Here is a 230,686-nt window from a genome sequence, read left to right as displayed (position 1 = left end):
GGCGTAAATCCCGGAATCCGTGCCTGGAGGACCAGCTCATGATTATGGCCAGCGATATTAAGGGGGTCATATTGGATGCAGCCTACGTGACGAACATAGTCATAAATACTAAGTTTTCCAGAAGGGATAGCTCCAGCAGTTAACTTTTGATGAGATAGCAGAAAAAGCCTGGCTTGTTTCTTAGTCAAATTATAAGTAAGCATCGTTTGCTCCTCCAAGGTTATGTATTAATTTCCATAATACAGAACATCTGTTCTAAGATCAAGCAGGAAAAAAACCTGAATCACAATGAAGTGACTCAGGGTTGTAAATTACATTTTCTCAAGAGAGGGTTGCAAGTTTCCGAGTGCTGGACGGTTGCTTGCGCCAGCGTTATCGTCAGAGCTGTTAGCAGCAGCACCTACTTGCAGCTGGTACATACGGAAGTATCTTCCGCCAAGCGCCATCAGTTCATCATGGCTGCCGCGTTCTACGATCTCTCCGTGATGCAGGACTAGAATCTGATCTGCACTGCGAATCGTGGATAAGCGGTGAGCGATGATGAAAGTGGTGCGTCCTTTTTTGAGAACTTCCAGCGCATCCTGAATGACGCTTTCCGTTTCTGTATCGATGTTGGAGGTAGCTTCATCTAGAATGAGAATAGCTGGGTCAAAGGAGAGAGCTCTCGCAAAAGAAATCAATTGCCGCTGACCCGCAGATAAAGTACTTCCTTTTTCGATGACAGGTTCATCAAATCCTTGTGGAAGATGAGCGAGTAACTTATCCGCACCAACCTCACGCAAAGCACGTTCTACCCGTTCACGGGAAATTCGTTCATCCCCTAGGCTGACGTTCGAAGCAATGGTGCCCGTGAAGAGGTACGGATCCTGCAGCACGATGCCCATGTGATTCCGCAGCCACTGCTTCGGAATATCCGTAACCTTTTGACCGTCAATCGTAATATCGCCTTTTTGTGGATCATAGAACCGGAACAGCAGATTGATGATTGAGCTTTTGCCGGAACCCGTATGACCTACAAGAGCGACAGTTTCACCCGGGCGTGCTTCAAAGGAGATATCGCGCAGGACGTAGTCTTTTTTATAAGCAAAAGATACATTCTTAAATTCCACTTTCCCTTTGTAGCGTGGCATGGAGCCGTCCGTAACATTCTCTCCAGGTTCATCCATAAGCGTAAACACACGTCCTGCAGATACCATAGAAGTATCCAGGTTCGCCAACTGGTTCACCATGCCTGTGATAGGCTGGAACAAACGTCCGAGCACATCGACAAAGGCATACAGAACGCCTAAGGATACAAAGGTTGAACCAGTAATACTGCCATGTCCGAAATACCAAAGCACCATCACAAAAGAGAGACTGCGAAGTGAGTTCACCAGATTGTGGGACGTGAAAGCATTCAGATTTAACATTTTATTCTGATATTTCAAGTAATCATCGTTCAGGTTCTCAAATTCTGCACTAAGCTGCTTCTGACGGCGGAATATCCGGACGATTGACATCCCCTGAATCGATTCATTAATAATGGCGTTAATTTCACTTAGACGTGAGCGAATGATCGTATTGTATTTGGTCGCAATTTTGCGATAGAGCACGATCCATAACACAAGAATAGGTACAATGAACAAACTGATCAGACCCAGACGGACATCAAGTAAGAACAGAGCGATATATACGCCAGTTATATTGATAATACCGGTGCTGAAATTGGAGAGGACGGCAATGAATAGATCCTTAATCGCCTCGGTATCATTTGTAACCCGCGACACTACCTTACCAGCAGGCAAATTGTCAAAAAAACGAACGGGTAGTCGCTGGATATGCGCGTATACATCTGTCCGCAGCTTCCGGATTACCTGATTCGCCGAAGATTGCAGCCAATAGGTTTTTCCGAATTCAGCAAAGATGGAGATTACAAGAAAAATAGCATACATTCCGACCAACTGATAGATTCCAGGAAGCTCGGGTTTGTAAAAAGCGAACAGCTCATCGGCCGACAGCTTAACCGCGGGATAGATAACTTCGTTATCACCACGGGTGATATGCATCTCTCCATCGATGAACTTTCGTTCACCGTCAGGCTGTGTTACAGCTTCGTTAATAAAATAGAAACTTCTCCCTGCTTGAAGAACACGAATTTCTTGGCCTTTAGTTTCACCAGGCTCAAAGCGATCGCCGCGTTTGTATAAATTATTGTTATATTCAGCCGCCTTATCGGGAGACGTAGTGCTGAAATAGGGCTTCTCGATGGCTAGCATGTGATTGTCGATCATGCTTTTGGCTATAAATGGACCTGCCAGCTCTGCCGCTACCCCGATTGAAAGCAGCAGAAGGGCTGCGATAAAGGTTTTCTTTGCGGTCAATGCATATTCCAGCAGGCGTTTGCCTGTACTTTGTGTCAACCGTGACACCTCCTAAAATGTTTTGCGTAGTCGTAGCTCGTTTATTTATGGTTGTAGTTTAATCATTCGATAAGTTATTTTCGACTTGCTGCCGATCATATTGTTCACGGTACCAGCCATTCAAATCCAATAGTTCCTGATGTGTACCTCGCTCAACGATTTGTCCGTTATCCAGTACAACAATCATATCGGCATGTTGGACGGCGGAGAGACGGTGAGTAGAGATTAATGTGGTTTTTCCGGCACGTTCATTCCGGATGTTGTCGATAATCTGAGCTTCCGTACGAGCGTCAACGGCTGATAAGGCATCGTCCAGAATAAGAATATCTGGATTAGCGATAAAAGCTCTGGACAGAGAGACACGTTGCTTTTGTCCACCGGAGAGGGAAACACCACGTTCACCCACCAGAGTATCCAGACCATCGGACAATGTGCCCAGGTCGTTCTGGAAAGCGGCAGCTGTAATGGCTTGCATAATCGTATCGTCATCGGCGTTGTCTAGACCAAACTGAATGTTTTGCCGAACGGATTTGGAGAAAAGGATTTGCTCTTGTGGAACATAACCCATCCAGCTATGCAGCTGATCCAGGGAAATCTGTTGAATAGGCACGCCAGAGATAAGGATTTCTCCATTACCTGTCGGATATTCGCGGAGCAATTGTTTGAGCAGTGTAGATTTCCCGCTTCCTGTACGCCCGACTACACCTAATGTCTGCCCTTGGTTCAGGGTTAGGTTGACATGGGTTAGATTGTCTATCGTCGAAGAAGGATAACGGAAAGTCACATCGTTAAGCTCGATTCGAGTAGGGTGGGGAACTTGAACGGGATGGGCAGCATTTTGAACATCGGGTTTGGAGTTTAACGTCTCGTCGATACGTTCGAGGGAAGCTCCACCACGCTGCATAATGTTGATCAATTCTCCAATAGCGAACATCGGCCATACAATCATACCGAGATACATATTAAAGGAGACTAGATCACCCAGTGTGATCTGATTGCGGAATACAAGGTAAATCCCATAAGTAAGACCAATAATGTAGCTGAGTCCGACACAGAAGCGGATGGTTGGTTCGAAGAAAGCATCGACACGAGCTACGGCCATATTTTTGTTGTAAACATCTTCAGTAATATCCGAGAAACGTTTTTCATCAAGACGCTCTTGGACATAAGCACGGATTACGCGCACACCAGAGACAGATTCGAGCACTTGGTCATTCATATCTCCGAATGCATCCTGCGCTAAGCTGTACCGATCATGAATAGCTTTACCATAAAAAATCATAGCTATTGCAATTAGGGGTAATGGTAATACTGCTGCAAGGGTCAATTTCCAACTCACGAGAAAGCCCATCGCAAACAGCACAACCGTGAGGTAGATTGTAGAATCCACCAGTGTAAGCATCCCGAATCCTACGGTAGCTGAGACGGCTCTGATATCATTGGTTGCCCGGGCCATGAGGTCACCAGTTCTATTTTTTTCGAAGAACGAAGGTGTCATAGTCATAAGATGATTCATAAATCGGGAGCGCAGCAGGCGCTCAACAAGGTTGGAACCTCCGAAAAGTTTGTGCATCCATATGTAGGTAATCCAATAAATAACTAGCAGCAAAATGAATATCATGCCGATATATTTGGCAAGCGAAGCTGTAGTAATCGAACCGCGTACTATGTCGTCAATGGCATTGCCTAGCAGACGTGGAGGGAGTAATTCAAGAACGCCCACACCTATGAGTAATATGAGTCCAATCAGGTAACGCCTTTTTTCTCGGCGAAAAAACCAGCCGAGATCGCGAAGAACAGAGAACAAGTAAATCCCTTCCTTTCAGGTTGTAATGATTGCTTGTGATGCTGATAAAAGCGCAAGTGATTATCTCTTCAGCAAACAAAAAAGGCATATCATCCGAAAACGGACGATATGCCTGTAATTTACAGCTATCATGCGCACGGTGCGTTACAGCACCAAGCATGTGAGAGACCTTCAAGAACTAAAGTTATACGGTCCATAAGACTCGCAAAAACTTCAGGATGGCTTAATCACTTGGGCTGCTTCGGTATTCGGTTGAGTAAAAATTCCAACAATAGTAAAATAATATGGCTGTAACTTCGTAAACACCGCGCTCACCCCTTTCATTAATTTGGTAATAACTAGAAGACGTTTAGTTATGTTCAGAGTTTATCATCCGGTTCGCGAATTTGTCAAACTTAATTTTAAATGGATTGGGAAATCATTAATTGCATAAAGTTGTTTGAATATCGACTTATTTTCGTTATGATTAGAATATACAAAGGAGCTGAGAGAAATGAACATGGAAATTAGTCAAGCAGCGGCAGCTTGGTTTAAGAGAGAATTGGACCTTAAGAATGGAGACTATATTCGTTTATTTCCCCGTTATAGCTCGGGAGGTGGACTTCACCCCGGTTTTTCGCTGGGCATTGCTACAGAAGCACCTGGGCGTCCAGCTATTCAGGTCAAACAGGATGATATTGTGTTCTATATGGAGGAGCAGGACTTATGGTATATGGAAGGTTATGACCTATCTATCGTATACTCTGAGTCAGAGGATGACATTGAATATAAGTACGAACCAAAGCCGGTATCCGGCGAAGTGCAGGTATAGTTGTCTTAATGATTGTTTATTTTAATCAGGAAAAGCCCTTGCCAAAAGGCAGGGGCTTTTCAAATGCTGTCTTTAAAATGAGGGTATTCCAGTTGGAAATACATAGGTGTTATCAGTGCAAATTGCGAGAGGTTTCTTCCTCCAGAGCGAAGTCGAAGTCGTCAATATCGTACACCTGAACTGGAACTCCACCCTCGATGATCCGTTGAATCAATTCAAATTGATCCGTTAGGATAGGTACTTTCTCACGTTGTGAGGACAGCAGAAGCTCTGTTTCGATGGGATCGAACATCTCACCGTAGGCAGCGGTATCCATACTGTTAATGATGGTGATTTTGGATTGCCCGCCAAGGAGAATACCTGAGCTTTTCGCCCAAGGCACAGCTAAACAGCGGTTGATCTTCTTCGCGTTGAGCGGTTCTTCAAAATAAGCAATGAGCTCACTAATCTTCAACTTAACATGCTTGTCGTCGTCCGGACGGTTCATCAACGGATCATCGCTGTCTCGCAGTTCGTATAGTTCCATCACGGTAGTATAAGGCACTATATATTCTACAGGGCTGCTCGATACGAGAAGCTGGCCGTAAATCGCCATCATGACGGCTTCCGTCACAAATTGTCTAGACATCGTTATCCTCCTGAAGTTCGGTACTGCAATTGTACTTATGATCTAAAATTATAAAAACACTGTAGAGAGCAAAAGTCAACTGTACTTAGCAACTCACTAAAGAGAAGGGACAGAATATTCCTGTGAAGCAATGGAAATCATATTTTACTTTTGTACGACCTTATATGAAATTGATTGTGTTTACGCTGTTTATCGGCATGATCAAATTCAGTATTCCGCTAACACTGCCAATGATTCTGAAATACGTGGTCGATGACCTCCTAATGAACCCGAGCATGGGGATTGAGGAACGGGTATCACATTTGATGCTTATTCTGGGTGGTGCCTTAATTTTATTTGTTATCGTAAGAGGGCCCGTAGAGTATTATCGCCAATACTTTGCTCAGCTTATCACAAGTAAAGTGTTGTTCGATATGCGAAATAAGCTTTACAGTCATTTACAGCGGCTGTCACTGCGGTATTATCAGAATACCAAGGTGGGAGAAGCCATCTCCAGATTTATTAACGATGTTGAGCAGACCAAAAATTTGGTCGAAGTCGGCATGATGAATGTATGGCTCGACACGTTTACACTAGTTTTTGCTTTGGGATTTATGTTTTATTTAAATCCGGTGCTGGCGCTCGTGTCTATCTCGGTATTACCTTTTTACGCAATTGCAGTTAACAAATTGTATAAGCGGCTAAAGCTGTTAACGAAAGATCGTTCCCAAGCTCTGGCTGGCATTCAAGGTTATCTCCATGAACGGATTCAAGGGATATCAATCATCCGCAGCTTTACGATGGAAAAAGTGGATCAGAAGCAGTTTGAGGACATCAACGGTAACTTTCTTAAAAAAGCGATGGCGCAAACCCGCTGGAATGCTATGACCTTCGCAATTATTAATACATTAACGGATATAGCACCTCTTTTGGTCATTGGATATGGTGGTTATCAGGTCATTCATGGCAATTTGACAGTAGGTACCTTTGTAGCTTTCTTTGGCTATCTGGACCGGATGTATTCCCCGCTGCGGAGATTGATTAATTCCTCGACGGTGCTTACGCAAGCCTCTGCTTCTCTTGAACGGGTGCTTGAGCTGCTGAATGAGCCTTATGATATTGTAGACAAGCCGGGAGCAAAAGTGCTAAAGGATTCACGTGGTGAGATTGCTTTTGAGAATGTATGGTTTAAATATAACGAAGAGAATGATTGGGTCTTAAAAGATATTAATCTGAGTATTCAGCCCGGACAGACCATTGCGTTCGTCGGAATGAGCGGTGGAGGAAAGTCCTCCCTTATAAGCTTGATCCCGAGATTCTATGACATCAGTAAAGGCAGCCTTCAAATGGATGGTTATGATATACAGGAATTAACACAGGAAAGCTTGCGTAGGTCTGTCGGCATGGTCCTGCAAGATAATTTCTTATTCAGCGGATCTGTGCGTGAGAATATTTTGTTCGGTAATCCTAATGCCACGGAAGAAGAGGTCATTTCAGCAGCAAAAGCTGCCAATGCGCATGATTTTATTGAGCAGCTGCCACTGGGTTATGAGACAGAAGTGGGAGAACGTGGTGTTAAGCTATCCGGAGGACAGAAGCAGCGGGTTGCTATCGCAAGGGTATTTCTCAAGGATCCGAAGGTTCTTATATTAGACGAAGCTACTTCGGCGCTGGATCTGGAATCGGAGCATTTAATTCAACAAGCGCTGCAGTCTCTTTCTTCGGAACGTACTACACTAATTGTAGCGCATAGACTGTCAACGATTACACATGCGGATCAGATTGTCGTACTTGAGAATGGTGAAATTACTGAACGGGGTACGCATGAACAGCTGATGGCGATAGAGGGTAGTTATGCGCGATTATTTAACGTACAGCATTTAGACGCTTAATATTTTTTTGGGAAAATACTTGAACACCTTAGTGGTCCTCTCGAAAGAGAAGGCCACTTTTTTTGAATTCCAATCAGGGTGGCGGCACACAGTAACTTATACTATGGCAAAAATTCTAAACGGAATCTGAGTCTTTTCGGAGATCATGTGCGTCTAAAGCTTATAAACATCATGAAAGGAAGTGAGGAACGTGAATAAAACCACGCTTGAGGAAAAGGCGATAGCAGGTGATGAAGACAGCTTTACTGCGCTTATTGACGGCATGCAGGAGCGTTTATACCGAATGGCCTACTCCTATGTGCGGAATCAAGAGGATGCGCTGGAGATTGTGCAGGAGACCGTCTTCAAAGCCTATATCTCCATTCATAAATTGAAGCAACCGCAATATTTTAAAACTTGGCTCACCAAGATCGCTGTCAACTGTGCGCTGGACTTTATCCGTAAATCTAAAAAAATCGTGTATATAGATCAAGAGCTGGGAGGCAGCTATGCTCCGAAATCTAGGGAAGAAGTTATGGACTTGCATGAAGCCCTCAGCGGACTTGATGAAAAATCAAGAATGGTGATTGTGATGAGATATTTGGAGGACTTGCCCATAAAGGAAATTGCAGAGGTTCTCGATATGCCCCTGAGCAGCGTCAAAACCGTTATTTATAGAGGTTTGGAAAAATTAAAAATAAGTATGGAGGAGAGTGAGTACTTTGGATAAGCAACTAGAACGTCTACAGCAAGCCTATAATGAGATTGAAATTCCTAAAGAACTATCATTCGCTTCTCGTAAAGGAATTGAAAGAGGAAAAATCTATAAACAGAAAAATAGTTCTTCAAAACGGGCCTTGAAATGGACAGGATCAGTAGCTGCGGCTGTATTGATTTCTTTTACGGTGGGTGTAAATACGGTTCCTGCTTTTGCGAGTAGTATGGATCAAATACCGGTTCTAGGTAAGCTGGTCAGTGTTCTGCAGTTTACGGAAGGAAGTGCAGGCGGTGGAACCATTCAGGATGGAGTAGATGTGAACTTTATTTCGGTGAAACAATTGAAGAATAGCGATCAATTGATTTTGAATTTTGCAAATCCGGATGAAACACAACAGTTAGCAAGCTCATATAACGTAAAGTTTACGGAAAATCCGGCAACAATGACGATTACAGTAAGTGGGGCCAGAAAATTCTCAGCAGTTAAAGATCTGGAAACATTAAAACAAAGCCGATATGTTCAGGATGCTTATCCACTAATTACACTAGATGATTCGGCCATTCGGTTCAATGTCACGCTTACGGACTCGGTTGCTTATGAGGTAAAGGAATATAAAGAGCCAGCACAGGTAGTGATTACGTTAAAAGAGAAAGGAGACGAAGCAAAAGAGGGCTCTGTATATTCGTTAAGAACGGTCTCACAGCCTTCTGGTGAGGCGCTGGGTATGGCTGAAGAAATGTTATATGGGTTAGAGGATGTGCGGATGTTAAAGGATGAGAAAGGCTTATATCTCGTGGAAGCAGGATATTTTAATACAGAAGAAGAGGCTTTGAAGCAGTTGCAGAAAATTAAGACAGAGTATGGCGTTGAAGATTTATTAGTCGTTGAAAAAAGAGCGGTGCAGCAAATTCCGCAGTCCATTTCTCAGGTGGAGGAATAATGAAGAAGAAGGTTCAATAAAAGGCACAATGCAAAAAGACCGCCAAAAGCGGTCTTTTTTGTGCTGTTCTATTACATTTTGCCGATCATAAGTGATAAAATGCCGGCTGCGATCAGCGGACCGACCGGAACGCCTTTAAATAACGCAACCCCGATCACCGTGCCAATCAGCAGACCTGCAACAACTGTGGGTTGGTTGGTCATGAGCGTAGCACCGCGGCCTCCAAGAAAAGCGACGAGAATGCCAATAGCGATAGCAAGCAAGGACTTCCAGTGCAAGAAGGATTGACCGACTGTCTGCAGCGATATTTTGCCGCTGGCTAATGGGGTCATGACCCCGATGGTCAGGATGATAATCCCGATGGTTAAACCGTATTTTTCTAGCCAAGGAAAAGTTTGCTGTAAGCCAAGTACTCTTAGCAGTAATAGGACGACCATTGCTATTGTTACAGGGGAATTGCTGCTGATAATTCCGAGCGCTGCAAGTCCAAGCAAAAGCAAAGAGGTCATGTCCATCTTAATGTTTCAACTCCTTAGGATTAGAACTTTCTTTGGACACAATGTGATCTGCAATAAGTTTACCATGCCCTCTTCCGGTCTCAATAAACACTTCGTTAGCATTGCGGCCGGAGGCGATTACTCCAGCAACATACAACCCTGGAACATTACTTTCCATGGTAGAGGTGTTAAAAGCAGGCTTATCCATGTCGTCATCCATGATCACACCCGCTGAAGTGAGGAGGGTACGGCTCGGACGGAAGCCAGTCAAGGCAAGAACGAAATCATTATCCAATGCTTTCTTGTCCCCCTTATGATCCGTAACAATTACTGAGCTTGCAGTAATTTCAGTGACACGCGAGCCTAAGTGCAGAGTGATTTTCCCTTTTTGCACCATGCCTTCAAAGATTGGCCGAACCCAAGGTTTAATATTCTCTGAGATGCTTTCACCACGATATACCATATCTACCGTAGCTCCTACACGCATAAGCTCCAGTGCTGCATCTACTGCGGAATTACTGCCGCCAATTACAGTTACCTTCATTCCCGTGTAAGGATGGGCTTCACCGAAATAATGAGTAACTTTAGGTAGTTCTTCACCTGGAATGCCAATCATATTCGGCTGATCAAAATAACCTGTTGCTATAACTACATTTGCAGTGATACGTTTCTGATGCTCACCACGCATATTTGACGTATGTACGGCAAAGGTTCCATCTTCAAGCGGCTCAATGGATAAAGCTTCTTCATAAGCGGCGATCTCTAGACCATATTGCTCGGCGGCTCGGCGATAATAGACAAGCGCTTCATGACGGTAAGGCTTGTCGTTCGTCGAAGTGAAAGGAACATCCCCGATTTCTAATAACTGAGCCGTACTGAAAAATTGCATATTTGTTGGATACAAATAAATGGAGTGCACAATAAAGCTTTTTTCAATGATAAGGCTGGACAGGCCTTGGCGTTGGCATTCGATAGCTGCCGAGAGGCCGCAAGGACCTGCACCGATAATAATGACATCTTTCATAAAGCGGGTTACCTCCTGATTGTTACTATCTTTTCTTTAAATCCTACCCTAAATTCATGAATTTTTCCATAAGAGCAGATTGAGTATAATAACCATTGCAAGAACAACGTTGATTATTATATAATTAGATATATATCTAATGTATCAATTTATTGTGAAATTCTAGGAGCGTGAACCCAGTGCAGTTGGAGAAAATCGTGAGTTATCATAAAGCTTTAGCTGATCCAACGCGTCTTCGCTTATTGTTGCTTTTGTCCCAAGGAGAAATGCACGGGCAAGCGCTGGCTGAAAAGTTGAATTTATCGCAGCCTACAGTCACTCATCATGCGGCTAAATTACGTGAAGCGGCTCTAATAAAGGAAAGACGCGACAAAAATACAGTTTACTTTAAACTGAATCCGGAGTTTATCAATAATGGGGCTGAAGCTTCACTGCAATTTATTTTTTCGAAAGGAGCTGAGAATATGGAAGAGCAATTGCCTGAGAATAGTCTTCAGGATACTGTAATCCGTAATTTTTTCTCTAAAGATGGACGGCTGCGGCAAATTCCCGCACAATACAAGAAGAAATTGATAGCGCTTCAATACATGGTTGAGAAGCTGGAGCCAGGTGTTGTTTATACGGAAAAGGAAATCAATGAGTTTATTAAGCAGTTTCATGAAGATTTTGCCACTATTCGTCGTGAATTCATCATGCATCAGTTTATGTATCGTGAGAAGGACAAGTATGAACTAAATCCTCGAGAAGTATGGACTCGGTGGGAATATGTCAAATAATGATCTTTTAAATATTAACATTCTGTGTCGATTTGAAATGTACTGATTAATTATTCGAATTTCGAATAAAATGGAATTGTAAGCGTTATCTGAGACATATTTAGAAAGGAGACTTTCGTTATGTTATTTAAACGCACAAAAAAGCAACCCAAATCAGATCATGTAACCGTCACATTACCTCAAGTGAAACAGGCGATTCGAAAGTTCGAAGAAGATATGCCTGGACCTATTAATAGAACAGCATTAATCTTAGAGGACAAAAGAATCGATATGAGTCGTCTGAAACGTTATTTAGGTGGAATACCCGAACGGAATTTCTATATGTCTCGAGAGACCTATGAAATTTTCGAGGAAGAAGACAAGTTAGTGCCGTATTATCTGGATTTAGTTCAGGCTGCTGTAGACAGTTATATTAGTGATACAGGCAAGCTACCGCTGCTTGAAGACACCTGGTTGCCAGAGGTTCATTATCGGTTGTTATCTACAGAAAGTTATCTAAAAGAAACACCTCCTTTTCCGCTGTATATTACGGATGAAGAAATGATGCTGACCCATCGGGCAGAGCATTTCGAGTAAAGGAATGACGCAGATATGAATCTTCACAAAGACTGTTCAGTAAAAGGGAAGCCACAAATCCTTTTTGTTGAATAGTCTTTTCTTTGTCTCTTAAGGCATAGTACAATTACATTCTGTAGGTTAGGTTTGAAAATTAACAGCATGTAAGGGGAATTGCTTGATGAAGGAAGTACAAGCTATTTTATTTGATCTGGACAATACTTTAATGGATCGCGACTATACATTTCGCAGCTTTAGCACTCAGTTCGTGCAGGATTTTCTTGGGCATCTTGAACCTGCGGAAGCGCAGGCCGTGATCGAGGATATGATCCACAGAGATGCTGATGGCTACCGTGATAAAGACGGATTTTTCTTAGAACTTAGTGAGATCCTGCCTTGGGAAAAGCCTGTGACGGCTGAACATATCCGAGCGTATTATGATGCGAGCTACATCAATCATGGTGCAGCCATGGAGCATGCTTTGGAGGTTCTGGAGTATTGCGTGGAGCGTGGATATACTTTGGGGCTGGTCACCAACGGTAAAAAAGAAATCCAGAACACCAAAATTGATATTCTCGGCCTGCGAGAGTACTTCAAGGCTATAGTTATATCTGGAGAAGTTGGCATTGCGAAGCCTGATCCTGCGATTTATCAATTAGCTTTAGACAGGCTGGGTGCCTCTGCGGATCAAACCTTGTTTATAGGGGATCATCCGGTAAATGATATCTGGGGGGCAGGTAAGGCTGGCCTTGAAGGGATATGGCTGCAAAGGAAACATCCTTGGGACGATCAGCTGGACATCCAACCTTGGAAAATGATCCGTGAGCTGAAAGAATTAAAGGCTATTTTGTAATCTGGAAAATTTGGGGTTGACATTTTACTGCTGCACCAATTATGATAACAGCATCTTAAATTTCGGAAGGAGACGATGTTTTATGACAGTTTTAAATGTAATGAACTCAACTGTTGTGGATACGTGTCTTCCGGGAACAGCTGCTGCCGAATAATTGATTCGGGCAGTTTAGCAGGTAAGCTCAATTACGCTTATTAGAGCCACCGGGAACCGTATAGGGTCCGGTGGCTTTTTTGCGTGTGTAGAAAGATTGGATTTGGTGTAATAAATCCACATGTCTACATACCGCCGCCGGAGTCTTTATTTCCGGCGGCTTTTTGTGTTCTCGGAAAACGCCAAGGGGCAAGAAAAAACATAAACATATCTTTTAGGAGGAAATGAATGAATAGCATAAAGCAATATGGTTGGAATGAAAACTGGAGTACAAAATGGAATGAAAAGTGGAGTCATGCAGAGGATAAACAATTTATTCCCGGGAGAATCGTTGGTGACTTTGGCAGTAAGTACAAGGTGTTAACTGATGTAGGAGAGACGTGGGGAGAGCTTGCCGGGAAGCTGAGACACACATTTGTAGCCTCGGGTGATTTTCCTGCCATTGGAGACTGGGTAGCATTGGCGATGCAAGATGGCGGCGAGCATGGAATCATACATGGCGTATTGCCTCGGCAGAGTGTGATCTCACGCAAGGTCGCAGGAAATACACAAGATGAGCAAATTGTTGCCTCCAATGTAGACACGTTATTTCTGGTTAGCGCGTTGAATGATGACTTTAATGTTCGCCGGATGGAGAGATATCTGATCATGGCTTGGAATAGTGGGGCAAATCCAGTTATTCTACTCACTAAAGCGGATCTTTGTCCGGATGCAGACAGTAAAATCGCTGAAATGGGGAGCGCGGCTCCCGGAGTATCAGTACATGCTGTAAGTGCAATACAAGATGAAGGACGCGAGAAGCTGCTGCCTTACATTGGTGAGGGTCAAACAGTAGCTCTTACGGGCTCTTCCGGTTGTGGGAAGTCGACAATGGTCAACTGGCTATGCGGGAAGAACCTTCAGATTACGCAGGATGTTAGAGAAGGGGATAGCCGCGGACGTCATACTACTACCCACCGTGAACTGTTTGTTTTGCCGGATGGGGGGATTATCGTAGATACACCGGGGATGCGGGAGCTGCAGCTCTGGGAAGATGAAGGTGGTCTTGATCTAGCGTTTAGTGATATCAGCGGTCTAGCTTCTAAGTGCCGGTTTAGCAACTGTAGACATGAACGCGAAGAGGGCTGTGCTGTACTGGAAGCAGTCCAAACAGGTGAACTGGAAGAGAAGAGACTATTCAACTACCGAAAAACACAACGAGAAGTATTGTACCAAAATAATAAAGAAGCCAAGCTTAAGAGAAAAAGCGCGGCTTCCACTAAAGTGAGTTCATCCAGAACCAGAGGATACGGATGGCGTAAAGAGCTGGATGAATATTAAAAAGAATTGATATAACGGCATAGACATTGAAAAAGGGCGCCCCTTAGCTTTTGACAGCTAAGGGGCGCCCTTCATTATTGAATTGAATCTAAACGGTTATGGTTTAGAAGGATGCAGCAGTTTCCTTAGCCAGTTGCAATCCGTTTTCAATGATTTCAGCGGATTGTGCTGGAAGTTGGTTGTGGCCTTCGATGATTACTTGTGTAATATCTTTAATTCCCCACAGGTTAAGGTTACCAACGATGAAGTTTACTGCCATTTCAGCACTTGCAGCAGGACCTTCAGAGTAGATACCGCCTCTTGCATTCAGAACGATTGCTTTTTTACCTGTCAAAAGACCAACTGGACCTTCAGCAGTGTAAGAGAATGTTTTACCAGCTTGGCAAAGGTAATCTACATAAGTGTGCAATACAGCAGGTACAGTCATGTTCCACAGTGGGAAACCGAATACTACCTTATCTGCAGCGATGAACTGATTAAGATATTTATTAACGATAGCGGCACCAGCTGCTTCCTCAGGTGTTGCTTCGTATCCTTGAGCGGCTTTATACATACCAGTGATCAGGGTATTGTCGTAGTATGGAAGTTGCTCTGCGAACAGATCAAGCTCAGTGATTTCATCTTCTGGGTGGTTGAGTTTGTAGCTCTCCAAGAATTCATTGTACAGCTTAACACTTACGGATTGTTCTGCTGGACGGTTGTTTGCTTTAATAAATAGAACTTTAGACATTATGATTTCTCCCTTGCATGTGTGTATTTAATATTAACTATATTTAATATAGCATGTAATCTTTTGTTTGTAAATTATTTTTTTGTTCTTGAAATTTGTTTGCGCTTAAGGAGTTTGAAAAAATGAAAACAAGGTTAATAGGTGATACAAGAGAACAGGAAATAATTTCCTGTCTCTATAAGTTCCAGAATGATCTAAAAGGAGCGATTGACATGTCCATCGATCGGTTTATCATTAAAAAATTGGACAGCTGTCACGAAGAGCATACGCGTCAGAATTTAGTGAAGCTATTTAGACTTCGAATCCAGAAAGCTGAAAAAGCAGAGCAGAAGAATTACAAGATCAGCTGATAATTGCTGAGCTCTTCTTAATAGTAGATTTTTCGCTGAACGAGACAGAGTCCTTGGGTTAAAAAAGTCCGTAAATATAGCAGAGCAGTGATCCTCCCGTTAAGGGGGGATCACTGCTCTGCGTTTTTTAGTCCTGGCAGATTGCTTCAGCATAAAGGGTCAGCAAATGAAAGCCAACCTACGACAAACGTCACTTTTGGCAGGTGATATAGTAGGGTCAGGCCACCCGCTACATCTAATCTGCTAACCAATGCAAAGTCATTTGTTGAGTAACATACCAAGTCAACTGCTAAGTTACACACTGAGTCAGTCACACGCCAAGTTAACGGCTAAGTTACTAACTGAGTCACATAACTAGTAACGTGTAGGTTACTAACTGAGTCACACATTAAGTCAACCGCTAAACGACTTACTAAGTCACACAACAAATCTCCCGCTGAGTTACCCACTGAGTCACACACCAAGTTAACGGCTAAGTCACCTCACTGACTAACACAACTAATCACCCGCCGAGTAACTCACTGAGCTACACACCAAGTAACACCAAGTCACCCGCTGATTAACTCACTGAGCTACACACCAAGTTAACGGCTAAGTCAGACAACAAATCACTCGCTAAGTGACCTTCCAAGTATCCTCAGCGGCCAACGGACTCAGATGACGCTATATGCGGATTTTTAGTCATTAGAGCAGAGTTTCGGACTCCAGCGCAGCTATTCAGCTTTTTGAGGTCGATAATTAGTGCTTTTCGCGCCAATAGTGACTCTGGGGTCCGATAGGATTCCAAATGAGCCCAAAAGTTGCGATTAAGGTCATCTGAGTCCGATAGCAGTGGCTAAGGAAATGGTCGGCAAGCAGCAAACCTAATGTGCTATAAAGCAGCCCCAAGAAGAACCCAAACAAAACCAAGCTCGTGTACTTTAATAGTAGAAACTATGTGTGCGTAAATGGTATCTAATACAAATGAAGGCTCAGATTTAGATCAAGATGCTAGGGAAAGCTCCAAAATGGTCCAGAGTCCTAGTGGCTATTGTAGTGTTAAGTGACAACTCCCTGAGATGTCAGGTTAACCCAATATTTATACATCTGCACCACCGAGTAATAAACATCCATCGCGGCCAACGGACTCAGATGACGCTATATGCGAATTTATGAGCATTAGAGCAGAGTATCGGACTCCAGCGCAGCTATTCAGCTTTTTGAGGTCGATAATTAGTGCTTTTCGCGCCAATAGCGACTCTGGGGTCCGATAGGATTCCAAATGAGCCCAAAAGTTACGATTTAGGTCATCTGAGTCCGAAAGCATCCAACTATGAGTCCGAAAGCAGTGGCTATGAGTTCCAAAAGCAGCGACTAAAGCTACGACAGTAGCAACTATGTACGCGACAGTAGCAACTATGTACACGATAGTAACAACTATGTACGCGACAGTAGCAACTATGTACACGACAATAGCAACTAAAGCAAACTGAGCTTCGAATTTAGATTACCGCGGACTCAGATGACGCTATTTGCGAATTTATGAGCATTAGAGCAGAGTTTCGGACTCCAATGCAGCTATTCAGCTTTTTGAGGTCGATAATTAATGTTTTTCGCGCCAATAGTGACCCTGGGGTCCGTTAGAATTCCAAATGAGCCCAAAAGTTACGATTAAGGTCATCTGAGTCCGATAGCAGCCGGCTATGGGGATGGCCGGCAAGCAGAACCAAGCAGAACCAAGCAGAACCAGCGAACCAAGGTCCCTGACTTTGAGAGTTGAAGCTATGTATGTCTATATATGCGCAAATAGTATCTCAATCAAACGGAGTGTCATTTTGGATCAAGTTTAGCTTCAAAAAGACAACGAGTCCAAGCAGCACCACTTGGATACTTAGGACGTTCCTTATTAGAAAGCTGAGGACAGCAATGTTGTGACAAAAAAACTACCCCTCCATTAATAGAGGGATAGCGCCAATGAATCATTTTCACTGTAACTGTGCAATATAGCTTCAGAGCCTTTAATTTCGATACTAATCAGAGAATTGAGGCATTTCTGGAGGGCACTTTTGCCCTTTTGAATTTTGAGCTCCAGCGTACTGTTAAGTAATCTAAGTACTTTTTGAGTGGGCTGTTTATTTTCTGTTGTGAAATACACAGGTACAAGTTTGTTCTGAAATGTGATGAGCATTCTCATTTTGAAATCACCTCGCTACAAGTATTTCATGTTAATGATCATACCCCTTGTTTCTTAATTTTACCTTAAAATTAGCTTATGATAACATAAAGATTGCTAGTTTAATATACATTTATATGTAATACAGGAAGGATACAATAATGTGAATGAAAAAGAACGAACGGATTTAACGGATTTAACGGAATTTTTATTTCCAGATCGGGTAACCGACCAAGTAGTATTAAATGAATTGTTAAATACTGCGTCTACAGCAGAAAGGATAGGTAGATTCAAATATAGAGAGAAGGAGAAAACTAAAGATCTGTGTTTACAAATACATAAGGATAAAATACTAGCCTACTGCAATAATACACCGGACTCTCCCCCGTGTGTGCTGAAGAACAGAGATGAAACAGAGAGCTTTTGTCTCGAGTTGTTCGAATGTGAGAGAGCGATGGAGCCCTTTGCTCACGGGATTCCGGCGTTACTAATGTCAAAAAAAAGGTTCGAGGAGCTGAAAAAAGGCTCTGATTCCTCTACGGTTCACAGACTCTCAGAGTGTTTAGCTGCAGAGACAGGAGATGATGTCCATTCCAACCATCTTGCACGAGTGATGAAATGCTTCGACGCAGAGGGAGAATTGCGACTCTGTATTTCTAGTGAAAATGGCTGGAAGTTTCAGTATGCTAGCTTCATAAGTGATCATTCAAGTGGCTGGTTGCTGCGAATGAGCAGCGATCCTTCCCAAGACTGGATTGTAGCTCTTCCTATATCGAAAGCACAATTATGTGGTTCTGTGGCAGAGTGGGTGTTTCATTCCTCCGCTTTTCCTAGTCCACAATAACCGTTGAATAGGGAGGAAGAGTAAGCTGATCTGAATTTAAGGTCACTTTGTCAGCAGTTGTCTTTTGGATCTTGGTGTAAGAGATACCCTCAACATTTGGATGAAGCGTAATGATTTGTTCATCTCCAGTTAGGTTATGAACAACGAGGAGTTGATCCTCTGTTGTTATACGTTCGTAGGCCATTACCCCTGCATTGCCAGAAGTGTAGTCTCGAATTCCGCCATCACGGAGCGCTGGGACTTCGTTTCTTAACGCAATGAGTTCGCGGTATCTTTTAAGCAGTGAGCTGCTGTCGTTAGACTGGCTTTCGACATTAATGCTAACATCATCAGCGTTATTGCTGCCGACCTCCCAAGTAGTCTGCCCCTCACCCTGATCCGCTGTCATCCATCTCATGGGCTCACGAATTCTTTCATCTGGTTTTACACCAAGCATTCCTATTTCTTCACCATAATAAATAAAAGGATTTCCAGGTAAGGTTAACAGCAGGGCTGCTGCCATTTTTGCATGATCCAGATTGCCGTCTAATTGACTCATGACTCTGTTTTGATCATGATTTGTCAAAAAAATTGCATCGGTAAAATGGCTATCAGATATTTTGGAGTACAAATTATACGTACGTTCCAGCGTAAAGGCAGTCCCGCTGTCTTTTTCAGTTTTCACGGAATTAATAAGGGTCTCGGCTAACCCAAAGTTAAAGCTAGAGTCGAAAGCTTGATCCAAATAAGCCCCTACGGTGACTGCAGAATTCTCCCATACTTCGCCGACAATATAAGCTTGAGGATTCACTTCATTCATCGCTTTGCGGAAATCCTGCCACCAAGATACATTTTTATTGGTTGTGGCTTGGCTTTTGTCGCTTAGAAGGTCTTCGTATATATGTTTAGCAGCGTCTAAACGGAATCCATCAACCCCTTGTTCCAGCCAAAACTTGCCGATATCTTTCATTTCATTACGAACTTCCGTTTGATCAAAATTTAGATCAGGCATGCCTTCCCAAAAGCCACCTAGATAATGACTACCCAGTAAAGAGTGCCATGCACTGCCACTACCAGCGGCACTAGCTCCATTGGCAGGGCGTCCTTGATCTTCAGCCCATATGTACCAGTCGCGATATTTGCTGTCTTTATTTTTAGCGGAATCTACGAACCAAGGATGTTCTTTGGAGGTATGATTCACGACCAAATCCATAATTACTTTAATCCCACGTTTATGCGCCTCCGTAACGAGCTCTTGTAAATCCTCCATCGTCCCATAATCTGGATTGATTGCACGATAATCTGTCACATCGTAACCATGATAGCTTGGTGAAGGGTTAATAGGCATAAGCCAAATCCCACCGATCCCCAGATCGTCTGTGGTGTCAGGATTTCCGTCATTTAAGTAATCTAATTTCTTGGTAATCCCTTTGAGGTCACCGATGCCATCCCCGTCAGAGTCATAGAATGAACGAACAAAAATCTCATAATAAACCGTTGAGGGCTGTTCGTCAGTGGTAATCGTTTTTGCAGCGGGAGGTGTTGTAGTATTCTGAGCAGTATTTGCTTTTGGCGATGGAGAAGGGGAGGCAGAGGAAGGAATATTGTTATTATTTCCTGAACAACCGGATAGCAGAACGGCAGTTAAGCTAAGAGTCAAAAGTCCGTTTATTGTGTGTTTTTTGGCGATAGATGTTGCTAGTTTATCCATATAAAATAACCCCTTCTGCTGCAATTTTCCTATAAAGGAAATGGTAAGCGCTTTAATTCTTATAGTACTGTAATCAAATCCTCAGGTAAAACGTTTGCACAGATATAAAAACAGCAAATCCAGTGATATTTATCCATAAAATCAATAAAAACCGCTGATATCATGGATATTCTTTTAATTCCCCACGATATTCGGGATTTTAACCTTTCAGTAGGCATGTGCATATGCTTTAAGCAAGGGCGAAGGACCCGGTAAGAAAGGAGAATGAAGAATGAAGATTCGGAAAAAGCTGTCATTGTCGCTCATGATCATTACTTTATGCTTTTCAGTACTTGCCGGTTGCGGCGGAAAGTCAGAGACGGTAAAGGTGAAGATTGGGGAGGTTACCCGCTCTGTCTTTTATGCACCCGAGTATGTTGCCTTGACTCAAGGTTTCTTCAAAGATGAAGGGCTGGATGTAGAACTGCAGACGATTCCCGGTGGAGATAAAACCATGACTGCATTGCTTTCAGGAGCTATTGATGTGGCGTTGGTTGGTTCAGAAACCTCCATTTACGTGTATCAGCAGGGCTCGGATGATCCGGTCATTAATTTTGCACAGCTGACTCAAAGGGATGGAACATTCCTGTTCGCCCGGAAGGCTGATGGAGATTTTAATTGGGATAAAGTGAAGGGCTCTACCTTCCTTGGTCAAAGAAAAGGCGGAATGCCACAAATGGCAGGCGCGTTTACTTTATCTAAAAAGGGAATTGATCCTGCGAAGGATATTACCTTGATCCAAAATATCGATTTTGCTAATATTGCCGGTGCATTTGCTTCAGGTACTGGGGATTATGTGCAGCTGTTTGAGCCGCAGGCCTCTATCTTCGAACGAGAAGACCGGGGAGCTGTAGTGGCATCGTTTGGGGTGGAGAGCGGTTATTTACCTTATACGGTATTCATGTCAAAAAACAGCTACATTAGCAAAAATGGAGATACCGTGCAAAAGTTCACTAATGCCATCCAGCGTGCCCAGCTTTGGGTGAAGGAACATAGTCCTGAAGAAATTACGGATGCCATAATAACTTATTTTGATAAAACGGATCGTGACATTGTGATTTCTGCTGTAAAACGTTACAAGGAGCAGGATACCTACGCCATTAATCCGGTTGTTGATAATGAGGAATGGAATAATCTACTAGATGTTATGGACAACGCAGGTGAACTTAAAGAACGTGTTCCAGCAGAAAAAATCGTGAACAATACTTTTGCTGAAAAAGCTGAAAAGACCATAAAGAGCAGTGGCTCTAAATAAGAGAGATAAGATCCTAAATGGATTTTGTTAACTATAAGGAGGGGATGACCTTGCTTCCAGTAGTGCAATTAAAGGGAGTAACGCATGCCTATCTCGGCGATCGGGAAGCTTCACTGGCCGTTGAGGATCTAAATCTTAATGTCGAGCAAGGAGAGTTCGTCAGCTTAGTAGGCCCAAGTGGCTGTGGCAAGACGACTCTCCTATCGATTATTGCCGGACTGCTGCAGCCCTCTGAGGGAGAAGTATTCGTAAATGGCCAACCCATTCTAGGCCCTTCACCTGAGGTTGGATATATGCTGCAGCAGGATTATCTTTTTCCTTGGCGGAGTATTCTTGACAATGCCGTGCTTGGACTGGAGCTTACCGGAAGCTTAAACGAAGAAAGTCATAAACGGACTTTGGAGCTGCTGCGCGAGATGGGATTAGAAGGGAAAGAACAGGCCTATCCTTCTCAGCTATCCGGAGGGATGCGGCAACGGGTGGCTCTTGTACGAACATTAGCTACCAATCCAGGACTGCTGCTGTTAGACGAGCCGTTCTCGGCACTTGATTATCAGATCAAACTTCAGCTGGAAGATTTAGTCTCAGAGACCTTACGCAGCCGGGGAACCACGGCTATTTTGGTCACGCATGATCTGTCAGAAGCGATTGCGGTCAGCAGTAGGGTTATTTTATTGCAGCGAAATCCAGGGAAGATTCGTAAAGTTTTTCCTGTTCCGGAGCTAATCCGCTCAGCCCCACCGCTGTATGCGCGTGATCAGCCAGGGTTTGCGGAGCTTTTTCATGAAGTATGGACAGAGATGGAGATCGCAGGGAGGGAAAGCTAATGAAACGAACAGAGCAAGCGGGAGTCTTAGCTTCCCGTGAACTGTGGCTGCAGCAAATGCATGTAGATTTCAAAAAAACTAAACAGCGCCGGCGTAATCAGGTTATTGCTGTAAGAAGCAGTCTGTTGCTGCTGTTCTTTGTGTTGTGGGAAGCGGGAGCAAGAATGGGCTGGATTGATGAGTTATTGTTCAGCTACCCGACAAAAATCTTCAAGCAGATTTGGCAGGATATGATCAGTGGAAGCTTGTGGCCTCATTTGGGGATGACGGTAGGAGAGACTGCGGTAGGCTTTGTTCTGGGAACCTTGTTAGGAACGCTGCTGGCAGTGATTATTTGGTGGTCTCCGTTTTTATCAGCGGTGCTTGATCCGTTTATGGTTGTCTTTAACAGTATGCCGAAGGTGGCCTTGGGGCCGATTTTTATCGTAATGTTCGGGGCGGGTTTCACCGCTATCGTTGTGACAACCTTATCGATTACGGTGATTATTACTACACTTGTTGTTTACAATAGCTTTTGCAGTGTGGATCCTAATCTGGTGAAGGTGGTCCGCTCTTTTGGAGCTTCTAAAGTTCAGGTGTTTTTTAAAGTGATTCTTCCGGCATCTTTTCCAACGGTGGTCTCTACCCTAAAGGTGAATGTGGGAATGTCATGGGTCGGGGTTATCGTAGGAGAGTTTCTAGTAGCAAAATCCGGTCTTGGGTACCTGATCATATATGGATTCCAGGTGTTTAATTTCACGCTTGTGATGTCCAGTCTGCTGATTATTGCAGCCGTAGCAACGGCAATGTATCAACTGGTAGTGTATCTGGAGAAGCGCTTGTTATACCGTCGGTAAGTCTAATGTAACGTTGTGTCCATTCACAAAATCTTGTAACATGTCTATATCTTTACCTATTAACGGTTAGTGCTTTTAAGGAGAGATAGGGTTATGGGATTTCGTGTGATTAAAACAGCTGCTGCGACGTTAATGTCCGTTCTTCTCGCGTCTGCAGTAGGCATACCCAATGCACAAAGTGCAGGGCTTTTAGCCATTCTGGGTGTGGAGGTTACCTTGAAAAGGAGTTTCCGGACGATAACGGCGCGTTTTTTGGCCTCGCTCGTGGGACTCTTTTTTGGGTGTATTTTATTTTGGATATTAGGGTTTCATTACTGGGTACTTGGACTGTACGTTCTTGTTGGCTTTCCGATGATTGTGAAGTCTGGCTACAAGGAAGGGATTGTCACTAGCTCTGTTATTGTGTTTCGTGTGTTTGGACAAGCTGAGTTATCGCTACATGTGTTGTTGCAGCAAGTAGAGCTACTGGCCATAGGTCTCGGTTCAGCGGGGGTGGTCAACTTAATTTACATGCCACAGACTGGGGGAGTTATTTATGGAATCCGCAAGGAAGTGGATCGATACTTTTCAGTTATTTTTACTCAAATGGCCCGTACTTTGCGTGAGCCTGCGTATATGTGGGATGGCAAAGAATTAATTGATGCGGATAATGCAGTGCAGCGGGGACTGACAGCAGCTACTCGCGAGATGGAGAATCATGTAATTCATCCTGATGAAGCTTGGAATGTCTATTTCTATATGCGTAAGGAGCAGCTGGAATCGATACAAAGCATGATGCAGCTGATTTCTCAAGTATATCGCCATTTACCGCATGGAGAGATGGTAGCTGAATTGTTCGACCAGCTTAGCGGAGATGTTTTGGCTGAAGAATATACAGGCCGCACGGAACATTTGCTGGAAGAGCTTGAACATGAGTTTGAAAGCATGGATTTGCCAGAGACACGTGAGGAATTTGAAGTGCGATCAGCGATTCTGCAGCTTTGCAGAGAATTGGCACTTTATTTAAAAATTGCGAAACGCCATAAAATACCGGTCAGTTATAAGCCTGAGAAACGTTTGCTCACCCGGAAAAAAGCTTAAAATTAGGCTTTAATAAAGTGAAGTATTAACATTCGCCCCTGAAATCACGATAAAATATGTATGAACTAAAAGTTGATCTTCGAAAGGGATTAACAATTATAGGGTGAGTTCAAATTCAAGCAGGGAATTCATATACGAATTTTCCGCATTGGCAGGTGAGGCGTATGGACAAAGATATGGAATCATTTATCGGAAAACAACTTGTAGCTAACCTCTTTAATGACAAAGGAGTATTTGTTTTACCCGCATTGACTTTATTGAGTGCTGAACATATTAGATTAATTCGTCAACATAAGATCACTCTGGAATCTCATGACGTCGTCCAGCTGGATAGCGCGGAATTTTTCCAGCTTGCAATTGATGATTGTACAGCTGCGATTGAGAATATTTTTGAACAGATTCGTCATAACAAAAATAAAAGAATTCCTATGCTGGAAGTTAGAAATGAAGTGATTCCGTTTATCCAGCAGGTAAGCGAAAAGAATGACTTCTACGGAGTATTGGCTGCTTTGCAGACCAAAGATGATTATACATACAGACATAATGTAGCTGTGGGCATAATATCTACCTTGCTAGGCAAATGGCTGAAGCTAAAGTCTGAGGATTTGAGCATGTTGACCATTGCAGCGACTCTTCACGATATCGGCAAAATGAGAATCCCGGATGACATATTAACCAAGCCCGGTCCATTATCCGACGAAGAGTTTCAGCTGATGAAAAAGCATACGACCTTTGGGTATGAGATGATCAGGGATACGGTAGGCACAAACCATACCCAAGCGCTAGTAGCCTTACAGCATCATGAAAGAATGGACGGCAGTGGTTATCCATTTGGTGTGCTTGGAAACCGGATTACTGATTTCAGTAAAATCGTTGCTGTGGCTGATGTGTTTCACGCGATGACCTCCGACCGTTTTTATCGCAAAGCGGCTCCTTTATACGAAGTATTACTGCAAATGGAGGAGAGTGTGTTCGGTAAGCTCGACCCTTATATTTGCAGAGTGTTTATTAATAAGTTAATGCAGTCAATGCTAGGGAACGAAGTGGAATTGACAGATGGGCGAAAAGGAAAAATTGTTATGATTCTTGCTACAGACCCTTTGCGGCCACTGGTGAATATTGATGAGGATTTTATTGACTTAAGCAAACATAGATCGCTTGGAATTGTGCGGGTAATCCCGCAATAGCTGGTGTTTTAAGGTTTTTTGAGGGGTTAGGAATGGCTCTGGAACAGGTTGGACCATTTTTGGAATCTACTCATATATGTACAAATTTTGAAATAAAATGAACTATGAGTCTCCTGAAAAAGCCTTCTTGAGGGCTTACTCAAATTTATTTATAGTCTAACAATCAACAAATGCCTAGAACCTGCATACACTTGATAGTGAATGATTGTATGGAGGAGGTTCAAAGATGTCATTAAGCCATAAACGTCAAACAAGGGAGATCATTACGAAGGCAATTTGCGGCAAAGGTCGTAAGTTCTCTACAGCAACCCATACCGTGACTCCGCCACATCATCCGACTAGTATTTTGGGGGCTTGGATTATCAACCACCAATACGAAGCGGTTGCCGCCGGGAACGGAATCGAAGTAATTGGTACTTATGATGTAAACATCTGGTACTCGTACGACAAGAACAAGCAGACCGAGGTAGCAAAGGAAACAGTCTCTTATGTGGAGCTCATTCCGCTTTCCTACCTGGACACGAGACACCGCACTTCAACAGTTGAGGTCTCTGCGGAGGCAACGCAGGAACCCAACTGTGTAGAGGCGGGCGTATCGCCAGGCGGAGGCAGTGTGACACTTCGCGTAGAGCGCGAATTCGAAGTGGAGTTGGTGGCTGAGACCAAAGTCCGTGTGTATGTCACTGAGCAAAGTGATGATCCAGAAGACAAGGATTATGATTTTGAAGGTGATAGCTTCGATTACGATGATCTGGACCCTGACAATCTGGATGATGAGCTGTAAGGAAGGATACGCCGCCGTTAACTGAGTATCAATGGGTTATGGTCCATTATATGTAGGGAGTGCGGCGGCGTAGAGGGCGAATGCCCTCCTTTTTTTTATTTATTTTTAGGATGAAAAAAGGTTCACGCTCGGATGGAGGCGCTAAAGAGTATGAATGAAGGTCTTAAGGTGTATTCAGAATTGTCTGTGGCAGAGAGAGAGTCCAGATTGCTTAGAAGTGGGGTTGAAGCAACGCTGACGCCATCTGGAAAACATTTTGTCGATACATATGCTTCGGATGCTACTGAGAAGGGTCACAGGCAGTGTTATAAGATATTGGTTTATCATTTGACTGTCCTCCACATCTCTTTGCTTGGAGCAGGTCTTGGAATGCGTGCGGCCACCGATAATTACAGCGAAGCAGTGAGCTTTGCTAATGCCGAGAGCAATACCACGGGAGGCCGAGTGCGGGGAGAGCTTCGCGGAGTGATGAAATTGCTCCAGCGGATTGCTGTCCGCACGCTGTACAGCTTGGGGCTGGATAGCGGTGAGGTCCTGCTGAGGGCAATGGGGAACCGGAGGTATGTGGTGGAGGGAGTCACTCCACTAGTAAAGACCTCCGGGCAACGATTGCCCGAGCCTTATCGGTCCGCAGCGCTAGCGCTGGAACGAAAGCTGGCTCTGGAGCAGCCGGGCCGCAGCGGCCTGCTGATGGGCATGGACCCGGAGTTTATCATCCTCCGGGAATCCACCGGCCGCGTCGTGCCTGCGTCGCGGTACCTGCCCACGGACGGCGTCGCTGGCTGCGACGCCGGACCTCCGGGAACGCGCGGCGCGTTCCCGGTCGCCGAGCTGCGCCCTCAGCCGCGCGGGGAACCGCGCGCACTGCTGGCGCAGCTGATGTCCGCCGCGGCGCTGGCGGACCGGCTCATCGCCGACCGCTCGCTGCGCTGGCGGGCGGGAGGCATGCCGCTGACGGGCTGGGCCCTCGGCGGCCATCTGCACTTCAGCGGCGTGACGCTGACGGCGCCGCTGCTGCGCGCGCTCGATAACTATCTCGCGCTGCCCATGCTTCTGCTCGAAGACGTCCGCGCAGGGGCGCGTCGTCCCCGATACGGTGTGCTCGGCGATTTCCGGACTCAGCCGCATGGCGGCTTCGAGTACCGGACCTTACCGAGCTTCCTGGTATCCCCGGTCATCGCTAAAGGCGCGGTCTATCTGGCTCACCTAATCGTGAGCCATTATGAGGACCTGACGCAACGCCCGCTCGACCGGGAAGACCTGCATATCGCCTACTACAGCGGCGATAAATCTCCGCTGCGCGCCGCAATCCCCCCATTGCTGGCGCAGCTGCGTTCCCTAGGCGGCTACGAGATTGCCGCCCCCTATATCGAGCCTTTATTCGACTATATTGCCGCTGAACGGACGTGGGATGAATCACGGGATATACGTGAGTTATGGTGCAGCAAAGTAAAAGTGTGATTTTACTATTTGGTCTACATGTTAACAATGGTCCATGAACCGATATCTTGAAAACCAAGTCGTTTATAAATAACTCCGGCATGTGGGTTGTCATAAAAGAGGCACAATGACTTTCCTTCATAGAGCAGGTCTGCACATAGCTGTGCCATTACGCGCGAAGCAAGGCCTTGCTCTCTGAATGCTTGATGTGTGGCAACCCCTACAATCATCGCTGACATGGAATTTTCCGCTGAAGTTGAAGCGGTGACAATGACCTTATCTTCCCGTTCCATATAATAGGTGCGGCCGGTGTTGCTTTCCAGCGTTTTACGCAGGCTGGTTCTTGAACCATTCCGGCTGCTTTCAAATTCTTCAATGGTATCCGTGAGTGCGCAAATCGCTTCTACATCCTGAACCGTAGCTTTTTTAATAGGCTCAGCTGAAGAGAAGGACTCACTTATTTTATTGTTCATTTCTTTTAATTCAGCAAAATACAGCTGTTTTACTTGTTTGAAATTAATTTCCCCGTCAAAAGCCTTCACCACCTCTGAGGCTCCGGAGATCATATGTATGTCATTATCCTTTCGGATAATCTCAGCGAACCCCTCGACATCAAAAGGGCCATCTGCATAAGGAAGGTAACTTCTATAGAAGCGCAGTAGAACGGCTTTTATCCGCCCGTCGGCTGGATCAATCTCTCCCCATAAATCCATGAAATCCTGCTCAAACCCAAAATTCTCCACATCGCCAATGATAAATAAATTAAGCGCCGGCTCTTTCCGCAGCAATGCCATCAGTAGCTCTTGATCATCCTTCGTTAGCTTTCGTATCATATTGTATTCTCCTTTGATTTTTATATGGGCTGACGCTCTGTGTTAAGATTTTACAATATTTAAAAGCAGAAGAATATACCTCATGTAAGTGTTTGTCTGATAAGTATTCTAGTCTTTCGTTGTACTAATGTGAGGTTTCAGGGTAACTTTGTCCATCAATTTTCTGTTATAATGGGGGACAGCATTAAATAGGCATGGAGGTTGACCATGGCACAATATACGCCGATGATAGAGCAATATTTAAAGGTAAAGGAAGGGGCTAAGGATGCCTTCCTATTTTTTAGACTGGGCGATTTCTATGAAATGTTCTTTGAAGATGCCATTTTGGCTTCCAAGGAGCTTGAGATTACGTTGACAGGCCGCGAAGGCGGGGGCGAGGAGAAAATCCCTATGTGTGGAGTGCCTTACCACGCCGCCGAGGGATATATTCAACGCCTGATAGAAAAAGGATATAAAGTCGCCATTTGTGAGCAGTTAGAGGATGCTTCAGTCACTAAAGGCATGGTGAAGCGGGATATTGTACGCGTCGTGACACCAGGAACCGTGATGGATGGAAAAATCATTGCTGACAAGAGCAATAACTACCTCGTTTGCGTCACCGAAAGTGACGGAATGATGGCATTAGCTGCCTGCGATTTAACAACTGGTGAGCTGTATGTTACTTCGGTATTATCTGGAGCCGAATGGCTGCGTGATGAGATTGGCATTTATGAACCGGCTGAGATCATCGGAGACGCTGCACTTTTGGAGATCCTGCGAAGCGAAACGCCGCTGTTAGCCAAACCTGTAGTTTACACCCCTTGGGAGAAACGCGAGGAGGAGCTGGCACGTCGTCAGTTCGGTGAAGCGGCATGGGTACGTCTAGAGAAGGAACGTGGACAATGTCTGGCGCTTCTGATCTCTTATCTGAATGAGACCCAGCGGCGTTCGTTAGGGCAGCTTAGTCAGATTTCTCCTTATGAACCAGGCAATTATATGATTCTAGATCCATTTACACGCCGGAATCTTGAACTAACCGAGACGGTTCGCGAACGCTCCAAAAAAGGATCCCTGCTCTGGCTGCTAGATCGAACGGAAACGTCGATGGGCGCCCGTCTGTTGCGCCGCAGAATTGATAAGCCGCTATTGCAGCGAGCTCCGATCGAACGGCGCCTAGAGGCTGTCGATTATTTGTACAATCAGTTTATCGTTCGCGAGGACCTGCGTTTAGCGCTTAAAGAAATTTATGATTTGGAGCGTTTGGTGGGTCGTATTGCTTTTGGCAGCGCCAATGGCCGTGATATGAATGCTCTGAAATTATCGCTGGCACAAATTCCTGCATTGAAGGATTTATGTATGACCTCCGGTTCAGCTACTTTACGAGAGATCGGTGCAAGTATGGATGAATGCGCTGAGCTGCGAGAGGATATTGACCGCGCAATCGTCGAGGATGCCCCGGTGTCTGTGCGCGACGGTGGCATTATCCGTTCCGGTTATCATGAACGTTTGGACGAGCTTAGGGAAGCTAGCAGTAACGGTAAACGTTGGATCGCTGAACTGGAAGCTAAGGAAAGACAGGCCACTGGCATTAAGTCACTGAAGATCGGCTATAACAAAATCTTCGGGTATTTCATAGAGATCACCAAATCCAATCTGGCTGCACTGCCGGAAGGAAGATATGAACGTAAGCAGACGCTTGCCAACGCAGAGCGTTTTGTCACTCCTGAGCTTAAGGAGAAGGAAGCACTCATCCTTGAAGCTCAGGATAAAATGACGGATTTGGAATACAGCCTGTTTACCGAGCTGCGTGATCGCATCAGCGGGCAAATTCCCCGCCTGCAAAATCTTGCGGAAAAGGTTGCCGAAATTGATGTATATCAATGCTTGGCGGCAGTTAGTGCCGAACATCGTTTTGTGAAGCCAGTCCTTTCGGATGGTTATGATCTTCGGCTTGAAGGGGGCCGTCATCCCGTTGTGGAGGCGGTGCTTAAAGATTCTGCTTTTATTGCAAATGGAAGCACGCTGAGTAAGGAAGAAGGTAATATCCTTCTAATTACAGGTCCTAATATGGCGGGAAAAAGTACTTACATGCGTCAGGTGGCGCTGATCTGCATCATGGCTCAGATTGGATGTTTTGTACCAGCAAACAGTGCTGAAGTTCCGCTTATAGACCGGATCTTTACTCGTATTGGAGCAGCTGATGATTTGATCGGTGGACAAAGTACATTTATGGTGGAAATGGCTGATATCCAGGTTATGACAGAGAAAGCAACAGCTCGTAGCTTGATTATTATTGATGAGCTGGGAAGAGGTACCTCGACCAGTGAAGGTATGGCCATCGCTCAGGCGGTTATTGAATATGTACATGATGTTATTTCTTGCAAAGCTCTAGTTTCGACGCATTTTCATGAATTGGCTCATTTGGAAGGGAGTCTTAAAGGACTGCGGAATTACTCTATGGCTGTTCAGGAGAGCGGTGATAAAGTAAACTTCCTGCGCAAGCTAGTTCCTGGAGCGGCTGACAGCAGCTATGGGATCTATTGTGCACGTCTTGCAGGTCTTCCTGAAGGGATTATTGACCGAGCTTATGGTCTCTTGCAGAGCATTGAGCAGGCAGCCCATCCTGGTGGTTCTGAACTTCATTACGGGGGAAGCCTCGAAAGACAGGCGGCTGTAAGAGAAGTTGCTAGCGCATCCTCGATAGCGCAAGCCGTAAGTGTCATCACTGAGGCACCTGTAGAAAATGAGGTTGTTCAGTTGTCTATCTTTGGTGAGGAAGAACCACGCAAGAATCGCAAAGGTAGTGCACATCAAGTTGCGGTAACTGAAATCCAAGAGAATCCTGCGCTAAAAGAGTTCATTTCTTCTGTGCGTGACGCTGATCTTATGAATATGACGCCGCTGCAGGCGATGAGTCTGTTGAACGAGCTGAAGATGAAGGTTAAGGATCTGCAATAAAGATTTTATAATAATTGATTGCCTAAATAAGAGGTGAATGAAATGGCCAAAATTCATATATTGGACGAGCATATTGCCAACCAGATAGCTGCGGGTGAAGTAGTAGAGCGGCCAGCTTCTGTTGTAAAGGAGCTTGTCGAGAATGCAATTGACGCTGGCAGTACAAGAATTGAGGTATCGGTAGAAGAGGGGGGCTTGCAGAGCATCCGCGTTAAAGATAATGGCTCCGGGATTGATCCTGAAGATTGCGAGACCGCCTTTTACCGGCATGCTACAAGTAAAATTCTGAATGGCCGCGATCTATTTCAAATCACAAGCTTAGGCTTCCGCGGAGAGGCACTTCCCAGTATTGCCGCGGTCTCCAAGGTATCGCTTCTAACTGCAACTGCCGATGACGGCAAAGGGCGCCTAGTAGACATTGAGGGTGGCAATCTCATACGAAATGAGGACGCTCCTTCCGGCCGGGGAAGTGATCTTGCCGTTCGTGAATTGTTTTTTAATACGCCGGCAAGGCTGAAATATATGAAGAGTATTCAGACGGAGCTGGGCCATATCTCAGATGCCATGTACCGCATGGCGCTGGCTCATCCGGGGATCTCTTTTACCTTGCATCATAATGGCAATCAACTGCTGCATACGCTCGGAAATGGTGATCTGCTGCAGGTCATCGCAGCTGTTTACGGAACCAATGCCGCCAAAGTAATGCTGCCGATTACGGCAGAAGACTTGGATTACCGGATTTCCGGATATATTAGTCGTCCAGAATGGACACGTTCCAATCGAAATGCAATCACTACTATTGTCGGTGGACGTTATATTCGCAGTAATGGACTGAACGCAGCAATCATGCGTGCTTATCACACCTTGCTTCCGATTAACCGTTATCCGTTATTAGTTCTTGAACTGGATATGCACCCCTCTTTGGTAGATGTCAATGTACATCCAGCAAAACTCGAGGTTAGATTCAGTAAGGAGAATGAGCTTTACACCTTTGTTGAGCAGGAGATCCGCAAAATACTGCTGGGGCAAAGTCTGATTCCACGTCCAAGCAAGGAAACAATCGGACCCAAGGGCAGCAGCTCCTTTATCCAGGAGCAATTTGCTTTTTCCAAAGGAGCTGTTCCGCCGTCATCTTCGAATGGTGATGAGAAGGATACAGCCCCTACGGGATCAGCCAGCTTCTTAAGTGGACTACAGTCATCGAACCCTGACCGTAATTCCCGTGATTTTAGCAAGGATGGTCAGGCGGATCATCAGGTAGCTCGCGAGGTAGCTCCAGCTTACGGATCAGGCTATCCGTCTTCATCTTCGCAGGGGCGCCAAACTAATGCGAATACTAGTTATTCCAATAGCTATCGCCCGCAAGAAACGTCAATGGCGCAGAAGCAGCTCCCTTCGGTTGAGAAGCTATGGGCTCCACCACAACAAGAAGAGCCTGGACTTCCGGCCTTTCCTGAGCTTAATTATATAGGCCAGCATCATGGGACCTATATTATTGCCCAGAATGATGGAGGACTCTATTTAATCGATCAGCATGCGGCACATGAACGTATTAATTACGAATACTTCTATGAGAAATTTGGTCGGCCGGAGGATGCCTCACAGGAGCTGCTACTGCCGATTACACTGGAGTTCACGCCTTCTGAAAGTCGTCAGCTTAGTGAACGTCTACATTGGTTTCAGCAGGCCGGGGTATACCTTGAGCACTTTGGCGGACAGACCTTTCTTGTTCGTTCTTTGCCCTATTGGTTTCCTGAAGGGGATGAGAAGGCGGTCGTTGAAGAAATGGCGGAGTGGGTCTTAAGCGAGCGTATGATTGATCTTGCGAAGCTACGAGAAAAGTCATCGATTCTGTGTTCATGTAAAGCCTCGATTAAGGCCAACCATAAACTAACAGAACAGGAAGTGGAGGCTCTGTTGTCCCGACTGGCAGAGTGCAAACAACCGTATACTTGCCCACATGGACGGCCGATTGTGATCTCTTTTTCATCCTATGATTTAGAGAAATTGTTCAAGCGGGTTATGTAATTATACATTTTTTGAAATTTGTTAAGAGCAAGACTGGAGGCACCATGATTATAACTACGGGGTATAGCCCGATAATGGAAATAGTAGAACGCGCGCAAAGCCTTGCGGAGAGAACGGGTTGTAGTTATGCTCCACGTGAGAAGCTCTCCATTACAAGGATGGTTGAACATTACGGAGATGAGGATATTCTGATTCTATCTCAGGACGCTGTTCGACTACACCGCTTAGGAATGGAGCCTATGGAGTTTCATCCGAGCATGGGCTTCGTTCGCGCTAAACGAATTCTAAAGGGTGAGATCGAGCCGATGCTTGTTGCCGCTCGAATGCTTCCCGGAGATAGCGTATTGGATTGTACAGCTGGATTAGGAGCTGACTCCTTACTGTTTGCTGTACATGGTGGTGAGTCCTCAGAGGTTACCGCTTTGGAGAGCTCATTACCGCTGTACGCACTGCTCAGTGAAGGGATGACTCATTACATCTCTGGGCAAGTAAAGGTCAATGAGGCTTTACGCAGAGTTAATGTCGTGCATAGTGAACATTTGGATTATTTACGGTCTCAACCAGATCGAAGTGTGGATATTGTTTACTTTGATCCTATGTTTCGCGTGCCTCTGACGGGTTCTGCCTCGATTTCCCCGCTGCGGCAATTCGCTAACCGTGCAGCCTTATCGACAGAGAGTGTAGCCGAAGCGGTTAGGGTCGCCCGTAAGACTGTTCTTTTAAAAGAAAAGGCTTTGAGTGGCGAATTTGAACGCCTAGGGTTTACTGAGCTGCTCCGAAGCAACTCCAAAACATCGTACGGGGTGATACACATTGACAACTAAAGAAAGGCATAAGGTTCTAGTGCTGTTAGGACCAACTGCCGTAGGCAAAACCCGGTTAAGTCTGGAGCTGGCAGCGGCTTATAACGCTGAGATTATTTCCGGCGATTCGATGCAGGTTTATCGTGGTATGGATATTGGTACAGCTAAGATTACACCCGCCGAAATGAACGGCATTCCCCATCACCTGATCGATATTCATGATCCGCAGGATGCGTATTCTGCCGCTGAATTTCAAGAGCAGGGCACTAGACTCATCGAGGAGATAAGCGCTAGAGGGAAGCTTCCCTTTATCGTAGGGGGGACTGGACTGTATATTGAGTCTTTATGTTACGGCTTTCAGTTCTCGGAAGCAGTGGCTGATGAAGCTTTCCGTAAAGAGCAGGATCAATTTGCGGAAGAACATGGAGCGCTTGCACTGCATGCCAGACTCGAGGCGGTTGATCCAGTCAGCGCAGCCAAACTTCATCCTAACGACCGTCGCAGAATTATCCGTGCACTGGAAATTCAACACCAGACAAACACTACACTTTCCGCTTCTCATGCTGCTCAAAAGAAGGAATCTCCCTATGACTTATGTCTCATAGGTTTGACAATGGACCGGAAAATACTATATAAACGTATTGAGGACCGAATTGATAGCATGCTGGCGGATGGTCTCGTTGCTGAGGTGAAGGGACTGCTGGATAACGGTTACAGCAGAAGCCTTGTGTCCATGCAGGGATTGGGTTACAAGGAAATTGCCGCTTACCTGGCGGGAGAGCTGACGCTGGAAGAAGCTGTGATACTGCTTAAACGCGATACTCGCCGATTCGCCAAAAGACAGTTGTCATGGTTTCGCCACATGAAGGAAATCGAGTGGATCGATGTCGAAGGTGAACAAAACTTTTCTGAGAATTTCTCAAAAATACGTGGTATAATAGCAGGAAAGTTTCTCTCAGGTCTTGAATATACTTCTGAACAATCTAATTGAACCATTGGGGGTACGTCATATGAACAAGTCCATTAACATCCAAGATACATTCTTGAACCAACTACGCAAAGAAAATATCCCTGCTACGGTATATCTGACCAACGGTTTTCAAATCCGGGGAATAATTAAAGCATTCGACAATTTTACAATCGTCATTGACAGTGATGGACGCCAGCAAATGGTGTATAAACACGCAATTTCCACGTTCACACCACAACGTAGTGTATCACTGATGCAAGACAGCAGTAGTGAAGAATAACATTTATCAAAAATGAATTGAAACCTTTCTTGTTTATAAATCGTTTGAATAGAGTGTGAGAGAGCAACCTGTGAAGGTTGTTCTTTTCATTCATGGCAGACCATTTATGTTTATTTCCGAAAGGGAGTCAGGAGGCATTATGTCTAGAGACGATACATCCAGGACGAATCACAATAGAGATAGAGGATCGTCCAGTTCCAAATCAAAACCAAAATCAAAACCAAAAAAGAAAAAGAAATTTTTGACGAAGAAGCGTGTGCTGTGGAGCTTGTTCTTCGCTACGGCATTGGCCATTTTCTGTGCATTAGGTGGATATCTGTTCATTATGCTAAATGGTCAAAAGCTTCTGCTTGAGAACCAAGATAAGCTAACAGTGAATGAAACGACTAAGGTATATGACCGCAATGCTAATTTAATCGGCGAATTATCACTGGAGAAAAGTGATCCAGTAGAGTATGAAGAAATTCCACCGTTATTGGTTAACGCTTTTGTAGCCACAGAGGACAAACGTTTCTTCGAACATTCTGGTGTGGATTTATGGTCGATTGGCCGGGCAGCAGTAAAGGATATAGCCGCACGAAGTATGGTAGAGGGCGGTAGTACCATTACTCAACAGCTCGCCAAAAACATCTTCCTGACACGGGACAAGACGTTTTTCCGTAAAGCAACTGAGGTGTCGATTGCCGTAGCCCTGGAGAATCAGAAATCTAAAGAAGAGATTATTACCATGTATCTGAACCGGATTAACTTCGGGGGTACAATTTACGGAATTAAAGCAGCATCAGTAAGATATTTTGGTAAAAGTGATTTGAGTCAGCTTAAGGTTTGGGAAATCGCGACATTGGCGGCTATGCCAAAAGGCCCGTCTCGTTACAACCCGCTGCGTAACCCTGATCTTTCGAAGGAACGCCGGGCAGTAGTGCTTCAGCTTATGTATGAGCAAGGGTACATTACGGAGCAGGAAAGAGACGAAGCAAAAGCCGTAGATTATAACTATAAGCCGCCAGAAAAGAAACAGCGTTATCAAGCATTTATTGATTTTGCAGTAGATGAGGCGGAAGAAAAATTTGGATTGTCAGAAGATGATCTGAATATCGGCGGATACAAAATTTACACTACCATGGATAAGCATGCTCAAGAAACGGTTGAAGATGCTTTTGCAGATAGTGATAATTTTGAAAAGAGTGTAGATGAAGAGCTGGTACAAGGCTCAATGACGATTGTGAATCAGGAGAATGGCAGCATTGTCGCACTCCTTGGCGGACGGAATTATGAGAAAAAAGGCTACAGTCGTGTAACTGGCAGCCGTCGTTCTCCAGGTTCTGCTTTCAAACCAATTGTCTCTTATGCTCCAGCGCTGGAAACTGGGAAATTCACCATGAATTCAACGCTAAGCAACGAGAAGCAATGTTTCGCGAACTATTGTCCAACCAACCTGCACGGATATTCTAAGAGCATCAACATGAGTGATGCCATTCAGAAATCAGAGAATATTCCGGCTGTTTGGCTGCTCAATGAAATTGGTGTGAATACCGGATTTAAATTTGCCAAGAAACTAGGCATTGGATTGGAAGATGAGGATAAGAACCTCTCGCTGGCTCTTGGAGGCATGAGCAAAGGGACCAATACGCTGGAAATGGCGCAAGCCTACAGCGCTTTTGCAAATGGCGGCGAATTAAGAGAGGCTTATTCCATTAAATCCATCTCTGACAGCAGTGGTGAGACGGTCTACAAAGCGAATACAACGCCTGAGCGAGTGATGAGTAAGGAAACAGCTTATCAAATGACTGAGATGATGCAGAAGGTCGTGGAGAGCGGTACGGGTAGAAAAGCTAGGATTGACCGTCCTGTTGCCGGTAAGACCGGTACGACGCAAAGTGGATATTCTGGAATCAGCTCGAACCGTGATGTATGGTTTGTAGGCTATACGCCAGAATGGACTGCAGCAGTCTGGATGGGTTACGACAAGCCAAGTAAAAAGCATCTGCTTAAGAACAGCAGTCCGCTTGCCGCTGCTTTCTGGGGTAAGGTCATGGAGGAAGCGCTGAAGGATGTTCCTAAGAAATCCTTCCCGCACCTCGATAACGAGATTGCCCCTGAGCCTACTGAAACACCAGAAACAGCTCAGACTGTTACTGGACTATCAGCAGCATATGATCCTTCTACGATGACTGTAAATCTCAATTGGGAGGCAGTTCCTGTTGCCGGCGTTGAGTATCGTATTTATCGTAGAGAGACATCGGAAGCTGAATTTGGCTCACTGTTAAATACAGTGACTACCAGCGCAGGCGATTTTAGTGCACTGCCTGGTTTGGTTTACGAGTATTATGTAACTTCTTATGACCCTGCGCTAAAAGTGGAGAGCGAGCCCTCCAATGTGGTTAGTGTATCCGTGCAGGATGAAATGCCGACCCCTGAACCCACCATAGATCCTAATCTTCCGACCCCGACCCCCGAGGACGGTGGCAACAACGGAGAGAATGGAAATGGTGGCAATAACGGAGGCGGCAATGAGGGTGGCGGAAATGACGGTGGTACTACAATCCCTGAAATCACCCCGCCACCGCCAACACCAATGCCGACCCCAACTCCAGAACCCACTATCGGTGGAGAGAGTTCCGGCGATGAGAGTGGGAATGTATCCACAAACCCTGATCCAGAGACAGGTTTTGTGAACGGGGATTCTTCCACTCAATAAAACGAATTTGAATTTCAAACAATAGCTTTATCCATGGCAGTCCAGCTTTGCTTTATTTATAGAGCGAAGCTGGACTGCCGTTTTTATTAGGTTTAGAAGAAAAATTTCTTGTATTTTGCGGGATATTTTGAGTGTATCCTCTAAATGTGTTAAGCTGAATAGACCATACTGGAGAGGGTAATTTCTATGAAACGTAAATTCGGAGACCGGGCCAACTGGCGCCGGATTACGCGTCGCCATTTTGCCTGCCGCTATGTGGAGAGCCGGGAATTCAGCGGATATATTACGCTTTATACCATCTACGGGCTGAAAGAACCACTGTGGAAGAGCTATGGACGACATACATATCGTATTGCAGATAAAGGTTATTCCTGGCTGCAATATTTTCCGAAAGATAGTCACTATATTGTGACGGCTATGTTCGACGAAAAACAAAATATTGTTCAATGGTACATAGACACCTGTAAAGTGCAAGGCGTTACTGACCAAGGTGTGCCTTGGTTTGACGATTTGTATCTGGACGTGGTAGTACTTTGGAACGGCGAGGTGTTTTTGCTCGATGAGGATGAACTGGAGGAAGCACTGGAGAGGCAAGACATCTCAGAAAGCGATTATAAGCTAGCCTGGGAGACTGCCCATACTATTTTACGTGGCATCGATGCTCATGCTTTCCCTTATTTCTCACTCTCTTTGAAACATCGTGCCGAATTATTTCATCATGGAGAATTCAGGAGGAAATAAAGATGGAATGGTACGTTTATGGAAGAGACTCTTCCCCGATTCGGATTGTTCGCAAAAAACGCCGAATTTGGTCTAAACGAACGTTGCTTATTGCTTTAATGGTTATTGTTGTAGTTGGTTTGTTGTGGTGTGCGTACGCATTGAGGAATATCAATAAAGCTGCAACGACAGATCCTATGCTCAAAGCCGATACAGGGATCATTCTTGGCATGTCGATGTGGGGAGATGAACCTAGCCCGGGATTGAAGGAACGATTGGATTACGGGCTTAAGCTTTACCAAGAGGGGATGTTCCCGCATTTCATAGTTTCTGGAGGTTTGGATAAACCTGATCTTAAATATACCGAAGGTCAAGGCATGCGCAATTATTTAGTAGCTCATGGAGTTCCGGATAGCGCCATTTCTGTTGAAAATAAAGCTACCAGCACTTACGAGAATCTTCTGTATAGCAAAGCAATTATGACAAGTGAGGGATTGTCCTCAGCAATTATTATTACGCATACATATCATGGATGGCGTTCACACGAAATCGCGGACGAGCTCGGTTATGTGAATTCTGAACTGGGGCTTACTGAATCCACTGTTCTGTCGATGACAAGGCATAAGTCGCGTGAAATTCTAGCCTATACGAAATGGAAAATCCAGCAGTTGTTCCTGTAATTGTTCCCAAATATCAGAATCTTCTAATAATGCTTCCTATTCCGGAAGAGACTTGATTAGAAAAGCCAGCCCCCAAATGGACTAAACTCTAAAGGGGGGCTATTTGTTATTTGTATATCAAAAATAATGGGGTTGTGAAATGATAAAAAAATAAATGTCTGCTTATGACTTTTATGCATTTCGGTCATTTTATCCTCGTGTACCATCGTAGAAGATGCGAGAGATAGCAGGGAATCCAATGTCGAAACCCCATTCTTTAAAACAAGTGCATGATGTCATTCAGTTATTGCATATAATGCTCTAACGAGGTGATTACAATGGGTGAAGAAAATTTAAGAAAGATAACCATTAATGATTCCAGAATGAATATAACTTTCAAAAATCAAGACCCAACAAATATTACGAATGAAACATTGGAGAGCGCGCTGGCTCAAAATAATCATTTAGAATCTACAAAAGAAATCCTGCAAGAGCTTCATGAGCTTATCGGTCTTGAAAAGGTGAAGGATCTTATATATGAAATTCATGCGCTTATCCAAGTGGAAAAAATGAGACAAGAACTGGGGTTAAATGTAGTTAATCAGGTTTATCATATGTTGTTTAAAGGCAACCCCGGGACTGGAAAGACAACTGTAGCAAGAATCGTTGCCAAGCTGTTAAAGAATATGGGCATATTAAGTAAAGGTCAATTAATCGAAGTAGAGAGAGCGGATTTAGTGGGGGAATACATAGGGCATACAGCTCAAAAGACCAGAGACCTTGTTAAGAAGGCTATGGGTGGCGTATTATTCATTGACGAGGCTTATAGCTTGGCTAGAGGCGGAGATAAGGATTTTGGAAAAGAGGCAATCGACTGTCTTGTAAAGGTTATGGAGGACAGGAATGATGATCTCATCATTATCTTAGCGGGTTATCCAAATGAAATGGAGATGTTCATGGAGGCTAATACCGGGCTTCCCTCACGATTTCCAATTCAACTCGATTTTCAGGACTACACAACAGATGAACTGATATTGATTGCACATAAAATGGCTGCTGAAAGAGACTATATAATTACTCCAGAAACAAACGGGAAACTAAAAGAGTTAATCCTTAATGAGAAAATTATTGAAGAAAACTTTAGTAATGCCCGTTATGTACGCAATATCCTCGAACAGGCAATCCGCCATCAAGCGGTTAGATTAATAAGCAGGCATGTCAAAATATCTAAACAATCTTTGATGGAGATCTTACCGAGAGACCTTGTTCTTCCGGTCGATGATTATTCAAAAGGGGAGAGTATAATTTCTTAAATAAATTGACACCGGCTAAGTTTATACGTGCTTAGTCGGTTTATCTTTTTATAAAAGATTGAAGATTATCATAATGAAAATGCGGACAGAATGGTGAGCCGTTCCATTATCAGCCTATATTACCAATGAAACTTATGATAAAATGTTTTGAAGCGCTGTGAATGAACAGGTTCATCTGTATAACATCAGCAAGAAGTGAAAAACTGATTAAATGGTACACAAAGATTCTATTACCGTCATAAGGAGCATGAATAAATGGCAATAACTACGCATGATACAGAAACGGATATTCAAGATCGGGCGATATTGGTCACTCTCGTCACAGATAAAATTAAACGTACCGGTATTGACCCAGAGCTTTCTCTGCAGGAATTAGTACAATTAGCAGAAACAGCAGGTGTTGAAGTCCTGGATGTGTTGCGTCAGAATAAGGAAACACCGGATTCAAAATGGTTTATCGGGAAAGGTAAGGTAGAAGAGCTCCGCATGGCCGCTGATGGTCTTGGAGCTAATACGGCTATTTTTGATCAGGAATTATCTGGAGCGCAGGTACGGAACCTTGAAGAGTCTCTGGATCTGAAGATTATTGATCGGACGCAGCTCATTTTGGATATTTTTGCTGGGCGGGCCAAAACGCGAGAGGGTATTATTCAAGTAGAGCTGGCACAGCTGTCCTATCTTTTGCCGCGGTTATCCGGTCAAGGCAAAAACTTATCCAGATTAGGCGGGGGTATAGGAACCAGAGGACCAGGTGAAAGTAAGCTTGAGACCGATCGCCGTCATATTCGCGGTCGGATTACGGAGTTGAAACGCCAGTTGGATGAGGTAGTTAAAACCCGTGAATTGCACCGTGAACGCCGCCGTAAAGCAGGGGCAGTGCAGGTTGCTCTAGTCGGCTACACGAATGCTGGTAAATCGACGCTGCTTAAGCAGCTTACGGATGCGGATGTTTATATTGAGAATCAATTGTTTGCTACGCTTGACCCTACTTCACGTGTGCTTCAACTAACGGGTGGCAAAGAGGTAGTGCTTACGGATACTGTAGGCTTCATTCAGAATCTTCCGCATGATCTTGTAGCATCTTTCCGCGCAACGCTGGAGGAAGTCAATGAGGCCAATCTGGTGTTGCATGTAGTGGATGCCTCATCTCCAATGCGTGAGGAGCAGATGGAGATTGTGCAAACTATTTTGCAAGATTTAGGGGCAGCCAGCAAACCGCAAATAGTGCTTTTTAATAAAATCGATCTATGTGAGCCTGAGCAACTGGAAATGCTGCCAACAGGTACAGGTTTTTTGAAGATCAGTGCGTTTAACCCTGAGGATTTAACCCGGATTATTGAAATTATCTCTGATGAATTGGCTGGAGATACGCTGAATTTTCGCATTCCTGGAGACCGAGGCGATATTTCTTCCCTGCTTTACAGAGTAGGTGAGGTTCTGGAAACCACCTATGATGAGAACGATGTTATCTATAACGTCCGTCTTAATAAAGAGGATTATGATAAATGGGGTTACATGCTTGCTGATTTTGTGGACCAGCCGTAATCTTCTTTGTTCCCCTAAAGTGGAAATGCTTGTTGTATAGGTATAAAATAATAGCTAATGACAAAAAGCGTCAGGCAACTGTCGCTTTCTGTCATTATGATGGCAAGTAAATGTAAGGAGCGAATAAGAACTAATGGCAGTTTTTGCAGAAGATATTTTAGGAGCGGCAGAGTCCGCAGAAGTTGAAATCGAAGGTGCAGTCAAAGCCCTCGATCGAATTGTCGATAAGAATCAATGGAAGGTTATTGAAGCGTTTCAACGTCATCAGGTCAGTGATTATCATTTTGCGGGTTCAACGGGGTATGCTTACAACGACCGTGGACGCGAAGTGCTGGATCTTGTCTATGCTGACGTTTTTGGTGCGGAATCAGCTTTGGTGCGCCCGCATTTTGCTTCAGGAACACATACCATTTCAACAGCCCTCTTTGGTGTGCTGCGACCAGGAGACGAGCTTTTATACATCACAGGTCGTCCGTACGATACCTTACACAAGGTGATTGGCCAAGCAGGAGATGGGACAGGCTCACTCGCAGACTTCGGAATTACATATCGGGAAGTTGCCCTTACATCAGAGGGTAAGATTGATTGGGAAGAGGTAACTCTCTCTATCAATGAGAAAACTAAAGTAATTGGAATCCAAAGATCGCGTGGTTATGATTGGCGTGCTTCCTTCACAGTAGCCGAAATAGGTGACATGACAGCGAGAGTGAAGTCATTGAAACCGGATGTTATTGTGTTCGTTGATAATTGCTATGGTGAGTTTACTGAAGAGCTTGAGCCTCCGCAGGTTGGAGTGGATCTAGTAGCGGGTTCATTAATTAAAAATCCTGGTGGTGGAATTGCTGAGACGGGTGGATACATCTGTGGGCGCAGAGATCTAGTAGAGCTTACAGCGTACCGTCTTACAGCTCCTGGTATCGGTGGCGAGGTAGGCGCAATGTTAGGAACTACCCGCGGGTTATACCAAGGTCTGTTCATGGCTCCGCATACAGTTGGACAAGCCCTTAAAGGCAGTATTTTTGCGGCAGCTGTATTTCAGCGCTGCGGGTTTGAGACGAAACCAGCGTGGAATGAACCTCGTACAGATTTGATTCAGGCGGTTTCCTTTGATGGACCGGATCACTTGATTGCCTTCGTGCAGGGAATTCAACGTGCTGCGGCGGTAGACAGCCATGTAGTTCCAGAACCATGGGATATGCCGGGATATGAACATCCTGTCATCATGGCGGCAGGTACGTTTATACAAGGTGGTAGCTTAGAGTTATCGGCAGATGCGCCTATCCGTGCGCCTTATATTGGCTATATGCAAGGGGGATTAACCTACTCCCATGTCAAATATGGCGTTTTGATGGCACTCCAAAGTATGCGTGATCGAAAATTACTGTCAGAAAATCTTACACACCATTGACACGCTGTATTAGGAAATGTACAATGAGATCAGAAAAAGATCATTGGAAGGTTGGATGAGTCATGGGTGATGAAATCCGCAGAAATATGGCATTATTTCCTATTGGAATTGTAATGAAGTTAACTGATTTATCTGCAAGACAAATTCGTTATTATGAACAGCATAGTCTAATCGTACCTGCACGTACCTCTGGGAATCAACGTTTGTTCTCTTTTAATGATGTTGAGCGCCTATTAGAAATTAAGGCCTTGATTGAAAAGGGTGTTAACATTGCTGGCATCAAGCAAGTAATGAACCCAGTCTCGAAGGAATCCGAAGAAGCTACTGTGATTACCCCTGACACAGAGGTTAGACGTAGAGAGCTATCAGATTCGCAGCTTCACCGTTTGCTGAAGCAAGAACTAGTTTCCGGTAAAAGACCGGGACAGGTATCGCTTATTCAAGGTGAGTTATCCCGGTTTTTTAATAAATAATAATATACAGAGTTTTGAAAGGGAGAGGATCACGTGAGCTTTTCTAAAGAGGATATTTTACGCATTGCCAAGGAAGAGAATGTTCGTTTCATTCGTCTGCAATTTACAGATCTGTTAGGTACTATCAAGAATGTAGAGATTCCGGTTAGCCAATTGGAAAAAGCACTCGACAACAAAATGATGTTTGATGGTTCCTCCATCGAAGGTTATGTACGGATTGAAGAATCCGATATGTATCTCTTCCCAGACCTTGATACTTGGGTAATCTTCCCTTGGGTGACTGATAGCCGTGTTGCACGTCTGATTTGTGACGTGTATATGCCGGATGGTACTCCATTTGCTGGAGACCCACGTGGTATCCTGAAGCGTTGTCTGAAGGAAGCCGAAGAAATGGGCTTTACAGCGATGAATGTTGGACCTGAACCTGAATTCTTCTTGTTCAAAACAGACGAAAGAGGTAACCCAACTACAGAATTGAATGACCAAGGTGGTTATTTCGACTTAGCTCCTACAGACTTAGGGGAAAACTGCCGTCGTGAAATCGTATTGACCCTTGAAGAAATGGGCTTTGAAATCGAAGCTTCCCACCATGAAGTGGCTTCCGGCCAGCATGAAATTGATTTCAAATATGCTGACGCGATCACTTCTGCTGACCAAATTCAAACCTTTAAGCTCGTCGTGAAGACGGTTGCCCGTCAACATGGCTTGCATGCAACTTTTATGCCTAAACCATTGTTTGGTATTAACGGATCTGGTATGCACGCTCACCAATCCTTGTTTAATGGCAAAGAAAACATGTTCTACGATGAAAGTGACAAGCTAGGTCTGAGCAAAACTGCACGTTATTATATGGCTGGTATTTTGAAGCACGCTCGTGCTTTTGCAGCGATTACTAACCCGACAGTGAACTCTTACAAACGCCTTGTTCCTGGTTATGAAGCACCTTGTTACGTAGCTTGGTCTGCAAGTAACCGTAGCCCGATGATTCGTATCCCGGCTTCGAGAGGGCTTAGCACACGTGTTGAAGTTCGTAACCCGGACCCGGCAGCTAACCCATACCTCGCACTTGCTGTTATGTTGAAAGCAGGGCTAGACGGAATTAAGCGTAAGCTTGATCTTCCAGCTCCAATTGACCGTAACATCTATGTGATGTCTGAGGAAGAGCGTATTGAAGAAGGCATCCCAAGCTTGCCATCCGATTTGAAAGAAGCGCTAAGCGAAATGATTCGCAGCCATGTAATTACCGAAGCTCTCGGCGAACATGCCCTGGCTCACTTCTACGAGCTGAAAGAAATCGAATGGGATATCTACCGGACACAAGTTCATGAGTGGGAAAGAAACCAATACATGACACTTTACTAGTTACATCAACCCTTGGCGCTCTAAGCGTTGAGGGTTTTTTTTCTGTAGGGGTAAGGATAGGAGATATTGTAGAGGTTTATGAACGCCCCCGTAATGCCCCCGAAAAATGTAGTGATCATTCGAGGATACTTCTCATATGAGCTTCAAATTTCTCCATACTGCTTTCATTTATTTTCTTGGAAATATGTGTGTATATGTCCGCTGTGATTCTCATACTACCGTGACCTAAACGTTCTTGTACTTACTTCATATCGTTACCAGCCTCAAGTAAAAGAACAGCATGAGTGTGACGAAAAGAATGAATCGGCATCGCCGGGAGACCAATACGTTTCAAAATTCGCGAAAAAGAATTGAATAAAGAAGACTTTGGCATGAAGTTTCCATCATCTCTACAAAGAACTAAGTTTAACTTATGTTTATAGGAACCCTTCCAAGCTAATTTATTTTGGTTCTGATATTTAATGTGTGCTTTAGACCGCTAATGATAGATTGACTAATTTTTATCGTTCGTTGCGAATTAAACGTTTTTGTATCTCCGAATAGAGTTGCTTCATCCTCAGCTGAAAAATCTAACGTCTTACAAATGTGGCAGCCGGTTTAGAATTTGAACCTAATGGTATTCTCCGTCTTCCAGTCCCCATTTTGCGCAATTTGTGCGGCAATAATGACCCCCATTTGCATCTGTGCGTCCTGGATGTGCCTCAGCAAGTACAGGCATCAATAATAAGACAAGTGACATGAAGATTGGAACAATAATTCTTTTCATAAAAAATAAATACCCCAATGTTTGATTCTTGGAGTAGTCTATCAGAATACATTTTCACTTATCCCTTATTAAGCTAACGGGGCAGGATAGTTGAATGATTTCGCGAATAACTTAAGTCATGACGAATTTACGAAGTTCGCAAAAAGGCGTTAGCCGAAAGAAGTTCTTAGTTTAGGAGGAGTCTATATGATATTAGAAAAAGTTATAAATAGAATTGAAATACAAAGTGAATATAAGGATTTTGTTGATAAGTATATAGATAATATACTTACCGAATTCAAAGGTAAGATTCATAGCATTTATATGTGTGGCTCGATTCCAAAAGGAACTGCTAAACCTTTTAAGTCAGATGCAGACTTTACTATTGTATGTGTAAATCCCAAAGATATTGATTACGAAAGATTGTCAAATATTAAAGACAGGCTTTTGGAAGAATATCCAATAGTAACTAAGATTGATACGATAATTTGCTCGATTGACGATGTATTAAGTAAACCAAATGAGTGGGGTTTTTGGGTAAAGATAATTTGTGTTTGCATATATGGTCATGACGTTGGTGAAAAAGTACCACCGATAATTATTTCTCCAGAGTTCATTTTAGACTTAAATACAGAGACCAAGGAGGAAGTAGATCGTATACATAGTTTACTTTCTAATGCTAGTGATAACACAATGAAAACTAGATATATTAAAGGTTACTCTAAGAGATTAATTCGTGCATTATACTCTTTGGTTTTAGAAGATACAGGTGTATGGCAAGATGACATTATTAAGATGAAGAATGCCCTATTAAACTATTGTGAGATTGACTCCGCTTTAGTTGATTATCTGTATGCTTGTTACTTGGATAGTAATGTACTTGTTGAAGAGTTTCTGGGAATTGCAGATGAAGTATATAGCTATTTTGAGAACGCCTTAAATACAATGGCTGCTTCCAGAACTTCCTTCGGCTAACACCATATTGACGCTCCGGGTCACTCTGAGAAGCGAGTGACCACATCCAGCCCCCTAAGCCCGTCGGGACGTCACTGCGTTAGGTGTTCGGCAAGCCTCACAACTATAAGCAGCGACTCTAATTAAAACATAAGACTATTGAGCTAACGGGAACTTTAGTTGAATAATACACATTAATGAGCAGGCGCTACGGTAGCCTGCTGTTTTCATTGAAGTAACGGGCAGATTTGCACAATAGTCACCGCAGTTTAATGCGACTTCAAAATAAAAAGGAGAAAAGACCCATGAATACTACACTTGGCAGATTAACAGGTCGAATCGCAATAGTAACAGGTGCAAGTCGCAGCACAGGAATCGGTGCTGCAGTGTGCAAAGAGTTGGCCTATCTAGGCGCTGATGTATTTTTTACACACTGGGTTAGTTACGATCAACAGATGCCCTGGGGTAGCAATAACGAGGAGCAAAAGCAACTTTGTGAGGAAATACGTTCCATGGGCGTTCGTTGCGAACACCTAATGATGGATCTTTCTGCACCTGAAAGCTTTGTGGATTTATTAAATAACGTTGAGCAGAAGCTAGGAGAACCTTCCATTCTTGTTAACAATGCTTGTTATTCGGTTAACGATGACTTAACCACGATTACCCCAGAGTCTTTGGATGCACACTACGCAATTAATGTTAGGGCGGTAACTATGCTTAGTGTGGAATTCGCTAGACGGTTTACGCAATCGGCAGGTGGTCGAGTTATTAATATGACATCGGGCCAATCACTAGGCCCCATGGCTGGTGAAATCTCGTATGCCACAACGAAAGGGGCAATAGATGCTTTCACACGAACTTTTGCAGCAGAGGTGGGTCCGAAAGGCATCACCGTAAATGCGATAAATCCTGGACCCACAGACACCGGCTGGATGACTCCTGACCTACGACAGCAGTTATCTAAGCAATTTGTAACAGGTAGAGTAGGATTGCCTAAGGATGCAGCTCGTCTGGTTGCATTCTTAGCCACCGATGATGGGGAGTGGATTACCGGCCAAGTTTTACATTCCACGGGTGGATTCAACTAACGGAGAACGATAGCTCAATGAGACACCTAGCTAATACGATGTGAAAATCGCCTCGTCAGTGATAATGCTGACGAGGCATTATAATTTGATGGGTCTTATATCAAATTCAGCCAGTCCTGGTGGCAGTGATTCGAAGTCGACTTCTTCGAGGGCTTCTGGTTAAATAATTATTAGTAACGGTTCATATATGTCAATCAACGCACCTATACGTTCGCTGATACCAATAAAAGTACCAATAGCTACAATACTTCCGCACCTTCCACCAAATCCGCTATCGTGATTGTCACAGATATGCACGGACTGTCCCGGCTTTAAATCTTCCCATCTCATAATTTAGGGGGTGCTCCTTGTTCTTCAAAAGTTCTCTGGGACATTCCAAAGTAAGCAGCCCTGTCATTTGAGTAATGGTTCTGTCGTTGTATCGGTAGCATCAGTGGCGTCTCCGGGAAACTATTTTCGTTTGCCGCGCGGGCGACGTTTTATGGTTCCTTTTTTCTTGTCCTTTAGTAGTAGATAAGCTGTGTAACATTGTATTGCTGCTGTTAGGAGTTGTACCATGTAGAAGAGTCATCACAGGGATAACCTGAACTGCTCTTTTATTGCTCAAAAAATTTTGTTTTATCTGTAATCAACTCTACGAGTAAGCGTCATAATAAAACCTTGCTGACCATGATGGTAGCAGGGTTTTTGTTCATACATTAAATTTCTTCCCTCACGGAGGCAATGGATCCTATGATTCATCCACCAATGATTCCGGAGCGAAGCCAATTAGCGATGGTTATCCGATATCTACAGTTAATTTTAACGGCGATGATTCTCCCAATACGATCTTCAAGCCACTTTTAAGATAGCGATATTCTGTATTCTATTCCCTAGATTGAAATCTTCAATTGCATTTGTAGTACCTCTTCTGATTGAAAATTGGGCTATATTTCCTGCACACATAAACGCCCACAAAATGCTTACAAATAATAGAAGGAAGACAATGAAATCCGTAATCGTTTTCTCAGAGAACCCTTTATTTTAACGGAATTAGGTACTATTCAGACCATTATAAAAAGGGAAAACTGTAAACCGGACTCGGTTCACGAGTGGGAAAGTAACCAATATATGACGCTTTACTAGAACCTTTAAACCCTTGACACCTTTGGTGTTGAGTTTTTTTTTGTTTGGGCAAAATAGTGGTTTTGTAACCATCGATGATATGTCTACGAAAAATGCCCGCGAAATGCCCACAAATAGCTGAGGTTAAGGTTATTCGAGGATGTTTTACAGGTGAATATCAAAATTGGCATATTGTTGATTAACAATTTTAACGTGTAAGAAGTTGTTCATTTATCATAAATAATGGGATATCATGGGAGATAGATGAATTAAATGCAGAGACGGAGGAGTGAATTTGGATATAGTTTGGTCAAACTTAATATTAACTTTGATAATTTTCGGGATATTAGTGGTTTTGATTTTTAAAGGTATTAGTTTATTAGTAAGAAGTTATAAATCAAAAAAATAACTCTATAGACGATTATACATAGTCATGGTCAGTCATTGGTTATATTCCCGCATCGTGACTATAAAAGAATTTATCAAAGAGTATTGACACAAGACCTGAGTTACAGATCATTAAGAATGGCGATTTACAGACCCCCCCCCCCGCGGTTGGCTGTGAGTCGCTATTTTATTATTTTTGTATATTCTAAAAGTGTTAAAGTAAAAGTGATTGTAAATTTTTTTTCACTTTAATTGTTTTATCGCCTACCTTGCTCTTGCTCAGTCCAATTAACCTTATGAAACCGAGAAGAACTAAGATCTCATGGGTCACTTTATGGAATCTGGTGGCATTAATTAAGATAGTTGGTGCCCGAATCGTCCGGGAACAATTTGAATTTCGAGCACAACTCCATAGCTGTAAATAAGAACGAGTCGATTGTTTGAAATTTTTCAATCCGTAGCAATAAAATTGAGAAAAGGTTTGAAGAATAAGAGGACACGTCACTCATGTGGGTAATAACTAATATAGTAATAAGGAGGTGCGTAATGAAAAAAATATTATTAACTACAGTTACTAGTATTCTTCTGTCTTCCTCAATTCTCGGTGCATGTAGTAACAATAAAACAACAGACGAGGCAAAACCTACAGCGTCAAGTGCAGCGACAATGCCAGTTGTTGAAGCTACAAGCACTCCTGAACCTTCTGCTACTCCTTCTATGGAGGCGCAGGAGTCCGCCAGTCCGGAGGCCACTGATCCTCTAGCATCCGATCGACCAAAGACCAAAGCATTTGGTGAACAGGAGGGAGGGGTCTCAGGGCAAGAAGGTACACTTGGGAAAGGTGATGGATATTCCCTGTATGTTTTTCAGGGTTTCACACTAGACTCACAGTCTGGTCGTTTATCATTAACTGAGGATCCAACCTATTATGCCGAAATTAAACACTTACCTGCCGATTACGATCTTACAGCTTTGAAGCAGCAGGGACAAACCGAGCTTTCTGCAATTGGCAAAGCAAACGACCATAGCGGGGAACTAATTGAACATCCTCTAGGTTTTGCTGAACTATATCTGCAGGCTGCCGGTGATAAAGGGATAGAAGATTATATGGTCTGGAAGAATCAGGCGGGGGAAGCTTTTCTTTTTCGGATACACAATCCTAAAGGTGATTCGTCGAATAAGTTTGCACCTTGGGTGATGGTTTCACTGGCAACACTTGAACTTGAAAGGAATTAAGTGTGATCAGAGCCGTAGGAGTTGTGCGGAGTAGAAGGGGTGTGCCATAACCATAATCAAAAAAATGGTTGTTGGCACACTTCTTCTTCTTTTTGGTACCTTACTTCATTCGAACGCCAATTTTCGTTTGCTGAGGTTGCAAATTTCGCGTATGAGCCTGCTATAGGATCCAGCAGACCTTATACGAAACTTTACCACACATTTGGGATACTAAAGGACTCCTTAGTCGCTATTAGCATTAAAAACACTCAATATGAGCCTCATCCTTAGGAATAACGTCACTGGAGTCCGAAACCATGCTTCAAAGGCTCAAAATTAGCAAATAGCGTCATCTGGGTCCGAAAGTCATGGCACGTAGTAGAGGGATTTAATGTTAAAATATCTTATATATAGATAACTAATTCTTTCCTGGGAAGGAGTAAGTTCATGCAAATTTTTATTTACATAGGATTGGGCTTCTTTATAATTTCAGGTATATGTGTTGGAGCCTTCACGACAGGTACACAACAAAGAGGTAACTTTTATTCGGAATCTAAGCAAGACCGTAAAGCTAAAAACAAAGTAGCGAATTGGTCCGCTTTAGGTGGTCTTATTTCATTAGCTGTAGCTGGGATTCTTTATTTGTTGTAAATGAACGCACAACATAAGGAGGAGTGTTGCAGATGGTGAAGATTTTTAATGAAAATACGGTATCTTTTACACAAAAACAGTCCCCGATCCCAGAGTTTGCTTGGCATACGAGTGAAAGATTAGCTGAAATGGTGGGCTCCAAGCATTTAGTTTTTGATATCAGATCTTTAGATCCTGATAAATATTCTTTTCCTTATCATTTTCATAGAAATGCTGAAGAGATATTTGTGATTTTAGCGGGAAAAGCGATGTTAAGAACGCCCGAGGGTTTTACGGAGGTTACTGAAGGGGATGTAATATTTTTTGAAATGGGACCGGAAGGGGCGCACCAGCTTTATAATCATTCCGATGCACCATGCAGGTATCTGGATCTCCGAACGAATCAGGGAATAGATGTTTGCGAATATCCAGACTCAGGAAAAATCAACATTTTGCCCTATCAAGAAATCTATCAAGCAGATGAACAGGCGGATTACTGTAAGGGAGAAGAGCATGTAAGGGAAAAATGGAATGGGGGAGCGTAATTGATTAAAGATCGTTGGTTTACAGTAACGGAAATTGATCCAACCACCTATGCAATCAGTGAATATGGACATTGGGAAAAGGTGCATTCTTTTTTACTCTTGGGGCAAAAACAAGCCGCGTTAATTGATACGGGATTAGGTATTGATAATATAAAAAGAATAACGGATCAGTTAACGGATTTACCTATCGCTGTCATAACTACGCATGTGCATGCAGATCATATTGGCAGTCATGGGCAATTCGAGACAATCTATGTTCATAAAGCGGATGAGGATTGGCTGATTAACGGAATAAAAGGCTTGTCCCTTGCCCAGATTCGAAAAGATATGAGCCGGGACATCACCCTTCCTGTTCCTGAAACCTTTGATCCTAACACCTACATACCTTTTCAAGGGAAACCAACAGCTCTTTTACAAGAAGGGGATGTGCTCGACATAGGTGGGCGCAAAATAGAAATTTACCATACACCAGGTCATTCGCCAGGTCATATCAGCCTTTTTGATCATGCCAACGGATATCTGTTTACAGGTGATTTATTGTATGACGTTACGCCAATCTATGCCTTTTACCCTTCGACTAGTCCGGTTGATTTAGTGGCATCCTTAGAAAAGATTACGGAAATTCCAGGAGTTACCCAAGTATTCGGTTCTCATAATACACTGGGTTTAGATCCATCTATTTTACAAGAGGTCAAAAAAGCGGTTCGTGAGTTACGTGAGCAAAAGGTAGTAGCACATGGTACGGGCATTCACCAGTTTGATGGGTTTAGTGTGCAATTTTAGATTTTTCTATGTCGAAAACAAATGAGGGTATGGCGATATGGTGTCTACATCAAAGGCTTTTGCGAAAAATAATTCACACATCTTATTGCGCAAAAAACAACTTAATTATTCAGATACGATTGACCTGAACAGTGCATGTAATTGTTGTACTTGGGAGTAAGCTTCCTTGTACTGGTTGTCGGATTGTTGAATAGGCAATAAACCCGGCAAGAAGGAGATACAATACACAGGCGTTTCTTTGCTGTTCATATATATTTTAAGCGTAAGCTCTTCAATCACATTAGCTTCTTCATCAGCTTCCTTAAGGAAGTTAATATCTGCACTTGTTGCAGTAGTTTTGCTGTTTTGATGTCTTTTGGATACTTTTGAAAGGGTAAGTGCGTTAACCACAATCTCGGATCCCATTACATTATCAAATGAGTATAGCTTTGCTACTGCTTTTTTGTTACTCTTCGGATTTTTGGTGCCAATTGCTAATTTTTTATTAGGCTCGTTAAGTGCGATCAAGTGAGATTGATTGGGGGGAATGAATGTTTTGGTGAAGCTGATGTTAAAAGATGAGGTCGCATTAACTAGCTTAGAAATTTCAGATGAAGCAGATAGCGTTTTCAATTTTATAATGGCGGCACTTAGAATTAAAACAACTCCTAAAATAGCAAATAAGTACATCAGGATAATCAGCATATAATCACACCTCCTAGTTATCTCATTAGACTCAAATTGTTGCTTATTGAAAGATATGCCTGAATGATCCCCACTAGTATCTTTTAAAAGGGGAATTCGTGGAATTATAGGATCGGCTTCACGATTAACCCAAAAAAAGCACCCAGAGAAACCTTCCGATTCTGCAAATGATGCAAAATTGGGGGTTGCTGCAAGGGTGCTTTTTAAGGTGATTATGTAAACCTATAGAAAATTGAAGGCAGTGATATGATCAGTATAAACAATCAGCTGTTTGTATTCGATCGGAGTTCCATAACTTGCATAAGGTCTTACAGTAACGTCATTGAGGACAACAAAGTTATAGCTGAAATTTTTATCAGGGTGTTCTGCTCCCAAATAAGATATGTATTCGTCCACAATTACATCATCCATCAACGATTTTAAATCAAATACATCCTCTTTGTTGGAGATGGTTGGAGAGACGATTCCCTGAATGCTGCCAAAAGAGGTGAGCAAATTCACTTTTTTTCCACTAGCTTGTTCATCATTTAAAAGTAAACCGGACAGCTTACCCAGTGCATCGACTTTAAAATCGACGAGGGTTCTAATTTTTGAATTATTCAAACTAAACACATCCTTTTCAATTTGCAATCCTGTTAACAATATTCGACATATAATCATCAAACTCCTAGTATGCTAATGAAAAAATACTTACTTATGTAATGACCCCCATTTTTTAATGTGATTTGGGGGTTGCCGAGCCTCCATTCGAATTTAATTTCTTATCGTTACTCGTGTGCCTATAGGGACAATAGCAGCGAGTGCTAACACATCCTCGTTGTACATCCGGATGCAGCCGTGGGACACCTCTTTCCCAATGGAGGAAGGGTCATTGTTTCCATGAATTCCGTAGTGTGGTTTAGACAGTCCCATCCAAAAAACACCGAAGGGACCCCCTGGGTCGGGTTGTTTGTTAATAATAGTGAATTCTCCCACCGGGGATTGGGTTAACATCTTACCGATGCCGACAGGGAAACCTCTAATCACAATATCATTGTCCAGAAGATATAACATTCGTTGGGTCAGATCTACAATAATTCGGTAGTTGGGCATTATACGCAACACTCCTTTCTAATTAGGATATGAGCAGAACGCCTAAAGGGTTATTCATAGAAAATGGCCATTTTAGCCAATGAGAACAAATGTTCGTTTGTGGTTGGAAAAGCAAAAAAAACGTAGAAAAAAGGCTGGTCCGCATATGCGGACCAGCCTTTTATGTTAGAAGTGCATACTTAGTGGATATCTCGAAACAATCCGATGACTCTTCCGAGAATAGTTACGCGATTAAGGCGAAGCGGCTCATAAGCTGGATTCTCCGGCTGAAGCCGTATATGATCACGTTCCTTGTAAAAGGTCTTAACGGTTGCTTCATCTTCTTCGGTCATGGCTACAACGATATCTCCGTTGTCCGCTGTTTGTTGTTGGCGAACAATCACATAGTCACCATTCATAATGCCTGCGTCAACCATACTATCACCCATGACAGACAGCATAAATACTTTGTTGTCACCTACATAGTGAGTAGGAAGTGGGAAGTAGTCTTCGATATTCTCTGTAGCAGTGATAGGTACCCCGGCGGTAACTTTACCTACGACAGGAATCCGTGAGATGGTCTGCGCGAATTGGTGAACATTCTCTGAATCCTCTTGGCCTAGTAATTCTATTGCACGTGGCTTCGTTGGATCTCGACGAATAAGTCCCTTCTTCTCAAGCCGGTCCAAATGACCGTGAACTGTGGAGCTGGAAGCAAGGCCAACAGCTTCTCCAATTTCCCGGACGGAAGGTGGATAACCCTTGCTGCGGACTTCGCTTCGTATAAATTCCAGGATCGCCAGCTGGCGACTTGAAATCTTTGACATTGGAATCAACCCCATATAGTAATGTTTGGGAAAATTATAACATAGAACTACCGTTCGCACAAACATAAGTTCTAACTATTATAAATATTAATCTGCTAGAGTTAAAAAATGGTAGACAAATGATAATAAAATGAACCGCTTGAGTCTCTCGAAAAAAAGAGAACAATTGTTCTGAAATAGTATTGAACAAAACACATGTTCGTGTTATTATAAATTCGAAAGTAAGAACAAGTGTTTGGAGGATGATGATTATGCTAAAATACAGTACATACCGCAGCATCTACGACAAGGCCCCTGTGGTTGAATCTATAGGACATAATGACGTTGCCCGTAATTCCGCTAAGGTGAAAGAGATAACGGAACGTTTGCTTGGAGGGATGATTTCGTTGTTCCGTCAAGATTTCTTTATTAAGTTAATATTGATTTTCGTGCTAGTATTATCTGGCCTAACAGTAGTGGGAAATGTGTTTGCAGGATCGACGACTATAATGAAGGAAGAGAAGCGGATTGTGGTTGAACGTGGAGATACACTATGGAGTATTGCTCTTAAGAATAAACCAGCTGATATGAAGACAGTTGTTTATATAGAAGGAATTAAACGTTCAAGTGGGATTAAGAGTAGTCAAATTAACGCTGGAGACATACTTACTTTACCTATTTATTAATTTTCTGAGAACATAATAGAATGACCAGTAGAGCTTGCAGGGAGTAGACCTTGACAAGCTCTTTTTCTCATGGCAGAGTTAGAATTAATTTATAGGGGGAGGGAAAGTATTGAATATTGATGAGTTGGTCGCGCGAATTAACGAATTGGCACGCAAACAGAAGAGCGTAGGCCTTAATCAAGAGGAAGTGGCGGAACGCGCCAAGCTTCGTGAAATTTACCTGGGGAATATCCGCAATAACTTCCGAGCACAATTAAATACTATTGAAGTAGTAGATAACGATGAGCATGAACAAGGTAACAAGGGGCTTAAACATTAGCTCGCTGTTCCTTTTCATAGATATTTCAGGATGACTAGGGGGAACGCACATGGCCCGTTCTTGGGAAAGAATGGTTCAACGCAACACACAGCAAATCAACAAGCAAAGAAAGAAACAAGGCAAGGATACGATTTATGCCTCTAAATCTCCTACCCAGAATGCCGAAGTCTTTAAAGGTCGCAACATTGCATTTCCGGTAGTGTTAGTGATACTTGGCACTATGTTTTGGGTAGTTGGTTCTATTGATCAGGCCAAAGGCAATGGCATGCTGGCTAATTGGCTGGGAGTAGTACTGTACTATTTGCTGGCAGCGCTATTGTTCTTCCGTCGTCCGTACTTGAAGGTGGAAAAAGCAAGACTGTCCACTATTAAATTCAATCGCGAACGCGGACTTCCAGCTGCAGATATTGAGAAAATCGCCCTTTCGCGTGGAGCTGTAGTCATTAAGCACAAAGGGAAACGTACGAAATGGATTTTCACAAAACTTATGAATCGCTATGATACTAATGCGATGAGTACACGATTAGAAGCATTTGCTAAAGCTCACAACATTGAAGTAGTTCACGAATAGAACTAGACCAGTTAAAGGGAGAGGGAGACCTGTAATGCCAATTTCTGCTGTACTATTTGACCTTGATGATACATTGCTGTGGGATGATCGGAGCGTCGAAGAAGCATTTCGTTTTGCTTGTGAAGCCGCCGGGGATACGATAGATCCACAAGAACTAGAAGTTGCAGTTCGTAAGGAAGCAAGTAGCTTGTATGAATCTTATGAGACGTTCCCATTTACAAAGATGATCGGAATTAATCCATTTGAAGCACTCTGGGCTAACTTTACGGCAGGTGAACAGCCAGAATTCCGTCAATTGGAGCAGCTTGCACCGGTATATCGTAAAGAGTCTTGGCGTCGCGGACTTGCAGCGTTAGGGGTGGAAGACGAAGCACTAGCTGAGACCTTGGCAACTAAATTCGCAGCAGAGCGCAGAAAACGTCCATACATCTATGAAGAAACAATGCATGTACTGGAACAGTTACGGGGTCAAGTGAAGCTTTTGCTACTTACGAACGGCTGTCCTGCACTGCAACAAGAGAAACTAGATGGTGTGCCCGAGTTAATTCCTTTCTTTGATCATATTGTGATTTCCGGAAGCTTTGGTAAAGGCAAACCGGATAAGGAAATTTTCCTGCATGCTTTAGAGCTTCTTGATGTAACGCCTGAGCAAGCAGTTATGGTCGGCGATAAGCTTACAACGGATATCCGTGGGGGGCTGGCAGCAGGGTTGACCACGGTCTGGATTAATAGAAAAGGTAGAGCACCTAGTCTTGATATTCATCCAGATCATGAAATCAATCACCTTGAGGAACTTCTTCCACTAGTTCAATCCTTGTAAGATATACAGAGCTATTAGCTCCAACATAAAGACTTTATAAAAGCAGCGAGTTTCTGAGATCCTAAGAAACTCGCTGCTTTTCTGTACATACATACTAACATAAGGATTTCATTAGATTTTTAAGTAAATGATTTAAGTCACAAGACTAATGCGGAATTGATGCAAAATACTGAAAAACGAATAATAATGTGTATAATAGATGGAGATGTATAACATGAATTGGTAGATTTTTATTATTCGATAATGATTGGGAGGGCTCCGAATGATGAGATCGAAGAAATTAGTCGCTGTATTATTAGGTGCAACACTTCTAGTACTAGGTGGATGTTCTTCAAATGGAACCAAGCATTCAGAAATACATAACATGAATATGAACATGTCTATGGAACCTATCAAAGTCGAACTACAATGGAGTCCTGAAGAAGTTGTTGTAAATCAAAAGGTAACCTTTGAAGCTGTGGTGACCCAAGATAACGAGGCAGTAGATGATGCAAAAGAGGTTCTGTTCGAAATTGTGAATAAAAATGATGAGGGACAGAAAATAGAGCTTAAGGGAAAGCTAATTGGTAAAGGAGTCTATCAAGCAGAAGGGACCCTTGAAAAGGAAGGACAATATAATGTCACTTCACATGTGACAGCCCGGACACAGCACTCTATGCCTAGCAAAGAGCTGTCTGTGAAACCATGATTCAAAGGTTCGCAACGCTTACTGAGCAATAACAGATAAAGCAGAGTGGAAAGGAAGGCTTTTCGAAATTCCTTTATTCTGCTAAACTTACTCTAATGTTTTACTGGGGGGACTATTAGTTGGCTAAATATACACTTGAGGAAAGCTTACAACAAAGGATTTTGATCCTTGATGGCGCAATGGGCACGATGATCCAACAGGTGCCTCTTACTGGAGAAGATTTTGGAGGCGATGAGCTGGACGGCTGTAATGAAATGCTGGTATTAACACGTCCAGAAGTCATTCAGACGATTCATGAGCAGTACCTCGAAGCAGGGGCTGATCTCATTGAGACTAACACATTTGGTGCAACCTCTGTTGTGCTAGCTGAATATGATATTCCTCAGCGGGCACGTGAGATCAATCTAGCGGCAGCAGAGTTGGCTCGCAGAGCAGTAGACAAATATGACACACCTGACCGTCCGCGATACGTCGTGGGGGCTATGGGTCCAACAACAAAAACGCTCTCAGTAACTGGAGGCGTTACTTTCCAAGAGTTAGTTGATAGCTATGAGGAACAAGCAGTGGCATTGATCGACGGTAAAGTAGATGTTTTGCTGCTGGAGACCTCTCAAGATACACTTAACGTTAAAGCTGGAAGTATTGGTATTCGTAATGCTTTTGAAAAGACTGGTATCACATTGCCGGTTATGATTTCCGGAACAATTGAACCAATGGGTACTACATTGGCGGGTCAGAATATTGAAGCATTTTATATCTCATTAGAACATCTGAAGCCTATCTCTATGGGCCTCAACTGTGCGACTGGTCCTGAGTTCATGCGGGATCACATTCGTTCGCTTTCGGAGATCTCCTCCGCAGCCGTGAGCTGTTATCCAAACGCAGGATTGCCGGATGAGAACGGACATTATCATGAATCTCCAGATTCTTTAGCTCGCAAGATTGCAGCCTTTGCCGAAAAAGGCTGGCTGAACATTGCGGGGGGGTGCTGTGGAACGACACCAGAGCATATCCGTGCGATGAAGGAAGCACTTTCTGAATATCCTCCACGCCCGCTGACAGGTAATCATCCACCTGCACTTTCAGGCATTGAGCCTATCTATATTGAGAACGACAACCGCCCATACATGGTTGGTGAACGTACGAATGTACTTGGCTCTCGTAAATTTAAACGTCTTATCGTCGAAGGTAAATATGAGGAAGCCTCAGAAATTGCCCGTGCTCAGGTGAAGAGTGGGGCACAGGTTATTGACGTGTGTGTACAAGACCCTGACCGTGATGAGATTGAAGATATTAAGCTTTTCTTAGAACTGGTTGTGAAAAAGGTTAAAGTACCCCTGATGATCGATACTACCGATCCTAAGGTTATCGATTTGGCTTTGCAGTACTGTCAAGGTAAGGCGATAATTAACTCCATTAACCTTGAAGATGGTGAAGAAAAATTCGAGCTGGTGACGCCGATCATTCATAAATATGGTGCAGCTATTGTTGTGGGTACCATCGATGAGACGGGACAAGCCATTAAGGCGACAGATAAACTGGAAGTGGCTAAACGCTCCTATGACTTGCTAGTGAATAAGTACGGTTTAGCAGGAGAAGATCTTATTTTTGACACGTTGGTGTTCCCTGTAGGAACCGGAGATGAACAATATATCGGTTCAGCAAAAGAAACGATTGACGGCATTCGTTTGATCAAGGAAGCACTTCCAGGTGTTCATACGATCTTGGGCATTAGCAACGTCTCCTTTGGATTGCCGGAAGCGGGACGTGAAGTGTTGAACTCCGTATTCCTTTATGAATGTACAAAAGCTGGGTTGGATTATGCGATCGTAAATACAGAGAAAGTGGAGCGGTATGCTTCCATTCCTGCCGAAGAACGTCATCTTGCTGAGGAACTGATTTATAATACGAATGATGAGACGCTTTCTGCTTTTGTAGCTGCTTTCCGTGGTAAAAAAGTAGAGAAAAAAGAGAAGATTTCCAACCTGTCACTTGAAGAACGTTTAGCTTCCTATGTGGTTGAAGGTACGAAGGAAGGACTCATTCCTGACCTTAATGAAGCATTGACTAAATCTGGTCCGCTGGAGATCATCAATGGACCGCTGATGGCAGGGATGTCGGAAGTCGGCCGGTTATTTAATAATAATGAATTGATCGTTGCTGAGGTGCTGCAAAGCGCTGAAGTGATGAAGGCTTCTGTCAATCATCTAGAGCAGTTTATGCAGAAGGATGAGACAGCGGTTAAAGGAAAAATTATGCTGGCAACCGTAAAAGGGGACGTGCATGATATTGGTAAGAATCTAGTGGAGATCATCCTCTCCAATAATGGTTATCAGATCATTAATTTGGGTATAAAAGTACCACCAGAGACCATTATCGAAGCCTTCCGTCGAGAAAAAGCTGATGCGATAGGATTGTCCGGGCTGCTTGTGAAATCTGCTCAGCAGATGGTCCTCACCGCTCAGGATTTACGTACAGCAGGGATCGATGTTCCGATTATGGTTGGCGGCGCAGCTTTGACCCGTAAATTTACGAAGACCCGTATTCGTCCAGAATATGACGGTCTAGTATTGTATGCTAAGGACGCTATGGACGGGCTGGATATTGCCAATCGGCTTATGAACCCTGAAGAACGGGAGAAGATTGCCGAGGAAATTCGTGTGGAGGCAGAAGCAGCGGTTGCGGTGGCGCCTAAGCAAGAACTGCCGAAACTAACCAGAGCAGTGCGTTCCAAAATATCTCCAGATGCACCTGTATTTGTTCCACCGGATTTAGAACGCCACGTACTGCGTAACTATCCATTGGGGCATATTATCCCCTATGTGAATATGCAAATGCTGCTGGGTCATCATTTGGGGTTACGGGGTTCTGTAGAAGCCCAATTAGCTGCTGGAGATCAGCGGACTGTTGAACTGAAAGGTACCGTAGACGATATTCTCCATCAAGCAATGCTAGAGGGTACCATTACTCCACATGCTATGTATCAATTCTTCCCTGCACAATCGCAAGGGAATGATATTATAGTGTATAATCCACAGAATACGTCCGAGATCCTGCATACCTTTACTTTCCCGAGACAAGGGGTAGAGCCTCATCTGTGCTTGGCGGACTTCTTGAAACCTGTTGACAGTGGTATTATGGACTATGTTGGATTCCTAGTTGTAACAGCAGGTCACGGTGTACGTGAATTGTCTACTCAGCTGAAAGAAAGCGGAGATTATCTGCGTTCACACGCCTTGCAGTCGGTTGCACTTGAAGTGGCAGAAGGACTGGCGGAACGCGTCCATCATATGATGCGCGATACTTGGGGTTTCCCGGATCCGGCGGATATGACGATGAAGCAAAGACATGGGGCAAGATACCAAGGAATCCGTGTTTCATTTGGTTATCCTGCATGCCCGGATTTAGAAGATCAAGGTCCACTGTTTAAGTTGTTATCTCCGGAGGATATCGGTGTTAACCTTACAGAAGGCTTTATGATGGAGCCCGAAGCTTCCGTTTCGGCTATGGTATTTGCCCATCCAGAAGCGCAGTATTTTAATGTAGAGAAGCTGTAATTCTTTCATTTATATACCTGGTCTGTAGGGGATTGTATCCCTTTCAGCGGAACCTCCCGTAACTGGGGGGTTTTTTGCTGGAAGAAGGTCGTTTAGAATTGAAAAGAGATGGTTGAGCCAATAAGCAGAAGGGAGGAAAAAGAATGGATTTATATTTTTTAGGTACTAATGCAGGTGTGCCAACGCTACAACGCAATGTAACGTCCGTTACATTAAGACTGCTGGAAGAACGTCGCAGTATTTGGATGTTCGATTGTGGGGAAGGTACACAACATCAGGTTCTTCGTTCACCGATTCGGCTAGGAAAGCTGGAAAAGCTATTCATTACCCACTTGCATGGTGATCACCTATTTGGTCTTCCAGGTCTATTATCAAGTCGTGGTTATCAGGGAGGGACAGCGCCGTTAACGGTGTACGGACCCCCTGGATTAAAAGCTTACTTAGAGATCTCCTTAGCTGTGAGCCAATCCCGAATTCCTTATAAGATTGAGATTGTAGAGCATACAGGAGGAATTATATTCGAGGATGATAGCTTTAAAGTTGAGGCTGCATTACTTGAGCACCGGATTGACAGCTATGGCTACCGGGTAACGGAAAAGGATAGTCCCGGAAGCCTCAATACGGAATTGCTTAAGAGTTATGGTTTAAAACCGGGACCGATTTATGGGAAATTAAAAAAAGGTGAAGATGTTGTTACGGATGAAGGTGTGCGAATCTGTGCTGCTGATGTTGTCAGGGAACCCAAACGAGGACGTATTGTTACTATCCTTGGAGATACAAGACCTTGTTCGGGAGCCTTAGAACTCTCTCTTAATGCAGACCTTATCGTTCATGAAGCAACCTTCGCCCATGATCTGGCTGACATGGCGTATCAATATCATCATAGTACAGCCCGTCAGGCTGCAGAGTTAGCAAAAGAAGCCAAAGCAGGACAGCTGTTGCTGACTCATTTTAGTTCTCGTTACAGCTCGCATGAAGAGTTAATTCCTTTGCTTGAGGAAGCTGAACTCCTATTCCCAGAGACATTATTAGCTGAAGAATTTAATGCATATCCGGTACCTCGCAGACTAAATGGGCAATAGGGGGAATGATTATTTTCCGGGAAAGCGCAGGAAATGACAGTGCTATGCTAAAAAATGCTGGATGGGACGGTTGTTCGATTTCATTCGACGAAGTGTGTTAGATTTAAAGTAATCACGGAGTAAAAGACGAACGAATGGCTGGACATATTGCCGAAAATCAGTAGGTGATATCTTCCACCTAAAGGGATTGAGTTTTTCTGTAAATCCAAGCAGGGCAAAGGCTACAAGTTTGTTAATACTATTATTTATTTATTATATTAATTAAATTTATTGTGGAAACTGAGGGGTTAGTGATGGAACAAATTGAAGGATTATTGATTGATCTAGATGGTACATTGTACCATGGGCATAAAATGATTCCCGGTGCTGATCTGCTGATAAAAGCTCTTCGTGAAGCGGATATCCCTTTTTTATTTGTTACTAATAACTCATCGCGTACGGCAGCTAACGTTGCTGCCCACTTAAGTGGAATGGGAATTGAGGCGAAAGCTGAGGAGGTATGTACCTCTTCTATGGCAGCCGCACGTTACATAGCTGAGGAATCACCTGGGGCTACAGTGGCGATACTTGGAGAAGAGGGACTGCGTATGGCTTGCATTGAGGCAGGGCTCCAAATCGTCACAGAATCCCCTGATTATGTGGTGCAAGGTATCGATCGTTCTTTTAATTATGCTTCGTTAGCTCAAGCTTCGCGTTGGATTTTGAGCGGGGCAAAGTTTGTGCTCACCAATCCAGATTTAATGTTACCATCAGATGATGGGGTTATGCCGGGTGCGGGTACGATTGGTGCAGCAATTGAGGCTGCAAGTGGAGTGAAGCCAGTAGTGATCGGTAAACCTGAATCCCACCTGATCAAATATGCGACAGATCTTCTGAACATTCAACCTGAACATGCTGCTGTTGTTGGGGATAATATGCGTACGGATATCGCTGCCGGTGTTAATGCGGGCTGTCGTACAATCCTTGTTCTTACCGGTTTAACCACTACAGAGAACCTGGAGCACTATAAAAGCATCACAGGGATCACTCCCGATGAAATATGTGCCGATTTAGCTGAACTTAAAATGTTTCTCGGTGTATAATAGCTAGGGTCTTATTACTTCACCAACTTAGAGGGGACGATGAGTATGCCAGAATTGCCGGAAATGGAGAATTATAGACAGCTGCTTAGCCAGCGTATTATAAATGTTCCGATAACTAATGTAATTGTGAACAGAGAAAAAACAATTAACATGGAAACAGAAGCTTTCATTAATGCCTTGATCGGTGCGCGTGTTGTTTTTGTAGAGCGGCGCGCCAAGTACATTTTGTTTCATCTCCATGATGGACGAAGATTACTATTACATTTAATGCTGGGTGGATTGCTTTTTTATGGTTCAGAAGAAGAGCGGCCGGATCGTAATACGCAAGTAGAAATCGCATTTGGTGATCAGATCCTTTATTTTATGGGCCTGCGGTTAGGGTTCTTACATTTAGTATCCGTGAAGGAAAGCGAAGCAACGATGGGTAAGCTTGGACCTGAGCTGCTGGATCGACGGATGACGCCGGAACGTTTTGCAGGAATATTAAAAGGGCGGCGTGGTGCGTTAAAAAGTCTGTTAGTGAATCAGCATGTAATGGCGGGTATTGGAAATTGTTATGCGGATGAGATTGCTTTTGACGCAGGGCTTCTGCCTTCAGTTTTAGTACAAAATTTATCACCTGAAGCCATTTCCCGCCTGTATCAAAGCATTCAAAAAGTATTGACTGATGCGACAGAGATTGGCGGATACATGGAAATGCCATTTATGACCGGTGATACGATTACGGGTTCTTATAATGATCAATGTAAAGTCTATGACCGTGAGGGCGAGCCTTGCCTACGCGATGGGGGAACGATTATCAAAACAGAGCTGTCTGGACGCAAAGTATTTTATTGCCCAGACTGTCAGCATGAAGCTTAAACCCAAAATAGGGGCTCATGTCAGCATTCGTGGTGGATATGGGAGAGCTGCCCGATTTGCTTGGGAGAGCGGTGCAACAAGTTTTCAATATTTTCCGAAAAATCCGCGCAGTCTGAAGTTAAAGACGGTTGATATTCGAGATACAAGGGATTGTGCACTCTTTTGCCAAGAAAAAGGGATCACCTCTATCGCCCACACCCCTTATGCAATCAATATGGCTGCGAATAGGGATGACGCTACCCCGCGAAAGGTGTATGTAGACTCCCTACTTAATGATCTGGAAATTGCTGAAGCCTGCGGTTCCTTAGGCATTGTTGTTCATTTTGGACATTTTGCTGGAATGGAGCCGTTACAAGGCTATCAAAATATTATACAATGTATGAATGAGACGCTGGAGTCATGGGAAGGTAACGCCAAGCTGCTAATCGAGAATCAAGCGGGCAACCATGGTACCGAAGGGATTACACTTGAAGAATTGGTGAAGGTTCGTGAGCTTAGCCAGTTTCCCGAGAAGATTGGATTTTGTCTGGATACCTGTCATGCTTTTGCAGCGGGAATTTGGAATCCTGAGCATACGGAAGACTTGCTTGAACGAGGAAACCAGCTTGGATTTTGGCCGCATCTTGTAGCTGTTCATCTAAATGATTCTAAGTTTCCCTTTGATTCGAGACGGGACCGGCATGCTGGAATAGGAAAAGGTTATATCGGCGAAGAGGGTCTTAAGCGCTTAATAACTTCTGATCCATTACGTAAAAAATCTGTTGTTTTGGAAACTGAAAAGGGTTCAGATGGCAGTCATCGGAATGAAATAGCTACTGTTCGCAGTTGGTTTGAAGCGGGGGCTAGAAAGTGACTCATATCTATATGGACGATCTCCGTAAAGGTCCGCTTGGATTTGCTTTAGCCAGGACAACAGAAGAATGTCTTCTGATGTTGCGTGAGTGTGAGGTTGGTATTTTATCGTTAGATTATGATATGGGACCGGATGATTATTCTGGTGGGGAAGTGGCTAGACGGATTGTTCTGGAAGGACTGTACCCCCGTGAAATCTATCTACACACCTCCAGTGTTTTAGGGAGAAAAGAAATGTATGAAATCTTATACGCGGCTAAACCTGAGGGGATGATCTTGTTTAATGGTCCCCTAAGTTCTGATAAGCTTTATGATATCGCTGGGGAGACGGGTCTGAAATGAAGGAAATGAATGAAGCGGATTTACTGGAGATACTCACGAGACCTGGAGAACCGCTGGTAGTATTTTTGCATACTCCGCTGTGTGGTACCTGTAAGGCTACAGAACGCATGTTGGAAGTAGCGGCACATCTATTGCCTGCTGAACTCCAAATGGTTGCCGGAAATGTGAACATGTTGCCTAATCTGGTCCAACAATACCGTATTACCAGTGTCCCTGCTCTACTTGTGGCTTCTGCTGACCGGATAGAGAATCCGCATATTTATTATTCAATGGTTTCAGTTGAGCGGATTCTGGAATACATAAGGAGTGTTATATTATGATCATTTCATTACAACATTTATCTCTGCGCAGAGAAGAAAGCCTAATCTTGGACGATGTATCGTTAGAAGTGAAGGAAGGCGAAAACTGGGTCATTTTGGGACGAAATGGTTCTGGCAAAACAACCATTTTGGAGATTATGACAGGTTATTTATTTCCTAGCAAAGGAACTGTTGAGGTATTGGGGAATAAATATGGTCAATGTGATTTACGCGAGGTTCGTAAAGAAATTGGTTATATTGGTCCTTCCTTAATGGAGAAGATGTCTTTAAATGATCCGGTGTGGGAGGTTGTCGCTACAGGAGCTTACGCTTATTTGCGTTTCTACGAGAGCATTCCACACGATGTGAAGGAGAAGGCAATCCGTTTGCTAGAGGATATGAATCTGGGCAATATGGCACTTCATCCTTTTGGAACCTTGTCACAGGGAGAGCGAAAAAAAGCAATGCTGGCAAGATGTCTTATGGCTGACCCCAAACTTCTGATTATGGACGAGCCTTGTGCAGGTCTTGATCTGTACGAAAGAGAAAAAATGCTGGCTGAAGTAGACAAGCTGAGACAACGTAATGTCTCCGTTGTATATGTAACTCATCATGTGGAGGAAATCGTCCCGCTTTTTACACATGTTGCTTTAATTCGCGACGGTAAGCTAGCTGGTTCCGGACCGAAAGAAGAAGTATTAACCAAAGAAATGATCTTGGCCACCTATGATATTCCTGTTGATGTAGAATGGGATAGCGGTCGTCCCTGGATTAAAATTAGACCTGGAGGCAAAACGATTTGAACGAATTAAGACATGATAACGAAGAGCAGACCACTGCTCCGGAAGAAATAGTGTACTCCCGATATATTTGTACAGCTAATCACGGCTTTGCGCCATATGCTCAGGAGGAGCTTCGGCGCTTATTCGGAGCAGTAAAGAGTACGCTGCTGTTGCCGGGAGAAATCTTTCTAGCCACCTTGCAGTCTGAACCCGAGGAAGTATCACGATTGCTCACACAGAATCTGCCCATTTTCCTTCGTCATATACAGCCTGTGCAGTTTCAGGATGAAGGAACCATGGATGCGTTACAGCGTTTGGCTGTGTATTTAAGCCGCCGCAGTGAGCTAGAGGGGGAGAAAGTATCCCTAAATGTTCGTAAAGGGGATCCTTCCTTCTGGCAGGAAAGTCCGGGCGAACTTCGTGAATGGCTGCAGGAGCAATTGCAGAGCTTGGGTGCAGAATTTACAGTACAAGATCCGGCATGGGTCATTTCTGTCTACGCAGACGGGAATGCCTTATATGCAGGAGTGTCCAGACCAGAAGAGAATCTATCCGGCTGGAATGGCGGTGCAATCCGTTTCCGCAAGGAAGACGGACAAATCTCACGTGCTAAGTTCAAGCTGATGGAAGCGGAGAAGGAGTTCGGTATTCCTTTTTACAGCTTCCGTAATGCGCTTGATATCGGTGCCTCTCCAGGGGGCTGGACTTCTTTCTTGCTGGAGCGTGGAATGAAGGTAACAGCGGTTGACCCTGCTTTGATGCATGAATCGCTGCGTAATTACCCGGGTCTGAAAATCCTGCGCAAAAATGCCGGAGAAGTGAAATTCCGCGATAATGAATTTGATCTGCTTGTATGTGATATGAGCTGGAGCCCTAAACTGATGGCGAAGCTTGTAACAGGGCTGTTGCACAGCCTGTCCCCAGGCGGAACAGCGATTGTGACCGTAAAGCTGATGCATAAGAAACCACTAGCGATGATCAAAGAGATCATCGCAATGTTTGAGAGCGAACGTATGCAGATTCAACGGGCCAAGCAGCTGTTTCATAATCGTGACGAAATAACACTTTATATGATTAAATACTAAGTTAGATCCTAATTTAAAAATCTTAAGGGAAAGCATCCCGTTATTAACGTTATCGTAATCTGCGGTAACAACGTTAATGGCGGAAGCTTTCTCTTTTTTTATGTGAAAAAGGGGGAAGTTCAGGTGAATTTTGCATCGAAGCTTGGGGTAGGGCAGATAATGGACGCCAGATACAGAATTATTGATCAGATTGGAACAGGTGGAATGAGTATTGTCTATCTTGCGGAGGATCTGCGTTTAAAGGGGAAACGCTGGGCTGTAAAAGAAAGTGTAAGCTCAGAAGAACTACCTTCAGACATTGAGGCGGAAGCGGAGATGCTAATGGGTCTGGATCACCCGCGGCTTCCCCGTATTGTTGATTACTATCTTTCGGATAAAGAAGGGTATTCTTATTTAGTTATGGATTATATTGAAGGGATAACTTTAAGTCAGCTGATGAAGGATAATCCCGGACCTTTACCTTGTGAGTTCATCCTACAAATAGCTAAACAGCTTTTAGAAGTTCTGCAATATTTGCATGGTCATCATCCGCCCATTGTTTATCGTGATTTAAAGCCCTCCAATCTTATGTTAACTAAGCAAAAAGAATTGATGTTAATCGACTTCGGAATCGCTCGAAATTATAGAAAAGGAATCGTTGAAGATACGGTGAAGCTTGGTACAGTTGGGTTTGCGGCTCCTGAGCAGTATGGGAATGGGCAGAGTCAGCCGGTTTCTGATTTATATGGTCTTGGTGCATTGCTTTTATATATGGCTACCGGAGGCTTATGCAGCCACTGGGAGTCAGGAATGGAAAATAAGTTGCGTGACCATGTTCCCGCAGCTTTTATTCCTATAATTAGACGTTTATTACGGCCACATCCGGAGGAAAGATATCAGGAGGCAACAGCTGTTATTCAAGCACTGGTTCATGTGGAGAATGATATGGATGAAGGTAATCCTTTAGCAGTGTCTGTGCCCCTAGCGGTTGATAAACGGAAGGCTAAAGTGATCGCCTTACTTGGAGTAGGGCCGGGACTTGGAACAACACATACTTCATTTGCAATTAGCAGTTATCTGGCACAGATCGGTTCAACAGCTTGGGTTGATCTATCACCGGATTCATCGGTTTATGAGCGCATGCACAATATGGTTGATGTGCAGAGCGCTTCAGTTCCTGATGAGAGCTCTGAGTCTGTATTTTCCTGGAGGAAGGTTCATTACTGGAAGCGACCTCACCATGGGGATGTAGCAGAGCTTATGAGAGGAGCTTATCAATTTGTGGTATTAGATCTGGGCACGGGTGATTTTGATGGAGCGCTGGAAGAAATCAAGCATAGTGATATTCCCATTCTGATTGCTTCTGGCGCCGATTGGCGATTGGAGGAATCTTTATTATGGATTAAACGGAGTGGGCTGCAGCCTGAACGGGAATGGAGAGTGGGTTTACCACTTGCTGAACACCAATCTGTTGAACTGTTGCGAAATTCTTTAGGTATAGATAGGGTTTATAATTTACCATGTCAGCAAGATCCATTTTTACAAAAAGGGAAGTTGGCAGATGTAATTGCTGAGCTGTTAGGGGACATTAAGGGCGAGCGAAACGTTGGAAAACGCCGTGGTTTTTTCTTAAGATAGGCTATTGGGACTAACATTTAATTCAGTGTTCCGCTAAAGTATGATAAAATATATATTTATACGTGATTTGATTTACGCATTATTTAAGTATAGACAGGAGCTTGCGGAGAATTTATGAGTTTACTTACTGTAGAAGACGTTTCCCACAATTTTGGGGATCGGACATTGTTCAAGAACGTGTCTTTCCGGTTGTTACCAGGAGAACATGTTGGAATTGTTGGAGCAAATGGCGTTGGTAAATCGACGCTAATGAACATTTTGACAGGAAAGCTTTTGAAGGATAATGGTAAAGTAGAGTGGACCCCTCGGGTGCGTTACGGTTATTTGGACCAACATACGATTCTTACACCGGGCAAAACGATTCGCGATGTTCTAAAGGACGCTTTTTTGCCATTGCTTGAGTTGGAGCAGGAAATGCTGAAGATCACAGAGCAGATGGGTGATGCTTCGCCTGAGGAACTAGAAGTACTACTAGAGCAGATGGGAGACATTCAGGAACAACTGGATATCGGAGATTTCTATCTGATTGATGTAAAAGTAGAGGAAATGGCCAATGGTTTAGGCCTGTCCGTGATTGGGCTAGATCGTGATGTTGCTTCTCTCAGTGGTGGTCAAAGAACCAAAGTGCTGCTGGCGAAGCTGCTACTGGAGAAACCCAATGTACTATTGCTTGATGAGCCTACCAACTATTTGGATGTTGAACATATCGATTGGCTGACCAACTATTTGAAACAGTACCCTTATGCGTTTATATTGATTTCCCATGACACTGAGTTCATGAATAAAGTTGTTAATGTCGTTTATCACTTAGAGTTCGGTAAATTGACCCGTTACACGGCGAACTATGAGAAATTCCTTGATATGGCGGAGATGAACAAAAACCAACATATCGATGCCTATGAGAAGCAACAAGATTTTATCAAAAAACAAGAGGACTTCATCCAGCGGAATAAAGCGCGTGCTTCAACTTCAGGCCGGGCAAAAAGCCGTGAGAAGCAGCTTGATCGTATGGACCGAATTGATCGTCCTGAAGAAGCTGCTAAGCCGACCTTTAAGTTTAAAGAGAGCCGGGCAAGCGGGAAAACTGTCTTCGAGGGAATTGATTTCGAGATTGGTTATGATCGTCCGCTGCTGCCACAGCTAAATATGGTCATTGAACGTGGAGAGAAGATTGCTATTGTTGGCTGCAATGGTGTGGGTAAATCGACACTGCTGAAGACAATTCTGGGAGTGATCCCAGCATACAGCGGCAAAACCTATCTTGGGGATTATCTGAACCCTGCATATTTCCAACAAGAAGTGAAAGCAGCTAGTCTTACACCCATTGAGGATGTCTGGAATGAATTCTCCAGTTTAACTCAGAACGAAGTTCGTGGGCATCTGGCACGCTGTGGCCTAAAAAATGAACATATTACACGTCCGCTTAGTATGCTGAGTGGTGGGGAGCAAGCGAAAGTGCGACTTTGTAAGCTTTTGATGCGCGAAAGCAACTGGGTACTGTTCGATGAACCTACCAATCACCTTGACGTTATTGCTAAAGCAGAGTTGAAGCGCGCTTTGCAAGAATATAAAGGCACAGTCCTGCTTGTATCTCATGAACCTGATTTTTATGAAGATTGGGTTACGAAAATTTGGGATGTTGAGCAGTGGTCAGCTGTACAGGTATAGAATAATCATAAATCCGGAGAATAGCAGAGATCCTGCTGTTCTCCGCTTTTTGGATATGGGGAGGAGATAATGCATGTTTCATAACGCTGGGCGAGAAGATCGATACTCACGGCAGATACGTTTCACGCCATTTGGTACTGAAGGACAGCAGGGTCTCGCAAAATCAAAAGTGCTTGTAGTTGGTGCGGGTGCGTTAGGTACAGGGATTGCAGAGACATTAGTCCGCTGTGGGGTTGGGCATGTTCTTATCGTTGACCGCGATTATGTAGAGTGGAGTAACCTGCAGCGCCAACAGCTGTATACCGAGATGGATGCGCAGGAGAGAGCTCCAAAAGCCATTGCAGCCCAGAACAGACTGCAGCAGATTAATTCTGAGGTTGTCATAGAAGCGCATGTTATGGATGTGCGGAAGGAAGAGCTGGAAGGACTCATCTCAGGGGTGGACCTGATTATGGATGGGACTGATAATTTCGATACACGTCTCATCATTAATGATATTGCCCAAAAGAATAATATCCCTTGGATTTATGGAGCTTGTGTAGGAAGCTATGGAATTACATATACGATTTTGCCTGGAGAAACGCCATGTCTTCATTGTCTTTTAGGTACAGTTCCACTAGGGGGAGATACCTGTGATACAGCGGGTATTCTTCCCCAGGCCGTACAATTGGTCACTGCAAATGCTACAGCTGAGGCGTTAAAGCTTCTCGGTAACCATAAGGATCAATTACGAAATAAACTGCTGACTTTCGATGTATGGCGTAATGAACATCAAGAAATTGGCGTGAAAAGTGCTAAAAAGGAGAATTGTCCTTCTTGTGGGACTCATCCGATCTACCCTTATCTAACAGCCTTAAATACGGAACGAAGTGATGTGCTTTGTGGCAGGGATACCGTACAGATCCGCCCTGCCCGGCCGCAGAAACTTAACTTGCAGGAAACAGCCAGTCGTCTGTCTCGTTTAGGAGACGGTGAGGTAGAGAGCAATCCTTATCTAATTTCCTTTAAGGAAGGTCCTTACCGGATGGTGATCTTCGCAGATGGCCGGGCATTGATCCATGGAACGAAGGATATTGCCGCTGCCCGTAGCTTTTATCATCGATATTTTGGATAAAAAGCATAATAAACAGATCTTCAGGCCATTTCATAGGAATGGTCTCTTTGTTTTCCGGGGATTCTATATCTATTAATGGGATGCTGATGCATGTCTGATGGATACGGGGGATCTTCGTGAGTGAGCAAATGATATGGTACATGTCTGCGGGAAACGGAAGAGGAGAGGAAGAACTAGACGCTATTGCGAAAGTGTTTAATGATATCGGTCTGCAAATAACAAAAAGCGAAGATCCCGAAGATCTTCGCTTATCCATTTCTGAAGTAGAACCGGTATTGCTGCTTGCTGATTTAGGCGAGGTGGGAACATGGGAAGGATGGAAAATCATTTCCGCAGTAAGAGATGAGGGAATGATTCTTCCGGTCATGGTGATTTCCGAAGAATTATCTGGTAACGGAGCAGTTGCGGCCTTTTTAGCCGGAGGGAATGATTTCATGACAAAACCACTACATACCGGTGAATTTAAATGTAGAATTCTAAATTTATTAACCCTCACGGGTCGGCGTCGAAATTTAAAACATCTGTTAAAGGTAGATGGTTTAATGCTCGATCCCAGCCGCAGGCTGGTCACCCGTGAAGGGATCGAGCTTAAGATGACGCATAAAGAATTCGATCTTCTATATTATCTCGCTGCGAATCGAGGGATTATATGTTCCCGCGAGGAAATACTCAAACAAGTATGGGGATATCAATTCCATGCAGATACCAATGTTGTAGATGTATACATCAGGCATATCCGCTTAAAAATTGATAAAGGGTACCGGAACAAGTTGATTCATACTGTTCGCGGAACAGGATATGTAATGAGGGTGCCCGAAGGCAGCACCACATCCTGAGACTAATTCTCTTTTATAGAAAAGACTCTACTATAGAGCTGTTGTTTACAGTACGCGGCGAGCCTTTAGATAAGTCTTTTTCCATGTACCAGAATTAAGATCAGAAACCGTAACACCTGGTTTACCGTAAGTGTGCAGAATTTTACCGTTTCCAGCGTAAACAGCTACGTGAGTTACATTTTTACCAGTTGCTCTGCTGCCGCTGGAGAAGAATACAAGATCGCCGACACGAAGGTTAGCTTTGGATACAGCAGTTCCTACTTTTGATTGAGCCGCAGCTGTGCGGGGTAATGATACATTATATTTATTAAAGATATGTTTCATAAAGGAAGAGCAGTCAAAAACCTTAGTAGTAGAAGTAGAGGCTCCGAATTTGTATGGAGTTCCCATAAAGTTTTTTCCGAAATTGACAACGCTTTGTCCTTTGGACACCGTAGCGGCTTCAACTTTAGTTGCACCTACACCAGTTACCATCATTGTTCCTAAGCCCATTGTAGTAACCATTCCTATAACAATCGCTTTTTTTATCCATTGTTGTTTATTCATGTTGTAAGTACCTCCAAAGTTAGTATATCAATCTGTCTTGCTTGGCTTGTCTTGCTTGCCTGATTCGTAGTATAGCAGGTTATCTATGTCATAAAATTTGGTAGAGCAGCAATAAAGTGAGGCTGGGCCTGGGTTGTAAACGTTTTATTAAAAATTCATTAAAAGTTACAAAAAATTAATAACTTGATATTTTGAGCAATAAAATAAGCCGTAAACCCCTTGATATATAAAGGATTTAACGGCTTTTTAATTTTGAAACAAAAGTTACAAGGATGTTTCTATATCACTATGTATTTAGTCTTTGCTCTGAATAATCAGCAATAATCCACTACGTATTCTAACTGTTCCCGTGGAGGAAATCAGTTTGTTGCTTACACCTAGAGATTGCCCTAGCTTTAAAGTAGCATCATTCAAAGGATATTGAAATCCTTCTAATGTAATCCCTGTTACTTCAGGAGTTAATGGAAGCAAAGATACATAGGTGTAGCCCAAATCTTCAATGACTGTTTGGGATCCGGTAAGTGTCACATAGTTATTAGAATCCATCACGTAGCAATTGATTTGCCGTTGTAGAGCCCTTGTCATCATTTGAATGCTGGCTAAAGAGTGGTCAATTCGAGTGCCTGTAACTCCTAATAGTAAAATAGAATCAGGTTGTTGATTCATTGCAATATCGAGTGCCATCTCACTGTCGGTTAAATCCTTGTTCACGGCGTCACAAGTGATTGTTTTTTTACTTTTGGATTGAATATCCTGAAAAGCCTCAGGCGATACAGAATCAAAATCACCTACCGCAATATCTGGTATATATCCATGTGAGATGAGGAATAATGCACCCCGGTCCGCACCGATAATAAAATCTTCTTCATCTAATAGAGCGAAATAATCCGGAGATAGTTCTCCACCGGCAAAAATAACGACTCGTTTGGATGGCATAACATCCATTCCTCCTCTAAAACTCTAGTTGGTTATCCTGTCCCAGTATAATGCAGATCGAAAAGTTGCACAATTGACCATGACAACGCTAAAATGATAGTGTGCGATTTTTTATGTGCATAAATTCATATTTACTAATGTTTTAACAATTGGGAGGTGAATGAAATCGTAAACGTGCTATTTGTCTGTCTGGGTAATATTTGTCGCTCACCAATGGCGGAGGCCGTTCTGCGCCATAAGATTGATGAACGAGAGCTTTCACATAAGATTCTGGTTGACTCTGCGGGAACTGGAGATTGGCATATAGGTAAGGAACCGCATGAAGGGACTAGACGTATACTTGATCAAAACAAGATTAGTTATGCAAATATGGCAGCGCGTTTGGTCAGTAGCGAGGATTTTCAGAAGTTTGATTATATCGTCTGCATGGACAAGTCTAATGGAGAGAATGTTCGAAAGGTTCCTGGTGGGGAAGAGGCTAAGCTTTTGTTCTTCATGGATTTATTGCCTGAGGAAGAATTGAGAGAAGTACCAGACCCTTATTTTACAGGTAATTTTGAACAGGTATATGATTTGATCAATGCAGGCTGTGACGTGTTGCTAGAAATGGTGATAAGAGAAAAGCTGTAACCCGGTTGGGTTCCAGCCTCTCTGATTAGTATTAAAGTAAATTAAGGAAATTTGCTGGATTAAACTGTAAGCGTAAACACGGCAGAAATCTACATACGTTCTTTCGATGTTCATTTTTTGCTTCTATCAATAAGGCATTATGTGTTTAAAAAATAGAGTAGAGATTCAGGGAGTTCCTTTTGCCAAAAGCCCCAGAGATGACGACCGTCTTTCTCGCGGTAGGATACGGTAGCTCCACGTGCTTCAAGCAAAGCTTTAGTTTCTCTGTTCATCTGAACAAAATCATAGGTCCCAGTATCAGTCTGGTAATCTGTTTCCTGCAGTCCAACGACCATATTAATATTAAGCCAGGAGAGATCTTCCTCTTTAGCCAGCATGGCTTGTGATTCGGGATAGAATGCACCGGATAGGCTGATGATACGTGTGAAGATAGCTGGATAAGCAAGTGCCAGATGGAGGGAGACGCTGCCTCCAAGAGAATCGCCGGCTAAGATTCGTTCGTCGGGTGTACGGCGTACGGGATAATTTTTTTCAATGAAGGGAATAATCTCTTCGGAAAAGCAAGATAGGTACTGTTTGAATCGGCTGCCGAACGGAGCGTATTCTTGAGTCCGAACAGCGACGTTAACTTCTACACCAACGATAATGAAGGGCTCGACATCTTCTTCTATAATAAGTTGTCCAGCAAGTGTAGCAATGCGTCCAAAGTTGAAAAATTCTTCTCCGTCTTGGCAGTACACCACGGGGTAACTCAGAACTTCATTGTAGCCTGGGGGCAGATAGATACGTAATTTACGTTCCTCCTGCAGATGTTCACTCCAAAGCGTTTCTTTTACAATTGTGCGTTTCAGAAAAACAGAATCGCTCATCGTTGTCACGTCACCTTTCTTGTCGAATTTTGCAATACACACAGGGTTACGCTAAAATTATTAAATGTGTAACTGTGTTATTAATCATTTACTTGTTGGAAAAGTGTTAAACTGTTATATAAAATTTTCTCACCTGTTATACATACAAAATTTGAAGGAATATAAATTTTATAAGTATTTCTTTGACGAAAGTAACTAAACAGGTGTATAATAATATTATAACAGAGGCAGCTGATATTCAAATTTTTTTATTGAGGTGAAGATAATGAGTAAAGTTCCTTATGAAGTGTATACAGAGGACGTCGAGGCTCTATCGGTACTTTCCCCGGATGGAGAAATTATCAATAAGGATAAGATGCCAGATTTAACCGACGATCAACTGAAAGAAATTATGTATCGTATGGTATTTACCCGTACTTGGGATGATCGTGCAGTAAACCTTGGCCGTCAAGGTCGCCTTGGTTTCTACGCACCGGTATCCGGTCAAGAAGCTACCATGATTGGTAGTGAGTTCGCTTTGGAGAAAGAAGACTTCTTATGCCCAGGCTACCGTGATATTCCGCAGCTAGTATGGCACGGACTTCCATTGTACCAAGCTTTCTTATATTCCCGCGGTCACCAACATGGTGGAGCTATTCCTGATGGGGTTAATGTATTGATGCCACAAATTATCATTGGTGCGCAAATCCTGCACGCTACTGGTATTGCTATGGGCTTCAAATTGAAAAAACAAAAGAATGTTGCAATTACTTACACTGGTGATGGCGGTTCTTCAGAAGGTGACTTCTACGAAGGCTTGAACTTTGCTGGTCGTTTTAAACTGCCTGTAATCTTCTTTGTTCAAAACAACGGTTATGCGATTACGACTCCGTTCGCTAAACAAACGGCTTCCAAATCGATCGCTCACAAAGCGGTTGCAGCTGGTATTCCAGGGATTAAGGTTGACGGTATGGACATCTTTGCAGTAATCAGTGCTGTACGTGATGCTGCAGAACGTGCACGCAACGGCGAAGGTGCTACATTGATCGAGGCTGTAACTTACCGTTTCCGTCCACACTCTCTTTCTGACGATGCAAGTAAATATCGTTCGAAAGAAGAAGAAGGACAATGGAGTGAAAAGGATCCAATCGCCCGTCTTGCCAAGTATTTGGAGAAGAAAGGTCTTTGGACTGAAGAAGATACACTGCGCGTGAAGGATGAAGCGAAAGCTACTGTTAACGAGCAGATCAAAAAAGCTGAACAAACCGAAAAAATGACAATACCTGGCTTGATCGACAGTATGTTCGAAGTAACACCTAAACATCTGGAAGAGCAAAAAGCCGATTTTGAATAAGGGGGATATCAGGCAATGGCACAAATGAATATGAAAGAAGCGATTCGCGACGCGATGCGCGTTGAACTGAATCGTGACCCTAACGTTCTTATCTTCGGAGAGGATGTTGGTAATGTAGGTGGCGTTTTCCGTGTAACTGAAGGTCTGCAAAAGGAATTTGGCGAAGATCGTATTTTTGATACACCACTAGCTGAGTCCGCTATCGGCGGTCTGGCATTTGGTCTTGGTGTACAAGGCTTCCGTCCGATTGCTGAAATTCAATTCGTAGGTTTTATCTTTGAAGCACTGGATCAAATCGTTGTTCAAGCAGCGCGTTTGCGCTGGCGTTCTGGCGGTAAATATAACGCTCCAGTAGTATTCCGTACTCCTTTTGGTGGCGGAGTTAAGGCTGCTGAGCTTCACACTGACTCACTCGAAGGTTTGATCGCACAAAGCCCAGGGATTAAAGTTGTAATTCCTTCAAACCCATATGATGCTAAGGGACTTCTAATCGCGTCTATCCGCGACAATGACCCTGTCTTCTTCATGGAGCACTTGAACCTTTATCATGCATTCCGTGCTGAAGTGCCAGAAGGTGAATATACAGTTGAACTTGGTAAAGCGAACGTAGTACGTGAAGGTTCTGACGTTTCGATCATTACTTACGGGCTGATGGTACATACAGCTACCAAAGCAGCCGAGCAACTCGAAAAAGAAGGCGTTAATGTTGAAATTATCGACCTTCGTACTGTAAGTCCAATCGACATCGATACTATTGTAGCGTCTGTGAAGAAGACTAACCGTGCTATCGTGGTGCAAGAAGCACAAAAGAGTGCGGGTGTAGCTGCTGAAGTTATCGCACAAATCAATGAAAAAGCACTACTGCACTTGGAAGCACCTGTGCTTCGTATCGCAGGTCCTGATACTGTGTATCCATTCGCACAAATAGAAGATACATGGCTTCCAAACCCTGCACGTATTATTGCAGGCGTGAAGAAAGTTTTGGAATTCTAAATATTTTTACGAGAAACAGTTGTCATCCATATGGATGACAACGTTGTTTCATCTTATAAAGTTTAAATCATAAGGTTAGTCCCAATTTCACGAGGAGGTTTTCAAAGTGGCAAAGTTTGAATACCGATTTCCTGAACTAGGTGAAGGTCTGCATGAAGGTGAAATCATCAAAATGCATATCAAAGCCGGTGACAAGGTAACGGATGATGATATCGTAATGGAAGTTCAAAATGACAAGGCGGTAGTTGAGGTGCCTTGCCCAGTAAACGGTACTGTATTGGAAGTTCTGACTAAAGACGGTCAAGTATGCCGTGTCGGTGAAGTAGTGGCTATTATCGAAGCAGAAGGTGACGTGCCTGATCAAGAGGGTGCTGCTACTGAAGCTCCTGCTGCTCAAGCGCCAGCTGCACCAGCTGCTCCAGCATCTAACAAAGCATCGAATTTTGAATATCGCTTCCCTGAGCTGGGTGAAGGTCTGCATGAAGGTGAAATCATCAAAATGCATATCAAAGCCGGTGACAAGGTAACGGATGATGACATCATCATGGAAGTTCAAAATGACAAGGCGGTAGTTGAGGTTCCATGTCCAGTGAATGGTACTGTATTGGAAGTTCTGACTAAAGATGGCCAAGTTTGCCGCGTAGGCGAAGTTGTAGCTATTATCGCTGCTGAAGGCGACGTTCCTGAACAAGAAGGTCATGCATCTGCTGAAGCCGATGCAGCAAAAGGAAGTGCAAACACTACTTCTTCCCCTGCAGCAACAAGCCCTGCTGATGCTAAAGAAGGCGGATCTGCAAGTGTAACACCAGCTCCTGACCGCGATGTTTTGGCTACACCAAGCGTTCGCAAATTTGCTCGTGAGCAAAAAGTGGATATTTCCAAAGTGAACGGAACTGGTAAAGGTGGTAAAATCACTCGTGAAGACGTAGAAGCCTTCTTGAAAGGTGGTTCTACACCAGCAGCTCCTGCAGCAGCAGCGTCGTCTGAAGCTCCTAAGGCTGCTAAGACCGAAGCTAAAGCAGCACCTGCAGCAGCTAGCGGTAACGTTAGTCTTGAAGAAGAACGTGTACCATTCAAGGGTATTCGTAAGGCGATCTCCAACGCAATGGTTAAATCGGCTTACACTGCTCCACACGTAACCATCATGGATGAAGTAGATGTTACTGAACTGGTAGCATTCCGTACACGTATGAAACCTATTGCTGAGAAAAAAGGCGTTAAGGTTACTTACCTTCCATTCATCGTTAAGGCACTTGTTGCAGCTTCCCGTCAATTCCCAGCACTCAATGCTATGATTGATGAAGAAGCAGGCGAAATTGTCTACAAGAAATACTACAATATCGGTATCGCTACTGATACACCAAACGGTTTGATCGTTCCAGTTATCAAAGACGCTGACCGTAAGAGCATTTGGATGATTGCTAGCAGCATCACTGACTTGGCCGTTCGTGGCCGTGACGGTAAATTGTCTGCTAACGAAATGAAGGGCAGCACGATCTCCATCAGTAACATCGGTTCTGCTGGCGGTATGTTCTTTACTCCAATCATCAACTTCCCTGAAGTGGCTATCCTCGGAACTGGCCGTATCAGTGAAAAAGCAGTTGTGAAAAATGGTGAAATCGTAGTTGCTCCAGTAATGGCGTTGTCACTCAGCTTTGACCACCGTATTATCGATGGTGCGACTGCTCAAAACTTTATGAACTACATTAAATCGCTGCTCAATAATCCTGAGCTGCTGGTTATGGAGGTATAATTATGGTAGTAGGAGACGCTTCACTAGATATTGATACATTGGTCATTGGTGCAGGTCCTGGTGGGTATGTGGCGGCAATTCGTGCCGCCCAGCTCGGCCAAAAAGTCCTCATCGTGGATAAATCGGAACTCGGCGGTGTATGTTTGAACCGTGGATGTATTCCTTCTAAAGCCTTGATCGCTGCTGCGCATCAATTTGAATCCGCACAGCATGGTGAAGTTTTCGGCGTTACAGCTGAGAATGTTAAAGTGGATTTTGCCAAAACTCAAGAATTCAAGAACAGCGTAGTTAAAAAAATGACTAGCGGTGTGACTAGCTTGATGAAGGGCAACAAAATTGAAGTATTTAACGGCGAGTGCATGTTTATCAGCGACACAGAAGCACGTGTGTTCAATGATCATGAATCTCCACGTTACCGCTTCAAACACTGCATCATTGCTACAGGTTCCCGTCCAATTGAACTTAAACCTTTCCCATTCGGCGGACGTATTCTGTCTTCGACTGAAGCTCTGGAACTTCCAGAAATTCCGAAGAGCATGATCGTAATCGGTGGTGGATACATCGGTGCCGAGCTTGGTCAAATGTACTCTAAATTTGGCACTAAAGTAACAATCATCGAAGGTTTGGATACTGTACTTCCAGGCTTCGATAAAGATATGACTCGTCTTGTTGCGAAAAACATGGCTAAAACTGGCATCGAAATCGTAACTAACGCTAAAGCTGAAAGTGCTGTTCAGAACGACAAAGAAGTAACCGTGAAATACTCTGTTGGTGGCGAGTCCAAAGAAGTTACAGCAGATTACTTGCTTGTAACTGTAGGTCGTCGTCCTAACACTGACGGTGAACTTGGTCTGGATCTGATCGGTCTTGAGCTCGACGAGCGCGGATTGATCAAAGTTGATCACCAAGGACGCACAAGCATTCCTACCATCTTCGCTATCGGCGACGTTGTTCCAGGTCTTGCTTTGGCTCACAAGGCTTCTTACGAAGGTAAAATCGCTGCTGAAGCAATTGCAGGACTTACATCTGTTGTTGACTACAAAGTCATCCCAGCTGTTGTATTTACAGATCCTGAGTGTTCAAGCGTTGGTTTGACTGAAAAAGAAGCAAAAGACAAAGGCTACAAAGTGAAAAGCGGCAAATTCCCATTCGCAGGAAATGGTCGCGCAGTATCTTTGAACAGCCCAGAAGGCTTCATCAAAATTGTTGCTAACTCCGAGAACAATTTGGTACTGGGAGCTCAAATCGTTGGTATCGAAGCTTCTAACTTGATCGCTGAACTTGGTTTGGCAATCGAAATGGGCGCAACGCTTGAAGATATCGCTTTGACTATTCATGCGCATCCAACCCTTGGCGAAATCGTCATGGAAGCTGCTGAATTGGTTGAAGGTCACCCAATTCATGTAATGAAATAATTTTTCTCCAAAAATTGCTCTAGCAGGCAACAGAAAGGCGGACGCAAATGCGTTCCGCCTTTTTTTGTGTTTTCCACTTTTTTGAAAAGAGATATACTGGGAGGAAGAGCAATTACTTAATCTGTATTTTATAAATATAGGGAGGTTCAATGATGAGAGCTGATAAATTAAAGCCTGGAGATGAGCTGCGTATTATCTCTCCTTCCAGAAGTTTGTCATTAATCGATGCTCAGCAAAGGAAAATCGCTAAAGAGCAGCTTGAACGGTTAGGTTTTCGGATATCCATTTCAACAAATTCTTTTGAGACGGATGATTTTGTTTCCTCTTCTATTGATTCGAGAATTGAGGATTTGCACGAAGCTTTTTTAGACCCCAAAGTGAAAGGAATATTAACGACCATTGGGGGCTTCAATAGTAACCAGCTCCTGCGTTATATAGATTATTCAATCATTGCAGAGAATCCAAAGCGTTTATGTGGTTATTCGGATATTACTGCACTAAGTAATGCGATTTATGCTCAGACAGGATTAGTTACATACTCCGGACCGCATTTTTCCACATTTGCGATGCTCCACGATAATGAATATACCATCGAATATTTCCGCAAGCTGATGATGGACAATAAAGAAATTCTAGTGCAGCCTTCCAGGCATTGGAGTGATGATGAGTGGTATCTGGATCAGGAAAACCGGATATTTATTAAAAATGAAGGTCCGTTCATTATCAATGATGGGGAAGCGAAAGGAACGATTATTGGTGGCAATTTATGCACTTTAAATCTTTTGCAGGGAACAGAGTATATGCCAAGTTTAAAAAATTCTATCTTGTTCATTGAGGATGATTATGAGTCAGCACCTGCAACCTTTGATCGAGATCTGCAATCCCTAATTCATCAGCCTGAGTTTGAAGAGGCCAAAGGGTTGGTGATCGGCAGATTCCAAAAAGAATCACGTATGTCCATGAAGCTGCTGACTACAATTATCCGCTCAAAAGAAGAATTATCCGATATTCCTGTGATTGCAGACGTGGACTTTGGACATACATCGCCGATGATTACCTTTCCTGTGGGTGGACAAGCAAGCCTTCGGGCTTATGGGGCAAGAGTGGAGCTTAGGATAGCGGAGTAGAGATACAATTGCTGAATCAATCCTTTATAATTGAATAGGTAACCCGATTATTAAATATATTTAAAAATTATCTTACCTTCTACAAAAATCGGATTTTTCAGATATAATATATGAGGTGAAATATTACGGAGGTGCAATACTTTGACGAATGAGTTAGAACAAACCTATTTGAATTTTTTACAATATATTTTGGATCATGGTGTGAAAAAAGAAGATCGTACAGGAACTGGTACAATTAGTGTATTTGGTTATCAAATGCGATTTGATTTATCAAAAGGCTTCCCGCTGTTTACAACAAAACGTACACCGTTTCGCTTAATTGCAAGTGAGTTATTGTGGTTTATTAAAGGCGATACCAACATTCGTTATTTATTGAAAAATAATAATCATATTTGGGATGAATGGGCTTTTAAAAGATGGGTTGAATCGGACGAATATGCTGGCCCGGATATGACAGACTTCGGGAATCGTTGTTTAGTTGATGAAGATTTTAATCAATTATATCAAGCAGAGATGAAAGCATTCTGTGATCGTGTCTTAGAAGATGATGAGTTTGCTGCCAAATATGGCGAGCTAGGAAACGTTTACGGTAAGCAATGGCGGAATTGGACATCTTCTACTGGCGAATCAATTGACCAATTACAAGACGTTATTCATCAGATCAAAACAAATCCTGATTCTCGGCGTTTAATTGTCAGCGCATGGAACCCGGAAGATGTTATAAATGCTGGGACGAAAGGAAGCAAAGCAGCGTTACCGCCCTGCCACGTTATGTTCCAGTTCTACGTTGCAAATGGTAAACTAAGCTGTCACTTGCTGCAACGCAGTGCGGACTCTTTTCTCGGGGCAAACTTCAATATTCCATCTTACTCCTTACTTACACATTTAATCGCATACGAATGTGGGCTAGAAGTAGGCGAGTTTGTATACAGCATTAGTGATGCGCATATCTATTCAAACCATGTTGAGCAAGTGAAAGAGCAATTATCAAGAGAATTAAGAGCATTGCCTACACTGGTTATTAATTCACAGAAGAAATCAATTTTTGATATTGAACTGGAAGATCTGGTCATTGAGGGGTACAATCCGCATCCTTCGATAAAAGCGCCGATCGCAGTATAACGTAATTGTAAATGAAGATTCGCAAATATAATTTTTGGCAATATAGTTTTTTACTTTAGTATGGAGGAAGGAGAGAACTTCATGAGTATTAGCTTAATATGGGCAATGGGTGCCAATCATGTCATAGGAAAAGATAACGATATGCCTTGGCATTTGCCGCTGGATTTTGCTTATTTCAAAGCAGAAACATTGGGCAAAAGAATGCTAATGGGCCGCAAAACATGGGATTCGCTCGGAGGCAAGCCCTTGAAGGGCAGAACGAGCCTAATTCTAACTAGGGATACTGATTATTCAGCTGAAGGTGCAGAGGTTCTACACACGCTTGAAGAGGCTCTCAGCGAGGGTAGAAAAGAAGATGAGCTGATGGTAATCGGTGGTGCGGAAATTTACCGGTTGATGTTGCCGTATGCTGACAAGTTGATGTTGACGCAGATCGAACAGGATTTTGAAGGAGATACCCGGTTTCCTGAGATTGACTGGAGGATGTGGAAAGAGGTCTCCAATATCAAGGGAATTCGTGATGAGAAGAATCCGTATGATTACCGTTTCCTTGTTTATGAACGTACGGAATAGCAATAAAACGTTTTCTCTGACATAACATGTGAAATAGTACAAATAATCAGTAGATTTATCCATTACTGTGCAAAAGTGATGAATGTTACTATAATTAAAATTAGAAATGATTATGTATAGGTATAGAATAGAATGTGCAGGTACTTCATTGCGTTGCTGACAACCATACGAAGCCGCAATATGCTACAATGTACTATACTTCAACACGAAGAGAACGGATGGGGGAAACGTAAACATGTCTACACCTACAGGTTTTATGGAGTATAAACGGCAGCTCCCAGGTGATCGGGATCCTGAGCAGCGGGTAAAGGACTGGGAAGAATTCCACCATCATTTATCCGAGGACGAGCTTCGGACACAGGGCGCACGTTGTATGGATTGCGGAACCCCCTATTGCCATACAGGTATTGATATGGCTGGCGGGACCTCAGGTTGTCCAGTACACAATTTAATTCCGGAATGGAATAACTTGGTGTATCGTGGACTCTGGAAAGAAGCACTGGAACGTCTGCATAAGACAAACAACTTTCCTGAATTCACAGGCAGTATTTGTCCCGCTCCCTGTGAAGGCTCTTGCACAGTGGGCCTGATCGGACAGCCGGTAACCATCAAAACAATTGAACTTGCGATCGTTGATAAGGGTTTTGAAGAGGGCTGGGTTGTACCTAATCCTCCGGAGAAACGGACTGGCAAAAAAATTGCAATCGTAGGCTCTGGACCTGCTGGACTTGCCGCAGCAGCACAGCTTAACAAGGCTGGACATTCTGTAACTGTATTTGAGCGCAGTGACCGCATTGGCGGACTGCTGACATATGGAATACCTACTATGAAGCTTGATAAAAAAGTTGTACAACGTCGTGTAGATTTGCTGGCTGCTGAAGGGATTAACTTCGTAGTGAACACTGAGATTGGTAAAGACATTCCGGCTCAGCAGCTTGTTGATGAGTATGATGCGGTCGTTCTGTGTGGTGGAGCTACTAAAGCACGCCGTTTCAACATTGAAGGCAGTGAGCTTAAGGGCGTTATGTATGCCATGGATTATTTAAATGGCACGATCAAGAGTTACTTGAATTCCAATCTGGAGGATGGTAACTATGTATCCGCTGAAGGTAAAGATGTAATCGTCTTGGGTGGCGGGGATACAGGATCTGACTGTGTTGCCACAGCGCTTCGTCATGGCTGCGGCAGTATCACTCAATTTGGTACACATGAAAAAGCGCCTCTGCAACGGGATCCGATTGCTAATCCTTGGCCACAATTTCCGAATGTGTACAGCTTGGATTATGCGCAAGAAGAAGCGAAAGCTATTTTTGGCGATGATCCGCGTGAATTCTCTATCATGACCACTAAATTTGTTGGGGATGAAGAGGGGAACTTGAAGGAGCTTCATACGGTGCAGATCCGCCGGATCGTGGATGAGACAGGTCGTAAAATCTACCAGCCCGTTCCTGGAACGGAAGCTGTATATCCTGCTCAACTCGCTCTCATCGCTATTGGTTTCGATGGACCGGAGCAAGATATTGTTGAGGAGCTTAACCTGGAGACTGATCGTCGTACCAATGTGAAAGCACGTTACGGCAAATTCAATACGAACGTGGATAAAGTGTTTGCTGCGGGCGATATGCGTCGTGGTCAAAGCTTGGTGGTCTGGGCCATCAACGAAGGTCGCGAAGCTGCACGTGAAGTGGATAAATACCTGATGGGCTCAAGCGTTCTTGTCTAGGCATTAATTCAAGAAGCCGTTTCAAAAGCAGTTTACCTGCTGGAGAAGCGGCTTCTTTTTGGAGCCGACGCTTGACGGAAATATTATTTTCATATAGATTTAATACAATATTTAAATGACAAAAGCATTGACCAAGGACTTACGATCCTAGTAGCGTTAGAACAGAGAGGGAACTCACCGGCTGAAAGGTTCCTCAAATACGTGTGGATGGTATCCTGCCTGGGTAGCTGCAGCGTATAACCGCTGCCGGAATCGGCCGTTATTCGATCGAGGATCGCCAAATCAAGTGTAGACTATGTACGGGCTGGCGGTTAAATAAGGGTGGTATCACGACACATTCGTCCCTGACGAATGTGTCTTTTTGCGTTTAGAGCGTTCATTTTTTAGGGAGGGTACAAATATGCGTCAAAGTAATCTTTTATTAACAACTCTGCGTGAGGCACCTTCAGAGGCGGAGACAAGCAGTCATCAGCTGCTGCTGCGTGCGGGATATATCCGCCAATTAGCAGCGGGTGTGTACACTTATTTACCGCTTGGCAGACGTGTTTTACGGAAAATAGAAGCGATTGTGCGGAATGAGATGGATGTCTCTGGGGCTCAGGAGGTATTGATGCCATCTATGCAGCCTGCGGAGCTCTGGAAAGAATCAGGCCGGTATGAGGTATACGGTAAGGAGCTGATGACGCTGCGGGATCGTCATGAGCGGGAATTCATTCTAGGTCCTACACATGAGGAAGTAGTAACCACACTCGTCCGGAATGAGATCAGCTCCTATCGAAAGCTTCCTATTACCGTATATCAGATTCAGACCAAGTTCCGAGATGAACGCCGACCACGTTTTGGACTGCTGAGAGGCAGAGAGTTTTTGATGAAGGATGCTTACTCTTTTGACACAAACCTGGAAGGTCTAGATAAATCATATATCCAAATGTTCGAGGCTTATCACCGGATATTTGAGCGATGTGGATTGAAATTCCGTGCTGTCCATGCGGATTCCGGTGCGATTGGAGGCGAGGGCGGCAGTCATGAATTTATGGCGCTGGCTGATATTGGGGAGGATACGATTGCTGCATGCACCGTTTGTGATTATGCGGCCAATCTGGAACAGGCAGAGTCCGTGCGGCCTGTAAAAAATGAAGTTGTCATACAAGTACCGGAGATAGAGAAATTCCTCACTCCTGATTTGCGCACAATTGAGCAACTAGAGCAGGAGCTAGATATCCGGCCAGACCAGATTATCAAAACATTAATCTATGAAGGTGACGGACAGATTTTTGCTGTACTGGTCCGGGGTGATCATGAAGTCAATGAAATAAAGGTAAGTAAATATTTAGGAACGAATGAGATTAAGCTTGCTGACTACGAGTCTGTGAAATCCTTAGCGGGCGTTGAAAGTGGATTTGTAGGACCTGTAGGCTTAACGCTTACTGTCCTAGCAGATGCGGCAGTAGCTGATATGACTCAAGGGATTACAGGGGCGGGAGAAAAAGATTATCACTTCCGTAACGTCGTACCCGGCAGAGATTTTTCGCTTGAGCATGTGGGGGATTTTCGGAATGTAGCAGAAAATGAAGTTTGTCCGCATTGTTTGGAGGGTATTCTGCATTTTCATCAAGGGATTGAAGTGGGTCATGTCTTCAAATTAGGTACTAAATACAGTGAAAAGCTAGGCGCTTCTTACTTAGATTCTTCAGGCAAAAGTCAACCTATGATTATGGGCTGTTACGGAATTGGTATCTCACGGCTTTTATCCGCTATTGCTGAACAGCATCATGATGAGGATGGATTAATGTGGCCAGCAGCATTGGCACCTTATCAGGTTCATATCTTGATAATGTCCGTCAAGGATAGTGAGCAGCAGACGGTTGCAGAAGGTCTCTATGATCAACTAACCAAGCTTGGCATAGAGACGCTGATTGATGATAGGGATGAACGCGCTGGCGTGAAATTTAAAGATTCAAGCTTGATCGGGATACCTCTATCAATAGTTGTGGGCAAGGAAGCATCACAGGGAAGAGTAGAGTATCTGAAACGAAACACAGCGGGGAAAGAAGTCTTAGAAATTATGGAAGCTGTGTCTCGGATCAAACAATTCTATTCACAGCTGATATAAATGATCTTTTTTCATTTAATGGGAATGCCAATGATCAGGGCAGGAGAGTGTTGCTGGTAATTTTGTGAGAGTATTGCCTTTTGCCGCATTGATCTGTGCCTGAGTGAGAAAGAGAGCTTCTGCTAAATTAGCACCTCTAAGGTCAGTATCGCGAAAGTCTGCCCCAATAAGGTCTGCACCTCTGAGATCAGCGTCCCTAAGGTCTGCGGCTATTAAATAGGCTCCTCTCAAATTGGCGCCTCTAAGATCGGCTCCTTTGAGCTTAGCTCCCATAAGGTCGGCACCTCGACTGAAATTCTTCGCTGATTTCTTTAGTTTACGGCGAGCCTCAGTTCGTACAAGCTCACTGACCTGCAACAGTAACATATTGATTTTTGCTCGATGAGCGGCAACATCCACTTTTACAAGTGCTTCAGGATTAAGTAAAGTGAGCTGTTCCGTTTCATCGAGAGCTGTTTGCAGCTCCGTATGGATTGTACGGGTTATTTCTAAGTTTAAAGATTCATGTAAATACCAGAGCAGCTCGTGCAAATGCCACATGATCGGAAATACCTCGAACATTTGCTTCGCAGTTTTCGGCTTTTTCCTCCAGTCTTCTCCAGCATAAGTGACTTGAGAAATCTTTTGCCCAGCTCCAAAACAGTCATAGACCGTACAACCACGATAGCCTAATTCTCTTAGCTCTGTATGTACACCACAGCGAAAGTCCGACTGTAGATTGTGACAGGGCTGTCCAGCGTCTTTGTCTCTAGCGAAATCTATGGAAGCAGCAAAAGGCAATGCGGCACAACACAAGCCAAAGCACTGCTCACAATCCGCCTTCAGGGCGGTGAGGCTTCGATCTGAAAAAGGTTCTGTAAATCTGTGATTCTCATACAAGGTTTGTTTCCCTCCGATACATGAATACGCTTATACCAACTTATTTTAAATCAAACGAAAGACTATGAAAAGTCCGGTCGATTAAAAAAAACCGAGGTTAATGTTATAATAGAGTACTGGACCTGTTTTGGACTTAAGAACGAGAAGGTAAGGAGCGAATGTTTTTGAAGACACTTATTATTGCGGAGAAACCGGACATGGGGCGGAATATCGCCGCCGCAATAGAACCAAAGGCTAAAAATTACCGTTCCTATCTTGAAGGGGAGCAGTACATTATTACATGGGCAATAGGGCATCTAATCGGATTGGCTGAGCCGGATGCATATGATGTGAAATACAAAAAATGGAATATTAATGATCTTCCCATTATTCCGGACCCATTCAAGCTGGTTCCTAATGCGCGGACCATTGATCAGCTGAAGGTAATCGGAGAGCTGGCTAAACGAAGCGATCTGCTGGTAAATTCTTGTGACGCCGGGCGAGAAGGCCAGCATATATTTTCGCTCATTCAGCGGCATTTGAAGCTTGAACATCCTGTGAAACGGCTGTGGATTTCCGATTTGACACCAGAGACAATCCGCAAAGGCTTTCAAGAGCTAAAGGATGGGGCGGAGTACGAGAATCTAACTAAAGCGGCAAAAGCGCGCAGTGAAGCCGATTGGCTAATCGGTATGAACGGATCACGTGCATTTACTACGAAACATAATGTTCTGCTGTCTGTGGGGAGAGTTCAGACCCCAGTACTTGCACTTATTTATGATCGCCAGAAGACGATTGAGGCGTTCTCATCCCTTAAGTTTTTTGAGGTGGAGGGCCATTTTACACAAAATGAAATGACTTATAAAGGTATGTGGCAGGGTGACCGCCTCACTGATGGTGAGAAGGCGGAGGCGCTGGCTGACAAGGTCAAAGGAAAACCGGGACGAATTGACTCTTATGAGGTTAAGGAAACGAAAGAGTATCCGAATAAACTGTATGATTTAACGCTGCTGCAGCGGGAGGCGAATGGGAAGTACGCTTTTTCCGCTAAAAAAACACTCGATATCGCACAAGCCTTATATGAAAAGCATAAGGTGATATCCTATCCGCGGACGAATTCTAACTATGTTACAGAACAAAATATTCCGGAGATGCATAAGACTTTATCTGCGCTCCAAGGGACGGCTTATGATGAATGGGTGAAGGGCGCGAATCGTAATCTCGTTCATAAAGGAAACAAATTTATCTGCAATCCCTCCAAGGTAGAGGATCACCATGCGATTTTGCCTACATATCGGAAAGCAACAGGGCTTAGTGCGGATGAGGGAAAGCTGTATGATTTGATTGTGCGGCGCTTTTTGTCACAGTTCTATCCGGCTGCGGAATATAAAGTGCATACGGTTATGACTGATGTAGAGGACGAAAAGTTCAAAACTACTGTTAAGGAATTATTAAGCCTCGGCTGGAAGGTAATTTACGCGGACCAGAAAAAAGATAAAGCGAAGTCGTCCAAGGGAAAAAACAAGGATGATGAGGAAGACGAAGAGATTGAAGTGAATGAACCGTTCGCAATCGCTCCGGCAGATGAGGTGATCTGTAGTGACGCTATCGTTAAAGAGAAAGATACACAGCCGCCAAAACACTATACGGAAGGCACGCTGCTTAGAGCGATGGAAAGTGCCGGAAAGCAGATTGAGGACGAAGAGCTTCGGGATGCTATGAAGGATTCAGGGCTGGGTACTCCCGCCACCCGTGCTGCAACCATTGAACGGCTTAAGAATGTCGGATACATTGAAATGCAAGGTAAAAAAATCGCCATCACGCAAAAAGGACGAACGGCTATTGAACTGATACGTGGAGCGGGCATCGAGCTGTTGACTTCACCTGAAATGACCGGTCAGTGGGAACGTCGCTTGAACGAGATATCCAGAGGTACGGCGTCGGACGGACAATTTATGGAGAATGTAAAAAGATTTGCCTGCATGATCGTGGACAAGGTTCGTGTGCAGTCTCGGGCGTCCAAAACTTCTTTTGAAGGGGAAACTCCTTCTGTGAATACAGGGGCTAAAGGTCGGAGTGGTGGAGGTACATCTCGTAAAACCAGCGATAAACCTGCCGCGCCAAGAAAACGTAAACCAGCTAACGAAGAAGAATCAGCAAATTCAGGTCCGAAAATTATCGGAAACTGCCCGCGTCCTGGCTGTGGCGGGATGATTTTTATGGGTAAAAAAGGCTACGGCTGCTCTCATTACAAAGAAGGCTGCAAGTTCGTGATCTGGAAAGAGAACCACGGGCGTACCCTTACAGATACACAAGTAAAGGCATTAATTGAAAAGGGTCGTACGGGTAAGCTGAAGCTTGCGAGCGAAGACGGCACCCCGCTGGAAGGCAAACTTGTGCTTAATAATATGGATACGGGTCAATTAACAGTGGAGTCATAGTCTAACTGGAAGTTTATATGGATCACGGGTGATTACATCACATTTGCATGTACGAAGCCGCTAGCGGACACAGATGACCCAAAACGCGGGAATACGTCCTTTTTGGACTGCTATCGGACCGCATAGTCGTTATTGGCATGAAAAGGGCTATATATGCACCGCTTGCGGGAGAATAGCAGCACTGGAGTCCGCAAACTTGCTCCAAGGGCAATAAATTCGCCAATAGCTTCAGCTGGGTCCGTAGTCAAGACTATTAGTCGGACTCGCCGTATATGGGATATGGTTTCGGTGACAGCTGTGCTTGACCATATCTTTTCCACATAAAATTCATTAGTTAAAGAGTGTAGGACATACCTATCTTAAACGGGATGTAGTAACTTGTGCAGACAAGATATTATGATTACGTAGGGGGCTGATCTTCACTCTTTTTCTATCTTGCGGGATAAATCCAGAGGTTACATTTTGATAGGGCAGTATAGTCACTACTAGAATGGAAGGAAGGATGACAACATGGGAATGCGTGGATATTACTTTGCTATGGATGACAACCTAGTGCAGCAAATTGTTACAGGCGACATTGCATTGAATAGCTTGAAAATAGATGATTATCCCGGACTGGACATTGATAGATCCTGGGAGGCGATTCACTACTTGCTTTGTGGAGTTATTTCCGATGGAGATGCCCCTCTTAGTTATGTTGTTCCGCTGACATCAGACAAAGGCATCGATTTTGGCTCATTCGGGGCGTTTTCCTTACGTGCCAAGCAAGTTGCAGAAGCGCATCAGGTTATTTCCGAGCTGGATGAAGCGCAGCTCCGCTTGCGGTATGATTTCCCGGCCATGGTTAAGGAAGAAGTATATCCTCTTGAACCTGATATTGTTTCAGACGAGGATAAGGATGCGTTCTTTGCCTACCTGCTACAGCATTTTAACGAAATCCGGCGCTTCTACAGCCAAACTGTAGCCGAGGGCAAAGGTCTCATCTTTTATATTTTCTGATTCTAACCAAAAGACGACACACGTCCCCTGATTCCATTGAGCGCGATAAAAAATAGAACCTTTGTCAATGAAGATTATGATGATTTGTGAAATAAATGACCAATTACGGGAAACGGTAGGTACAATTAATCCAATGAGACGAAGAGGGGGAAACGAAAATGAAGACGATCAAGTGTATGATGGACCACCTGTACTGGGCGGACGCACAAATCTTAGAAGCGCTCGAGGAGAGTGAGATGAAGAACAAGGACCTTCTGAAGCTGGTTCGGCATGTCGCGGTTGCGGAACGAGTCTGGCTGTCCCGATTGCAGGGCAAGGGTAGTGCGCAATATTCGTTGTGGGAGGAAGCAGAGGACCTGACGGCGATCCGAACGGAGTTCGAAGAAAACGCCGAGAAATATCGTGTGTATATCGAAGGGCTCGAGGAATCTGATTTGGACGTGATGGTCGATTATGCGAACCAGAACGGAGTCCCGTTTCAAACGTCCGTCCGGGACATCTTGTCGCAGGTCATTTTACATGGGCAATATCACCGGGGACAGATCAACCGGGCACTTCGGATGGAATTGGCAGAACCTGTCCAAGTCGATTACATCACGTTCGCCAGACTCTAACAGGGCCTAATCATCACCATTACCTGGAATGAGATGGGCATTGAACTCCTCCGAAATGATTTAGTTTACTCATGCAGGCTCATGAATTCGTAGGATTTTACCTTTAGCTAAATGTGAGATAAGAAGGAAATTGAAGAGGCGGTGGCTTGGAACAACTGTAAGGGCATGTGATTTTCACTCCCATGTCTCAACGGGTCCGAGCCCTTTTGTTTAATGCCTCCCGATACTCCATGCTTCTTGTCCATCCTGCGAATGCATGACACGCTTAAGCTGCTTGCGGAAATAACTTTGACAGAACGATAGGGTTATACACCGACCACTAAATGCAAAGAGGAAATCTGAGATTCAATATGTATTCCTTAACGATCCAAACGAAATGGTGGTACCGTTTCATGATGAGATTCCGAAATAGCAGGACCAAAACGTTTGAATTGTCATCTCTTTTCCGCAAGTAGAATCAAGCAATGCAAATTCCATTACCCTACAATGACTATAGAGTGGTTGAAACGAGGTGAACAGACCAATTGTACGAGTGGCACAAGCAAATCCAAATAATCGTTAATGAAATTGACGAGTGTATTAAGAATCGTAACAGTGAAGCAATAACGCTACGATTTCTTTCTCACAAGTTAGGTTATTCCGAATTTCATACTACGAGAAAATTTAAGGAAATATCGGGAATGCAATTTAGGGATTATCTACGGCATAGAAAATTAGCCTTTGCACTAAAAGAGGTTCGGGATAGTGAAAAGAGCATTTTGGATATTGCTTTTGATTATGGTTTTTCATCACATGAAGCTTTTACCAGGGCTTTCAAGGGAACATATGGTGTAACTCCAAGTGAATACCGGAAAAAGCCTATGCCTGTCGCCCTTCGTACAAAAATAAACTCTTTCGACCGCTACTTTTTCGGATTTGGAGAGATTGGTATGATGAAATCTACAGATGATCTTAACATTTATTTTGTAACCATTCCCACTCACAAATTTTTGCACATTAAAAACTATGAGAGTAATGGGTATTGGGATTTTTGGCAAAAGCAAAGTCTTATTACGGGACAGGACTGCGAAACAATTTGCGGCTTACTCGATAGTATCAAGGGCAAATTGGATGACGATGGCGGGAGTGAATCTAACGGTGGCAGCGGTCAGATTATGGCTTACATTAATGACCCGGATGGCAGACTCTGCGATTGGGGTATTCCACGTACAGAGTGTTTTGGTGTACGTCTTCCTTTTGATTATAAAGGTGAAGTACCTCCACAAATGCTTATGATTGATGTTCTCGAAGCCGAGTATATTGTTTTTGAACATGGACCATTCAATTATGAGCAGGAAAATCGTAGTGTAGAGGAAAAGATGGAAAGGGCAATGGCAACTTTTAATTTTGCAGACAATGGTTACTGCTTTGATACTTCCCCTGGGAGAATCATTTACGTTTATCACGATCCGGAGCGGTTTTTGAAGTATATCAGGCCAGTAGTGAAGTTGACCTCCAAGCTAATCGAAACAGATTAAGCAGGTAAGTAAAAGGTTGGTGCTATGTGCTGATGAAGAAAATAAGCAGACTGGAGTGTAGTCTCCGCATTCATATCGTCGTATGATTAGTTAGATTATCTGCTTTAGAAGCAATATAAGTTTAAAGGTCTTTATTGTTGTTTGAATTATTGACAGATAGATCTGGAAACGCCGTTCAGAGAACTGCCGGTTGGTGCGAGGCAGCGGATATCCGAATCCAAAAATCACCTCAGAGCAGTCCCCCGAATTATAGTAGATGGGACCGGGATTCTACCGTTACAAAGAAGCATCGTTGTTGGACGATGGCAAAGAGGGCGTTTATTATAAACGTCAATCAGGGTGGTAACGCGGAGCAACTCCGTCCCTAATGGGATGGTTTTTTTTGCGTCTTCATAAATTAATTATTAAATTGGCAGGCGAAAAATCAACAAACCGTAAGAAGAACGATTAGTTCGAAAAATCCGGAAAAACGTTGACCAGATGAAAGGGGGATATTGCAATGCAATTCAAGTTGTATACGGATGTGTATGAGTTTTACAATGATACCTATGGTATGCTGATGCGTCATGAAGCACAAAATTTGATTCCTCTTGGCAATATCATAATTGGACATGAAGGAAAAGACAAAACAGACTGGCGTGACCCTGTAAATTGGCTTATGGTAACTATTTCGGATGCTAAGGGCCTACAACTTACCGCCATAATGACACCGCCACACAATATTACGCTTTATGCAACAGACAACATAATTAACCCAGAAGCTATAAACTGTCTGGTAGATGGGCTGAAAGACCGTGAAATTCCAGGTGTGATGACCGAAAAAACCTTGGCAGAGTATTTTGCCAAAGAATATACTTTGCGCAAGGGAACAACCTTTAAAACAATCATGACCCAACGTATATATGAACTTACGGCAGTAAACCCAGACATTCAAAAGGTTGGTATCGTTCGATTACTAGATAAAAAGGATATTCACTTTTTCCCTTACTGGGCTGAAGCATTTTATGCAGCGGGGAGTTATGGTAAAACAGAAATGTCCATCCCGCAAGATGCAGACCCTTACCTCTACCGAATAGCATCGAAAAAACTATATATTTTAGAGGACAACGGGATACCCGTTTCTATGGCAGGATATACAAGGGAGATGCAGACGGCTATTGGCGTGGCATTTGTATATACCCCTCCATATGAGCGCGGAAAGGGTTACGCAACTTCAATTGTGGCGCAAATAAGCCAACTTGCATTGGATAAAGGGTTTACTAGATGCGTCTTATATACCGACTTAGCAAATCCCACATCTAATAGCATTTATCAAAAGATAGGCTATATGCCAATCTGTGATTCGCTTCAGTTAAAATTTGAATAGTAGAATGATGCGGACAGAACTTCTACTACTTTTGAAAATAAGAGCAGAATATTCACTACGGATTGAAGATCTTGAAGGTCGATTGATCAAGCTTTGGGAGAAATATAGAGTTACAACCAAATGCAACTGTTTAACTCCGGGGTTGACGAGGTATAAAAAAATGAGTTGACACAAAAGTAGTTAGGGACCATACTACATATATGGACAACAATAATAAAAAAATAAACGACATTGAGGCTATTCCCTCGCTTGTACAATCCAAGCGTCAGATTGATCGCTATAACCTAGACATAGACGCACAGGCTATACTCGTCGCGTCTAGGCTAATGGCAGCGGGAGCCATGCTTGGACACGCCTCGGAGATTCATTTCTCTAGATTCGGTTTATCAACAGGGCGTTATCGTTTATTGGCAGATCTTGAAGATAACGAAGGAGAAGAGTTGCCTTCGCAATTAGCGGAGCATCTAGGCGTTACACGTGCTACAGTGACTGGTCTTATCGACATTCTTGAACGAGATGGGCTAGTATCTCGGCGATTAAGCTCAGACGATGGCCGTCAGAAATCAGTCGTTTTAACGGAAGAAGGAGCGAAGAAGCTTCGTGAAATGGCTCCTGAGCATTTCGCTCGGCTGGAAGCAATGGTGGGGTTGCTCAACATCGAAGAACGGAGCGTATTTCTCGACTTGCTAGGTCGAGTTACACAAGGCATTTCAGCACTTACGGGCGAATTAGGCTCGAAACCAAAGGGGAACATCAGTAATGAGTAGAATTGGGCTAGTGAAGCTAGCCTATTTTTACTCTTATATAGTTAGGCGCCTAATTATAATTCGCTGAAATCAATCGTTGAACTATTTCAAAGAAGAAGGGAGCAAGTAAATGAACCAGATGAAATACCCGAATCAGACAGATGATGTTTACAGCATCAAGGCTGTTGGTTCCAAGAAAAAGACTTTTGTACTATGGCGTGAAGTTGTAATGGCCTATGCTGCTCCTGCCATTATGGCAGGTATCGGGGGATTGGTTACTGTAGATAGTGGGCTTCAAATAGCGGCATTGACCACAATTGGCGGTGCATCCGCCTTGATGGCCTTGATGATTGGACTTTTGTTGCATAGTCGAGTGGGCCATTTGCGATGGGTCATCGGTGCACCTCACTTGGTTGTGGTAGGGGTATTCGCAATGGCCGGGTCCTCATTTGGGCTATACGCTGCATGGGTGACATCTGTTGTAGTAGAAATTATGATTCCGAGTAATCACTTGGCCTGGGTAAATCGTGTCTGGATCGATTTCCCGTTGTCTGGATTCATAGCAAGCACGATAGTGACATGGCGGTGGCGACTTGCCGTCACAACTGATTTTTCATCTAAAAGGAGAAGATAAAAAATGATAGTTATTATGGGAGCAACAGGTACGATAGGTAGTGCGCTTTTGGAACGTTTGGTTGATCTTGGCATACCTGTCAGGGCGCTGAGCAGAGAGCCAGAGAAGTTGCGTGATCAAATCGGAGAAAAAGGCCGATCAATTATCGAGGTCGCTTTTGTGGATGCTTCTGACCCCACATCGGTGCGCCGCGCGTTTACAGATGCTAGCCAGCTCTTCCTTGCCATGTCCAACAGTCCAAGACAAATCGAATTGGAAACCTCAATCATTCAGATTGCTACCGAATCTGGAATCAAACATATCGTAAAAATATCCAGTCCAGCCTTTGAGCATAGCGCTCCAGTGGCAGTGGCGGGCTGGCATCAAGAAATTGAGAACACGTTGAGGGTATCGGGTATCACCCATACCGTATTGCGCCCTTATGCGTTCATGCAAAATTTAATGCGCTTTGCACCAACGATCACAACCCAAAATGTTTTCTTCGGCTCTATGGGCGTTTCACCGTGTAACTTTATTGACTGTCGCGATATTGCAGACGTTGCCGCAGAAGTTCTGACCAACGACAAGGTATCAGGCCATATATATACGCTTACTGGTTCGGAGATTTTCAGTTATCCCCAGATCGCGAGTCGACTATCTGCCCTGCTTAATCGGCCGATAAGTTACATCAACATGGACCCTCAAGTACTACTCCGTAATCTTATTGAGCATGGGAATCTGCCTCCTTGGCTCGCGAACCACGTTGTGGAAATTCAAACCATGTCTAGGATGGTGCCAGAAAGTCCAAATGACACTGTGAAGCGTTTACTCGGCAGAGATCCACGCACACTAGACGCCTTTCTACATGAGTGTGTAGATAATTTCCGGTAGAGGCGGAGTCCACCTATTCTGATATTTGTATCGATAACAGTATTTTATTCCGATTCCCATATCTAAATGGTTCAGAGTGTATCCCAAAGGTCATAAAATGACTGCCGGGATGCACTCTTTTTATTATGTCCTAAGGAACTCAACTCATAGAACTAGTTCTTCTATAGCATTTATATCAGCATTACAAGAAATAAGCTAAAATTCGTCAATAAGTTAGTGTTATTTACGAAATAACACTAAAAAAGCTAATAAAAAATTAACGAAAAATTCATATTATAAGATTAAGTTATATTAATAATAACTAGTTATGCTAACTAACGTAACATTTTTTCTTGACAATCTTTGTGGAAAATTTTAGAATGTAAGCGATTACTCTTAGTTTCCTAAATGATATTCAAAAGAAGACATTCGTAAGTTCACAAACAAACATCGGAGTTTAAATTTAGGGGGGCAAAGTATGAAAAGGTGAAGGATAACATCATAGATAACAAGATAATAAAATGTTAGTTTTTTTGTTTTATGACTATGTATGAGGGGGTTCACTTGAGGATGAAAAAAAAGAACGCGTTCTTAGCTCTACTTCTGTCATTTTCTTTGTTATCTGTGACTGCTTGCAGTAATTCCTCTAATAGTGCCAATGAGAACGGTAAAAGTGCTGCAGGTAATAGCAATACTTCGGTAAAAGCAACCAGTGATGTGGGTCAAACGGCAGTTAAGAATGAGGGCGCTTCTGATCTTGAAATTAAAGCGGGAAGTTCGGTAACCGTTTTCAATCCAAAGATCCCGACGCTCGATCCTACACAATGGCAAGGACAAATTCTGGTAGGGCAAGGAACTTTGCTCGAAGGGCTTTATGGCTACAATCAGGATAATGAAATCGTTCCGAAAATTGCGACAGGTTATACCGTTTCCGATGACAAAAAAACTTGGACATTTACCCTCCGTAAAGATGCCAAATGGTCAAACGGCGATCCAGTAACCGCCCATGATTTTTATTTTTCTTATATGTATCAATTGGATCCAGCTAACACAACCGCACAACTTTGGCTAAGCGTACTTAATTTTGTGAAGAACGGATATGCATACCATGCCGGATCTGTAAGTAAAGAAGAAGTTGGTCTAAAAGTAGTTGATGATTACACGCTGGAAATTACGACCACGCTGCCTCACGCTATTCTGGGGGATATGGTTCTTTCCGGGTCGATGCCTATGAATCCTAAAGCGGTCGAAGCGAACCCTGGTAAGTGGTTTGAACCGGGGAATTTTGTGAGCAATGGCCCTTACATGGTTAAATCTTTTACACCTAACGGTGAACTCGTCATGGTGAGCAATCCGAATTATGTAGGTGCAGCCGGCCAGCTTAATCACGGCAATGTAGAGACCATCCATGTTCTTCCGGCGACAACCGTGCCGGTGGAGGATTATATGTCCGGCCATGCAGATGTCGTTCTAATCCAAAGCGCGTCTGATTTACAATACGTGAAGAAAACGGAGGAGCTAAAGTCCCAGCTGTATACTGCAGCGACTTATGCGATCAAATATTTGCTCTGGAGCAACCCGACAACGGAATCTCCATATGACAAAAAAGAGGTGCGCCAGGCTATCGCCAAAGCGATCCAGCGTAAACCGATCGTAGAATCGGTGCTGAACGGCATGGGCGGGGCGACCAATATCTTTGCTTCACCAGGTTGGCCAACGGAAAAACTGGAGCAAGGACTTCCGGAAGATCTCGAGGCAGCCAAACAATTATTGAAGGATGCTGGTTATGAAGGCGGTAAAGGTCTGCCAACCCTATCGTTGTATGTTGGGGTCAAGCAAGTAGATGCTCAGGGTGAACAAATCGCTTTGGCGTTAGGTCAATTACTGCAACAAAATCTTGGCATCAAAACAGAGCTAGTTCAGCTCAATGAGGCGCAGTTTAACGCTTATCAGTACAGCGGACCTCAGGGCGATGCAAAACCAGGCTTTATTCTGGCGTCGGGCGCAACCAACTGGAGTGAACCAGGAAGTTTGGACATGGGTGCAACGCAGCAACTATATTCCATAGGAACACTGGATGCCCCGCTAGAAGCTACGAAACAATTCGTGGATTGGACCAAGGAAACTTATTATAAACCGGCTATTGAAAAATATGGGGATCCGGATAATAAGAACGCCGGTGTAGAATGGAGCGAATGGGCAGCATTAGAAAAAGCTGCTAATGAGGATATCGCCTTTTTGGATAAATGGACAGCAGAGCAGCCTGCAGATTGGCAGCCTTATTTGAAACAACCGGGGCTTCCAACGGCCGCTGAACAATGGCAACAGATTGTAGACCTTTGGAAAAATGCTAAAAATAACGATGAAAAACATGCCGCCTTTGTAACCGCTTGGACCTTCGTAGCACCAAACGCGCCAGGTGGCAAGTTGAATCAAAATGCACTTGATGTACAGGTATATTACAACAGTTATCAATCTGATACCTTAAGAGATTTGAGAATGTGGCAAGCGCAATTCGTAAATGCGCTGACCGTCGAAGACGCTGCTCCTATCGCGGCTAAGGTAGTTAATAACCTGCTCGAAGAAGCTTATGCTGTTCCGTTGTATTATCAACAGCAATACTTCTTGGTAAAACCCGGCATTACAGGAGTGCAATCAAATCCTTGGGCATGGGGCAACTTCTATGGGCTACATCTTTTATCTGTAGAATAATCCTAAATGGGTTGAATAATTACCAATCGCGGGCGCCAATTATGGTGCCCGTGAATCGGTAAAGGAGGTTCGAATTTGACCATATTGAAATTTATTTCAAAGCGCATTTTACAAATTATTATCACTTTAATCTTGGTCATTTCAGTTAGCTATACCATGATGTATTATTCACCTGGCGGTTTCATGAATACGAATACCATGGCTACGGCACTGGCTCCGCTGCAAGGGCAAAACCCTGTTCTCTATCAACAAGTCATGGACCAGTTTCAAAGCCGGTATGGTTTGAATTTACCGCTGTGGCAACAAATCATGAAGTATATATGGCATCAATTAACCTTCGATTTCGGTAATTCGATGCAGAACCCGTCTTTGCAAATTGCGACTCAACTGAAGCAGGCTTTGCCGATCAGTACACTTCTGGCCTTTGGATCTGTTGTTCTTTCGGTAATTATCGGGGTTCCGCTTGGCATTATTGCAGCACTCAAACGTAACACTTGGATCGATTATGTTGTTAGCACCATCTCATTGACGGGTCAGGCCATTCCGGCATTTGTTCTCGCGGTAATTATGGTCTTGTTATTTGGTGTTGTGTTTCAAGGGATTCTACCTGTAACGGGATGGGGTCACTGGAGGCAAGCAATTTTGCCGATTATTTGTCTATCTGCGGCGAATGTCGGTGTTGTTGCCAGATATATGCGGGGCAGTCTGATCGAAACCATGAGGTCGGATTTTATGCGAACCGCAAAAGCTAAGGGTGTCAAATATTGGCCGATGATTTTTAAGCATGGTGTCAAAAACTCGCTGACTGCGATGATAACCGTCATCGGACCACAATTTGCTTTTACCGTGATGGGCACGATCTGGGTGGAGCAAATTTTCGCCATTCCAGCGCTTGGTCAGGTGATGCAGACGGCATTTACCAGTTTCGACTATCCGCTCGCCATCACATCTGTATTTCTGCTGGGATCCATGATTATGATTATGAATTTACTCGTTGACATTATTTATGCCTTTATTGATCCGCGTGTCAGATTATAAGCGGCACAGACTATACGAACCTAGGAGGGGGAGCAATTGGCTGGCACAGTTGCAGCAACTCAATCGGATGTAGCTTTGAAGAGAAAAAAGAATCTTCAGAGATCCCAGTTTTATCAAGGTTGGAAGCGATTTAAAAGACATCGTCTTGCCGTTATTGGTTTGGTCTGGGTTATCCTTTTTTTGATCGCGGGGATTATTGGACCTTGGGTGGCCCCATATGACTATCGCACGGGGGATTTTTTGGCCATCAATCAAGGGCCGACCTGGCAGCATATTTTTGGTACGGATAATGTAGGGCATGACATGTTCAGCCAGATTTTGTTCAGTGTTCGAAGCGCACTGATTATTGCTTTTGGCGCGACTTTGGTCAGCTTCATTATCGGGATCATATTGGGCTTGTGGGCCGGATTGCGCGGCGGAATCGCCGATATGATTATTATGCGTGCTGTGGATTTTATGATGACCTTGCCGGGGTTTTTGTTCGCCTTGATATTAGTCATTATGCTGGGACGTGGGTATTTATCTTTGATTCTAGCAATTGGAATTCCGGGTTGGGCGGGGTATGCACGCTTGATCCGAAGTCTGGTCCTAAGTATGCGGGACGGGGAGATGGTGGAAGCGGCAAGAGCGTTAGGCGCATCTCAGGCGCATATTGCCAGACGGTATATGTTGCCGAATGTTATCGGCAGTATGGGTGTCTCTCTCGCCTTCGGGATTCCCGGTGATCTCATCCAGATTGCAGGCTTAAGTATTTTTGGAATGGGGCTTCGGCCGCCAATCCCTTCATTTGGGAGTATGATTGCTCAAGCCAGTGAGAATATTCTCGGCTTTCCATGGCTGCTGTATTTTCCGGCAGGTATCTTTGCAATAACCTTGCTTTCGTTTCTGTTTGTAGCAGACGGTCTCCAGGAAGCATTCAGTCCGAAAGGAGGCAATTAATATGGGTGAACCGCTACTTTCTATTGATGACCTTCATGTGAAGTTCTCCCGCAGTGAAGATGAAGTTTATGCCGTAAACGGCGTCAGTTTTTCGATCAATGAAAATGAATCCTTGGGGATTGTTGGTGAAAGTGGCTCCGGTAAGTCAGTTACATTGATGTCATCAATTGGGCTCATCCGTGAAAATGGAAAAATAACATCGGGGACAGCTCAGTTTAATGGTAAGGACTTACTTAAAATGCGTCCCAAACAATTAGAAGATATTCGTGGACGTGACATCGGCGTTGTTTTTCAAGATCCGATGACCAGCTTGAACCCGATCATGCGTATTGGGGATCAAATAATGGAAGCCATGCTGACACATCAATATGCAAACCGGAAGGAAGCTTTTGACCGCACCATTCAGCTCTTGCATGAAATGGGGATTCCGGATCCTAAATCACGATTTAAAAGTTATCCTCACGAATTTTCCGGGGGGATGCGCCAACGTATCATGATTGCTATTGCTTTGGCATGTGAACCGCAATTATTGATTGCCGATGAGCCAACAACCGCGCTTGATGTCACTGTGCAGATGCAGATTCTTGCACTATTGCAGGATTTGCGCAGAAAACATGGGATGAGCGTAGTGATGGTAACGCATGATTTTGGCCTTGCGACCAACTTTTGTGACAAAATCATCGTGATGTACGGGGGCCAAATCATGGAGAAAGCCACTACGGACAAGTTCATAAGTGAGGCGGCGCATCCCTATTCACTTGGATTGAAACGCTCCATTATCGAAGTGGGCCACAAGGGAAAAGAAATAATGCCTATTCCAAAGACGGCAAAGACACTTACACAGACATTGACCGGCTGCCCATTTGCCGATCGTTGCTTCTATACAACTGAACGGTGTCAGAATGAAGTTCCCAAGCTTCGTGATTTTAGCACCGATCATCAGATCGCCTGCCATCATGCTGAGGAGGTCGCTTCCTATGCCCAATAATCCGCTCTTGCGCGTAGAAAATGTCTCGAAAACTTTTCGGGTACAAGGAAAAAAGCTGCATGCCATCGAGAATGTTTCTTTTACCCTGGAAGCGGGGAAAACACTGGGGCTTGTTGGGGAAAGTGGCTCAGGAAAATCAACCTTAGGGCGAATGGTTCTGCGTCTACTCGAATCTGACAAAGGAAAAATATTTTTTGAGGACGTGGAGCTCTCAAAGGCAAATAAAGAGAAGCTGCGGGCGATGCGCCGGGATATGCAAATTATTTTCCAGGATCCCAAGGCGAGTCTCAGTCCGAGAATGACGGTAGGAGACGCTATTGAAGATGCAATGGCTATCCACAAAATTGGAACTAAAGTAAGCCGGCATGAGCGTGTGATCGAATTACTTGAGCGGGTCGGTTTGCCTTCTGAAGTCCAATACGCTTATCCGCATGAACTGTCAGGTGGACAATTGCAGCGGGTTGGGATTGCCAGAGCGTTGTCACTGAATCCCAAATTGCTCATTTGTGATGAACCGGTGTCCGCATTGGATGTATCTATTCAGGTTCAAGTCATTCAATTACTAAAGGATTTGCAGAAGGAGTTTAACCTGACTTATATCTTTATTTCGCATAATTTGGCAGTAGTGGAGTATTTGAGTGATGATATCGCGGTTCTTTATTTAGGAGAGGTGGTTGAGCAAGCTCCGGCGGATGAATTGTTCAAGAAACCTACGCATCCTTACACGCAGGTCCTGCTAAATTCGATTTTGAAGATTCCGGATAGTGTGGAGCAGAAGCAGCAGATGGTATCGATTCAAGGCGAGGTGCCATCACCGCTTAATCCACCAAGTGGCTGCACTTTTCATCCGCGGTGTTCTTTTGCCTCGGATGTATGTATGGCTGTCAAGCCTGAACGGAAAATCGTGTCAGAAGGCCATAGTGCCGTGTGTCATTTGGTAGAATAAGCAGTGGCTTAATTAAGTAATCAGCAGATGACTTCTGTATATCACAGAAGTCATCTTTTTTAATTCATACACACAAAAAAGCCCTGTAAGAAGGCCACTTTTTTCAAAGTGAACAGCTTATAGGGCGCAGTTTAAAGACTGATTACTGCTTGTCAATCGCTGCTGCTAACCCTTCATACGAAGAATCCTGAAGCAGCACTCCGTTCACCATAAATTTAGGAGTACCGTTGACTCCGTAGGAACCAGCGATCTTAAAGTCTTCTTTTACATCGAACATATAGGTATGATTCTTGAGATCTGTTTCAAATTGGGCGTAATCAATGCCCTCGATGTTATTCTTAACGAATTTTAAAATGAATTTCTGAGTGGCCCAAATTTCGCTCTCATCGCCTTGATTAGCGTACAGCTTATGAAGGTATTCCCAGAACTTCTCGTTGCTTTGCTTGTAGATGGCTTCGCCGGCGCTAGCGGCAAGATAAGAGTCCCGGTCCAAAAATGCAAAGTTCATGAAGAAAAGTTCCACTTTTCCGGTATCTACGTAGTCTTTAATAAAAGTATCCAGATACTTTTCAGTCCACATTTTGCAGGCGGGACATTTGAAATCTGCGAATTCGATAACTTTAACTTTGGCATCAGGACTTCCAAGATGAGGTTGCTTCTCATATTTCAGCCCATCAACAACAATGCTTCCCTTTACGTCGGTGTAGTTGGGTAGATCTGCTGTATCATCAGTCTTATTGTTTAAGATGAAAACAATTACAGCGAGAAGGATTACAACAACGACACCTAATATCATGGGAAGCAAAGGTCTTTTGGTCTGAGATTGTTTAGCTGACACTTTCTTATTCATATCTCACCTCCTAGACAATATAGGAATACTATAAAAATAGTATAATCATCCAGTAGGTAGTGAAGATATGTCATTTGTAACAATGCTACGTAACGTTGTAGCTAGTTATTAGTTTTTGAATTTAGCGGCTGAGCGAATGACAGGGGGCACCTCGTGGATGGACGAAATAGTCATCACGGCTTGCTGCATCTCTTGCTCCAGCTCGATAAGGTTATAGCTCCATTCATTTTGCTGCTTCAGGTAAATACTGTTGATGCCTGCGGTAACTGCGGGAAGTACATCTGTACGTAACGAGTTGCCAATCATCCAGGTACGTTTGCGGTCAAAGCTTTGGGTAGCCAAAATATTTTCAAGCGCCTCAACATTTTTATGCTTCCGAATATAGATACGATCGTCAAAATAAGCATCCAGCTTCATTTGTTCAATTTTACGTTGCTGAATGGTGTCGTCCCCGCCAGTATACAAGAATAAATGGTGACCCTCTTGCTTCAGCGTATCGAGTGTTTCAACCATGCCAGGGTAAGCTTCAATTTCTTGGTCATAGACGCTTAGGCCGAGCTTGTGTAATTGCTGCTCTTGAAAGCGATCTGTCGGAAGGTTATATTTGGCGCAGAAATAACGGTAGGTGGCGATTAAGGATTTGGGAAAGTTGTCGCTGGCCAGGCCACTTGTGTTGACGGTATCAACATCAATTTCTATTTGCTTGCTGCGTAATTCACTGGTGCTTGGACCAAATTCATTAAACCAATCAGTCATGAGCTCGAAATATTGCCCTAAAATTAAATCGAAATATTTGTTGCAATGAACCAGCGTATCATCTAGATCGAAAATTACTTGTTGAGTTGTGTATTTCATATCTCTCACTCCTTGGATCTGTATCTGTATAGTGTTCTATAGGTGAATATAAGATTCTAGAAACATTTGAAGCTCAGAAGCGCCGTCTGGACGGATACTGAAGCGCTCGTCTTGTTCCCCGCGAAGATGGATACGGAGTAAACCGGCTACGCGTAGGATCATTAGGTGATGCATAAGCATTTCTCTGGATTGATTTAGATCGGACTGCATCTCCCATAGAGATTTGGGTTCATGGGCGACATACCGAAGCAATCGGAGTCTGGTTGGATCTGACAGCGCCTTGGTCATGCGCAATAGCACCATCGGTGGTTCATTTTCATCTTCCAATGGCACATCTACAGGATACTGTACAATCACCATAGTTTTGTAGAAGCAGTAGGTGTTGATTGGTCGATTATGAACGGTAGGCAATAATACTATAGTCTTAAGATCCCGTATATCCTCGAAAACTACACCACCGGATGCATATTCAATTAAAGAAATAGGGTCCATTTTGCTTTCCAGCATTTTTTTCTCAGAGGCATCTTCAATTAATAACGGTAAAATCTTGTGTTCAACATGACGAAAATATTGCTCATACCAGAGTCTAAGAAGCGGACTATAGCTGCTCTTGATCCGGGAAGCTTCATCTATGGTGAAATCATGAATTAACGGTGCGATCTGCTGATAACACTCTTTTATAGAAGCTGAATCCAGATCATCCAGGAAATGCAGCACTGATGTTGCGGGCCCTCGGCTGTAAACCCAAGCATATAACACATCATAATCTGTAAATGGCCACTCGGCAGCTTGCATGAGAGCTGTTACTTTATGAGGAGTAATGCGATCTTCCACATCACTAACCCAGTGGGGACCGAGGTCTAAATTGGAGATCCATTTTCTGGTTACATATATCATAAAACTGTCCAACAGTTCATAAACCGGCGATACGTCGATTTTTAATTCGTAATCCATGTAACATGCACCCCCAGAAATCCGTAACTTCTCATATTATCTCTTGTTTTGAAGAGGGTTGTCCACTATAATGTTCGGTGTTTGCCAATTGGCGTTAGATCACATCATTGTTTTTATTATAGGGGGATATCATCCGTGTCAGACCGGCTTAAAGTATCTATACGAAGTAATAGCAAAATGACTTTCATGATTCTTATTACCGCTACTATAGCCGCAGGGCTTAGCCAAGGGCTGTTGCTGCCCATTCTATCCATTCTTTTGGAGCAAAAAGGAGTCTCCTCGTCACTGAACGGATTGAATGCTGCTGCACTATACATAGGATCATTTGGGATGACCTTGATTGCTGAACGTGTTCTTGGAGCGGTTGGATTTAAAAAATTGATAGCTGGTGGGATTAGTTTAGTCTTAGTAAGCTTGCTCATGTTTCCCTTTTTTACAGGGATCAAGGTATGGTTTGTATTGCGTCTGCTTGTGGGTGTAGGCGATGCTGCGATTAATTACGGGGCCCAGCTTTGGGTTCTGCTTATGACACCTGCCGAGCATCGAGGGCGTAATCTTTCACTATATGGCATGTCCTATGGTCTGGGTTTTAGCTTGGGACCACTTGGGATTAGTCTGCTGCGTTATGGACAGGCCGTGCCTTTTATTGTTCTCGCATTTCTATTTTTGTTAGTCTTAATCCTTGTGACTACAATTCTGCCGGATTCCCGGCCAGATAAAGCGGAGAGTGGTGAAAGCCAGGTTCGCCGTTTCGGTCGTTGTTACAGCTTAGCCTGGTTCGCTTTAATTCCAGCCCTTTTATATGGCTTTATGGAAGCCAGCTTAAATAGCAGCTTTCCGGTATATGGTCTACGTATCGGTTACAGCACAGATCAAATTGCAGCGTTATTGCCTTTTGCGGGGATTGGAGGACTGCTTCTGCAGTTTCCATTAGGTCTGTGGAGCGACCGGTTTGGCCGCAAGCGGGTACTGATTATTGCCGGGATCGGAGGCGGGATCGCCTTTGCGATGTTGCCGCTGGCAGGTGATCATTTTACATTGACAATGGTGCTTCTGATGATCGCAGGAGGACTAGTAGGTTCCTTTTTCTCTTTAGGTCTAAGTCTGGCTGCGGATATTTTACCAAGACATCTACTGCCTGCTGCCAATGTGGTTGCTTCTTTCCATTTTAGTATTGGCAGTATTATCGGCCCCGGCATTGGTGGTTTGTTGCTGCAAGTGGGCTTAAGCGGCGGTATTTTCGCCCTGATGGGTGGTTTATATATCGTGTTCGGCTTGCTGGGGTTATTATTCTCGCCACAACCTAGAAATTGAGGTAAGATAAGAACGAGTGCTCGCATGGAAATTGAACTCACATTCAGAGTACACTATAGATTATAGATGAAGACAGGGAGAGGCTGAACTATGATCACAGTTGAACACTTAGCCAAGGCAGTTGGGGAAGACAAAAATCCGGTCCTGCAGGATATAGGATTTCAATTAGAGCCGGGTGAACTCGTAGCCATACTTGGAGCGAGTGGGAGCGGTAAGACCACTTTATTACGCTGTTTAGCGCTGCGAGAGAAGTGGGACAGAGGGAATTTTAGAGTGGACGGTACGGATATTATGGCGAGTGCCTTTTCCGGAAAAAGAAAAATTCGCCGGGAGTGGGCTTACCTGGAGCAGAATGCAGAGCTCAATCCTAACCGCACAGCGCTGAAAAACGTGCTGATCGGCCAGTCCGCACAGACGCCAATGTGGCGTATGGTTACAGGGATGGTTCGTTCAGATGATTATATGGGTGCGATGGATGAATTAGATGCCCTTGGACTTCTTGACAAAGCGAAGATGAAGACTAGCCAGCTAAGCGGTGGTGAACGTCAGCGTGTAGCGATTGCTAGAGCATTAACTCATGGTGCAAAAGTTATTTTAGCGGATGAACCGGTTACGGGTCTGGACCCCAAATCGGCAGAAAGTGTATTGGAAACTTTGCGCAGACTGTGTAAAGAGACGGGTCTTATCGTAGTGACGGTGCTGCCTATTGAACTGGCTGAACGTTTCGCTTCACGTATATGGGTACTAGAAGATGGACGAATTAAGCATGATATAAAGGGACGTAGATTAACGTCTCAGGAACGCGCGAATTTGTAAAGTTCGGACACGGATAAGGAAAAGAGTGATGAGGTTGAGTATAAAAAGTCTTAGGTGCCTGGCAGCTGCAACACTGTCGTTATCCGTACTTTCGGGTTGTACTTTCATCAGTGATCCCGTTTCGAAGATGAAAGCTCCGCAGCTGTCTGCTGACAAAGCAACACTTATGGCTGCTATTAATTCACATATTCCAGCGGGTACGGAGTTGATCCGCCCGGTTAATGATGAGAGCTCAATTTTCACAGAGGATCTCAATAACGATGGAATTATGGAGTCGTTGGTGTTCTATAGAACGCCAAGCGAAGCTGTAGAGATTCACGGGATGATCTTAGAGAAGCAAGGAGATGCCTGGGTCAAAAAGCTTGTTTTTGATGGGGATGGAACTATGCTGGAGTCCGTCGATCTGAAAGATATGACAGGTGACGGGAAGCTGAATATCATTACAGGTTATTCACGCGGGGAAGAAAAAGGCCTCGTCGTGTATAGCTATTCCAGCGGATCATTGGAAGAAGTGCTTTCACTTCCTTACACCAAATATATGCTTGATGATCTTAACAAGGATGGAATTGAAGACATCACCGTTGTTTATTTTAAAAGAAATGAATTTGCAACCATTTCGATCTATCAGTACAATGATGGCTTTAAGGTGCTCGATAAGTTCGAGGATATCGATCCGTATTTTTTTAATTATTACAATATTGTCGCAGGAAAGATTGCCAAGGATAAAGAAGGAATCGTATTGGACGCTTCGGTGGATTTCCAATCCGCCTATAGCTTAATTGTTCTTATGGAGCATAACAAGCTGCGCGTGGTTTTGCCAGGTGATACGAGGACTTACAAAGATCGTCTGATTGCAAGCGAAGATATCGATCATGATGGCATTATTGAAGTTGGATTGCTTGAAGCGCCAAAAGGATGGGAGTATTTCGACCCCGCAGATATTCCTTATTTCACCTCCTATTATAAATGGGATGGAAAAGATGGCCTAACCTTTGCAGTCCAGCTATATCGTGATCCATCGGATCGCTTTACTATTAATTTTGATCCAGAGCTGCATGGAAAGGTAAGTATTGATACGAAATCTGTTCTGGATAAAAACCTTAAGTTCATCATGACCGATACCGGAGAGACTTTTGCTGAGGTTTCCTTCTTTTCTCCTTCGGAATGGGATAAGGCTAAGAATGAAGGCTGGGAGCTGCTTGGACGGGATTTAGATAAAGTCATCGGCTACCGTGGTGAGCTAGAACAAAGTACAACTAAAGAAGGAAGCAATAAGATTGCCTCCCCTATTGAAAGGAAGGGAATAGATGAGTAAAGTTCTGATATTGGAAGATGAAGAGTCCATTCGCAGTTTCATAGTCATTAATTTGAAGCGTAATGGTTTCGAAGTGCTGGAGGCTGCTGACGGGAATGAAGCATTGCATAAATTAACCACTATACCTGATATTGATATTGCGTTATTGGATGTTATGGTTCCCGGCATTGATGGATTTGAAGTTTGTAGACGGATTAGGGAGACTAATGAACGCTTGGGAATTATTTTTCTTACCGCCAAGGTTCAGGAGCAGGATAAAGTTTACGCTTTGTCCGTAGGTGCAGATGATCATGTTAGTAAGCCATTTAGCCCAACGGAGCTAATTGCGCGTATTCAATCTTTGCTGCGCCGAGTAAATGTGCATCGTGAACAGTCGGCCAAGGTTTCTTTTCATTCGGGGCCTTTCAGCTTGGATCTTATTACCAAACAATTCAAACGTGATAATGTAGCCATTGAACTGACGCCTACGGAGTTCTCTCTGATTCAATTCTTTCTTGAAAAAGAAAACACTCCACTTAGCCGCGATCTTCTGTTGGATCATGTGTGGGGCAAGGAGTATATGGGTGATCCCAAAATTGTAGATGTAAATATCCGGCGCTTACGCCAGAAGATTGAGAACAATCCTTCGGAGCCGGAATTTTTGCAGACTGTATGGGGGCACGGATATAGATGGAAAGGCCAAGGACAATGATTAAGAAGGGGATGCGCAGACAGATTGTTCTGCACTACATTCTTGTAGTTTTTTTGGCGCTTCTCCTCGTAGAAGTTATCTTCCTGCTGGCCATCAGAACATATTATTATGACAGTGTATACAGCAAGATTAAAAATCACATTTCTGTTTCAGAGTCGTTTTTTCAAAAGAACATGATACCCAGCGATAATAGCATCTATCTGCTACAAGAAGTACTGGAGAGGTTCTCATTGAGCAAGACGGAGCTGGAAATCTTATCGCTAAATGGGGATATCATCACTAGTTCCACTGGCTTTCAGCCGGATCGGACCATTACGACCAGTGATGTACCAGAAGCCGTTGGCGGCAGCGTTGGACGCTGGGTAGGGCGTCAGGCAGGCACGAATGAGAGCGTAATGGCGGTTTCCAAAATGCTGCAGATTCATGGACAGGATAAGTATGTCCTAAGGTATATTACTTCACTAGAAGAAATCAATAATGATTTGCTTAATCTTACCTTATTGTCTACTGCTATTGCTGCAGCTGTTATGGCTGTAGTTGTTGGGTTTAGCTTCGGATTGGCCAATTCGATTGTGAAGCCGCTGAATAATATTACGGCAGTTTCAGCCCAGATGGCCAAGGGGAGATTCAACGTACGGATTAAGGGAGACTATAAATTTGAGATTGGTGATTTGGCTTCAACGCTGAATTATATGGCTCAGGAGATTGTACGCAGTAATCAGATCAAGGATGATTTTATCTCGTCCATTTCTCACGAGCTGCGGACACCTCTTACAAGTATCAAGGGCTGGAGCGAAACCTTGGTTTCCGGTGGGTATGATCCGGAGGAGACAAAACTTGGAGTCAGCATCATCTCCAAAGAAAGTGAACGTCTGATTGGGCTGGTGGAGGAAATTCTCGACTTTTCTAAGCTGCAGCAGAACCAAATGAAGCTGTCGATTGGGGTTGTAGATGTAAAGGTGCTGCTACAAGAGACCATACTGAATGTTTGGGCTAAAGCGGAAAAGAAACGAATTCATCTGCTGCTGGAATGTGAAGACGCGATCTTTGTTAAAGGGGATGCCAATCGATTAAAACAGGTATTCTTGAACTTGGTAGACAATGCAGTAAAATTCTCACATGAAGATTCCAGTATTGAATTGTCAGCAAAGAGGCTGTCTGCTACAGAAACAGCGATTATGGTACGAGACAGCGGGATAGGGATTAGTGAAGCGCATATCTCCAGAGTTAAGGACCGTTTCTTTCAAGTGGATGCACTTAATGGAGGAACAGGCTTGGGGTTAGCGATCTCACAGCAGATTGTAGAACTTCATAATGGGACACTTGATATGGCAAGTGAGCTTGGAAAGGGAACGGAAGTAACCGTCATCTTGCCTCTTACTGAACCACAGCCGGAAGTTAACTCAGATGAGGTAACTCAAATTACAGCTACCTTTCCTGAATTAGATGATTGGGAGACGTGACCTGAGATGGGGATAACGAAGAATTCGATCCGTATAGTTCGTGGAGAGCCTGATCGGGTTAACGACATCTTGAGGCTGTTGCAAGAAGCGGCAGGATGGATGGAGCGTAACGGGATTAACCAATGGACACCCGGACAATTTAATGAGACCGATATTGCAGGATATTTCGCTGACAGACATGTTTATTTAGCCCTTGACGATGGGGCTGTAGTTGGCATGTTCACGTTGCAATTCAGTGATCCACAGTACTGGGGCCGTAAAAATGATGAGTCCTACGCTTATTTGCACCGATTGGCTGTGAAAGACTCCCACCGCGGCCGAGGACTTGGACAGCAAATGCTTAAATATGCAGTAGTTCTAGCCAAAGATCTAGGCTGTAAGAGTCTTAGGTTTGACACTGTGGCACATAACATTAAGCTTAATCGTTATTATCAGAGCATGGGTTTTCACTACATGGGCACTAACGATATGGGAAATGGTCGTTTAGTGAACTTATATGAACATTTTGAGGAAGGTGCTGAGTCAGACCGTCTGATCCTAAGGTTTATATCGGAATCTGATTTTGAACACTTAAAGCGCTGGAGTGTTTCTCCAGAGTATCTGAAGCAGTGGGCAGGACCTTCGTTAACTTATCCTTTAGATGATGAGCAGCTTGTTAAATACTTAAAGGATGCTAATCATCCAGGCTTATCCGATCGCCTTATCTTCTGTGCAATTCAAGAAGCTACGCAGCAGGTAGTGGGCCATATTAGCTTTTCAGTCATTGACCGGGTTAATCGTTCTGCACGTATCGGCAGGGTAGTGGTAGATCCTGAGTTTCAAGGTAAAGGCATTGGCAAACGTATGATGCAAGAAATGCTTCGAATCGGATTTGATGGTCTGGACCTGCATCGTCTGTCTCTGGGTGCTTTCGATTTCAATACGGCTGCCCTGAAAGCTTATGAAGCTGTTGGCTTTAAGCGGGAGGGTGTTCAACGTGAGTCTGCTTTATTCGGTGAGCAATATGTAGATTGTGTGGAAATGAGCATATTAGACAGAGAATGGACGGCTAGCCGTAATTCATAAAATCACTAATTCTTTACAACCGAAGGGGCTGTTGCTCTGGTCATGATCGACCAGGACAACAGCCCCTTTTTATATAAAGTATTTTTCTATATAATGGTTGTTATGAAGGAAGAACTTCACGCAAACGTCCTGTCTTCTCATACACATCCTGAAACAGACGGGAAGGTTGGTTTCGGACCGCCGGCTTGGCAGCCACAGTCTCATGTGGTCCAACGACAACGATATTATTTATGCTTCCCTTGATGACTGCTCCATCCTTAATGATTGCCCCTTCACCAATAATGGCATTCTCAATCAGCACTCCACGGCCAATGCGAACTCCAGGCATAATAACACTTTGTTTGATCTGGCTCATCTTACCGATTTCTACCCCATTAAAGACTACAGAACGTTGTAGACTACCTTCTTGGGAGCAGGATTCATTCACGAGAGAGTCCGTTGCTGGGTTCTGTACACGTGGTTTATGAACTGCAAGCTTAGTCCGGCGAACCCGACTATACATAGGCCAATGAGTCTTGTCTAACTTCATGCCATTGTCTTTTTGCAGAAGGTCCATATGTGCTTCCCAGAGACTGCCGACTGTACCTACATCTCTCCAGTAACCCTTGAAACGGTAAGCGAATAAATCATCGTTCTGATCCAGCATGGTAGGAATTACGTCTTTACCAAAGTCATGACTGGAATTAGGATTAGCTGCATCCCGCAACAAGTGCTCCTTCAGATAAGCCCACTCGAACAGGTAGATACCCATTGAAGCAAGATTACTTTTTGGTACTTTAGGTTTTTCCGCAAATTCGGAAATTTTCAGATCATCGTTTACGTTCATTACTCCAAAACGACTAGCCTCATCCCAAGGAACCTCCATTACGGAGATGGTTGCTTTTGCTCCTTTTTCAATATGATAATTCAGCATCTTACGGTAATTCATATGGTAAATATGGTCACCGGATAGAATGAGCACATGTTCTGGGTTGCGGCTATCAATAAAGTCAATGTTTTTATAAATCGCATCAGCAGTCCCTGTATAACTGTCTCTGCCTTCAACACCTGAAGGAAGCAGTGTGACACCTTTATCCTTTTGACTAACTAAGCCCCAAGGCTCACCTTCACCGATATGATTATGCAAAGAGTCAGCTTCGTATTGTGTCAGAACACCTACTGTATCAATGTTCGAATTTACACAGTTACTTAGCGGGAAATCAATAATTTTATACTGTCCACCGAAAGGGACTGCAGGCTTAGCCATACTGGAAGTCAAGGGAGCCAATCTGCGGCCTTCCCCTCCTGCCAATAACATGGCGATACAATCTTTTTTGTTGTTCATTTGTTATCCCTCCCATTATTTTGTCAATGCTTGTAATATAAACTTACGACAAGCGCTTGAAACGACATAGGTGAAATATATTGCTTTGTAAACAGAAAAATTACAATTAATATTTCTTTATCAGAAAATCTTTTCTTTTAACATCAAAACATTTTCAAAATGGTAATATTCGGGTAAGGTAATAGGTACAAGCACATTGAAAAAGGTGGTGTAGAATTGGCTGAAAAAGCAAAAATCGAGACCCTTCCGTCAGCTGCTGATATCTATCTGTTCCATGAGGGCACCAATTATCGCAGCTATTCTATGCTGGGTGCACACACTGCCGCTGAAGAAGGCGTTACCGGTGTGCGCTTTACCGTGTGGGCTCCTCATGCGACATATGTAGGACTAGCTGGTGATCATAATGATTGGGACGGAACACAGGGCGTGGACTCGTTATATAAGATACCCGATTCAGGATTTTGGAGTCGTTTTTTTCCGGGAATACAGCCGGGAACTTTTTACAAATACAGGATTCTTGCCTCAGATGGATCAAGTTTCCTTAAAGCGGATCCTTTTGCTTTCAAAGCTGAGGTTCGACCGGCAACGGCTTCGGTAGTAACAGAACTGGATGGCTACCGCTGGGGAGATGCAGCATGGCGTAGGAAAAGCAAAGCTCCATATCAACAGCCAATGAACATTTATGAAATGCACTTCGGTACCTGGCGTCAAAAAGAGGATGGTGAGTTCTATACCTACCGGGAAATGAGCGAGCTGTTAATTCCTTATTTGGTGGAGATGAACTATACACACGTGGAATTTATGCCGTTGGCAGAACATCCATATGATCTATCCTGGGGTTATCAAGGGACGGGGTATTTTGCGGCAACCAGCCGTTATGGCGAACCCCATGAGTTGATGTATTTGATCGATCAGCTGCATCAGGCAGGTATCGGTGTGATTTTAGATTGGGTTCCAGCTCACTTTGCCAAAGACGCACACGGATTACGTATGTTTGATGGAGCGCCACTTTATGAATATGCCGATCCAATGTTAGCTGAAAAACCAGGCTGGGGGACACTTTCGTTTGATTTCAGTAAGCCGGAGATTTCTTCATTTCTTATTTCTAATGCGCTGTTTTGGTTCGAGTATTATCATATCGACGGAATGCGTGTAGATGCGGTTACGAGTATGCTTCGATTAGATTTCGAAAAGCGGGATCATCAATATCGGCGGAATGTTAATGGTGGATTGGAGAATCTGGAGGCCATCAAATTTATCCAGAATCTGAACAAGGCTATCTTTCATTATTTCCCAAAAGCATTGATGATGGCTGAGGAGTCCAGTGCTTGGCCGGGGGTTACTGCACCAGTGCATGAAGGGGGCCTTGGCTTCAATTACAAATGGAATATGGGTTGGATGAATGATACGCTAGGCTACATAGAACATGATTTTGGTGGGCGCCCTTATCATCATAATTTACTTACGTTCCCAATATGTTATGCTTATGCCGAAAATTACGCATTGCCGCTATCGCATGATGAGGTTGTTCACGGCAAGAAGTCTTTGTTAGACAAAATGCCGGGTACTTATGAACAAAAGTTCGCAGGTCTCAGGCAGCTGCTGGGATATCAGATCTCTCATCCCGGTAAAAAGCTTCTGTTTATGGGTGGGGAATTCGGTCAGTTTATCGAGTGGAAGGATCAGGAGCAGCTGGACTGGCTGCTGTTGGATTATGAGAGCCATCGTCGTATGCTTGCCTACACGGCTGCACTTAATAAACTGTATCGCTCCGAAAAAGCGTTGTGGGAGCTGGATCATTCTCAAGAGGGTTATCAGTGGATTGATGCGGATGACAATGATCAAAGTGTGATTTCGTATATACGCCGAGGGAAGAAACCAGGAGATACGCTGCTTATAGTCATCAATTTTCAACCGGTAGAACGGCACAATTATCGTATAGGCGTGCCACGGGCCGGGACTTATGAAGAGCTCTTTAGCTCAGAAAATGAAGAGTATGGTGGCTCCGGATTGCACAATGTCCCTCAAAAGAGCGTTAAGCTGGAATGGCACAATCAGGTGAACAGCATAGAGCTGACTCTTCCGCCCCTTAGCTTCCTGGTGTTTAAAAAAACGTCACGAATGGGTAAGAATAAAGAGGCAAAAGAGTTATAGATCTAAGTACGAATAGAGAATCCGTACAGTTTAAGGGGGAAATAATCATGAAGGTTTTATTTGCCGCAGCTGAAGCCCATCCTTTTGTCAAAACGGGTGGTTTGGCCGATGTCATTGGAGCATTACCTAAAGCGCTGAAGGCTGCCGGGGTAGATGTACGAGTGATTTTGCCTAAATATCGTGGGATTCCTGACAAGTTCACCGCTCAAATGGAGCATTTAACGGAAGTGTATGTTCCAATTGGCTGGCGAAAACAATACTGTGGAATTGAACGCATTATCTATGAGGGTATCCCCGTTTATTTTATCGACAACGAGTATTATTTTGGCCGTGATGGAATTTATGGTTATATGGACGATGGTGAACGGTTTGCGTTCTATAATCGTGCAGTGCTGGAGTGTCTGCCAGCCATTGATTTCCAGCCTGATGTACTGCATTGCCATGATTGGCACGCGGCCGTAATTCCAATGCTGCTACAGGGGCATTATCGCCACAATCCATTTTACAGTGAAATGCGGAGTGTATTTACAATACATAACCTGTTGTATCAGGGAGTGTTTCCTTATGAGGTACTTGGAGAGCTGTTAGGTCTGGATAGCAGCTATTTTGGTAGTGTGGAGTACTATGGTAATGTGAATTTCTTAAAAGGCGGGATTGTATTCAGTGATCGGGTCACGACCGTCAGTCCGACTTATTCAGAAGAAATTCGCACACCTTATTATGGTTACGGCCTGGATGGTTTGTTGAACGCACGGTCAGATGTTTTAAGTGGGATTGTGAATGGCATTGATACTAAAAGTTATAATCCAGCGACAGATTCGAGCCTTGTTACCCGTTATCGTTCTAATTTGACCAAGAAGACGGAGAACAAAGTAGCCTTGCAGGAAGAGCTGGGATTACCTGTGGATGCTAATATCCCAATGGTAGCCATGGTCACGCGTCTCGTGGACTCCAAAGGTTTAGATCTGCTTACCCGAGTGCTGGATGAGCTGCTATATCACGAGGATATTCAATTTGTGCTGCTTGGAACAGGTGATGAATCCTACGAGCGTTGGTTCAAGGAAGCGGCATGGCGGTATCCGACCAAGCTGTCTTCACAGATATTATTTAATGATGCACTCTCACGAAAAATATATGCTGCCAGCGATATCTTCCTTATGCCGTCTAAGTTTGAGCCCTGTGGCATCAGCCAGCTGCTCGCTTTACGGTATGGTAGCATACCCGTTGTCCGTGAGACAGGTGGCCTAAATGATACTGTGCACGCTTATAATGAAGAAACCGGTGAAGGCAATGGCTTTACGTTCAGCAATTATAATGCACACGATATGATGTTTACGCTGCGCCGGGCGCTTTCTTTTTACAAGCAGCCTGAACATTGGAAAAAGATCACAAAAAATGCTTTCGCGGGAGATTATAGCTGGAATGTATCCGCTCAGCAGTACATGGATATCTACGATGATATAACCAGATAAAGTTTAACGAATTCTGTAATGGGTTAATAAGGGATTGCACCTGGGAGTATGGTAAATACTCTGGGAGCAGTCCTTTTTTTATGAAACTAGGAATAAACAGTCGAATGATTTAGCCAGTATAGGGGATAGTAAAAATGTATAAATTTAGCTTCAACGTGAATAAAAGTGATTTTTTAGCTGCGTATTATAGAATTCCCCTCATAGAAATCCATTAAAAGGAAGTTATTGTCACAATTATGCCTTTGCATATTCATGCGTTCTGATTTATAATAAGTCAGTCATTGGGTCAACTTAGATTTTTTCATATGAATAGGGGAGATATAGAAATGAACAAATGGGGTAAACTTAGTTTAGGAATGGTATTAGCGGTAGGTCTGCTTTCAGGCTGCGGTCAAAATAAAAATGATAATGATACCGCTGCTAGTGGTAATGCAAATTCCGGTGCAGTTACTAAAAAGCTGATTATGGGAACAAGTGCAGATTTTCCTCCGTACGAATTCCATAAAGTAGTGGACGGAAAAGATACCATCGTAGGTTTTGATATCGACATCGCTAAGGAAATTGCTGCCGACATGGGCGCTGAGCTTGAAGTTAAGGATCTGCCTTTTGATTCACTGCTTAACGAATTGTCCAGTGGACGTGTAGATATGGTAATTTCCGGCCTTAGCCCGACTGAAGAACGCAAAAAAGCGGTTGAACTTTCAGATATTTATTACAAAGCAGAACAAGCTATTGTAGTACGCGAAGCAGATAAAGATAAATACGCTACTATGGACGCGGTGAAGGGTACCAAAATTGGTGTACAGACAGGCTCTATTCAAGAAGAAATCGCCAAAGAGATTGAAGGCGCAAAAATCACTTCTCTTGGTAAAATCTCCGAGATCGTTCTGCAATTGCAATCTAACCGTATCGATACAGCAATTATTGAAGGACCTGTAGCCAAATCTTTTGTTAAGAATTTAGCGGGTCTTGTAATTACCGATGCTAAGCCTGAAGTAGAAGATGATGGATACGCAATTGGGATTAAAAAAGGCAATACAGAGCTTCTGGATAAAGTAAATGCTACACTTAAACGTCTAGAATCAGAAGGTAAGATTGATGAATATGTAGCGGCTGCCAGCGAGCTTGCTGAAAGCACGAAGTAAGGAATGTATATTGTTTTAGGTCTGCTGAAGTAAATTGTATGTGTATTACAGAAAATAGCGGAACTTTGCTATTTTCTATTTTTTTGGAGATAGGAGGATAAGATATTGGATATTACTTTATTTAGAATGGCTTATGATTATCGTGATCTTTTCTTGACTGGACTACAATATACCTTGCTACTTGCTGTTCTTGGTGTATTATTTGGCTTCATTCTTGGGATTATCGTCTCTCTACTACGCATGTCAAAATGGAGAGTGTTACGTTTCTTAGCCACAGCTTGGGTTGAATTTTTGCGGGGCACTCCAATGCTTGTGCAATTGTTTCTCATCCATTACGGGCTGGCGACATTTGGGATTGAGTTTACTCCGATTCAGTCCGGGGCGATTACACTCTCCATTAACAGTTCTGCTTATCTGGCAGAAATTTTTCGTGCCGGGATTCAGGGTGTCGATCGTGGACAAACGGAGGCCGCACGTTCACTTGGAATGAAACAAGGGATGACCATGCGTCATATTGTACTTCCTCAGGCACTTAAAAGTGTTCTTCCGGCAATCGGTAATGAGTTCATTACCATTATCAAGGAATCATCGATTATTTCATTTATCGGAGTAACGGATTTGATGTTTCAAGCTCGTACAGTTACAACGATTTCGTATGATGGCATGACACCACTCGTGATTGCTGCATTTATGTATTTTGTTCTAACATTTACGCTTTCCAAGATCCTAGGTAGACTCGAAAGGAGGCTGAATACCGATGATCGCCGTTAAGAACCTGCAGAAGCATTACGGAAAGCTGGAGATTCTCAAAGGAATCGATTTGGAGATTAAAAAGGGTGAGGTTGTCGTTGTAATCGGGCCCAGTGGTTCGGGAAAAAGTACCTTTCTGCGCTGCTTGAATTTATTGGAGCAGCCTACAGGTGGCGAGATCACTTTTGAAGGGGAATCGATCACCTCAAAGAAGCATGATATCAATGCAACGCGTGAGAAGATGGGGATGGTTTTTCAGCAGTTCAACCTTTTTCCGCACAAAACCGTTCTGCAAAACATTACGCTCGCACCGATTAAAGTAAGAAAACAGCAGCAGGCTGTGGCCGATAAATTCGCAATGGAGCTCCTCAAGACTGTAGGCCTTGAAGATAAAAAGGATGTTTATCCAGCTCAATTGTCCGGTGGACAAAAGCAGCGGATCGCGATTGCTCGTGCATTAGCCATGCAGCCCCATGTGATGCTTTTTGATGAGCCTACCTCAGCGCTTGATCCGGAAATGGTAGGAGAGGTACTTGAGGTTATGAAAAAGCTTGCCGAAGACGGAATGACAATGGTTATTGTTACACATGAGATGGGCTTTGCCCGTGAAGTGGGTGACCGCATTCTGTTTATGGATGGCGGGTTCATCGTTGAACAGGGTACTCCTGAACAAGTATTTGGTAATCCTACACATGCTCGGACTAAGGATTTTTTAAGTAAAGTATTATAAAGAATTCGTCAAAACGGCCCTGGACAAGTATCCGGTGGCCGTTTTGTTATAGGGTCCTGAGGGTAATGTGGGAATATATCGCTGGGGGCTGAGTTCATTTATTTATGTAAACCATGTATAATAGATGGTCAGTCAATCAACAGGAAAAGGAGTACATACATAATGAGAGATGATCTACGCCGGATAGGCATTATTGATATTGGTTCGAACTCCATTCGTCTTGTAATTTATGATACAACGCGCGAAGGAGGCTATAAGATCATCAAGGAGTGTAAGTACTCCGCTCGCCTTAGTGAGAAGATTACAAAGGAGAATAGACTGGAACAAAAGGACATGGAAACGATAGTTCCGGTCTTGCGGCAGTTTAAGGAAATCTGCAACGCTTTTGCAGTGGAAACCATTCGGGCGGGTGCAACGGCAGCCATTCGTAATGCGGCTAACTCAAGTGAAATAATAAGCTTTTTGTCACAATCCTCTTCCATTCCGATTGAGGTGATCAGTGGCCACCAGGAGGCATATTATGGCTTCTTGGGTGTTATTAATGCCTTTAATGTAGAGGATGGTTATGTCATTGATATTGGTGGCGGGAGTACTGAAATCACTCTTTTTTGTGAGCGGCGTTATCAACACAGCATTTCTTTCCCGTTCGGGGCAGTAAATACCAACCTAATGTTTGGCCAAGGTGGGAATTGGAGCGATGAGCAGATTCACAAGCTGCAGACTTTTGTTCTCGGCAGACTGGTTGAGCATGATTGGCTAAATGCCAAAGCTGGGCTTCCTTTATTCGGTTTAGGAGGGACGGTTCGTTCCTTAGGGAAGCTGGATCAGAAGACACGAGCATACTCATTGCCTAACTCCCATGGCTATACGATGACCAGTGAGACGATTGAGCACTTTATGAACACCTTACCTTCAATGCCTTACGAAAAACGTAAGGATTTAGATGGATTATCTAAGAGTCGGGCGGATATCATTGTATCCGGGTTGATTATTTTCCATACGGTGTATCAGTATATTGGGGCGAGTGAGGCGGTAATCAGCGGGGAAGGGCTCAGAGAAGGCTTGCTGCATGATCTGCTGGAGCCGGAGCAGCCAGTGCGTGATAGTGCATTGGAATATAGCTTAAACACGATCATTCGCTTTGATATTCATACTTCTAAACGGTATTTAGATCATATCAACAAGCTAGCACTCAGCCTGTTTGACGCATTTAAAGATGAATCGAATAGAGCAGAGCACGAGATGTTAATTTACGTGTCCATCATGCTGCATCGTACGGGAACGAATATTAACTATTACCAATCCAAAAGACATACTTTGTATTGGTTGATGAATTCACCAATTCGTGGACTTACCCACCGTCAGCTTATTCTTTGCGCCATGATTGCCTCATACAGCACAAAAAGCCGGAAGCAGAAATTGTCCCAACAACATAAGGACATTTTGCTGCCATCCGACGAAGAGTGGATTCATAAGCTCGGGTCGCTTGTCCAGCTTAGCATTGCGTTGGACAGCACGGAGATTGGAATTGTAAGCGGCCTGAAGGCCAATCTGCACGGCAATACGCTTCATCTGGACTTAGAGGGCGCATCGTCACTGCTAATTGGCCTAGAGGACATTGAGAACGCGATAAAAGCATTTAAGAATGCTTGGGCGGTGAAGGTAAAACTCGGCTTCCCTTCCAACGTGTAACATCCATTGCAGCAAACTGGCTCCGGAAAGGGGCCTTTTTGTCGTCTGGTTGTTCGTAATATCCATTAGCCTGCAAGAAGCTGGCTTTAACATTATCTTTTAGAGACAACTCTAGAATCTTGACGATCTGTTTACGGATGCCGCTGTCTCTGACAGGACACATCAGCTCAATCCGGCGGGTTAGGTTTCTAGTCATCCAGTCGGCACTGGATAAATACACCTCAGGTTTGCCGCCATTTTCGAAATAATAGATCCGGGAGTGCTCCAGAAAACGGTCTACAATACTGCGTACGGTAATGTTTTCGCTTAAGCCCTCTATTCCCGGACGTAGGCAGCAAACCCCTCGCACGATTAAGTCAATGGAGACACCGGCTTGGGCTGCGCTATATAAATCGTCTATTACTTGCTGATTAGAGAGCGAGTTCATCTTGGCGATTATGCGAGCGGGTCTGCCTGCCCGTGCATGTTCAGCTTCACGCATCATTAGCTTTTGCAAGGATAAGCTCATATTCGTCGGTGCAACAATGAAGGAATGCCAGTCAAAATTAGCCGAATATCCAGTCATTTGATTAAACAGCTCAGAAGCGTCCAGTCCGATATCGCTTTGGGCGGTGAATAGACTGAGATCCGTGTAGGCCTTGGCTGTACTGTCATTATAATTTCCTGTGCCTACATGCACGTAACGGCGCAGTTCAGGGCCTTCCTGGCGGACAATCAAGGTCACTTTGGCATGCGTTTTGAGTCCGATCAGACCATAAACGACATGACAGCCTGATTTTTCAAGCTGGCGTGCCCAAGCGATGTTCCGTTCCTCATCAAATCGAGCTTTTAACTCTACAACCACTGTAACTTGCTTACCAGACTCCGCAGCATTGGCTAGTGCAGTAATAAGTGGAGAATTTCCACTGACACGGTATAAGGTCATTTTAATCGCCATCACTTGCTCATCCTCTGAAGCTTGAATGATAAAGTCTGTCATTGCATCAAAAGACTCGTAAGGGTGGTAGACTAATACATCCCGTTCACGCAGCACCTCGAAGAAATCCTCATTTTCTTGAAATTCAGCAGGATAAACCGGCTCAATAGGTGGATAGTTCATGTAACCAAAACCTTTTAGGCTTCCGGCAAAATTACGAAGAAAGCCTAGATCAAGCGGACCTTCAATTTCAAATACGAAGTCCTCCAGCTCAAATTCCGCTTGCAGCTGCTCAAGAGCATAGGGATGGATACCTTTTTGTACTTCCAAACGGGCTGGCACCCCGCGACGACGCTTGCGCAGCTCTTTTTCGATCTCTTCCAGCAGATCCTCTGCACCTTCCTCATCGATCGTAAGATCTGAGTTACGAGTCAAACGAAACTCACTAACCGCAACAGGTTCGTAACCGCTGAATAAGGTTTGAATGTGATGGCGGATCACATCTTCAATAAATACAAATTGTCTTTTCTTACTATTAGAGCGGTGGGGAAGAGGGATACATCTTGGCAGATTCGAAGGAATTTGCAGGATAGCAAAATAAGGCTCCTCTTCAAGACCATTCTTACGAGTAAGAACAACAGCTAGGTAGATAAACTGGCTGTGCACGAGTGGAAACGGCCGGCTCTGATCAACAGCCATTGGCGTTAGTACAGGATAGATGATATCCCGGTAATACTGTTCTATGGACTGCTCTTGGGCATGGGTAAGATCCTCATAATCCACAAATACGATGCCTTCTTTATGCAAACTCCGCGAAATATCACGGAACGTCCGGTATTGATCGGCAATGATTTTGGTTACGCGTTTGATGAGGCGTTTATACAGCCCGGAAGGGGTGTAGCCTGTGAAATCTTTTTTAGTATAGCCCGCCCGGATCTGATCCTGAATTCCCGCCACACGAACGCTTATGAATTCATCCAGATTGCTCGAGACGATCGCCAGAAATCTGGCACGTTCCATTAAAGGGTTATCAGGGTCCTGCGCCTCCTTGAGTACGCGGCGGTTAAATTCGATCCAGCTCAAATCCCTATTGAGGTAAGCAGTGGCTGGACTGCTCTGATTGTTTTTAATCTCTTCTGTATTCATGGGACCTCCAAATATGCTTCGATGTCTATATCTCAAATCTATTTATCATATTCTATCATTTTACTATTGGATGAGGCACGAAATGTTAAATCTATGTAAAATCTCAAAGAATATTATTTAATTATCTTATATAATAGGATGTGATTGTCGCTATTTAGTTAACATAATCAAAATTACGTTAACTTCTTAATGGACAAAAGACAATAATTAAACATGTTATTTCAGAATGGTAACAATTACATACGCATAGGTTACAAAATTGTGATATATTAAGTCCTGTCAGTTTTACAAATGACAACAATACATCAGGACATCACACAAGATGTACATAAGTACAGGAAATGTACACGAGCGTATACGGAAGTCATACCGCTTACGCCCATCTAAAGAGGAGGCATTTATGAAGAACAAGTTCAGAACCATTAAAACCCTTGCTGCAGTTATGGGAATTAGTGCATTGCTGCACACCGCTCCTGCTTTTGCAGACAGCGTTCATATTGCAAAGGAAGGCAATACTTTCTATACTCTATCTCAGCAATACAATGTCGGTGTTAATGATTTAATGAAAGCTAATCCAAACGTTGCTGCTCTTAATATTTACGATGGACTTAAAATAACGATCCCAAGTAAAATGCAAGCAGAGTCTGTGGCTACGACAGAAACTCCAGTGCTTACACCAAGCCTGAATGTTACTCCAGAATCAAAAACAGTTGAAGCATGGGGCAAGTCCTTTAACTACGAGAAATCGATACAAGTTAAGGCTTCTGCTTATTCCTCAGCGGCTAGTGAGAATGGAGGCTGGGGTGCCGTTGATTATTTCGGGAACCCACTCAAGCTAGGAACCATCGCAGTTGATCCAAGTGTAATTCCTCTCGGAACAAAAGTATTGGTTACCGGACATTCACACGCAGGATTGCCTAAAGAAGCTTTTCTGGCTACTGCAACCGATATGGGAAGTGCCATTAAAGGTAACCGGATCGATATCTTTATCCCAGGCAGCCAAAGCTTTGTAGCCGATTTTGGTTATCAATATGTACAATTATACATTGTTAAATAGCTAGATAAAAATATAGAGATTTATTATAGAGATATGAATTGGGTTAAAAAGGTCAAACAAGAAACGGAGGGAGTCCTTAGCGGCTGCCTCCGTTTCTTGTTTATTTATTTTTAGAGACCTGCAGCAATTGAGGAACGGTAACGAAAGAATAGCCACGTTTACGCATAATCGTGATTACCTCAGGTAAAGCCTGAATCGTTCCGCGAAGATCACTACCCGGCCCACCTCCACCATGCTGAAGGATAATTGCTCCTTTTCCAGCATTAGCTAAGATGTTATTTCTAACTTGAGTTTTGGAAAGTCCCTTCCAGTCCAACGAATCCACATTCCAATTTACAAGCTTATAACCATGATTTTTTGCCCATCTCAACTGTTGCTCAGAGATATCTCCATAGGGTGGACGAATCAAGCGTGGTTTATATCCGGCTAAGGTTTGAATAATGTTCTCGGTCTCAATGATCTGTGATCTGAAATCATGCATCTTTAGCTTTACAAACTGAGGATGATCATAAGAGTGATTTCCAATAGCATGTCCTTCTCTAATCATTCTCTTCACTAGAGCGGGATGTTTCTCAGCTCGGCTTCCCACCACGAAGAAGGTTGCTTTGACATGATATTTCTTAAGAACATCTAGCAATTGGGGTGTAAACCTTGGGTCAGGCACATCATCAAAAGTTAAGGCGATGACTTTATTCCGAGGACCGCTGGTCTTAAAGGTCTCGGGATATTTGTGTAATAGCTGACTCAGAGACAAGCCCTTAGTGTTCTTATTGTTGCTGCTCGTTGAATTATTTGTAGTAGAAGTTCCCGCAGATATCGCCTTGTCTTCGTCAGTGGTTTGCGTGCTTTTAATTTGATCCTGTGAGGATTTCTGACTCTGAGCTGGGGCTGAAGCAACCTCTGCTGAAGAGGTTGGAAATAGCAGGACAATGATTGATCCTAATACTACTAGCAGTTTCTGGACTCTCCGTTGATCATACATCCCCATATGCCTCCTTTACTACCTGATCATCACCATATTCTTCATTGTTATCTCCATTGAAGGATGAATTTATGCCGTTTCTTCAAGGGCTCTGGTAAAGATTTCTTGCACACCCTAATGCGTGTATACTAAATAGAACGGGATATTCCCGGGCCAATTATAGACAGGTGGAAGGATGGGGACAAGCATGTCAGAATTGTTTGCACCTTATGAATTGAAGGGTTTAACGCTGAAAAATCGTATTGTTATGCCGCCTATGTGCCAGTATTCGGTGGATAAAGAGGATGGAATTCCTAATGATTGGCATTTTGTTCATTATGTAAGCCGTGCTGTTGGAGGTACTGGTCTAATCATTGTCGAGATGACTGGAGTCCACCCGGACGGTAGAATAACGAACCGGGATACAGGGATTTGGAGTGATACACATATAGAGGCTTATCGTAAGCTCACAGAAAGTGTACATGCCTATGGGGCAAAAATAGCCATTCAACTAGGTCATGCTGGACGTAAAGCAGTCGATGCTGAACCGCCGGTTGCCCCTTCTGCAATTCCATTTGATGCTCGTTCTAAGCAGCCACAGGCGCTTTCTAAGGAAGGCATCCTTGAGATGATAGAAGCCTTTCGTGCTGCCGCTCGTAGAGCTGTGGAGGCAGGATTTGATACTGTGGAGATTCATGGTGCGCATGGCTACTTAATTCACCAGTTTCATTCACCTCTGACCAACATCAGATTGGATGAATATGGACAAGATCCAGCACTTTTTGGAGTACAAGTAGTTACAGCAATCCGAGAAGTAGTGCCAGTAGAGATGCCCTTGATCATGAGGGTTTCCGCGAAAGAATATGTTGATGGTGGATATGATGCTGACTATGCCCTGGCGTTTTGCCGCCGATATAAGGATGCTGGAGTGGATATGTTCCATGTGTCTTCAGGTGGTGAAGGTCCCATTGGCTCAAATGGTGGACCTAATGCGGGCCCAGCCTACCAAGCAGATCTGGCAGAATATATTCGCAGTGGATTACAAGTGCCAGTAATTGCGGTAGGACGGCTTGAAGCCTATTCTGAGGCACAGTCCATCATTGCAGAAAAAAGGGCGGAGCTTGTAGCTATTGGCCGTGGGATGTTAAGTGATCCTTATTGGGCTTTACATGCTGAAGAAGCGCTTGGTGGCGTACATGATGTACCTAAACCTTATGAACGTGGGATTTGGAAAAGAGGCTAGACCATTTTCGGTGTGAAGTTTGTCACAGATTTTATGCTCCTTCTAAGGCAATCTTAATAAAGATAAAATTTGAAGGAGCTTGATAACGTGGGGACGGTTCTAAGTAACGAACGGCTGACAGATGGTGTGTATCACCTTAAGGTAGAGACGAATAGTGGCGGAGCAATGGGTCAATTCTACATGTTACGGGCATGGGGAGCTTACCCCATCCTATCCAGACCCTTAAGTATACATGAAGTACACGAGGATAGTGTTGAATTTCTGTATCACGTCGTTGGGGAAGGTACGGAGATATTCTCACGACTGGGTTCAGGTGATTCGGTAGAGCTTGAGGGCCCTTTTGGAAATGGATTTCCACAGGTCGAAGGGAAGGTTGCACTCATCGGCGGTGGGATCGGAATTGCACCGCTTTATTATTGTGCGAAGCAGCTTCCGGGGAGTGATATTTTTTTGGGCTTTAGCCGTGAAGCTTACCGGACAGAAGCGTTTCGCCCACTTGCAAGTGAGCTTGTAGTCGATGTTGGCGGTTTAATTTTGGATAGTGTGGATTTCAGCCAATATGATCATGTCTTTGTCTGCGGCCCACACCCTATGCTTAAAGCTGCTCAACGTAAAGGCATTGCTGCTGAAGAAGCAGGCAGTAGAACGAAAGTATACCTTTCTCTAGAGAACCGAATGGCTTGTGGGATTGGAGCCTGTCTGGTCTGCAGTGTATCCTGCCGTGATGGCCAAAAGAAGGCCTGTGCAGACGGACCTGTGTTTCTTTCTGAGGAGGTGCTTTTCCATGACTAAGTTGAACACAACAATTGCTGGCGTTCATTTTAAAAATCCAATTATAATGGCCTCTGGAACGTTTGGTTTTGGCCGTGAATATGGCAAGCTGTATGATGTGTCTCTGCTGGGCGGAATCTCTGGCAAGGGGTTAACCCTCAATCCGAAAGCGGGGAATCCCGGCACTCGTGTATACGAGACAGCTTCTGGTATGCTGAATAGTGTGGGACTCGAGAATCCGGGTGTAGCTGCATTTTTAGATAAAGAATGCCCTTATTGGGAAACACTCGACACCGCTTGTTTGGTCAACCTGGGTGGAGGCACACTAGAAGATTATGTTCTTGGAGCTGAGATGATTCAGCGGGATGCAGATGCTCGTGCGAGTGCAGGTAAGACAGCAGTAGACATGATTGAATTGAATATTTCTTGTCCAAATGTTAAAGAGGGCGGCATTGCGTTTGGGATCCAAACTTCAGAAGCTCAAAAAGTAGTACAGGCTGTTAGACGCGCAACTAAACTGCCCCTCGCTGTAAAGCTGTCGCCGGGAGCCGAAAATATCGTTGAAATGGCACAAATGTGTCAGGAGGAGGGTGCAGACGCTGTCTCGCTCATCAACACTATCTCAGGAATGAAGATTGATGTCCGGCGCAGAAGCAGTGTATTCAATAACTTATATGCTGGATTGTCTGGACCTGCGATTAAGCCTGTCGCTCTGCGTATGGTGCATCAAGTCGCACAAAACGTAACGATTCCCGTGATCGGAATGGGTGGCATCACTTCAGCAACGGATATCATCGAGTTTATTATGGCAGGTGCTGCAGTTATCCAAGTGGGAACTTATAATTTTATGAACTTGCGTGCAGGTAGTCAGCTAGTTGCAGAGCTTGAGCAATTTATGGTTGAAGAAAATATTCAATCACTAGAGGAAATACGGGGCATTATATAAAGTGAAGTAGTGAGGGGAATACTAATGACTACTAACCAGATTGATCCTGAGGATATTGAGCTGAAGGCGACGGCTGTCGGATGTGATCTCTTGCTCTTAATTAGTGGAGGGGTTCGGCATATTGGTGCGACGAGTACTGCTTATCTGGAGGGGGAGCAGGTTAAAGTACTGACTTCAGCGGTTCCTCATCATAAAGAGCACACGATAAGCGAGCCCATTGCGATCAGAGTAGCTGAAGCGCTGAACAAGACGGTCACAGTAGTGATGGGGATTCATTACGACAATCTCACGAAAGAAGGTATTATGGAAGTCGTGGAAATTGTGAATTTAAAAGTAAATCAATATTTAGCGCAACAAATATGAAACGGTAGTGGCAATTCTACGTAAAAGATAGCATGTGAGGAATTAAATTATCTTTTGGAGGAATGAAACCATGTCTATATTTAAAAGATTGCGCGATTTAACCATGTCTAATGTGAACGCGATTATTGACAAAGCAGAAGACCCGATTAAAATGACAGATCAATACATTCGTGATATGACCGAAGATTTAGAAGATGCAGAAAAAGCTGTAGCGGCGCAAATCGCCATTGAGAAGAAATTCAAACAGCTGTATGAAGAACAAGAAGCGCTTGTTAACAAACGCACCCAACAGGCTCATGCAGCAGCTCAAGCGGGTAATGTTGACCTTGCTCGCCGCGCTCTGGAAGAGAAAAATGCTGCTGAAGCTAAACTGGTAGAATACAAAGCCAGCTTTGATCAGAACAAAGCCTCTGCGGATAACCTTCGTGGCAAGCTTGAAGAGATGCGCAAACAGCTTACCCAAATGAAGAACAAACGTGAGACATTGGTTGCACGTTATAACGCTGCCAAAGCTCAAACCGAGATCAACAAAGCAATGAGCGGATTTAGTTCCGATTCAGCGTCTGCAGGACTCAAACGTATGGAAGATAAAATGCTGCAAGCAGAAGCTCAGGCTGAAGCCAGCAATGAGATGAGTTCAGGCAATAAATCTCTGGATGATGAATTCGAGAAGCTGAACAAAGATCAAGCGGTTGAAGATGAACTGGCGGCTCTGATGAAACAATACGAGAAGCAATAACATTTGATCTTTAGCCGGTTCACGGCTGGTGTTCACAGGCGAAGGGGAGACAGAAATTCGTTTCTTCTTCGCTTTATCTATGCTTATGAAAGGCATGCAAAATGATTAAGCGGGGGCTATAGAATGGATCTCCATATTCTGGTGTCCATGGTCGTGTGGACGGTGAGCGGCGCTGTGTTGCTGTTTGTACTGATGTATATAGATTCACTTTTTACTCGTTATAACGATATAGAAGAGTTAAAGGCTGGAAATATGGCGGTGACTACACGGTTTGTAATGAAGCTTTTAGCTCAGGCCTTCATTTTATCTTCATCGATAGCGGCTTCCAATAGTTTGCCAGATGCGTTGCTGATTTCGTTGGTATCATTTTTGCTTTTGTTAATTTTAGAAAGAACGGTTCGACTTCTACTAGCAAATTGGGGGAAGCTGGATCTGGATCATGGTACACAGCTTGGTAAAATCGGATATGGCCTGCTATCAGGTTCACTGCAAATTACGGGTGCTTTAATTATTACTGCCTTTATGTAGGAGGAACGATCAAGTTGAGTATGTGGAAACGTATAGGTAACCTTTTCTCTAAGCCAGCGCCTCAGGAAGTTCAAAAAAGTATGCTTAATTTGTCTCCCGGAGACATTTGTGAAGTATCGCTTGTCACCTATGAAGTTACTGGCCGGACACATAATCGGGGCCGTAATGCTGTAGTTCTGACCCTTAGAGATGGAAGCCAGATATCTTATCTTCATATAGAAGAGCGGGAACAGCTGCAATATGGATTGTACAGACCTATCGATGGGCGGTTAGATAATCCTGCTGAGGTTCCAGCAACGCTTGAGCTCGATGGCTATACATTTTTCCTGGAGGAAGAATATGAAGGTTTTGTCGCTGTTGCAGGTCAGACGCCATTTATGAATGGTGGAGAGCAGCATGTGTGGCAATATCAATCAGATGATTCACGTCTACTGCGTGTAGAGTGGCAACATGGACGGTTTATGCTTTATGAAGGGGAGAAAATAATCCCTGGGGATGTAAAGGTAATTAGAGCATCCTAGCCTAGTAGAGAAGTAATGGATCACTATACCGGAAAAAATATTGTAGAAAAGGCTGCTGCCCATAAACATGGATGGTGGCCTTTTGTGTTTATAATTTTACTTCAAGAGGTCTCATGTTAAAATAATACCTATTACTGCAAACATCGACGATTCAGAGCGGAGGTCTTTATGAAGGATAATAAATTTCAGCGTGAAGCACTGCAAGTAAAAGAAGCTCAGGCCAAAATAATCAAATATGCCAATCCGCTAGAATCAGAAGACGTATCGCTGGATGAGTGTTGTGGACGTTATTTGGCTGAAAAGGTGATTGCTCCACACCCATTTCCTGCGTTTAATCGATCTAGTATGGATGGATATGCGATTATCGCGGGGGATACCCGTAACTGTGTTAATGGACAAGTGGTATGGTTAGAAATTGTGGATAATATTCCGTGTGGCGCAGTGCCTGCGTTAGATATAACTCCGGGAACAGCCGCAAGAATTATGACGGGTGCACAAGTACCGGTTGGTGCAGATGCTGTGGTGATGCTGGAGGTCACGGAGAGACGTGAAGAGGAAGGAAAGACTTACGTTGGAATTCGAAAAAAACTAGAAGCAAACAGCAATATCACACCTCAAGGTTTCGAATTAAGCCAAGGTGATCTTGTATTGCCTACAGGAAGGTTAATCTCTGCGGGGGATATAGCTGTTCTTGCAGCGTTTGGAATACATACCGTGAAAGTCTATCGTCGTCCCAAGGTAGCCATCTTTGCCACAGGAACAGAGCTGCTGGAAGTGCATGAGCCGCTGGAGCCTGGCAAAATCCGCAATAGTAACTCCCCTATGCTAGAAGCTCTAGTCAAAGAAACAGGGGGTGTTCCAGTAATGTTAGGCGCTATTGTGGATGATCTGGAGCTGGCTAGAAGTAAAGTACAGATGGCGCTGGAAACTTATGATTTTGTGATTACAACGGGTGGCGTTTCTGTGGGGGATTATGATATCATGGGCGACTTGGTTCGCGAACAAAGTGGTAATATGTTGTTCAACAAAGTGACGATGCGTCCAGGAAGCGTAACTACTGCTGCGGTTAGAGGGGGTAAGCTGCTGTTAGCTTTATCCGGGAATCCGGGGGCTTGTTTCGTTGGGTTTCAACTGTTTGCACGGCCTGTGATTTCACTGATGCAAAGTGCTTCTCAGCCTTTTTTACCGGAATGGAGCGCTACACTCGGCACAGATTATAAAAGAGTGAATAATTTTACTAGATTTGTGCGAGCTCGGTTAGAAATTAAAGACGGCAGCCTGTTTGCTTATCCGGCAATCATTGATGAATCTTCCGTAACGGTCACGATCAAGGATAGCGACTGTTTGATAGTTGTACCCTCAGAAGAAAAAGGGCTATCTGCCGGAGATAAGGTAACAGTGATCAAACTGCCAGGAGAGATTCGGGACTAGATGTGGAGGGTACTCTGGCCATCGAGGATTAAAAGGTATTTGATATCCACGCACGCACAGAAATCGCCATATAATTGCTTAGACAACGTTATTATTTCCAACATTTCAACATATGAAAAATTCACAATAGATAAGCAAAAAAATAGCGTACGTGCTAACCCAATAGTCGTTTACAACCGGTTTAAAGGGGGATTTTACCCCATAAATTAGAATAAGAAAACCCACTTGCGTACCGTAAGTGGGTTTTTAGTGCAACTATAAAAGGGTTAGGGGTGCCCGCCGGATGTACTCAAATTTGAAAAAAAGCGAGAATGAAATGTCCGGGTAGGCGACACTATCATAGCAATTCTCCTATCGGAAGAGTCGCTGCTCTGCTGGTTGGAGTTATTAGCCTGCACCACTGCCGAGATTAATCCCCCGCGGATGCTTAAGGACTCAGATGATCTTATTTGTTTATTTATCACCTTTTAAGCGGGGTTTCGGACCTCAGCGTCGCTATTTCATAGAATGGAGCTCATATTTACGTATTTCAGGCCAATAGCGACCTTGGGGTCCGTTAGCCACCCAAATGTGAGATAATCCTGCATTTTAAGGTCCGCTGAGACCGATAACAACTCTGCACTAGCGAAGAGCGGCTACTCATCCGAAGTATAAGCTCCCCTTGGTGATGATTAATTATCGGCACGCCGCTCGATCGCCTCGGACATCGTTTTATCCGTTAGATGAGCGTAGATCTCAGTTGTTTCGGTGGATGCGTGCCCGAGCTGTTCCTTCGTTTTATAAATATCATTTTGCAGATAATAATCTGTTGCAAAAGAATGACGCAGCTTATGAACCGTAAGATACGGTTTACCAAAGCGTTTAGCGTACTTAATAATCATTTCTTGAATCGCACGTTTGGTCATACGTTTGCCTTCTTGACGCCCGTTAGGGAGAGAGATAAACAAGGCTTTTTCTCTCTTGGGTGTTTTGTAGCGAGATTGGCGCAGACTAAGATAAAGAGTTAGATCATCTTTAGCTTGCTCTCGAAAATAGACAGGTGTTTTAAACGTTTCGTCATTATTCCCTTTGCGGGTGACATAGAGCAGCTTGTTGTTAACATCCAAATCGTCTACGTTTAGATTAACTACCTCAGATACACGCAGGCCAGAGTTCAGAATCAAGCTGGCAATACAGGCGTCGCGCTCATGATTTAATTGAAACGAATAATATGCCTGTTTGTTACCTTCCACATCCCGTCCATAACCTTCATAAATGTACCCCACAAACTCCAGTAATTCCTCATCTTCCAAAATCTTACCCTTTAACTTAGCGGCAGTATCCTTTGGCTTATGTGTTCGTTTGACTTCAACCTTAGCCATAATGTTGCGTTTAAGCAATGGATAAAAGTTCTCATCCTCGGCGATTTGACTTAAATAATGAAATAAGGAGCGTAATGCAGATAACTTACGGGATACAGTAACTCGAGTGTTCGTTCCCTCGGCGCGGGTAGTTAGATGCAACCGATATCCGACAATACTGTCCATATGTAGGGTTTCCAATTCTAGAAGTGTGATCTCGGTATTTGAGCCGGCTTGAGATAAGCCCTCTGCCCGCAACCAGCCGAAAAAAGATTCATAATCCCGGATATACTCCAGCAGTGTGGAAGGGGAGAGATCAGGGCGTTTATAATCAATAAACTGCTGAACGAACCAGGGCATGAGGGGTAGCTTTTGATCAAGTTTTTTACGGTCATCGTTCTTTTGAACGCTCATGTGATTCACCTTTTTCCATAGATTGCATAAAATCTCTTCCTTCTATCTTAACATGTTTTGTACCAGATTGGACTTCGAATGAAGGGGAAACTAGGTCCGAGCCTTGCTCCTGATGCCGCTAAGCTTTATGATGTGAAGTAAACATAAATGTCAGAGGTGCACATAATGAAACTTGAAATTGAGCTGGTTCCCAAAGAACGTAAGCATACTATAAGCAGATTAATGCAGTTCTACCTATATGATTTCACCCGTTATTTAGAATTTGATGTCAATCAAGACGGGGTATTTCCGGCCTATCCGGGACTAGAAGCTTATTGGAGTAGCGGAAATAATAAATTCGCATATTTGTTTAAGGTGGACGGGCATATTGCTGGTTTTGCTTTGGTGGACAGGTTATTGCGTAATCCTGAAGGCCAGTTTTATATGACTGAGTTTTTTGTGATGCAAAAATACCGCCGAAGTGGTGTAGGTACATGGGCTGCGCATAAGCTCTTTGATATGTACTCTGGGGAATGGAAGGTTTCACAAGTCCGTGCGAATATACCTGCTCGTGATTTCTGGCATAAAGTGATCGGGGACTATACCCATGGAGAGTTTCAAGAGCGCTTTAATCCACAACAAGGCAACCCCAGCCAATACTTCAACACATTAACTATTAATAGGATTAAGAAATAAAAAACGTTATATTGCTGGTTTCTTTTAGCTAAGGAGCTTGCTACTAACAGTAAATGGATTGAAAAAGGGGCTAAGCGAGTGAGCGCTAGACAGTGGAGAATGACAAAGAGAGCGTCAAGACGGAAGGTCAGGAAATTGTGATTTTTTATAAAACTGGCTAGCTATTAAGAACATATACGAATTGTGATGTGGGAGCATCTAATGCTCTCTACTGTAGTTAACATAACATTTATTATGTCAACCTATTAAACCATTCACCATAAAAAAGGTCGTTGGTTTATTTTTTGTGTTCAAAATACCCAGTCATTGAGGGCAATATTGCATATCTTATGATGTACTCAATTACAAAGGAGGAGTCAACAATGGGCGAATTTGCAGGAGGATACGGTGGTTTCACTTCCACAGGAGCTATTCTGGTTCTGTTTATCCTGTTGGTTATCATTACTAAAACCCTCTGTCTGTAGTCCTTTAACTTCACAAATTAAAGGTTCCGTCAGTCTATATAGACTGGCGGATTTTTTATGTCCAGATATGTAGATTGGAGGAGGGGAATACATGTGACTAAGAATATTGACATAATACTAATCCAAAACATATATTAAACAGTGTTCAAAGATTAAACGGTGTTCAACACATGAGGAGACAAATTTATGACTAAAGAACAACGAAAAGTACGTGAGCGTGAAGAAATGAGAAATCTAATCCTGCAAAATGCAGCTTTATTGATTGCCGAAGAGGGAATAGAGAAGCTGTCTATCCGAAAAATCGCTGAGAAAATCGAATATTCACCGGGAATTATTTATCATTATTTTAAAGGCAAAGAAGAGATTATCGAGAACTATTTGCAACAAAAATATACGGATATGCTTTCTGAGCTTCAGTCTGTGCAACAAGAGGTACAGCAGGAATTACCTCCAGATACACTTTTAAAACGAACATTGGAGAAGTTCATCAGGATGTCTCTTTCTACGGGTGTAGAATACCGGAATGTCATGCTAAACGATACACCGGCTGTTCTTAGTTACACAGCTGTTCTATTTAGAGGAGCTGCACAGGAGCGTAAAGCGATTGGGATGCTCTGCCAGGGCCTGCTCAGATCTGAAGCACAAAAAAACCGTGAAGAAGCTTTCGTAGAACTCACTGCTCAGGTGATATGGAGTGCAGCATTCGGTTTAATTATGCGGTTGCTTGTCGAAAAGGATCTGTCTGATGATCAGGTCGAAGCTCTGATTTCATGTCATTTGGATTCAATGGTTGCTATTGCTTCCAGGTGAAATCTAAATATTTTCATGAAGGGAGGGGGAGGTTGTTATAAAACATATAAGGAAAGTCGTAGTGCTGTCGGTGTTGATTTCGGTTATTGCAGTGTTTGCAACAGCGGTTGGGTTGTTTTCAGATGGGATAAGTGATGGAACAAAATATACTTTCACGTCAATATGGGGCGAGGATGTAAAGCTTCAGGGGTCAGGAGTGTACAGCCATGATTCTGTCTCTGCGGCGGCACAAGCTAAAGCACAGGATGGAGTTACATTATTTCTTGCCATACCTTTACTGCTCAGTTCGCTGATCATGACAATTAAAGGCTCGATAAAGGGGAGGATGCTCCTTACGGGCACTTTGGGGTACTTTTTATATACTTACGTATCCTACAGCTTTCTGACGATGTACAATTCATTGTTTTTAGTTTATGTGCTGTTGTTTTCTTTAAGTTTTTTCGCATTCATCCTAGCCTTATTTTCCTTTGATAAAGAATCCATACATACTTACTTTAAAAACAGTTTACCTTCTAAAGGAATCGGCTTTTCCCTAATGGTTATTGCTTTTATGATTTTATTGCTCTGGCTAAGGAAAATACTGAATTCACTACTGGGGGGAACACCGCCACAAGGGCTAGAGCACTATAGTACATTGGTAATTCAAGTTTTGGATCTTGCGATCTTAGTCCCATTAGCAATTGTAACGGGGATTATGGTCATTCGTAGACAACCTTTTGGGTACCTACTGGCAACTGTCGTTGTTTTTAAAGGAGTTACATTACTGCTAGCAATTACGGCAATGCTGGTGGCAATGATCTATAGCGGTGTGGCTGTGTCTATAGCCGAATGTGTAATTTTTCCGACGATGACTGTAGCTATTGCTGCTTGTATGGTTATTTTGTTAAAGCATGTACGTGAACCCTTAAGATAATATGTGACCAGCGAGCGGCAGGGAGTGATTAGAATGAAGACAATAATTATGTATACCTCGAAATATGGGTGTGCGGAGAAAGCGGCTTATTTATTAAAATCTCAACTGGGCGAAGAAACCGAAGTAGTTAACCTGATGCATGCTAAAGAGCCGACACTGGAACGATATGATACGGTCATCTTGGGAGGATCTATTTATTATGGAAAAATCCAAAAACAAATGACTGATTTTACAACAAAACATCAAAATGAACTAGGGAAAAAACGAGTAGGATTGTTTGTTTGTGCAGGAGCAACAGGTGAACAGGCCTCACAAGAATTGAAATCTGCGTTTCCAGAAGTGTTATATGACCAATCGGTGACGAAAGAAGTTTTTGGAGATGAGATCTATGAAGAGAAGCTAACTTTGTTAGACCGGTTTGTACTGCGGATGGTAAAAGGAAAAAATAAGAACGTAAATGGGTTATCCAAAGAGACGATAGAGCGTTTTGCTCTTGCTATGAAAAGGTTGTGAAAGTGAGTGGACGAGCGAGCTTATGAACGCACTTCAGATTATAGTTAACATAATTATGATTATGTTAACTATGATTTTGACATTCAAAAAAAGTAGTCCTTCTTGTGAGAAGAGAGTAACTTCCTCGTATTGAGTCTCTGTTCATCGAAACATGAAAAAACCCTACAGAATCGTGCAGATAAAGTCGGGAAGATAAAAACCATCTCTGATAACCTTATAATTAACGAGGGGAGGCAACGTCATGGATACGCTGGTACAACTGAACAAAGCAATAAACTATATTGAGGAGAACCTAACAAATCCCATTGATTATCAGGAGGTTGTGAAAATAGCCTGCTGTTCGGAATATCATTTTACTCGCATGTTCTCATTCCTAGCAGGCATTACTCTGTCGGAATACATCCGGCGTCGACGTCTAACTTTGGCAGCACTCGAGCTTTCACAAAGTAATATCAAAATTATCGATACCGCTCTGAAGTATGGTTATAATTCGCCGGATTCCTTTTCTAGGGCTTTCCATAGCCTGCATGGGGTTAGTCCTTCAGAAGCTCGGGTCCATGGACATTCCCTTAAGGCGTTCCCTCGGATGTCGTTTCAGCTGACTATCAAAGGAGGAAATGAAATGAATTACCGGATTGAAAACAAAGAATCTTTCCGCATCGTGGGCATAAAAAAACGGGTTCCAATCATTTTCCAAGGGGTCAATCCGGAGATTGCGTCTATGTATGAAGGGTTGACGCCGGAAATGATTGATGAGATGAAGAGATTTTCTGATGTTGAGCCCTCAGGGTTTATAAGCGCCTCTACAAATTTTTCTGAAGGACGTATGGAGGAAAAAGGAGAGTTCGATCATTATATTGGCGTTGCCACTACAAAAGACTCATGGAATGGCTTGGAACAGCTGGAAGTGGCGGCCTCTATGTGGGCTGTATTCACAGTCGTCGGCTCTTTTCCGAGTGCGCTACAAGAGATCTGGGGGCGAATATATTCGGAATGGGCTCCGTCATCGGGATATGAGCTAATTAAAGGGCCTGAAATTCTATGGAATGAGCACAAAGATATCACATCGCCAAATTTTAAAAGTGAAATATGGGTGCCTATCACTAAGAAATAAAAGAGTTTGGTTGGACTATTGAAACTGAGCGCTGAATATCCTTTCACAACGAAGCTGCCGCGAAAAATCATTCCGGCAGCTTCGTCAAGCTATAGGCAGGATATTTCGAAAATGTTGTAGAAGTACAATTGGTGAATTGAATGATTTTTAGAATGTAGTAGATTTCAATTTTTATGACTCAGACGAAGATTGAATCAATGAATCCTTCTATTTTAAAGGAGTCCCTTATGACGAACGAGAAGCTTTTGGACTTACTAGGCAGGTACGATATCCAACAGCCTGAGATTATTTTCTTAAGGCATAACGAGAACAGAACCTATCGTGTTAATGACAGAACGGGAAAATCATATTTACTCCGCATTCATGACCCTTTTATAGAGGACATGAAAGGTCTGCAACATACATACAGCGGCATTCTTGGAGAATTGCAAATGCTTGAGAAGCTGGGAAGCTGGAGCACCAACGAAATACAGGCTCCCGTAAGAAACAATGAGGGTGAACTTATTACGATCATTGAATACGAAGGTGAACTGCTAAACTGCTCCGTCCTCACCTGGTTGGATGGAAGAGACATGAATATGAATGATGTTAACAATCTTGAACTGGTAAAAGAACTGGGATCTCAAATAGCAGAACTGCATACTTTTTTTCGGCAGTACGAACATTCAGGTATGGAGATTCGCCCGAGTCAAGGCAAAGCTTATAATGAACGGATGATCCGTGTGATTCATTCGGGTGTGAAAAAGAATTTATTTACGCCTCCTGATGCTAATGTCATTGAACAAACGCTGCAATTGATCAACTCCCGGTTAGATGACCATGGCGGGGAGGCTGGCCCGGACCTTATTCATGGGGATTTGTGTATGGGTAATATCATCCTCACAACCGAAGGAAAGGTGCGTTTTATCGATTTTGGCTTTTTTGGAAAAGGTTATACTTTACTTGATGTAGCCATGGGAGCTATGATGCTGCCTTCCGATCGAAGAGATACTTTCCTAAAGGGTTATTACAGAGAGTGTGAAAATACAGCGAGTGATCTACTACAGTTAGAAGGTTTAATGTTGGTCGCTATTATTGGGTATTACGTCTTCCAGATAGAGAATGTACATGTTCATGACTGGATGCGTGAAAGAATGCCCAAATTATGCGCTGAGTATTGTCGCCCCTTCCTCAATGGTGAAAGTATATTTTATAAAATATGAAATGGAACGTTCAGGGTTGAACTAACGAGGACTGGTATGTTTGATAAAAATTGATTATAACCGTTTATCACCAAACGTGTTATCAAAAAAATAGTAAAATAATACTGTTAAGCGCGATGGCTGTCGATTAGCATTTATTTCGATTATATTATAACAAGGAATGAAAGGGGGAATGGTGTTGATTGAACATAGCAATCTTGAAGAATTTCAAGATCCGGTAAATTACGATCTTGAATTTGACGGTGAAATGGACAAATATCAGTTCTATCTTGAGCTTGCCAGATCGAGTCCTGGGGAAGTGTTAGAACTTGCTTGTGGTACAGGCTTAACAACGATCCCCCTCTCGAAAGCCGGTATAACAATGACCGGTGTAGATATCTCTTCAGCGATGATTGCGTATGCGCGGTTGAAGGCGAAAGGGCTGACTGTTACTTTTATGGAAGGTGATGCCCGTACCTTCGAATCGGACAAGCGATTTTCGATGATTTATTTGACTGGTAATGCTTTTCAGGCATTTTTAAGTGATCAAGATCAAAGCGATTTGCTCACGACCGTTCACAAACATTTACAACCTCATGGAATCTTTGCATTTGAGACCCGAAATCCGGAGGGAACGGATTTATCCGATCAAGAGGAGACAGAATGGGGATCATTTATTGATAAGGATGGAAATAACGTCAAGGTATCAGGCACCCAATGTTACGATGCTGGCCAGCATATCATGCATTGGGTCACGATGCGTGATTGGGGGTATAAGCGAACGACCTCCCGAATTGCTTGTCGGTTCACGGATCCGAATACGCTACATTCTTTATTAACTCGTCACGGCTTTTGCGTCGAACATCAATATGCTGACTGGGATAAAACGCCGTTTTCTCTGTCATCTTCATCTATCATTAGTGTTTGTAGGAAATGTTAGGAGAAACGTAATGCATTGCGATAGAACCCCCCCCTCAGATTGAGGGGGATTTTGTTGTTTCTAAGTTTAGCATCCTTTTCGCATTAAGAATTCAATCGGTCCGCGGGCCATTCGTTTTCTGCTCAATAAATAAAAAAGAAGTCGACCCTCTCGTTGGTCGGCTTCTAATTGTTCTATTGCGCGGTCAGGATTTGTGGTCCTTCAGCGGTGATGGCGATCGTATGCTCGTATTGGGCGGCGAGCTTGCGGTCCAGCGTCCGGGCGGTCCAGCCGTCCTGATCAATTGTCATGTTGTAGGTGCCTTCAGTGATCATGGGCTCGATCGTGAATACCATGCCTTCCTTGATGCGGGGGCCTTTGCCGGGCTTGCCGACATGCATATAGGTCGGCTCCTCGTGAAGGTCACGACCGATGCCATGAGCGAGAAGGTCGCGCACGACACCGAAGTTGTTCGATTCGGCATGCCGCTGGATTGCGCTCGTCACGTCTCCGAGCCGATTGCCGGGCTGTGCCTGCGCGATGCCGAGGTCAAGGCACTCCTTCGTGATGCGCATCAGCTTCTCAGCCGTCGGTGAGATCTTCCCGACCGCATAGCTCCAGGCTGAATCGCCGAGCCAGCCGTCGAGCTCCGCTACCGTGTCGATCGTCACGATATCGCCTTCCTCAAGTGGCTTATTTGTAGGGAAGCCATGTGCAATTACGTCGTTGACGGAGGCACAGGTCGCATATTGATAGCCATTGTAGCCCTTCGTATAGGGTTTGGCGCCGTGCTTCAAAATAATATCTTCGAATATGCGCTCAATCTCGTTCGTTGTGATGCCCGGTTTGATGAGCGGGGCAATTGTGCGATGGCATTCGGCCACAACCTGGCATGCCTTGCGGATGGCTTCGATTTCATACTTGCTTTTTAAGATAACCATGTTTGTTTCAGGACTCCTTTGTAATGGCTTGCATCGCGAGTTGGGCGATTCGATCGACGTCCAGCTCGGAAGTGTTCGCATAGTAGTGCAGACCGCAGCAGCTGACCAACACGGCAAGCATAAGGTCGACGCTGTCGTCTTCGCGCTGGATGATCGATTGGAGTGGAACATACAGTCTTTCCGTGAATCGTCTTTTGGCAGGATGCCGATCTTTCTCTGGCAAGCCTGTAAAATGTTCCGCTGCCATTTTGTAGACGAGATATGCGCGGGCATCTGACTGCCACAACCGGAGTAACGTCTTGCAATACGTTAACAACTGCCTGTCGTCAGGGGTGTCCCGGCTGATGTTCGCCCATTGAGTCAGGGTTTGCTCACATCGCTCGAAGCCGCTGCTCAGCACATCTTCTATTAGTAAATGCCGGTTGGGGTAATAATGGTATACCGTGCCATAACCGAGACCAGCCTCGCGGGCGACGTCGCGAATATCAAAGCTTCCGCCCGTACGGAAGTAGGTGCGCGCGGCGAAGTCCAGGATTTGTTCCCTGCGCTGCATGCGTATGAGCTCATTTTGTTCTTTGGTACGGGGGCACATGGGCGCGTTAACCTCCTTTTTATAGACCTGCAAATTTGTCAATGTAAAGAGTGTAACGCATGAGGCGGAGAAATGCAATTGTTTGTTGGCGTTCGATGAAAACAACAAGGACACCATCATTGCGTCGTTAAAACGAAAGATGAAGAAGCTCGAAGAAGAAAATAAAAAGTTGCGAGAACAACTTAAGTTTTCCTATGCGGATGTCTATCAAAGGATTCGAGGGAATGACTGTTAACTTATTCACTTACGGGCAGCTTAGTTTAAGATCAGACTCGGTGAATCGTATCATAAATAGGGGCAAGTTTAACCCTTGAAACCAGTGAGCTAGGATCAATTTCGTTTCGAGCTAATGTAAATAATAGCCGTTATTTTAAAATATGCGACAAGAATTGCATTTAAGGAAACAATATTGTATGATTTTGGTGTGTTAAAAATTGGAAAATTTAATCGTCATTGTGTGGACAGTACGTAAACTACTTCAGCAGTTAATTATGGCGTAACCAAAGTTTCTTATACTCATTAACTAAGGAGAAGCAGCCTTGCGTAAGAAGAAATATGTTAGCATTGCCTCAATTACATTGGTTGTGATTATGGTCGTTCTATTCTTCAGTATGAAAAATGTTCTTTTCGACGGCTCTTCTAACAAATCAGAGGAACAGGCCGCCACAACAACCAGTGAGATGATTAACGAGACAGAGAAACCAGCTGCTACAATAACGAATAAGGGAACCAATGAAAAGAAGAGCGTAACCGCGATGGAGGCACTGCGCCTTGGGTACTCAGAGGCGAAGAAGCTGACGGAAGAAGAGCCATTACTTATTAACATAACAAGCACAGATGACACTTCTGATTCCCAGGAACGAACCGATGGTTCGGATGGAACAAGAGATGCTTGGAATCTCGAATTTGGCAGCAAGAAAGGGAATGTTTTTATTTATATCAAGATCGATAATGGAATGGCCATTAAGACTGATGTGAAAAAGCACGATAAGAATTTACTTGTAAAAGGACAGTATGCGATATCTGATATTCAAATCGATTCTTCCGATGCAGTTAAACAAGCTGTTGAGAGACTGGGGATGAAACCAGGAAATCCTGCTATAGCAGATGACTGGATCAAGGGGTATCATTTTACTATCAGCGGGTATAATACTGATCCTAACTCCTCCAAAACACGTCTGCTGCTAAGAGTTATGGGTATCTCGCCGAATTCTCCTAATCGTGAGAATGACAGCTTGAGAATGAGCGCTTTCTTTGATGTCAAAACAGGCGAATTGATGAGCGCTACCGAGATGACAGGCTTCGACAAGGAAGGGAATACCATGTGGAAGAATAGTGAGCTTAAATACTGATGACGGCATAAATAAATGAAGAAGGAAGATATTTTCAAAAAAATACAACATATTACCTAATAAAGAGTTATTATTGATGGAACTTACCGTGCGTTACTGCTCATGAGCAGACGCATGGTAAGTTTGTTTTTGTGTAAAGGCGTTATTAACTGTCTACTTGGTAAAGGCTATACGCATCACTCAAGTTTATTGAAACTGGAAATATCCATTCTTCCAGGTGATGTATATGCTGTGTATATTCTTTAGTCCCCTGAACGGCGGTTAGGGTAATTGGAACCTAGCGGATCAAAGAAAGAGCATTCTGCAAAGGATGGTCCAAAAACTTACCGTTACAAACAGCGCGGTGAACTGTATCACAAGTTGTGGTAAAGTAGATTGTTGGGTTGAGCTAAGAGCAGCAATGTTAAAAATTGCAGATTGTTGTTAAGTTACGGGAGTCGACACACATTGAATGCTACGTTTGGATTGAAAGGCTGAAAGATTGATGAATAAAGGGATGCAGCGATTCGCAAAGCAAATAATTTAGTGCGATCCTAATAAAAGATGAGGTATATGTGATGCCAAAAAACGATAATATGCTGGCAATCCTATGGATGCTGAATTCGGGTGTTAAAATGACCGCAAAACAAATATCCGAAAAGTTAGAAATAAATATAAGGACAGTCTATCGGTATATTGATGCGCTAAGTGCCAGTGGAGTGCCTATAATATCCGACACTGGTCATAATGGCGGGTATAGCTTACTGAATAATTTTATCAGAGCACCTCTGCTATTTGATATTGAAGAAAAAAAAGCACTTCTTCATGCTGCTGTTTTTGCAGAAGAAGCCGGATACCCTTTGAGTGAGGCTTTAGGTAATGCGACATCCAAATTGAAAATGTATTCGAATCAGGAACAGGAAAGTGTTCTCAGCCGTCATTTAGCCGGATTTGAAGTTATAAACCGTAGGGGAGACCCTTCTATTCAGCCAGTATTGGCGGAATTGGAGCAAGCTGTAGCAAACGAATTCTCTGTAGAAATTGATTATCACACACGCCGTGATGATCAACCCAAGACTAGGGTGATAGATCCCTATGGAATGGTGTACTGGAACAATAAATGGTATATTGTTGCATTTTGCCACCTGAGAAATGAGATCCGCAGCTTTCGGGTAGAACGGATTTTACAAATCAAGCGGACTCAAAACATATTTAAACGTTCCGAAGCTTTTTTGGCTCGGGAATTTTTTTTGCGAAATCTATTACCTGATTTAGTCGGCAAGGACGGGTTAATTGCTTTAATTATCGAAGGTAGGTCAGAGGCGTTGGATGACTTATGCCTGCATTGGTTTTTGGGGCATCATCTGAAAGAGCGTACATCAAATCAAGCAATCTTTTTACTTGAGGAAAAATCAATTCATACCTATGTTCCTAATTTTCTCTTATCCTACGGGAAATCCATTCAAGTAATCGAACCACAGAGTTTGAAGGAAAAACTTGTTGGTGTTGTGTCGGAGTTAATGGAATATTATCAACTTTAAAAACTTCACTGACAGCGGATGTCAGTGAAGTCATTTTATAATGATGATAATCATTGATTACCTGGTTGGTATCACTTGATGAATTGTAAAATAGGGAGAACTTGCAAATGAATAATACGGTATATCTTTATGTGTTTGACACAATGGCAGACTGGGAAATAGGTTACTTAACTGCCGAACTGAACTCGGGAAGATATTATAAAAAGGGGCTGGCCCCATCAAAAATAGTTACCGTGGGAATTGATAAGACTCCAGTAACTACAATGGGCGGATTAAAAATATTACCTGACATCAAATTGGATGATTGCAGTATTGAAAGATCCGATCTATTGATTTTACCCGGTGGAGATACATGGACAGAAACCATTCACCACCCCCTCTTAAAAATCGCTGAAAGGTGTTTAAGGGAAGGTATATGGGTTGCAGCGATTTGTGGTGCTACAATGGGACTTGCCCAGACAGGATTGCTGAATTCACGTGGGCATACAAGCAATGATCTGGAATACCTTAAAATGATCTGTCCCACTTATACAGGAGAAAAGTATTACAAAATGGAGTCTGCTGTAACTGATGGAAAACTGATCACCGCATCTGGAATAGCTCCGTTGGAATTTTCTGCACACATCTTGAAAGCTTTGGATGTGTTTTCTCCAAAAACATTAGACGCCTGGTATAGCCTTAATAAGACTAGTGATTCTAAATATTACTATGAGTTGATGAATTCAATACAATAAAAGATATGGGAGTGTCAGGTAAATATACAAGAATGGAACACCCAACGACTTTACATCTATTACCCCATATATAACAGTGTGTTATATATGGGTAAGGACAAGATGCCGTATGAGTAACAATGCGATTTAAAATATTCGTTCCACAGGAATTCTAAGGGAGTACGATAGTTAAGCATAAAGGGCTCCACATATTAGTGATGTATAATATGTGGAACCCTTTATTATATCTGACTTTCCTAAATCTAGATCTTGATAAATTTAAAAATAAAGTTGTAGACTGCACGCTGGCGTTAAGTTGTCTAAGAATATATTTGGATAAAGTGGGAGATATTACTGAAAACTTCTCCAGATGGGCGGTTATTATGAAAAAAATACTGATATCATTTTTGGCGATACTTATTTTTTCCACTGTTACAGTAGAGGCTGCGCCTGAATACGCAAAATGGGGCAAAATTGCAGTAGAGGAAACACAAAAACGATACAATGCAGTCATAATTGATTATAAGCACATTGGTCGTACTGAACTAACACCTAAAAAGTCTGAAGAGAAATTCAAACTATGGATTAGAAGCAAAGCAGGTAACGAGTTTGGAGTTTTTGTATCGATCCAATTTGACCCGCTAACTGATACAATCCAATCGATTCAGTTTTCTGAAACTAATCGTTAGATTTAATAAATCTCGCGATTACGCTAATGGGGCACGATAGCACAATGACAACAGACTGCCGAGATCATAGGCAGCCTGTTCAGCTAACGGGCAGAATACCGTGATGTAGGTTTGTACTTTAAATGAGAAGAGTAATAGAGGTGGATTAAAGATAGGACTTTATTTCCCAGTCCAAGACTGCCGCTGGTTTTATAAGGAGCCATTCTAATTTTGAGAATTTCCATCGTATGACTAGTTTATCCTCTAATTGAACGCCCTTAATCCCAAGGATGAAATCCCTCCAAAATGCTGTGAAATAACAGCTTTTTATGAACAAGAACTAACCATAGCGTTCCAAAAAGGACTAAATTTACTAATTTATTCTACAATTTCAACATATGAAAAATTCACAATAGAAAACTCAAAACCTATTCCTCTCCCTAGCTACTATCCACTAATTCTACAAATTCTACGCCCATACAAACAAAAACCATGAAAAAGGATACCTATCACCAACCCTTATGTTTAAACAAGCTTTTTTTCTATTTTTATTGCTAATTCCATAGCTTGTAAGGCATAGTCTAACTCGATTATTGATGTAGAACCCTCCTCTAAGCACTGGAGAGCATGCGTAATACTCTTTTCAAAAGGATTAGCTTGTTCTAACAAAAGTTGCTGTTTACCTACAGAGGTATATTCAATTAATGATCCTTCAACCATGCCATTCATGTCGTCACTTTCTTGATAGACTAGCTTTCCTTGTTCAAAATAAGCCTCATACCCTACGGAAAAAGGATAACCAGTTGGCATTTGTGAGGATACAACGATCTCTGCGGAGACATTCGTTTTCTGAAAATGGGTACGCACTAAAGCTTGTTCACTTCGTCCACCATCGGTTCCCCACACAGAGTATTCTTCTAACGATCCAAGCAGCCACGTTACAAAATCAAGTTCGTGAATCATCAGATTTGTGGAGATAGAATGAAGTCCGAGATCCCCCCAGAGAGGAGACGTTTCTCTTTTTAAGGTGAAGGCTAAAAGCTTTCCATATTTCTCATTAGAAGTGGTTTCGTATAAATATTTGTACGCAGGATCAAATTTAATAAATTGGTTCACGAGAATTCGTCTGCCATACAATTTTTCTGCTTCCTTCATCGCAAGGGCATCTTCAATGGTAAAGCATACGGGGGTCTCACAGAATACATGTTTTCCATGCTTAAGCGCCTCAACGGCATACTGTCTATGTAAAGTCACGGGCAGACAGATATCGATCACATCAATCGTGGTATCAAGCATGATATCCTCTATAATTGTGGTAATCTCAACGCCTAACGCTTGTTTTAAATTTTGCAGCTTAGCTTCATTTCTACCATAAACAATAACTTTGTCTACATGCTTATTTTTCGTCAATAATTCTGCATGATAAGCTCCGAACCCTGTTCCTAATACGGCAATTTTCATATGTTTCAGCTCCCTTTATGTAATGAACTAATCATAACCTGTTATTGTTGACAACATCATGGCAAGAATTTTGAAGTATACTAGATAAAAAAGAAAAGCTCGGAGGTTCTCATGCGCTTACATCGTTTGATCGCTATTTTATTATTAGTGGAGTCGAGAGGGAAAATGAAGGCCAATGAACTAGCTCAAGCCTTGGAAACTTCTGTACGTTCTATCTATAGAGATGTAGATGTACTAGCTGAAGCTGGTATTCCTTTGTTGTCTATGTCGGGGCCCAATGGTGGTATCTCTTTAATGGAGGGATACACAGTTAACCTGAAGCAGTTACATGGTGAAGATGTAATCAATCTATATTTAACAGGTATGGGCATCTATTCTGGGGGACATTCTGAATCGGGTCTTAAGCTGAAAACGACGCTGTTGAAATTACAAAAAACATTGCCCGCATCCTACCAACCTGACATTCAGAAAGCGCAAAAACGCTTTTATTTCGATGACACACCTTGGTGGACAGAACGAATAGAAATTCCCTGTCTTGAATCTATTCGGACAGCCGTTTGGCGATCTCAGAAACTACAGATTGCGTACCAAAAGGTTAGCGGAGAAATATCATGCAGGAAATTACAGCCCTATGGTCTTGTGGTGAAAAAAGAGGAATGGTATCTTATAGCCTACTGTGAAGAAGCTAAGCACATCCGCACATTTAAATGTGAGCGAATTGCCTCTACGCAGCTTGTGGAAGAAGAGTACTCTATACCTATGGATTTTTCATTAGAAGAGCACTGGAAGCAGCAGGGACAGGTTTTTAAGCAAGCTTGTAAAGAGGAAGAGGTCTATCCTGTTGTGATTAGAGCCGATAAGAGAACAATGTCTTCTTTATCTCAGCTAGAGGTCATGGAAATGAGAGAAGAAGGGGATGCATTCATTTTAAAGGTGAATATGTTTGGTTATGAAAGTGCATGTGCTAATATCTGGAGCATAATAGGACATTCCGAAATCATGGAGCCATTAGAGCTAAGGCAATATGTGAAAGGCCAGTTGAGTTTTCTGCAGGGAATATATGATTAACCGTTTTTTCTATGTAAAAGAGACCGTAGCTATTGCATATTCTGCAAAGATACGGTCCCGGTTTTTTGATAAATGAATTAATTCATATATTCGGTTAACATAATGATTATTATGTTAACCATGATGAGAATGATCCAATAAACATAATATTGGATTGGATAAGTTATCCTTTTATTGCTCTAGTTTCAACACCAAGTGTTAATTTCTCTCTGGCAACAAGTCTTTTGTGCGCTACGAGAAGAAAAGGAAGACCAAAAGCTGTTGTTAAAGCCAACGGTACGAAGATCGCAAGGCCATTCTGAGCGCCATAATGGTCTAACAACACACCCCCGAAGATAGGTGCCATAACACTCCCTAAATTATTAAAGCCAATCGTACCAAAGTACGTCCCTTTCATTTCAGGTTTGGCAATCCGATCGATCAACATATCCATCATCGTAAAGAGTAAGACTTCCCCTATAGTGAATAGAACTACACTGATCATTAATAGAGCCACACCACCTGCAAGCCCCACTAAGAGAAGACTAAGTGCAACGCAGATATTCCCAAGGATTAAAGGGACAATCGGCGGGAATTTACTTGCCGTTCGTACAATGGGATACTGCACTACTAACACGGTTATAGCATTCAGTGACAACATATAGGAGAATAATTGCCCACCATTGGTGAAATGCGTATTCATCGCTAAATATTGAGCCATTGTTGAGCCGAAGTGACCGTATCCTAATACACAAAAGATGGTACCCAGGAGTACAGGTAGGAACACACGATCTTTACCGGTGATTGTCAAAGCTTCGAGTAAACGTGGTGCTTGAGCTTGTGTACGGGCGGGCATGCTTGAACGATGTGCCTTAAATTGCATGAATAATACAATTCCATATGCAACATATACGATTCCTGCGATTAGAAAAGGAAAAGTTGATTCCGCAGAGCCAAGCTGTAGCCCAATGATTGGACCAAATACTACACCAAGATTAATTGCTGCATATCTAAGATTAAAGACAAGCAGCTTACTCTCGGGTGGTGTAATATCGGACAAAAGTGCCCGTGAAGTAGGCTCGAATACAGATCGACATAAGCCGTTCAAGGTGTTCACCAGGAAAAATACCCATAGATGTTGAGCCACTGAGAATCCGAAGAAGACGGCTGCCCAGCCAAATACCGAGATTAACATGACGATTTTGCGGCCAACAATATCAGAAATATAACCGCCATAAAAACTGGCCAATACGCCTGCCAGCGAGCTAACCGCGACCGTAATCCCTGTTTGTGTCGGGGAAGCTCCGAGAACTTGGGTTAGATAGATGGATAAGAACGGGATGCTCATCGAGGTCACCAGACGTCCGAACATGGTGCCGATGATAATTGTCCAGGCTAGTGGGTGAATGTGCCTTAGATGCTGATTCATAATGATTACGATCTCCTAGTCTTATTGCTCTAATATTGTTGCTGCATATTCCTTGTTGATTTATGTATAATTATAATGATAAAAGGGGGAAGGAAAAGTGTAAGAATTACATAGACCATTTCACCTTTAAAGGAGTGAACCATTTGGACCAGATAAGTAATCATTTTTTATGTTTAGCAGCAGGCGTTACTAGTTCCTTCAAAGTGAATGAACCTGTTCCTGTGACGATAGATTTATTGGCTTCGATCCTGATTTGCACTCCACGTAATGTTAAATTCGTGCTGCGGAAACTGGAAGAGCAGGAATATATTCAATGGCAGCCGGGGAGAGGCAGGGGGCATATCTCTCAACTTACTTTTTTAAAAAGTATTGATGAGGTATTCGAGGATAGCTTTCAGGAGTTAGTCAGTAAAGGGAAGATAAAAGAAGCTATCGAATTGATGAGCAGCGATCAGGTGACCGGACCCTTAAAGGAACGATTATTAACGATGTTAAATAAACAGATGGGTTTCCGTAGTGAAGCAGAGTCAACCTCAGGGCTGGACGTCCTGCGGATTACCCGTAACCGGCATATGGAAGTGCTGGACCCTGCTTATGTATACACCGCTTTTGAATCCTATTTGCTGGGTCAGATCTATAGCACACTAGTTACTTATGACGCAACGACCGATACTTTTCTACCTGGTTTGGCCCATATGTGGGAAGCTAATGAGGGCCATACAAGTTACATTTTTTACCTCCGTAAGGGGGTGCGCTTTCATCACGGAAGAATCATGACCTCGAGAGATGTAAAAGAGACGCTACAACGGCTTATCGACTTGAACAGCCCTGCAGTTAGCCTTTATAAGGATATCGAACGAGTAGAGGTTGAAGGTGATCATCGAATCCGGTTTGTTTTGTCACGTTCAAATCTCTTTTTTCTGCATCTGTTCAGTTGTATTCACATGTCCATTCTCCCTTACGATATAGACATCACTAGTGATGTAAGCGGTACAGGTCCCTACCGTTTGTTGGATCTGAATGAGGATGTTTTGGTGCTCGCAGCTTTTGATTTTTATTTTGGAATTCGGCCGCTTCTGGATCGTGTTGAGATTTGGTATTTGCCAAAAGAGGCTTCTAATGAACGCCAATACCAGCTGCCAGATCCTGAACATGGGGAACTTTTACCTGATATCATCAGCAATCACAGTATAGATTACCCAGCCTTAGGCTGCAGATATATTCTGTTTAATTTTCATAGAGAGGGAATTCATCAGCAGCTATGGTTTCGCCAAGTCATCCGTATCCTTTACAGTCGAACGGCTTTAATAAAAGAATTGGGTGGCAATCGTATCACTCCAGCAGATAGCTTTTTGCCATGGGAGAGCAGTAAGAGAGAGCTTCTAGATCCAACTTTGCAACATGCCCGAGCGCTTTTAGCGGAAAATGGGTATCAGGGAGAAGTCATTACTTTAGCAACTAAGGATAAAAAAGAAGAACGAGAAGAAGCTTTATGGCTCCAAACACGCGCTGCCTCCGTAGGTTTGCAAATTGAGTTATATTTTTTCAATGAATTTAAGGCAGATCATATACAGACAACAGCCGAGATCCAGCTTGCTGAAGAGGTTTTAGAAGATGATTGGCAATGGGGAATGATTAACTACTTTAATAATAAATCTAATTATTTATTTTCTTTGCTTAGAGAGGACCAGATTTCATTGTTTTCGAAGGTATTAGGTGCTTTCACAGAATCTCCAAAGGATGAACGGGTGAAACTGCTGAATCAAGCAGAGGGGATTCTTCGAGACAATTACTGGGTGCTACATGGCTGTCATATGAATAAAAAAGCTCAGCTAAATCAAAGCCTGTTTGGTCTGCACACCGGTTCCTTCGGGTTTCTGGACATCTCTAAGTTATGGATTAAAACTAGGCTTTAAGGTTTTCTTTTGTTATACTTTCCAGGGAGGCTGTATCGATAGAATCGAATGGCGCTCTAGATGGATCAGATTTATGAATAGTAATTTATTTGTAGCCATGGAGGTGAACTCGTTGGATTTTGCTCAGATCCGTATGGACCGAGACAAAAGAACGGTCGATACTTGACTCTTTTTTTGCCATTCGGACCTGTTTAGCGGATAAGCTAAGCGGTCTTTTTATTTGTTAAAAAAAGGTGGAAAAAGGGGAGACTTACATGCGTTTTCTATTCGTGGGTGCAGGAGCTATTGGTGGTTATTTTGGAGGGCGTCTGGTTCAAAAAGGGGAAGATGTAACTTTTCTAGTCCGTTCTACTAAACAAAAGCAGTTAGAAGATGAAGGTCTGGCAATAAAAAGTGTGCATGGTGACTTTCAGACTCCCGTTCGGACGATTACATATGGGGAGAAGGCAGAGCCTTTTGACTGTATTATTATTGCAGTGAAGGCCTATCATTTGCCTCAGGTGATGATGGATCTTACCCCTTTCGTCGGTGAACATACTATGATTCTCCCGCTCCTTAATGGGTATAAGCATTTTGGTATTTTGCAGCAGCATTTTGGAGCAGAAAAGGTACTGGGTGGTCTTTGTTATATCGAGACAACGTTAGGTTCTAATGGAGCTATCATACAAAGTAGTTCTTTTCATAGTATTGTGTTTGGTGAATGGGCGGGTGGGGAGTCAGAACGAACGCAGAAACTTCTCAGTCATTTGGATAAAGCAGGTTTCACTGTGATACTAAGCTCTGATATTCAGCGCGAAGTGTGGCAGAAATATATATTCGTAGCTAGTTTAAGCGGGATTACAACTTTAATGGATAGCTCGGTTGGACCCATTTTAGCCTCATCTACAGCGCGTACTATTTATGAGCAGCTTCTGAATGAGATCGTGAGTATAGCGCAAAGTGCAGGTATGCCTGTTGGAGCAGATATGGTATCGGTCACGATGCAAAAGATGGATTCGGTGCTACCCGAATTTACTTCCTCTATGCATAGGGATATGCTAAAACATCTGCCAGTGGAAGCTGAGCATCTGCATGGTGCACTTTTGGCGATGGCTGTACCTGGTCAAGTTGTGTATCCCATTCTCGAAACCGTATATGCCCGTTTGAAAGTATACGAAAGCGTTAATGATATGAGATGATCTGTATAAAATTACTTTAAGGAGCTGGACGATTATGAAGCAACCGAATCAAAAGATAATGACATTTCTAATGTTCGAAGGAAAGGCTGAAGAAGCTATGAATTTCTATACTTCTTTATTTGATCACTCCGAAATCATCAGTATTAAACGTTATGGAGCAAATGAAGCAGGCCCTGAAGGGACTGTCATGCAGGCTACTTTTTCATTACATGGACAAGTTTTTATGTGTATAGATAGCTATGTGAAGCATGGATTCACCTTTACTCCAGCAGTATCCTTGTATGTGAATTGTGAAAGTGAAGCCGAAATTGACCGCGTCTATGCAGCATTATCCCAGGGTGGACAGGTGCTTATGCCACTAGGCGAATATCCATTCAGTTCGAAATTTGGCTGGGTAGCGGATCAATTTGGTGTGTCATGGCAATTAAATCTTTCGGGGAATGTGTAATCGATTGATGTGTTGCACGGTCAGATAATATTCTGTATCACAAGGGGCCGAGTTCGTCTGTAAAATGACGTACTCGGCCCCTTAGTGTTCAGGCAGCGGAAAGGTCTGAGGAATCTTCTGATTTTAAATTACGATTGCAGCCCGCTTATGACTAATGAAGAAATTCTCTCGGCGACTTCTTGTTGATTTATAGTATTATTCCCTGTCACCCATTGATAGACACCTTCATGGATCATTTGTGCGATGATCGGTACATAAAAGCTTTTCCCGTGATCTGGGTAGATATCTCCTAAAGCGTTAGATAAGTGAACCTTCAGCTCATTTATAATCTTCTCTTTCAATTGAGGGACAACCATCCCTATATAACTGCTGCGGCATTGTATGTTTGGTTGCTGATAGAAATCGAATACCGATAATACGAGTTGAGTGATGCCTTCTTGATCGAATTTAATTTCACCTTCAGTATGTTTTACAATAGCAGCGGATGCCGAATCACCCATAATATAATCCAATAATTCATATTTATCATTAAAGTGTGCATAGAACGTGGCTCGATTAACTTTAGCTCCCTTTGTTATATCGACGATTGTTATTTTCTCAAAATCCTTCAGGGAAACTAACCGTAAAAAGGAGTCAATTAAAGACTGTTTAGTCTGTGTCAGCCGAATATTGTTTACTTTAGTAGCCATTACTTCACTCCTACCCAACAATTTAGCAATCTTGTTGCTATAGCAACATTTGCAGGTTGATTGTTGATTGATACATTAAATTAGTAGCTGTTAATTAAAGCAACAGCTGTTACTTTAATATATCATAGAAAAGGAGTTCATCAAAAATGAGAAATATTGTTATCGTGGGTGCAGGGCCTGGGTTAGGATTGTCTCTAGCTAAAAAATTCGGAGTTAATGGATTTAGGGTGGCTGTCATTTCACGCAATCCCGAGAAATTATCAATGATCATTAGTGAACTTAAGAAACTTAATATTGAAGCACAATCTTTTGTAGCGGATGTGACAGATTTAGCTGCTCTAAAACAAGTCTTTCAAGCGATAATAAAAGAGTTTGGTTCAATCGATGTACTAGAGTTCAGTCCGTATGCAGGGTGGGATAAATTCACTCATGTGCTGGAAACTACACCTCAAAGTGTGTTGGAACAAATAAACAGTTACTTGCTGCCCGCCGTTCTTTCGGTTAATGAAGTATTACCCAATATGATCCATAGAGGATCAGGAGCCATTCTTTTTACCACTGGTATTTCTGCTATGTTCCCTTTGCCTTTTGTAGGAAATGGCGGCATTGTTATGTCTGGTATACGAAATTATGCTACTGCTTTACACAATGAGTTAATAGATAAAGGAGTATTTGTCGGCCATCTTTCCATAGGGACAATGATACAAGCAGGAACAGCTGGTGATCCTGATGTTATTGCAGAGACTTGGTATAGCTTATATGAAAAGCAAGATAACTTTGAGGAAGTATTCCCTCTAGGATTGGATCCGACCCATCTTCCAAATTAAAAAACTAAATCTTATTTGATTAGCAAGTCGCCTTAATGGCGGCTTTTTATCCTATTAGAAGACATATCTCTCATCAGAGTGAAGCAGGATTGAAGGTCAGATGTGAATGGATTTAATTACATTGCTGAACAACGGTTGTGCGTTCATTAGTAATCGTGACTTTGGAATGACCTGATAAATATTCGGTATAACCGCACACGGTTTGTTCTTTAGACTGTCCGTTAGAGTTGGTATATCGAAGATATATAGCACCTTCACCATTTAAACTCAATTTTGGTTTGAATTTTTTCTTTTGTCCTGCTTTTATTGGACTTGTATACAATTTCTTTGAATCCGCACCAATTAATCCTACTTCGAAAGAGTTAATATCAACATCAGATTGATTATCTACGATGACTGAGAAGCTTTTAAACGGACTCAGAAGATTTGATATCGTCCCTACACCAAGAGCAACTCCACAAGTAATCAGAAATATCGTAATCCCTATAAAAAATCGTTTTCTCATCCTTCAGTCCCCCTATATAAGTAAGACAGGGGTTACTTAAAAAATGTTACAACAAGGAGAAGTTAGTTATAAAAATTCATTACCAAATCAAGCGTGGACTTGCATGTTATTATAAATATATTCCATATTAATGATTTGAAAAGGGGTTTTGTATTGACTATTATCCGTCATTTTGAACAAGGTGACATGCCATTACTTGGTGAACTTTATAACTCAGTATCTTCAAAGGGAAATGTTGTTTTTTGGTGGGTTGGCACTGAGGAAAATTGGGAAAATGTATATTGCGCTTTCGAGGACGGTAAAATGGTGGCCAAAGGTCAAGTGAGCATCATCAATATTGTTCCGCCCGGCCGTTCCAAGGATAGCAGACATTCGATCTACCTGAACTTAAAAACAATACCAGAACGTGAAGGCGATTATGATTTATTAGAAAAAGTTTATCAGTCACTCTTATTAAGAGCACTCGAATTAAAAGAAACGTTATCAAAGGATTACAAAACTACTCTATGTGTAGGGAACGATTCGGCAGAAGTCTTGAATGCTCAATTTTTCGAAAAAGTGAAGGGCTTCTCTCATTATAATAGCTTATTTAAGATGAAACACAATCTAAGTGATGGCTTGTCTGAACCCACTCTGGCTAAGAAACTTGAATTCGCAACCTGGAATATGGAGACGCCTGAAGAAGACGAGCATTATTTGGAATTAGAAGCTGAGATTTGGCCGGAAACTCCGCTAGGGAAAGAACGGTTAGCTGAATTTAAACAAAATCCGCTCTGGACATCACTTGTTGTTCGAGAAGGGGAGAAGGTTGCGGGTAGCTTAATGGTCTGGCAGGAAGAGAAGGGTGGCTACATCGAAAATGTATTTGTACTTGAGCCATGGAGAAGATCCGGAATTGCTAAGTACATGCTTTTTCAAGCATTAAGCTATTTTAGAACCCACGGACTGGAAGAGGCATGTCTGATGGTGCTTACGGAAAATGATTCTGCATTACGGCTATATGAATCTGTCGGATTCATTCTAACGAATGAGGAAAGACGCTATCGGATTGAACTATAAAAGTTTTTGAAAGTGAAGGATTACCAAGCAAAGTGCGATAGCTTTTTTGTCGAGCTTAGGTTCGAGGTTAAGGTCGCACTTTATTTGGTAACCCGTTCTGTGAATTATCTGCTAAATGCTTTCATACCTTTTGCTTCCCATCACATTTCTTACATACGTTAAGCTTTTCACCTGAAATGCCTTTCCCGAAGTACAACAGCTTAATACGTGTGCTGCCACAGATCGGACATGTTCCTCTGGCCCGGGATGGAATGCGCCAAAGTGCTTTGCCACGTTTGTTTTTAGACATGATTTGCCCCCACCTTTACTCTGGATACTCCATCTTATGACCAAGAGGAACTTAAAGTTCGAAGAGCGAAAAGAATAGAAAATCGGATGAAAAAGGGGCAAAAAATACCCTCAAAAAAAACAGCGTATAACTTAAATTATACGCTGTTTTGATTTTAAGACGTTTTTTTAGGGGGAATGGGGCACTTGGACGAGTAAAACAGGTGGATTTTAAAGGAATATTTTATAAATATCGGATGTCGATATCTTTGAATCTTCCCGCTGACATTTTAGGCATTCTGAATTGGAGGGAACCTTGTTTATAAGTGCCTCTGCTCTGATCTGGAATGACGGGAACTGGCAACTGAATAATCTCGCTATGATCTTTTCCTAAACCTGTTAATTTAATTTGTGTGCGATTGATTTGTGCCCATATACTTTCGGGGTGAATTCCGTTCGGAATACGAATTTTGGTAATCAGGTGATTATGAGTGTCGATGTGCTCAAAACTTAAACTTGTGGTTTCGTTCATAAATGAAGAGGAGGTCGCTGCAGTTGCTTCACGGATTACTTTTTCGACATACCCGTCAATTTGGTTAGGATCCAACTTCCACTGCTCTTCAAGAGCTTTCAAGGATAACTTTTTCTTAAAAAAGGGATCTTCATTCATCCAATCTAAAGGGTTCGTCTTATTGGGACTCATAGCTCTGCGCCTCCTACGGTTTTTATCCATTGTATGGGCGTTTGACTTATTCAGTGACATCTGGGCGAATATCTACATAGAATAGCTTATCATTCCGAAAGGAGGAGTGGTTTGGTGGTTTCAATCATCGGCAATATTAAAATCAATAGCGTAGGCCCCAGCTCCACAGTCTTAGTAGGAAATACGGCATCCGTTATCCTGAGCAGCAACTCTAAAATTTATGCCGGTGCCAACTCCTTCTCCATAGGTGACTCCATAGGTACGAATATAACGAATAATGCGGCCAGCAGTACAAATACGATGGATTCAGATGTGGTGGATCAAGTATCACCTCCTTAAGGGTGGGGTTTAAATGAACATTACGGTATATCAATGCATATCGATCTATAATCTAAAAATCGGCACTATCTCTAATTCCTCGGTACTTCAGATTGGTACATCGGGACGAATCAATACTTTGTCTCATAATTATGAGGCCTCTGGAGCTCCATCATCGGCTCCAACGACTCCAGTGGAAAAAATGGCTTCACCCCTTGTATCCTTACCGCCAGCGGCGGAACTATATGCACATCTGAATTAGGCTCTTTGTCCCCGCATACAATAAACCATAGGAGGGGGTTGTATGCATCCGTATTACGCTCAGCAGGTTTTTAATACACTCAGATTGCAAGCGGAGAAGATTCAACAGTTAGAGAAGCAGCTTCGCGATTTGCAAGGCGATGTAGACAGCATAAAGAACAATAAATCTGCAAGTATAGGACCTATCAATTATCATTTTGAACAATTAAAAATCGAAAAGCTGGAAGGCACTTTAAATATAGGCATTACACCGAATGAGGGAAACAATCTGGATGAAGCGATGATCAACGGTAAACCTATTGGGGAGCGGGAGGATGGTACAACTGCCTTATCGGATCAGATTCGCCCACAGATTTTGAAGTATGTGCAAGAAGAGGTTCCCTCGCAATTTTCACGTTTAGAAAAAGAGAAGAATTTAAGCATTGATGAGCAATATATCCAAATGGTGACTCAGGATCTGCTGAATCAAATGGATGGACGGATTAACGAGTATGTAAACCAACTCCCTGCCACAGAAGAAGGGCGTGGATACACTGATGAGGAATGCGCTTCTATTGTAGAGCAAATCAAACGAGATATCGTTATGGCAGTAGAGCGGCATTTGGAAATAAATATAACCGGAAGGCGGGAGACGAATGAAGATAACGGTGATCAATAGAGATATTAGTGTCAATGCAGTGAAAGTCGTTTCGATCTCAGGTTCATCAGTATTTTTAGTAGGGGATACTCAATCCATTCATTGCTCCTCGGCGTTTGACAGCGTAATAGAATATACTCAGAGCGCTCCAGATCAAGTCAAAAAAGGCAGTTAACCTATGCACACCTCACGCATACAAGATGTTTATATCAATAATCTGTCCGACAGTTCTATTTTTATTTGTGGATCTGTAGACCGGGTTCAATCTAAATTCCTGGGAAGCAAGGAGAATTATCTTTTTAACATAAGGGAGATTAATAATCACCCGAAAGATACTACACTCATAGACATCCCTATCCCTGTATGGACAAAGCAAGGGAATGAAGCGGATGAATTTGTGATATTAAAGGATTCCGCAGAATCAATGATTAATATACAATATATAAAAATTCTGTCGATTGGGTCTGGCACGACCTTCCAGATTGGAAACAGCGGGTCAGTTCATCTGGAGAGTCGAACCAGTGAGTTTAAACGAGAAGTGGCTGCAAAAGATGAGGAGTAACAACAACTATTTTAATTCTTTTGGCAGGGAAATCGCGAATATATCATGCTCCGTCTGGATGTAGAGAATACCATTCGCACTAAATAGTGTGCCGTATTGTTGTGCTCCGGTCTTTACTTTGCCAAGCGCTTTGCCTGTTTCTGCATTTATGATATAGAAGTAGCCATTCTCATAGCCAGTGTAAATCCCCTTACCGATCAATTGAACACTAAGCGCTGGACTGTCCGGTCCGTTGAAGCTTATAATGCGATTATCGTTCATTTGAACGCCAGTGATCTGTGCACCCTTTTGGAAAAAAGCCATGTTATTTACTGGTCCAGCCACCCAATTTCCGTACTCCTGATAACTTTTGGGTTCACTCGTTGTTTCTTGACCTAAGGTAAAGCGGTATAGTGGATGACCGCCCCATTGGTCTAAACCTCCATCGACTGTATATAGATACGAGCCTTGAAGTGATGTGAAATAATTACCGAGTCTACTGACATCTTCGAGCGGTTTATAGTTCTTTTTGGTCTTCGCTTTTCCAGTTTTAACATCAACATGTACCAGGGTCAACTGATAGCCTTTAAGAGGCACGTTAGAGGCATCATTTGCAGCATTGGCTTGTTCGCGGAGTAATAATTCACCATCCCGGTAAGCGACAAAGCTATAAAATCCCTGAATTCTCCATAACTTCTTGCCTGTAGCCGGATCGAGACCGAAAAACTGTGTGCGTCTATTATCAACGGTACTGGATACTACCAATACCCCGTTATAAAGGCCGTCGATACTTCCTACATACATAGGGATGTCTTTATTCTCCCAGATCTTTTTACCAGTGACCGGATGATAAGCTGCAATTCCACCATGCTCGTTCCGGAAGTATATCACTCCGTTAACTAACTCCGCGAAAGCACCGATCTCGATCGGATCTTTGGCAGCCTTAACCTTCCAAAGCAATTTCCCCGTTTGAGCATTAACTTTTACAAGATAACCCTCATAAGTGATAAAGAAAACCGAGTTATTCGTTATAATCTCAGGATTTGTTCCGTTTTTGTAGGACCATTTAACTTTGCCTGTAGTGAGATCGGCGGCCTTTAGTGTCCCGCCTGATGAATAATAGAATAATCCATTTGCAATAGGAGCCAGTTGGCTATAAATTCCTTGACCATCTGCCTTGTCGTGCCATAAGGGTTTAATTGTGGTGATAGAGTCGACGGTTGTTGAAGAGGAGGCAGGAGTTGTTACTGCTGCTTGAGCACTAGACAAATATATACCAGCTCCAGATACGAGCAAGGAGGAAGATATAACGGTCTTTAGGATAAACGGTACATATTTCACGATTTTAGCTCCTTATACATCATTTATAATATATTGACGCAGAGAATGGATATTTGTTTCTCAATTGTAAAAATACACTTGTTAACATAATAAATATTATGTTAACAATAAAGGCGAATCAGTTTCGCACAAGAATTCTTGTGGGAACCAATTCGCCTAGTAAAGGAATATGTCAATAGTTGATTTGTTTAGAAACCTTCACGAAGCCATGTTGTCGCTAACTTGATAGCTCCTTTTTTAGCATGAGTCTCGGCTAAAGGATTCAGCATGACAAAATCATGAATGATGCCTTGGAAGCGGACAGCCGTAACATTCACGCCAGCTTCCCGCAATTTGGCGGCATAAGCTTCACCCTCATCCCGTAGCACATCTGCTTCACCAGTAATGACCAGTGCATCTGGTAAATCCCGTAGCTGTTCTAGGCTAGCCCGAAGAGGGGAGGCCGTGATTTGATTACGTTCCTCAGGGTCAGTAGTATATTGATCCCAGAACCATTTCATGCCGTCCCGCTGCAAGAAATAGCCTTCGGCGAACTCATGATAGGATTCAGTATCAAACGAGGCATCCGTTACCGGATAGAATAGTAGTTGTTTCGCTATCTTCGGCCCACTCCGTTCTTTAGCCATTAGAGTAATAGCAGCGGCCATATTCCCACCTACACTGTCTCCGGCTATAGAAAGCTTGCTAGTATCTAATCCGTGCTCGCTTCCTTTTTCAGCTGTCCACTGGAGTACTGCATAGATTTCTTCAATAGCTGTAGGATATTTAGCTTCTGGGGAGAGGCTGTAATTTGGGAAAACAATTGCGGCCTCCGCTCCGACAGCTAGTTCACGGATCAGGCGATCATGGGTATGAGCATTCCCAAACACCCAGCCTGCGCCATGGATGTACAGGATAACAGGCAGCGACGCTGATGAGGAGCTTGGGGGACGAACGATTCTTATGGAAACATCACCGTTAGGTCCACCTGGCACCATTAGATCTTCAATATCAACTTCAGGTTTATATATCTCACTGGATTGTACGCTATCTACCGTTTCACGGCCTTTTTCTGGCCCAAGGTCAGGTAGAAAGGGAGGTTTCGCATTATCATCGGCAAATTTTTGAGCAGCTGGCTCAAGAATAATCTTAGTTTTGTTTGGCATGATTTATCGTCTCCTTTGACTGGTCATAGTCTAGTATACCCTCTTCATTCCATAACCATCTAAGCAGCTGCTGAAACGAATGCCCGTTTAGGACTAGTTAGAGATTTGACGCTATTTGCACATTTATCGCCTATTGAGCATGGTTTCGGACACCAGTACAACTATTCCTTAAGGAGAAGTTCAAACGCAGTTAGAGCCTTACAACACCTTTTGTTGTTCCTTATGCATTTCAGGACCAATCTCTTCAGTGACACGTATCCTCTGTTTACGCTTATTACGGATAATCCAAACGAATACCAAAGTAATGAGTAGCGGATAGCCTATCGCCCAGCCCGTAAAAGGAAACACAGCAGCTGTTGCTAAAAAAGAAATCCAGCTTATCATCACACCTAAGCGACTTCCTTTGAGCAGACGTATTCCTGCAGCACAACCTCCGATATAAGTCAGGATAAAAGTAGCATTCGGAAACTGGATCAGAGTGGTGATGGAGAGGGACCCGCTGCCATACAGCGTCATCACCGATACAAAACAGAGCAGAAGAAAAGCTATGCCACCGATAGGGGTATGATACTGTTTGGATATTTTACCCATCCATTTCGGCGCAGAGCCTTGGCGGGATAAAGCATAAGCCACACGTGAGGCAGCTCCTGCATAGGCAATAATTGTGGCTGTACAGATGAACAGACCGGTAAGTCCGGCAATAAATCCTCCCCAGCGCCCAAGAGGCTGACTAATAATCCAGACGAGTGAAGTGCTTGATCCACCTTTGAGGTAGCTTTGTGTACCAACAGTTGCTAGTGCGGAGAGAAAATATAGAATCCCTACTATAATAGCGGCGATAGTTACTCCTTTAACGGCGGCACGCTGTGGGTCCTTGAACTCCTCAGATAGGTGTGAGACAGCCTCCCAGCCAATAAAACACCAGAATAAGATTGCAGCAGCCTGGCCAATGCTCATCCATCCATGTGGGATAAAGGGAGTGAAGTGTTCGACTTCCATACGGGGCAGTGCAGTAGCAAAGGAGAAGACCAGCACAGCAACAATCGCTATAACTACCGCTATTTGTACCTTTCCAGCTACCTGCATACCAATCCAGTTCGTAATCAGGCCAATGACCAACATAATAGCGGCAATAGTAATTCTTGCAGATTCGTCCCAGCCCATAGCGGCGGTCATATAACCAGCTCCAGTCAGTGCAGCAACAGGTGCGCCAATCGGAACGGACATCAGAAAGAACCATCCTACCAGTGAGCCAGCTTTTGGACCAAAAGCAAGCGTTACAAAATGGGACACGCCTCCAGCGTTAGGGAATTTAGCAGAGAGCAGACCCATTGATAAGGCCATCGGCAAAATCAGCAACGACATAAATCCCCACGCCAGTAATGAAGCGGGACCCGCCATTTCTGCAGCTAAACCAGGAACAATTAAGACCCCAGAACCCAACACAGCCCCGATGTAAAGGGCAATAGCCTGAGGCATGCCAATGTTTTTTTGTAAAGTGTTTGAACCGGATTCCTTCATGTTTTTTTATCCTGCTTTCCTTGTCTTTTGTTCTAGAGTAGCAGATAATAGATCCATTGGAAAAACAGAATTTTTGAATAGTATCCATTCGATATTCCGATGGTTCATTTTCATTTAGGGGGAAATTCATGGAGTCACGTCATCTTTTTACCTTTTTAGTGGTAGTGGAGACGGGCAGTTTTACTAGAGCAGCACAGAAGCTTGATTATGCACAGTCCAGTATTACTGCACAAATCCAAGCACTAGAGTCTGAAATTGGTCAGCCATTATTTGATCGGATCAGTAAAAAGATTATCCTAACCGACGCAGGGCGTCGGTTGCTCCCGTTCGCTCAAGAAATATCCAGAATGCACACTTTAGCAGAGGACGCGTTACGTTCGGATAGTGAACTTACGGGTTCTTTACGGATTGGGGCTCCTGAATCTCTAGCTGCTTTTCGCTTACCAGGTATTATTAAGGAGTTTCGCGCTAAATATCCGAAGGTGCAAATTCTTCTGAAGCCTGGAGCTTGCTGGGAACTATCAGATTTTGTCCGTTCGGGTGAACTGGATTTAGCGTTCTTGTTGCAACCTGAGACGGAAGATAAAGATTTAAATATAGAAACATTAGTACATGAGCCGATGACGCTGATCGCAGCGCCAGATCATCCCTTATTAAATCTTGCTGAGGTAGAACCCCTTCATTTAAAAGGAGTGACCATACTTCATACCGAAACGGGCTGTTCCTACCGGACTTTATTTGAACGGCATTTGAACAGTTACGGTGTTTTTCCTGACCCCACGTTAGAGTTTTGGAGCATCGAGGCGATAAAGCAATGTGTGATGGCTGATCTTGGCATTGCCTTTCTTCCATTAATTACTGTGAAAAATGAACTCTCCGAAGGCAAACTTGCCAGGTTGAATTGGAATGATGAATCACAGCGTGTGGCGACGCAGATCGCCTATCATCATAAGAAATGGAAATCGCCCGTACTGACGGAGTTCTTACTTGCGATACAAAAACATGCTGAGCAATGGAGAAGTCTAATATAGATCAACGTTAACAAGGAGGCTCTAAGGCATGAATGAGTGGTGTGAAGACTACGAAGAAGGGCTGGAGGCCTTTCTCATCTGGATGAAGGATGCCGGGTACACTCCCTATACGCAAAAATCCTATTTAGTAGATGTGAAACAATTTTTAGACAGCCTGAATGGTAAAAAGCTTGAGACGGTGAAGAAGCTGCATGTCATTTCTTTTTTGACCTCTGTCCGCGAACGTGGAGTGAGTGATGCGACCCGTAACCGGAAGCATGCTGCGATTAACTGTTTTTTCAAGGCATTGATCGAGCTGGAATTACTTCAGAACAACCCGGCAGCCGGGATTAAGAAATCCAAAACGGAGATCAATCGTGAGCCGGTCTACTTAGATGAAAGTGATCTGGGTCGGTTTTTATCTTCTATAGATGGTAAATACAAAAAGCGCAATTTAGCAGTTTTTTTGTTGATGTCCTATATGGGGCTTCGGGTGGGGGAAGTCCACACGCTGAATTTGAGTGATTATAATGTAGAAAGACATTCTCTCCGTGTGTTTGGGAAGGGGCGTAAATGGCGTAATGTGCCGGTTCCCGAGGATGTAGTGCCTTTTCTGGACTCTGCATTAGCAGAAAGGTTAGATCCTTGGCGCAGTAAAGAGGAAGCGATGTTCATTTCACAAAAAGGACGCAGGTTGTCGATCCGCGGCATTCAGCAAATTGCAGCAGATACCTTTGATCGTTTCCAAAGGGATGTGCCAGCAGCACAGCGACGTCCGTATTCAAGTCATAAGCTCCGACATTCCTTTGCAACCATGCTGCTGAGAAAAGGGGCAGATCTGCGCACTGTACAGGAACTGCTTGGTCACTCCTCGATCCAGACTACAACCGTATACACACATATTACCAGTCGTGAGAAGGAAGAGGCTATGTCTAAATTGCAAATCCAGCTGTGATAGAAAAGAAAGAAACCTCCTCAGAAAATTGATAACAAAAATAACTTGTTATTATAACGGTATTGATTTATTCTAACAGTTATTAAGAGTTTTTTATAGGAGGTCCTAATCGTGAAGGATGTATTTCTAAAAGGGATGACTTATGGCTGGGGATCAAAACGAGGTGAATACCGTACAGAATATGCAGAAGATTCGATGAGAAAGCTGGCGGAGACAGGAAGTGAATGGATCGCCTTATCTTTTTGGACATGGCAAGACACAGTGCATTCAACAGAAATTCATTATGATTACGGTTACACGGTGACAGATCGTGATCTCGCACATGCGGTACAACTGGCAAAACAGCTTGGTCTTAAAGTTTGTCTTAAACCGGTTGTGAATTCGAGGGATGGCATTTGGAGAGCTAGGATTGGATTTCCGGAAGAGGGAGAGATTTATTGGGCAGCATGGTTCCGTTCTTATACAAATTTCATTAAACACTATGCAGAGTTGGCGGAAGATCTTGAATGTGAGATGTTCTGTATCGGCTGTGAAATGGTAGGCACAGAGTCTAGAACTGCGGAATGGAGACAATTGATTCAAGAGGTCACCAATCTTTATACAGGGCCGATCATTTATAATGCCAATCATGGCAAAGAAGAAGGAATCGAATGGCTGGATGAGGTGGATTTTATCGGAACCAGCGCTTATTATCCGGTAGCTTCCGTGCCGGGAGATTCTTATGAGAATATGCTGGCTGGTTGGGAGCGGCAGAAACCGCGGCTTAAGTCACTGTCTGAGCGATTTGGCAAGCCTCTCGTATTCATCGAGATTGGATGCCGAAGTGCGCATGGATGTGCCACCATGCCATGGGACTTTACATACACAGACTTACCGTATTCAGAAGATGAACAAGCCAACTTCTATCGGTCAGCGCTGGAAGCATTCTGGAATGAACCTTGGTTTGCCGGTTACTTCTGGTGGGACTGGAGCACGAAATTATATGCCTTGGAAGAGGCTTCCATTGACCGTGGTTTTGATATTTATGGCAAAAAAGCCGAACAAGTTCTCAAAGAATATTACAAGCAACCTATCACTAAATAAATTGATAAAAAAGATCCGGAATTTCAGGTGAGCCTGGCCTGCTAAAGGATCTTTTTGTCATTGGCAGGCTAAGTTAATTCGTGTTATATTAAAAACCGTCCTTTTCATAGTGGAGGCAACGCTCCACATATAAAAAGGACGGTTTCTTGTGTCTTTTGTAGTCAAAAAGGGCTGTTTCCAGCCATATTCGCTTACAATTCTAGCTTAGCTATTTCTGCTTTTAGCTTCTCAGCGGATTTCTGGAATAAAGCCTGTTCGGTTTCATTGAGTGGGAGGTCCAGTACCTGTCGAACACCCGAGCGATCTACTACGCAAGGCGCACCGAGATAGACATCCGAAACCCCGTTATAGTTATTTAATAAAGTAGAAACATTCAACACGGCGCCTTCATTATGAAGAATGGAGACTACAATTCGGTCCAGTGCAAGAGCTATTGCATAAGAGGTTGAGCCTTTGGCATCAATAATTTCATAGGCTGCATTCTTGGTATCTTGGAAGATTTCTTCGCGTTCTGCTTCGTCAAAACCAAGATCAATCCCAGCTACATTCGCAAGACTCCAAACCGGAAGCTCTGAATCTCCATGTTCACCGATGATCTGTCCGTGAATACTGCGAGGATCGATTTCTTTGTGAAGACCGATCAAATAACGAAAACGAGCACTATCAAGTACCGTACCAGAACCAATTACACGTCTGCGGTCAAACCCACTTATTTTCAAAGTCGCGTAAGACAGAATATCTACAGGGTTAGTTGCAATAAGTAGAATGGCATGTTGGTTATACTTTGTTATTTTTTCAATGATATCTTTAAAAATCGAAATATTTTTACGAAGCAGATCTATCCGGGTTTCTCCCGGTTTTTGTGATGCACCGGCAGTGACTATAATGATATCTGCTTCACGGCAGTCTTCATAAGTACCAGCCCATAACTTCACACCACCGACAAAAGGCATGCCGTGATTCATATCCAGTGCTTCGCCAAGTGCTTTCTGATGATTAACGTCAATAAGTACGAGTTCGGGCATACGTCTACGTAACAATAATGTATAGGCTGTAGTTGTACCAACTGCTCCAGTACCGATAACTACGACCCGATTGGGTTTTGGGGGGGCCATGTCTCCATCTCCTTAATATTTCAAATTTTTGGTTTCAATCTTGTCCATCATAATCGTTAACGGTAGTGTTTTCAAGCTGATCTTATTTAATGCATTACCCTAATTAAGGCCATACTAAAATGTGATTTTTATTTCATTATCTTAGCAAGACTAGACAGGAGAGAATGTAAGGATGGATTTATTTCGTAAAAAGGCTCTAAACATACCCACAAGTTCTGAGGGGACGCAGTTAAACAAGACGTTGGGTGCCCTGGATCTAACAATGCTTGGGGTAGGAGCCATTATCGGCACAGGTATTTTTGTAATGACAGGAGTTGCCGCAGCAGAACATGCAGGTCCTGGTCTTATAATTTCTTTTTTACTAGCGGCGTTTGCCTGTGTGCTCTCGGCATTATGTTATTCGGAATTTGCTTCGACCATTCCTGTTTCCGGGAGTGCTTATGCTTATAGTTATGTAGCCTTTGGAGAACTATTAGCTTGGATCTTAGGCTGGGATCTTGTCTTGGAATACGGAGTTGCCGCAGCGGCTGTAAGCAGCGGTTGGTCAGGGTATTTTCAGGGGTTATTAGAGGGCTTTGGGATACATCTTCCAACCGCACTATCGGGGGCTTATAATGCAGAAGCGGGTACAATAATAAATCTGCCTGCAGTAATCATCATTTTGTTGATTTCCTATTTACTGACTCGGGGAACCAAGGAAACGGCACGCTTTAACGCAATCATGGTTTTTATCAAAATAGCAGTGGTGCTTCTATTTATCGTAACAGGATTTTTCTATGTGAAGCCAGAGAACTGGACTCCGTTTCTCCCTTTTGGGTACCATGGCGTGATCAATGGCGCGGCCACAGTGTTTTTTGCCTACATAGGTTTTGATGCGCTAGCAACCGCTGCTGAAGAGGTGAAAAGACCCCAACGTGATTTGCCGATTGGAATTATTTCATCCCTTGCTATCTGTACTGTCTTGTACGTTCTTGTCTCACTCGTATTAACGGGTATTGTTCCATATACTGATCTCAATGTTAGTGATCCTGTATCTTATGCGCTTCGCTTTGTAAATCAGGATATGATTGCTGGTCTGATCTCTGTTGGAGCCATTGCGGGAATGACTACGGTACTGCTCGTGATGTTATTCGGTCAAACTCGGCTGTTATTTGCCATCTCACGTGATGGCCTACTGCCCATAAGTTTATCTAAGATTAATGCTAAAACACAGGTACCTGTACGAAGCACATGGATGGTAGGTATCTTAATAGCTGTGTTAACGGGTTTCATCCCACTGGACCGGTTGGCAAATCTGACAAGCATAGGAACATTGTTTGCCTTTTTTGTAGTGTCTTTAGGGGTAATCGCGCTTAGATATATTCATCCGGATTTAAAAAGAGGGTTCAGAGTTCCTTGGGTACCTTTCATTCCGCTGTTAAGTGCGGCAACTTGTGGTATTTTGATGTATAATCTAGGAAGTGAGACTTGGATTGGTTTTCTAATTTGGACAGTTGTTGGACTTCTAATCTATGCACTATATGGCTATCGTAATAGTAATTTGAATCATAAATAAGATTCAATCCATCCGAGAGGAGAGAGGTTATTGGCATCTAAGATTGCTGGATTGAAGGGAATAAGATTAATATTGATGCTGATTTTGTTAGCGTGGGTGGTCACGGCTTGTTCATCTCCTCCCCCTGAACCTACTCAGCAGCCACAGCCGACAGAGGCACCTGAAGAAGGACAGACGATAACCCTGATTACTCCAGACGCCAATCATATTGACAATGATAGCGCTCCGAAATATCAAATTCAGACTCGTCTTACAGATTTTCAGCTACTTAGTGAAAGTGAGGGTCTGGCCTGGGGGGTTACCAAAAACGAACTCCGGTTGTACTTGACCCGGGATAACGGAGCAACTTGGGCTAATATTTCACCAGCACCAAATGTGCAGTTCCTCTCCAATCCTGTGTATGGGAAGGGGATTTTCTTCACGGATCCATCTCATGGTTGGATTATAAGAAGTGCTTTTGGCTCGACAGAAACGATTGTGCTGCGAACCACAGATGGTGGCCAAAGCTGGAAAATCTCATCTTTAGGAGATGTGAATACAGTATCCTCTGTATATTTCAACTCACCCAGAAAGGGTTGGCTGATGACCTCATGGAACGCTTCTTCCAATAAAGAGAACAAGGCACTTTTTTCAACGACAGACGGTGGGGCCACTTGGGAAGAAGTGATGCAGAATGAGCAATACAATCCGAATTTCCCAAATGATTCGATACCGTTTGCCGGGGTCACCACTGGAATGATTTTTCGCAATAGTACACATGGATTTGTGACACTACAGACAGGTGCTCTTCCCAAAATCTTTATGACAAAAGATGGCGGTAAGAGCTGGAGCCTCGGGCCAGCTTTTCTAGTTAACGAACGTTTAGAAGATTGTGACCGAGTAATTACTGGCAAACCGGAGTTCTTCGATGCTAGTAAGTCTACTGGTTGGATGTCTGTTGGCTGTCAAAAGGATAAAGAAAAAACGATCACTTACCATGGATATTTTACAGCTAACGGCGGCGCTAATTGGAAATTCGCATCCTTTGGATTGAACGCACAAGCTGGTGTTAATCGTCTAATTGCTCCGACTTTTTTGAATTCACAGATCGGTTGGACTATACTCGGCGACACCCTTTACCATACGATTGATCAAGGAGCGACCTGGTTACCTCTTAAAGAGAGCAGTGTACTGAGATCTAAGCTTTTGGAATATCCGGAGATTGTAAAGCTACAGTTTTTTTCTACTGAGGTGGGGTGGCTTTTGATTGAGAAAAAAGAGGACAAGCGCTCGATACTGTTACAGACTACGAATGGTGGTATCAGCTGGCGTGTAATGTAATAAGGAATAAGAACCTGCCTGATGGTAGGTTCTTTTGTTGTTAGCAGAGTGGGGGTTTATTGTTGTTTGTGAATGATTGAATATAAGGAAAAAACTTATTTAAAATTTTCTTTATAAATGTGAAAAAAATCACATGACATTTAAAGAATCCTGTGATATATTTAACACATAGAAAACAAGTTCAAATTTTCACAAACTCAGACATCGAATAGGAGAGATTACAATGAAAACATTCGAAACAGATTATATGACAAGAAACCTTTTGCAACTTTGCTACAACTGTGATGACGCTCATCTTTGTGAAACTGAAGAACAATGCAGAGCTTGCTGGGCTGAAAATGGAATGTTAGATGATCAGACAGACGAAACTAAGAAATTGCTAGACCTAGTTCATGCTTAATTTAATAACTGAAAACTCTGTATAGAGACCACTCGAATTCTTGATTTCTAAGAAAACGAAGTGGTCTTTTTTGCATCTAGTCTCACTTATTTAATGCTTTCTGGACTAGATGAGGCATATACATGTACAGAAGTACCCAGAACGCAGCAATTAGGCTGAATTCAAGAGGAAGAAGGGGGAAACTGTCATGGGAATGGGCCCGGATCTTTCATGGATGTTTGATTTTGCCGGAACGGTGATGCCGATCTTTATCGTTGTTATGATTGGTATTCTTGCTATATCAGCAGGCAGGGGCTTGCTTCAATGGGGCAGGAACAATGGCTCCCCCATACTAACAATCCCTGCACATATCGTTAGCAAACGGACTGAAGTACGACAGCAGCAGCTTCAGGAAGAGAATGGCTCAACTCGTACAAGTACAACTTACTATTTAACGTACGAGCTGGAGGGTGGTAGTCGCATGGAATTTAAAGTAGATGGCCATGAATATGGCTTGAGTGCAGAAGGCGATAGAGGAATGCTTACTTATCAAGGAACCAGATATCATGGATTCCAACGACAGCCACAATACTCAACTGCGGAGTAGTCATTTGTATTAAATCAAAACAGCGATCCTCATGCTCATGGTGGATCGCTGTTTTGCGTTTTGGTTATGTACCATTCAAGCTCATTGATACCGTAGCTCTCAAAGCTCACTGACCTCGTAGTTCTCAAAGCTCACTGTAGGTGCGATCATCTATTAAGTGTCAGATCTTCATTACCCTCTCACTTTGCGGACCCAGATGACGTTATTTGCAAATTCACACTCTTTTGAGCCTAGTTTCGGACTCCAATGCAGCTATTCATTAGAAAGAGGTTTATAATCGTTGCTTTGCGGGCCAATAGGGGCTTTGGGGTCCGTTAGAATCCGAAAAGTGGATTAATATCGCGAATAAGGTCAGCTGTGTCCGATAGCGCCTTCTGAGCGGGTGCTGACGTTGACATCGATATCAGCACCGATTCGACGCTACCACCGACGTGGACTCTGATGCTAAAGCTGTCGTTAACAAGAACATCGATGCTGACGTAGATAATTGTGGCTAGCACCGACACCGATGCTAAAGCTGTTGTTAACAAGGACATCGACGCTGACGTTGACAATTGTGACTAACACTGACACCGATGCCAGCACTGATTCGACGCTAACCTCGACGTCGACTCTGATGCTGCCACCGACCCCGACTCTGACGCTTTAGCGCTGACATATGCAGCATATGGACATACGCAGCTTAGAGTGTAGATAATGGGGATTTGCTGAGTGGTTAAAAGGAAAGATCCCTACTCTAAAAAATAGGCGGGAACTGTCACCTCTTAGGCGAATGCACATACTATACAGCATGCAGTTAAGAACGAGGTTGCTACAAGAAGTGACCCCAAGGAGGAGACAGCGTGGCCGTCATCAAAACGAACTCGGAAGATGTGAAGGTGCTGGCGCGGTTGATGAGAGCGGAAGCTGAGGAAGATGGAGATCTCGGCATGCTCATGGTCGGCAATGTTGGCGTCAACCGGATTCTTGGCAATTGCTTGGACTTTAATAACATTCGGAATGTGAATGATATGGTCTATCAAAGTCCTGGAGGTTTCGAAGCGCCGCAGAAGGGATACTTCTACCAGCGAGCCAGAGAAGCAGATATCCGTCTAGCCAAACGTGTAATTGCTGGTGAAAGAACCTGGCCAGCTACCAATGCTTTGTGGTTCTTCAGACCCGCAGGTGATTGTCCTGCAACCTGGTATAACCAACAAAACACAGGCCGCTTTAAAGCCCATTGCTTCTTTACTCCGACCGGAGAAGATTGCCCGACTGTATTTATCGGCAATTAGCATGGTAACTGTGCAAAGAGAATTACTCAATAAAATGAGTAATTCTCACAGAAAGTTAGTGTGATTTCAATTGTGTCCAAATGTAAGTTTCATTAGTGTCCAAAGGAGCTCATGCTCTGATAAACATTTAGGAGGTTTCAGTAAATGATCGTTCAACCTTACCGCCCCGTAACTTATACCATCGGTAGTGTCTCTTCTTCAGGTATGCCAATGTCTTCCGGAATGCCGATGTCATCAGGAATGCAAGGCATGGGCAGCATGCCACCCCAAGTAAGCAGTGGTAGTCCAATGACTCCAGGGGGAGTAGTAGTTCAGAATCCACCACAAACGTTCGAACAATCCTACATTGAGAATATTTTCCGCCTGAATTTAGGAAAAGTAGGTACGTTTTATTTTACTTATGAGAACAATAAAGACTGGAATGCCAAAGTTTACAAGGGTGTGCTGGAAGCGGCAGGCCGTGACCACATTATTATCAGTGACCCTGCGACTGGCCAACGCACCGTCTTACTTATGATTTATTTTGATTATGCTACCTTCGATGAGCCCCTTACTTACCAATACCCAGGTGTAATTGGCAATCCTCCAACGATGAGAAATTGTCGCTAAATTTAACCTATCTTCGATGAGAAGAACTCCAACGCCAAACGGTTAGGAGTTCTTTTTTTTTGAGATGAATTTATGGAATAATCTTGATAATCATCGCCCATTTTTTTTCGAAAGGACACGCATGCTTGCGGTTTGCCCCAATATATTAATATAATAAAGTATATATTCAAAAACGTGATTCTAGACTGGAGATGAAACCATTGGGAAATTGATACTGAAAGGAACAAACGGCAAGCATTTTGCCAATACTCTGAAAAAACGAAGGAGGTGGGCCTATCCATCCATGTACGGAAAATGGTGGATAGGAGTATAAATTGAGCGACCCTTTACCCGGTATATTACATGTTGGTCTTATTATTTTGTTGGTATTGTTAAACGGATTTTTTGTTTCAGTCGAATATGCAATGGTGAAAGTACGAAGTGGTAGAATTGATACCCTGATTGAAGAAGGTAGTAAAAAAGCTTTTAATGCAAAAAGCATTGTCAGCAACCTGGATGGCTACCTCTCAGCCTGTCAGCTCGGCATTACATTGGCTTCGCTTGCGTTAGGGTGGCTGGGTCAACCAGCTATAGCTAATCTTATCGGGCCTTTATTAGGAAGCATAGGTTTAGGAGAAACTGCTGTTAATGTTGTATCTTTGGTTATTGCTCTTATGTTCATTACTATCTTGCATATCGTATTAGGTGAGCTTGCACCTAAGACCATTGCTGTTAACAAGGCTGAATCTGTCCTTTTACTAACAGCAGGACCGATGAATGTATTTTACAAAATCATGTATCCAGTGATATGGATCGTTAATGGGCTGGCGCGTGGTTTACTGCAAATTTTCCGATTAGCCCCGGCTTCAGAGCTGGGAACGGCGCATACGGAAGAAGAAATTCGTATTATCATGCAGGAAAGTAACAAAAGCGGCTTTATAGATAATACTGAAATGGCGTTAGTTGACAATATTTTTGAATTTGTGGATACCATGGCTCGGGAGATCATGATTCCGCGGACAGAGATGATCTGTCTGAATAATCATGTTTCTGCTGAGGAGAACCTTGAGATTGCCTATGATGGCATGAGGACACGTTATCCCGTCTGTGACGGTGATAAGGATCATATTTTAGGCTTCATCCATATAAAGGACTTAATTAAGGATCGTCCACAAAGTTATCAGAAATTAATTCGTCCAATATTGACCGTGCCGGAATCCATTCAGATTAGTGCTTTGCTGAAAGTTATGCAGCGTGCGAAGACACAAATCGCCGTATTGATCGATGAGTATGGGGGTACTTCAGGAATGGTGACACTGGAAGATATCATGGAGGAAATTGTTGGAGAAATTCAGGATGAATTTGATGAGGAACGTCCCGGTGTTGAGAAGCTTGGCGAGGATGAACACTCCATTGACGGTTTGATGCTTATTGAAGAGATTAATGATCTTTTAGGTCTTCATATGGAGACTGAGGATTACGATACGATAGGCGGCTGGCTGTATTCTAAATTGGAGGTTAATCCACCTCAAAAAGGGCAATCCGTAGAATTTGATGATCATCTATTTATTGTAGAAGAGACTGAGAATAAGCGAATTTCTCGAATTAAGCTATTGCGGTTACAGTTATTGAATGAAGAAGCTGGAGCTTAATGGAATTATATATTTTTAAAATAAGAGCAGCGTTTCTCCTTTTGGAGTTACGCTGTTTTTTTTGACCATACTGTTTGCCAAAAAGAGATTAATAATTATATAATTTTAAATGTATATGATAAAAACTACATTAGTCCCTAGAGGACAGAAAGGAATTCTCCTTGAGTAAACCTAAAAAAAGTCCAAATGTTCCCCAGTTGAGCAAACAAGAGAAACGACGGGTAGAACAGGAGCAACAGAAGCAGAAAACGAGAATTTTAGTTATTAGTTCAATAGCTGTAGTAGTTATCATTTTTGTTGGATTGTTTATGTTAGCTTCGAAAGATGCAGCAAAGAATGTCTCTACAGGAGAACCGGTAGAATTCAATTACAGTGAGCTACCTAGGATTGGTAATGAGGATGCACCTGTTAAGCTTGTTGAATTTGGTGATTTCAAATGTCCAGCTTGTTCCCAATTTGCTGGCTCCATGAAACCGAAAATTGTTCAAGATTTTGTCAACGAGGGAAAAGCAGCTCTTTACTTTGTAAATATGGCTTTCGTTGGTCCTGACTCTGAGACAGCTTCACTAGCTGCATTGTCTGTATACCATCAGAATAAGGATGAATTCTGGAAGTTCTATGATGCTGTGTATGCGCAGCAAGGGGATGAGAGCGTGGAATGGGCGACTGAGGATTTCTTGGTAAGCCTTGCTGAAAAAGAGAAATTAGCGATCGATTACGATCTGTTGCGTAAAGACATCCAAGAGAAAACTTATGCAGATGAGCTGAAGAAAGACATTCAGTTGGCAACTGACTCAGGCGTGACAACTACGCCTTCGCTCTACATTAATGGAGTGAAAACGGCTGAACCTTTCGATATTGAAGCGATTACATCTGAAATTAACACCGCCGCAAAAGCAGTGGAGGCAAAGTGACAAAATTCCTATCTTTTTGCAAGCGTAACTGCCTCTATCTGGCCTGGTTCGTCTCTTTGGTTGCTGTAGCTGGTAGCTTGTATTTAAGTGAAGTCTTGAAGTATGAACCTTGTAAGCTTTGCTGGTTTCAGCGGATTTTTATGTATCCGCAGTTATTTTTGTTGGGAATTGCCACTTTCCGTGGAGATAAGCGCATCATTCCTTATGTGCTTCCATTAAGTTTGATTGGTGGCAGTATCTCAATCTATCATTATGCGGAACAGAAGATTCCAGCGTTAAGTAAAGTTCTACCTTGTACAGTTGGTGTTCCTTGTAATAAAGATTACTTGAACTACTTCGGATTTATAACGATTCCTTTGTTAGCTTTAATAGCGTTTGCTCTAATAAGTCTCCTTCTTTGGTATGGACGTAGGGAAGAAGAAGTGATTGAAGTAGATGCTGAGGAGAGCTTAGGATTTTAGTTTTTACTTTGGAAGGTACAAAAAAGCTGAAAAGGTATTAAAATCACGGGCTAGAGGGATAATTGAAGATAATGAAAGAGAGCATCCAATAAGACGCTATATTTGAGCTTATTGGATGTTTTTTCATTCTTTTTTCATTTTTTTCAACGCTTTACTGTAGGCACTTTGTAGACTAATATTAGACCTTGTGAGAAGTTGAATATGCGCTGAATTTTCTTAGGAAAAACGGGGGAACCAAACTTGGCATTCATGCCAATGGGGTGAATCGGAACCGGGTCGAACAGACCTCTACCGTAGGGCTATAACCACAGCCCGAATCCGCCAGCTAACCTCGTAAGCAAGGTGGGAAAATGACCATGCATAAGCATGCGGATCATTTCCGTATGCTTATTTTTGTGTCTGCATTTATGAAATCCACCGATGAAAACAGCGCACGGAAATTCCGTTTCAGCTCCCAAAGAAAGGAACTGTATCCACCATGGTAAGCAAGGTAAAACGACTATTGATCGGACGTCCGATGAAGTCGAATGAACTCGATCATGAAAAGTTATCCAAGGTTAAAGCACTGGCTGTTCTGTCTTCTGATGCGCTCTCGTCTGTAGCCTACGGAACGGAACAAATTCTGATTGTACTAGTGGCTGCCGGGTTTACTGCCATCTGGTATTCCCTGCCAATTGCATTAGCCGTATTGGGCCTGCTGGCCATCCTGATTTTATCCTATCGGCAGACGATTTTTGCTTATCCGCAAGGAGGCGGAGCTTATATCGTAGCCAAGAGTAATCTTGGTATTCCGACAGGGCTGCTCGCTGGGGGTTCATTATTGGTGGATTACATTCTTACCGTAGCGGTTAGTGCCTCGGCAGGGACGGATGCGATCACATCGGCTTTTCCAAGTCTTCATAATCATACTGTTCTCATCGCTGTATCTGTTATCGTTTTATTAACAATCATTAATCTTCGCGGAGTGACTGAATCGGCTTCATTTATCGCAATTCCAGTGTATTTGTTTGTGGTTTCGATTGTTGTTCTGATTATCTCCGGTATCGTTAAATATGCAATGGGTGGCGCGCATGCGAATGTTCCTGAAATAGGCAGCGCCGTATCTAATGTAAGTTTGTTTCTACTATTAAAAGCGTTTAGCTCTGGTTGTTCAGCCCTAACGGGGGTTGAGGCCGTATCTAATGCGATCCCAAACTTTAAGGCACCGGCTGAGAAAAATGCAGCCAAGACGCTAATGATCATGGGACTTATCCTTGGCTTTATGTTTACCGGAATCACTGTGCTGGCATATTGGTATGGTATTGTGCCAGATGAAAAGGCTACGGTTGTCTCTCAGATCGCTGAATCGACCTTTGGCCGTGGCGGATTGTACTTTTTCATTCAAGGGATTACAGCAGTGATTTTGTTCTTGGCAGCTAATACAGCATATTCAGCGTTTCCGCTGCTCGCCTTTATGTTTGCAAAAGATAAATATCTGCCACATGCATTTATGGTCCGTGGTGACCGCCTGGGCTTCTCAAACGGCATTATTTTTCTAGGAGTTATGTCTATCATACTTGTGACTGCATTCCATGGGAATACGGAAGGTTTGATTCCACTATATGCGGTAGGCGTGTTCATTCCTTTTACCTTATCCCAACTGGGGATGATGGTGCATTGGATCAAAACAAGACCCGCTGGATGGGTGAAAAGATTTGTAGTAAATACCATCGGTATGCTGACTACATTGACGATTACGCTTATATTTATCATTACTAAATTCTCGAGCGTATGGATGGCATTCATTTTCTTACCTGCTGTAATGTTCGTGTTCCACCGTATTCATAAGCATTATTTGAATACTGCGGATCAACTGCGTATATGTCCGGCTACTGATAAACCTGTAATTAAAGGAAGTACTGTAGTTGTTCCTGTTGCAGGGGTTACACGTGCTGTATTACATTCCATCAGCTATGCGAAGTCTCTAACAGATAATGTTGTTGCTGTGTATGTAGGCTTTGATGAAGAAGACATTCATAAGATGGAGCAACGGTGGGAGGAATGGAATCCAGGTGTACGCCTGATTGTTCTTCGTTCCAGATATCGTAGTATCATTCGTCCGTTAGTGAAGTTTATCGATACGGTAGAGTGGAAGACCGCTGCGACGGATCACATCACGATTTTGATTCCACAGTTTATTACCAAACATTGGTGGCAAGCCGTGCTTCATAATCAGACCAGCTTTTTAATCCGCTCGTATCTAATGAATCAAAAGGACGTTGTAGTAGCGACTGTCCCGTATCATTTAAATAAATAAGTAGAAGATTAAAGATGAGGTTATATCCGGAACGTTCGGAATATAACCTCTTTTGTATTTTATATGAAGGAAATTGTTGCAAATCCACAGAATTTGAAATTTATATGTTGACACAGAGAATGAGAATCAATATCATTTAAAAGTGAAGCAGAGGTAAAGGTCACCTTTGAATATCAAAGCAGTTACATATAGGAGGGTTTTTAATGTTTTGGCTTAACAGAAAAAGATCAGGAAGCATGAAAGTGACGATGAGCGGACTAATAGTGATGACGCTAATACTTTCCGCTTGTGGTAATAATAATGCTGAAAGCTCATCAAATGCAGGAACAGCGCCTACAACAGCGCCTACAGCAGAATCTACAGAGGCACCTGCTGCACCTAAGACGTTAACAGATGCAATGGGTCATAAAGTAACGATTCCGGCTAATCCACAGCGCGTTCTGGGTTCATATTTGGAAGACTCTTTGGTAACTCTGGGTGTAACTCCAGTAGCTCAATGGTCAGTTACAAACGGCGTTCAGGATTATCTGGCCACTGAATTGAAGGATGTTCCTACAATTAGTTACGACCTTCCGTTAGAGGCTGTAACCAGCTTTGCTCCGGATCTTATTATCATCCCATCGGAGTCTTCTGTTCAGAACGGGATTTACGATCAGTTGAATAAGATTGCACCCACTTATGTAATTGGGGATGAACTAAATCAAGATTGGCGCAAATCGTTGCTCAAGATGGGTGAGATTTTGAACAAAACCCCTGAAGCAGAAAAAGCCATTAAAGATTATGATGTTAAAGCAGCGGCTGCGAAAGAACAGCTTGCAGGAGCTATTGGACAAGAGTCCGCGGCTATTTTATGGTTGGTGCAAAAAAACTTCTATATTGTAGACGAAACCCGCAGCAGTGGAGCTGTATTATATACAGACCTTGGCGTAACGCTGCCTAACTTAGTAACAGAGATCCCAGTAGGAACAAGAGCAACTTGGAATCCGATCTCACTAGAGAAGCTTTCTGAGCTGACCGCAGATCATATTTTCCTTGTAAATAGTGATAAGACTGAGGGTTCGGAGATCCTAGATAGTGCAATCTGGAAGGGCATCCCAGCTGTAAAAGCTGGAAATGTGCATGAAATGAGCTCAACAAGCAGCTGGCTTTACAGTGGTGCGAACGCTGGCAGAAAAATCATTGACGATGTGCTAAAAAGTCTTGTGAAATAAAAGTCGTAATTCACCATGAATGAGACTGATCATTTCGGTGGGGAAGAGCGTGCAGATCAAGTATCTCGGGATACAAAGATCTGCACCATTTTTTTATAAACCAATCCCATAGTACGGAAAAATCGATCCTGCAATTGTACAACATAAATATTTTTGCGATAATGAGAATGATTGTTGTTATCATATAAACCATTGTAACTATTGAATAAGGAGACGACTCATGGTTTCACCCTCAGATTTCGCAAATCGTATTAAAAATGAACCCAAAAAAGCTCTACATACCCGACCGGCAGCTGCCATTGGTATTCTTATTTTTGGACTTGCTGCCATTGCCTTCGGATTGGCACTTTCGGTCTCAGTAGGTGCAGCAGATATCAAGTTAGCTACGGTATGGGAAGCTATATTTCATTTCAATCCAGATTTACAAAAACATCAGGTAATTAGAGAACTGCGATTTCCACGTGCTATTGCTGGCGCCTTAGTCGGTGCTTGCTTCGCAGTAGCAGGGGCTATCATGCAGGGGATGACAAGAAACCCGCTTGCGGATTCAGGGCTGTTAGGCTTGAATGCAGGAGCAGGGGTAGCGCTAGCCATAGTATTTGCTTTTGCACCCTCACTCTCATTCACTTCACTAATGTTGTATTGCTTTATCGGTGCCGCTGTGGCCTCTTTTATCGTATTCGGAATCGGTTCGCTTTCTTTTAATGGCCTGACCCCCTTGCGATTGACATTAGCAGGTTCGGCTGTTAGTGCTTTATTGGTTGCTATTAGTCAGGGAGTAGCTATTCTTTTCAACTTATCTCAGGACATAGCCTTCTGGTTAGCTGGTGGGATGGGTGGAGCTAGCTGGACTCAGATCAAGATTATATTCCCTTGGGTGGCCGTAGCCTTAATTGCAGCAATGATGTTATCACGATCCGTCACATTGCTCAGCTTAGGAAGAGAAGTAGCGGTTGGTCTGGGGCAGCGGACAAGGATAGTTCAATTGGCATGTATGATTGTTGTGGTTATCTTAGCTGGAAGCGCGGTTTCAACGGTTGGCCCGATTGCTTTTATAGGACTAATTATTCCACATGTTACACGTTATTTCGTTGGAGTGGACTACCGCTGGATTATCCCTTGCTCGGCAGTTCTAGGGAGCTTATTGATTATCTTTGCAGATATTGCCGCAAGAATGATAAATGCACCTTATGAGACACCGCTAGGAGCTTTAATTGCCATCATCGGCGTACCGTTCTTTATTTATTTAGCGAGTAAGCGGAAGGGGGAGCTGTAATGCCCAAATTAACCCTTACTCCAGATGAAAAAGAACGCCGCACACGCGCCTTAACGGTGTTAGCGCTCCTTGCTATACTGATCGTCGTTGTGTTTATAGTCAGTATGAATACAGGGTTTATGCGTCTATCCCCACTAGAGGTATTACATACACTCATGGGTGATGGAACACATCAGCAAAAGCTTATTTTATTTGATTTCAGATTACCCCGCATCGTAATTTCATTGTTAGTTGGAGCGGGCTTTGCAGTATCGGGCTGTATTCTACAAAGTCTCGCACGTAATGCACTCGCTGAACCGGCTACGCTGGGCATAAGTGCTGGTGCAGGTTTTGCGGTAATCATTTTTATCTCGTTTTTTCCGGCTACAACAGCAGCTCCGGTATTTGTCTTGCCTCTCCTAGCGCTTGGTGGGGCTGGCCTGACCGCAGCTTTAATCTATATTCTTGCCTACCGGAAGGCAGATGGTCTGTCTCCTACAAGGCTGATCCTTATCGGGATTGCGGTCGCTGCAGGAATCAATGCTTGCCAGCTTGTATTGGCACTTAGGCTTGATCCTAATAATTATCAATTTGTAGCTACTTGGATCGCCGGGAAAATATGGGGTGGGGATTGGAGATTCGTCCTTGCTTTGCTGCCTTGGATCGCGATTCTGTTACCGTTCGCCTTCTATAAAGCCCGGGTTCTAAATGTATTGAATCTAGGGGACCACACTTCATTAGGTCTAGGAATGCGTGTGGAGAAGGAACGTATTCTCCTTCTGGTAACAGCCGTAGCGCTTGCCGGCTCCTGCGTCGCGGTAAGCGGAGGTATTGGCTTCGTCGGCCTGATAGCACCACACCTGGCTCGCAGGCTCGTGGGACCCCGCCATCAAGTGTTATTACCTGCTAGTGCTTTGACAGGGGCGCTTCTTATGATTACCGCTGATACCATCGGCAGATGGGTGCTGCAACCTGCGGAAGTTCCGACTGGCATTGTGGTTGCGATTATTGGCGCACCTTACTTTTTATATTTACTCGCCAAGTCTAAAGCGTAAATTAGTTCATACTTAGGAGCATAGCTCCATAAAACTTTTAAGGGAGTTGTAGATCATGTCAGAACGTTTGAATACAGAAGAATTAAGTATTGGGTATGCAGAGGCTACTATAGTTAAAGGCTTGAACTTGTCTATCCCTACGGGAAAAATCACCGCACTAGTGGGCGCTAACGGCTCCGGTAAATCTACAATCCTCAAAACGATGGCCCGGATTATGAAGCCGAAGAGTGGCACCGTAATGCTGGACGGCAAATCGATCCATAACTTTTCAACTAAAGAGGTTGCTCGTCAGCTAGCGATTCTACCGCAGAACCCAACGGCTCCTGACGGTCTGACGGTATCTGAGCTGGTCAGTTACGGTCGTTTCCCTCATCAAAAGGGATTTGGCACGATGACCGCAGAGGATCGCAACATCATCTCCAACGCCATCTCTGTTACGGGCATGGAATCTTTTCATGATCGCCCTATTGACCGTCTCTCTGGTGGACAACGTCAACGCGCTTGGATCGCTATGGCGTTGGCTCAAGAAACAGATATTTTATTCCTTGACGAGCCTACAACGTTCCTAGATATGGCGCATCAGCTCGAAGTTCTTCAGCTTTTGCAAAAGCTGAATGAGGAAGAAGGCCGTACCATTATCATGGTCGTGCATGATTTGAATCATGCTACTCGTTATGCGCAGCATATGGTAGCGATTAAGTCCGGTACTGTGGTTAGCGAAGGCTCACCTACTGAGGTTATGACACCAGATGTATTGCGGGAAGTGTTTGGAATTGAAGCGGATATCGTTCCGGATCCACGTACGGGTGTGCCACTGTGTCTTCCTTACGAGCTTGCTGCCTATAAAGCTGTGTAATTATCATCTAAAATCATATAACGAACAGGCTCCCGTCATTGACAAGGGAGCCTGTTCGTTGTTACAGTTGTGGTTGCCTACAATTTCATAATAACTCTTTAAAATAGATCAAGGACCATCATTTATACATGGTTAAAGGAGCATGAAAACATGAATATTGACAAAATTCAAGATGACCTAGAGCAGCTAATGACTGCAGGAAAAGTGAAAAGTCATGAGTATTTAAAAGATCACGTGTACACTAAAATGGGCGGAAAAGCTGATATTTTGGCTGCACCAGCTACTTATGATGAAATTCAAAAGATTGTTACATATGCAGAACAAAATGGGATAACCCTTACGGTACTTGGGAATGGCTCCAATGTGATTATCCGTGATGGAGGGGTACGTGGAATCGTTCTGCAAACGGCAGGACTGACCGAAATGGGAATTCGCGACAATCTCTTATATGCGCAATGTGGTGCCAAAATAATTGATGTTTCCAGATATGCGCTTGATAAGGAGCTTACGGGTCTTGAGTTCGCCTGTGGCATTCCAGGAACAGTTGGTGGAGCGCTCTATATGAACGCAGGTGCTTATGGCGGTGAGATCAAAGATGTCCTGCATAGTGCACTAGCTATAAATAAGAACGGGCAATTGGTAACTCTGCAAGGAGATGAGCTGCAATGGGGATACAGAAAAAGTGTATTCGCAAGCGGTGAGTATATTGTACTTGAGGCCAAATTTGCTATGACTTCCGGTGATGTTTTAACGATCAAGGCAAAAATGGATGAACTAACATATTTACGTGAATCGAAGCAACCGCTTGAGTATCCATCCTGTGGGAGTGTATTTAAGCGGCCTCCAGGCCGTTTTGCAGGACAGTTAATTCAAGAGAGCGGCTTACAGGGTACAAGAATCGGCGGTGCTGAGGTATCCAAGAAGCATGCGGGATTTATTGTGAATGCAGATAATGCAACAGCCAGTGATTACATCGGGCTAATCCACCATGTAAGAGCGACTGTGAAGGATAAATTCGGTGTAGAGCTTGAAACTGAAGTGGAGATCATTGGAGAAGAATAAATGATAAGCAAAAAGAGCCCGCAGATCGCTGTGGGCTCTTTTTGCTTATCATAATCATGTTCGTTTAATCTACTGAAAGGGTGTAATTAGCTCTGTCCGTAGTTATTTCTGCCTTGCGGTCGGCTAAGTCTACGATTTGAAGACCTTCAACAGCTAAATCATAAGTGGATTGTGGCAGGGATACCAGTTCACCATCGGCGTTAAGTGTGCTGCCGAAACCTCTTAATATCAGTGCACTTCCAAGATATTCATCAATTACGTCATCTGCACTGCGGAAATCTACGGCCTCTAAATTGAAATGAACTTTATCCAGATCACGAAGTTCTTTCTTTTCAATAGCGATTGTTTCATTCAAATGATTGTTAAGCCAATCCATAAGCTGCTGTATACTTTGTTCCATAAAATGCTCCCACCCTTAGCTCGAAGATTATTATGAATAAGTTACCCTTTTCTTAGGATTTGAATCCTTTTTTTTTGCCACATCTTAATTAACTGTATGAATAATTCATGTGATTAAAAAAAGAAATTCACGACCAAATTGGCATTGTTTTTGAACTTCATAAACTCTACATACGCAGATCTATCCGCGGTAACCTGGAGTTATTTGCTGATCTATATAAGGTAACAGTAAAGAGTAGAACTTGTCAGGAGCGGGCTACCCATGGTATAGTTCAAGACGCAATATGCTTTAAGAAGAAGTCTGCGCTAAAGTTGTGCAGGAGAGGTTCGCGAACTCCCTCTATAAAAAACTAAGAATATATTAAACAGTACAAGCGGTTGCTGTCCTTTATCCGGACGTTGCTTCCGTTTCTTCTTAGTGGAGCCAAGTTTTCGAAATCTCGTTCTTCTTTCCATTACCGGCCAAGGCCGAAGGAAAAGAGAGGGGTTTTTTGTCGTGTCAGAAGGAAGATTGAAAGAGGAAATGCAGGAAGTTACTTTGCTTGGTAATCAGGGAACACAGTACAAGTTTGGTTATGATCCAGACATTCTGGAGGTGTTTGATAACAAACATCCCGGGCGTGATTATTTTGTTAAATTCAACTGCCCTGAGTTCACTAGCTTGTGTCCTGTAACGGGTCAGCCGGATTTTGCCACGCTGTATATTTCGTATATTCCTGAACAAAAAATGGTGGAATCCAAATCATTAAAGCTGTATCTGTTTAGCTTCCGCAACCATGGTGATTTTCATGAGGACTGTGTCAACATTATTATGAATGATCTGATCTCTCTGATGGATCCGCGTTACATTGAGGTATGGGGCAAGTTCACTCCGCGCGGAGGCATTTCAATTGATCCTTATTGCAACTATGGAAGACCGGGTACGAAGTATGAGGCGATGGCGGAACACCGCTTAATCAATCACGACCTCTATCCAGAAAAAGTGGACAACCGCTAAATTCCAACTTGTGATAAGGAGAGATTCATATGAACAAAAAAGCACTCGTCGTATTCAGCGGCGGACAAGATAGCACCACTTGCCTGGTTTGGGCATTGCAGCAGTATGAGGAAGTGCAGGTAGTTACCTTCAACTATAGTCAACGTCATGCGGCTGAAATCGATGTTGCAACAGAGATAGCAGCTAAGTTTAATGTAAAACAGCATATTCTTGATCTGGGGCTGCTCAATCAGCTGGCACCCAATGCACTTACCCGTCAGGATATAGATATTCTGGCTGGTGAAGGAGATGAGCTTCCAAGTACTTTCGTCGATGGACGGAATTTGTTGTTTTTATCTTTTGCCGCAATATTAGCTAAACAACTGGGGTACTCCCATATCGTCACTGGGGTTTGCCAAACGGACTTTAGCGGTTATCCGGACTGCCGTGATGTTTTTGTGAAATCATTGAATGTTACGCTGAACTTATCTATGGACTATGAGTTTGCGATCCACACTCCCCTAATGTGGCTGGATAAAAAAGAAACGTGGAAAATGGCCGATGCACTGGGGTATTTTGATTATGTTCGCGAACACACACTGACCTGTTACAACGGTATAATTGGCAGTGGCTGCGGTACTTGTCCAGCCTGTCTATTGCGTCAGCGTGGTCTTGAGCAATATGAGGCGGAGAGAATGGAGGCCGGTTCTTAATGCTTAACGAGGTTTCAGTCTGCAAAATATTTACGTTCGATGCGGCACACCAGTTAGTGGGACACAAAGGGAAATGCAGCAATCTGCACGGACATACTTATAAGCTCGAAGTAGTGCTTAAGGGCAAACCTATGGCCGCGGAAGGCCACTCGGATGAAGGTTTCGTCATTGATTTCAGCGATATCAAAATGACAGTACAACAAAGCCTTGTAGATCGTTTAGATCACGCTTTTCTTGCCATGGGAAATGAACCTGTGTTAGAGACGTTAACGAATACGGGCTCCAAAGTAGCCTTGTTGTCTTTCCGCACCACAGTAGAGAATATGTCTTCATATATTGCCTACAAGCTTAAGCAAGCAGGGTTGCCTTTGTACTCGGTAAAGCTATGGGAGACTCCAACCTCTTGGGCAGAGGTGCTGGCTGAAGATGTTCCGGATGAAGGGCCATCCTACCGTTTGTATGGAGGCTGTGATTGTGAGTAAGATTCCTGTAATTGAAATGTTCGGTCCAACTATTCAAGGCGAAGGTGCGGTAATTGGAGTGAAGACGATGTTTGTCCGCACCTATGGCTGCGATTATCGCTGCGGCTGGTGTGACTCCGCTTTTACTTGGGATGGTACGGCTAAGAATAAGGTTCGCATGATGGAAGCAGAGGAAATCATAAATGAATTATTGGCGTTAGCTGGAGATAATTTCGACTGTGTTACGATTTCAGGCGGTAATCCTGCCTTGATTGGTGAAGGAATGGGTACCTTCATCAATCTGCTTCATGAGCGTGGAATAATAGCAGCGATAGAAACTCAGGGGAGTAAATGGCAGGATTGGTTCAATGACGTGGATGTGCTGACAATCAGTCCTAAACCCCCAAGCTCAGGAATGACAACGAATTGGGAAATGCTAGATAACATCATGAGTAAGATGGAGAAACTGGGTCGTTCTACGCATAGCTTGAAGGTCGTAGTGTTTGATGATAAGGATTTTGATTATGCGAAAAACGTTCACCAGCGATATCCGAATGTGCAGCTCTTTCTGCAGCCTGGTAATGATGATGTCACGGAAGAGGGCAACATTTCTGCTCGGCTTCTGGGAAGGCTGGAGTGGTTGTTTAATAAAGTAATCGTGGATTCGGATATGAACAAGGTTCGTGTACTTCCACAGCTGCATGCATTGATCTGGCATAATAAGCGTGGCAAATAAATGATTGATGAAATCGTCCGGGTATCTGCTTACAGATACTCGGTTTTTATTTTTAACAGTTGTAACTTCTAGTAGGTAGATAGTCTGTCCCAGTTTCTGGTATGATTTTAAAAAAAGCTCTTGGAGGTTATTCATTTGGAACAATCAACAGCATTATTAATTATCGATGTTCAAGAAGCCATGTTCTCCTATGATCTAAAGCTGTACGATGAAGAGGGTGTGATGGACAGGATTGTCTCCCTTCAGCAAAAAGCTCGATTAGCAGGTACTCCTATTGTGTATATTCAACATACCGAAGATGAGGAGTACACAAAAGGTACACCCACTTGGCAGATCAGTCACCGCATCACACCGCAGGAAGGCGAAGTTATCGTTGAGAAGCCTACTTGGGATGCTTTTCACCGAACGGAACTGCAAGATGAACTCCAAAAGCTCGGGATCACGGATCTGGTGATCTGTGGGATGCAAAGTGAATTCTGTCTGGATACGACAATAAGACGCGCATACAGCATGGGATATAAAAGTGTACTGGTCTCAGACGCTCATAGCACCTTTGATAATGGGGTTCTGAGTAGTAGGGAGATCGTTAAGCATCATAATGCGATAATTGGAGGTAGATTCGCCCAGTTACGAGCTGAAAGCGAGGTTCAGTTCTAGATGAATACACCCCAGGCTGCCATGAAGCCTATTCAGCGTTCTCGCCTTAGATTGTTTGCTGGCAAACGATATTTTATTTGGAAAAGATATTTGAAATGGTGCACTGGACGAAGCAAAATAGCGAAGCAGCGTACGGATGAAACTTTAACTTATGCAGCTATGACTCATGCTACCCCGTTATTAAGAAGTCTTCGGAATGTAGATATGGTGCTTCAATACAATAAAATAACTAACTTACGGCTGGCAATTGCGAAGCTGGATGGACTTGTTGTGCAGCCGGGGGAGACTTTTTCCTACTGGAGAAGTATTGGTAAGCCCACTAAGCGAAAAGGGTATCTGGAGGGTATGGTGCTACATTATGGTGGTTTTCATTCCGGGGTTGGAGGAGGCTTATGCCAGTTGTCTAATCTGATCTATTGGATGGCACTGCATACGCCACTTACCGTTATGGAACGGCATCGTCACAGTTATGATGTATTTCCAGATGAACAACGTACGCAACCTTTTGGAAGCGGGGCGACCTGTTCTTATAACTATTTGGATCTTCAATTAAAAAATAACACCGCTCAAACGTATCAACTAAAGCTCTGGCTGGACGATAGCCATTTACACGGGGAGTGGAGATGCAATGAGCAGGCGCTTTATGATTATGAAGTATACGAAAGTGATCATAGGATTAGTCTAGAGCCTTGGGGCGGATATATACGCAGTAACAAGATCAGTCGAAAAGTATATACACGCTCTGGAGATCTAATTGGAGATGAAGCTGTAACTGATAATTACGCACTAATGATGTATTCCCCGCTTCTTCATGGATAAGAGGTTAGGACTTAGGGATATAACATAGAAAGGCATGAAAATTATATCTCTAGACCATCTCCAAAGGAGCGGATTAACAGCATGAAAGCACTAACCTACCAAGGGAAGAAAAAAGTGAAAGTTAAAGAAGTAGCTGATCCGACGCTTGAGAAAAAAGATGACATCCTCGTTCGGATTACCACTACGGCGATTTGTGGCTCGGATCTGCACATTTATAACGGGGAAATACCAGGTATGCATGATGATTATGTTATTGGTCATGAGCCGATGGGGATAGTTGAGGAAGTGGGACCTGATGTAACTAAAGTCAAAAAAGGTGACCGAGTCATCATCCCCTTTAATGTCGCCTGTGGGCAGTGTTTTTTCTGCAAGCATGAGATGGAGAGCCAATGCGACAATGCTAATGACGCCAAGGACACAGGCGGTTATCTTGGTTATTCCGATACTTATGGGGGCTTTGCAGGCGGACAAGCTGAATTGCTGCGGGTTCCTTATGGTAATTTCGGCCCTTTTGTCGTTCCTGAGGATGCAGAAATGGAAGATGAGAAAATTCTTTTCATATCTGATATTGTGCCTACTGCTTGGTGGGGAGTAGAAAGCGGCGGAGTGAAGCCAGGGGATACAGTCATTGTTCTCGGCTGCGGTCCTGTTGGACTGCTTACTCAGAAGTTTGCCTGGATCAAAGGTGCCTCAAGAGTCATTGCGGTTGATCATATTGGCTATCGTCTGCAGCATGCGAAGCTGACCAATAATGTTGAAGTTTATAATTTCGAAGAGATCAAGGATATTGAAGCTCATTTGAAGGAGATAACACATGGGGGCGCAGATGTAGTTATTGACTGTGTAGGTTTAGATGCCAAAATATCTGCTTTGGAGAAAGTGGAAACCACTCTGAAGCTACAGGGAGGCTCACTCAGTGCATTTAGAATGGCCTCGGATATCGTACGTAAATTCGGAACTATTCAGCTTGTGGGAGTTTATGGGCTTAATTACAATATGTTCCCTTTGGGTCATCTATTTGAACGCAACATTACTTTAAAAATGGGACAAGCGCCGGTGATTCACTATATGCCGTTGCTGTATAAGATGATTAAAGAAAATAAATTTGATCCTACAGATATCATTACGCATCGCCTGCCAATTAGTAAAGCGGAGCATGGCTATGACGTTTTTAGTGAGAAAAAAGAGGATTGCATCAAGGTTGTTCTGAAGCCGTAGCCTTTTAAGAAGCATGAGCTTTCGTCAGAAATGACATTGCTTGTGCTTTTTTTAGTGAAATCTTATGAAAATAGATGCATTTTTTCACGGTCTGCGTTAAATTAACATAAGTGACTTAAGATATTGAAAGGACGCGTAACATGTGAAACTTAAAAAACCGCCACTTCCGATTCCACTATTAATGTTGATAGGGATTGTGGCCATCTCCTTTTCCGCCATTTTTATTAAATGGTCTGATGCACCTGCATCTATACAAGGCATGTACAGATTATTATTTACCTCACTGCTGATGCTACCTTTTGCAAGACCCTATAGTGGAGCTGCTTTTGCTCTTCGTAAAAAAGACTGGCTAATGCTCATCCTCTCAGGCGCAATGCTTGCGCTGCACTTTTTGCTATGGATGGGATCATTGAAGTATACTTCGGTAGCTAGTTCAACAATGATCATGGCGCTGGAGCCTGTATTTATTATGCTGGGTGTTTATTTTTTGTATAAGGAAAAGACAGCTCTGTCCGCTATTCTAGGGCTTGGCATTGCGATTGGCGGTGTCGTGTTTATCGGCTGGGGTGATATCGGCATCTCTGCGGATAATCTAAAAGGTGATCTATTATCGGTCGGAGGCACTGTCGCGGTAGCTGTACATATGCTGATCGGTCAAAAGCTAGTGGTGCGTATGCCCTCTTACTTATATAGCTTGATTGTCTTCTTATCAGCCGCTGGCGTGTTTGCCGTATACAATCTGTTCATGGGGATTTCCTTTTTTAATTATCCGGACAAGGAATGGGGAATCTTTGTATTGTTAGCAGTGGTGCCAACGGTGTTTGGCCATATTTTGTTTAATTGGTTACTACAATATGTATCCGCGACTACGGTTTCAATGAACATTTTAGGAGAACCAGTGGGTGCCAGTATCTTAGCGTATTTACTCTTGGGTGAACAGCTAACAACCTTACAATGGGCAGGTGGGCTGCTCGTTATGATTGGCCTCGCAGTATATTTGTACGCGGGAAGAAGGAAAACTATCCGGATGGCTGATGCCATTCAGAATGCTTCATAACAGATATTTTACACATAAAGGGGTAGCAATGGATGGAAGAGCAGAATCAATATTCAAATAATCAGGCAGAAAAAAACGCTGTGCCAACAAGCGAAGAGCTTTGGAACGAAGATACTTATACCGCTTGGGTAACTCGGTTTGGTACACCGTCAGAAGCAGCTGCAAAATTAATAAAGGAACCAAGTGCAAAGCTTCACCCGCTCCTTTCTTTTTTTGGAGAGGTGAAGGGGAAGAAAATGATGAATTTAATGGGCTCAAACGGGATGAAGGCCGTGGCACTCTCATTACTAGGTGCGGAAGTAACGGTTGCTGACTTCTCGGAAGCCAATGCGCGATATGCGGCTGATCTTGCCCAAGAAGCAGGGGTACCACTAACCTATATCGTCTCAGATATTCTTAAGCTGCCAGAAGACGTCCTTGATGGTTCATATGACATCGTCTTTGCAGAGTTAGGAATTGTTCATTACTTTACCAACCTTACACTATTCATGGAAACAGCTCGCCGATTGCTTTCTCCTGGAGGCGTATTTGTACTCCGCGATTTTCATCCGGTAACGACCAAGCTTATTTCCTCGAAGGGATCTACTGCGAAGGTACGCAAACACAAAGTAAACGGAGATTATTTTGACTCATCATTGGAAGAGAAGAAGGTATCCTATTCCAAGTATTTGCCTTCCACAGGTAAACCAGCAGGTGAACAAGAGCATAGTGTTGTGTATTGGCGCCGCTGGACACTCGGAGAAATTGTAACCGCAGCAGCTAATAGCGGACTAGTGATCCGCCAATTAGTTGAAGAACCTAATCTATCCTCCGACGTGTATGATAAGGGAATTCCTAAGACCTTCACATTGGTGGCTGGAAATGGCGCAAGCCTTTAGGAGGGTTCGCTGACATGTGATTTTTAGGGTATAACATTTGTGCTGAACTGAGGTGCTCTCGGTTCAGCTTTTTTTGTATGTAAAACATAAAATTTTAAACTTTTTTACGGAGATTATTCCATTACAATGGCAACTTATAGGGAATACAATGATTTTACATTCCGGATTGAAAGCGATTACTTTAAGGGTTAAGGCATTCTCAAAGAATTTGAGGTGGATATCAAAATGAACGAAGTGTTGCTTCGTATGGAGGGAATCAACAAGTTTTTTCCAGGTGTTCATGCTTTGAATGAATGTCAATTTGAGCTGAAGCGTGGGGAAGTTCATGCGTTAGTAGGAGAAAATGGCGCTGGCAAGTCTACCCTTATGAAGATTGCGACAGGTGTCTATTCCAAGGATGCTGGTCAAATGTGGTACAAGGGAAATGAAGTGGAGATTGTTAATACCCGTGAAGCACAGGAGCTTGGAATTAGTATCATCCATCAGGAATTGAATTTAATGCCTCATCTTACGGTCGCCCAGAACATTTACATTGGACGAGAGCCGCGTAAAGCTCTGAAATGGTTCGTTGATGATGTGGAGATGAACCGAAAAGTTCAGGTACTGTTTGATCAAATGAATCTGAAGCTGGATCCCAGAGTTTTGGTATCAGACCTGACCGTTGCTAATCAGCAAATGGTTGAAATCGCTAAAGCCTTGTCTTTCCAAGCCGAGGTATTGATCATGGATGAACCAACCGCCGCGTTAACAGATACAGAAATTAACGAGTTATTTCGAATGATTGAGCAGCTACGAGATAAAGGTGTGGGAATTATTTATATCTCTCACCGCATGGATGAATTGAAGCGAATTACAGACCGCATTACAGTTATGCGTGATGGTTGTTATGTAGATACCGTTCGTACCGATTCAATAACGATTGATCAGATCATCAGCATGATGGTTGGACGTGAATTATATCAAACGTCGAAACCAACGATTGCGAAACAGACTCAGCAAGTTGTCTTAGAAGTTCGGAAGCTTTCTAGAGGGCATGCGTTCAAGGATATTAGCTTTCATCTGTATAAAGGTGAGATTTTGGGCTTCGCTGGTTTAATGGGAGCTGGACGTACCGAGGTTGTACGTGCCGTATTTGGTGCCGATCCCATCGATGAGGGTGAAATTATGCTCCATGGAAAATCGGTTCGGATACGTCAGCCACATCAAGCGGTACAGCATGGTATTGGGTATTTGTCCGAAGACCGCAAACGTTTCGGATTGCTTGTGGATATGGATATCAGCATGAATAATGCGATTGCCTCCTTTTATAAATTCCGTAATTCATTTGGCTGGATGAAGGAGCGGGAGATGCGAAGCTCAGCGGAGCAGCATGTTGAAGCGCTAGCCACCAAAACTCCAAGTGTAGGTCAAAAGGTTAAGTTTCTGTCCGGAGGTAATCAACAGAAAGTGGTCATCGGCAAGTGGTTGACTAGAGACTGTGATGTACTCATCTTCGATGAGCCCACACGAGGTATTGATGTAGGCGCGAAAAGTGAAATTTATAAGCTGCTGGATCAGCTTGCGAGCGAAGGGAAGGCGATCATTATCATTTCTTCAGATCTTCCTGAGATTCTAAGAATGAGCCACCGGATTATCATTATGTGTGAAGGGCGTATAACAGGAGAACTCCCCGCAGAAGAAGCATCGCAGGAGGCGATTATGAAATATGCGACGAAACGTTCATAACTGTTCAAGAGTTAACCGGAGGTGTCAGGACTATGAAGATCGCGGATAAAGAGATTAGTCAGCCAGCGGGTATGAAGCAATCGGGAGGGCAATCCGGATTCAAACAAAAAATATTGGCATTTGCCAGTCTGATCATATTGGTCATCGTATTTTCTTTATCCTCCAGCAACTTTTTTCAATTCTCAAATCTTGTCGGAATTCTAGTTTCTACAGCTGTAATCGGAGTATTAGCGCTTGGAGCTACCTTTGTTATTATTACGGGCGGCATCGACCTTGCTCTCGGTACTGTAATGACATTCTCATCTGTTATGGTTGGAGTCATTATTACATTCTGGGGTCTGCCCGTCCCGGTAGGCATTGTAGGTGGGATTCTGGCTGGAGCACTGTGTGGCTTTGTCAGCGGTTTGATGGTGGCGAAGATGAACATTCCACCCTTCATCGCCACTCTGGCGATTATGATGGTCACCAAAGGCTTGTCGCTTGTCATCACCGGTGCCAAACCTATATATTTCAACGATGATCCGATCTTCGCCAAGATCGCCATGGGTAAAATGATCCCCGGTATACCCAACACCATCGTTATCTTCTTATTACTCGGTATGATCGCAAGCATAATCTTGTCTAAGACGATTATTGGGCGTTACAACTTCGCGCTTGGCAGTAATGAAGAAGCTACTCGCTTATCAGGTGTGAACACAGTCAAATGGAAGATTATTATCTATTCCATTACAGGGATTTTTAGTGGAATCGCAGGTATCCTGATGGCATCACGTCTGAATTCAGCACAGCCATCACTGGGCACCGGTTATGAACTAGAGGCTATTGCGGCAGTGGTCATTGGCGGAACTTCCTTAAGTGGAGGTGTAGGTTCTATTCTAGGCACGATTATTGGCGCACTGATTATGAGTGTGCTGACGAATGGCTTACAGATTATGTCCGTGGCTCAGGAATGGCGGACGGTCATTGTCGGTGTTGTAATCATCATTGCGGTTTACGCTGATATTCTACGCCGCCGTAAGCAATAAACTTGGTATGATCTCCATCCGGAGTGATATACAAAGCAAATGACGAGGGGGAAGATTCAAATGAAACTGCGTCGTAGAGGGTTTATTATGCTTGCCAGTCTATTGTTAGTCACTACTTTGCTGAGTGCATGTAACAACAATGATAGTAACAAAAGTGCATCCGGTTCAGACAAACCATACATTCCAGTCATATCAAAAGGGTTCCAGCATCAATTCTGGCAAGCGGTAAAGCAAGGAGCGGAGAAAGCTGCTAAGGAGTTTGATGTTGAGATTACCTTCGAAGGTCCAGAAAATGAGAGTCAGGTGGATAAACAAATTGAGATGCTGCAAACCGCTCTCGATAAGAAGCCAGCTGCAATTGCGCTTGCTGCACTGGACAGCAAAGCTGCGATTCCTTATCTAGAAAAGGCAAAGGAAAATAAGATTCCGGTCATCGGCTTTGACTCTGGTGTAGACAGTGATATCCCTGTAGCAACAGCAGTGACTAACAATAAAGCAGCAGCTGCTTTGGCCGCAGATAAAATGGCTGAACTGATTGGCAAGAAAGGTAAAGTGGGCCTTGTCATACATGACCAAACGAGCAGCACAGGGCAACAGCGTCGCGATGGCTTCTTGGAACAAATGAAAGCAAAATATCCGGATATTCAAGTGTTAGAGCCGCAATATGGAGGTGGAGATCAGTTAAAGTCCACAGACCTTGCGAAAGCGATGATGCAGGCAAATCCGGATCTGAAAGGAATCTATGGCTCTAATGAAGGCTCTGCTGTAGGTGTGGCTAATGCAGTTAATGAATTGCAAATGAATGGTAAGATCGTAGTCGTCGGCTTTGATTCTGGCAAGCAGTTGATGGATGCTATCCGCAGTGGTGTTGTGGCTGGTGCTGTTACACAAGACCCCATTGGTATTGGCTATCAAGCTGTGAAGGCAGCTGTGCAAGCGATTAAAGGGGAAGCGGTTGAAAAGAACATCGACACGGGGTTCCACTGGTATGATAAAAACAATATGGATTCCGATGAGATCAAACCTCTACTATACGAATAGAGTTTAATAATAGAGGTTGCCTCACGTAGGCGGCCTCTATTATGCTTATGCTGATAAGTTCAAAGTTGTGGAGGTGTTGGATGTATAAAATAATTCTGGTTGATGATGAAGATGAGGTTCGTGAAGGGATCAAACAGAAGATTACATGGAGTAAATATGGGTTTGAGCTGGTTGGTGATTTCGATAATGGCAGAGATGCACTGGAAGCAATCGAGCAGCATCGGCCTGACGTAATTATTACTGATATTTGTATGCCTTTTATGGATGGACTAGGATTGGCCAGAGCTGTGATGGATAGGTACCGGGATATGAAGGTCATTATCGTCACTGGATATGAAGACTTCGAATATGCGAAGCAGGCCATAACACTGAAGGTGACTGAGTACTTATTAAAACCGATTAATGCACGTGAGTTTGCTGAATTTCTAAGTAAGATGAAGCAGGAATTAGATGAAGAGCATCTACAAAAAGCGAATTTAGTTAAGCTTCGTATGCAACTTAGTCAGAGTCTTCCATTGCTGCGGGAACGATTTTTGGAGCAGCTGGTAACTACTCGAATGAAAAGCGAAGAAATCGAGAAAAAATTGAGTTATTTTCATATTCCGTTGCAGGGTCAAGTGTACCTTGCGCTCGTTATAGATATAGAACTGGAGAAACGAAGCCAGGACCTAGCTTTTGATGCAGAGCTACTGCGTTTCGGCGCCTTTAACATTGTTCAAGAGCAGCTGGAGAAAGAGCAAGATGGAGTGGTATTCCAGACGAGAGATGGAAAAATCGCTGCGATAAGATCCGGCAATTCGGAGACGTTAGAAGTAGCAACGCAGCTTCTTGCAGAGCAAGTCCAGAGTAGCTTAAATAAATATTTGAAGCTGTCATCCACCATAGGCATCGGTAGAAAATATAATACTTTGCAACAAATTCCACTATCCTTCCAAGAAGCGGTCTCCTCCATAGAATATCGTTACCTTTTAGGCATAGATAAAGTTATCTCCATACAGGATCTTGAGTTTGGCAAGGGATTGGATCAGGCGCATTTCACCTCATGGGAAAAGCAATTTATATCCGCTTTAAAGACAGGTAAAGCTTCTGCTGTATCGGAAATTCTGTTGAAGTGGTTTCAGGAGCTTAAAAGTAATACCTCCTCTATAGAAGGCTGCCGTAGCAGCATCTATCAGCTGCTGGTTTCTTTGATGAACTATGTGGTCGACATCGGCTTCCCAAATACAGTAGTTGTTTCGCATAATATGTTTGCAGAGGTTGCTGCGCTTAAGACTTTAGATGAAGCAAGGAATTATCTGGAGAGGACTTGCCATGAGCTGATACTTAAACTATCGGAACAGAGAACAACGGTTCGGACTTCTCAGATGCAAGCCGCAGAAGCTTATATTCGCGAGAATTATTGTAATGACAGCTTTTCACTCAATGAGCTGTGTAGCCATATTTTTATGAGCATCAGTTATTTCAGTGCAACTTTTAAACAGCACACCGGTGAAACATTTATAGAGTATCTGACTCGACTCCGTTTGGAAAAAGCAAAAGAACTCCTTACGGTCACACAGTTGAAGACATATGATATCGCTGCCAGAGTTGGTTATGCTGATCCACAGTATTTTAGTGTTATTTTTAAACGTAATGTAGGAAGCACACCGAAGGAATATCGACACCGGCAGAAGGAGAATCTCTCTCTATGAGATCACAGCGCTTTTTCCGCAGCCGAAGTATTCATACTAATATTGCTGTCTCCTTTTCACTTCTTATCCTCTGCACAACTATTGTCCTGAGTTATACTTCCTATCGCCTGTCCTCAGCCGCGGTCAAGGGCAATTCTGTAGCCTATACTTCACAGTTAATAGAACAAGTAAAACTGAATATCGAGAATTACATTGGCAATATGGAGAGCATAGCCGCTCTGGTGTTAACTAGCAGTGATCTAGAGAAGTATATAAAAGGCTCGAATTTAGATAAAGAAGAGGCACTTAAGAATAAACTGCTTGCCAGTCATTATCTCCGGTCAGTGGTTCAATCCCGCTCGGATATTTCCTCTATATTATATGCAGGCTCAGATGGCATGACCGTTTCGGATCGACAGCATGCTGTTTTGAAACCGCTTCCTGAACTAATAGCTCAAGATTGGTATCAAAAAGCTATGAATCAATTAGACGTTGCAGTTTCTTCCTCTCATGTGCAGCACATCTTTCAAGATGAATACCGGTGGGTAGTCTCGATCAGCCGAAAACTCTCGAATGCGAATGCTATGACGGAAGCGGATCAACAAGGTGTACTGCTCGTAGATCTCAATTACAGTGTAATTAATAATCTATGTAAACAAATCGAACTGGGAAAACGAGGTTATGTTTTTATCGTCGATCCCGCAGGTAGCCTTGTCTATCATCCACAACAGCAGTTGATCTACTCCCAGCTCAAGTTCGAACAATTAGAGACGGTCCTTGGGATCAAGAGTGGATCTGTTACGGTTAACACGGGGAATGATCAGAAACTGTACACTGTGGACACTACCAGCTTTGGCTGGAAAATAGTTGGAGTCACTTATCCGGATGATTTGGTCGCGAACAAGCAACGTATGCAAGGAACCGCCGCCTTATGGGGAGCAATTAGTTTGATTTTTGCTATGGCTATATCGATATTTCTCTCTTACGCACTGACCAAACCGCTGAAGAATTTGGAGCTGAATATGAAAAAAGCGGAACGTGGAGAGTTCGACATACGCGTGGAGATTGAGAGCACGAATGAAATCGGCAAGCTTGCTCGTACGTTTAATCTCATGATGATGAAGATTAAAGAGTTAATGGGACAGATCGTTCTGGAGCAAGAGATGAAACGTGTGAGTGAACTGAAGGCACTGCAAGCGCAGATTAAACCTCACTTTTTGTACAATACACTTGATTCGATTATTTGGATGGCAGAGACAGGAAAGATGGAGGAAGTGGTTGAGATGACTTCATCTCTATCCAAGCTGCTTCGTTCAACAATTGGTGAGGGTGAGGAATTGATTCCGCTGGCCAAAGAATTAGAGCATATTCGGCACTATTTAACGATTCAGAACATGCGTTATCGTAATAAATTCACTTATTCCATAGAGGTACAAGAAGATATCCTAACCTGCAGCATTTTAAAAATGGTACTTCAGCCTTTGGTTGAAAATGCGATCTATCACGGCATAAAACATAATCCTGAGCAAGGGCACATTCTGATCCGAGCAAGACAAGAACAGAACGATATTATCGTACAGGTCATTGATGACGGTATTGGGATGGATGAAGAGCAAATGGGTAAGGTACTGCTGCAAAAATCAGATTTCAAGACTGGCAGCGGTGTAGGTGTCGCGAATGTGAACCATCGTATCCAGCTGTATTTCGGTGTGAAATACGGTTTGTCTTTTGCAAGCGAGATGGAGGAAGGAACGACGGCCACTTTACGAATACCTGTGATTTATGAGGAGGAGAGTCAATGAGCGCTTTACGGTCAAAAATTGGCCTGTATACTCTGCTACTGCTCTTCATTGTTACTTTGGGTTCATTAGCCTATCGTATGTTTACAAATGAGCTTGACGCAAAGGTTAGGACCATTATTTATGTGCCCAAGACTATCGATAGCAGTATTGAATTCTGGGAAGTGATGAAACAAGGTGTGGCAACAGCGGCTAGGGAGTTCGGCGCAGAGGTTCGCACGGTTGGAACGGATACAGAGCTTGATGTAGATCAACAGATAGAACTGCTGGAGCAAGCAATTAAGGAGAAGCCTGACGCCATTATTTTATCAGCTACAGATTATTATCGCCTCATTCCAATCGCGGAAAAGATCAAATCAGCTGGCATTACGCTTATTACTGTAGATTCGGGCTTAAGCGGTGGTGTATCAGAGAGCTTTATTGCTACAGACAATTATGAAGCAGGACGTAAGGCAGGGCAGGAGTTAAGAAAATATATTGATCCGGAGGATAAAGTCGCTATCGTTAACTTTGTACAAGGCTCTGCCACCGCAATTGAGAGGGAAAGAGGGGCTCGTGATTCCCTTTTAGAGAATGGAGTTCATGATGTGCAGCCTACATTATTCAGTGATGGTTCCGTGCGAAAAGCGTACCAGTTAACTGTTGATTTACTAAAGGACGAGCCAAATCTAAAGGGGATAATAGGTCTTAATGAACCTTCAACACTAGGGGCTGGGCAGGCGATTATGAATATGGGATTTCAAGACAAAGTGAAATTATTTGGGTTCGACAATTCTAGCAATGAGGTGAAGCTCCTCGAAAAAGGGATCTTGCTTGGCACGGTTATGCAGAAGCCTTTTAATATGGGGTACTTAGCTGTGAAGACGGCGATTGAAGCTGTTGAGGGTGAGAAAGTGGAACGGATAATAGATACAGGCTCCGTGATCATCACGAAGGAGAATATGTATTTAAGTGAAAATGAGAAATTAATGTTTCCTTTTATAGAATAAATGAACAAGGAAGCTTCTAAAACCGTTTGTGGCTTTAGAAGCTTCCTTGTTTTTTTAAAGATCAAGAGTCGTTACTATATCAACAAAGGATTGCTGCAACGGTGTTAAAATATGATCTTTACGCCAGCCGAGCACAAACCCGCCGCTTTCAGGCAGAATCCCTGGCAGGTTGGCATAGCTAAGCTTGCCTAGCTCAATCTCAGCTTTAACCGCCGCTTTAGAACATATACCAACACAATCACTCCCGCTAACTAGCTGCTTAATCACTTCTGGAGAATTCAGCTCGGATCGGTTCCATAAACGGATTTGATTGAATTGTGCCCATTGATCGGCATACCCTCGTAAACAAGATCCTTGCTCATGCTGAATCCACGGCTCATTGGCAATTAGTTCAGGTGTTAATTTCTCTAGGCCTTCAAATGGATGACCAGTTGCAAAAATTAGGACAGGTTCATCACGGACAATAAGCTGAAAATCAAAAGATTCGTCCTGCCAATCCGCAGTATGTAAAATGGCCATCTGAATATCCCGACTACGGAGACGCTCACGTAACAAAGAATCGCTTTGAACAGTCAAAGAGTTGTTAATCCCCGGATAGAGTTTCATGAATTGGATTAACACATTAGGTAAAATATAAGTTGCAGGAATAAAACTGGCTTCCAGCTCTAATATTCCTTTTGAGGGGGAAGAAAATTGTTTAACTGTGCGCTCAGCTTCTGCTGTGAGAGAGACGATTTTGAGGGCGTATTGATAAAGGGCTCGTCCAGCATCCGTAAGCAGCACTCTTCCGCTTCGGTAAAGAAATAGAGGGGTTCCGAGCTCAGCCTCCAGATTCTTCATATGAAAAGAAACAGTTGGCTGTTTAAGGCCTAATTCTGCGGCTACATCGGTTACTTTTTTATATTTTTCAATTAGAACTACGATGTTCAATTTCATAATATTCATGACTTTCCTCCACATAATGCTAAGTTGGATTATAAATTATATCTCCATTATAGATTATATCTATACAGATATATACTTTATATTGGTATTTTTTTCGTTCGCTTTACAAAGATAAGAAGTTTCTCTAACGAACGAGCTCTAGAATAAGAAGAGTCAGAGGGGCCAAGAAGTCCCGGACAACATATAACATATGCGTTTGATGAACTTTTACAGTAACCATGCATATGGGGGCCAAGCTCCACAACACCATGTTAAAGCTTTCGAAGCCAGTTTGGTATGAACTGATCAGGGAGCCATGCTAACAAACCATTTAGGAGGAGACAAAACAATGCAATTCAAAAAATCATGGATCATGACTTTGGCTTTAACAAGCGTACTGGCACTATCGGCTTGCGGTAACGGCGGGGCAAACAACACAGGAGGAAACGCTGCAGCAACTAACGAAGGAAGCGGCGGCGCTGAAATAAGTGGTTCGATTCTGGCTTCAGGTTCAACAGCATTACAACCCTTGGTTGAGCTGGTAGCAGAGAATTTCATGGATAAAAACACTGGCGTGGACATTCAAGTTCAAGGCGGTGGCAGTGGTACTGGTCTTACTCAAGTAGCTGAGAAACAAGTAGATATCGGAAACTCTGACGTATTCGCAGAAGAAAAATTAAAAGATGCAGATGCAGAAAAAGCAGCAGCACTCGTAGATCATCAAGTAGCAGTAGTAGCGATCGCAGCAGTATCTCATCCTGATGCTGGTGTGGATAGCTTGACTAAACAACAACTGGTGGACATTTTCACTGGTAAAATCACTAACTGGTCTGAAGTCGGCGGAGCGGATCAAAAAATCCAAATCATCAACCGTCCAGGCAGCTCCGGTACTCGTGCAACCTTTGAAAGCTTTGCGCTTGGAACCAAAACAGAAGATATCCCAGGTTCGATTCAAGAAGATTCCTCCGGTACGGTTAAGAAAATGATCGGTGAAACTCCAGGGGCAATCGGATACCTTGCTCTTTCTTACCTGGATGATTCCATTAAAACACTTAGTCTTGACGGTGTAGAAGCATCTGTTGACAATGTTGTTTCGGGTAAATACCCAGTATGGGCTTACGAGCATATGTACACAAATGGTGAACCTAACGCAACAGTAAAAGCATTCCTCGACTTTTTCTTAACTGACGAAGTGCAAACAGGTGAAGTTGTTGAACTTGGATACATCCCAGCTGTTAAAATGCAAGTTGTTCGCGACGTTGCAGGAACTGTTACCGCTAAGTAATTTAATTCTAGGCAATGTTATTGATTAGAATCTCAAGTGATTAGAGGCGGATACATCTGCCTCTCTTTTCACTTTAGAAAGAGGGAGCAATTGAGGGTGAAACTAAAGAACTCACGATTCGAAAAACATCATATTGAAGATTTTGTTGGACGTACTTATATGTCCTTCTGTGTATTACTGTTGATAACAATCATTGTATCGATGGTATATTTTGTAGCGTCTAAAGGAATTTCAACCTTCACAAGTGGCAATGCTACAGTTTCTGAATTTCTATTCGGTACAAAGTGGTCGCCTGAAGCGGATACGCCTTCCTTCGGAGCTTTTCCATTTATCTCGGGGTCCTTTTTGGTTACTTTGCTTGCCGCATTGATTGCTAGTCCACTTAGCTTATGCGCTGCGTTATTTATGACTGAGATTGTTCCAGGGTGGGGCAAAAAATTACTTCAACCTGTTATTGAGCTTTTGGCAGGGATTCCTTCGGTAGTATATGGTTTCATCGGATTAAGTGTAATTGTACCGTTTCTACGCAACAACCTGCCGGGCCAAGGCATCGGGGTAGCTGCAGGCGCGCTTGTGCTCTCGGTAATGATTCTTCCGACGATTACAAGCGTGGCTGCAGACGCGCTGGCTTCATTGCCGCAAAACTTAAAAGAATCTTCCTATGCGCTTGGTGCCACCCGGTGGCAGACGATTTCGCGGGTGATTATTCCAACAACCTTTCCTGCCATTATGACAGGGATTGTATTGGGAATGGCTCGTGCTTTCGGTGAAGCACTCGCTGTACAAATGGTTATCGGGAACGCGCCATTCGTACCAAAATCACTCTTTGAGTCAGCTTCTACCTTGACCAGTGTGATCACACTCGGTATGGGGAACACGACCATGGGCTCACCTCACAATAATGCACTGTGGAGTATGGCACTGGTTCTCATGCTGATGACTTTCGTATTTGTCTTCTTTGTGAGAATGCTTGAAAGGAGAAATAAAATTTGAAGCCGAGAACCGTAAATAAAATTGCCACCAGTCTTATTGTATTTTTCGCGATGCTCATCGTTGTCATTCTACTTGGACTTTTGGGATATATCCTCTTTAGAGGCTTAAGCCATATCAGTTGGGATTTTCTTTTCTCCGCACCGCAAAAGATTCGTGCAGGTGGAGGGATCGGACCGCAGCTATTTAACTCCTTATTCCTGTTAGTACTGACGCTTATTATTACAGTTCCGCTTGGACTGGGTGCCGGTATTTATATGGCGGAATATGCTCGTCCCGGTAAGATTACCGGCTTTATTCGCTTGATTGTTGAAGTATTGTCATCTTTCCCTTCCATCGTAGTCGGCTTGTTTGGTCTATTGCTGATTGTTAACTATTTCAATCTGGGCTTCTCCTTAATCTCCGGTGCGCTGGCATTGACGGTCTTTAATCTACCGCTGATGGTGCGGATTACAGAGCAAGCTTTCCGTAGTGTTCCAAAACAACAAAAAGAGGCTGGTTTTGCACTAGGATTGTCCAAGTGGAAAATTGTTACCTCGGTGTTGTTTCCGGTAGCATTACCTACAATTATTACAGGTACTATCTTGTCCGCTGGCCGTGTCTTTGGGGAAGCAGCTGCCTTGATGTTCACAGCAGGGATGAGTAGTCCAAGATTGGATTTCACCAACTGGAATCCACTTAGTGCGAATTCACCACTGAATCCCTTCCGTCCAGCGGAAACGCTGGCTGTCCACATTTGGAAGGTCAACAGTGAAGGTCTAGCTCCAGACGCTGCACAAATTGCTGCGGGAGCTTCGGCGGTGCTTGTAATTATGGTGTTAATCTTCAATCTGGCAGCACGTTATTTCGGAAGATTTATTTATCGTAAGCTTACAGCTTCAAAAAGAATGAACTAATCATACAAATTAAAGTAGAGATGTAGGAGGAGTAATCGATGGGAACGTCGGCAACAGCAGTGCGTGAATCTTTTCAAACCGAAGACCTGAGTATTTTTTACGGAACATATGAGGCAGTAAAGGGGATAAGCCTTCCATTTGCTGAAAATACGGTTACTGCACTGATCGGCCCCTCCGGCTGCGGTAAATCAACCTTTCTTCGTTCTTTGAACCGGATGAATGACGAAATTTCTGGCTCAAAAACAAAAGGAAGCATCTGGATTGATGGAGTGGATATTAATGCTCCGGGTACGGATGTGATTAAGCTGCGTCAGAAGATCGGGATGGTATGGCAAAAGCCAAATCCGTTCTATAAATCGATTTACGATAACATCGCTTTTGGACCTAAATATCATGGCATTAAAGGTAAAAAGGCTCTTGATGAGATTGTTGAGAGCAGTCTTCGCAAAGCAGCATTGTGGGATGAGGTAAAGGATCGTTTAAAAGATTCAGCGCTTGCACTTTCCGGTGGACAACAGCAGCGTCTTTGTATTGCTAGAGCGTTGTCGGTTAACCCGCAAATCCTGCTCTTGGACGAACCAGCATCAGCTCTAGACCCGGTCTCCACAGGTAAAGTAGAGGAGCTAATCAAGGAGTTAAAAGAAGAGCTTCGCATCGTTATTGTGACACATAATATGCAGCAGGCAGCTCGGATCTCTGATTATACCGCATACTTTTATCTAGGCTCCCTTGTCGAATATGATAAGACGGATAAAGTCTTTACCAATCCAGAGAATCAAATGACGCAAGAATATATCATGGGCCGATTCGGCTGAAGCTGTGAACATCGTTCTTTCGGGAACGGTGTTTTTTTGTGAATTCAAAAGTTAATATGCAGAGAAACAATAACATCCGAAAGTTTCTGCGAAGTATATCGGTTGTTTTTATATGAAATTAACTGTGATTCGAATGGTTACCTGTTATTTGCAAAAGGTAGAAAGATGCTGTATCATTTGTGATAATGATTATCATTATTACTATATTAGGGAGTGGATCTTATGACGCAATCTCAACAGACTCAACAGAATAGTGTGGCCGAAATAATAAAAGAACGACGCTCGATTAAGCTTTTTAAAAAAGATCCACTTCCACAAGGCCTTTTAGAGGAATTATTAAATGTAGCGGTATGGGCACCGAATCATGGTGTGCGTGAGCCGTGGAGATTTATTGCCTTTCAAGGGGAAGGTTCGAAATTCCTAGCTGAATCTGCATTTGCTTTTGTAAAACGTGCTATAGCTGATCCAGAAGTGGCTGCTAAACGTAAAGAATATATCTCGAATATTCCATTAACAGTAATCGTAGTGATGCCTGAAGATCCTCGGCAGAGAGAGTGGGACGAGGATTTTGCAGCAGCGTCCGCACTTGTACAGAACTTCCAGCTCGCAGCTTGGGAGCAAGGTGTAGGAACGATTTGGAAGACTGATCCATACATCAACAACCCTGAATTCCGCACTAAAATTGGTGTGAAGCCCGGCGAAAAAATTGTAGCCATGATCCATGCCGGATATCCGGAGACTGTACCTGACAGCCGTCCACGCACAGACGCTTCGGAGCTGCTGAAGATCGTAGACTTCTATCCAGAGAATGGCGTAGTGGAATAAGGAAAGTCGAAGGCATTCGTATATTAAAAGCGGCGAAAGATCAAAAATATCGAAAAAGCGTCGAAAGATCAAAAAGATCGAAAGATCGAAAGATCAAAAGATCAAAAACATCGATAGATCATTAGCATCGAAAGATCAAAAGTATCCTTAGGGATGCTTTTTTTGTTGCTTAGACTAGCCGTAGTCGGGTGAGGGGGGAAGGGCTGCTAGGTGCTGATCACGTTTCGTTGCTGGTTCCTCTGCTGATGTGGCTCAACCTTCTACTTACTTCCTAATGATCTCCTACTGACCTCCTGCGGGCTTCCTACTGATCTCCGTATCGGACTGTATTGCAGCTATTTGAGCTTTTTGAGTCATTTTGCCGATCTATCGGACCGCATAGCTCTTATTACCATGTAACTGTGCAGAATTGGTGTGGTTATGAGTAAATAGCTGCAACTGGGTCCGATAGCACGTCAATTAGCTGCAAATCTACGAAATAAGGACTCCTCTGGACCTCTGTCAAGAAAGTGGACAGTCACGCAACAGACATTCTAGTCAATTGCTCAGCAAAACGAACTGGAGAAAGATACCCCAGCGCGCCATGCATTCGCTTGCGGTTATAGTAAAATTCAATATATTGAAAAAGTGTCTGGTAGGCTTGCTCCTTAGTTTTGAATCGCGGATTACAATAAATGAGCTCCTTTTTCAAAATGCTGTGCCACGACTCGATACAGGCGTTATCATAACAGTTACCTCTGCGGCTCATGCTGGACTCCATGCCATACGCTTTCAACTGCTTCGTGTATTCATGAGAAGTATATTGAGAACCTCTATCGGAGTGATGTAATAGACCCTTTTCCGGTTGTTTAGCTTCGTAAGCATCTTGTAAAGCGCCCGAAATCAAGCTAGTTTCCATATGGTTCTCCAAGCGCCACCCCACGATTTCGCGCGTGCAAAGGTCCATCACACTTGCCAGGTACAAGCGCCCTCCCCGGCAAGGAATGTAAGTAATGTCGGTAACCCATACTGAATTGGGTTTGAGTATTTTAAATTGCTGGTTCAGCGTATTCGGGGCAATCGGATGGTCATGATTGGAGTCGGTGGTCTGTACGCGATACGTTTTGGAGACAATGGAGCGAAGCTTCATATGTCGCATGTACACACTCACCGTGCGTTCGGTAACGGTATAACCTTCTTGATGTAACAGGCGGGTGATCTTCGGACTCCCATACCGCTTTTGATGGTCTGCAAAATGATACTGAATTCGCTTCATTATCGCAGCCTTACGAAGCATATGCGTACTGGTTTTTTCTGTCCGCCACTTGTAGTACCCGCTCCGTGACACATGTAGGGTCATGCACATCTTCTCCAAGAGAAACTCGGAGCGATGTTTTTCAATAAACTGGAATCTCAGTTCCTTGGTTTGCTGAAGATGTGCACTGCTTTTTTTACGATCGCTAATTCCTCTTCCACATCGGCAATCTTGTTATCTTTTTCTTGAAGTTGCCGACGCATCTCCTTCAACTGTGCCTCGAGTTCCCGTACTCGATCCACGCTAGCTGCCGGTTCATTCTTTAGTTCTCGATACTGGCTCATCCATTGATGCAGGGTACTTTTTGGGATGTTGAGCTCTTCCGCCAAGTCGCCCACTGTCTTTGTTTGCTCTTGAATGAACTGCACTGTCTGTTTTTTAAATTCTTCGTTATACCGTTGTCGATGTTCTCCCATGTGAACACACCTCCGTGGACTCATTATCGCCAGTCTGTTAACTACTGTCCACTTTTTATTCTAGCTTCACTCAGTCCGATGCAACGGCGAATAAGTGAACTAACTCCAAACTAACCCAAACTAACTAAAGACCCTCAGTATGTTACGGACTGTATAGCAGCTATTTGAGCTTTTTGAGTCACTTTGCCGATCTATCGGACCACATAGCTCTTATTAGCATGTAGAGGCGCAGAATCTGTGTGGTTATGAGTAAATAGCTGCAACTGAGTCCGATAGCTCGCCTAAAACGTTTGAAATGGTGAAATAAGATCAACTGAGTCCGAACCATCGGCAAAAGTGTGTTCACAAGCATGGGGGATAGTTCAAATCGCGCAAGAACCCAAAGTAACCTAAGAACCAAACCAATGATGTCTAGTTACCGAATTAACCCAAGTAAGCAAAGAAGCTCAAGTCACAAAAGTAGTCAAAAAAGTAAAAAGAGCCAAGATAACCTCAAGAATCTGATGAAGCTAATGAAGCTAATGAAGCTATTGAAGCTCAAGTAGGCTCAAGTAGGCGTATAACCCAAACTAACTAAAGAACCTCATGTTACGGACCGTATTGCAGCTATTTGAGCTTTTTAAGTCATTTTGCAGAAGTATCGGACCGCATAGCGCTTATTACCTTGTAGAGGCGCAGAATCTGTGTGGTTTTGAGTAAATAGCTGCAATTGAGTCCGATGCCCCGCAGAAAACACTCGAATTTGCATAATAAGGTCATCTGAGTCCGAAATATTGGCAAAAGTGTACTTACATACTAGCAAAGGCGGCGAGTTAGGCATCGCAGCTGACTGGCTATGTACTCAGTTACAATCACTCTTCACCATTTGATCCAACGGTGGGGAGAAAGTATTTCCTGACGGAGAGGGAATGGAAAATGAAGTCTGGATCCTAATATGAAACGTTGATCTTAATATGAAACGTTGCCCCTAATATGACACGTCGATCCTAAAGTCAAACGTTGATCCCACCAATTAAATGCAATATATAATGTACATAATGACCGATATAGATTACAATGGTGGAAAATGGAATGCATGACAAACATTAAAAGGGGTTATGGAGTGGGAGAGAACAAAAACATCAAGTTGAAGCTGGCTAGGATCCAAAAGAATCTTTCCCAAGAACAGTTAGCGGAAGTTGTAGGGGTTACACGGCAGACGATCGGCTTGATTGAAGCTGGTAACTATAACCCGACGATTAAGCTGTGCATAGCCATCTGCAAGGCGTTGGATACGTCATTAAACGATATTTTTTGGGAGGATTAGTTGTGAAAGGGCCAAAGATTAAAGACGAACGAATTATCACAGAAATTCAGAAGTTTAGTACGCACGGATTGTTGATTGTGTTAGTGGGATTTATGATTAGCCTTTTGGTAAAAGTATTTATCCTGGAGTGGGACATCAAATACTGGGTTGATACTTTTGGGATTATGCTGTTAGGTTGCTTGTATGTTACCGTTCGTTGTGTCAAAGATGGGATATACCTGCTGCCGAGTAAGGATGGAGAACTCAGACGGTTTAAGAAGATTCATTTAATATCGGGAGTTATCAGCACGATTATTTGGGCCACGCTAACATTTTTGCTTGATTTTAGAGAAGCGGGAGAAGTGGATATTAGAAAAAATATATCGAGTACTCTCGTGGGGGCGGTTGTTTTTTTCATAGGGGTCACTTGGGCGATGTGGTACATAATTAATAAATCCAACAAAAATGCTGACAAGAACATTGAGAATTAAAGATTAAAGATTAAAGATTAAATATTAAAGATAACCACTTCTTGCAAAACTAATGTCATTAGTTTATATTTAAGCTAATACCATTAGTTTATCGGAGGGGTAAGGATGAGAGTAACACGTGAAGGTCATTTATTGCAATTGACTTGGATGCCTAATTTTTTTCCAGTGAATTGTTACATTATTGAGGAAAACGATGGATTGACTTTAATAGATGCCGCTATGCCATTTAGTCTAAAAGGAATTATGGAGACTGAAGCGAAGCTAAATAAGAAGCTTACACGCATAATCTTAACGCATGCGCATGATGATCATATTGGGGCACTGGATGGACTGAAAAAGCAACGTCCAGAGGCTCAGGTGTACATCTCTGAGCGAGATTCGGCATTACTTCATGGAGATCGTTCACTTCGGGAAGGAGAACCTCAGACCCCTATTAAGGGAGGCGTGCCGAAGAAGATAGCTACCAAGCCAGACGTCCTTCTCCACGAAGGGGATACCATTGGCTCATTATCAGCGATTCACACTCCAGGACATACCCCCGGCTCTATGTCTTTCCTTGATTCACGCAGCGGTGCTGTAATCGTGGGGGATGCTCTTCAGACCTTCCGGGGAACTGCGGTGGCAGGAACCATCATCCCCCTGTTTCCTTTTCCAGCAATGGCTACATGGAATAAAGCTCAAGCTCTGAATAGTGCGATTAAGCTTCTAGAGTTATCTCCAGCTTTACTTGCTGTGGGTCACGGCAACTTACTTAAAGCGCCAAAGCAAGAGATGGAGAAAGCCATACGTAAGGCACAAATGATTCAGGATAGGAGTAATTAAATGTCACCTAGAGCAGGATTAGATCGTCACACGCTAGTGATTAGAGCAGCAGAAATTGCCGATGCTGAAGGTATAGAAGCTGTTACCTTGGCTGCACTAGCAGCTAAACTAGGTGTTCGTTCCCCGTCACTATATAACCATATAAATGGCCTGCAGGATTTGCGGACTGGGCTCGCCATTTACGGTTTAGAGTTATTATTTACATGCATGTCGAACGCAGCTGAGGGATTAAATGGAGATGCTGCTGTACACGCGATGGGCCGAGCATATGTGGATTTTGCTAGAAGTAGACCAGGTTTGTATGAGACTACACTACGAGCGCCTGAACAGGAGAACACGGAGCTTGAAGCGGCTGGTGAGCATATTTTGCAGTTTATAATTCAGGTGATGAAGAGTTATCAATTAGGTGAAGAAGGAGAACTTCATGCCGTAAGGGGATTACGGAGTATCCTACATGGATTCGCCTCTTTGGAGCAAAAGGGTGGATTTGGTATGGCGCTCGATACTAACGAGAGTCTAACCCGCTTGATTAGCACTTTTATAACCGGAATTGGAAATATGAAATCAGATTAAATTAGATTAGATCTAGGAGATGATGAACAAATGGGTCAGGAATATGAACAAGGTAGTGTCACCACTTATGGGGAAACAGCAGAGATTATTGCGAAATTGGGGATTTTACCGCTTGCTGCGCTGATTCCCGGGCACCCGTCTTTAAACGGCTTGACTAAGCCCGAGAATTGGCATACTGGGACAGATTTAGATCCGTGGTCATGGCGTGCGCAGTTTCCAGGTGAGGGCCTTGCAGGATACGGAAAGTTTATTAAGAAAAAGGCTATTTTGGTCTCAAGGGAGTGGTTCCCGGCATTTGTAGCAGCAGTAGGCAGTACCAAATCTATTGAAGAGCGGTATAAGGATGGGTTGGCTAGTAAAGAAGCTGTGACCTTACTGCAGATTGTTCGTGAACATGAAGGCATTGATACACGTAAACTTCGGGCAGAGGCTGATATGAAGGCAAAAGAAAAGAAAACAGCCTTCGATAACGCGGTTACTGAGCTGCAAGGATCGTTAGATATGGTGATCTCAGGCATCAACCAACGCCTGAATGATGAAGGTGATGTAAATGGTTGGAGCAGCACCTCGTTCGAGACGGTCAGTCACTGGATGTCAGATAACGGTTTATCCGCTTTTGAAGGGGATAGAGAAGAGGCCGTAGCTTGGATACAAACGAAGATGAACGGGGTATGGTCGCCAACAGCAATAGCTTGGACAAACAAAGCATTCTCATGGAATTAATAAAAACGGTTAATCACTGCTCCATAGAGAGTGATTAACCGTAAGCGTTTTCCAATAAAATTATATCCATCACATTAAGGTTCCAACATAGGCGCCAAGTAAGCAATCAGGAAATACAAGAATCCAAAAAGCAGCATAACATAGGCAGTGTATTTAATAGCATTAGATGCAACAATTCTTGAATCTACCGGTGGTTGAATTTCTAGCTGTTCTTCTTCGAGGCTGTCAACTTCTTTGGATACTGGGTCTCTCAACATGATAATCCCCTCCTTGGAAATTCAATCCTTAACTGTATTGTGACATATTTGTGAACAGAAATCAACAATAGTGTGAACAAATATTGAATTTTTATTCAAATTTGGGCATTTTACCACCTGAAATGTTGCTGTTAAAACAAAAACAACCCGCTTACTCTCTAATTAGAGAGCTAAGCGGGTTATTTGAAATTGGTTCTACCTAGGATCTAACGGGTGTTGTTTATGCCTTAAGCCCAATCCCCATTACGGAAGATAGGTACTGTTGTTCCATCATCGTTAATTCCGTCAATATTCATTTCAGGAGAGCCCATCATAAAGTCAACATGGGTATGGCTTTGATTCATTCCTTTTTCCAACAGCTGTTCTTTAGTCATCGTAATTCCTTCTTGAATTGTGAAGGCATAAGCTGCACCTAAAGCCAAATGACAGGAGGCATTCTCATCATACAACGTAGTGTAATAAAGAATACCGCTCTCAGAAATCGGAGAGTGGAAAGGCACCAAAGCAACTTCACCAAGATAGGAAGATCCTTCATCCAGTGCGATTAGTGATGCCAAAGTTTCTGCGCCTTCTTCAGCAGTAAAATCAATCACTTTACCGTTCTCAAAGGTCAGCGTGAAGTTATTGATTAGATTGCCGCCGTAGCTAAGTGGCTTAGTGCTGCTCACTTTACCATTAATACCAGACTTCAGAGGGGCAGTAAACACTTCTTCCGTTGGAATGTTGGCTAGGAAAGGGACGCCCTTACCGTTCACAGCTCCTGCCTGACACCAGATGTGTCCTTCCGGCAACTCAATAGTTAAATCTGTACCAGGTGCTGTATAATGCAGCTTGCGAAACTTACTTTCATTCAAGGAAGCGCAACGAGTTTTGAGTCCATCTAAATGGCGGCTCCATGCTTCAATAGGATCTTCCTGATCCGCACGTGTGGCTTTAAAGATGGCGTCCCATAATAGTTCAACCTGCTGCTCTGATGGAGCGTCAGGGAACACTTTTGCCGCCCAAGAGGCTGATGGGAAGGCAAGGCCGCTCCAGCTCGCATGATTCCCCATTAAGTACTCACGATAAGGTGCTAGGGTCTGCCCAGAAATACGTTGATTATCGGCAATTCTTCCCGGTTCAACGCCTTTTAAAAGATCTGGGTCAGCGGAGATAATGGTTAGAAATGCGGCTCCCTTTTTAGCAAGATCCTCTAATTCATCGGCTTGCCACTGCGGCGGCTCCAGGAAGGAATCAGATGGAGCAAGATCATAACGTGTACGTAATACAACTTCATCACTATAATTCACCTTTACAAGTCTCGCGCCGGCTTCATAGGCTTTGCGAACCACAAGTCGCACAAGCTCTGCGGATACAATATCTGCATTCACAACGAGTGTCTGACCCGGTTGAATATTAACGCCAATCTTCACGGCCAGCAATGCGTAATTCTCCAGCTTTTGCTTGAAATCCAACATAGTTTCTATTCCTCCCAATATCCTGTATCTCTTGTGTGCTTAAATTAGAACGCCCAGTTTCCATTCAGGAAGACAGGTTCTTCAGTTCCATCAGCAGTTATCCCGTAAATGTTCATCTCAGCTGACCCGATCATGAAATCCACATGGGTTACACTATTGTTGAGGCCATGCTCAATTAACTGCTCTGGATTCATGTCTTTACCGCCTTCTAAACAGAAGGCATAAGCCATACCTATAGCAAGGTGATTAGAAGCATTTTCGTCAAACAATGTGTTGTAATAAAGAATGTTGGATTCAGAAATAGGGGATTTATGAGGAACCAAGGCAACCTCCCCTAAGTATTTCGCTCCTTCATCCATGCTAATGAGGTGCTCTAGCGCTTCTTGACCTTGCTCAGCAGTAACACTTATAATACGGCCGTTCTCAAAGCTAATAGAGAAGCCATCGATGATGTTGCCGCCATGACTAAGTGGCTTTGTACTTCTTACAGTGCCATTAACACCAGTCTTTAGTGGTGCAGTGAAGACTTCTTCGGTAGGCATATTGGCTACAAAAGAATGACCTTTTGCATTAATGCTGTCTCCTTGTGCCCAGATATGGCCTTCAGGAAGCTCGATGCTAAGGTCAGTGCCAGGTGCTATGTAATGCAGCTTTTTATATTTTTTTGCGTTGAGTACATTCGCTTTTTGCTCCAAGGTGTCAAGATGCTCCTGCCATGCAGCTACTGGATCTTCACGGTCAAGACGCACAGTGTGGAAAATGGCTTCCCAGAGTTTATCTACACGTTCTTCGGCTGGAACCTCAGGGAATACTTTATCCGCCCAAGCTTGACAAGGAACAGCTACAATACTCCAGCTCACTTTGTCGGACATTTGCATTTCACGATATTTGGTGAGGGCAGCTCCTCGTACTTTTTGAAAATTGGAGATACGAACTGGATCAATACCTTTAAGTGCATCAGGATCTTCAGCGATCACGTTAAGGATAGCCGCACCTTTTTCGGCGAATTCAGTCATTTCACCTGCGTACCAAGTAGGAGGCTGAGTGAATACCTCTGGTGCAGCGTGTTCAAACTGTTGGCGTGTAATGCTTGCATCACTCCAGTTCACCTTAACTAAACTTGCTCCGATAGCATATGCCTTAGCGGTAATTAGACGTACGAAATCAGCGGCAAGAATCGGTGCATTCACCACTAGAATTTGCCCGGGTTGAACATTAACACCTATTTGTACAGCTAAATCTGCATATTTACTAAGCTTAGCCTGAAAATCAGTCATTGTAATTTCCTCCATTTACTAATAGTTTAGTACTTTACAAGCATTGTACTAAATTATTAACCGCCGGATGAAAAAAGTCAATTACGTGGAATTTACAGTGCAAAGAGAAGGAATTACATTCATTTCAATGATATACTGAAAGGGTAGCTGATTTGATGATAGGAAGGAAGATAAGTGGATGAATTTAGAGATCGTAAGTGCTGAAATGAGCCGTAAAGAAGATAAAAGTTATGTAGGGAGGACTGTATTCACTCTCGAAAATCATAAGGCTCCATATGAAATTACTTTCTTCAGTACAAGAGGAACGGAATGGGATTACAGTCTAAGCTTTGCGGGTGAGCCTGGGAGCGAGGAACAGTTCTTAGAAACGGATGCATTGCTGGAGAATAACGATGATGTGTACAATCAGTTGCTGGATGCTGCACTTGATCAACAAGAAATCGTGGAAGAACAATAATATTATTGATATGACGCCAGCGGCATTATCTGGTAGCCGCTGGCCATATCATGATTATCCAATCGTTATCTTACCTTCTGGGTAACGGTACAGTTCTTTACTGCCTTTTGGTTTCAAAGCATAAGCAAGTGTAAGTGGTCCGGTCCGGCCCATAAACATCAGGATAATCACTAGAACCTTTCCTGCCGTAGTCAGTTCCGGAGTAAGGCCCATAGATAAGCCTGAGGTTCCAAAAGCAGATACTGCTTCAAAAAGTACAGTTAGAAATTCAGCGCTCTCGGTTAAGGATAATAACATCGTAGCGATGACAAGCAGCATAAGAGACATTAATGTGATAGTAAGGGCTCTATATACATTTTCTTTAGCGATCCGGTGGCGGAACATTACAATATCTTCTTTCCCCCGTAATCGCGCAGCTACTGCAGTAACCAGTACGGCGAATGTAGTGATCTTGATTCCTCCACCCGTCGACCCAGGTGCAGCTCCGATAAACATCAATAGAATCATCAGAAATTGTGTGGATTGCCGTAAAAGTGGAACTTCAATGGTGGTGACACCACCAGATCGCGGAGTTACCGCTTGTAAAAAGGTCGCCCAAAACTTTCCGCTTGCACTCAAGGGCTTCAGCGTAGAATTAAACTCCAGTAAAAAAAACAGCCCCGCACCAATAACAATCAATATAAGAGAAGTCCAAAGAACAACCTTTGAATGAAGAGTGAGTCTTCTGCGTTTAGGAAAGTCCATAAGATCAGAGAGAACGATAAAACCAATCCCTCCAAGAAATATGAGACTCATTGAGGTGAAGTTAACAATGGGATCATTTACAAAACGAGTAAGTCCGCTAAACGGCCCATGAATATCACCGAAGAGATCAAAGCCTGCATTATTAAAGATAGATATACTGTGAAAAATCCCATAATATGCTGCTTTCCCAAAGGGCATATCCATCATAAACCTTCCAGCAAACAACACGGCCCCCGACAGCTGAATAACAAGAGAATAGATCAGGACTCTACGGATTAAGAGTACAATTCCCTGCATCGAATTTTGGTTCATGGATTCTTGCAAAAGGATTCGCTCTTTCAAGGATATCCGTTTATTAAGGACCAAGGTAATCAAAGTAGCCATCGTTACAAAGCCTAATCCTCCGATTTGAAATAAAATGAGTAGAACAACTTGTCCGAAGGTAGTTAGCTGAGTTCCCGTATCAATGACCGCAAGGCCTGTTACACAAGTGGCTGAAGTCGCCATAAACAAGGCATCGATAAAGGATATTTGTCCGGATGTTGAGGAGACCGGGAGACTAAGCAGAAAAGTCCCGGCAGTGATAAGGATTAAGAATCCTAGTGATAAAACTTTGGGCGGGGTCATTTTAAAACCACCGAAGTTCAGGTTAGCCAATGTAATTCTCCTGACGTACGTGATATTGGAGTAATGCTCACAGAATTATAACACAACTTACCAGCCCTTCCCTAAATGGAGGGAGGTAATTGACATATTTTATCGAATTATTCTAGAATAACACCCTATCCGTCAACTTAAAAGAGGAGGCTTTCTTAATGATGATAAGTCCGATTCTGAATCAGATTGGTGCTGTTTTTATTCCGGTAAAGGATATTGAGAAATCAAAACAATGGTATTGCCAATTGCTTGGACTCCCATTAGATGGAGAGGTATTATTCGGTCATTTATATGTAGTCCCTATGCAGGGACCGGGCATCGTTTTGGACAGTAAGATTTACACCGCTGAATCTGTTCTAAACATCCCTTCGTTTCATCTTAACACCGAGGATATTGATGCTGCTTATGATTATGTAAAGGCCAACGGAGGAGAGATTCTCACGGATATTGAGCATGATCATTGGTTTAATTTTAAAGATCCCGATGGAAATGTGATCATGGTCTGTCGTTGTTAATCGTTGTATAGAAGGGAGTAGACGAATGATAAGAGAAGCAGTGCCCGAAGACGCTACCTTCATTGAAGAACTTTATCGGATTTTGCTGCCTGAGCATCCAGCTATTCATGTATCTCCTGAGCGGCTGAAGCAGATAGCAGATCATCCGGAGAGTTTTCTATATGTGTGCGAAGAACAAGAAACAATTGTCGGGTCGTTACATCTTCATTTTTGTATGGATGCTTTGTGTGACGATAGGCCCTTTGCTGTCATAGAAAGAGTCATTGTGGCTGAAAAAGTACGAGGAAAAGGGTATGGCGCAATGCTAATGAGACATGCCGAGAATGTAGCAATCTCCAAGGGAGCCCTTAAGATTATGTTATCAAGTGCTGCAAAGAGAGAAGAAGCGCATCGTTTCTACGAAATTCTTGGTTATGATAGCAGCTCCAGTAAGGTATTCAAGAAGTACTTATAGTTATTTACGATTGGAAGTGATGATATGATGGTTACACTTAGAGAACTGGTGCCGGAGGATGCAGGTGAACTGCTTCGACTTCAGCATCAGTTAGACCAAGAGTCCAAATTTATGTTATTGGAACCGGATGAAAGACAAGCTAGTCTTTGTCAGGTCAAAGAAATGCTCGAAAGCTTTCTGGCAGCAGAAACTTCAATTCTTATAGGGGCAGAGGTTGACGATCATTTGGCAGGTTACTTGTCTGTTAGAGGTGGAAGTGTTAGACGCAATAGACATAGCGCGTACATAGTGATTGGGATTCAGAAACAATATCAGGGGAATGGGATTGGGGCTGGCCTGTTCCGTGAGATGGACATCTGGGCTATGAACAATGGGATTGTTCGTCTTGAGTTATCCGTCATGACCCATAATCAAGCTGCTTTGGGGCTGTATACCAAGAGCGGGTTTGAAATCGAAGGGACGAAGCGGAAATCTCTTATTGTCGATGGTGAGTGGGTGGATGAATATTATATGAGCAAAATTCTCCAAAAAGAAAAAAGGATAGAGTGTCAGATTTAATCTGATGACCCTATCCTTTTTTTATGAATAAAGGTTATGATTTCGTGATTTATGATGATTCAGTGTTGCTTGATTGTTCGATAACAACCTCAACCTTGCGGACACGGTATCTGTTCATCTCGCGGATGGTCAATGTTACATGGTCACGAACAATACTTTTGCCAATGGCTGGATCTGCGATATGACTGTATACCCAGCCTCCAACTGTGGTCACTTCTTCATCTTCGAAATCAAGCCCTGTAAGATCCTTGACCTCTAACAGAGATACCTTACCATCGAACAGATAGTTAGTATCGCTTATTTTTTCGACTTCTCTGCGTTCATCACCGTCAAACTCGTCACGGATTTCACCAACGATTTCTTCCAAAATATCTTCAATCGTGATGAGACCGGATGTTCCACCATATTCATCAAGCAGCAAGGCAATATGCACACGCTCCAACTGCATACGAGTTAGAAGATTCTTGACCGGTGTCACCTCAGATACTGTCAGTACGGGTTGAATTAAACTATGGAAATCAAAATCAGGATTGTTATCATACTGCAAATAGAGCTGTTTCGTGTTGATCATTCCGATAATATTATCCTTGCTGCCTTGTGCCACAGGGAAACGAGTATATTGCTCCTTGCGGATAATTTGGAAATTTTCTTTCAACGAATGATTGGTGAAAAGACATACCATATCGGTTCGCGGAACCATGATTTCTTTGGCGAGCATCTCATCAAAAGTAAAGATTCGGTTAACATAGCCATATTCGGCTTTATTGATTTTCCCGCTTTCGTAACTCTCGGACAGGATCAAACGAATCTCATCTTCACTATGCGCGTCTCCATGCTCACTAGCTGGTTTCATCCCAAAAAGACGAACAAGCATATTAGCGGAACCGTTCATGAACCAAATGAGAGGGTACAAAATTCTGTAGAACCAAATAATCAGCGGTGAAGTAATTTGACCGATTTTTTCCGGAATGTTTATAGCTGCCGTCTTCGGAGCAAGTTCTCCGACAACGACGTGCAAGAATGTTGCAATGATGAATGCGAGTAAAAACGCAAGAGGGTGACTCACACTAGAACTGATATTGGCCCAGTCGAAAATAGGAAGCAATAACTGTTCGAATGCAGGCTCTGCCAGTGCACCAATACCCAGCGCAGTGATAGTAATCCCGAGCTGACAAGCGGATAAATAGCCATCAAGATTAGCGGATACCTTCTGTACTGCCAAGGCATTCTTCTTTCCGTCAAGCACCATTTGACTGATCTGGCTACCTCTAAGTCTCACCAATGCAAATTCTGTTGCTACAAAAAAAGCGGTTAAAATAATCAAAATAACCACCAACGTCAAACTAAGTCCTATACCCATATAATCTTTACCATCCCTTTCGTTCCTAAAATAGGTTATACTCATTATTATGAGTTCTTATGAACTATTCTACGAACTTTTCAGTAAAATATCAAATGGTGGAGGGAAACAGATATGGAATCATTTGCATTGACTCGTGTGGAGATGTCCAGTCTACTGCTCTCATTGACCGGATTGTCAGACCGGAAACCGCTGAATATCCTCCAAGAGGCATGGGCAAAGTTTCACCGTGAAGAATTACAAAAGGGGACTTCGTTACCCGCTTTTTTATCAACCAATGTTCCACCCATATTACAAAAGATCATTAAAGGCGGCCATGTAAAAGGCTTTTCACTTGGTGAAATTGCTTCATTGGGCCATCTTATAGAGTATTCCACATTGACCGTCACAGCTATGCAAAATTGGGTCAAGCGCGACTTCAAGGAATATCTCGGTTCGCCTAAAGAAGGAAAGAAATATTCGGTTAATCAGGCGGCGCTTTTGTTTATTATCGATGATCTCAAATCCGCTCTTAACTTTGAAAGTATCCGCCAACTGTTCCAGCTAATGTTCCTAAAGCCGGATCGCGATGATGATGATCTAATTGAACCGGCCAAGCTGTATTACGCCTATGCAGGGCTTTTTGAGGAGATCAAAAGCAATCCATCGATTCAGACGCAATGTAAAGTAGATCAAGTGTTGCACAAGGAGTTCTCTTGGAAAGATGATACCTCATTAAAAAGCTCTATAGATCGTGTGATTAACCGGCTGACACATTTGTCGAGAGCGCAGAGAGAATCCGTTCGTAATATGCTGCTTATCGCCACAATTTCTGTGCAGACCTGTTATTTTCAATCGCTGGCTAGGCAATACTTTAATGCTGCTTTATTTCTTGATTTTTGAGCACTTCAATTTTAAAATGTATAAGTGAAACAATCAAAAGTAAGTTTATTGGTTAATGGGTTGAAAAAGGGGGCTTCGAAGTGAATCAAATGACACTGCTGCGGAATCCGAAACAAAGGAAATTACTCTTCAGCGCTGGCTTGAGCTGGATGTTCGATGCAATGGACGTCGGAATGATTTCTTTTGTTGTAGCAGCTTTAGCTAAGGATTGGAATCTGGGACCGGAGCAGATCGGTATATTGACTAGTATTAATTCCGTCGGTATGGCAGTAGGTGCTGCAGCGGCAGGGATATTAGCAGACCGCTTTGGCCGTAAACCGATATTGCTGTGGACACTCCTTATTTTCTCGGCGGCAAGCGGATTATCTGCATTTGCAACAGGCTTTGCGATCCTCTGTGTGCTTCGTTTTATTGCTGGGTTTGGTCTTGGCGGAGAGCTGCCTGTCGCTTCTACCTTGGTCTCAGAGAGCATGCCTGCTCAGGAGAGAGGCCGTGCGGTTGTGCTTTTGGAGAGCTTTTGGGCAGTCGGTTGGATTGCTTCGGCATTAATCGCGTTCTTCATTATCCCTGATTATGGCTGGCGTATAGCTTTCGGAATTGGGGCTGTACCTGCACTCTACGCTTTATATCTAAGACGGGCGATTGATGATTCACCGAAATTTGCTGAGATTAAAAAGGCACCCGTTTCCTTAAAGAAACGAATCGCTACCGTATGGTCGCCAGAATATCGCCGTTCTACAATTATGTTGTGGATTTTATGGTTTACGGTGGTGTTCTCGTATTATGGCATGTTTCTATGGCTGCCTACAGTTATGGTACTTAAAGGCTTCAGCTTGGTCAAAAGCTTCGAGTATGTGCTTATTATGACGCTCGCTCAGCTGCCTGGATATTTTACTGCCGCTTACTTTATTGAAAAGTTCGGACGTAAATTTGTCCTAGTCATCTATATGTTGTTCACTGCAGTTAGCGCCGCATGGTTCGGAAATGCGACTACTGAAGGCATGCTGATGGCTGCAGGAATTTGTTTATCCTTCTTCAATCTTGGCGCTTGGGGTGGCATGTATGCTTATACGCCAGAGCTGTACCCAACGGCTATTCGTTCCACAGGCGCTGGTTTAGCAACTTCCTTTGGCCGGATTGGGGGCATTATCGCACCTTTGCTGGTAGGGGTTCTAGTAGGTAAATCTATGGCGATTGGCTCGATCTTTATGCTATTTTTTGTAACGATTATTATCGGTGCATTAGCGGTATTGTTCCTTGGCAAAGAAACAAAGGGAACCGAGCTTCTCTAAAGTGTGATTCTGCATTACATACTTGATGTTAATCTATCAACAATGCTAAAATATCAAGAAGAAACGATGTTGTCGTCCTGTATGGATGACCACTATTCACGTAAGAACAAAACGGTTCCTTCACAGTTGTGAACAGGACCGTTTTTTTACATTAATCCTTATTTATAAGGACGGAGCGATCGCACATGAGTAATGATAGGAAGCAGCCGCATTTCACAGAATTAGTCTGGGAAAGTACGGAACAAAATGTACCGATTCCGCCGCGAAATTCCCCTGAACCTGCGCTGCCTAAGTCATCTTCTAAGAATAATGGCAAAACAAATTCAACCCCTGAACCTTCATTACAGCTGCAGCTTTGGGATACAGAGATGGAAACGCCGGAGCCTGTGACTACCACCGAAGGGCAGTTCGTAACAAGAGCGAAGGAATTAGTTGAAAAAACTGAGGACTCAGCGCTTTTTGTTCCTTTTAAGAGTTACTGGCCTACATATGGCCATATGACAGGCACGCAAAGCAGATGGTATTTTTATTGGCGGAATGAAGTTAGACAAGGCAGATATCTGAAAACAGATCTTTCTTATATTTTTCTGCATGTATATGAGCTTATTAATGGCGTGGGGTGGACTGACCCTAATGATGGCTATAGGCAGCTAAATCTGATCTGGGAAGCTTACCGGGAAAGTTATAAACGTTTGGATCAATATCTTGGCGGCTGGATCGCGGACTTCTCTTTTGTACATCATTTGGATGTCCCGCTTTCTATCATTGTGGCTCGTTCACGTGGTCTTGCTGGGGATCTGGCGGAGCTTGAATTAATGAGAGGACTGACGACTGCTCCTGAGCAGCTAACCTTCGCAGTATTAACGGCAATGTCTGACTATGATATTAGTAAATCCAAGTTCTACATCGGAGAAGGCAAAGAAGCTCTTGAACAATACATTCCGCAGGTCGTGGCGTTAATTAATGCTTATGTCACCCGGAAACACGGCTCCAATCTAGTTGAAATGTTTCCGCCTGGACCAGCGGTGATGCGGGAGCGTTATTTATTCCGAAGTGCCGTATATGATATTTCATTATATGGCTATTCTGTTCTTATACCGGTTGTACGTATTAGTAAATCTCCACCACTTCGCAGTCTGATTACAAGGCTATTTCGTCTGACTGAGAATAAACTCCGGGAACTGATGGGCTACCGCGGACGACTTAAAGGTATTAATGTAGATGCCGATATGGACGATTTGATCACTCGTTTTCTAAAGCGTGAGTACCTTAAAGAGACGCAGGAAGACAAAGGGCCGACAGTCGTCATAGATCCTGAGAAGCTAGAACGCCTGCAAAGTGATTCTGAAATTGTACGGACAATGCTTACGGTTGAGAATATGGACGAGCAAGATTACGAGGCTAGCGAGCTCGAAGCAACTATCGGTGAAATCGATCCAATACAAGATAGTAAGGAAGAATTGTTGCCTGTAGAGGTGATTGAAGAAGCTCAAGCGGTTAGCATAGGATCGGAGGCAGAACAGTTTGCCAATGCTTTAAGTCCACTACAACGGGAAGCACTGCTTGCTCTTTTGGATGAGAATGGAAGTCAAGCTTTACTGAAGCTGGCTGCTGCTAATGGCACGATGTCAGAGCTTCTAATTGATGAGATTAATGAAATCGCAATGGACAATCTTGGTGATCTGATCATTGAGGGGGAAGACATTGTTGAGGAATATATCTCTATGCTGCGCAATATTTAATGAGGTGAACTTTGGATGAGTGAATTAAAAATACCTAAACGAATGACAACTGCGCTAGTCAATTCGTTGACGGCTGGTGTTGTTCCGCGTATCGGACTAGAGCACATAGCCGTTGGCCGTCGGCCGGAGATTGAGGCCATATTAAGAGATATGGAGAACATTGCAGAGGGTGGGGCAGCTTTTAAGCTGATTACAGGCAAATTCGGCAGCGGCAAAAGCTTTCTGCTTCAGATGATCCGTAATTACGCGATGGATCGGGATTTTGTAGTAGCAGATGCTGACCTGTCCCCTGAGCGTAGGTTAGTAGGAACTAAAGGACAAGGCCTAGCGACTTACCGGGAGCTAATGAGCCATTTATCGACCCGCACACGTCCAGATGGTGGAGCGTTGGAGATCATCCTGCAGAAATGGATTATTACGCTACAGCAGTCCGTGATGCAGGAGAAAGAATATGGGCCTGATCACCCTCAGCTTGGTGAAGAAGTAGAGAAGCGAATTTACGCTGTAGCCTCTGAAATGCGTGGTTTGGTGCATGGTTTTGATTTTTCCAAAGTGCTAGCATCTTATTGGAATGCACACAAGCTGGCTGATGATGACCAGAAACAGGATTCGCTTCGCTGGTTGCGTGGAGAATTTGCAACTCGGACAGAAGCCCGCAAAGCGCTTGGAGTTGGCGTGATTATTGATGATGATAATTGGTATGACTATATGAAGCTTTGGGCGGAATTTACTGCGGCTATTGGCTATAAAGGTCTGCTGCTGTTTATTGATGAAGGTGTCAATCTTTATAAAATTACGAACAGTATTTCCCGTCAGAGCAACTATGAAAAGCTGCTTACCATGTTCAATGATACGATGCAGGGGAAGGCAGAGAACTTAGGGATTTTTATAGGGGGAACTCCGCAATTTGTGGAAGATGGACGGCGTGGTTTATTTAGTTATGAGGCACTGCGATCGCGATTGGTTGCTGGCCGGTACGTGGCGGCGGGTCTGAACAATTATACTGGACCTATCATTGCACTGGACATGTTATCACACGAGGAAATTCTTGTACTGCTGCAAAAGCTTAAAGAGATTCACGCCCTACATTATGGTTATGAAGCACGTTTATCACAGGAACAATTGGTTCATTTTATGGAGGAAGCGGTTGGAAGATTAGGGGCTGAGGAACTCTTAACTCCACGGGAGGTAGTTCGTGATTTCATGGATCTGCTGCATACGCTCCACCAGCATCCGGAGATTACTTTTGAACAGCTAGTGGGCGAAAAAACGGCTAAGCCAGCTGAGACTGAGCAAAATGAACTGGATGGATTCCTGGCGGAGTTTGAATTATGAGTGATAATCCGTTCTATAGGCTGGCTCCCTTCATTAAAGAGTTTATTTATAAGAACCGCTGGGAGACTTTGCGTGAGGCACAGGTGGATGCCTGCCGGGTGCTTTTTGATACCCCGCATCATCTGCTGATTGCCTCAGGTACCGCTTCAGGTAAGACAGAGGCAGCATTTTTCCCAGCGCTTACTGAGCTGTATGAACGTCCTTCCGGTTCGGTTGGCATTTTGTATATCGCCCCTCTGAAAGCTTTGATCAACGATCAATTTACACGTTTGAATGATTTGCTTCGTGAAGGCAATATTCCGGTGTGGCACTGGCATGGAGATGTACCTCAAGCCGATAAAACAAAACTGGTGCAGAATCCTTCAGGCGTGCTGCAAATCACCCCGGAATCGCTTGAGGGATTATTAATGAACCGCCCGAATGCTATTCCAGCGTTGTTCCATGATCTACGTTTTATTGTCATTGACGAGGTGCATGCCTTTATGGGAGCTGACCGGGGGATCCAGGTGTTAAGCCAGCTGGCGAGAATCTCACGAATGGCGGGATGTCATCCTCGCAGAATCGGTCTATCAGCTACACTGAGTGACTACGCTTCTGTCACAGAGTGGCTGGCGGCGGGCACACGGGAGAGCGTTGAAGTGTCCGCTCCACAAGGCGGGCGTAAGCTCCGTTTAAGTGTGGAGCATTTCTCTTTCCCGGATGCACGGGATGAGGTGCAGGCGGAGCATTTAGAACGTGCGAAGCAGTCTTATTACGATTTTATTTATGATCATACGCATCTGAAGAAGGCGTTGATCTTCACCAACAGCCGCTCAGATGCGGAGACGGCGACCCTAGAGATGCGGAGAACGGCCGCGAAGCGTGGTGAACGGGATGTGTTTCACGTTCACCATGGCAGCATCTCCGCGATGCTGCGTGAAGAGACGGAAGCCGCGCTGCGGCAAGGCACCGGACCGGCTGTTGCCGCAGCGACGTTGACGCTGGAGCTGGGCATTGATCTGGGCGAGCTGGAGCGAGTGCTACAGGTCGGCGCTCCCTATAGCTGCGCAAGCTTTGTGCAGCGGTTAGGCCGCTCGGGCAGGCGTGGAGACGCTGCATCCGAGATGATCTTTGTCACGCCCGAGGAAGAGGACGAGGAAGCTCAGCTTCCGGCGCGGATGCCGTGGACACTGCTTCGAGCGATAGCGGTTATTGAGCTATATGTGCGCGAGAAATGGGTGGAACCCCTGGTCGTGCGTCAGCTGCCAGTTGGACTGCTGTACCATCAGACGATGAGCATTTTGAAAAGTATGGGTGAGGCCGAACCGGATGATTTAAAAGAAGCGGTTCTGAGTTTACCTTCGTTTAAAACCATAGATCCTACTGATTATGATATTTTCATGACCTATATGTTAGGCATGGGACAAATTGAGAAGATGGACGAAGGCAGCTTGATCATCGGGATGGCGGGAGAGAAGATCGTGAATAACTTCCGCTTCTACGCGGTCTTCAAAGATGATGAAGAGCATGTGGTCTATAACGGGACTGAGGAAATCGGATCGATCACAACGGTTCCACCACCAGGCTACTGTTTTACTCTGGCAGGTAAGCTTTGGAAGGTAGAAGAGGTGGATAATCGCCATAAAGCCGTTTATGTGAAAACCTCACGCGGCAAAGTAGATACGTTGTGGCTTGGTGCGGGTGGGGATGTACATACACGCATCATGAACAAGATCCGTGAAATCTTAGGAGCCACTTCATTGTATCCGTATTTAGCTCCGAGTGCGGCTGCGCGTCTTGAACGAGCCCGTCGTTTAGCGAAGGAAAGCGGAATGCTTGTGCGGTCCGTTATGCCGGCGGGTGGAGATTCCATGTTCATTCTGCCCTGGGCCGGTAGTCGGCAATTCCGTACGCTGGAGCGCCTTCTGAAGAACAACCTGAAGAGCCCTCTGGGACTGCGTTCTATCGTTCCCATGGAACCTTATTATATGGTCGTTGCGGGTAAAACAGATGCAGAAACGCTGGAAGCAGAGATCATTGCCGAAAGTATGGCTGCCACAGATCCATTATCATTGTTATCCCCAGATGAAGCACCCTACCTCGGAAAATACGATGAGTTCATACCGCATGAGCTGCTGCGCAAAGCTTTTTCCTTGGATGGATTAGATGTCCCGGGTCTGATTGAAGTTTTAAAGCAGTGGCAGCAACCTAATTAACCTTAAGCAGTACCTGTTGAAAATACTCTAAATTGCAGACGTCCGCTTATGCGGGCGTTTTCTTATGTCCGGACCAATGCTGATATATGAACTTTCCTTAAGTTTCAAATGTTGCATAAGAATAGGGTGGAAGGAGAATAGTACTAACAGATTCCTATAGAGGATGATTGCGATGTGGCCTAAAATAGTCTCTTATATTCCGGACTGGACAATTTTTATGCAGGCGGCGATTACGCTGCTCTTTCCCGTAGGGATTTTTTATCTTTACAGGCATTTGTATTTTTATGTTGGAAGCGGACGCTCCAAGGAAACAGAGGCCAAATCACAGGATGCGGAACTGAAGAAGAATGACAATCGGGAAGTAAATCCGCAGCCTCCTGTGTCTACTGCTTTTACCCAGGACTATGATGCCGATCTGACAGCGATAAAAACGGCATTGGGGGAGAACAGTGATGTACATTTTCGTGAATTCTCAGTTAAAGGTATACAGGCACGTGCCGCATTGGTCTATGTAGAGGGGATGCAGCACGAGGAGCTAATCAATCAGCAGGTGCTGCAGAATCTGATGTATGCCGGCGAAACGCAGGCTTCAGAAGGAATATACAACTACTTGAAACAGAATATGCTCCCCTTAGCTCAGCTTAGTGAAGCCAAGGATTTAGACCAACTGCAGGAGTTTGTCCTATTCGGATACACTGCGCTGATTGTCGAAGGCATGCGTGAGATGTTGCTGGTGGGTTCTCCGCATGGATCCGTGCGCGCGATTACTGAGCCGACCTCGGAGGCTTTACTGCGTGGGCCTCGGATTGGCTTTACTGAGGTGCTTAGTGAGAATACCTCTATGCTGCGGCGCCAAGGGCTTAATAAGAATCTGGAAATGAAAATGGTTGAAGTAGGCAGCGAAATCAAGAAGAACCTGGTTATCGCTTATATGAAAAACATTGTAAATCCTGATCTGCTCCAGGAAGTGAAGGAACGTATCTCCAAAATTGATATGGACTTTATTCTGGAATCCGGCTATGTGGAACAGTTGATCGAGGATGATTATTTAAGCCCGTTTCAGCAGACACAGAATACGGAAAGACCCGATCGG

General features: G+C 43.5%; 218 protein-coding genes, 2 pseudogenes and 2 riboswitches (2 of these 222 only partly in view). Of the genes and pseudogenes, 173 read left to right on the top strand and 47 right to left on the bottom strand.

The annotated features are described in order from the left end of the window. From NSQ55_RS17155 to NSQ55_RS17145, 3 genes are all read right to left on the bottom strand, one after another. A protein-coding gene (locus NSQ55_RS17155; RefSeq protein WP_076194710.1) for a winged helix DNA-binding domain-containing protein crosses the window boundary here: on the bottom strand, nucleotides 1-203 show its start. Its footprint begins 1,036 nt before the window's first position; 203 of the gene's 1,239 nt are visible here — the first part of the coding sequence; its start codon is at nucleotides 201-203; its stop codon lies off the left edge, out of view. A gap of 108 nt (nucleotides 204-311) precedes the next feature. Next, on the bottom strand, nucleotides 312-2,399 hold the full coding sequence (locus tag NSQ55_RS17150; RefSeq protein WP_339168196.1) for an ABC transporter ATP-binding protein: 2,088 nt from the start codon (nucleotides 2,397-2,399) through the stop codon (nucleotides 312-314). A 58-nt stretch (nucleotides 2,400-2,457) separates the two neighbouring features. Then, complete coding sequence (locus NSQ55_RS17145) at nucleotides 2,458-4,206, bottom strand: ABC transporter transmembrane domain-containing protein (protein ID WP_076184456.1); 1,749 nt, start codon at nucleotides 4,204-4,206, stop codon at nucleotides 2,458-2,460. A 493-nt stretch (nucleotides 4,207-4,699) separates the two neighbouring features. Between NSQ55_RS17145 and NSQ55_RS17140 the strand changes: the two genes are divergently transcribed. Beyond that, entirely contained in the window at nucleotides 4,700-5,017 is a 318-nt protein-coding gene (locus NSQ55_RS17140) for a HesB/YadR/YfhF family protein (protein ID WP_036688019.1), read from the top strand. Between the two features lie 112 nt (nucleotides 5,018-5,129). On the opposite strand, the gene NSQ55_RS17135 is transcribed toward NSQ55_RS17140, so the two are convergent. Next, a complete protein-coding gene (locus NSQ55_RS17135; RefSeq protein ID WP_036688017.1) occupies nucleotides 5,130-5,645 on the bottom strand; it encodes a hypothetical protein in 516 nt (171 codons plus the stop codon). A 122-nt stretch (nucleotides 5,646-5,767) separates the two neighbouring features. On the opposite strand from NSQ55_RS17135, the gene NSQ55_RS17130 reads away from it, so the two are divergent. The 3 genes from NSQ55_RS17130 (at nucleotide 5,768) to NSQ55_RS17120 (ending at nucleotide 9,153) form a co-directional block, all read left to right on the top strand. After that, nucleotides 5,768-7,516 carry an ABC transporter ATP-binding protein gene (locus NSQ55_RS17130; RefSeq protein ID WP_076128337.1) on the top strand — a complete coding sequence of 583 codons (1,749 nt, stop codon included), beginning with the start codon at nucleotides 5,768-5,770 and terminating at the stop codon, nucleotides 7,514-7,516. Between the two features lie 190 nt (nucleotides 7,517-7,706). Next, nucleotides 7,707-8,225: a sigma-70 family RNA polymerase sigma factor gene (locus NSQ55_RS17125; protein WP_076128340.1), complete on the top strand. Its 519-nt coding sequence runs from the start codon at nucleotides 7,707-7,709 to the stop codon at nucleotides 8,223-8,225. Continuing rightward, nucleotides 8,218-9,153, top strand: a complete 936-nt coding sequence (locus NSQ55_RS17120) for a DUF4179 domain-containing protein (RefSeq protein WP_076184455.1) — start codon at nucleotides 8,218-8,220, stop codon at nucleotides 9,151-9,153. Before NSQ55_RS17125 ends, NSQ55_RS17120 begins: the two co-directional genes overlap by 8 nt. Before the next feature lie 71 nt (nucleotides 9,154-9,224). Here the strand turns inward: NSQ55_RS17120 and NSQ55_RS17115 are convergent, their stop codons facing one another. After that, on the bottom strand, nucleotides 9,225-9,668 hold the full coding sequence (locus tag NSQ55_RS17115; RefSeq protein ID WP_036688009.1) for a DUF441 domain-containing protein: 444 nt from the start codon (nucleotides 9,666-9,668) through the stop codon (nucleotides 9,225-9,227). Nucleotide 9,669: 1 nt separating this feature from the next. Next, nucleotides 9,670-10,674, bottom strand: a complete 1,005-nt coding sequence (locus NSQ55_RS17110; protein WP_036688007.1) for a YpdA family putative bacillithiol disulfide reductase — start codon at nucleotides 10,672-10,674, stop codon at nucleotides 9,670-9,672. Nucleotides 10,675-10,853: 179 nt separating this feature from the next. Between NSQ55_RS17110 and NSQ55_RS17105 the strand changes: the two genes are divergently transcribed. From NSQ55_RS17105 to rsgA, 4 genes are all read left to right on the top strand, one after another. Continuing rightward, nucleotides 10,854-11,450, top strand: coding sequence for a metalloregulator ArsR/SmtB family transcription factor (locus NSQ55_RS17105; protein WP_036688006.1), 597 nt, complete (start codon nucleotides 10,854-10,856; stop codon nucleotides 11,448-11,450). Between the two features lie 120 nt (nucleotides 11,451-11,570). Next, nucleotides 11,571-12,026, top strand: a complete 456-nt coding sequence (locus NSQ55_RS17100; protein WP_036688004.1) for a DUF3939 domain-containing protein — start codon at nucleotides 11,571-11,573, stop codon at nucleotides 12,024-12,026. A 160-nt stretch (nucleotides 12,027-12,186) separates the two neighbouring features. Beyond that, nucleotides 12,187-12,858: an HAD family hydrolase gene (locus tag NSQ55_RS17095; RefSeq protein ID WP_076128347.1), complete on the top strand. Its 672-nt coding sequence runs from the start codon at nucleotides 12,187-12,189 to the stop codon at nucleotides 12,856-12,858. A gap of 381 nt (nucleotides 12,859-13,239) precedes the next feature. Continuing rightward, entirely contained in the window at nucleotides 13,240-14,331 is a 1,092-nt protein-coding gene (rsgA, locus tag NSQ55_RS17090) for a ribosome small subunit-dependent GTPase A (RefSeq protein WP_339168192.1), read from the top strand. 103 nt (nucleotides 14,332-14,434) lie between these two features. Here the strand turns inward: rsgA and NSQ55_RS17085 are convergent, their stop codons facing one another. Then, nucleotides 14,435-15,061: an FMN-dependent NADH-azoreductase gene (locus tag NSQ55_RS17085; RefSeq protein WP_076128352.1), complete on the bottom strand. Its 627-nt coding sequence runs from the start codon at nucleotides 15,059-15,061 to the stop codon at nucleotides 14,435-14,437. Nucleotides 15,062-15,183: 122 nt separating this feature from the next. On the opposite strand from NSQ55_RS17085, the gene NSQ55_RS17080 reads away from it, so the two are divergent. Further along, nucleotides 15,184-15,411, top strand: coding sequence for a hypothetical protein (locus tag NSQ55_RS17080; RefSeq protein ID WP_038571602.1), 228 nt, complete (start codon nucleotides 15,184-15,186; stop codon nucleotides 15,409-15,411). Nucleotides 15,412-17,344: 1,933 nt separating this feature from the next. On the opposite strand, the gene NSQ55_RS17075 is transcribed toward NSQ55_RS17080, so the two are convergent. Continuing rightward, nucleotides 17,345-17,584 carry a hypothetical protein gene (locus NSQ55_RS17075; protein WP_036687997.1) on the bottom strand — a complete coding sequence of 80 codons (240 nt, stop codon included), beginning with the start codon at nucleotides 17,582-17,584 and terminating at the stop codon, nucleotides 17,345-17,347. A 142-nt stretch (nucleotides 17,585-17,726) separates the two neighbouring features. Between NSQ55_RS17075 and NSQ55_RS17070 the strand changes: the two genes are divergently transcribed. Beyond that, on the top strand, nucleotides 17,727-18,407 hold the full coding sequence (locus tag NSQ55_RS17070; protein WP_339168188.1) for a hypothetical protein: 681 nt from the start codon (nucleotides 17,727-17,729) through the stop codon (nucleotides 18,405-18,407). On the opposite strand, the gene NSQ55_RS17065 is transcribed toward NSQ55_RS17070, so the two are convergent. After that, the gene (locus NSQ55_RS17065; RefSeq protein WP_339168186.1) at nucleotides 18,394-20,097 is read right to left on the bottom strand and encodes an alpha-amylase family glycosyl hydrolase; all 1,704 of its coding nucleotides are present in this window, start codon (nucleotides 20,095-20,097) and stop codon (nucleotides 18,394-18,396) included. The two genes, NSQ55_RS17070 and NSQ55_RS17065, sit on opposite strands and share 14 nt — an antisense overlap. A 271-nt stretch (nucleotides 20,098-20,368) precedes the next feature. Between NSQ55_RS17065 and NSQ55_RS17060 the strand changes: the two genes are divergently transcribed. The 7 genes from NSQ55_RS17060 (at nucleotide 20,369) to NSQ55_RS17030 (ending at nucleotide 27,566) form a co-directional block, all read left to right on the top strand. Next, nucleotides 20,369-21,391: an ABC transporter substrate-binding protein gene (locus NSQ55_RS17060; RefSeq protein WP_038571597.1), complete on the top strand. Its 1,023-nt coding sequence runs from the start codon at nucleotides 20,369-20,371 to the stop codon at nucleotides 21,389-21,391. 50 nt (nucleotides 21,392-21,441) lie between these two features. Next, nucleotides 21,442-22,218 (top strand): ABC transporter ATP-binding protein, encoded by a 777-nt coding sequence (locus NSQ55_RS17055; protein WP_076142119.1) that lies wholly within the window; start codon nucleotides 21,442-21,444, stop codon nucleotides 22,216-22,218. After that, entirely contained in the window at nucleotides 22,218-23,054 is an 837-nt protein-coding gene (locus tag NSQ55_RS17050; protein ID WP_076128364.1) for an ABC transporter permease, read from the top strand. Before NSQ55_RS17055 ends, NSQ55_RS17050 begins: the two co-directional genes overlap by 1 nt. 93 nt (nucleotides 23,055-23,147) lie before the next feature. After that, nucleotides 23,148-24,134, top strand: coding sequence for an aromatic acid exporter family protein (locus NSQ55_RS17045; protein WP_076128366.1), 987 nt, complete (start codon nucleotides 23,148-23,150; stop codon nucleotides 24,132-24,134). 164 nt (nucleotides 24,135-24,298) lie between these two features. After that, entirely contained in the window at nucleotides 24,299-25,321 is a 1,023-nt protein-coding gene (locus NSQ55_RS17040; RefSeq protein ID WP_051491532.1) for an HD-GYP domain-containing protein, read from the top strand. Between the two features lie 226 nt (nucleotides 25,322-25,547). Then, nucleotides 25,548-26,105: an outer spore coat protein CotE gene (locus NSQ55_RS17035; protein WP_036687755.1), complete on the top strand. Its 558-nt coding sequence runs from the start codon at nucleotides 25,548-25,550 to the stop codon at nucleotides 26,103-26,105. Between the two features lie 150 nt (nucleotides 26,106-26,255). After that, a complete protein-coding gene (locus NSQ55_RS17030; protein ID WP_339168180.1) occupies nucleotides 26,256-27,566 on the top strand; it encodes a hypothetical protein in 1,311 nt (436 codons plus the stop codon). 14 nt (nucleotides 27,567-27,580) lie between these two features. Here NSQ55_RS17030 and NSQ55_RS17025 read toward each other — a convergent pair whose 3' ends face one another. Further along, entirely contained in the window at nucleotides 27,581-28,378 is a 798-nt protein-coding gene (locus NSQ55_RS17025) for a GNAT family N-acetyltransferase (RefSeq protein WP_076184449.1), read from the bottom strand. 207 nt (nucleotides 28,379-28,585) lie between these two features. On the opposite strand from NSQ55_RS17025, the gene mutS reads away from it, so the two are divergent. From mutS to glnA, 13 genes are all read left to right on the top strand, one after another. Then, on the top strand, nucleotides 28,586-31,315 hold the full coding sequence (mutS, locus tag NSQ55_RS17020) for a DNA mismatch repair protein MutS (protein WP_076184448.1): 2,730 nt from the start codon (nucleotides 28,586-28,588) through the stop codon (nucleotides 31,313-31,315). A 42-nt stretch (nucleotides 31,316-31,357) separates the two neighbouring features. Continuing rightward, complete coding sequence (gene mutL / locus NSQ55_RS17015) at nucleotides 31,358-33,343, top strand: DNA mismatch repair endonuclease MutL (RefSeq protein WP_339168177.1); 1,986 nt, start codon at nucleotides 31,358-31,360, stop codon at nucleotides 33,341-33,343. Nucleotides 33,344-33,387: 44 nt separating this feature from the next. Continuing rightward, entirely contained in the window at nucleotides 33,388-34,167 is a 780-nt protein-coding gene (locus NSQ55_RS17010) for a class I SAM-dependent methyltransferase (RefSeq protein ID WP_248548858.1), read from the top strand. Next, on the top strand, nucleotides 34,157-35,137 hold the full coding sequence (miaA, locus tag NSQ55_RS17005) for a tRNA (adenosine(37)-N6)-dimethylallyltransferase MiaA (RefSeq protein WP_175619957.1): 981 nt from the start codon (nucleotides 34,157-34,159) through the stop codon (nucleotides 35,135-35,137). Before NSQ55_RS17010 ends, miaA begins: the two co-directional genes overlap by 11 nt. Nucleotides 35,138-35,156: 19 nt before the next feature. Next, a complete protein-coding gene (gene hfq, locus NSQ55_RS17000) occupies nucleotides 35,157-35,396 on the top strand; it encodes an RNA chaperone Hfq (protein WP_036687741.1) in 240 nt (79 codons plus the stop codon). A 139-nt stretch (nucleotides 35,397-35,535) separates the two neighbouring features. Continuing rightward, a complete protein-coding gene (locus tag NSQ55_RS16995) occupies nucleotides 35,536-38,094 on the top strand; it encodes a PBP1A family penicillin-binding protein (RefSeq protein WP_339168175.1) in 2,559 nt (852 codons plus the stop codon). Between the two features lie 186 nt (nucleotides 38,095-38,280). Continuing rightward, entirely contained in the window at nucleotides 38,281-38,835 is a 555-nt protein-coding gene (locus NSQ55_RS16990) for a DUF402 domain-containing protein (RefSeq protein ID WP_036687739.1), read from the top strand. Nucleotides 38,836-38,837: 2 nt separating this feature from the next. Further along, nucleotides 38,838-39,494, top strand: a complete 657-nt coding sequence (locus NSQ55_RS16985) for a YdcF family protein (protein WP_076128385.1) — start codon at nucleotides 38,838-38,840, stop codon at nucleotides 39,492-39,494. Between the two features lie 317 nt (nucleotides 39,495-39,811). After that, nucleotides 39,812-40,786: an AAA family ATPase gene (locus NSQ55_RS16980; protein ID WP_076098759.1), complete on the top strand. Its 975-nt coding sequence runs from the start codon at nucleotides 39,812-39,814 to the stop codon at nucleotides 40,784-40,786. A 255-nt stretch (nucleotides 40,787-41,041) separates the two neighbouring features. Continuing rightward, a complete protein-coding gene (gene hflX, locus NSQ55_RS16975; RefSeq protein ID WP_076128387.1) occupies nucleotides 41,042-42,331 on the top strand; it encodes a GTPase HflX in 1,290 nt (429 codons plus the stop codon). Between the two features lie 133 nt (nucleotides 42,332-42,464). Then, the gene (locus NSQ55_RS16970) at nucleotides 42,465-43,739 is read left to right on the top strand and encodes a methionine gamma-lyase family protein (protein WP_076184443.1); all 1,275 of its coding nucleotides are present in this window, start codon (nucleotides 42,465-42,467) and stop codon (nucleotides 43,737-43,739) included. Between the two features lie 62 nt (nucleotides 43,740-43,801). Beyond that, nucleotides 43,802-44,212 (top strand): MerR family transcriptional regulator, encoded by a 411-nt coding sequence (locus tag NSQ55_RS16965; protein WP_019910684.1) that lies wholly within the window; start codon nucleotides 43,802-43,804, stop codon nucleotides 44,210-44,212. A gap of 33 nt (nucleotides 44,213-44,245) precedes the next feature. Continuing rightward, complete coding sequence (glnA, locus tag NSQ55_RS16960) at nucleotides 44,246-45,574, top strand: type I glutamate--ammonia ligase (RefSeq protein WP_036687730.1); 1,329 nt, start codon at nucleotides 44,246-44,248, stop codon at nucleotides 45,572-45,574. A 613-nt stretch (nucleotides 45,575-46,187) separates the two neighbouring features. On the opposite strand, the pseudogene NSQ55_RS16955 reads toward glnA, so the two are convergent. Continuing rightward, nucleotides 46,188-46,340 (bottom strand): annotated as a pseudogene (locus NSQ55_RS16955) (YHYH domain-containing protein); the annotation flags it as partial. A gap of 186 nt (nucleotides 46,341-46,526) precedes the next feature. Here NSQ55_RS16955 and NSQ55_RS16950 point away from each other — a divergent pair. From NSQ55_RS16950 to NSQ55_RS16925, 6 genes are all read left to right on the top strand, one after another. After that, on the top strand, nucleotides 46,527-47,294 hold the full coding sequence (locus NSQ55_RS16950; protein WP_339168160.1) for a nucleotidyltransferase domain-containing protein: 768 nt from the start codon (nucleotides 46,527-46,529) through the stop codon (nucleotides 47,292-47,294). Nucleotides 47,295-47,578: 284 nt separating this feature from the next. Continuing rightward, the gene (locus NSQ55_RS16945) at nucleotides 47,579-48,361 is read left to right on the top strand and encodes an SDR family oxidoreductase (protein WP_339168158.1); all 783 of its coding nucleotides are present in this window, start codon (nucleotides 47,579-47,581) and stop codon (nucleotides 48,359-48,361) included. A gap of 2,037 nt (nucleotides 48,362-50,398) precedes the next feature. Beyond that, entirely contained in the window at nucleotides 50,399-51,088 is a 690-nt protein-coding gene (locus NSQ55_RS16940) for a hypothetical protein (protein WP_339168156.1), read from the top strand. Between the two features lie 426 nt (nucleotides 51,089-51,514). After that, nucleotides 51,515-51,718: a DUF5316 domain-containing protein gene (locus NSQ55_RS16935; RefSeq protein ID WP_076184440.1), complete on the top strand. Its 204-nt coding sequence runs from the start codon at nucleotides 51,515-51,517 to the stop codon at nucleotides 51,716-51,718. 32 nt (nucleotides 51,719-51,750) lie between these two features. After that, entirely contained in the window at nucleotides 51,751-52,242 is a 492-nt protein-coding gene (locus NSQ55_RS16930) for a cupin domain-containing protein (protein WP_339168154.1), read from the top strand. Beyond that, nucleotides 52,243-53,025 (top strand): MBL fold metallo-hydrolase, encoded by a 783-nt coding sequence (locus NSQ55_RS16925; RefSeq protein ID WP_076184438.1) that lies wholly within the window; start codon nucleotides 52,243-52,245, stop codon nucleotides 53,023-53,025. A gap of 105 nt (nucleotides 53,026-53,130) precedes the next feature. Here NSQ55_RS16925 and NSQ55_RS16920 read toward each other — a convergent pair whose 3' ends face one another. The 4 genes from NSQ55_RS16920 to lexA all read right to left on the bottom strand — a co-directional run bounded on the left by NSQ55_RS16920 (nucleotide 53,131) and on the right by lexA (nucleotide 55,607). After that, nucleotides 53,131-53,709 carry a hypothetical protein gene (locus NSQ55_RS16920; RefSeq protein WP_339168152.1) on the bottom strand — a complete coding sequence of 193 codons (579 nt, stop codon included), beginning with the start codon at nucleotides 53,707-53,709 and terminating at the stop codon, nucleotides 53,131-53,133. A 222-nt stretch (nucleotides 53,710-53,931) separates the two neighbouring features. After that, entirely contained in the window at nucleotides 53,932-54,312 is a 381-nt protein-coding gene (locus NSQ55_RS16915) for a hypothetical protein (RefSeq protein ID WP_339168150.1), read from the bottom strand. Between the two features lie 150 nt (nucleotides 54,313-54,462). Continuing rightward, nucleotides 54,463-54,801 carry a L,D-transpeptidase gene (locus NSQ55_RS16910; protein WP_076128407.1) on the bottom strand — a complete coding sequence of 113 codons (339 nt, stop codon included), beginning with the start codon at nucleotides 54,799-54,801 and terminating at the stop codon, nucleotides 54,463-54,465. A 179-nt stretch (nucleotides 54,802-54,980) separates the two neighbouring features. Next, nucleotides 54,981-55,607, bottom strand: a complete 627-nt coding sequence (gene lexA, locus NSQ55_RS16905; protein ID WP_036687720.1) for a transcriptional repressor LexA — start codon at nucleotides 55,605-55,607, stop codon at nucleotides 54,981-54,983. Nucleotides 55,608-55,858: 251 nt separating this feature from the next. On the opposite strand from lexA, the gene NSQ55_RS16900 reads away from it, so the two are divergent. From NSQ55_RS16900 to NSQ55_RS16815, 18 genes are all read left to right on the top strand, one after another. Continuing rightward, nucleotides 55,859-56,272, top strand: a complete 414-nt coding sequence (locus tag NSQ55_RS16900; protein ID WP_076128409.1) for a LysM peptidoglycan-binding domain-containing protein — start codon at nucleotides 55,859-55,861, stop codon at nucleotides 56,270-56,272. 109 nt (nucleotides 56,273-56,381) lie between these two features. Further along, entirely contained in the window at nucleotides 56,382-56,591 is a 210-nt protein-coding gene (locus NSQ55_RS16895; RefSeq protein ID WP_036687717.1) for a DUF896 domain-containing protein, read from the top strand. A gap of 49 nt (nucleotides 56,592-56,640) precedes the next feature. Beyond that, entirely contained in the window at nucleotides 56,641-57,162 is a 522-nt protein-coding gene (locus NSQ55_RS16890; protein WP_339168145.1) for a hypothetical protein, read from the top strand. Nucleotides 57,163-57,196: 34 nt separating this feature from the next. Then, complete coding sequence (locus tag NSQ55_RS16885; RefSeq protein WP_339168143.1) at nucleotides 57,197-57,982, top strand: HAD-IA family hydrolase; 786 nt, start codon at nucleotides 57,197-57,199, stop codon at nucleotides 57,980-57,982. Nucleotides 57,983-58,244: 262 nt separating this feature from the next. Continuing rightward, nucleotides 58,245-58,670 carry a FixH family protein gene (locus NSQ55_RS16880; RefSeq protein ID WP_038571571.1) on the top strand — a complete coding sequence of 142 codons (426 nt, stop codon included), beginning with the start codon at nucleotides 58,245-58,247 and terminating at the stop codon, nucleotides 58,668-58,670. A gap of 119 nt (nucleotides 58,671-58,789) precedes the next feature. Next, on the top strand, nucleotides 58,790-62,227 hold the full coding sequence (gene metH / locus NSQ55_RS16875; RefSeq protein WP_339168141.1) for a methionine synthase: 3,438 nt from the start codon (nucleotides 58,790-58,792) through the stop codon (nucleotides 62,225-62,227). Nucleotides 62,228-62,370: 143 nt separating this feature from the next. Then, a complete protein-coding gene (gene rnz / locus NSQ55_RS16870; RefSeq protein WP_076128415.1) occupies nucleotides 62,371-63,309 on the top strand; it encodes a ribonuclease Z in 939 nt (312 codons plus the stop codon). A gap of 293 nt (nucleotides 63,310-63,602) precedes the next feature. After that, entirely contained in the window at nucleotides 63,603-64,391 is a 789-nt protein-coding gene (locus NSQ55_RS16865) for a TIGR01457 family HAD-type hydrolase (protein WP_076128417.1), read from the top strand. A 45-nt stretch (nucleotides 64,392-64,436) separates the two neighbouring features. Continuing rightward, entirely contained in the window at nucleotides 64,437-65,252 is an 816-nt protein-coding gene (locus NSQ55_RS16860; RefSeq protein ID WP_339168138.1) for a DNA-formamidopyrimidine glycosylase family protein, read from the top strand. Beyond that, nucleotides 65,242-66,105, top strand: a complete 864-nt coding sequence (locus tag NSQ55_RS16855) for a deoxyribonuclease IV (RefSeq protein WP_339174538.1) — start codon at nucleotides 65,242-65,244, stop codon at nucleotides 66,103-66,105. The genes NSQ55_RS16860 and NSQ55_RS16855 overlap by 11 nt, the downstream gene beginning before the upstream one ends. Further along, a complete protein-coding gene (locus NSQ55_RS16850) occupies nucleotides 66,102-66,446 on the top strand; it encodes a cyclic-phosphate processing receiver domain-containing protein (protein WP_076184432.1) in 345 nt (114 codons plus the stop codon). Before NSQ55_RS16855 ends, NSQ55_RS16850 begins: the two co-directional genes overlap by 4 nt. Further along, a complete protein-coding gene (locus NSQ55_RS16845) occupies nucleotides 66,443-66,766 on the top strand; it encodes a thioredoxin family protein (RefSeq protein WP_339168137.1) in 324 nt (107 codons plus the stop codon). The genes NSQ55_RS16850 and NSQ55_RS16845 overlap by 4 nt, the downstream gene beginning before the upstream one ends. Next, nucleotides 66,766-67,548 (top strand): ATP-binding cassette domain-containing protein, encoded by a 783-nt coding sequence (locus NSQ55_RS16840; RefSeq protein WP_312148884.1) that lies wholly within the window; start codon nucleotides 66,766-66,768, stop codon nucleotides 67,546-67,548. The genes NSQ55_RS16845 and NSQ55_RS16840 overlap by 1 nt, the downstream gene beginning before the upstream one ends. Beyond that, nucleotides 67,545-68,612, top strand: coding sequence for an SAM-dependent methyltransferase (locus NSQ55_RS16835; RefSeq protein ID WP_339168135.1), 1,068 nt, complete (start codon nucleotides 67,545-67,547; stop codon nucleotides 68,610-68,612). Before NSQ55_RS16840 ends, NSQ55_RS16835 begins: the two co-directional genes overlap by 4 nt. A 123-nt stretch (nucleotides 68,613-68,735) precedes the next feature. Continuing rightward, nucleotides 68,736-70,229: a serine/threonine-protein kinase gene (locus NSQ55_RS16830; protein WP_339168134.1), complete on the top strand. Its 1,494-nt coding sequence runs from the start codon at nucleotides 68,736-68,738 to the stop codon at nucleotides 70,227-70,229. A gap of 114 nt (nucleotides 70,230-70,343) precedes the next feature. Continuing rightward, nucleotides 70,344-71,897 (top strand): ABC-F family ATP-binding cassette domain-containing protein, encoded by a 1,554-nt coding sequence (locus tag NSQ55_RS16825; RefSeq protein ID WP_339168133.1) that lies wholly within the window; start codon nucleotides 70,344-70,346, stop codon nucleotides 71,895-71,897. Nucleotides 71,898-71,970: 73 nt separating this feature from the next. After that, nucleotides 71,971-73,011 (top strand): ThiF family adenylyltransferase, encoded by a 1,041-nt coding sequence (locus NSQ55_RS16820; RefSeq protein ID WP_339168131.1) that lies wholly within the window; start codon nucleotides 71,971-71,973, stop codon nucleotides 73,009-73,011. 116 nt (nucleotides 73,012-73,127) lie between these two features. Beyond that, nucleotides 73,128-73,847 carry a response regulator transcription factor gene (locus NSQ55_RS16815; RefSeq protein WP_076128431.1) on the top strand — a complete coding sequence of 240 codons (720 nt, stop codon included), beginning with the start codon at nucleotides 73,128-73,130 and terminating at the stop codon, nucleotides 73,845-73,847. 45 nt (nucleotides 73,848-73,892) lie between these two features. Here the strand turns inward: NSQ55_RS16815 and NSQ55_RS16810 are convergent, their stop codons facing one another. After that, entirely contained in the window at nucleotides 73,893-74,393 is a 501-nt protein-coding gene (locus tag NSQ55_RS16810; protein ID WP_339168128.1) for a C40 family peptidase, read from the bottom strand. A 294-nt stretch (nucleotides 74,394-74,687) separates the two neighbouring features. After that, nucleotides 74,688-75,329, bottom strand: coding sequence for a thiamine diphosphokinase (locus tag NSQ55_RS16805; protein ID WP_036687693.1), 642 nt, complete (start codon nucleotides 75,327-75,329; stop codon nucleotides 74,688-74,690). A gap of 165 nt (nucleotides 75,330-75,494) precedes the next feature. On the opposite strand from NSQ55_RS16805, the gene NSQ55_RS16800 reads away from it, so the two are divergent. Further along, nucleotides 75,495-75,959 (top strand): low molecular weight protein-tyrosine-phosphatase, encoded by a 465-nt coding sequence (locus NSQ55_RS16800; RefSeq protein WP_076184504.1) that lies wholly within the window; start codon nucleotides 75,495-75,497, stop codon nucleotides 75,957-75,959. Between the two features lie 137 nt (nucleotides 75,960-76,096). On the opposite strand, the gene NSQ55_RS16795 is transcribed toward NSQ55_RS16800, so the two are convergent. Then, entirely contained in the window at nucleotides 76,097-76,828 is a 732-nt protein-coding gene (locus NSQ55_RS16795) for an alpha/beta hydrolase-fold protein (protein ID WP_076184429.1), read from the bottom strand. Between the two features lie 265 nt (nucleotides 76,829-77,093). On the opposite strand from NSQ55_RS16795, the gene pdhA reads away from it, so the two are divergent. The 9 genes from pdhA to NSQ55_RS16750 all read left to right on the top strand — a co-directional run bounded on the left by pdhA (nucleotide 77,094) and on the right by NSQ55_RS16750 (nucleotide 88,980). Further along, a complete protein-coding gene (pdhA, locus tag NSQ55_RS16790) occupies nucleotides 77,094-78,161 on the top strand; it encodes a pyruvate dehydrogenase (acetyl-transferring) E1 component subunit alpha (RefSeq protein ID WP_038571556.1) in 1,068 nt (355 codons plus the stop codon). Between the two features lie 15 nt (nucleotides 78,162-78,176). Continuing rightward, nucleotides 78,177-79,154, top strand: a complete 978-nt coding sequence (locus NSQ55_RS16785; RefSeq protein WP_038571553.1) for an alpha-ketoacid dehydrogenase subunit beta — start codon at nucleotides 78,177-78,179, stop codon at nucleotides 79,152-79,154. A gap of 106 nt (nucleotides 79,155-79,260) precedes the next feature. After that, nucleotides 79,261-80,907 (top strand): 2-oxo acid dehydrogenase subunit E2, encoded by a 1,647-nt coding sequence (locus tag NSQ55_RS16780; protein WP_076184428.1) that lies wholly within the window; start codon nucleotides 79,261-79,263, stop codon nucleotides 80,905-80,907. Between the two features lie 2 nt (nucleotides 80,908-80,909). Continuing rightward, a complete protein-coding gene (gene lpdA / locus NSQ55_RS16775; RefSeq protein ID WP_036687684.1) occupies nucleotides 80,910-82,322 on the top strand; it encodes a dihydrolipoyl dehydrogenase in 1,413 nt (470 codons plus the stop codon). 152 nt (nucleotides 82,323-82,474) lie between these two features. Beyond that, nucleotides 82,475-83,449, top strand: a complete 975-nt coding sequence (locus NSQ55_RS16770) for a S66 peptidase family protein (RefSeq protein WP_076302607.1) — start codon at nucleotides 82,475-82,477, stop codon at nucleotides 83,447-83,449. Between the two features lie 141 nt (nucleotides 83,450-83,590). Beyond that, nucleotides 83,591-84,571: a thymidylate synthase gene (locus NSQ55_RS16765; protein ID WP_076184426.1), complete on the top strand. Its 981-nt coding sequence runs from the start codon at nucleotides 83,591-83,593 to the stop codon at nucleotides 84,569-84,571. A gap of 81 nt (nucleotides 84,572-84,652) precedes the next feature. Then, on the top strand, nucleotides 84,653-85,144 hold the full coding sequence (locus NSQ55_RS16760) for a dihydrofolate reductase (RefSeq protein ID WP_076130027.1): 492 nt from the start codon (nucleotides 84,653-84,655) through the stop codon (nucleotides 85,142-85,144). A gap of 235 nt (nucleotides 85,145-85,379) precedes the next feature. Beyond that, entirely contained in the window at nucleotides 85,380-86,867 is a 1,488-nt protein-coding gene (locus NSQ55_RS16755; protein WP_076130028.1) for a glutamate synthase subunit beta, read from the top strand. Nucleotides 86,868-87,267: 400 nt separating this feature from the next. Then, the gene (locus NSQ55_RS16750) at nucleotides 87,268-88,980 is read left to right on the top strand and encodes a proline--tRNA ligase (RefSeq protein WP_076302604.1); all 1,713 of its coding nucleotides are present in this window, start codon (nucleotides 87,268-87,270) and stop codon (nucleotides 88,978-88,980) included. Between the two features lie 15 nt (nucleotides 88,981-88,995). Here the strand turns inward: NSQ55_RS16750 and NSQ55_RS16745 are convergent, their stop codons facing one another. Next, complete coding sequence (locus NSQ55_RS16745) at nucleotides 88,996-89,859, bottom strand: pentapeptide repeat-containing protein (RefSeq protein ID WP_339168123.1); 864 nt, start codon at nucleotides 89,857-89,859, stop codon at nucleotides 88,996-88,998. 164 nt (nucleotides 89,860-90,023) lie between these two features. On the opposite strand from NSQ55_RS16745, the gene NSQ55_RS16740 reads away from it, so the two are divergent. The 13 genes from NSQ55_RS16740 to NSQ55_RS16680 all read left to right on the top strand — a co-directional run bounded on the left by NSQ55_RS16740 (nucleotide 90,024) and on the right by NSQ55_RS16680 (nucleotide 105,627). Next, entirely contained in the window at nucleotides 90,024-92,279 is a 2,256-nt protein-coding gene (locus tag NSQ55_RS16740) for a DNA topoisomerase 3 (RefSeq protein ID WP_339168121.1), read from the top strand. A gap of 510 nt (nucleotides 92,280-92,789) precedes the next feature. Next, the gene (locus tag NSQ55_RS16735) at nucleotides 92,790-93,278 is read left to right on the top strand and encodes a YfbM family protein (protein ID WP_076130031.1); all 489 of its coding nucleotides are present in this window, start codon (nucleotides 92,790-92,792) and stop codon (nucleotides 93,276-93,278) included. Nucleotides 93,279-93,436: 158 nt separating this feature from the next. Then, the gene (locus tag NSQ55_RS16730) at nucleotides 93,437-93,892 is read left to right on the top strand and encodes a DinB family protein (protein WP_280753127.1); all 456 of its coding nucleotides are present in this window, start codon (nucleotides 93,437-93,439) and stop codon (nucleotides 93,890-93,892) included. Between the two features lie 524 nt (nucleotides 93,893-94,416). Next, on the top strand, nucleotides 94,417-95,409 hold the full coding sequence (locus NSQ55_RS16725; protein WP_076130033.1) for a helix-turn-helix transcriptional regulator: 993 nt from the start codon (nucleotides 94,417-94,419) through the stop codon (nucleotides 95,407-95,409). Between the two features lie 499 nt (nucleotides 95,410-95,908). Next, complete coding sequence (locus NSQ55_RS16720; RefSeq protein ID WP_339168118.1) at nucleotides 95,909-96,775, top strand: GNAT family N-acetyltransferase; 867 nt, start codon at nucleotides 95,909-95,911, stop codon at nucleotides 96,773-96,775. A 200-nt stretch (nucleotides 96,776-96,975) separates the two neighbouring features. Next, nucleotides 96,976-97,542, top strand: a complete 567-nt coding sequence (locus NSQ55_RS16715) for a MarR family transcriptional regulator (protein WP_339168117.1) — start codon at nucleotides 96,976-96,978, stop codon at nucleotides 97,540-97,542. Between the two features lie 109 nt (nucleotides 97,543-97,651). Further along, the gene (locus NSQ55_RS16710; RefSeq protein ID WP_339168115.1) at nucleotides 97,652-98,155 is read left to right on the top strand and encodes a hypothetical protein; all 504 of its coding nucleotides are present in this window, start codon (nucleotides 97,652-97,654) and stop codon (nucleotides 98,153-98,155) included. Between the two features lie 3 nt (nucleotides 98,156-98,158). Beyond that, entirely contained in the window at nucleotides 98,159-99,025 is an 867-nt protein-coding gene (locus NSQ55_RS16705) for an SDR family oxidoreductase (RefSeq protein WP_076281725.1), read from the top strand. Nucleotides 99,026-99,574: 549 nt separating this feature from the next. Then, on the top strand, nucleotides 99,575-101,716 hold the full coding sequence (locus NSQ55_RS16700) for a peptide ABC transporter substrate-binding protein (protein ID WP_339168114.1): 2,142 nt from the start codon (nucleotides 99,575-99,577) through the stop codon (nucleotides 101,714-101,716). Between the two features lie 75 nt (nucleotides 101,717-101,791). Beyond that, nucleotides 101,792-102,754: an ABC transporter permease gene (locus NSQ55_RS16695; RefSeq protein WP_036687660.1), complete on the top strand. Its 963-nt coding sequence runs from the start codon at nucleotides 101,792-101,794 to the stop codon at nucleotides 102,752-102,754. 36 nt (nucleotides 102,755-102,790) lie between these two features. Further along, the gene (locus NSQ55_RS16690; protein ID WP_081383373.1) at nucleotides 102,791-103,693 is read left to right on the top strand and encodes an ABC transporter permease; all 903 of its coding nucleotides are present in this window, start codon (nucleotides 102,791-102,793) and stop codon (nucleotides 103,691-103,693) included. 1 nt (nucleotide 103,694) lies between these two features. Continuing rightward, on the top strand, nucleotides 103,695-104,681 hold the full coding sequence (locus NSQ55_RS16685; protein WP_076281726.1) for an ABC transporter ATP-binding protein: 987 nt from the start codon (nucleotides 103,695-103,697) through the stop codon (nucleotides 104,679-104,681). Continuing rightward, complete coding sequence (locus tag NSQ55_RS16680) at nucleotides 104,671-105,627, top strand: ABC transporter ATP-binding protein (RefSeq protein ID WP_076130038.1); 957 nt, start codon at nucleotides 104,671-104,673, stop codon at nucleotides 105,625-105,627. The genes NSQ55_RS16685 and NSQ55_RS16680 overlap by 11 nt, the downstream gene beginning before the upstream one ends. Nucleotides 105,628-105,769: 142 nt before the next feature. On the opposite strand, the gene NSQ55_RS16675 is transcribed toward NSQ55_RS16680, so the two are convergent. The 3 genes from NSQ55_RS16675 to NSQ55_RS16665 all read right to left on the bottom strand — a co-directional run bounded on the left by NSQ55_RS16675 (nucleotide 105,770) and on the right by NSQ55_RS16665 (nucleotide 108,286). Beyond that, nucleotides 105,770-106,477 carry a DsbA family protein gene (locus tag NSQ55_RS16675; protein ID WP_339168111.1) on the bottom strand — a complete coding sequence of 236 codons (708 nt, stop codon included), beginning with the start codon at nucleotides 106,475-106,477 and terminating at the stop codon, nucleotides 105,770-105,772. A 108-nt stretch (nucleotides 106,478-106,585) separates the two neighbouring features. After that, nucleotides 106,586-107,332: an HAD hydrolase-like protein gene (locus tag NSQ55_RS16670; protein WP_076281727.1), complete on the bottom strand. Its 747-nt coding sequence runs from the start codon at nucleotides 107,330-107,332 to the stop codon at nucleotides 106,586-106,588. A 36-nt stretch (nucleotides 107,333-107,368) separates the two neighbouring features. After that, nucleotides 107,369-108,286, bottom strand: a complete 918-nt coding sequence (locus tag NSQ55_RS16665) for a helix-turn-helix domain-containing protein (protein WP_076213494.1) — start codon at nucleotides 108,284-108,286, stop codon at nucleotides 107,369-107,371. Nucleotides 108,287-108,445: 159 nt separating this feature from the next. On the opposite strand from NSQ55_RS16665, the gene NSQ55_RS16660 reads away from it, so the two are divergent. The 6 genes from NSQ55_RS16660 to NSQ55_RS16635 all read left to right on the top strand — a co-directional run bounded on the left by NSQ55_RS16660 (nucleotide 108,446) and on the right by NSQ55_RS16635 (nucleotide 114,950). After that, a complete protein-coding gene (locus tag NSQ55_RS16660; RefSeq protein WP_076130060.1) occupies nucleotides 108,446-109,600 on the top strand; it encodes an MFS transporter in 1,155 nt (384 codons plus the stop codon). 90 nt (nucleotides 109,601-109,690) lie between these two features. Continuing rightward, nucleotides 109,691-110,416 (top strand): ATP-binding cassette domain-containing protein, encoded by a 726-nt coding sequence (locus NSQ55_RS16655; RefSeq protein WP_339168107.1) that lies wholly within the window; start codon nucleotides 109,691-109,693, stop codon nucleotides 110,414-110,416. A 34-nt stretch (nucleotides 110,417-110,450) separates the two neighbouring features. Beyond that, nucleotides 110,451-111,731, top strand: a complete 1,281-nt coding sequence (locus NSQ55_RS16650; RefSeq protein ID WP_339168106.1) for a hypothetical protein — start codon at nucleotides 110,451-110,453, stop codon at nucleotides 111,729-111,731. Then, entirely contained in the window at nucleotides 111,724-112,422 is a 699-nt protein-coding gene (locus NSQ55_RS16645) for a response regulator transcription factor (RefSeq protein WP_036687642.1), read from the top strand. Before NSQ55_RS16650 ends, NSQ55_RS16645 begins: the two co-directional genes overlap by 8 nt. Further along, nucleotides 112,419-113,885, top strand: a complete 1,467-nt coding sequence (locus NSQ55_RS16640; RefSeq protein WP_051491526.1) for a HAMP domain-containing sensor histidine kinase — start codon at nucleotides 112,419-112,421, stop codon at nucleotides 113,883-113,885. Before NSQ55_RS16645 ends, NSQ55_RS16640 begins: the two co-directional genes overlap by 4 nt. 6 nt (nucleotides 113,886-113,891) lie before the next feature. Then, nucleotides 113,892-114,950, top strand: a complete 1,059-nt coding sequence (locus NSQ55_RS16635) for a GNAT family N-acetyltransferase (protein WP_081387749.1) — start codon at nucleotides 113,892-113,894, stop codon at nucleotides 114,948-114,950. Nucleotides 114,951-115,050: 100 nt separating this feature from the next. Here NSQ55_RS16635 and NSQ55_RS16630 read toward each other — a convergent pair whose 3' ends face one another. Then, nucleotides 115,051-116,274, bottom strand: a complete 1,224-nt coding sequence (locus NSQ55_RS16630) for a glucose-1-phosphate adenylyltransferase (protein ID WP_076130041.1) — start codon at nucleotides 116,272-116,274, stop codon at nucleotides 115,051-115,053. Nucleotides 116,275-116,490: 216 nt separating this feature from the next. Here NSQ55_RS16630 and glgB point away from each other — a divergent pair, with 216 nt between their 5' ends. The 5 genes and pseudogenes from glgB to NSQ55_RS16605 all read left to right on the top strand — a co-directional run bounded on the left by glgB (nucleotide 116,491) and on the right by NSQ55_RS16605 (nucleotide 124,217). After that, nucleotides 116,491-118,428 (top strand): 1,4-alpha-glucan branching protein GlgB, encoded by a 1,938-nt coding sequence (gene glgB / locus NSQ55_RS16625; RefSeq protein ID WP_339168104.1) that lies wholly within the window; start codon nucleotides 116,491-116,493, stop codon nucleotides 118,426-118,428. Nucleotides 118,429-118,475: 47 nt separating this feature from the next. Further along, on the top strand, nucleotides 118,476-119,900 hold the full coding sequence (glgA, locus tag NSQ55_RS16620; protein ID WP_076130043.1) for a glycogen synthase GlgA: 1,425 nt from the start codon (nucleotides 118,476-118,478) through the stop codon (nucleotides 119,898-119,900). A 452-nt stretch (nucleotides 119,901-120,352) separates the two neighbouring features. After that, nucleotides 120,353-121,816, top strand: a pseudogene (locus NSQ55_RS16615) (ABC transporter permease subunit); the annotation flags it as partial. Then, nucleotides 121,803-122,525, top strand: a complete 723-nt coding sequence (locus NSQ55_RS16610; RefSeq protein ID WP_076130044.1) for an amino acid ABC transporter ATP-binding protein — start codon at nucleotides 121,803-121,805, stop codon at nucleotides 122,523-122,525. The pseudogene NSQ55_RS16615 and the gene NSQ55_RS16610, both read left to right, overlap by 14 nt. Nucleotides 122,526-122,687: 162 nt before the next feature. After that, complete coding sequence (locus tag NSQ55_RS16605; RefSeq protein ID WP_076130045.1) at nucleotides 122,688-124,217, top strand: Ppx/GppA phosphatase family protein; 1,530 nt, start codon at nucleotides 122,688-122,690, stop codon at nucleotides 124,215-124,217. Here the strand turns inward: NSQ55_RS16605 and ppk1 are convergent. Then, nucleotides 124,165-126,279: a polyphosphate kinase 1 gene (ppk1, locus tag NSQ55_RS16600; RefSeq protein WP_076130046.1), complete on the bottom strand. Its 2,115-nt coding sequence runs from the start codon at nucleotides 126,277-126,279 to the stop codon at nucleotides 124,165-124,167. The two genes, NSQ55_RS16605 and ppk1, sit on opposite strands and share 53 nt — an antisense overlap. A gap of 400 nt (nucleotides 126,280-126,679) precedes the next feature. On the opposite strand from ppk1, the gene NSQ55_RS16595 reads away from it, so the two are divergent. Then, nucleotides 126,680-127,336, top strand: a complete 657-nt coding sequence (locus NSQ55_RS16595) for a 3D domain-containing protein (RefSeq protein ID WP_076130047.1) — start codon at nucleotides 126,680-126,682, stop codon at nucleotides 127,334-127,336. Between the two features lie 100 nt (nucleotides 127,337-127,436). On the opposite strand, the gene NSQ55_RS16590 is transcribed toward NSQ55_RS16595, so the two are convergent. Further along, nucleotides 127,437-128,318, bottom strand: coding sequence for a polysaccharide deacetylase family protein (locus tag NSQ55_RS16590; RefSeq protein ID WP_076184412.1), 882 nt, complete (start codon nucleotides 128,316-128,318; stop codon nucleotides 127,437-127,439). A gap of 187 nt (nucleotides 128,319-128,505) precedes the next feature. On the opposite strand from NSQ55_RS16590, the gene NSQ55_RS16585 reads away from it, so the two are divergent. The 8 genes from NSQ55_RS16585 (at nucleotide 128,506) to glp (ending at nucleotide 134,839) form a co-directional block, all read left to right on the top strand. Next, nucleotides 128,506-129,540, top strand: coding sequence for an NADH:flavin oxidoreductase/NADH oxidase (locus NSQ55_RS16585; protein WP_339168101.1), 1,035 nt, complete (start codon nucleotides 128,506-128,508; stop codon nucleotides 129,538-129,540). Nucleotides 129,541-129,627: 87 nt separating this feature from the next. Further along, the gene (locus NSQ55_RS16580; protein ID WP_076098787.1) at nucleotides 129,628-130,332 is read left to right on the top strand and encodes a dihydroorotate dehydrogenase electron transfer subunit; all 705 of its coding nucleotides are present in this window, start codon (nucleotides 129,628-129,630) and stop codon (nucleotides 130,330-130,332) included. Further along, nucleotides 130,325-131,257 carry a dihydroorotate dehydrogenase gene (locus NSQ55_RS16575; RefSeq protein ID WP_339168098.1) on the top strand — a complete coding sequence of 311 codons (933 nt, stop codon included), beginning with the start codon at nucleotides 130,325-130,327 and terminating at the stop codon, nucleotides 131,255-131,257. Before NSQ55_RS16580 ends, NSQ55_RS16575 begins: the two co-directional genes overlap by 8 nt. Nucleotides 131,258-131,281: 24 nt before the next feature. Then, nucleotides 131,282-131,620, top strand: a complete 339-nt coding sequence (locus NSQ55_RS16570) for a hypothetical protein (RefSeq protein ID WP_076279329.1) — start codon at nucleotides 131,282-131,284, stop codon at nucleotides 131,618-131,620. 70 nt (nucleotides 131,621-131,690) lie between these two features. Then, entirely contained in the window at nucleotides 131,691-132,359 is a 669-nt protein-coding gene (locus tag NSQ55_RS16565; RefSeq protein WP_036687619.1) for a PspA/IM30 family protein, read from the top strand. Between the two features lie 123 nt (nucleotides 132,360-132,482). Then, nucleotides 132,483-132,887 carry a DUF350 domain-containing protein gene (locus tag NSQ55_RS16560; RefSeq protein WP_076184410.1) on the top strand — a complete coding sequence of 135 codons (405 nt, stop codon included), beginning with the start codon at nucleotides 132,483-132,485 and terminating at the stop codon, nucleotides 132,885-132,887. 14 nt (nucleotides 132,888-132,901) lie between these two features. Continuing rightward, nucleotides 132,902-133,408 (top strand): DUF4178 domain-containing protein, encoded by a 507-nt coding sequence (locus tag NSQ55_RS16555; RefSeq protein ID WP_036687616.1) that lies wholly within the window; start codon nucleotides 132,902-132,904, stop codon nucleotides 133,406-133,408. Between the two features lie 168 nt (nucleotides 133,409-133,576). After that, on the top strand, nucleotides 133,577-134,839 hold the full coding sequence (gene glp, locus NSQ55_RS16550; RefSeq protein ID WP_339168093.1) for a gephyrin-like molybdotransferase Glp: 1,263 nt from the start codon (nucleotides 133,577-133,579) through the stop codon (nucleotides 134,837-134,839). 671 nt (nucleotides 134,840-135,510) lie between these two features. On the opposite strand, the gene xerS is transcribed toward glp, so the two are convergent. Beyond that, entirely contained in the window at nucleotides 135,511-136,593 is a 1,083-nt protein-coding gene (gene xerS, locus NSQ55_RS16545; protein ID WP_076277032.1) for a tyrosine recombinase XerS, read from the bottom strand. 165 nt (nucleotides 136,594-136,758) lie between these two features. Between xerS and NSQ55_RS16540 the strand changes: the two genes are divergently transcribed. The 8 genes from NSQ55_RS16540 (at nucleotide 136,759) to NSQ55_RS16505 (ending at nucleotide 143,203) form a co-directional block, all read left to right on the top strand. Further along, on the top strand, nucleotides 136,759-137,268 hold the full coding sequence (locus tag NSQ55_RS16540) for a GNAT family N-acetyltransferase (RefSeq protein ID WP_076184408.1): 510 nt from the start codon (nucleotides 136,759-136,761) through the stop codon (nucleotides 137,266-137,268). A gap of 362 nt (nucleotides 137,269-137,630) precedes the next feature. Then, nucleotides 137,631-137,732 carry a sporulation protein YjcZ gene (locus NSQ55_RS16535; RefSeq protein WP_197069683.1) on the top strand — a complete coding sequence of 34 codons (102 nt, stop codon included), beginning with the start codon at nucleotides 137,631-137,633 and terminating at the stop codon, nucleotides 137,730-137,732. A 186-nt stretch (nucleotides 137,733-137,918) separates the two neighbouring features. Next, nucleotides 137,919-138,542, top strand: a complete 624-nt coding sequence (locus NSQ55_RS16530) for a TetR/AcrR family transcriptional regulator (protein ID WP_339168088.1) — start codon at nucleotides 137,919-137,921, stop codon at nucleotides 138,540-138,542. A 61-nt stretch (nucleotides 138,543-138,603) separates the two neighbouring features. After that, complete coding sequence (locus tag NSQ55_RS16525) at nucleotides 138,604-139,455, top strand: hypothetical protein (protein ID WP_339168086.1); 852 nt, start codon at nucleotides 138,604-138,606, stop codon at nucleotides 139,453-139,455. Nucleotides 139,456-139,488: 33 nt separating this feature from the next. Then, nucleotides 139,489-139,968: a flavodoxin domain-containing protein gene (locus tag NSQ55_RS16520; RefSeq protein ID WP_339168085.1), complete on the top strand. Its 480-nt coding sequence runs from the start codon at nucleotides 139,489-139,491 to the stop codon at nucleotides 139,966-139,968. A gap of 241 nt (nucleotides 139,969-140,209) precedes the next feature. Next, nucleotides 140,210-141,082, top strand: a complete 873-nt coding sequence (locus tag NSQ55_RS16515) for an AraC family transcriptional regulator (protein WP_076302589.1) — start codon at nucleotides 140,210-140,212, stop codon at nucleotides 141,080-141,082. Nucleotides 141,083-141,309: 227 nt separating this feature from the next. Further along, nucleotides 141,310-142,284, top strand: coding sequence for a phosphotransferase (locus NSQ55_RS16510; protein ID WP_339168081.1), 975 nt, complete (start codon nucleotides 141,310-141,312; stop codon nucleotides 142,282-142,284). Between the two features lie 178 nt (nucleotides 142,285-142,462). Beyond that, nucleotides 142,463-143,203 carry a class I SAM-dependent methyltransferase gene (locus tag NSQ55_RS16505; RefSeq protein ID WP_081393975.1) on the top strand — a complete coding sequence of 247 codons (741 nt, stop codon included), beginning with the start codon at nucleotides 142,463-142,465 and terminating at the stop codon, nucleotides 143,201-143,203. Nucleotides 143,204-143,376: 173 nt separating this feature from the next. Here the strand turns inward: NSQ55_RS16505 and map are convergent, their stop codons facing one another. After that, complete coding sequence (map, locus tag NSQ55_RS16500; protein ID WP_076184402.1) at nucleotides 143,377-144,123, bottom strand: type I methionyl aminopeptidase; 747 nt, start codon at nucleotides 144,121-144,123, stop codon at nucleotides 143,377-143,379. Nucleotides 144,124-144,130: 7 nt separating this feature from the next. Continuing rightward, complete coding sequence (locus NSQ55_RS16495; RefSeq protein ID WP_339168078.1) at nucleotides 144,131-144,676, bottom strand: TetR/AcrR family transcriptional regulator; 546 nt, start codon at nucleotides 144,674-144,676, stop codon at nucleotides 144,131-144,133. 578 nt (nucleotides 144,677-145,254) lie between these two features. On the opposite strand from NSQ55_RS16495, the gene NSQ55_RS16490 reads away from it, so the two are divergent. From NSQ55_RS16490 to NSQ55_RS16475, 4 genes are all read left to right on the top strand, one after another. Next, entirely contained in the window at nucleotides 145,255-146,067 is an 813-nt protein-coding gene (locus tag NSQ55_RS16490) for a hypothetical protein (RefSeq protein WP_339168076.1), read from the top strand. Nucleotides 146,068-146,624: 557 nt separating this feature from the next. Next, complete coding sequence (locus tag NSQ55_RS16485) at nucleotides 146,625-147,587, top strand: YafY family protein (protein ID WP_076126739.1); 963 nt, start codon at nucleotides 146,625-146,627, stop codon at nucleotides 147,585-147,587. Between the two features lie 107 nt (nucleotides 147,588-147,694). Then, nucleotides 147,695-148,321 carry a type 1 glutamine amidotransferase family protein gene (locus tag NSQ55_RS16480; RefSeq protein ID WP_339168073.1) on the top strand — a complete coding sequence of 209 codons (627 nt, stop codon included), beginning with the start codon at nucleotides 147,695-147,697 and terminating at the stop codon, nucleotides 148,319-148,321. Between the two features lie 362 nt (nucleotides 148,322-148,683). Beyond that, nucleotides 148,684-148,989, top strand: coding sequence for a DUF3889 domain-containing protein (locus tag NSQ55_RS16475; protein WP_076179956.1), 306 nt, complete (start codon nucleotides 148,684-148,686; stop codon nucleotides 148,987-148,989). 504 nt (nucleotides 148,990-149,493) lie between these two features. Here NSQ55_RS16475 and NSQ55_RS16470 read toward each other — a convergent pair. Continuing rightward, the gene (locus NSQ55_RS16470; protein ID WP_339168071.1) at nucleotides 149,494-150,429 is read right to left on the bottom strand and encodes a Gfo/Idh/MocA family oxidoreductase; all 936 of its coding nucleotides are present in this window, start codon (nucleotides 150,427-150,429) and stop codon (nucleotides 149,494-149,496) included. A gap of 111 nt (nucleotides 150,430-150,540) precedes the next feature. Here NSQ55_RS16470 and NSQ55_RS16465 point away from each other — a divergent pair, with 111 nt between their 5' ends. Then, a complete protein-coding gene (locus NSQ55_RS16465; RefSeq protein ID WP_339168069.1) occupies nucleotides 150,541-151,497 on the top strand; it encodes a WYL domain-containing protein in 957 nt (318 codons plus the stop codon). A 163-nt stretch (nucleotides 151,498-151,660) separates the two neighbouring features. On the opposite strand, the gene NSQ55_RS16460 is transcribed toward NSQ55_RS16465, so the two are convergent. Next, nucleotides 151,661-152,905: an MFS transporter gene (locus tag NSQ55_RS16460; RefSeq protein ID WP_076126732.1), complete on the bottom strand. Its 1,245-nt coding sequence runs from the start codon at nucleotides 152,903-152,905 to the stop codon at nucleotides 151,661-151,663. A 143-nt stretch (nucleotides 152,906-153,048) separates the two neighbouring features. On the opposite strand from NSQ55_RS16460, the gene NSQ55_RS16455 reads away from it, so the two are divergent. The 3 genes from NSQ55_RS16455 to NSQ55_RS16445 all read left to right on the top strand — a co-directional run bounded on the left by NSQ55_RS16455 (nucleotide 153,049) and on the right by NSQ55_RS16445 (nucleotide 156,447). After that, nucleotides 153,049-154,821, top strand: coding sequence for an ABC transporter substrate-binding protein (locus NSQ55_RS16455; protein ID WP_339168068.1), 1,773 nt, complete (start codon nucleotides 153,049-153,051; stop codon nucleotides 154,819-154,821). A gap of 254 nt (nucleotides 154,822-155,075) precedes the next feature. Then, the gene (locus NSQ55_RS16450) at nucleotides 155,076-155,999 is read left to right on the top strand and encodes a ketopantoate reductase family protein (RefSeq protein ID WP_076279343.1); all 924 of its coding nucleotides are present in this window, start codon (nucleotides 155,076-155,078) and stop codon (nucleotides 155,997-155,999) included. Nucleotides 156,000-156,033: 34 nt separating this feature from the next. After that, entirely contained in the window at nucleotides 156,034-156,447 is a 414-nt protein-coding gene (locus NSQ55_RS16445; protein ID WP_076279344.1) for a VOC family protein, read from the top strand. A gap of 128 nt (nucleotides 156,448-156,575) precedes the next feature. Here NSQ55_RS16445 and NSQ55_RS16440 read toward each other — a convergent pair whose 3' ends face one another. After that, a complete protein-coding gene (locus tag NSQ55_RS16440; RefSeq protein ID WP_339168062.1) occupies nucleotides 156,576-157,136 on the bottom strand; it encodes a TetR/AcrR family transcriptional regulator in 561 nt (186 codons plus the stop codon). A 146-nt stretch (nucleotides 157,137-157,282) separates the two neighbouring features. On the opposite strand from NSQ55_RS16440, the gene NSQ55_RS16435 reads away from it, so the two are divergent. After that, the gene (locus NSQ55_RS16435) at nucleotides 157,283-157,963 is read left to right on the top strand and encodes an SDR family NAD(P)-dependent oxidoreductase (protein ID WP_076184391.1); all 681 of its coding nucleotides are present in this window, start codon (nucleotides 157,283-157,285) and stop codon (nucleotides 157,961-157,963) included. 112 nt (nucleotides 157,964-158,075) lie between these two features. Here the strand turns inward: NSQ55_RS16435 and NSQ55_RS16430 are convergent, their stop codons facing one another. After that, nucleotides 158,076-158,468 carry a hypothetical protein gene (locus NSQ55_RS16430; protein ID WP_248548701.1) on the bottom strand — a complete coding sequence of 131 codons (393 nt, stop codon included), beginning with the start codon at nucleotides 158,466-158,468 and terminating at the stop codon, nucleotides 158,076-158,078. Nucleotides 158,469-158,654: 186 nt separating this feature from the next. Between NSQ55_RS16430 and NSQ55_RS16425 the strand changes: the two genes are divergently transcribed. Beyond that, nucleotides 158,655-159,527 carry a GNAT family N-acetyltransferase gene (locus NSQ55_RS16425; RefSeq protein WP_339174536.1) on the top strand — a complete coding sequence of 291 codons (873 nt, stop codon included), beginning with the start codon at nucleotides 158,655-158,657 and terminating at the stop codon, nucleotides 159,525-159,527. A gap of 121 nt (nucleotides 159,528-159,648) precedes the next feature. Here NSQ55_RS16425 and NSQ55_RS16420 read toward each other — a convergent pair whose 3' ends face one another. Beyond that, nucleotides 159,649-159,816 carry a hypothetical protein gene (locus tag NSQ55_RS16420; RefSeq protein ID WP_175618918.1) on the bottom strand — a complete coding sequence of 56 codons (168 nt, stop codon included), beginning with the start codon at nucleotides 159,814-159,816 and terminating at the stop codon, nucleotides 159,649-159,651. Nucleotides 159,817-160,038: 222 nt separating this feature from the next. Beyond that, entirely contained in the window at nucleotides 160,039-160,497 is a 459-nt protein-coding gene (locus NSQ55_RS16415; protein WP_076126722.1) for an Hsp20/alpha crystallin family protein, read from the bottom strand. Between the two features lie 114 nt (nucleotides 160,498-160,611). Here NSQ55_RS16415 and NSQ55_RS16410 point away from each other — a divergent pair, with 114 nt between their 5' ends. Genes NSQ55_RS16410 through NSQ55_RS16390 form a run of 5 tightly spaced genes read left to right on the top strand, consistent with a single transcriptional unit; the run spans nucleotide 160,612 to nucleotide 162,275 of the window. Then, nucleotides 160,612-160,836 carry a spore germination protein gene (locus NSQ55_RS16410; protein ID WP_036687577.1) on the top strand — a complete coding sequence of 75 codons (225 nt, stop codon included), beginning with the start codon at nucleotides 160,612-160,614 and terminating at the stop codon, nucleotides 160,834-160,836. A gap of 13 nt (nucleotides 160,837-160,849) precedes the next feature. After that, nucleotides 160,850-161,077, top strand: a complete 228-nt coding sequence (locus NSQ55_RS16405) for a spore germination protein GerPB (protein WP_339168058.1) — start codon at nucleotides 160,850-160,852, stop codon at nucleotides 161,075-161,077. 42 nt (nucleotides 161,078-161,119) lie between these two features. Next, nucleotides 161,120-161,734, top strand: a complete 615-nt coding sequence (gerPC, locus tag NSQ55_RS16400; protein ID WP_076126719.1) for a spore germination protein GerPC — start codon at nucleotides 161,120-161,122, stop codon at nucleotides 161,732-161,734. Continuing rightward, nucleotides 161,712-161,888 carry a spore gernimation protein GerPD gene (locus tag NSQ55_RS16395; RefSeq protein WP_111504304.1) on the top strand — a complete coding sequence of 59 codons (177 nt, stop codon included), beginning with the start codon at nucleotides 161,712-161,714 and terminating at the stop codon, nucleotides 161,886-161,888. Before gerPC ends, NSQ55_RS16395 begins: the two co-directional genes overlap by 23 nt. A 3-nt stretch (nucleotides 161,889-161,891) precedes the next feature. Beyond that, nucleotides 161,892-162,275, top strand: a complete 384-nt coding sequence (locus tag NSQ55_RS16390; RefSeq protein ID WP_076126717.1) for a hypothetical protein — start codon at nucleotides 161,892-161,894, stop codon at nucleotides 162,273-162,275. A gap of 6 nt (nucleotides 162,276-162,281) precedes the next feature. Here the strand turns inward: NSQ55_RS16390 and NSQ55_RS16385 are convergent, their stop codons facing one another. The 3 genes from NSQ55_RS16385 to NSQ55_RS16375 form a co-directional block, all read right to left on the bottom strand. After that, a complete protein-coding gene (locus tag NSQ55_RS16385) occupies nucleotides 162,282-163,595 on the bottom strand; it encodes a PQQ-binding-like beta-propeller repeat protein (protein ID WP_076190227.1) in 1,314 nt (437 codons plus the stop codon). A 188-nt stretch (nucleotides 163,596-163,783) separates the two neighbouring features. Next, nucleotides 163,784-164,740 carry an alpha/beta hydrolase gene (locus NSQ55_RS16380; protein WP_076217745.1) on the bottom strand — a complete coding sequence of 319 codons (957 nt, stop codon included), beginning with the start codon at nucleotides 164,738-164,740 and terminating at the stop codon, nucleotides 163,784-163,786. Nucleotides 164,741-164,938: 198 nt separating this feature from the next. Next, on the bottom strand, nucleotides 164,939-166,261 hold the full coding sequence (locus tag NSQ55_RS16375; protein ID WP_076190229.1) for an amino acid permease: 1,323 nt from the start codon (nucleotides 166,259-166,261) through the stop codon (nucleotides 164,939-164,941). A gap of 128 nt (nucleotides 166,262-166,389) precedes the next feature. Here NSQ55_RS16375 and NSQ55_RS16370 point away from each other — a divergent pair, with 128 nt between their 5' ends. The 3 genes from NSQ55_RS16370 to NSQ55_RS16360 all read left to right on the top strand — a co-directional run bounded on the left by NSQ55_RS16370 (nucleotide 166,390) and on the right by NSQ55_RS16360 (nucleotide 169,309). Further along, nucleotides 166,390-167,292, top strand: a complete 903-nt coding sequence (locus tag NSQ55_RS16370; protein WP_076133707.1) for a LysR family transcriptional regulator — start codon at nucleotides 166,390-166,392, stop codon at nucleotides 167,290-167,292. A 28-nt stretch (nucleotides 167,293-167,320) separates the two neighbouring features. Next, nucleotides 167,321-168,226: a tyrosine-type recombinase/integrase gene (locus NSQ55_RS16365; RefSeq protein WP_076106781.1), complete on the top strand. Its 906-nt coding sequence runs from the start codon at nucleotides 167,321-167,323 to the stop codon at nucleotides 168,224-168,226. Nucleotides 168,227-168,337: 111 nt separating this feature from the next. Further along, the gene (locus NSQ55_RS16360) at nucleotides 168,338-169,309 is read left to right on the top strand and encodes a glycosyl hydrolase family 53 (RefSeq protein WP_248548697.1); all 972 of its coding nucleotides are present in this window, start codon (nucleotides 168,338-168,340) and stop codon (nucleotides 169,307-169,309) included. A 191-nt stretch (nucleotides 169,310-169,500) separates the two neighbouring features. On the opposite strand, the gene NSQ55_RS16355 is transcribed toward NSQ55_RS16360, so the two are convergent. Continuing rightward, entirely contained in the window at nucleotides 169,501-170,424 is a 924-nt protein-coding gene (locus tag NSQ55_RS16355) for an L-lactate dehydrogenase (RefSeq protein ID WP_036687562.1), read from the bottom strand. 172 nt (nucleotides 170,425-170,596) lie between these two features. Between NSQ55_RS16355 and NSQ55_RS16350 the strand changes: the two genes are divergently transcribed. The 15 genes from NSQ55_RS16350 to murB all read left to right on the top strand — a co-directional run bounded on the left by NSQ55_RS16350 (nucleotide 170,597) and on the right by murB (nucleotide 186,909). Then, nucleotides 170,597-171,979 (top strand): amino acid permease, encoded by a 1,383-nt coding sequence (locus NSQ55_RS16350; protein WP_076277012.1) that lies wholly within the window; start codon nucleotides 170,597-170,599, stop codon nucleotides 171,977-171,979. 30 nt (nucleotides 171,980-172,009) lie between these two features. Next, complete coding sequence (locus NSQ55_RS16345) at nucleotides 172,010-173,299, top strand: hypothetical protein (RefSeq protein ID WP_081387523.1); 1,290 nt, start codon at nucleotides 172,010-172,012, stop codon at nucleotides 173,297-173,299. 223 nt (nucleotides 173,300-173,522) lie between these two features. Then, entirely contained in the window at nucleotides 173,523-173,699 is a 177-nt protein-coding gene (locus tag NSQ55_RS16340; RefSeq protein WP_169744776.1) for a hypothetical protein, read from the top strand. A 193-nt stretch (nucleotides 173,700-173,892) separates the two neighbouring features. Further along, entirely contained in the window at nucleotides 173,893-174,285 is a 393-nt protein-coding gene (locus NSQ55_RS16335; protein WP_036687780.1) for a DUF2500 domain-containing protein, read from the top strand. A gap of 842 nt (nucleotides 174,286-175,127) precedes the next feature. Continuing rightward, nucleotides 175,128-175,559, top strand: a complete 432-nt coding sequence (locus NSQ55_RS16330; protein ID WP_076126705.1) for a cell wall hydrolase — start codon at nucleotides 175,128-175,130, stop codon at nucleotides 175,557-175,559. A gap of 144 nt (nucleotides 175,560-175,703) precedes the next feature. Continuing rightward, a complete protein-coding gene (gene gerQ, locus NSQ55_RS16325) occupies nucleotides 175,704-176,168 on the top strand; it encodes a spore coat protein GerQ (RefSeq protein WP_036687556.1) in 465 nt (154 codons plus the stop codon). A gap of 314 nt (nucleotides 176,169-176,482) precedes the next feature. After that, nucleotides 176,483-177,799: a hemolysin family protein gene (locus tag NSQ55_RS16320; RefSeq protein WP_076184382.1), complete on the top strand. Its 1,317-nt coding sequence runs from the start codon at nucleotides 176,483-176,485 to the stop codon at nucleotides 177,797-177,799. A 161-nt stretch (nucleotides 177,800-177,960) separates the two neighbouring features. After that, nucleotides 177,961-178,713, top strand: a complete 753-nt coding sequence (locus tag NSQ55_RS16315) for a DsbA family protein (RefSeq protein WP_081387610.1) — start codon at nucleotides 177,961-177,963, stop codon at nucleotides 178,711-178,713. Then, a complete protein-coding gene (locus NSQ55_RS16310) occupies nucleotides 178,710-179,174 on the top strand; it encodes a disulfide oxidoreductase (RefSeq protein WP_076126701.1) in 465 nt (154 codons plus the stop codon). The genes NSQ55_RS16315 and NSQ55_RS16310 overlap by 4 nt, the downstream gene beginning before the upstream one ends. Nucleotides 179,175-179,368: 194 nt before the next feature. Next, nucleotides 179,369-179,528, top strand: a riboswitch (cyclic di-AMP (ydaO/yuaA leader). Nucleotides 179,529-179,652: 124 nt separating this feature from the next. Further along, on the top strand, nucleotides 179,653-181,470 hold the full coding sequence (locus tag NSQ55_RS16305) for an APC family permease (protein WP_076126699.1): 1,818 nt from the start codon (nucleotides 179,653-179,655) through the stop codon (nucleotides 181,468-181,470). 203 nt (nucleotides 181,471-181,673) lie between these two features. After that, nucleotides 181,674-182,681 (top strand): iron-hydroxamate ABC transporter substrate-binding protein, encoded by a 1,008-nt coding sequence (locus NSQ55_RS16300; RefSeq protein WP_081383366.1) that lies wholly within the window; start codon nucleotides 181,674-181,676, stop codon nucleotides 182,679-182,681. 220 nt (nucleotides 182,682-182,901) lie between these two features. Next, nucleotides 182,902-183,957, top strand: coding sequence for an iron ABC transporter permease (locus NSQ55_RS16295; RefSeq protein WP_076184381.1), 1,056 nt, complete (start codon nucleotides 182,902-182,904; stop codon nucleotides 183,955-183,957). Then, nucleotides 183,957-184,991 (top strand): iron ABC transporter permease, encoded by a 1,035-nt coding sequence (locus NSQ55_RS16290; protein WP_076184380.1) that lies wholly within the window; start codon nucleotides 183,957-183,959, stop codon nucleotides 184,989-184,991. The genes NSQ55_RS16295 and NSQ55_RS16290 overlap by 1 nt, the downstream gene beginning before the upstream one ends. Nucleotides 184,992-185,046: 55 nt before the next feature. Further along, a complete protein-coding gene (locus NSQ55_RS16285) occupies nucleotides 185,047-185,847 on the top strand; it encodes an ABC transporter ATP-binding protein (protein WP_036687549.1) in 801 nt (266 codons plus the stop codon). A 150-nt stretch (nucleotides 185,848-185,997) separates the two neighbouring features. Continuing rightward, entirely contained in the window at nucleotides 185,998-186,909 is a 912-nt protein-coding gene (gene murB / locus NSQ55_RS16280; protein ID WP_339168039.1) for a UDP-N-acetylmuramate dehydrogenase, read from the top strand. Between the two features lie 64 nt (nucleotides 186,910-186,973). On the opposite strand, the gene NSQ55_RS16275 is transcribed toward murB, so the two are convergent. Next, complete coding sequence (locus tag NSQ55_RS16275; RefSeq protein ID WP_076184379.1) at nucleotides 186,974-187,309, bottom strand: hypothetical protein; 336 nt, start codon at nucleotides 187,307-187,309, stop codon at nucleotides 186,974-186,976. Nucleotides 187,310-187,624: 315 nt separating this feature from the next. Continuing rightward, nucleotides 187,625-187,668: riboswitch (PreQ1 riboswitch) on the top strand. 163 nt (nucleotides 187,669-187,831) lie between these two features. Between NSQ55_RS16275 and queF the strand changes: the two genes are divergently transcribed. The 15 genes from queF (at nucleotide 187,832) to NSQ55_RS16200 (ending at nucleotide 203,072) form a co-directional block, all read left to right on the top strand. Then, nucleotides 187,832-188,305, top strand: a complete 474-nt coding sequence (gene queF / locus NSQ55_RS16270; RefSeq protein ID WP_036687775.1) for a preQ(1) synthase — start codon at nucleotides 187,832-187,834, stop codon at nucleotides 188,303-188,305. 29 nt (nucleotides 188,306-188,334) lie between these two features. Further along, nucleotides 188,335-188,997 (top strand): 7-cyano-7-deazaguanine synthase QueC, encoded by a 663-nt coding sequence (queC, locus tag NSQ55_RS16265; RefSeq protein WP_076184378.1) that lies wholly within the window; start codon nucleotides 188,335-188,337, stop codon nucleotides 188,995-188,997. Beyond that, nucleotides 188,997-189,479: a 6-carboxytetrahydropterin synthase gene (locus tag NSQ55_RS16260; RefSeq protein WP_036687544.1), complete on the top strand. Its 483-nt coding sequence runs from the start codon at nucleotides 188,997-188,999 to the stop codon at nucleotides 189,477-189,479. Before queC ends, NSQ55_RS16260 begins: the two co-directional genes overlap by 1 nt. Then, on the top strand, nucleotides 189,472-190,194 hold the full coding sequence (gene queE, locus NSQ55_RS16255) for a 7-carboxy-7-deazaguanine synthase QueE (RefSeq protein WP_076184377.1): 723 nt from the start codon (nucleotides 189,472-189,474) through the stop codon (nucleotides 190,192-190,194). Before NSQ55_RS16260 ends, queE begins: the two co-directional genes overlap by 8 nt. Nucleotides 190,195-190,329: 135 nt before the next feature. Continuing rightward, nucleotides 190,330-190,851, top strand: coding sequence for a cysteine hydrolase family protein (locus NSQ55_RS16250; RefSeq protein ID WP_076184376.1), 522 nt, complete (start codon nucleotides 190,330-190,332; stop codon nucleotides 190,849-190,851). Beyond that, nucleotides 190,852-191,670, top strand: a complete 819-nt coding sequence (locus NSQ55_RS16245) for a VanW family protein (protein ID WP_076190234.1) — start codon at nucleotides 190,852-190,854, stop codon at nucleotides 191,668-191,670. It abuts the gene before it with no gap. An 81-nt stretch (nucleotides 191,671-191,751) separates the two neighbouring features. Continuing rightward, nucleotides 191,752-192,888, top strand: a complete 1,137-nt coding sequence (locus NSQ55_RS16240) for a zinc-dependent alcohol dehydrogenase (RefSeq protein ID WP_339168032.1) — start codon at nucleotides 191,752-191,754, stop codon at nucleotides 192,886-192,888. 142 nt (nucleotides 192,889-193,030) lie between these two features. Further along, the gene (locus tag NSQ55_RS16235; protein ID WP_175617319.1) at nucleotides 193,031-193,945 is read left to right on the top strand and encodes a DMT family transporter; all 915 of its coding nucleotides are present in this window, start codon (nucleotides 193,031-193,033) and stop codon (nucleotides 193,943-193,945) included. A 32-nt stretch (nucleotides 193,946-193,977) separates the two neighbouring features. After that, nucleotides 193,978-194,823 carry a class I SAM-dependent methyltransferase gene (locus tag NSQ55_RS16230; RefSeq protein WP_076126683.1) on the top strand — a complete coding sequence of 282 codons (846 nt, stop codon included), beginning with the start codon at nucleotides 193,978-193,980 and terminating at the stop codon, nucleotides 194,821-194,823. 225 nt (nucleotides 194,824-195,048) lie between these two features. Next, nucleotides 195,049-196,548 (top strand): sugar ABC transporter ATP-binding protein, encoded by a 1,500-nt coding sequence (locus NSQ55_RS16225; RefSeq protein ID WP_339168029.1) that lies wholly within the window; start codon nucleotides 195,049-195,051, stop codon nucleotides 196,546-196,548. Between the two features lie 71 nt (nucleotides 196,549-196,619). After that, a complete protein-coding gene (locus tag NSQ55_RS16220; protein WP_139330117.1) occupies nucleotides 196,620-197,573 on the top strand; it encodes an ABC transporter permease in 954 nt (317 codons plus the stop codon). Between the two features lie 60 nt (nucleotides 197,574-197,633). After that, nucleotides 197,634-198,614 carry an ABC transporter substrate-binding protein gene (locus NSQ55_RS16215; RefSeq protein ID WP_339168027.1) on the top strand — a complete coding sequence of 327 codons (981 nt, stop codon included), beginning with the start codon at nucleotides 197,634-197,636 and terminating at the stop codon, nucleotides 198,612-198,614. A gap of 80 nt (nucleotides 198,615-198,694) precedes the next feature. Further along, nucleotides 198,695-200,305 (top strand): response regulator, encoded by a 1,611-nt coding sequence (locus tag NSQ55_RS16210; protein ID WP_339168025.1) that lies wholly within the window; start codon nucleotides 198,695-198,697, stop codon nucleotides 200,303-200,305. Continuing rightward, the gene (locus NSQ55_RS16205) at nucleotides 200,302-202,086 is read left to right on the top strand and encodes a sensor histidine kinase (RefSeq protein WP_339168024.1); all 1,785 of its coding nucleotides are present in this window, start codon (nucleotides 200,302-200,304) and stop codon (nucleotides 202,084-202,086) included. The genes NSQ55_RS16210 and NSQ55_RS16205 overlap by 4 nt, the downstream gene beginning before the upstream one ends. Further along, nucleotides 202,083-203,072 (top strand): substrate-binding domain-containing protein, encoded by a 990-nt coding sequence (locus tag NSQ55_RS16200; RefSeq protein ID WP_248548690.1) that lies wholly within the window; start codon nucleotides 202,083-202,085, stop codon nucleotides 203,070-203,072. The genes NSQ55_RS16205 and NSQ55_RS16200 overlap by 4 nt, the downstream gene beginning before the upstream one ends. A 54-nt stretch (nucleotides 203,073-203,126) precedes the next feature. Here NSQ55_RS16200 and NSQ55_RS16195 read toward each other — a convergent pair whose 3' ends face one another. Continuing rightward, nucleotides 203,127-204,017 carry a LysR family transcriptional regulator gene (locus NSQ55_RS16195; RefSeq protein ID WP_076184367.1) on the bottom strand — a complete coding sequence of 297 codons (891 nt, stop codon included), beginning with the start codon at nucleotides 204,015-204,017 and terminating at the stop codon, nucleotides 203,127-203,129. Between the two features lie 328 nt (nucleotides 204,018-204,345). On the opposite strand from NSQ55_RS16195, the gene NSQ55_RS16190 reads away from it, so the two are divergent. The 5 genes from NSQ55_RS16190 to NSQ55_RS16170 all read left to right on the top strand — a co-directional run bounded on the left by NSQ55_RS16190 (nucleotide 204,346) and on the right by NSQ55_RS16170 (nucleotide 208,807). Then, complete coding sequence (locus NSQ55_RS16190) at nucleotides 204,346-205,281, top strand: phosphate ABC transporter substrate-binding protein PstS family protein (protein ID WP_076126671.1); 936 nt, start codon at nucleotides 204,346-204,348, stop codon at nucleotides 205,279-205,281. A gap of 90 nt (nucleotides 205,282-205,371) precedes the next feature. Further along, the gene (gene pstC / locus NSQ55_RS16185; protein WP_036687519.1) at nucleotides 205,372-206,274 is read left to right on the top strand and encodes a phosphate ABC transporter permease subunit PstC; all 903 of its coding nucleotides are present in this window, start codon (nucleotides 205,372-205,374) and stop codon (nucleotides 206,272-206,274) included. Beyond that, nucleotides 206,271-207,167, top strand: a complete 897-nt coding sequence (pstA, locus tag NSQ55_RS16180; RefSeq protein WP_076184366.1) for a phosphate ABC transporter permease PstA — start codon at nucleotides 206,271-206,273, stop codon at nucleotides 207,165-207,167. Before pstC ends, pstA begins: the two co-directional genes overlap by 4 nt. Before the next feature lie 38 nt (nucleotides 207,168-207,205). After that, complete coding sequence (gene pstB / locus NSQ55_RS16175; protein ID WP_036687516.1) at nucleotides 207,206-207,982, top strand: phosphate ABC transporter ATP-binding protein PstB; 777 nt, start codon at nucleotides 207,206-207,208, stop codon at nucleotides 207,980-207,982. Between the two features lie 222 nt (nucleotides 207,983-208,204). Next, on the top strand, nucleotides 208,205-208,807 hold the full coding sequence (locus tag NSQ55_RS16170; protein WP_076099095.1) for a nitroreductase: 603 nt from the start codon (nucleotides 208,205-208,207) through the stop codon (nucleotides 208,805-208,807). A 517-nt stretch (nucleotides 208,808-209,324) separates the two neighbouring features. Here the strand turns inward: NSQ55_RS16170 and NSQ55_RS16165 are convergent. Further along, complete coding sequence (locus tag NSQ55_RS16165) at nucleotides 209,325-210,188, bottom strand: IS3 family transposase (protein ID WP_256715073.1); 864 nt, start codon at nucleotides 210,186-210,188, stop codon at nucleotides 209,325-209,327. 11 nt (nucleotides 210,189-210,199) lie between these two features. Next, a complete protein-coding gene (locus NSQ55_RS16160; protein WP_076305695.1) occupies nucleotides 210,200-210,517 on the bottom strand; it encodes a transposase in 318 nt (105 codons plus the stop codon). A gap of 1,102 nt (nucleotides 210,518-211,619) precedes the next feature. On the opposite strand from NSQ55_RS16160, the gene NSQ55_RS16155 reads away from it, so the two are divergent. From NSQ55_RS16155 to NSQ55_RS16135, 5 genes are all read left to right on the top strand, one after another. Continuing rightward, a complete protein-coding gene (locus tag NSQ55_RS16155) occupies nucleotides 211,620-211,823 on the top strand; it encodes a helix-turn-helix transcriptional regulator (protein ID WP_036676881.1) in 204 nt (67 codons plus the stop codon). A 2-nt stretch (nucleotides 211,824-211,825) separates the two neighbouring features. Further along, nucleotides 211,826-212,293: a DUF6773 family protein gene (locus NSQ55_RS16150; protein WP_339168009.1), complete on the top strand. Its 468-nt coding sequence runs from the start codon at nucleotides 211,826-211,828 to the stop codon at nucleotides 212,291-212,293. A 105-nt stretch (nucleotides 212,294-212,398) separates the two neighbouring features. Beyond that, the gene (locus NSQ55_RS16145; protein WP_339168008.1) at nucleotides 212,399-213,115 is read left to right on the top strand and encodes an MBL fold metallo-hydrolase; all 717 of its coding nucleotides are present in this window, start codon (nucleotides 212,399-212,401) and stop codon (nucleotides 213,113-213,115) included. Continuing rightward, nucleotides 213,116-213,688, top strand: a complete 573-nt coding sequence (locus NSQ55_RS16140; RefSeq protein WP_076190237.1) for a TetR/AcrR family transcriptional regulator — start codon at nucleotides 213,116-213,118, stop codon at nucleotides 213,686-213,688. 30 nt (nucleotides 213,689-213,718) lie between these two features. Then, a complete protein-coding gene (locus NSQ55_RS16135; RefSeq protein ID WP_339168005.1) occupies nucleotides 213,719-214,411 on the top strand; it encodes a hypothetical protein in 693 nt (230 codons plus the stop codon). A gap of 74 nt (nucleotides 214,412-214,485) precedes the next feature. Here the strand turns inward: NSQ55_RS16135 and NSQ55_RS16130 are convergent, their stop codons facing one another. From NSQ55_RS16130 to NSQ55_RS16120, 3 genes are all read right to left on the bottom strand, one after another. Beyond that, a complete protein-coding gene (locus NSQ55_RS16130; protein ID WP_076126661.1) occupies nucleotides 214,486-214,668 on the bottom strand; it encodes a hypothetical protein in 183 nt (60 codons plus the stop codon). 227 nt (nucleotides 214,669-214,895) lie between these two features. Beyond that, entirely contained in the window at nucleotides 214,896-216,125 is a 1,230-nt protein-coding gene (locus tag NSQ55_RS16125; RefSeq protein WP_076126659.1) for an aminopeptidase, read from the bottom strand. 44 nt (nucleotides 216,126-216,169) lie between these two features. Then, complete coding sequence (locus NSQ55_RS16120; protein ID WP_036676902.1) at nucleotides 216,170-217,402, bottom strand: aminopeptidase; 1,233 nt, start codon at nucleotides 217,400-217,402, stop codon at nucleotides 216,170-216,172. A gap of 178 nt (nucleotides 217,403-217,580) precedes the next feature. Between NSQ55_RS16120 and NSQ55_RS16115 the strand changes: the two genes are divergently transcribed. After that, entirely contained in the window at nucleotides 217,581-217,859 is a 279-nt protein-coding gene (locus NSQ55_RS16115) for a hypothetical protein (protein WP_076126655.1), read from the top strand. Between the two features lie 54 nt (nucleotides 217,860-217,913). Here the strand turns inward: NSQ55_RS16115 and NSQ55_RS16110 are convergent, their stop codons facing one another. Next, nucleotides 217,914-219,230 carry a TrkH family potassium uptake protein gene (locus NSQ55_RS16110; RefSeq protein ID WP_076184980.1) on the bottom strand — a complete coding sequence of 439 codons (1,317 nt, stop codon included), beginning with the start codon at nucleotides 219,228-219,230 and terminating at the stop codon, nucleotides 217,914-217,916. Between the two features lie 191 nt (nucleotides 219,231-219,421). Between NSQ55_RS16110 and NSQ55_RS16105 the strand changes: the two genes are divergently transcribed. From NSQ55_RS16105 to NSQ55_RS16095, 3 genes are read left to right on the top strand one after another with little or no spacing between them, the layout of a single operon-like run. Further along, nucleotides 219,422-219,775 (top strand): VOC family protein, encoded by a 354-nt coding sequence (locus NSQ55_RS16105; RefSeq protein WP_036677380.1) that lies wholly within the window; start codon nucleotides 219,422-219,424, stop codon nucleotides 219,773-219,775. A 25-nt stretch (nucleotides 219,776-219,800) separates the two neighbouring features. Next, complete coding sequence (locus NSQ55_RS16100) at nucleotides 219,801-220,229, top strand: GNAT family N-acetyltransferase (RefSeq protein ID WP_076184843.1); 429 nt, start codon at nucleotides 219,801-219,803, stop codon at nucleotides 220,227-220,229. A gap of 24 nt (nucleotides 220,230-220,253) precedes the next feature. Further along, complete coding sequence (locus NSQ55_RS16095) at nucleotides 220,254-220,787, top strand: GNAT family N-acetyltransferase (protein ID WP_076126651.1); 534 nt, start codon at nucleotides 220,254-220,256, stop codon at nucleotides 220,785-220,787. Between the two features lie 49 nt (nucleotides 220,788-220,836). Here NSQ55_RS16095 and NSQ55_RS16090 read toward each other — a convergent pair whose 3' ends face one another. Then, nucleotides 220,837-222,147, bottom strand: coding sequence for a hemolysin family protein (locus NSQ55_RS16090; RefSeq protein WP_339168001.1), 1,311 nt, complete (start codon nucleotides 222,145-222,147; stop codon nucleotides 220,837-220,839). Between the two features lie 114 nt (nucleotides 222,148-222,261). Here NSQ55_RS16090 and NSQ55_RS16085 point away from each other — a divergent pair, with 114 nt between their 5' ends. The 6 genes from NSQ55_RS16085 to NSQ55_RS16060 form a co-directional block, all read left to right on the top strand. Further along, entirely contained in the window at nucleotides 222,262-223,029 is a 768-nt protein-coding gene (locus tag NSQ55_RS16085) for a DUF1836 domain-containing protein (RefSeq protein WP_076190239.1), read from the top strand. 80 nt (nucleotides 223,030-223,109) lie between these two features. After that, on the top strand, nucleotides 223,110-224,321 hold the full coding sequence (locus NSQ55_RS16080; RefSeq protein WP_143761951.1) for an MFS transporter: 1,212 nt from the start codon (nucleotides 223,110-223,112) through the stop codon (nucleotides 224,319-224,321). A 185-nt stretch (nucleotides 224,322-224,506) separates the two neighbouring features. After that, nucleotides 224,507-226,063 carry a TerB N-terminal domain-containing protein gene (locus tag NSQ55_RS16075; protein ID WP_339167997.1) on the top strand — a complete coding sequence of 519 codons (1,557 nt, stop codon included), beginning with the start codon at nucleotides 224,507-224,509 and terminating at the stop codon, nucleotides 226,061-226,063. A gap of 15 nt (nucleotides 226,064-226,078) precedes the next feature. Next, nucleotides 226,079-227,398 (top strand): ATP-binding protein, encoded by a 1,320-nt coding sequence (locus NSQ55_RS16070; protein ID WP_339167995.1) that lies wholly within the window; start codon nucleotides 226,079-226,081, stop codon nucleotides 227,396-227,398. Further along, the gene (locus tag NSQ55_RS16065; RefSeq protein WP_076126645.1) at nucleotides 227,395-229,593 is read left to right on the top strand and encodes a DEAD/DEAH box helicase; all 2,199 of its coding nucleotides are present in this window, start codon (nucleotides 227,395-227,397) and stop codon (nucleotides 229,591-229,593) included. Before NSQ55_RS16070 ends, NSQ55_RS16065 begins: the two co-directional genes overlap by 4 nt. A gap of 172 nt (nucleotides 229,594-229,765) precedes the next feature. Next, nucleotides 229,766-230,686: the 5' portion of a spore germination protein gene (locus NSQ55_RS16060; protein WP_076126801.1), read on the top strand. It continues 750 nt past the right edge of the window; 921 of the gene's 1,671 nt are visible here — the first part of the coding sequence; it begins with the start codon at nucleotides 229,766-229,768; its stop codon lies beyond the right edge, outside the window.

It is taken from the genome of Paenibacillus sp. FSL H7-0943, from assembly GCF_037963265.1.
In the GTDB taxonomy this organism is placed as follows: Bacteria; Bacillota; Bacilli; order Paenibacillales; family Paenibacillaceae; genus Paenibacillus_AQ; species Paenibacillus_AQ odorifer.
This window is presented reverse-complemented; position numbering and strand designations above follow the sequence as displayed.

Bases quoted from the DNA above. Each gene is read 5' to 3' on its own strand.
- NSQ55_RS17140 (WP_036688019.1), top strand. From the start codon at position 4,700: ATGAACATGGAAATTAGTCAAGCAGCGGCAGCTTGGTTTAAGAGAGAA.
- NSQ55_RS17135 (WP_036688017.1), bottom strand. From the start codon at position 5,645: ATGTCTAGACAATTTGTGACGGAAGCCGTCATGATGGCGATTTACGGC.
- NSQ55_RS17115 (WP_036688009.1), bottom strand. From the start codon at position 9,668: ATGGACATGACCTCTTTGCTTTTGCTTGGACTTGCAGCGCTCGGAATT.
- NSQ55_RS17110 (WP_036688007.1), bottom strand. From the start codon at position 10,674: ATGAAAGATGTCATTATTATCGGTGCAGGTCCTTGCGGCCTCTCGGCA.
- NSQ55_RS17100 (WP_036688004.1), top strand. From the start codon at position 11,571: ATGTTATTTAAACGCACAAAAAAGCAACCCAAATCAGATCATGTAACC.
- NSQ55_RS17095 (WP_076128347.1), top strand. From the start codon at position 12,187: ATGAAGGAAGTACAAGCTATTTTATTTGATCTGGACAATACTTTAATG.
- rsgA (WP_339168192.1), top strand. From the start codon at position 13,240: ATGAATAGCATAAAGCAATATGGTTGGAATGAAAACTGGAGTACAAAA.
- NSQ55_RS17085 (WP_076128352.1), bottom strand. From the start codon at position 15,061: ATGTCTAAAGTTCTATTTATTAAAGCAAACAACCGTCCAGCAGAACAA.
- NSQ55_RS17080 (WP_038571602.1), top strand. From the start codon at position 15,184: ATGAAAACAAGGTTAATAGGTGATACAAGAGAACAGGAAATAATTTCC.
- NSQ55_RS17075 (WP_036687997.1), bottom strand. From the start codon at position 17,584: ATGAGAATGCTCATCACATTTCAGAACAAACTTGTACCTGTGTATTTC.
- NSQ55_RS17065 (WP_339168186.1), bottom strand. From the start codon at position 20,097: ATGGATAAACTAGCAACATCTATCGCCAAAAAACACACAATAAACGGA.
- NSQ55_RS17060 (WP_038571597.1), top strand. From the start codon at position 20,369: ATGAAGATTCGGAAAAAGCTGTCATTGTCGCTCATGATCATTACTTTA.
- NSQ55_RS17050 (WP_076128364.1), top strand. From the start codon at position 22,218: ATGAAACGAACAGAGCAAGCGGGAGTCTTAGCTTCCCGTGAACTGTGG.
- NSQ55_RS17045 (WP_076128366.1), top strand. From the start codon at position 23,148: ATGGGATTTCGTGTGATTAAAACAGCTGCTGCGACGTTAATGTCCGTT.
- NSQ55_RS17040 (WP_051491532.1), top strand. From the start codon at position 24,299: ATGGACAAAGATATGGAATCATTTATCGGAAAACAACTTGTAGCTAAC.
- NSQ55_RS17035 (WP_036687755.1), top strand. From the start codon at position 25,548: ATGTCATTAAGCCATAAACGTCAAACAAGGGAGATCATTACGAAGGCA.
- NSQ55_RS17030 (WP_339168180.1), top strand. From the start codon at position 26,256: ATGAATGAAGGTCTTAAGGTGTATTCAGAATTGTCTGTGGCAGAGAGA.
- NSQ55_RS17025 (WP_076184449.1), bottom strand. From the start codon at position 28,378: ATGATACGAAAGCTAACGAAGGATGATCAAGAGCTACTGATGGCATTG.
- mutS (WP_076184448.1), top strand. From the start codon at position 28,586: ATGGCACAATATACGCCGATGATAGAGCAATATTTAAAGGTAAAGGAA.
- mutL (WP_339168177.1), top strand. From the start codon at position 31,358: ATGGCCAAAATTCATATATTGGACGAGCATATTGCCAACCAGATAGCT.
- NSQ55_RS17010 (WP_248548858.1), top strand. From the start codon at position 33,388: ATGATTATAACTACGGGGTATAGCCCGATAATGGAAATAGTAGAACGC.
- hfq (WP_036687741.1), top strand. From the start codon at position 35,157: ATGAACAAGTCCATTAACATCCAAGATACATTCTTGAACCAACTACGC.
- NSQ55_RS16995 (WP_339168175.1), top strand. From the start codon at position 35,536: ATGTCTAGAGACGATACATCCAGGACGAATCACAATAGAGATAGAGGA.
- NSQ55_RS16990 (WP_036687739.1), top strand. From the start codon at position 38,281: ATGAAACGTAAATTCGGAGACCGGGCCAACTGGCGCCGGATTACGCGT.
- NSQ55_RS16985 (WP_076128385.1), top strand. From the start codon at position 38,838: ATGGAATGGTACGTTTATGGAAGAGACTCTTCCCCGATTCGGATTGTT.
- NSQ55_RS16980 (WP_076098759.1), top strand. From the start codon at position 39,812: ATGGGTGAAGAAAATTTAAGAAAGATAACCATTAATGATTCCAGAATG.
- hflX (WP_076128387.1), top strand. From the start codon at position 41,042: ATGGCAATAACTACGCATGATACAGAAACGGATATTCAAGATCGGGCG.
- NSQ55_RS16970 (WP_076184443.1), top strand. From the start codon at position 42,465: ATGGCAGTTTTTGCAGAAGATATTTTAGGAGCGGCAGAGTCCGCAGAA.
- NSQ55_RS16965 (WP_019910684.1), top strand. From the start codon at position 43,802: ATGGGTGATGAAATCCGCAGAAATATGGCATTATTTCCTATTGGAATT.
- NSQ55_RS16950 (WP_339168160.1), top strand. From the start codon at position 46,527: ATGATATTAGAAAAAGTTATAAATAGAATTGAAATACAAAGTGAATAT.
- NSQ55_RS16945 (WP_339168158.1), top strand. From the start codon at position 47,579: ATGAATACTACACTTGGCAGATTAACAGGTCGAATCGCAATAGTAACA.
- NSQ55_RS16940 (WP_339168156.1), top strand. From the start codon at position 50,399: ATGAAAAAAATATTATTAACTACAGTTACTAGTATTCTTCTGTCTTCC.
- NSQ55_RS16935 (WP_076184440.1), top strand. From the start codon at position 51,515: ATGCAAATTTTTATTTACATAGGATTGGGCTTCTTTATAATTTCAGGT.
- NSQ55_RS16930 (WP_339168154.1), top strand. From the start codon at position 51,751: ATGGTGAAGATTTTTAATGAAAATACGGTATCTTTTACACAAAAACAG.
- NSQ55_RS16920 (WP_339168152.1), bottom strand. From the start codon at position 53,709: ATGCTGATTATCCTGATGTACTTATTTGCTATTTTAGGAGTTGTTTTA.
- NSQ55_RS16910 (WP_076128407.1), bottom strand. From the start codon at position 54,801: ATGCCCAACTACCGAATTATTGTAGATCTGACCCAACGAATGTTATAT.
- lexA (WP_036687720.1), bottom strand. From the start codon at position 55,607: ATGTCAAAGATTTCAAGTCGCCAGCTGGCGATCCTGGAATTTATACGA.
- NSQ55_RS16900 (WP_076128409.1), top strand. From the start codon at position 55,859: ATGCTAAAATACAGTACATACCGCAGCATCTACGACAAGGCCCCTGTG.
- NSQ55_RS16890 (WP_339168145.1), top strand. From the start codon at position 56,641: ATGGCCCGTTCTTGGGAAAGAATGGTTCAACGCAACACACAGCAAATC.
- NSQ55_RS16885 (WP_339168143.1), top strand. From the start codon at position 57,197: ATGCCAATTTCTGCTGTACTATTTGACCTTGATGATACATTGCTGTGG.
- NSQ55_RS16880 (WP_038571571.1), top strand. From the start codon at position 58,245: ATGATGAGATCGAAGAAATTAGTCGCTGTATTATTAGGTGCAACACTT.
- rnz (WP_076128415.1), top strand. From the start codon at position 62,371: ATGGATTTATATTTTTTAGGTACTAATGCAGGTGTGCCAACGCTACAA.
- NSQ55_RS16865 (WP_076128417.1), top strand. From the start codon at position 63,603: ATGGAACAAATTGAAGGATTATTGATTGATCTAGATGGTACATTGTAC.
- NSQ55_RS16860 (WP_339168138.1), top strand. From the start codon at position 64,437: ATGCCAGAATTGCCGGAAATGGAGAATTATAGACAGCTGCTTAGCCAG.
- NSQ55_RS16855 (WP_339174538.1), top strand. From the start codon at position 65,242: ATGAAGCTTAAACCCAAAATAGGGGCTCATGTCAGCATTCGTGGTGGA.
- NSQ55_RS16845 (WP_339168137.1), top strand. From the start codon at position 66,443: ATGAAGGAAATGAATGAAGCGGATTTACTGGAGATACTCACGAGACCT.
- NSQ55_RS16825 (WP_339168133.1), top strand. From the start codon at position 70,344: ATGAGTTTACTTACTGTAGAAGACGTTTCCCACAATTTTGGGGATCGG.
- NSQ55_RS16820 (WP_339168131.1), top strand. From the start codon at position 71,971: ATGTTTCATAACGCTGGGCGAGAAGATCGATACTCACGGCAGATACGT.
- NSQ55_RS16810 (WP_339168128.1), bottom strand. From the start codon at position 74,393: ATGAATAAACAACAATGGATAAAAAAAGCGATTGTTATAGGAATGGTT.
- NSQ55_RS16805 (WP_036687693.1), bottom strand. From the start codon at position 75,329: ATGCCATCCAAACGAGTCGTTATTTTTGCCGGTGGAGAACTATCTCCG.
- NSQ55_RS16795 (WP_076184429.1), bottom strand. From the start codon at position 76,828: ATGAGCGATTCTGTTTTTCTGAAACGCACAATTGTAAAAGAAACGCTT.
- pdhA (WP_038571556.1), top strand. From the start codon at position 77,094: ATGAGTAAAGTTCCTTATGAAGTGTATACAGAGGACGTCGAGGCTCTA.
- NSQ55_RS16785 (WP_038571553.1), top strand. From the start codon at position 78,177: ATGGCACAAATGAATATGAAAGAAGCGATTCGCGACGCGATGCGCGTT.
- lpdA (WP_036687684.1), top strand. From the start codon at position 80,910: ATGGTAGTAGGAGACGCTTCACTAGATATTGATACATTGGTCATTGGT.
- NSQ55_RS16770 (WP_076302607.1), top strand. From the start codon at position 82,475: ATGAGAGCTGATAAATTAAAGCCTGGAGATGAGCTGCGTATTATCTCT.
- NSQ55_RS16760 (WP_076130027.1), top strand. From the start codon at position 84,653: ATGAGTATTAGCTTAATATGGGCAATGGGTGCCAATCATGTCATAGGA.
- NSQ55_RS16755 (WP_076130028.1), top strand. From the start codon at position 85,380: ATGTCTACACCTACAGGTTTTATGGAGTATAAACGGCAGCTCCCAGGT.
- NSQ55_RS16750 (WP_076302604.1), top strand. From the start codon at position 87,268: ATGCGTCAAAGTAATCTTTTATTAACAACTCTGCGTGAGGCACCTTCA.
- NSQ55_RS16735 (WP_076130031.1), top strand. From the start codon at position 92,790: ATGGGAATGCGTGGATATTACTTTGCTATGGATGACAACCTAGTGCAG.
- NSQ55_RS16730 (WP_280753127.1), top strand. From the start codon at position 93,437: ATGAAGACGATCAAGTGTATGATGGACCACCTGTACTGGGCGGACGCA.
- NSQ55_RS16720 (WP_339168118.1), top strand. From the start codon at position 95,909: ATGCAATTCAAGTTGTATACGGATGTGTATGAGTTTTACAATGATACC.
- NSQ55_RS16715 (WP_339168117.1), top strand. From the start codon at position 96,976: ATGGACAACAATAATAAAAAAATAAACGACATTGAGGCTATTCCCTCG.
- NSQ55_RS16710 (WP_339168115.1), top strand. From the start codon at position 97,652: ATGAACCAGATGAAATACCCGAATCAGACAGATGATGTTTACAGCATC.
- NSQ55_RS16705 (WP_076281725.1), top strand. From the start codon at position 98,159: ATGATAGTTATTATGGGAGCAACAGGTACGATAGGTAGTGCGCTTTTG.
- NSQ55_RS16700 (WP_339168114.1), top strand. From the start codon at position 99,575: ATGAAAAAAAAGAACGCGTTCTTAGCTCTACTTCTGTCATTTTCTTTG.
- NSQ55_RS16685 (WP_076281726.1), top strand. From the start codon at position 103,695: ATGGGTGAACCGCTACTTTCTATTGATGACCTTCATGTGAAGTTCTCC.
- NSQ55_RS16680 (WP_076130038.1), top strand. From the start codon at position 104,671: ATGCCCAATAATCCGCTCTTGCGCGTAGAAAATGTCTCGAAAACTTTT.
- NSQ55_RS16675 (WP_339168111.1), bottom strand. From the start codon at position 106,477: ATGAATAAGAAAGTGTCAGCTAAACAATCTCAGACCAAAAGACCTTTG.
- NSQ55_RS16670 (WP_076281727.1), bottom strand. From the start codon at position 107,332: ATGAAATACACAACTCAACAAGTAATTTTCGATCTAGATGATACGCTG.
- NSQ55_RS16665 (WP_076213494.1), bottom strand. From the start codon at position 108,286: ATGGATTACGAATTAAAAATCGACGTATCGCCGGTTTATGAACTGTTG.
- NSQ55_RS16655 (WP_339168107.1), top strand. From the start codon at position 109,691: ATGATCACAGTTGAACACTTAGCCAAGGCAGTTGGGGAAGACAAAAAT.
- NSQ55_RS16645 (WP_036687642.1), top strand. From the start codon at position 111,724: ATGAGTAAAGTTCTGATATTGGAAGATGAAGAGTCCATTCGCAGTTTC.
- NSQ55_RS16640 (WP_051491526.1), top strand. From the start codon at position 112,419: ATGATTAAGAAGGGGATGCGCAGACAGATTGTTCTGCACTACATTCTT.
- NSQ55_RS16635 (WP_081387749.1), top strand. From the start codon at position 113,892: ATGGGGATAACGAAGAATTCGATCCGTATAGTTCGTGGAGAGCCTGAT.
- NSQ55_RS16630 (WP_076130041.1), bottom strand. From the start codon at position 116,274: ATGAACAACAAAAAAGATTGTATCGCCATGTTATTGGCAGGAGGGGAA.
- glgA (WP_076130043.1), top strand. From the start codon at position 118,476: ATGAAGGTTTTATTTGCCGCAGCTGAAGCCCATCCTTTTGTCAAAACG.
- NSQ55_RS16610 (WP_076130044.1), top strand. From the start codon at position 121,803: ATGATCGCCGTTAAGAACCTGCAGAAGCATTACGGAAAGCTGGAGATT.
- NSQ55_RS16605 (WP_076130045.1), top strand. From the start codon at position 122,688: ATGAGAGATGATCTACGCCGGATAGGCATTATTGATATTGGTTCGAAC.
- ppk1 (WP_076130046.1), bottom strand. From the start codon at position 126,279: ATGAATACAGAAGAGATTAAAAACAATCAGAGCAGTCCAGCCACTGCT.
- NSQ55_RS16595 (WP_076130047.1), top strand. From the start codon at position 126,680: ATGAAGAACAAGTTCAGAACCATTAAAACCCTTGCTGCAGTTATGGGA.
- NSQ55_RS16590 (WP_076184412.1), bottom strand. From the start codon at position 128,318: ATGTATGATCAACGGAGAGTCCAGAAACTGCTAGTAGTATTAGGATCA.
- NSQ55_RS16585 (WP_339168101.1), top strand. From the start codon at position 128,506: ATGTCAGAATTGTTTGCACCTTATGAATTGAAGGGTTTAACGCTGAAA.
- NSQ55_RS16575 (WP_339168098.1), top strand. From the start codon at position 130,325: ATGACTAAGTTGAACACAACAATTGCTGGCGTTCATTTTAAAAATCCA.
- NSQ55_RS16570 (WP_076279329.1), top strand. From the start codon at position 131,282: ATGACTACTAACCAGATTGATCCTGAGGATATTGAGCTGAAGGCGACG.
- NSQ55_RS16565 (WP_036687619.1), top strand. From the start codon at position 131,691: ATGTCTATATTTAAAAGATTGCGCGATTTAACCATGTCTAATGTGAAC.
- NSQ55_RS16560 (WP_076184410.1), top strand. From the start codon at position 132,483: ATGGATCTCCATATTCTGGTGTCCATGGTCGTGTGGACGGTGAGCGGC.
- glp (WP_339168093.1), top strand. From the start codon at position 133,577: ATGAAGGATAATAAATTTCAGCGTGAAGCACTGCAAGTAAAAGAAGCT.
- xerS (WP_076277032.1), bottom strand. From the start codon at position 136,593: ATGAGCGTTCAAAAGAACGATGACCGTAAAAAACTTGATCAAAAGCTA.
- NSQ55_RS16540 (WP_076184408.1), top strand. From the start codon at position 136,759: ATGAAACTTGAAATTGAGCTGGTTCCCAAAGAACGTAAGCATACTATA.
- NSQ55_RS16535 (WP_197069683.1), top strand. From the start codon at position 137,631: ATGGGCGAATTTGCAGGAGGATACGGTGGTTTCACTTCCACAGGAGCT.
- NSQ55_RS16530 (WP_339168088.1), top strand. From the start codon at position 137,919: ATGACTAAAGAACAACGAAAAGTACGTGAGCGTGAAGAAATGAGAAAT.
- NSQ55_RS16520 (WP_339168085.1), top strand. From the start codon at position 139,489: ATGAAGACAATAATTATGTATACCTCGAAATATGGGTGTGCGGAGAAA.
- NSQ55_RS16515 (WP_076302589.1), top strand. From the start codon at position 140,210: ATGGATACGCTGGTACAACTGAACAAAGCAATAAACTATATTGAGGAG.
- NSQ55_RS16510 (WP_339168081.1), top strand. From the start codon at position 141,310: ATGACGAACGAGAAGCTTTTGGACTTACTAGGCAGGTACGATATCCAA.
- map (WP_076184402.1), bottom strand. From the start codon at position 144,123: ATGGTTATCTTAAAAAGCAAGTATGAAATCGAAGCCATCCGCAAGGCA.
- NSQ55_RS16495 (WP_339168078.1), bottom strand. From the start codon at position 144,676: ATGCAGCGCAGGGAACAAATCCTGGACTTCGCCGCGCGCACCTACTTC.
- NSQ55_RS16485 (WP_076126739.1), top strand. From the start codon at position 146,625: ATGCCAAAAAACGATAATATGCTGGCAATCCTATGGATGCTGAATTCG.
- NSQ55_RS16480 (WP_339168073.1), top strand. From the start codon at position 147,695: ATGAATAATACGGTATATCTTTATGTGTTTGACACAATGGCAGACTGG.
- NSQ55_RS16475 (WP_076179956.1), top strand. From the start codon at position 148,684: ATGAAAAAAATACTGATATCATTTTTGGCGATACTTATTTTTTCCACT.
- NSQ55_RS16470 (WP_339168071.1), bottom strand. From the start codon at position 150,429: ATGAAAATTGCCGTATTAGGAACAGGGTTCGGAGCTTATCATGCAGAA.
- NSQ55_RS16465 (WP_339168069.1), top strand. From the start codon at position 150,541: ATGCGCTTACATCGTTTGATCGCTATTTTATTATTAGTGGAGTCGAGA.
- NSQ55_RS16460 (WP_076126732.1), bottom strand. From the start codon at position 152,905: ATGAATCAGCATCTAAGGCACATTCACCCACTAGCCTGGACAATTATC.
- NSQ55_RS16450 (WP_076279343.1), top strand. From the start codon at position 155,076: ATGCGTTTTCTATTCGTGGGTGCAGGAGCTATTGGTGGTTATTTTGGA.
- NSQ55_RS16445 (WP_076279344.1), top strand. From the start codon at position 156,034: ATGAAGCAACCGAATCAAAAGATAATGACATTTCTAATGTTCGAAGGA.
- NSQ55_RS16440 (WP_339168062.1), bottom strand. From the start codon at position 157,136: ATGGCTACTAAAGTAAACAATATTCGGCTGACACAGACTAAACAGTCT.
- NSQ55_RS16435 (WP_076184391.1), top strand. From the start codon at position 157,283: ATGAGAAATATTGTTATCGTGGGTGCAGGGCCTGGGTTAGGATTGTCT.
- NSQ55_RS16430 (WP_248548701.1), bottom strand. From the start codon at position 158,468: ATGAGAAAACGATTTTTTATAGGGATTACGATATTTCTGATTACTTGT.
- NSQ55_RS16425 (WP_339174536.1), top strand. From the start codon at position 158,655: ATGCCATTACTTGGTGAACTTTATAACTCAGTATCTTCAAAGGGAAAT.
- NSQ55_RS16420 (WP_175618918.1), bottom strand. From the start codon at position 159,816: ATGTCTAAAAACAAACGTGGCAAAGCACTTTGGCGCATTCCATCCCGG.
- NSQ55_RS16415 (WP_076126722.1), bottom strand. From the start codon at position 160,497: ATGAGTCCCAATAAGACGAACCCTTTAGATTGGATGAATGAAGATCCC.
- NSQ55_RS16405 (WP_339168058.1), top strand. From the start codon at position 160,850: ATGAACATTACGGTATATCAATGCATATCGATCTATAATCTAAAAATC.
- gerPC (WP_076126719.1), top strand. From the start codon at position 161,120: ATGCATCCGTATTACGCTCAGCAGGTTTTTAATACACTCAGATTGCAA.
- NSQ55_RS16395 (WP_111504304.1), top strand. From the start codon at position 161,712: ATGAAGATAACGGTGATCAATAGAGATATTAGTGTCAATGCAGTGAAA.
- NSQ55_RS16390 (WP_076126717.1), top strand. From the start codon at position 161,892: ATGCACACCTCACGCATACAAGATGTTTATATCAATAATCTGTCCGAC.
- NSQ55_RS16380 (WP_076217745.1), bottom strand. From the start codon at position 164,740: ATGCCAAACAAAACTAAGATTATTCTTGAGCCAGCTGCTCAAAAATTT.
- NSQ55_RS16375 (WP_076190229.1), bottom strand. From the start codon at position 166,261: ATGAAGGAATCCGGTTCAAACACTTTACAAAAAAACATTGGCATGCCT.
- NSQ55_RS16370 (WP_076133707.1), top strand. From the start codon at position 166,390: ATGGAGTCACGTCATCTTTTTACCTTTTTAGTGGTAGTGGAGACGGGC.
- NSQ55_RS16365 (WP_076106781.1), top strand. From the start codon at position 167,321: ATGAATGAGTGGTGTGAAGACTACGAAGAAGGGCTGGAGGCCTTTCTC.
- NSQ55_RS16355 (WP_036687562.1), bottom strand. From the start codon at position 170,424: ATGGCCCCCCCAAAACCCAATCGGGTCGTAGTTATCGGTACTGGAGCA.
- NSQ55_RS16350 (WP_076277012.1), top strand. From the start codon at position 170,597: ATGGATTTATTTCGTAAAAAGGCTCTAAACATACCCACAAGTTCTGAG.
- NSQ55_RS16340 (WP_169744776.1), top strand. From the start codon at position 173,523: ATGAAAACATTCGAAACAGATTATATGACAAGAAACCTTTTGCAACTT.
- NSQ55_RS16335 (WP_036687780.1), top strand. From the start codon at position 173,893: ATGGGCCCGGATCTTTCATGGATGTTTGATTTTGCCGGAACGGTGATG.
- gerQ (WP_036687556.1), top strand. From the start codon at position 175,704: ATGATCGTTCAACCTTACCGCCCCGTAACTTATACCATCGGTAGTGTC.
- NSQ55_RS16305 (WP_076126699.1), top strand. From the start codon at position 179,653: ATGGTAAGCAAGGTAAAACGACTATTGATCGGACGTCCGATGAAGTCG.
- NSQ55_RS16300 (WP_081383366.1), top strand. From the start codon at position 181,674: ATGTTTTGGCTTAACAGAAAAAGATCAGGAAGCATGAAAGTGACGATG.
- NSQ55_RS16295 (WP_076184381.1), top strand. From the start codon at position 182,902: ATGGTTTCACCCTCAGATTTCGCAAATCGTATTAAAAATGAACCCAAA.
- NSQ55_RS16290 (WP_076184380.1), top strand. From the start codon at position 183,957: ATGCCCAAATTAACCCTTACTCCAGATGAAAAAGAACGCCGCACACGC.
- NSQ55_RS16285 (WP_036687549.1), top strand. From the start codon at position 185,047: ATGTCAGAACGTTTGAATACAGAAGAATTAAGTATTGGGTATGCAGAG.
- murB (WP_339168039.1), top strand. From the start codon at position 185,998: ATGAATATTGACAAAATTCAAGATGACCTAGAGCAGCTAATGACTGCA.
- NSQ55_RS16275 (WP_076184379.1), bottom strand. From the start codon at position 187,309: ATGGAACAAAGTATACAGCAGCTTATGGATTGGCTTAACAATCATTTG.
- queF (WP_036687775.1), top strand. From the start codon at position 187,832: ATGCAGGAAGTTACTTTGCTTGGTAATCAGGGAACACAGTACAAGTTT.
- queC (WP_076184378.1), top strand. From the start codon at position 188,335: ATGAACAAAAAAGCACTCGTCGTATTCAGCGGCGGACAAGATAGCACC.
- NSQ55_RS16260 (WP_036687544.1), top strand. From the start codon at position 188,997: ATGCTTAACGAGGTTTCAGTCTGCAAAATATTTACGTTCGATGCGGCA.
- NSQ55_RS16245 (WP_076190234.1), top strand. From the start codon at position 190,852: ATGAATACACCCCAGGCTGCCATGAAGCCTATTCAGCGTTCTCGCCTT.
- NSQ55_RS16240 (WP_339168032.1), top strand. From the start codon at position 191,752: ATGAAAGCACTAACCTACCAAGGGAAGAAAAAAGTGAAAGTTAAAGAA.
- NSQ55_RS16230 (WP_076126683.1), top strand. From the start codon at position 193,978: ATGGAAGAGCAGAATCAATATTCAAATAATCAGGCAGAAAAAAACGCT.
- NSQ55_RS16225 (WP_339168029.1), top strand. From the start codon at position 195,049: ATGAACGAAGTGTTGCTTCGTATGGAGGGAATCAACAAGTTTTTTCCA.
- NSQ55_RS16220 (WP_139330117.1), top strand. From the start codon at position 196,620: ATGAAGCAATCGGGAGGGCAATCCGGATTCAAACAAAAAATATTGGCA.
- NSQ55_RS16215 (WP_339168027.1), top strand. From the start codon at position 197,634: ATGAAACTGCGTCGTAGAGGGTTTATTATGCTTGCCAGTCTATTGTTA.
- NSQ55_RS16210 (WP_339168025.1), top strand. From the start codon at position 198,695: ATGTATAAAATAATTCTGGTTGATGATGAAGATGAGGTTCGTGAAGGG.
- NSQ55_RS16205 (WP_339168024.1), top strand. From the start codon at position 200,302: ATGAGATCACAGCGCTTTTTCCGCAGCCGAAGTATTCATACTAATATT.
- NSQ55_RS16200 (WP_248548690.1), top strand. From the start codon at position 202,083: ATGAGCGCTTTACGGTCAAAAATTGGCCTGTATACTCTGCTACTGCTC.
- NSQ55_RS16195 (WP_076184367.1), bottom strand. From the start codon at position 204,017: ATGAATATTATGAAATTGAACATCGTAGTTCTAATTGAAAAATATAAA.
- NSQ55_RS16190 (WP_076126671.1), top strand. From the start codon at position 204,346: ATGCAATTCAAAAAATCATGGATCATGACTTTGGCTTTAACAAGCGTA.
- pstB (WP_036687516.1), top strand. From the start codon at position 207,206: ATGGGAACGTCGGCAACAGCAGTGCGTGAATCTTTTCAAACCGAAGAC.
- NSQ55_RS16170 (WP_076099095.1), top strand. From the start codon at position 208,205: ATGACGCAATCTCAACAGACTCAACAGAATAGTGTGGCCGAAATAATA.
- NSQ55_RS16160 (WP_076305695.1), bottom strand. From the start codon at position 210,517: ATGGGAGAACATCGACAACGGTATAACGAAGAATTTAAAAAACAGACA.
- NSQ55_RS16145 (WP_339168008.1), top strand. From the start codon at position 212,399: ATGAGAGTAACACGTGAAGGTCATTTATTGCAATTGACTTGGATGCCT.
- NSQ55_RS16140 (WP_076190237.1), top strand. From the start codon at position 213,116: ATGTCACCTAGAGCAGGATTAGATCGTCACACGCTAGTGATTAGAGCA.
- NSQ55_RS16135 (WP_339168005.1), top strand. From the start codon at position 213,719: ATGGGTCAGGAATATGAACAAGGTAGTGTCACCACTTATGGGGAAACA.
- NSQ55_RS16130 (WP_076126661.1), bottom strand. From the start codon at position 214,668: ATGTTGAGAGACCCAGTATCCAAAGAAGTTGACAGCCTCGAAGAAGAA.
- NSQ55_RS16125 (WP_076126659.1), bottom strand. From the start codon at position 216,125: ATGTTGGATTTCAAGCAAAAGCTGGAGAATTACGCATTGCTGGCCGTG.
- NSQ55_RS16120 (WP_036676902.1), bottom strand. From the start codon at position 217,402: ATGACTGATTTTCAGGCTAAGCTTAGTAAATATGCAGATTTAGCTGTA.
- NSQ55_RS16115 (WP_076126655.1), top strand. From the start codon at position 217,581: ATGAATTTAGAGATCGTAAGTGCTGAAATGAGCCGTAAAGAAGATAAA.
- NSQ55_RS16110 (WP_076184980.1), bottom strand. From the start codon at position 219,230: ATGACCCCGCCCAAAGTTTTATCACTAGGATTCTTAATCCTTATCACT.
- NSQ55_RS16105 (WP_036677380.1), top strand. From the start codon at position 219,422: ATGATAAGTCCGATTCTGAATCAGATTGGTGCTGTTTTTATTCCGGTA.
- NSQ55_RS16100 (WP_076184843.1), top strand. From the start codon at position 219,801: ATGATAAGAGAAGCAGTGCCCGAAGACGCTACCTTCATTGAAGAACTT.
- NSQ55_RS16095 (WP_076126651.1), top strand. From the start codon at position 220,254: ATGATGGTTACACTTAGAGAACTGGTGCCGGAGGATGCAGGTGAACTG.
- NSQ55_RS16090 (WP_339168001.1), bottom strand. From the start codon at position 222,147: ATGGGTATAGGACTTAGTTTGACGTTGGTGGTTATTTTGATTATTTTA.
- NSQ55_RS16085 (WP_076190239.1), top strand. From the start codon at position 222,262: ATGGAATCATTTGCATTGACTCGTGTGGAGATGTCCAGTCTACTGCTC.
- NSQ55_RS16075 (WP_339167997.1), top strand. From the start codon at position 224,507: ATGAGTAATGATAGGAAGCAGCCGCATTTCACAGAATTAGTCTGGGAA.
- NSQ55_RS16070 (WP_339167995.1), top strand. From the start codon at position 226,079: ATGAGTGAATTAAAAATACCTAAACGAATGACAACTGCGCTAGTCAAT.
- NSQ55_RS16065 (WP_076126645.1), top strand. From the start codon at position 227,395: ATGAGTGATAATCCGTTCTATAGGCTGGCTCCCTTCATTAAAGAGTTT.